This window comes from Bradyrhizobium sp. CCBAU 51765 (assembly GCF_015291725.1).
Taxonomy (GTDB): Bacteria; Pseudomonadota; Alphaproteobacteria; order Rhizobiales; family Xanthobacteraceae; genus Bradyrhizobium; species Bradyrhizobium liaoningense.
On the sequence record NZ_CP030038.1, the window covers coordinates 5514369 to 5745054 of the forward strand.

198 protein-coding genes and 3 pseudogenes (2 of these 201 only partly in view) are annotated in these 230686 nt (G+C 64.3%); 100 read left to right on the top strand and 101 right to left on the bottom strand.

The window, feature by feature from the left end; genetic code table 11:
- Positions 1 to 104 (bottom strand): annotated as a pseudogene (gene ald, locus XH96_RS26280) (alanine dehydrogenase); its annotated part reaches 1000 nt to the left of the window's first position; the annotation flags it as partial.
- A gap of 144 nt (positions 105 to 248) precedes the next feature.
- Between ald and XH96_RS26285 the strand changes: the two are divergent.
- The 6 genes from XH96_RS26285 (at position 249) to XH96_RS26310 (ending at position 7618) form a co-directional block, all read left to right on the top strand.
- A complete protein-coding gene (locus XH96_RS26285) occupies positions 249 to 728 on the top strand; it encodes an Lrp/AsnC family transcriptional regulator (RefSeq protein ID WP_028177176.1) in 480 nt (159 codons plus the stop codon).
- 138 nt (positions 729 to 866) lie between these two features.
- Entirely contained in the window at positions 867 to 1358 is a 492-nt protein-coding gene (locus XH96_RS26290) for a (2Fe-2S)-binding protein (RefSeq protein ID WP_194388319.1), read from the top strand.
- Positions 1355 to 2371 (top strand): xanthine dehydrogenase family protein subunit M, encoded by a 1017-nt coding sequence (locus XH96_RS26295; protein ID WP_194388320.1) that lies wholly within the window; start codon positions 1355 to 1357, stop codon positions 2369 to 2371. Before XH96_RS26290 ends, XH96_RS26295 begins: the two co-directional genes overlap by 4 nt.
- A gap of 7 nt (positions 2372 to 2378) precedes the next feature.
- On the top strand, positions 2379 to 4580 hold the full coding sequence (locus tag XH96_RS26300) for a xanthine dehydrogenase family protein molybdopterin-binding subunit (RefSeq protein WP_194388321.1): 2202 nt from the start codon (positions 2379 to 2381) through the stop codon (positions 4578 to 4580).
- Positions 4581 to 4679: 99 nt separating this feature from the next.
- Positions 4680 to 7037, top strand: a complete 2358-nt coding sequence (locus tag XH96_RS26305; protein ID WP_194388322.1) for an Orn/Lys/Arg decarboxylase N-terminal domain-containing protein — start codon at positions 4680 to 4682, stop codon at positions 7035 to 7037.
- Between the two features lie 5 nt (positions 7038 to 7042).
- Complete coding sequence (locus tag XH96_RS26310) at positions 7043 to 7618, top strand: GNAT family N-acetyltransferase (RefSeq protein WP_194388323.1); 576 nt, start codon at positions 7043 to 7045, stop codon at positions 7616 to 7618.
- A gap of 3 nt (positions 7619 to 7621) precedes the next feature.
- On the opposite strand, the gene XH96_RS26315 is transcribed toward XH96_RS26310, so the two are convergent.
- From XH96_RS26315 to XH96_RS26325, 3 genes are all read right to left on the bottom strand, one after another.
- Positions 7622 to 7834, bottom strand: a complete 213-nt coding sequence (locus XH96_RS26315; protein ID WP_194388324.1) for a hypothetical protein — start codon at positions 7832 to 7834, stop codon at positions 7622 to 7624.
- Positions 7835 to 8217: 383 nt separating this feature from the next.
- Positions 8218 to 8667: a flagellar basal body rod protein FlgC gene (locus tag XH96_RS26320; RefSeq protein WP_194388325.1), complete on the bottom strand. Its 450-nt coding sequence runs from the start codon at positions 8665 to 8667 to the stop codon at positions 8218 to 8220.
- 123 nt (positions 8668 to 8790) lie between these two features.
- Complete coding sequence (locus XH96_RS26325) at positions 8791 to 9840, bottom strand: hydroxyacid dehydrogenase (RefSeq protein ID WP_194388326.1); 1050 nt, start codon at positions 9838 to 9840, stop codon at positions 8791 to 8793.
- 241 nt (positions 9841 to 10081) lie between these two features.
- Between XH96_RS26325 and XH96_RS26330 the strand changes: the two genes are divergently transcribed.
- The 3 genes from XH96_RS26330 (at position 10082) to XH96_RS26340 (ending at position 11704) form a co-directional block, all read left to right on the top strand.
- Complete coding sequence (locus XH96_RS26330) at positions 10082 to 10645, top strand: thiamine pyrophosphate-binding protein (protein WP_194388327.1); 564 nt, start codon at positions 10082 to 10084, stop codon at positions 10643 to 10645.
- A gap of 8 nt (positions 10646 to 10653) precedes the next feature.
- Positions 10654 to 11250, top strand: a complete 597-nt coding sequence (locus XH96_RS26335) for a thiamine pyrophosphate-dependent enzyme (RefSeq protein ID WP_194388328.1) — start codon at positions 10654 to 10656, stop codon at positions 11248 to 11250.
- Positions 11251 to 11326: 76 nt separating this feature from the next.
- Positions 11327 to 11704, top strand: coding sequence for a VanZ family protein (locus XH96_RS26340; RefSeq protein WP_194388329.1), 378 nt, complete (start codon positions 11327 to 11329; stop codon positions 11702 to 11704).
- A gap of 43 nt (positions 11705 to 11747) precedes the next feature.
- Here the strand turns inward: XH96_RS26340 and XH96_RS26345 are convergent, their stop codons facing one another.
- From XH96_RS26345 to XH96_RS26395, 11 genes are all read right to left on the bottom strand, one after another.
- Complete coding sequence (locus XH96_RS26345; RefSeq protein ID WP_194388330.1) at positions 11748 to 12131, bottom strand: DUF1236 domain-containing protein; 384 nt, start codon at positions 12129 to 12131, stop codon at positions 11748 to 11750.
- 112 nt (positions 12132 to 12243) lie between these two features.
- Entirely contained in the window at positions 12244 to 13131 is an 888-nt protein-coding gene (locus XH96_RS26350; RefSeq protein WP_194388331.1) for a 2-hydroxy-3-oxopropionate reductase, read from the bottom strand.
- Positions 13132 to 13341: 210 nt separating this feature from the next.
- Positions 13342 to 14127 (bottom strand): hydroxypyruvate isomerase, encoded by a 786-nt coding sequence (gene hyi / locus XH96_RS26355; protein ID WP_194388332.1) that lies wholly within the window; start codon positions 14125 to 14127, stop codon positions 13342 to 13344.
- Positions 14128 to 14138: 11 nt separating this feature from the next.
- Positions 14139 to 15929, bottom strand: coding sequence for a glyoxylate carboligase (gene gcl, locus XH96_RS26360; RefSeq protein WP_194388333.1), 1791 nt, complete (start codon positions 15927 to 15929; stop codon positions 14139 to 14141).
- 152 nt (positions 15930 to 16081) lie between these two features.
- On the bottom strand, positions 16082 to 17884 hold the full coding sequence (locus tag XH96_RS26365; RefSeq protein WP_194388334.1) for an adenine deaminase C-terminal domain-containing protein: 1803 nt from the start codon (positions 17882 to 17884) through the stop codon (positions 16082 to 16084).
- Positions 17885 to 17969: 85 nt separating this feature from the next.
- Positions 17970 to 18764 (bottom strand): NYN domain-containing protein, encoded by a 795-nt coding sequence (locus tag XH96_RS26370; protein ID WP_194388335.1) that lies wholly within the window; start codon positions 18762 to 18764, stop codon positions 17970 to 17972.
- A gap of 53 nt (positions 18765 to 18817) precedes the next feature.
- A complete protein-coding gene (locus XH96_RS26375) occupies positions 18818 to 20317 on the bottom strand; it encodes a tripartite tricarboxylate transporter permease (protein WP_194388336.1) in 1500 nt (499 codons plus the stop codon).
- A complete protein-coding gene (locus XH96_RS26380) occupies positions 20317 to 20802 on the bottom strand; it encodes a tripartite tricarboxylate transporter TctB family protein (protein ID WP_194388337.1) in 486 nt (161 codons plus the stop codon). Before XH96_RS26380 ends, XH96_RS26375 begins: the two co-directional genes overlap by 1 nt.
- Positions 20799 to 21767, bottom strand: a complete 969-nt coding sequence (locus XH96_RS26385) for a tripartite tricarboxylate transporter substrate binding protein (RefSeq protein WP_194388338.1) — start codon at positions 21765 to 21767, stop codon at positions 20799 to 20801. Before XH96_RS26385 ends, XH96_RS26380 begins: the two co-directional genes overlap by 4 nt.
- A gap of 107 nt (positions 21768 to 21874) precedes the next feature.
- A complete protein-coding gene (locus XH96_RS26390; protein ID WP_194388339.1) occupies positions 21875 to 22717 on the bottom strand; it encodes an IclR family transcriptional regulator in 843 nt (280 codons plus the stop codon).
- A 108-nt stretch (positions 22718 to 22825) separates the two neighbouring features.
- Positions 22826 to 24955 carry an acetate--CoA ligase family protein gene (locus XH96_RS26395; protein WP_194388340.1) on the bottom strand — a complete coding sequence of 710 codons (2130 nt, stop codon included), beginning with the start codon at positions 24953 to 24955 and terminating at the stop codon, positions 22826 to 22828.
- Between the two features lie 349 nt (positions 24956 to 25304).
- On the opposite strand from XH96_RS26395, the gene XH96_RS26400 reads away from it, so the two are divergent.
- The 3 genes from XH96_RS26400 (at position 25305) to frc (ending at position 29153) form a co-directional block, all read left to right on the top strand.
- Positions 25305 to 26000: a GntR family transcriptional regulator gene (locus tag XH96_RS26400; protein WP_162131044.1), complete on the top strand. Its 696-nt coding sequence runs from the start codon at positions 25305 to 25307 to the stop codon at positions 25998 to 26000.
- Positions 26001 to 26076: 76 nt separating this feature from the next.
- Entirely contained in the window at positions 26077 to 27810 is a 1734-nt protein-coding gene (gene oxc, locus XH96_RS26405) for an oxalyl-CoA decarboxylase (protein ID WP_194388341.1), read from the top strand.
- 65 nt (positions 27811 to 27875) lie between these two features.
- Positions 27876 to 29153: a formyl-CoA transferase gene (gene frc / locus XH96_RS26410; protein WP_194388342.1), complete on the top strand. Its 1278-nt coding sequence runs from the start codon at positions 27876 to 27878 to the stop codon at positions 29151 to 29153.
- Positions 29154 to 29389: 236 nt separating this feature from the next.
- Here frc and XH96_RS26415 read toward each other — a convergent pair whose 3' ends face one another.
- A complete protein-coding gene (locus tag XH96_RS26415) occupies positions 29390 to 30358 on the bottom strand; it encodes an alpha/beta fold hydrolase (RefSeq protein WP_194388343.1) in 969 nt (322 codons plus the stop codon).
- Positions 30359 to 30710: 352 nt separating this feature from the next.
- Here XH96_RS26415 and XH96_RS26420 point away from each other — a divergent pair, with 352 nt between their 5' ends.
- A complete protein-coding gene (locus XH96_RS26420; RefSeq protein ID WP_194388344.1) occupies positions 30711 to 31397 on the top strand; it encodes a hypothetical protein in 687 nt (228 codons plus the stop codon).
- Positions 31398 to 31452: 55 nt separating this feature from the next.
- Here the strand turns inward: XH96_RS26420 and XH96_RS26425 are convergent, their stop codons facing one another.
- The 4 genes from XH96_RS26425 to XH96_RS26440 all read right to left on the bottom strand — a co-directional run bounded on the left by XH96_RS26425 (position 31453) and on the right by XH96_RS26440 (position 37389).
- Positions 31453 to 33750: a multiheme c-type cytochrome gene (locus tag XH96_RS26425; protein ID WP_194388345.1), complete on the bottom strand. Its 2298-nt coding sequence runs from the start codon at positions 33748 to 33750 to the stop codon at positions 31453 to 31455.
- A 145-nt stretch (positions 33751 to 33895) separates the two neighbouring features.
- Positions 33896 to 34348 carry a DUF2721 domain-containing protein gene (locus tag XH96_RS26430; RefSeq protein ID WP_246789754.1) on the bottom strand — a complete coding sequence of 151 codons (453 nt, stop codon included), beginning with the start codon at positions 34346 to 34348 and terminating at the stop codon, positions 33896 to 33898.
- A 30-nt stretch (positions 34349 to 34378) separates the two neighbouring features.
- The gene (locus XH96_RS26435) at positions 34379 to 34657 is read right to left on the bottom strand and encodes a hypothetical protein (protein WP_194388346.1); all 279 of its coding nucleotides are present in this window, start codon (positions 34655 to 34657) and stop codon (positions 34379 to 34381) included.
- Positions 34658 to 34695: 38 nt separating this feature from the next.
- Complete coding sequence (locus XH96_RS26440; RefSeq protein ID WP_194388347.1) at positions 34696 to 37389, bottom strand: arylsulfatase; 2694 nt, start codon at positions 37387 to 37389, stop codon at positions 34696 to 34698.
- A gap of 424 nt (positions 37390 to 37813) precedes the next feature.
- Between XH96_RS26440 and XH96_RS26445 the strand changes: the two genes are divergently transcribed.
- From XH96_RS26445 to XH96_RS26460, 4 genes are all read left to right on the top strand, one after another.
- On the top strand, positions 37814 to 38761 hold the full coding sequence (locus XH96_RS26445; protein ID WP_246789755.1) for a transporter: 948 nt from the start codon (positions 37814 to 37816) through the stop codon (positions 38759 to 38761).
- A gap of 284 nt (positions 38762 to 39045) precedes the next feature.
- Positions 39046 to 39489, top strand: coding sequence for an SRPBCC family protein (locus tag XH96_RS26450; RefSeq protein WP_194388348.1), 444 nt, complete (start codon positions 39046 to 39048; stop codon positions 39487 to 39489).
- A 235-nt stretch (positions 39490 to 39724) separates the two neighbouring features.
- Positions 39725 to 41011, top strand: coding sequence for a serine hydrolase (locus XH96_RS26455; protein WP_194388349.1), 1287 nt, complete (start codon positions 39725 to 39727; stop codon positions 41009 to 41011).
- Between the two features lie 166 nt (positions 41012 to 41177).
- Positions 41178 to 41603, top strand: coding sequence for a cytochrome c (locus tag XH96_RS26460; protein ID WP_246789756.1), 426 nt, complete (start codon positions 41178 to 41180; stop codon positions 41601 to 41603).
- A gap of 27 nt (positions 41604 to 41630) precedes the next feature.
- On the opposite strand, the gene XH96_RS26465 is transcribed toward XH96_RS26460, so the two are convergent.
- Both XH96_RS26465 and zigA read right to left on the bottom strand, forming a co-directional pair.
- On the bottom strand, positions 41631 to 42944 hold the full coding sequence (locus tag XH96_RS26465; RefSeq protein WP_194388351.1) for an Hsp70 family protein: 1314 nt from the start codon (positions 42942 to 42944) through the stop codon (positions 41631 to 41633).
- 125 nt (positions 42945 to 43069) lie between these two features.
- Positions 43070 to 44275, bottom strand: coding sequence for a zinc metallochaperone GTPase ZigA (gene zigA, locus XH96_RS26470; RefSeq protein ID WP_194388352.1), 1206 nt, complete (start codon positions 44273 to 44275; stop codon positions 43070 to 43072).
- 260 nt (positions 44276 to 44535) lie between these two features.
- Here zigA and XH96_RS26475 point away from each other — a divergent pair, with 260 nt between their 5' ends.
- The 15 genes from XH96_RS26475 (at position 44536) to XH96_RS26545 (ending at position 61955) form a co-directional block, all read left to right on the top strand.
- Positions 44536 to 44673 carry a hypothetical protein gene (locus XH96_RS26475; RefSeq protein ID WP_194388353.1) on the top strand — a complete coding sequence of 46 codons (138 nt, stop codon included), beginning with the start codon at positions 44536 to 44538 and terminating at the stop codon, positions 44671 to 44673.
- Positions 44674 to 45135: 462 nt separating this feature from the next.
- On the top strand, positions 45136 to 46143 hold the full coding sequence (locus XH96_RS26480; RefSeq protein ID WP_194388354.1) for a tripartite tricarboxylate transporter substrate binding protein: 1008 nt from the start codon (positions 45136 to 45138) through the stop codon (positions 46141 to 46143).
- 86 nt (positions 46144 to 46229) lie between these two features.
- Positions 46230 to 46721, top strand: a complete 492-nt coding sequence (locus XH96_RS26485) for a tripartite tricarboxylate transporter TctB family protein (RefSeq protein ID WP_194388355.1) — start codon at positions 46230 to 46232, stop codon at positions 46719 to 46721.
- A gap of 43 nt (positions 46722 to 46764) precedes the next feature.
- The gene (locus tag XH96_RS26490; protein ID WP_194388356.1) at positions 46765 to 48264 is read left to right on the top strand and encodes a tripartite tricarboxylate transporter permease; all 1500 of its coding nucleotides are present in this window, start codon (positions 46765 to 46767) and stop codon (positions 48262 to 48264) included.
- A gap of 393 nt (positions 48265 to 48657) precedes the next feature.
- On the top strand, positions 48658 to 49947 hold the full coding sequence (gene oxlT / locus XH96_RS26495; RefSeq protein ID WP_194388357.1) for an oxalate/formate MFS antiporter: 1290 nt from the start codon (positions 48658 to 48660) through the stop codon (positions 49945 to 49947).
- A gap of 259 nt (positions 49948 to 50206) precedes the next feature.
- Entirely contained in the window at positions 50207 to 51529 is a 1323-nt protein-coding gene (oxlT, locus tag XH96_RS26500) for an oxalate/formate MFS antiporter (RefSeq protein WP_194388358.1), read from the top strand.
- Between the two features lie 179 nt (positions 51530 to 51708).
- The gene (locus tag XH96_RS26505; protein WP_028180493.1) at positions 51709 to 52137 is read left to right on the top strand and encodes a CBS domain-containing protein; all 429 of its coding nucleotides are present in this window, start codon (positions 51709 to 51711) and stop codon (positions 52135 to 52137) included.
- Between the two features lie 244 nt (positions 52138 to 52381).
- The gene (locus XH96_RS26510; RefSeq protein ID WP_194388359.1) at positions 52382 to 53401 is read left to right on the top strand and encodes a 2-dehydropantoate 2-reductase; all 1020 of its coding nucleotides are present in this window, start codon (positions 52382 to 52384) and stop codon (positions 53399 to 53401) included.
- Positions 53398 to 54186, top strand: a complete 789-nt coding sequence (locus XH96_RS26515; protein ID WP_194388360.1) for a fumarylacetoacetate hydrolase family protein — start codon at positions 53398 to 53400, stop codon at positions 54184 to 54186. The genes XH96_RS26510 and XH96_RS26515 overlap by 4 nt, the downstream gene beginning before the upstream one ends.
- Before the next feature lie 380 nt (positions 54187 to 54566).
- Positions 54567 to 54770 carry a hypothetical protein gene (locus tag XH96_RS26520; RefSeq protein ID WP_194388361.1) on the top strand — a complete coding sequence of 68 codons (204 nt, stop codon included), beginning with the start codon at positions 54567 to 54569 and terminating at the stop codon, positions 54768 to 54770.
- A gap of 55 nt (positions 54771 to 54825) precedes the next feature.
- A complete protein-coding gene (locus tag XH96_RS26525; protein WP_194388362.1) occupies positions 54826 to 55473 on the top strand; it encodes a hypothetical protein in 648 nt (215 codons plus the stop codon).
- A gap of 341 nt (positions 55474 to 55814) precedes the next feature.
- Positions 55815 to 56810, top strand: coding sequence for a nitronate monooxygenase family protein (locus XH96_RS26530; RefSeq protein ID WP_194388363.1), 996 nt, complete (start codon positions 55815 to 55817; stop codon positions 56808 to 56810).
- 25 nt (positions 56811 to 56835) lie between these two features.
- On the top strand, positions 56836 to 57804 hold the full coding sequence (locus tag XH96_RS26535) for a zinc-binding dehydrogenase (protein WP_194388364.1): 969 nt from the start codon (positions 56836 to 56838) through the stop codon (positions 57802 to 57804).
- Between the two features lie 220 nt (positions 57805 to 58024).
- Positions 58025 to 59398, top strand: coding sequence for a cation-efflux pump (locus tag XH96_RS26540; protein ID WP_194388365.1), 1374 nt, complete (start codon positions 58025 to 58027; stop codon positions 59396 to 59398).
- Positions 59399 to 59624: 226 nt separating this feature from the next.
- Positions 59625 to 61955 carry a PAS domain-containing sensor histidine kinase gene (locus tag XH96_RS26545; protein WP_194388366.1) on the top strand — a complete coding sequence of 777 codons (2331 nt, stop codon included), beginning with the start codon at positions 59625 to 59627 and terminating at the stop codon, positions 61953 to 61955.
- Between the two features lie 224 nt (positions 61956 to 62179).
- On the opposite strand, the gene XH96_RS26550 is transcribed toward XH96_RS26545, so the two are convergent.
- Complete coding sequence (locus tag XH96_RS26550; RefSeq protein ID WP_028181570.1) at positions 62180 to 63073, bottom strand: LysR family transcriptional regulator; 894 nt, start codon at positions 63071 to 63073, stop codon at positions 62180 to 62182.
- A 224-nt stretch (positions 63074 to 63297) separates the two neighbouring features.
- On the opposite strand from XH96_RS26550, the gene XH96_RS26555 reads away from it, so the two are divergent.
- The 5 genes from XH96_RS26555 to XH96_RS26575 are packed head-to-tail and all read left to right on the top strand — an operon-like array spanning position 63298 to position 69263.
- Positions 63298 to 63771 (top strand): formate dehydrogenase subunit gamma, encoded by a 474-nt coding sequence (locus XH96_RS26555; RefSeq protein ID WP_194388367.1) that lies wholly within the window; start codon positions 63298 to 63300, stop codon positions 63769 to 63771.
- Entirely contained in the window at positions 63768 to 65324 is a 1557-nt protein-coding gene (locus tag XH96_RS26560; protein WP_194388368.1) for an NADH-quinone oxidoreductase subunit NuoF, read from the top strand. The genes XH96_RS26555 and XH96_RS26560 overlap by 4 nt, the downstream gene beginning before the upstream one ends.
- 10 nt (positions 65325 to 65334) lie before the next feature.
- Complete coding sequence (fdhF, locus tag XH96_RS26565) at positions 65335 to 68208, top strand: formate dehydrogenase subunit alpha (RefSeq protein WP_194388369.1); 2874 nt, start codon at positions 65335 to 65337, stop codon at positions 68206 to 68208.
- A 4-nt stretch (positions 68209 to 68212) separates the two neighbouring features.
- Complete coding sequence (fdhD, locus tag XH96_RS26570) at positions 68213 to 69040, top strand: formate dehydrogenase accessory sulfurtransferase FdhD (protein WP_194388370.1); 828 nt, start codon at positions 68213 to 68215, stop codon at positions 69038 to 69040.
- Positions 69030 to 69263, top strand: coding sequence for a formate dehydrogenase subunit delta (locus tag XH96_RS26575; RefSeq protein ID WP_194388371.1), 234 nt, complete (start codon positions 69030 to 69032; stop codon positions 69261 to 69263). Before fdhD ends, XH96_RS26575 begins: the two co-directional genes overlap by 11 nt.
- On the opposite strand, the gene XH96_RS26580 is transcribed toward XH96_RS26575, so the two are convergent.
- From XH96_RS26580 to XH96_RS26630, 11 genes are all read right to left on the bottom strand, one after another.
- Positions 69220 to 72207: a bifunctional [glutamine synthetase] adenylyltransferase/[glutamine synthetase]-adenylyl-L-tyrosine phosphorylase gene (locus tag XH96_RS26580; RefSeq protein WP_194388372.1), complete on the bottom strand. Its 2988-nt coding sequence runs from the start codon at positions 72205 to 72207 to the stop codon at positions 69220 to 69222. The two genes, XH96_RS26575 and XH96_RS26580, sit on opposite strands and share 44 nt — an antisense overlap.
- Positions 72204 to 73658, bottom strand: a complete 1455-nt coding sequence (locus tag XH96_RS26585) for an ATP-binding protein (RefSeq protein WP_194388373.1) — start codon at positions 73656 to 73658, stop codon at positions 72204 to 72206. The genes XH96_RS26580 and XH96_RS26585 overlap by 4 nt, the downstream gene beginning before the upstream one ends.
- A 788-nt stretch (positions 73659 to 74446) precedes the next feature.
- On the bottom strand, positions 74447 to 75160 hold the full coding sequence (locus XH96_RS26590) for an ABC transporter ATP-binding protein (protein ID WP_194388374.1): 714 nt from the start codon (positions 75158 to 75160) through the stop codon (positions 74447 to 74449).
- Entirely contained in the window at positions 75141 to 75872 is a 732-nt protein-coding gene (locus tag XH96_RS26595) for an ABC transporter ATP-binding protein (RefSeq protein ID WP_194394270.1), read from the bottom strand. The genes XH96_RS26590 and XH96_RS26595 overlap by 20 nt, the downstream gene beginning before the upstream one ends.
- Positions 75873 to 75904: 32 nt before the next feature.
- A complete protein-coding gene (locus XH96_RS26600; RefSeq protein ID WP_194394271.1) occupies positions 75905 to 76894 on the bottom strand; it encodes a branched-chain amino acid ABC transporter permease in 990 nt (329 codons plus the stop codon).
- Between the two features lie 16 nt (positions 76895 to 76910).
- Positions 76911 to 77780, bottom strand: coding sequence for a branched-chain amino acid ABC transporter permease (locus XH96_RS26605; protein ID WP_194388375.1), 870 nt, complete (start codon positions 77778 to 77780; stop codon positions 76911 to 76913).
- Positions 77780 to 78148: a hypothetical protein gene (locus XH96_RS26610; RefSeq protein ID WP_194388376.1), complete on the bottom strand. Its 369-nt coding sequence runs from the start codon at positions 78146 to 78148 to the stop codon at positions 77780 to 77782. Before XH96_RS26610 ends, XH96_RS26605 begins: the two co-directional genes overlap by 1 nt.
- A 65-nt stretch (positions 78149 to 78213) precedes the next feature.
- Positions 78214 to 79389, bottom strand: a complete 1176-nt coding sequence (locus tag XH96_RS26615; RefSeq protein ID WP_194388377.1) for an ABC transporter substrate-binding protein — start codon at positions 79387 to 79389, stop codon at positions 78214 to 78216.
- Between the two features lie 31 nt (positions 79390 to 79420).
- Positions 79421 to 80863, bottom strand: a complete 1443-nt coding sequence (locus tag XH96_RS26620) for a glutamine synthetase family protein (protein ID WP_194388378.1) — start codon at positions 80861 to 80863, stop codon at positions 79421 to 79423.
- Between the two features lie 34 nt (positions 80864 to 80897).
- Positions 80898 to 82256 (bottom strand): aromatic ring-hydroxylating dioxygenase subunit alpha, encoded by a 1359-nt coding sequence (locus XH96_RS26625; RefSeq protein ID WP_194388379.1) that lies wholly within the window; start codon positions 82254 to 82256, stop codon positions 80898 to 80900.
- A 57-nt stretch (positions 82257 to 82313) separates the two neighbouring features.
- Positions 82314 to 83999 (bottom strand): amidohydrolase, encoded by a 1686-nt coding sequence (locus XH96_RS26630; RefSeq protein WP_194388380.1) that lies wholly within the window; start codon positions 83997 to 83999, stop codon positions 82314 to 82316.
- A 217-nt stretch (positions 84000 to 84216) separates the two neighbouring features.
- Here XH96_RS26630 and XH96_RS26635 point away from each other — a divergent pair, with 217 nt between their 5' ends.
- The 3 genes from XH96_RS26635 to XH96_RS26645 are packed head-to-tail and all read left to right on the top strand — an operon-like array spanning position 84217 to position 86630.
- Entirely contained in the window at positions 84217 to 84540 is a 324-nt protein-coding gene (locus XH96_RS26635) for a 2Fe-2S iron-sulfur cluster-binding protein (protein ID WP_194388381.1), read from the top strand.
- Complete coding sequence (locus XH96_RS26640; RefSeq protein ID WP_194388382.1) at positions 84537 to 85775, top strand: NAD(P)/FAD-dependent oxidoreductase; 1239 nt, start codon at positions 84537 to 84539, stop codon at positions 85773 to 85775. Before XH96_RS26635 ends, XH96_RS26640 begins: the two co-directional genes overlap by 4 nt.
- A gap of 60 nt (positions 85776 to 85835) precedes the next feature.
- Positions 85836 to 86630, top strand: a complete 795-nt coding sequence (locus tag XH96_RS26645) for an IclR family transcriptional regulator C-terminal domain-containing protein (RefSeq protein WP_194388383.1) — start codon at positions 85836 to 85838, stop codon at positions 86628 to 86630.
- A 28-nt stretch (positions 86631 to 86658) separates the two neighbouring features.
- Here XH96_RS26645 and XH96_RS26650 read toward each other — a convergent pair whose 3' ends face one another.
- Together XH96_RS26650 and XH96_RS26655 are read right to left on the bottom strand one after the other, a co-directional pair.
- Entirely contained in the window at positions 86659 to 87000 is a 342-nt protein-coding gene (locus tag XH96_RS26650; protein ID WP_194388384.1) for a 5-carboxymethyl-2-hydroxymuconate Delta-isomerase, read from the bottom strand.
- Positions 87001 to 87027: 27 nt separating this feature from the next.
- Positions 87028 to 88716, bottom strand: coding sequence for an amidohydrolase (locus XH96_RS26655; RefSeq protein WP_246789757.1), 1689 nt, complete (start codon positions 88714 to 88716; stop codon positions 87028 to 87030).
- 244 nt (positions 88717 to 88960) lie between these two features.
- Here XH96_RS26655 and XH96_RS39245 point away from each other — a divergent pair.
- Positions 88961 to 89155: pseudogene (locus XH96_RS39245) on the top strand (IS630 family transposase); the annotation flags it as partial.
- Here the strand turns inward: XH96_RS39245 and XH96_RS26660 are convergent.
- Both XH96_RS26660 and XH96_RS26665 read right to left on the bottom strand, forming a co-directional pair.
- Positions 89152 to 91317 (bottom strand): ADP-ribosylglycohydrolase family protein, encoded by a 2166-nt coding sequence (locus tag XH96_RS26660; RefSeq protein WP_194388385.1) that lies wholly within the window; start codon positions 91315 to 91317, stop codon positions 89152 to 89154. The pseudogene XH96_RS39245 and the gene XH96_RS26660 overlap by 4 nt on opposite strands.
- Positions 91318 to 91348: 31 nt before the next feature.
- Entirely contained in the window at positions 91349 to 92290 is a 942-nt protein-coding gene (locus XH96_RS26665) for a LacI family DNA-binding transcriptional regulator (RefSeq protein ID WP_194388386.1), read from the bottom strand.
- A gap of 186 nt (positions 92291 to 92476) precedes the next feature.
- Between XH96_RS26665 and XH96_RS26670 the strand changes: the two genes are divergently transcribed.
- The 3 genes from XH96_RS26670 to XH96_RS26680 are packed head-to-tail and all read left to right on the top strand — an operon-like array spanning position 92477 to position 95497.
- Positions 92477 to 93817, top strand: coding sequence for an ABC transporter substrate-binding protein (locus XH96_RS26670; RefSeq protein ID WP_194388387.1), 1341 nt, complete (start codon positions 92477 to 92479; stop codon positions 93815 to 93817).
- Positions 93818 to 93824: 7 nt separating this feature from the next.
- The gene (locus XH96_RS26675) at positions 93825 to 94673 is read left to right on the top strand and encodes a carbohydrate ABC transporter permease (RefSeq protein WP_194388388.1); all 849 of its coding nucleotides are present in this window, start codon (positions 93825 to 93827) and stop codon (positions 94671 to 94673) included.
- Positions 94670 to 95497: a carbohydrate ABC transporter permease gene (locus XH96_RS26680; protein ID WP_194388389.1), complete on the top strand. Its 828-nt coding sequence runs from the start codon at positions 94670 to 94672 to the stop codon at positions 95495 to 95497. The genes XH96_RS26675 and XH96_RS26680 overlap by 4 nt, the downstream gene beginning before the upstream one ends.
- Positions 95498 to 95680: 183 nt before the next feature.
- Here the strand turns inward: XH96_RS26680 and XH96_RS26685 are convergent, their stop codons facing one another.
- Positions 95681 to 96346 (bottom strand): TetR/AcrR family transcriptional regulator, encoded by a 666-nt coding sequence (locus XH96_RS26685; protein WP_194388390.1) that lies wholly within the window; start codon positions 96344 to 96346, stop codon positions 95681 to 95683.
- Positions 96347 to 96493: 147 nt separating this feature from the next.
- On the opposite strand from XH96_RS26685, the gene XH96_RS26690 reads away from it, so the two are divergent.
- From XH96_RS26690 to XH96_RS26725, 8 genes are all read left to right on the top strand, one after another.
- The gene (locus XH96_RS26690; protein WP_194388391.1) at positions 96494 to 97861 is read left to right on the top strand and encodes an aminotransferase class III-fold pyridoxal phosphate-dependent enzyme; all 1368 of its coding nucleotides are present in this window, start codon (positions 96494 to 96496) and stop codon (positions 97859 to 97861) included.
- 41 nt (positions 97862 to 97902) lie between these two features.
- Entirely contained in the window at positions 97903 to 99012 is a 1110-nt protein-coding gene (locus XH96_RS26695; protein WP_194388392.1) for a class II histone deacetylase, read from the top strand.
- 138 nt (positions 99013 to 99150) lie between these two features.
- Complete coding sequence (locus XH96_RS26700; RefSeq protein WP_194388393.1) at positions 99151 to 100446, top strand: ABC transporter substrate-binding protein; 1296 nt, start codon at positions 99151 to 99153, stop codon at positions 100444 to 100446.
- 12 nt (positions 100447 to 100458) lie between these two features.
- Complete coding sequence (locus tag XH96_RS26705; protein ID WP_194388394.1) at positions 100459 to 101274, top strand: ABC transporter ATP-binding protein; 816 nt, start codon at positions 100459 to 100461, stop codon at positions 101272 to 101274.
- Complete coding sequence (locus XH96_RS26710; RefSeq protein ID WP_194388395.1) at positions 101267 to 101995, top strand: ABC transporter ATP-binding protein; 729 nt, start codon at positions 101267 to 101269, stop codon at positions 101993 to 101995. Before XH96_RS26705 ends, XH96_RS26710 begins: the two co-directional genes overlap by 8 nt.
- 4 nt (positions 101996 to 101999) lie before the next feature.
- A complete protein-coding gene (locus XH96_RS26715; RefSeq protein ID WP_194388396.1) occupies positions 102000 to 102884 on the top strand; it encodes a branched-chain amino acid ABC transporter permease in 885 nt (294 codons plus the stop codon).
- 7 nt (positions 102885 to 102891) lie between these two features.
- Positions 102892 to 103920 carry a branched-chain amino acid ABC transporter permease gene (locus tag XH96_RS26720; protein ID WP_194388397.1) on the top strand — a complete coding sequence of 343 codons (1029 nt, stop codon included), beginning with the start codon at positions 102892 to 102894 and terminating at the stop codon, positions 103918 to 103920.
- Positions 103921 to 103935: 15 nt separating this feature from the next.
- Positions 103936 to 105549, top strand: coding sequence for a GMC family oxidoreductase (locus XH96_RS26725; RefSeq protein ID WP_194388398.1), 1614 nt, complete (start codon positions 103936 to 103938; stop codon positions 105547 to 105549).
- A gap of 169 nt (positions 105550 to 105718) precedes the next feature.
- Here the strand turns inward: XH96_RS26725 and XH96_RS26730 are convergent, their stop codons facing one another.
- Positions 105719 to 106642, bottom strand: coding sequence for a helix-turn-helix domain-containing protein (locus XH96_RS26730; RefSeq protein ID WP_194388399.1), 924 nt, complete (start codon positions 106640 to 106642; stop codon positions 105719 to 105721).
- Positions 106643 to 106814: 172 nt separating this feature from the next.
- Between XH96_RS26730 and XH96_RS26735 the strand changes: the two genes are divergently transcribed.
- Positions 106815 to 107273, top strand: a complete 459-nt coding sequence (locus XH96_RS26735) for a hypothetical protein (protein WP_194388400.1) — start codon at positions 106815 to 106817, stop codon at positions 107271 to 107273.
- 79 nt (positions 107274 to 107352) lie between these two features.
- Positions 107353 to 110274 carry a winged helix-turn-helix domain-containing protein gene (locus XH96_RS26740; RefSeq protein WP_194388401.1) on the top strand — a complete coding sequence of 974 codons (2922 nt, stop codon included), beginning with the start codon at positions 107353 to 107355 and terminating at the stop codon, positions 110272 to 110274.
- A gap of 43 nt (positions 110275 to 110317) precedes the next feature.
- On the opposite strand, the gene XH96_RS26745 is transcribed toward XH96_RS26740, so the two are convergent.
- From XH96_RS26745 to XH96_RS26795, 11 genes are all read right to left on the bottom strand, one after another.
- Positions 110318 to 111610, bottom strand: a complete 1293-nt coding sequence (locus XH96_RS26745; RefSeq protein ID WP_194388402.1) for a threonine/serine exporter ThrE family protein — start codon at positions 111608 to 111610, stop codon at positions 110318 to 110320.
- 24 nt (positions 111611 to 111634) lie between these two features.
- Positions 111635 to 113065: a class II fumarate hydratase gene (gene fumC / locus XH96_RS26750; RefSeq protein WP_246790187.1), complete on the bottom strand. Its 1431-nt coding sequence runs from the start codon at positions 113063 to 113065 to the stop codon at positions 111635 to 111637.
- 102 nt (positions 113066 to 113167) lie between these two features.
- Positions 113168 to 114685: a malate dehydrogenase (quinone) gene (gene mqo / locus XH96_RS26755; protein ID WP_194388404.1), complete on the bottom strand. Its 1518-nt coding sequence runs from the start codon at positions 114683 to 114685 to the stop codon at positions 113168 to 113170.
- A gap of 41 nt (positions 114686 to 114726) precedes the next feature.
- Positions 114727 to 115113 carry an AraC family ligand binding domain-containing protein gene (locus XH96_RS26760; protein ID WP_194388405.1) on the bottom strand — a complete coding sequence of 129 codons (387 nt, stop codon included), beginning with the start codon at positions 115111 to 115113 and terminating at the stop codon, positions 114727 to 114729.
- A gap of 23 nt (positions 115114 to 115136) precedes the next feature.
- Positions 115137 to 115829 carry a YoaK family protein gene (locus tag XH96_RS26765; protein ID WP_194388406.1) on the bottom strand — a complete coding sequence of 231 codons (693 nt, stop codon included), beginning with the start codon at positions 115827 to 115829 and terminating at the stop codon, positions 115137 to 115139.
- Positions 115830 to 115831: 2 nt separating this feature from the next.
- Positions 115832 to 117235: an alginate export family protein gene (locus tag XH96_RS26770; protein ID WP_194388407.1), complete on the bottom strand. Its 1404-nt coding sequence runs from the start codon at positions 117233 to 117235 to the stop codon at positions 115832 to 115834.
- Positions 117236 to 117266: 31 nt separating this feature from the next.
- The gene (locus tag XH96_RS26775) at positions 117267 to 118196 is read right to left on the bottom strand and encodes a glyoxalase (protein WP_194388408.1); all 930 of its coding nucleotides are present in this window, start codon (positions 118194 to 118196) and stop codon (positions 117267 to 117269) included.
- Positions 118193 to 118660, bottom strand: a complete 468-nt coding sequence (locus tag XH96_RS26780; protein WP_194388409.1) for a DoxX family protein — start codon at positions 118658 to 118660, stop codon at positions 118193 to 118195. Before XH96_RS26780 ends, XH96_RS26775 begins: the two co-directional genes overlap by 4 nt.
- Position 118661: 1 nt before the next feature.
- Positions 118662 to 120548 carry an amidohydrolase gene (locus XH96_RS26785; protein ID WP_194388410.1) on the bottom strand — a complete coding sequence of 629 codons (1887 nt, stop codon included), beginning with the start codon at positions 120546 to 120548 and terminating at the stop codon, positions 118662 to 118664.
- A complete protein-coding gene (locus XH96_RS26790; protein ID WP_194388411.1) occupies positions 120545 to 120835 on the bottom strand; it encodes a XapX domain-containing protein in 291 nt (96 codons plus the stop codon). The genes XH96_RS26785 and XH96_RS26790 overlap by 4 nt, the downstream gene beginning before the upstream one ends.
- 29 nt (positions 120836 to 120864) lie before the next feature.
- Positions 120865 to 121515, bottom strand: coding sequence for a hydrolase (locus XH96_RS26795; RefSeq protein WP_028181703.1), 651 nt, complete (start codon positions 121513 to 121515; stop codon positions 120865 to 120867).
- A gap of 285 nt (positions 121516 to 121800) precedes the next feature.
- On the opposite strand from XH96_RS26795, the gene XH96_RS26800 reads away from it, so the two are divergent.
- Positions 121801 to 122625 carry an alpha/beta fold hydrolase gene (locus tag XH96_RS26800; RefSeq protein ID WP_194388412.1) on the top strand — a complete coding sequence of 275 codons (825 nt, stop codon included), beginning with the start codon at positions 121801 to 121803 and terminating at the stop codon, positions 122623 to 122625.
- 98 nt (positions 122626 to 122723) lie between these two features.
- Here XH96_RS26800 and XH96_RS26805 read toward each other — a convergent pair whose 3' ends face one another.
- Positions 122724 to 123428: an alpha/beta fold hydrolase gene (locus tag XH96_RS26805; RefSeq protein WP_194388413.1), complete on the bottom strand. Its 705-nt coding sequence runs from the start codon at positions 123426 to 123428 to the stop codon at positions 122724 to 122726.
- A gap of 145 nt (positions 123429 to 123573) precedes the next feature.
- The gene (locus XH96_RS26810) at positions 123574 to 124482 is read right to left on the bottom strand and encodes a ring-cleaving dioxygenase (RefSeq protein WP_194394273.1); all 909 of its coding nucleotides are present in this window, start codon (positions 124480 to 124482) and stop codon (positions 123574 to 123576) included.
- Between the two features lie 297 nt (positions 124483 to 124779).
- Between XH96_RS26810 and XH96_RS26815 the strand changes: the two genes are divergently transcribed.
- The 3 genes and pseudogenes from XH96_RS26815 (at position 124780) to XH96_RS26825 (ending at position 128473) form a co-directional block, all read left to right on the top strand.
- Entirely contained in the window at positions 124780 to 125643 is an 864-nt protein-coding gene (locus XH96_RS26815; RefSeq protein WP_305853275.1) for an alpha/beta fold hydrolase, read from the top strand.
- Between the two features lie 140 nt (positions 125644 to 125783).
- A complete protein-coding gene (locus XH96_RS26820) occupies positions 125784 to 126800 on the top strand; it encodes an MBL fold metallo-hydrolase (RefSeq protein WP_194388415.1) in 1017 nt (338 codons plus the stop codon).
- A 52-nt stretch (positions 126801 to 126852) separates the two neighbouring features.
- Positions 126853 to 128473, top strand: a pseudogene (locus XH96_RS26825) (MFS transporter).
- Positions 128474 to 128575: 102 nt separating this feature from the next.
- Here XH96_RS26825 and XH96_RS26830 read toward each other — a convergent pair.
- The 12 genes from XH96_RS26830 to XH96_RS26885 all read right to left on the bottom strand — a co-directional run bounded on the left by XH96_RS26830 (position 128576) and on the right by XH96_RS26885 (position 141509).
- Positions 128576 to 129256 (bottom strand): response regulator transcription factor, encoded by a 681-nt coding sequence (locus tag XH96_RS26830; RefSeq protein ID WP_035676010.1) that lies wholly within the window; start codon positions 129254 to 129256, stop codon positions 128576 to 128578.
- Between the two features lie 275 nt (positions 129257 to 129531).
- Positions 129532 to 131112 (bottom strand): Do family serine endopeptidase, encoded by a 1581-nt coding sequence (locus tag XH96_RS26835; protein WP_194388416.1) that lies wholly within the window; start codon positions 131110 to 131112, stop codon positions 129532 to 129534.
- Positions 131113 to 131332: 220 nt separating this feature from the next.
- Positions 131333 to 132676 (bottom strand): methyl-accepting chemotaxis protein, encoded by a 1344-nt coding sequence (locus XH96_RS26840; protein WP_028177866.1) that lies wholly within the window; start codon positions 132674 to 132676, stop codon positions 131333 to 131335.
- A gap of 114 nt (positions 132677 to 132790) precedes the next feature.
- Positions 132791 to 133273, bottom strand: coding sequence for a cytochrome c-type biogenesis protein (locus XH96_RS26845; RefSeq protein WP_131870228.1), 483 nt, complete (start codon positions 133271 to 133273; stop codon positions 132791 to 132793).
- Between the two features lie 4 nt (positions 133274 to 133277).
- Positions 133278 to 135260, bottom strand: coding sequence for a heme lyase CcmF/NrfE family subunit (locus tag XH96_RS26850; RefSeq protein WP_194388417.1), 1983 nt, complete (start codon positions 135258 to 135260; stop codon positions 133278 to 133280).
- Positions 135257 to 135766: a cytochrome c maturation protein CcmE gene (ccmE, locus tag XH96_RS26855; RefSeq protein ID WP_194388418.1), complete on the bottom strand. Its 510-nt coding sequence runs from the start codon at positions 135764 to 135766 to the stop codon at positions 135257 to 135259. The genes XH96_RS26850 and ccmE overlap by 4 nt, the downstream gene beginning before the upstream one ends.
- 37 nt (positions 135767 to 135803) lie before the next feature.
- Positions 135804 to 136907, bottom strand: a complete 1104-nt coding sequence (ccmI, locus tag XH96_RS26860; RefSeq protein ID WP_194388419.1) for a c-type cytochrome biogenesis protein CcmI — start codon at positions 136905 to 136907, stop codon at positions 135804 to 135806.
- A gap of 130 nt (positions 136908 to 137037) precedes the next feature.
- Complete coding sequence (locus XH96_RS26865; protein ID WP_028177861.1) at positions 137038 to 137307, bottom strand: hypothetical protein; 270 nt, start codon at positions 137305 to 137307, stop codon at positions 137038 to 137040.
- 98 nt (positions 137308 to 137405) lie between these two features.
- Positions 137406 to 138806, bottom strand: a complete 1401-nt coding sequence (locus XH96_RS26870; RefSeq protein WP_194388420.1) for a hypothetical protein — start codon at positions 138804 to 138806, stop codon at positions 137406 to 137408.
- Positions 138807 to 138966: 160 nt separating this feature from the next.
- On the bottom strand, positions 138967 to 140343 hold the full coding sequence (locus XH96_RS26875; protein ID WP_194388421.1) for a sensor histidine kinase: 1377 nt from the start codon (positions 140341 to 140343) through the stop codon (positions 138967 to 138969).
- Positions 140344 to 140442: 99 nt separating this feature from the next.
- Positions 140443 to 141117: a response regulator transcription factor gene (locus XH96_RS26880; protein ID WP_011085905.1), complete on the bottom strand. Its 675-nt coding sequence runs from the start codon at positions 141115 to 141117 to the stop codon at positions 140443 to 140445.
- Between the two features lie 236 nt (positions 141118 to 141353).
- A complete protein-coding gene (locus XH96_RS26885; protein WP_162832009.1) occupies positions 141354 to 141509 on the bottom strand; it encodes a hypothetical protein in 156 nt (51 codons plus the stop codon).
- A 231-nt stretch (positions 141510 to 141740) separates the two neighbouring features.
- On the opposite strand from XH96_RS26885, the gene XH96_RS26890 reads away from it, so the two are divergent.
- The 6 genes from XH96_RS26890 to XH96_RS26915 all read left to right on the top strand — a co-directional run bounded on the left by XH96_RS26890 (position 141741) and on the right by XH96_RS26915 (position 147654).
- Positions 141741 to 142721 (top strand): Ku protein, encoded by a 981-nt coding sequence (locus XH96_RS26890; protein ID WP_194388422.1) that lies wholly within the window; start codon positions 141741 to 141743, stop codon positions 142719 to 142721.
- A gap of 60 nt (positions 142722 to 142781) precedes the next feature.
- The gene (locus XH96_RS26895) at positions 142782 to 143018 is read left to right on the top strand and encodes a hypothetical protein (protein ID WP_194388423.1); all 237 of its coding nucleotides are present in this window, start codon (positions 142782 to 142784) and stop codon (positions 143016 to 143018) included.
- A gap of 278 nt (positions 143019 to 143296) precedes the next feature.
- Complete coding sequence (locus XH96_RS26900; RefSeq protein ID WP_194388424.1) at positions 143297 to 143461, top strand: Flp family type IVb pilin; 165 nt, start codon at positions 143297 to 143299, stop codon at positions 143459 to 143461.
- A 142-nt stretch (positions 143462 to 143603) separates the two neighbouring features.
- Positions 143604 to 145145 carry a thymidine phosphorylase family protein gene (locus XH96_RS26905; protein WP_194394274.1) on the top strand — a complete coding sequence of 514 codons (1542 nt, stop codon included), beginning with the start codon at positions 143604 to 143606 and terminating at the stop codon, positions 145143 to 145145.
- A complete protein-coding gene (locus XH96_RS26910) occupies positions 145142 to 146062 on the top strand; it encodes a ribose-phosphate diphosphokinase (protein WP_194388425.1) in 921 nt (306 codons plus the stop codon). Before XH96_RS26905 ends, XH96_RS26910 begins: the two co-directional genes overlap by 4 nt.
- Positions 146059 to 147654 (top strand): MBL fold metallo-hydrolase, encoded by a 1596-nt coding sequence (locus XH96_RS26915; RefSeq protein WP_194388426.1) that lies wholly within the window; start codon positions 146059 to 146061, stop codon positions 147652 to 147654. Before XH96_RS26910 ends, XH96_RS26915 begins: the two co-directional genes overlap by 4 nt.
- A 1461-nt stretch (positions 147655 to 149115) precedes the next feature.
- Here the strand turns inward: XH96_RS26915 and XH96_RS26920 are convergent.
- The 4 genes from XH96_RS26920 to XH96_RS26935 all read right to left on the bottom strand — a co-directional run bounded on the left by XH96_RS26920 (position 149116) and on the right by XH96_RS26935 (position 153493).
- Positions 149116 to 149748, bottom strand: a complete 633-nt coding sequence (locus XH96_RS26920; protein WP_194388427.1) for a hypothetical protein — start codon at positions 149746 to 149748, stop codon at positions 149116 to 149118.
- Between the two features lie 8 nt (positions 149749 to 149756).
- Positions 149757 to 152009, bottom strand: a complete 2253-nt coding sequence (locus XH96_RS26925) for a xanthine dehydrogenase family protein molybdopterin-binding subunit (RefSeq protein WP_194388428.1) — start codon at positions 152007 to 152009, stop codon at positions 149757 to 149759.
- 1 nt (position 152010) lies between these two features.
- Positions 152011 to 152475, bottom strand: coding sequence for a (2Fe-2S)-binding protein (locus XH96_RS26930; protein ID WP_194388429.1), 465 nt, complete (start codon positions 152473 to 152475; stop codon positions 152011 to 152013).
- 82 nt (positions 152476 to 152557) lie between these two features.
- The gene (locus XH96_RS26935) at positions 152558 to 153493 is read right to left on the bottom strand and encodes a helix-turn-helix domain-containing protein (protein ID WP_194394275.1); all 936 of its coding nucleotides are present in this window, start codon (positions 153491 to 153493) and stop codon (positions 152558 to 152560) included.
- Between the two features lie 337 nt (positions 153494 to 153830).
- On the opposite strand from XH96_RS26935, the gene XH96_RS26940 reads away from it, so the two are divergent.
- The 6 genes from XH96_RS26940 to XH96_RS26970 all read left to right on the top strand — a co-directional run bounded on the left by XH96_RS26940 (position 153831) and on the right by XH96_RS26970 (position 165184).
- Positions 153831 to 154844, top strand: a complete 1014-nt coding sequence (locus tag XH96_RS26940) for an aldo/keto reductase (RefSeq protein ID WP_194388430.1) — start codon at positions 153831 to 153833, stop codon at positions 154842 to 154844.
- 36 nt (positions 154845 to 154880) lie between these two features.
- Positions 154881 to 155726 (top strand): VOC family protein, encoded by an 846-nt coding sequence (locus tag XH96_RS26945; RefSeq protein WP_194388431.1) that lies wholly within the window; start codon positions 154881 to 154883, stop codon positions 155724 to 155726.
- A gap of 519 nt (positions 155727 to 156245) precedes the next feature.
- Positions 156246 to 159023, top strand: coding sequence for a winged helix-turn-helix domain-containing protein (locus XH96_RS26955; protein WP_246789758.1), 2778 nt, complete (start codon positions 156246 to 156248; stop codon positions 159021 to 159023).
- A gap of 109 nt (positions 159024 to 159132) precedes the next feature.
- Positions 159133 to 160767: a thiamine pyrophosphate-requiring protein gene (locus tag XH96_RS26960; protein WP_194388433.1), complete on the top strand. Its 1635-nt coding sequence runs from the start codon at positions 159133 to 159135 to the stop codon at positions 160765 to 160767.
- Between the two features lie 216 nt (positions 160768 to 160983).
- On the top strand, positions 160984 to 163464 hold the full coding sequence (locus XH96_RS26965) for a GAF domain-containing protein (RefSeq protein ID WP_194388434.1): 2481 nt from the start codon (positions 160984 to 160986) through the stop codon (positions 163462 to 163464).
- 79 nt (positions 163465 to 163543) lie between these two features.
- Complete coding sequence (locus tag XH96_RS26970; protein ID WP_194394276.1) at positions 163544 to 165184, top strand: alpha/beta-hydrolase family protein; 1641 nt, start codon at positions 163544 to 163546, stop codon at positions 165182 to 165184.
- A 127-nt stretch (positions 165185 to 165311) separates the two neighbouring features.
- On the opposite strand, the gene XH96_RS26975 is transcribed toward XH96_RS26970, so the two are convergent.
- Both XH96_RS26975 and XH96_RS26980 read right to left on the bottom strand, forming a co-directional pair.
- A complete protein-coding gene (locus XH96_RS26975; protein WP_194388435.1) occupies positions 165312 to 166895 on the bottom strand; it encodes an MDR family MFS transporter in 1584 nt (527 codons plus the stop codon).
- Between the two features lie 154 nt (positions 166896 to 167049).
- Positions 167050 to 167586 carry a YcgN family cysteine cluster protein gene (locus tag XH96_RS26980; protein ID WP_194388436.1) on the bottom strand — a complete coding sequence of 179 codons (537 nt, stop codon included), beginning with the start codon at positions 167584 to 167586 and terminating at the stop codon, positions 167050 to 167052.
- A 291-nt stretch (positions 167587 to 167877) separates the two neighbouring features.
- Between XH96_RS26980 and XH96_RS26985 the strand changes: the two genes are divergently transcribed.
- The 4 genes from XH96_RS26985 to XH96_RS27000 all read left to right on the top strand — a co-directional run bounded on the left by XH96_RS26985 (position 167878) and on the right by XH96_RS27000 (position 172756).
- Positions 167878 to 170166, top strand: coding sequence for a transglycosylase domain-containing protein (locus XH96_RS26985; protein ID WP_194388437.1), 2289 nt, complete (start codon positions 167878 to 167880; stop codon positions 170164 to 170166).
- A 9-nt stretch (positions 170167 to 170175) separates the two neighbouring features.
- Positions 170176 to 170754 (top strand): DUF1214 domain-containing protein, encoded by a 579-nt coding sequence (locus tag XH96_RS26990; protein WP_194388438.1) that lies wholly within the window; start codon positions 170176 to 170178, stop codon positions 170752 to 170754.
- A complete protein-coding gene (locus XH96_RS26995; protein ID WP_194388439.1) occupies positions 170751 to 171335 on the top strand; it encodes a DUF1254 domain-containing protein in 585 nt (194 codons plus the stop codon). Before XH96_RS26990 ends, XH96_RS26995 begins: the two co-directional genes overlap by 4 nt.
- 440 nt (positions 171336 to 171775) lie before the next feature.
- The gene (locus tag XH96_RS27000) at positions 171776 to 172756 is read left to right on the top strand and encodes an ABC transporter substrate-binding protein (protein ID WP_194388440.1); all 981 of its coding nucleotides are present in this window, start codon (positions 171776 to 171778) and stop codon (positions 172754 to 172756) included.
- A gap of 339 nt (positions 172757 to 173095) precedes the next feature.
- On the opposite strand, the gene XH96_RS27005 is transcribed toward XH96_RS27000, so the two are convergent.
- Positions 173096 to 173662, bottom strand: a complete 567-nt coding sequence (locus XH96_RS27005) for a hypothetical protein (protein ID WP_194388441.1) — start codon at positions 173660 to 173662, stop codon at positions 173096 to 173098.
- Positions 173663 to 173684: 22 nt separating this feature from the next.
- Complete coding sequence (locus XH96_RS27010) at positions 173685 to 175286, bottom strand: hypothetical protein (RefSeq protein ID WP_194388442.1); 1602 nt, start codon at positions 175284 to 175286, stop codon at positions 173685 to 173687.
- A 577-nt stretch (positions 175287 to 175863) separates the two neighbouring features.
- On the opposite strand from XH96_RS27010, the gene XH96_RS27015 reads away from it, so the two are divergent.
- Positions 175864 to 176271 (top strand): GFA family protein, encoded by a 408-nt coding sequence (locus tag XH96_RS27015; RefSeq protein WP_194388443.1) that lies wholly within the window; start codon positions 175864 to 175866, stop codon positions 176269 to 176271.
- Between the two features lie 336 nt (positions 176272 to 176607).
- Here XH96_RS27015 and XH96_RS27020 read toward each other — a convergent pair whose 3' ends face one another.
- From XH96_RS27020 to XH96_RS27060, 9 genes are all read right to left on the bottom strand, one after another.
- The gene (locus tag XH96_RS27020; RefSeq protein WP_246789759.1) at positions 176608 to 177120 is read right to left on the bottom strand and encodes a DUF411 domain-containing protein; all 513 of its coding nucleotides are present in this window, start codon (positions 177118 to 177120) and stop codon (positions 176608 to 176610) included.
- Positions 177121 to 177154: 34 nt separating this feature from the next.
- Positions 177155 to 177766 carry a class I SAM-dependent methyltransferase gene (locus tag XH96_RS27025; protein ID WP_194388444.1) on the bottom strand — a complete coding sequence of 204 codons (612 nt, stop codon included), beginning with the start codon at positions 177764 to 177766 and terminating at the stop codon, positions 177155 to 177157.
- Between the two features lie 181 nt (positions 177767 to 177947).
- Positions 177948 to 181139, bottom strand: a complete 3192-nt coding sequence (locus XH96_RS27030) for an efflux RND transporter permease subunit (protein WP_194388445.1) — start codon at positions 181137 to 181139, stop codon at positions 177948 to 177950.
- Positions 181136 to 182554, bottom strand: coding sequence for an efflux RND transporter periplasmic adaptor subunit (locus XH96_RS27035; RefSeq protein WP_194388446.1), 1419 nt, complete (start codon positions 182552 to 182554; stop codon positions 181136 to 181138). Before XH96_RS27035 ends, XH96_RS27030 begins: the two co-directional genes overlap by 4 nt.
- A gap of 83 nt (positions 182555 to 182637) precedes the next feature.
- Positions 182638 to 183030, bottom strand: coding sequence for a FixH family protein (locus tag XH96_RS27040; RefSeq protein ID WP_194388447.1), 393 nt, complete (start codon positions 183028 to 183030; stop codon positions 182638 to 182640).
- A gap of 100 nt (positions 183031 to 183130) precedes the next feature.
- The gene (locus XH96_RS27045; RefSeq protein WP_194388448.1) at positions 183131 to 183496 is read right to left on the bottom strand and encodes a hypothetical protein; all 366 of its coding nucleotides are present in this window, start codon (positions 183494 to 183496) and stop codon (positions 183131 to 183133) included.
- Positions 183497 to 183621: 125 nt separating this feature from the next.
- Positions 183622 to 184833 carry an MFS transporter gene (locus XH96_RS27050; RefSeq protein WP_194388449.1) on the bottom strand — a complete coding sequence of 404 codons (1212 nt, stop codon included), beginning with the start codon at positions 184831 to 184833 and terminating at the stop codon, positions 183622 to 183624.
- Positions 184818 to 186182 (bottom strand): NAD(P)-binding domain-containing protein, encoded by a 1365-nt coding sequence (locus XH96_RS27055; protein ID WP_194388450.1) that lies wholly within the window; start codon positions 186180 to 186182, stop codon positions 184818 to 184820. Before XH96_RS27055 ends, XH96_RS27050 begins: the two co-directional genes overlap by 16 nt.
- 48 nt (positions 186183 to 186230) lie before the next feature.
- On the bottom strand, positions 186231 to 186548 hold the full coding sequence (locus tag XH96_RS27060) for a helix-turn-helix transcriptional regulator (RefSeq protein WP_194388451.1): 318 nt from the start codon (positions 186546 to 186548) through the stop codon (positions 186231 to 186233).
- A gap of 125 nt (positions 186549 to 186673) precedes the next feature.
- Here XH96_RS27060 and XH96_RS27065 point away from each other — a divergent pair, with 125 nt between their 5' ends.
- The 4 genes from XH96_RS27065 to arsC all read left to right on the top strand — a co-directional run bounded on the left by XH96_RS27065 (position 186674) and on the right by arsC (position 189083).
- The gene (locus tag XH96_RS27065; RefSeq protein ID WP_194388452.1) at positions 186674 to 187036 is read left to right on the top strand and encodes a helix-turn-helix transcriptional regulator; all 363 of its coding nucleotides are present in this window, start codon (positions 186674 to 186676) and stop codon (positions 187034 to 187036) included.
- Positions 187029 to 187556, top strand: coding sequence for an arsenate reductase ArsC (locus tag XH96_RS27070; RefSeq protein ID WP_194388453.1), 528 nt, complete (start codon positions 187029 to 187031; stop codon positions 187554 to 187556). Before XH96_RS27065 ends, XH96_RS27070 begins: the two co-directional genes overlap by 8 nt.
- Before the next feature lie 2 nt (positions 187557 to 187558).
- The gene (gene arsB / locus XH96_RS27075; RefSeq protein ID WP_194394278.1) at positions 187559 to 188614 is read left to right on the top strand and encodes an ACR3 family arsenite efflux transporter; all 1056 of its coding nucleotides are present in this window, start codon (positions 187559 to 187561) and stop codon (positions 188612 to 188614) included.
- Between the two features lie 67 nt (positions 188615 to 188681).
- Positions 188682 to 189083 (top strand): arsenate reductase (glutaredoxin), encoded by a 402-nt coding sequence (arsC, locus tag XH96_RS27080; RefSeq protein ID WP_194388454.1) that lies wholly within the window; start codon positions 188682 to 188684, stop codon positions 189081 to 189083.
- Between the two features lie 65 nt (positions 189084 to 189148).
- Here arsC and XH96_RS27085 read toward each other — a convergent pair whose 3' ends face one another.
- From XH96_RS27085 to XH96_RS27110, 6 genes are all read right to left on the bottom strand, one after another.
- A complete protein-coding gene (locus XH96_RS27085) occupies positions 189149 to 189544 on the bottom strand; it encodes a response regulator (protein ID WP_194388455.1) in 396 nt (131 codons plus the stop codon).
- A gap of 252 nt (positions 189545 to 189796) precedes the next feature.
- The gene (locus XH96_RS27090) at positions 189797 to 190564 is read right to left on the bottom strand and encodes a hypothetical protein (protein ID WP_194388456.1); all 768 of its coding nucleotides are present in this window, start codon (positions 190562 to 190564) and stop codon (positions 189797 to 189799) included.
- Between the two features lie 196 nt (positions 190565 to 190760).
- Entirely contained in the window at positions 190761 to 191204 is a 444-nt protein-coding gene (locus XH96_RS27095; protein WP_194388457.1) for a hypothetical protein, read from the bottom strand.
- 22 nt (positions 191205 to 191226) lie between these two features.
- Positions 191227 to 194505, bottom strand: a complete 3279-nt coding sequence (locus tag XH96_RS27100; protein ID WP_246789760.1) for a CHAT domain-containing protein — start codon at positions 194503 to 194505, stop codon at positions 191227 to 191229.
- A gap of 347 nt (positions 194506 to 194852) precedes the next feature.
- The gene (locus XH96_RS27105) at positions 194853 to 195614 is read right to left on the bottom strand and encodes a hypothetical protein (protein WP_194388459.1); all 762 of its coding nucleotides are present in this window, start codon (positions 195612 to 195614) and stop codon (positions 194853 to 194855) included.
- 16 nt (positions 195615 to 195630) lie between these two features.
- Positions 195631 to 195819, bottom strand: a complete 189-nt coding sequence (locus XH96_RS27110) for a hypothetical protein (protein ID WP_194388460.1) — start codon at positions 195817 to 195819, stop codon at positions 195631 to 195633.
- A 255-nt stretch (positions 195820 to 196074) separates the two neighbouring features.
- Between XH96_RS27110 and XH96_RS27115 the strand changes: the two genes are divergently transcribed.
- Positions 196075 to 197022 (top strand): DUF2336 domain-containing protein, encoded by a 948-nt coding sequence (locus XH96_RS27115; protein ID WP_194388461.1) that lies wholly within the window; start codon positions 196075 to 196077, stop codon positions 197020 to 197022.
- Between the two features lie 231 nt (positions 197023 to 197253).
- Here the strand turns inward: XH96_RS27115 and XH96_RS27120 are convergent, their stop codons facing one another.
- The 4 genes from XH96_RS27120 to XH96_RS27135 all read right to left on the bottom strand — a co-directional run bounded on the left by XH96_RS27120 (position 197254) and on the right by XH96_RS27135 (position 200613).
- Positions 197254 to 197598, bottom strand: a complete 345-nt coding sequence (locus XH96_RS27120; RefSeq protein WP_061878014.1) for a DUF1491 family protein — start codon at positions 197596 to 197598, stop codon at positions 197254 to 197256.
- A 53-nt stretch (positions 197599 to 197651) separates the two neighbouring features.
- Positions 197652 to 197864 (bottom strand): hypothetical protein, encoded by a 213-nt coding sequence (locus XH96_RS27125; RefSeq protein WP_194388462.1) that lies wholly within the window; start codon positions 197862 to 197864, stop codon positions 197652 to 197654.
- Between the two features lie 156 nt (positions 197865 to 198020).
- Positions 198021 to 198722, bottom strand: a complete 702-nt coding sequence (locus tag XH96_RS27130; protein WP_194388463.1) for a peptidoglycan-binding domain-containing protein — start codon at positions 198720 to 198722, stop codon at positions 198021 to 198023.
- Positions 198715 to 200613 carry an ATP-binding protein gene (locus tag XH96_RS27135; protein WP_194388464.1) on the bottom strand — a complete coding sequence of 633 codons (1899 nt, stop codon included), beginning with the start codon at positions 200611 to 200613 and terminating at the stop codon, positions 198715 to 198717. Before XH96_RS27135 ends, XH96_RS27130 begins: the two co-directional genes overlap by 8 nt.
- 410 nt (positions 200614 to 201023) lie before the next feature.
- Here XH96_RS27135 and XH96_RS27140 point away from each other — a divergent pair, with 410 nt between their 5' ends.
- Complete coding sequence (locus tag XH96_RS27140; RefSeq protein WP_194388465.1) at positions 201024 to 201467, top strand: DUF5330 domain-containing protein; 444 nt, start codon at positions 201024 to 201026, stop codon at positions 201465 to 201467.
- Positions 201468 to 201534: 67 nt separating this feature from the next.
- Complete coding sequence (locus XH96_RS27145) at positions 201535 to 201963, top strand: SufE family protein (RefSeq protein ID WP_061878019.1); 429 nt, start codon at positions 201535 to 201537, stop codon at positions 201961 to 201963.
- Positions 201964 to 202087: 124 nt separating this feature from the next.
- Here XH96_RS27145 and XH96_RS27150 read toward each other — a convergent pair whose 3' ends face one another.
- Together XH96_RS27150 and XH96_RS27155 are read right to left on the bottom strand one after the other, a co-directional pair.
- Positions 202088 to 202504 (bottom strand): MucR family transcriptional regulator, encoded by a 417-nt coding sequence (locus XH96_RS27150; protein ID WP_131874332.1) that lies wholly within the window; start codon positions 202502 to 202504, stop codon positions 202088 to 202090.
- A 146-nt stretch (positions 202505 to 202650) separates the two neighbouring features.
- A complete protein-coding gene (locus XH96_RS27155; RefSeq protein WP_194388466.1) occupies positions 202651 to 203490 on the bottom strand; it encodes a DUF308 domain-containing protein in 840 nt (279 codons plus the stop codon).
- Between the two features lie 312 nt (positions 203491 to 203802).
- On the opposite strand from XH96_RS27155, the gene XH96_RS27160 reads away from it, so the two are divergent.
- Both XH96_RS27160 and XH96_RS27165 read left to right on the top strand, forming a co-directional pair.
- Complete coding sequence (locus XH96_RS27160; protein WP_194388467.1) at positions 203803 to 205452, top strand: glycosyltransferase family 39 protein; 1650 nt, start codon at positions 203803 to 203805, stop codon at positions 205450 to 205452.
- Between the two features lie 208 nt (positions 205453 to 205660).
- Positions 205661 to 206440 carry a class II aldolase/adducin family protein gene (locus XH96_RS27165; protein WP_131874338.1) on the top strand — a complete coding sequence of 260 codons (780 nt, stop codon included), beginning with the start codon at positions 205661 to 205663 and terminating at the stop codon, positions 206438 to 206440.
- Positions 206441 to 206771: 331 nt separating this feature from the next.
- Here XH96_RS27165 and XH96_RS27170 read toward each other — a convergent pair whose 3' ends face one another.
- The 3 genes from XH96_RS27170 to XH96_RS27180 all read right to left on the bottom strand — a co-directional run bounded on the left by XH96_RS27170 (position 206772) and on the right by XH96_RS27180 (position 211298).
- Entirely contained in the window at positions 206772 to 208166 is a 1395-nt protein-coding gene (locus XH96_RS27170) for a M20/M25/M40 family metallo-hydrolase (RefSeq protein WP_194388468.1), read from the bottom strand.
- Positions 208167 to 208190: 24 nt separating this feature from the next.
- A complete protein-coding gene (locus XH96_RS27175; RefSeq protein WP_194388469.1) occupies positions 208191 to 209519 on the bottom strand; it encodes a glycosyltransferase family 87 protein in 1329 nt (442 codons plus the stop codon).
- A gap of 156 nt (positions 209520 to 209675) precedes the next feature.
- A complete protein-coding gene (locus XH96_RS27180) occupies positions 209676 to 211298 on the bottom strand; it encodes a helicase HerA-like domain-containing protein (RefSeq protein WP_194388470.1) in 1623 nt (540 codons plus the stop codon).
- A 345-nt stretch (positions 211299 to 211643) separates the two neighbouring features.
- Here XH96_RS27180 and XH96_RS27185 point away from each other — a divergent pair, with 345 nt between their 5' ends.
- The 10 genes from XH96_RS27185 (at position 211644) to XH96_RS27230 (ending at position 220059) form a co-directional block, all read left to right on the top strand.
- Positions 211644 to 212009 carry a DUF2267 domain-containing protein gene (locus XH96_RS27185; RefSeq protein ID WP_194388471.1) on the top strand — a complete coding sequence of 122 codons (366 nt, stop codon included), beginning with the start codon at positions 211644 to 211646 and terminating at the stop codon, positions 212007 to 212009.
- A 25-nt stretch (positions 212010 to 212034) separates the two neighbouring features.
- Positions 212035 to 212442 carry a DUF4332 domain-containing protein gene (locus XH96_RS27190; RefSeq protein ID WP_028176685.1) on the top strand — a complete coding sequence of 136 codons (408 nt, stop codon included), beginning with the start codon at positions 212035 to 212037 and terminating at the stop codon, positions 212440 to 212442.
- A gap of 272 nt (positions 212443 to 212714) precedes the next feature.
- Positions 212715 to 213575, top strand: a complete 861-nt coding sequence (gene folP / locus XH96_RS27195; RefSeq protein WP_194388472.1) for a dihydropteroate synthase — start codon at positions 212715 to 212717, stop codon at positions 213573 to 213575.
- Positions 213572 to 213940 carry a dihydroneopterin aldolase gene (gene folB / locus XH96_RS27200; RefSeq protein ID WP_194388473.1) on the top strand — a complete coding sequence of 123 codons (369 nt, stop codon included), beginning with the start codon at positions 213572 to 213574 and terminating at the stop codon, positions 213938 to 213940. Before folP ends, folB begins: the two co-directional genes overlap by 4 nt.
- Before the next feature lies 1 nt (position 213941).
- Positions 213942 to 214433 carry a 2-amino-4-hydroxy-6-hydroxymethyldihydropteridine diphosphokinase gene (folK, locus tag XH96_RS27205; protein WP_194388474.1) on the top strand — a complete coding sequence of 164 codons (492 nt, stop codon included), beginning with the start codon at positions 213942 to 213944 and terminating at the stop codon, positions 214431 to 214433.
- 81 nt (positions 214434 to 214514) lie between these two features.
- Positions 214515 to 216386, top strand: coding sequence for a methylmalonyl-CoA mutase family protein (locus tag XH96_RS27210; protein WP_194388475.1), 1872 nt, complete (start codon positions 214515 to 214517; stop codon positions 216384 to 216386).
- Positions 216383 to 216847, top strand: coding sequence for a GFA family protein (locus tag XH96_RS27215; RefSeq protein WP_028176690.1), 465 nt, complete (start codon positions 216383 to 216385; stop codon positions 216845 to 216847). The genes XH96_RS27210 and XH96_RS27215 overlap by 4 nt, the downstream gene beginning before the upstream one ends.
- Positions 216848 to 216880: 33 nt before the next feature.
- On the top strand, positions 216881 to 217084 hold the full coding sequence (locus XH96_RS27220; protein WP_194388476.1) for a hypothetical protein: 204 nt from the start codon (positions 216881 to 216883) through the stop codon (positions 217082 to 217084).
- Positions 217081 to 219237, top strand: a complete 2157-nt coding sequence (scpA, locus tag XH96_RS27225) for a methylmalonyl-CoA mutase (protein WP_194388477.1) — start codon at positions 217081 to 217083, stop codon at positions 219235 to 219237. Before XH96_RS27220 ends, scpA begins: the two co-directional genes overlap by 4 nt.
- A gap of 36 nt (positions 219238 to 219273) precedes the next feature.
- Complete coding sequence (locus tag XH96_RS27230) at positions 219274 to 220059, top strand: RsiV family protein (protein WP_194388478.1); 786 nt, start codon at positions 219274 to 219276, stop codon at positions 220057 to 220059.
- A gap of 10 nt (positions 220060 to 220069) precedes the next feature.
- On the opposite strand, the gene XH96_RS27235 is transcribed toward XH96_RS27230, so the two are convergent.
- On the bottom strand, positions 220070 to 220549 hold the full coding sequence (locus tag XH96_RS27235; RefSeq protein WP_194388479.1) for an SRPBCC family protein: 480 nt from the start codon (positions 220547 to 220549) through the stop codon (positions 220070 to 220072).
- Between the two features lie 216 nt (positions 220550 to 220765).
- Here XH96_RS27235 and XH96_RS27240 point away from each other — a divergent pair, with 216 nt between their 5' ends.
- The 6 genes from XH96_RS27240 to XH96_RS27265 all read left to right on the top strand — a co-directional run bounded on the left by XH96_RS27240 (position 220766) and on the right by XH96_RS27265 (position 227332).
- Complete coding sequence (locus XH96_RS27240) at positions 220766 to 221758, top strand: tripartite tricarboxylate transporter substrate binding protein (protein ID WP_194388480.1); 993 nt, start codon at positions 220766 to 220768, stop codon at positions 221756 to 221758.
- A gap of 274 nt (positions 221759 to 222032) precedes the next feature.
- Positions 222033 to 222524 (top strand): tripartite tricarboxylate transporter TctB family protein, encoded by a 492-nt coding sequence (locus XH96_RS27245; protein WP_028176697.1) that lies wholly within the window; start codon positions 222033 to 222035, stop codon positions 222522 to 222524.
- A 4-nt stretch (positions 222525 to 222528) separates the two neighbouring features.
- Positions 222529 to 224040 (top strand): tripartite tricarboxylate transporter permease, encoded by a 1512-nt coding sequence (locus tag XH96_RS27250; RefSeq protein WP_194388481.1) that lies wholly within the window; start codon positions 222529 to 222531, stop codon positions 224038 to 224040.
- Between the two features lie 51 nt (positions 224041 to 224091).
- Complete coding sequence (gene meaB / locus XH96_RS27255) at positions 224092 to 225078, top strand: methylmalonyl Co-A mutase-associated GTPase MeaB (RefSeq protein WP_194388482.1); 987 nt, start codon at positions 224092 to 224094, stop codon at positions 225076 to 225078.
- On the top strand, positions 225075 to 225728 hold the full coding sequence (locus tag XH96_RS27260; RefSeq protein ID WP_194388483.1) for a pyroglutamyl-peptidase I: 654 nt from the start codon (positions 225075 to 225077) through the stop codon (positions 225726 to 225728). Before meaB ends, XH96_RS27260 begins: the two co-directional genes overlap by 4 nt.
- A 233-nt stretch (positions 225729 to 225961) precedes the next feature.
- Complete coding sequence (locus XH96_RS27265) at positions 225962 to 227332, top strand: TIGR03808 family TAT-translocated repetitive protein (protein WP_194388484.1); 1371 nt, start codon at positions 225962 to 225964, stop codon at positions 227330 to 227332.
- 129 nt (positions 227333 to 227461) lie between these two features.
- Here XH96_RS27265 and XH96_RS27270 read toward each other — a convergent pair whose 3' ends face one another.
- The 3 genes from XH96_RS27270 to XH96_RS27280 all read right to left on the bottom strand — a co-directional run.
- Positions 227462 to 228238 (bottom strand): TIGR03809 family protein, encoded by a 777-nt coding sequence (locus XH96_RS27270; protein WP_194388485.1) that lies wholly within the window; start codon positions 228236 to 228238, stop codon positions 227462 to 227464.
- A gap of 579 nt (positions 228239 to 228817) precedes the next feature.
- Positions 228818 to 230527 (bottom strand): S8 family serine peptidase, encoded by a 1710-nt coding sequence (locus XH96_RS27275; RefSeq protein WP_194388486.1) that lies wholly within the window; start codon positions 230525 to 230527, stop codon positions 228818 to 228820.
- 16 nt (positions 230528 to 230543) lie between these two features.
- Positions 230544 to 230686: the 3' end of a zf-HC2 domain-containing protein gene (locus XH96_RS27280; RefSeq protein ID WP_061878043.1), read on the bottom strand. Its footprint extends 553 nt past the window's final position; the window shows 143 of its 696 coding nt (coding positions 554–696); the start codon falls outside the window, past its right edge — the gene reads right to left on this strand; it ends in the stop codon at positions 230544 to 230546.

Sequence of the window (230686 nt, forward strand, 5' to 3'; positions counted from 1 at the left end):
ACCGTCACCTGATGGCCGGCGGCGACATATTCGCGGACGGCGCCCGGGGTGAGCCCGACGCGATATTCCTGCACCTTGATCTCCTTGGGCACACCGACGCGCATCTCGAGCTCCCTTGCCAACGCACTGATTCCGCTCAGTCATCGTAGCGATGGCGCCCGTTTGGTTTCGTGCAAATATCCGCTAGGTTCGGCACGCGCGCGCCGGTTTCCGGCGCAGAAGTGCCCTTTCACGCTGGAAACGAAACCTTGGCCCTCGACCGGAAAGACCTCGCGATCCTCGCGGAACTCACGACCAATGCGCGGGCCAGCCACACCGAGCTTGCCAACAAGATCGGCCTGTCGAGCACGGCGCTGGCGCGGCGGCAGAAGGCGCTGGAGGACGACGGCTACATCCAGGGCTACCAGGCCACGCTCGACCTCGCCCAGTTCGGCCTCACCACCACCGTGCTGGTTCGCATCGCGCTGGAGAGCCAGAGCGACGATGCGCTGAAGGCGTTCGAGGCGGAGGTGGTGAAATGCCCCTCAGTCGTGCGCTGCTTCCTGATGTCGGGCACCGACGACTACATCCTGATCGTGCTCGCCCGCGATATCCAGGATTTCGAGCGGATCCACCGCACCGAGCTGTCCCGCCTGCCCCGCGTCGCGCGCGTGCAATCGAGCTTCGCGCTGCGCGAGATCGTCAACCGCGCGGTGCCGACCGTGGTGTTCGGGGAGACCAAGCGCTGACCTCGTTCGTCCCAACCGGAGAACCGGTCTGGAACCAAGCAGCTCGTCATCCGTTGGGCGCTATTGGCCGGCGCCGGCGATGCATCCTCGCGTCACAGCCACGATTGCCCGGCTCGGCCTTTCCGAAGGGAACAGACCATGGCCGACATCGCGGATCAGACCCCCGAACGCATTCCGATCAACCTCGTCGTCAATGGCGCAAGGCGCACACTCGAGGTCGCGCCGTGGACCACGCTTCTGGATGCCCTGCGTGACCGCCTGGAGTTGACCGGCACCAAGAAAGGCTGCGACCACGGCCAATGCGGCGCCTGTACCGTGCTGATCGACGGAAGACGGGTCAATTCCTGCCTGACCCTCGCCGTCATGAAGGATGGCGCTGAGATCACGACGATTGAAGGCCTTGCCAAGGACGGCGCGCTGCATCCCCTGCAACAGGCCTTCATCGACCATGACGCCTTTCAGTGCGGCTATTGTACGCCGGGACAGATTTGCTCGGCGGCCGGCCTGCTGGCCGAAGGCCGTGCGCGGGATGCCGACGAGATCCGGGAGCTGATGAGTGGAAATCTCTGCCGGTGCGGCGCCTACCCCAACATCGTGGCGGCGATCGAACAGGCAATGAGCCGGTCATGAACAACTTCCAATATTCCCGCGCAAGCGACGTTGCCGACGCCATTCGCCTGCTCGCTGCCGATCCAGGCGCGAAGCTGATTGCCGGCGGCACCAACCTGATCGACCTGATGAAAGAGAATGTCGAACGGCCCTCCCGGCTGATCGACATCTCCCGCCTGCCGCTCCGCGACATCGAGGAGACCGCCGACGGCGGCCTGCGCATCGGCGCCTTGGTGCCGAATTCGGATCTCGCCTACCATCCGCTGATCGAGCAGCGGTATCCCCTGCTCGCCAGCGCCATCCTGGCAGGTGCCTCCGCGCAACTGCGCAACATGGCCTCGGTCGGCGGAAATCTGATGCAGCGAACGCGCTGCGCCTATTTCTATGACACGACGACACCTTGCAACAAGCGAAGTCCCGGTACGGGCTGCTCGGCACGCGATGGCCTCAACCGGAACCATGCAATCCTCGGCACCAGCACGTCCTGCATCGCGACCAATCCCTCCGACATGAGCGTGGCGCTGGCGGCGCTCGGCGCGCTCGTCCACATTGCAGGCCGTACCGGCGAGCGCACCATCGCGCTGACCGATTTCCATCGGCTGCCGGGCGATACGCCTCACCTCGATACGAATCTCGGCAGCGGCGAGATCATCACCGCAATCGAGCTGCCGCCGCACGGCTTTGCCCGCAACTACAGCTATCTGAAGATCCGGGACCGGCTGTCCTACGCCTTCGCCTTGGTCTCGGTCGCAGCTGCGCTCGAGCTGGAAGGCAACGCAATCAGCGAAGCGCGCCTGGCGCTCGGCGGCGTTGCTCACAAGCCCTGGCGAAGTCCCGAAGCCGAAGCGGCATTGCGCGGCCAGGCGGCAACAGCGGATCATTTCGGGCGCGCCGCCGACCTGCTGCTGCAGGGAGCGACTGCTCGCTCGCACAACGGATTCAAGATCGAGCTCGCGCGCCGAGCCGTCGTGCGGGCGCTGATCCAGGCCACAAGCGCCACACCGCAATCACAAGTTCACAAGAAGATCGCATGAGGGCCCGATGAACGCCTATGTCGGAACACCAACGTCGCGCGTCGACGGCCGGGCCAAGGTCACCGGCGCCGCGAAATATGCCGGTGAGTTCACCGCTGAGGGCCTGGTCCATGGTTTCGTGGTGGAGGCCACCATCCCGCGCGGTCGTATCGTGCGGCTCGACACCCGCGAGGCGCTGAAGGTGGCCGGAGTGCTCGACGTGCTCACGCACGCCAATCGTCCTTCCCTCGCCGACAACGACGAGGCGTGGAAGGACGAGGTGGCCCCGGAGGGTTCGCCGTTCCGGCCGCTATATGACGACTTGATCAGGTTCAACGGGCAGCCGATTGCTCTCGTCGTTGCCGAAGAATGGGAGACCGCGAAGTTCGCCGCAACGCTGGTGCGGATCGACTACGAGCAGGATGGGTTTGCAACCGATCTTGAGGGCGAGCGCGGCAGTGCCCGCGAGATGGACAAGCCGCACAAGCCCCGCGGCGACGCCAAAGCAGCGCTTTCGGCCGCACCCGTGCGGCACGAAGCGGACTACCTCATTCCGACCGAGCATCACAATCCGATGGAGCTCTATGCGACGACGACGGTCTGGGAAAGCGACGGCAAGCTGACAGTCTACGACAAGACCCAAGGCGTCCAGAACGTTCAAAAGTTCCTCTGCGGCGTGTTCGACAAGAAGCCGGAGGAGATCCGCGTGCTTTCGCCCTATGTCGGCGGCGCATTCGGTTCCGGCCTGCGGCCGCAATACCAGGTGGTGTTGGCGACGCTGGCCGCCCTCGCACTCAAGCGCTCGGTCCGCGTCGTGCTGTCACGGCAGCAGATGTATGGGCTGGGCTATCGGCCGATGACCATCGAGCATGTCGCGCTCGGGGCTAGGCCCGACGGCACGCTTGATGCCGTCAGCCACGAAGCCATTGCCGTGACCTCACGCTACGAGGATTTTTCGCGCAATGACGCCGGCTGGGCCGAGCAGCTTTACAAGAGCCCCAACAGCCACTCTTCCCACAAGCTGGTCGACCTCGACGTCTCGACGCCCTGCGACATGCGCGCGCCGGGCGCGGCAACGGGCGTCTTGGCGCTCGAATGCGCCATGGACGAACTGGCCGTCGCGCTGAAGCTCGATCCGATCGAGCTGCGCCTGAAGTGCTACTCGGATCGCGACCAAAGCGAGGACCTCCCCTACACCAGCAAGCAGTTGCGGGAATGCTACGCCTGCGGCGCGGAAGCCTTCGGCTGGGCCCGGCGCACCCGCGCCCCGCGCTCCATGCGCGACGGCAAGGAACTAGTCGGCTGGGGCATGGCGACGGGGGTGTGGGAGGCGCTGCAGATGCCGGTTGCCGCCCGCATCCTGCTGACGGCCAACGGCCATGCCGAGGTCTCCTGCGCCGCGTCCGATATCGGCACCGGCACATACACCATCGTGGCGCAGGTCGCGGCCGATGCTCTTGGGCTGCCGATCGAGAACATCACCGTGCGGCTCGCCGACTCGACCTTGCCGCAAGCCCCTGTCGAGGGCGGCTCCTGGATGGCGGCGTCCAGCGCGCATGCGGTACTGGCAGCGGCCGAAGAGATTCGCCAGGAGCTCGCACGTCTTGCAAAGGCAATGCCGGGCTCGCCGCTCGCCAACCTCGACGCCGCCGACGCGACCCTGGTCGACGGGATGATCGCCAGCGACGGCAAGGACGGTGCTGCCGTCTCGATTGCGGATGTCCTGCGCCACAGCGGGCGCGAGCGGATCGAAAAGGAGAAGCTCAACCAGTTCGCGGAGGACAAATCGCATGCCCGCAACACGCATTCGGCGGTCTTCGCCGAGGTGAAGGTCGACGAGGAGCTCGGTGTGATCCGCGTCACGCGGGTCGTGAGTGCAGTCGCGGCAGGGCGCATCCTGAACACCAAGACGGGCCGCAGTCAGATCATGGGCAGCGTGGTCTGGGGGATCGGGATGGCGCTGCACGAGGAGACGGTGATGGATCACCGCTTCGGCCGCATCATGAACGCGAACATCGCCGAATACCACATTCCCGTGAACGCCGACATTCACGACATCGACGTCATTTTCGTCGATGAGCCCGACAGCCGGATCAACCGGATGGGCATCAAGGGTCTCGGCGAGATCGGCATCGTCGGCGTGCCTGCGGCGATTGCAAACGCCGTCTATCATGCCACCGGCAAGCGCATCCGCCGCTTCCCGATCACGCTGGACAAGCTGCTGGACTGAGGCCGCAAACACTCGAACATTCCCGCGGCACTCGGGCATGTCATCCAACTGTCATCGAATGTGCCGAGAGCTGTGTCTCCGCCACATTCGGGACCCGACATGGACTATTTCAAGCGCTTCAATTTCCTGTTCGCCGCACCTGTGTTCGACAGTGACGACCTCGAAGGCGTTCGCTTCAACCAGATCATCGAGGAGATCCAGCGCTCCGGATTCGAGGTGGTCCGGGCCCGCAAGCTGGAGGATGCCGAGATGGCCGTGCAGACCGATGCGGCGATCGGCTGCATGGTGGTCGACTGGGGCAAGAAGGGCCTCGAGGGCAAGACCTCGGCGCTGATCAATCTGATGCGCCGCCGGGGCCTCGACTTTCCCATCATCCTCCTGATCCGGCGCAAGCGGTTCGAGGATCTGCCGGTCGAGGTGCTCGATTTCATCGACGGCTATGTCTTTCTGTCCGAGGAGACGCCGCCCTTCATCGCCAAGAACCTGATCAGCCGTCTCAAGCAATATGCCGAGACGCTGAAGACCCCGTTCTTCGGCGCGCTGGTCGACTATGCCGAGGAAGGCAACCAGCTCTGGACCTGTCCAGGCCATAACGGCGGCGTGTTCTACAACCGCAGCCCGATTGGGCGCGTGTTCGTCGAGCATCTCGGCGAATCCGTGTTCCGTGACGACCTCGACAATTCCGTGCTCGATCTCGGCGACCTCCTTACCCATGAAGGCCCGGCGCTGAAGGCGCAGAAGGAAGCGGCCCAGATCTTCGGCGCCGAAAAGACCTATTTCGTGCTCAACGGCACCTCGACGTCGAACAAGGTCGCGCTCGGCGCCCTCGTCACCGATGGTGACCTCGTGCTGTTCGACCGCAACAACCACAAGGCCGCCCATCACGGCGCTCTGATGATCAGTGGCGGCGTCCCCATCTACGTCCCGACCGTCCGCAATGCCTGGGGCCTGATCGGCCCGATGCGCTGGGACATGCTCGACGAGAAGGTCTTGCGCGACGCCATCCGCAACCATCCGCTGGTCGGGGACCGCGACGCCTGGCGCAAGGAGCGTCCGTTCCGCGTCGCCGTGGTCGAGCAGTGCACCTATGACGGCTCGATCCACAGCGCCGAGATGATCCTGAAGCGCATCGGCCATCTCTGCGAATACATCCTGTTCGACGAGGCCTGGGCGGGCTTCATGAAGTTCCATCCGCTCTATGCCGGCCGCTTCGCCATGGGACTGGCCAATCTCCCTCCTGAGGCCCCCGGCATCATCGCGACGCAGTCGACCCACAAGCAGCTGGCGAGCTTCTCGCAGGCCTCGCAGATCCACATCAAGGATCGTCACATCCGCGGCCAGAAGCGGCGCGTCGAGCACCGCCGCTTCAACGAGAGCTTCATGCAGCACGCATCGACGTCCCCCTTCTATCCGCTGTTCGCCTCGCTCGACGTCGGTGCGCAGATGATGAAGGGTCGCTCCGGCGAAGTGCTGTGGGACGACACCATCCGGCTCGGCATCGAGCTGCGCAAGAAGATCCGGGCGATGCGCCGGGAGTTCGAGGAGAAGGAGCAAAATCCGGAGCGGCGCTGGTTCTTCGAGCCCTTCGTTCCCGATCGGGTCGCCATTCCCGATGTCAGCCGCCCCGGCGCCGCGCACAACGTCGCCTGGGAGACGCTCTCCACCGACGAGCTCGCGACCAATCCCACGCTGTGGCAGCTCTCTCCGGACACCAACTGGCACGGCTTTCCCGATCTCGCGGAAGGCTTTGCCATGACCGATCCGAACAAGCTGACCTTGCTCACCCCCGGATTCGATCGTGCGACCGGCGCCTATGCCGAGCACGGTATCCCCGCGCCGGTGGTCGCGCAATATCTGCGCGAGAATCGCATCGTCCCCGAGAAGAACGACCTCAACTCCCTGCTCTTCCTGCTCACGCCCGGCGTCGAGGCGAGCAAGGCCGGCACGCTGATCTCCGGCCTCGTCGCGTTCAAGAGGCTGCATGACGACAATGCGCTGCTGGCCGATGCGATCCCGGAATTCCATCAGCGGCGGCGGGCGCGCTACGCGGGCGTGCGTCTGCGCGATCTCTGCGGCGAGATGCACCGCTTCTTCCGCGCCGCCGACGTCAGTGCGCTCCAGGCTCGGCAGTTCATGCCCGAGCACATGCCCGAGATCGCGATGTCGCCCCGCGATGCCGCGCGCTATCTGTTCCGCAACGATGTCGACTATCTGCCGATCGAGGCGATCGCCGGCCGCATCGCCACCACACCCTTCGTGGTCTATCCGCCCGGCATCGCCACCATTGTGCCCGGCGAGCGGCTGACGGAGCGAGCCAAACCCATGATCGATTATCTCAAGATGTTCGAGACCTGCTTCAACACGTTCCCGGGCTTCGACGTCGAGATCCAGGGGGTCTACAAGGAGGTCGATGCGAACGGGCGCATCGGGCTCTACACTTACGTGGTCGCCGAGTAGCGCCGATGAACGAAACAGCTGCGCGCGCGAGTGACGAGCCAGTTCTGGTCAGGCCGTCACGCGAAAGCGATGTCGAAGCGATGCTGGCGATCTATCGCCATCACGTTCGCAACGGTGTGCCGCGCGACGTCGAGGGAACCGGTGCGCCGGAGCCGGATGATCTGCGAGAGCGGCGCAAGAACCTGAAGCAGACCCGCCTGCCGCATCTGGTCGCGACCTATCGCGGCGAGGTGGTCGGCTATGCCTATGCCGTGCTCTTCCGCAAGCGTCCCGCCTATCGGTACACGGCCAAGCACTCGATCTACGTCCACCACGCGCATCTCGGCCGCGGAGTCGGACGGCTGTTGCTCCAGGAATTGATCGATGCCTGTGCGGCGGTCGGCTTCCGCCAGATGATCGGCTATATCGATGCCGACAACGCGCCCTCGCTGACATTGCACGAAAAATTCGGCTTCGTGCGCGCCGGCCTGCTTTGCGGCGTCGCCTATCGCCACGGCCGCTGGTCCGATACCGTGATGGTGCAGCGATCGCTCGGCGCCGGGACGACAACACCTCCGCCCGTCATGACGCCGGGCCGGTAGGCCTTACGACGGAAAGTCGGCCGGTCTCACATGGATGCGGTCGGCGTGCAGCGACCAGTCATGCAATGCCTGTTCCTTGCAGAATCTCGCTTTCGCCCGCTCCGTGGCCTCATTCTCGTCGGCGGCATCGATCTCGAGCGTACCCTGACAAACCTCGCTCTGTCGGCCGTAATCGCCGAGCACGTTCTTCATGAACCTGACGACATAAGTAGCCATGGGACCTCCTGCTGCCCTCGCAGCACTCTAGTCCCATTTAGGGCGGAACGGGGAAGGAGATTTTGACGCGGATCAAGGCGGAAAGGACAATCCATTGCGGAACCTGCCGGTCGGGGATACGCCGGAATACCGGCCGCCCCATGAGGGTCTTGCCTTGCACCTCGTCTCCGACACCGACGTCACGAAAGTTCCAACGTTTCCGATCCCCATGCCGCGCCGGAGGAGGCCCATCGCCGGTCTACCCGAACTTGGTGCCGAGCTGCTTGAACACGGCCTCGCACGTCATGAGGTCGAGATGGCCACCGCCCGCGTCCTTGTGCCCTGGCACCTCGCCGGTAGAGGCGGACGAGCGAAAGCAGGCGGGACAGAGCCGACAGCAGCCATCACGTCGTGATGTCGAGCAGCGACTCCGTCGTCTCCGAGTAGGCCTGAATGACCTTCGCATTGGCGATGAAGCTGTACTTTGCGGCCGCCAGCTCAACGAATTCGCGGGTGATATCGACATTCGGCGCCGCGACCAGGCCGTCCTGGTTTGCGAAGGGGGCGCCTGGGTCGGATTGTGCGATATAGCTCGGCGAAACCGTCGACACGACCGCTTTCGTACCGCCTGGCATCGAGCCACTCGACTGGTCGACCTGATCGACGCGCAACGGCACATAAGCCGCGGGATAAGTCGAACTCGTGCTCAAGCTGGCTGTACCGGCCGACGTGTCCGATCCGCTTGATGCTGGCAGCGGCCCGGTCGTGCGGACGTTGGCGATATTGCTCGCGGCCACGTTCACGCGCAAACTTGCCGCAGAAAGTCCGGATGTCGCGATCGAAAAGATACTCATGGACCTTCAACTACAGGACAAGTGATACGCGTTCACTTACCCGATCGATAAGATGCGGCGCTTTGGCTTTTCGTCGTGGTAACCAATGATCGGAGCGCAATCCAACCTAGCGCGGCCGGCCCCTCACCCGGGCATCACACCAAAAGCCTGCTTGAAGCGCTCCGCATAGCGCGGCCAGACGTCGGGATTGATAATGCGCGGCGGGCGCTTGCCGTCGAGCACATCCAGCACCTGCTCGGCGGCGATGCGGCCCATGTTCTGGCGCGCCTCAATGGTGACCCCTGCCGTGTGCGGGCTCGCCAGCACGTTGTCGAACTGGAGCAGCGGGTGCTCCGGCGGCGGCGGCTCCTTGGACCAGACGTCGAGGCCGGCACCCGCAATGCGCTTGTCGCGCAGCGCCTGAAGCAACGCGTCCTCGTCGTGGATGAAGCCACGCGCCGTGGTGATGAAATAGGCATGCGGCTGCATCAGCGCGAATTCACGCACGCTGATCATGTTCCGGCTGCCCTTGTTCAGCGGGCAGGAGATCGAGACGAAATCGGCGCGGCGCAGGAGCTCGTCGAGCTCGACCTTCTCCCCACCCCGTTCCGCCATCACCTCGGCCGACAAATACGGGTCGTAGGCCAGCACTGTCATGCCGAGCAGGCCCTTGCACAGGGCGGCGATGCGCCGGCCGACATTGCCGAGGCCGATGATGCCGACGGTCTTGCCCTCGACCTCGTTGCCGACGAGTTCGTTGCGGTTGACGTCGCGCTCGCGGCGCAGGCGGCGATCCGACTGGATGATGCGCTTGGACAACGTCAACATCATCCCCAGCGCATGTTCGGCAACCGAATGCGCATTGCCGCCGGACTGGTTGACGACCAGCACCCCCGCGTCCGTGCAGGCCTCGACGTCAACTGGGTCGAAGCCCGCGCCATTGCTGGAGACCAGCAGCAATTTCGGCGTCCGCTTCAGAAAGGCGGCATCGACGTGGAAATGCGGCGCCAGTTCGTCGCGGGCCGCGCCGATCTGGTAGACATGGGCCTCGCTCAGGATCGGCGCATAGAAATCTTCAGGGCTCTCGTTCTCGATGCGATCGAGCCGGACGTCGGGCCGCGACTTCAGAATGTCGATGTAGATCGGATTGGCGAGGTATTTGACGTAGAAGACGCGCTTGTTGTTGACGGACATCAGGACCCTTCCGGCTCGCTCGCGAGGGAGCCTGGCAAGGTCGGCGCGACGCGCTGCCTCCGGTGCTTCCTCCCGTTTCTTCATTGCCGCTCTTATGACATGGCGGAGCCGGCCACGGCAGGCCTTCTGGCGCAGATCACGGTGCCGGCCCGGACATGTTGACAATCCCACTGCCTGCGTCAAGTTCGGCGGGCCGCCGCGACGGCCAGAAAGAAGCAGGCGCGGCTGAAGGGAGAACGCAATGGCGATTGCGGAACAACGGACCTCACCCCAGGCGGCTCAAGGCTCCGAAGGAAGCTGGCACGGCATCGTCCTGCAAACGTTGAAGCGGAACGAGATCAGCCTGATCCCCTACGTGCCCGACCGCGTGCTGACGCCGCTGATCAAGAACCTGCACGCCGATCCCTTCTTCACCACCTTTGCCACCGCCCGCGAGGAGGAAGCGGTTGGCATCGTCTCCGGCGCCTGGATGGGCGGACGGCGCGGCGCGGTGCTGATGCAGACCTCCGGCTTTGCCACGCTGGCCAACGTGCTGGCCTCGCTCGCGGTGCCCTACCAGATCCCGCTGATCATGTTCGTGTCCGAGCGCGGCACGCTCGGCGAGTTCAACTACGGCCAGTCGCTGGTCTGCCGGACCATGCGCCCGGTGCTCGATTCGCTGGCGCTGGAGCACCACACCATCACCCGGCTCGACGAGCTCGAATTCATCACGGACCGCTCGATCAGGCAGGCCGTCACCACGCAGGCGCCGGTGGCGTTGATCCTCAACCCGCTGCTCACGGGCGGCAAGGTCTTCGACAAGTGAGGCCGGCCATGAACACGCGCAACACCAAGGTCATGAACCGCTTCGACGTCACCTCGCGCCTCGTCGCGAAACTCAAGCATGAGGAAGCCGTGATCGGCGGCATCGGCAACACCAATTTCGATCTCTGGGCCGCCGGCCACCGCCCGCAGAATTTCTACATGCTGGGCAGCATGGGGCTCGCCTTTCCGATCGCGCTCGGGGTGGCGCTGGCGCAGCCCGGCCGCCGCGTCTTCGCACTCGAAGGCGACGGCTCGCTGCTGATGCAGCTCGGCGCGCTGTCGACCATCGCAGCCCTGAAGCCGAAGAACCTGACGATGATCGTGATGGACAACGGCGTCTATCAAATCACCGGCGCGCAGCTGACCCCGGCAGCTGGTGTCGCCGACATCGTCGCCATCGCCATCGGCTCCGGCCTCGCCAACAGCGCCTGGGCCGCGGACGAGGAGGACTTCGAGCGGCTGGTCGACGATGCGATGGCTGCAACCGAGCCGGGCCTGATCGCAGTCCGGATCGACGACAAGCCGGGCGTGGGCACCACCCGCCGCGACCCGGTGCAGATCCGGGAACGCTTCATGCACGGCCTCGGCGTGCGCGAGCCACTTTAACATTTTGTCATTAACTACACGGCGATCTGATGCCGACCTCGCGACAACCCCGCCAGATCCGTGCTAAGCGGTCTGGATGTCCTTTTTCATTCGTAGCGTTGCCTGGCTGCTCGCGGCCGCCGTCACTTTCGCCACTCTCGGTCCCCCCGGCCTGCGGCCCCATTCCGATCTCGGCCAGGACGGCGAGCATGCGCTCGCCTTCATTCTGGTGGGACTCGCGTTCGGCCTCGCCTATCGGCGACGACGTCTGCTGATCGCAGCCGCCGCGGTCGTGCTGATTGGCGTGCTCGAGCTGATGCAATTTTGGGCACCCGGCCGCCATGCGCGGCTGGAGGATTTTCTGGTCGATGCCGCCACCGCCTGCCTCGGCTTTGCGCTTGCCGCCGCGGCCGAATGGCTGCTCGCGCGCTTTCGCACCAGCGCTGCCCTGACAAGCGAAGGCCCCGCGGAGTGAGCCTCCGCAGGGCCTGTCTTGTCAGCGCCTGGATTGCGTCCGGTCAGTCGATGATCTTGACGACGCGCCGGGTGCGCGGCTCGACGATCACGCGGCGATCGTTCACGACCGCATAGCGATACTCGGTGTAGTTCGGCACCGGACGGAGCACAACGCTGGGCGGCAGCGGCTCGCCGACGACGACGCGCTCCTCCACGATAACCGAATCGCTTCGCGGGATTCCGCCCAGCACGGCATTCGGAATTTCGAGACCGGCGCCGACGGCCGCGCCAACGGTGCCGCCGACCATCGCGCCGATTGGGCCGCCGATGTCGCCACCCGCACGCGCGCCATCCGCGGCGCCCTGGGCGGTCGTTGACTGGGCGAAGGCTGCGCTCGACGCCAGCAGCGAGACGGCAGCGAACGTAGTCGCAAGACGGGTTTTCATGTGCTTATCACTCCAGTGATTGTCCTGCGCCTTCAACCGCGGGGCGGAGGCATTGTTCCGGTTCCTACGGCGAAGAAGCGCCAGAATCCGGAGACTGTTACGCCGTAACACATCAGGCTGCGGCGATCTCGTGCCCCGCCATCAGTTCCAGCGCACGCACCATCGCCGAATGATCCCACGCCTTGCCGCCATGCGCCGTGCAGGATGAGAACAGTTGCTGCGCCACTGCCGTGCTCGGCAGCGACAAGCCGAGTGAGCGAGCGCCTTCGAGCGCGAGGTTGAGATCCTTCTGGTGCAACTCGATGCGGAAGCCCGGATCGAAATTGCGCTTCACCATGCGCTCGCCATGCACTTCGAGGATCCGCGACGAGGCGAAGCCGCCCATCAGCGCCTTGCGCACCAGCGCTGGATCCGCGCCGGCCTTGGATGCGAACAGAAGCGCTTCGCTCACGGCCTCGATCGTCAGCGCGACGATGATCTGGTTGGCGACCTTCGTCGTCTGGCCGTCGCCATTGGCGCCGACATGCGTGACATTCTTGCCCATCCTGTCGAAGATCGGCTTCATGGTGCCAAAGGCCCGCTCCGGCCCGCCGACCATGATGGTGAGGCTCGCAGCTTTCGCTCCGACCTCCCCGCCCGACACCGGCGCGTCGAGATAGTCCGCCCCGAGCACCTCGATCTTCTTCGCAATCTCCTTCGTCGCCAACGGCGAGATCGAGCTCATGTCGACCACGATCTTGCCCTTGGAGATGCCGCTCGCGACCCCGTCCTTGCCGAACAGCACGGCTTCGACATGCGGCGTATCCGGCACCATGATGATGACCGCATCCGCCTCCTCCGCCACCTGCTTGCCGGAGTTGCAGGTAATGCCGCCGGCCGCGATCAGTTCCGGCGCCACGGGCCCAACGTCATGCAGGAAAACGCGATGGCCCGCGGCCAGGAGATGGCCGGCCATCGGCCGTCCCATGGTCCCAAGTCCGATGAAACCGATGTCGATCATGTCTTCGTTTCCTCTGCGAAAGTTTCTGGTAAGTCTATCCACATGCTCAGTGCACCTCTCCCGATTGCGGGAAAGGTCGGCACGCAGTGCCGGGTGAGGGTTCTGTCCGCGTTGAGAGCTTCTCCGCAAGAACCCCACCGCGGAGATGCCCTCTCCCCAACCTTCTCCCGCAAGCGAGAGAGGGAGCCCACCGTCGGCGTGGCTACAGTCTCAAGTCTCGAACGTCTGTGCCGCGTGCCAGGAAAGCCCTTCCAGCGTCGTGGTGCGGGGCTTGTATTCGCAGCCGATCCAGCCGCGATAGCCGATCGCGTCGAGATGGCGGAACAGGAAGGGATAGTTGATCTCGCCGGTGCCGGGCTCGTGGCGGCCGGGATTGTCGGCAAGCTGGATGTGGGCGATCTCAGGCAAATATTCCTGCATGGTGCGAGCGAGGTCGCCTTCCATGATCTGCATGTGATAAATGTCGTACTGGATGAAAAGGTTATTCGACCGCACGTCCGAGATCAGCTGCACCGCCTGCTCGGTGCCGTTGAGATAGAAGCCGGGAATGTCGAGCGTGTTGATCGGCTCGACCAGCAGCTTGATGTTCTCTCGCGCCAGCGTCGAGGCGGCAAAGCGCAAATTTCCGACCAGGGTCTCATTCAGCTCGCGCCGTTCCGCATCGACAGGCGCGATGCCGACGAGGCAGTTGAGCTGCTCGCAATCGAGCGCCTTGGCATAGTCGATGGCGCGGAATACGCCGTCGCGGAATTCACTGACGCGATCGGGCAGGATGGCAATGCCCCGCTCGCCCACCGCCCAGTTGCCGGCTGGCAGATTGTGCAGCACCTGCGTCAGCCCGTGGGCCTCCAATTGTTCGCGCAGCTGCGCCTTGTCGAAATCATAGGGAAAGAGATACTCGACCCCGGCAAAGCCCGCCGCCTTCGCCGCGGCAAAGCGATCGAGGAACGGCATCTCGTTGAAGAGCATGGTGAGGTTGGCGGCAAACTTCGGCATGATGCTCTCCCCTATTCCGCCGGCTGCAGCACGCCCGGGCGCGCCCGCTCGACCTCGTCGAGCGGGAGGTCCAGCACCTCCTCGAACTCGACGATATTGTCGATCTCGGTGCCCATCGCGATGTTGGTGACGCGTTCGAGGATGAATTCGACCACCACGGGCACGCGATGCCTGGCGATCAGTTCGCGCGCGGTGGCGAACGCCGCTTGCGTGTCCTCGGGCCGGGTGACGCGGATCGCCTTGCAGCCGAGGCCTTCGGCAACTGCGACATGGTCGACGCCGTAGACGCCGATCTCGGGTGCGTTGATGTTCTCGAAGGAGAGCTGGACCTGATAGTCCATCTCGAACCCGCGCTGGGCCTGGCGGATCAGGCCGAGATAGGAATTGTTCACGACGACGTGGATGTAGGGCAGATTGAACTGCGCGCCGACCGCGAGTTCCTCGATCAGGAACTGGAAGTCGTAGTCGCCGGACAGCGCGACGATGTCGCGATCCGGGCACGCCGCACGCACGCCGAGCGCGGCGGGCAGCGTCCAGCCGAGCGGTCCCGCCTGTCCGGCATTGATCCAGTTGCGCGGCTTGTAGACGCCGAGGAATTGCGCGCCGGCGATCTGCGACAGGCCGATCACGGTGACATAAGTGGTGTCGCGGCCGAACGCCTTGTTCATCTCCTCGTAGACGCGCTGCGGCTTGATCGGCACGTCGTCGAAATGGCTCTTGCGCAGCATCGTCTTCTTGCGATCGCGGCAGGACGCGGGCCACGCCTGGCGCTCGCGGAGCCTGCCTGACCGGCGCCACTCCCTGGCGACGGCGACGAACAGCTCGAGCGCAACCTTCGCATCGGAGACGATGCCGAGATCGGGATTGAACACGCGTCCGATCTGCGTCGGCTCGATATCGACATGCACGAAGGTGCGGCCCTTGGTATAGGTCTCGACCGAGCCGGTGTGGCGGTTGGCCCAGCGGTTGCCGATACCGAGCACGAAATCGGATTGCAGCAGCGTGGCATTGCCGTAGCGGTGGCTGGTCTGAAGCCCGACCATGCCGGCCATCAGCACGTGATCGTCGGGGATCGCGCCCCAGCCCATCAGCGTTGGCACCACGGGCACGTTGGCGATCTCGGCGAATTCGACCAGCAGATCAGAGGCGTCGGCATTGATGATGCCGCCGCCCGCCACGATCAACGGCCGTTCGGCGGCATTGAGCATCTCCAGTGCCTTCTCGACCTGCTTGCGGGTCGCGACCGGCTTGTAGACCGGCAACGGCTCATAGGTCTCGTCGTCGAACTCGATCTCGGCCAGCTGCACATCGAGCGGCATGTCGATCAACACCGGCCCCGGCCGGCCCGAGCGCATCACGTGAAAAGCCTGGCTGAACACGCGCGGCACCAGCGCGGGTTCGCGCACCGTCACCGCCCACTTGGTCACGGGCTTTGCGATCGACTCGATATCGACCGCCTGGAAATCTTCCTTGTAGAGCCGCGCCCGGGGCGCCTGTCCGGTGATGCAGAGGATCGGGATGGAATCGGCGATCGCGGAATAGAGCCCGGTGATCATGTCGGTGCCGGCCGGCCCCGAGGTGCCGATGCAGACGCCGATATTGCCGGCCTTGGCCCGCGTATATCCTTCCGCCATGTGCGAGGCGCCCTCGACATGCCGCGCCAGGATGTGGCGGATCGAACCGCGTTTCCTCAGCGCCGAGTAAAGCGGATTGATCGCGGCCCCGGGAACGCCGAAGGCGGTCGAGATGCCTTCCTTCTCCAGGATACGCACGGCTGCATCGACGGCTCGCATCTTCGCCATATCGGACCTCGCTTCAGTTGCGTCAGCGAGCACGATCATCAGTCGGGCAAGATGCAATCTCAACGAGATCGGTTTTATTTTCCACGATGCGGCAGCCGCGGAAAAATCGCGGCGGTCTCAATCGGTTATATCGAGGAATGCGTGAAAGCGGATCACTCGAACAGCGGCGCCAGCTCCATCTGCGGCACCAGCACGAGGCCCTTGTCGGTGATGCGAATTTCCGGAATGACCGATAGCGGAATCAAATTGAAGCCCATGTAGGGGATGGTGCAGCCGGCCTCCGCCCATTCCTTCTTCAGCACCTTCATTTCTTCCGCCACTTCGGTGACGCGCTTGTCGGAGAGCAACCCGGCGATGGGGAGCGGAACCAGCGCCCTCACCTTGCCGTCGGCGACGACGCACACGCCGCCCTGATGCTCCTTGATCGCGGCGATCGCCACCTGCATGTCCGGCTCGTTGGCGCCGGCGACGATGATGTTGTGGCTGTCGTGGCCGACGCTGGAGGCGACCGCGCCGCGCTTCAGGCCGAAATCCTTGAGAAGGCCATGGGCGACATTGCCGGCCGACTTGCCGTGGCGCTCGACGACCGTGACGAAGCAAAGTCCGTAGCGGGCGAACAGGGATGGCCAATCCCTTGCAGGTTCGATCGCGACCTTCTCATGAATCAGCGTGATGCCGGGCAACGCGGTCTTGATCGCGTTGACGGTGCAGGCCTTCGTCGGCAGCTCCGGCGTCAGCTTCAATTTTTCCGGAAGCTTCACCGTGGCGTAGGCGGCCCTCGGATATTGATAGCGTTGCGACAAGGCCTGATCGAGAAGCCCGGTGATCTTGCGGTTCTCGACCACGAGCTCGCCGCCATACCAGGTACATTGCGGCTTGAGCTGGTCGTCCATCAGCACGAGATCGGCGCGGCGGCCGCCACCGAGCCCGCCGATATCGCCATCCATGCCGAAGCGGGTCGCGCCATGCAGCGAGCCCATCGACCAGGCCTGCTCCGGCGACATCCCCACCTTCACCGCCTCGCGCACCACCCAGTCGAGACCGAACAGCAGCAGATCGTCGGCATCGCGATCATCTGTACAGACCGCCGTGCGCTTGTGCGAGGCCCCGAGCTCGGTGATCGTCCGGATCGCCTGCGGCAGCGAATGCCAGGGCGTCGTCGGCGGGCCGCCGCGCAAGAACACCCAGACGCCGGCGTCGAGCAGGTCGTCGGCGATGTCGCGGTCGATCGCCTCGTGCGTATCGGTGACGCCGCTCGCCGCATAGGCGGCGACGAACTCGCGGCCATAGACGTGACCGGACACCGGACGCCCGCGCTTCAGGGCCGCGGCGAGGATGGCATGGCTGCGCTCGTCGCCCATGGTGACAGGCACGAAGTCCATCTTCTCGCCGAGTGCGACCGCCTCGGGCCAGCGATCGAACAGGCCCGCGATCTTGTCCGGCGTGAGGTCACCGCCTGCCGTCTCCAGTTCCGCGGACGTTGCTGGCACCGTGCTCGGCACCGTCAGGAAGACCGAGAGCGGCGCCTCGCGCGCGTCCTCCAGCATCGCCTCGACGCCGGCGACGTCCATGACATTGCCGATCTCGTGACTGTCGCAGAAAATCGTGGTGGTGCCGTTGAGCAGCGCAGCTTCCGCGTAGGCACAGGCCGTCACCATCGAGGATTCGATGTGGATGTGCGGATCGACCAGCCCCGGCGCGATGATGCCGCCGGCCGCATCATAGAGCGGCACGCCGCTCCAGACCTTCTTCGCCGTGCCGGCCGGCTTCATCGCAGCGATGCGGCCGCCGGTGATCCAGACCTCGCGGCCCGGATGGATGCGCTCCGAATAGGTCGAGAGCACCCGGGCCCCCGTGACGACGAGATCGGGCGCAACGCGCGCCGAGGCGACGTCCGCGAGGCGACGCGTCATGCTGTGCAGCGGCGCAACGGAGAAACGGGTGAGTCTGGTCATCTGGGCTCTCCGGTGACATTGCAGCCGAGCGATGGTTACGCCCGGCCCCACCCCGGGCAAGCTCAAATATAGCGGCAGGACCTGCTTACGTCTTCGGCGCCGAAACGCCTGACGCGCCCGAAGCCCTGCGCGGGTTCCGCCTTCGCCGCGGCGGTGCGGCAGTGGGCTTGACCCGGATTCGCATCGACCGGCCTTTCGGCTCATCGATCTCGAACGCATTCGTCTTTCGCACGAGGTCGCTCAGCTTGCGAAAGCCGAACGTCCGCGGATCGAAATCCGAAGCCAGATTGGCGAGCTGCCGTCCGACTTCACCGAGGGCGACCCAGCCGTCCTCGCTCTCCATCTGGGTGATCACCTTCTTGATGATGGGCGTGGCGGCATCGGGCGGCTGAAGCGGCGCCGACCTCGCGGCGGCGCCCTGGGCGGTCGCCGTGCCGGTAAGCAGGTTCTCCGTGTAGACGAATCTCCGGCAGGCCTGCCTGAAGCTTTCCGGCGTCTTCTGCTCGCCGAACCCGAAGACGTCGACGCCCTGCTCCCGGATGCGGGCGGCGAGACGGGTAAAGTCGCTGTCGGAAGACACCAGGCAGAAGCCGTCGAACCGGCCGCTGTGAAGCAGGTCCATCGCGTCGATGACCAGGGTTATGTCGGACGCATTCTTTCCCGTCGTATAAGCGAATTGCTGCTGCGGGATGATGGCGTGCTTCGACAGAATGTCGGCCCAACCTCTGGAACGCGCATTGGAGAAGTCGCCGTAGATGCGTCGGACGCTGGCCTCGCCGATCTTGGCAATCTCCTCGAAAAGTCCATCCGCGATCTTCGCAGAGGCATTGTCGGCGTCGATCAGGACGGCCAGACGGGGCGAGCGAAGTTCCGACGGCATGGCACTTCTCCACGGGATGAACGCAGCATTAGAACATGCGTGCGGCGGAACGGCTAATCCTCGTTCGCCTTGAATCGCCCGAGCCCCTTCAGCACGAAGGGCGCCAGCAGTGCGATCAACGCCACCGCCAGCAGCGTCGCCGAGATCGGGCTTTGGACCAGCGTCATGGGATCGCCGAGGCTGATCGCGAGTGCGCGACGCAACTGGCTTTCGGCGATCGGGCCGAGGATCAGGCCGACGACCACGGGAGCGATCGGAAAATCGAACCGGCGCATCAAGAAGCCGAGCACGCCGAAGCCGGCCAGCATCGACAATTCCACCACCGACGGCTTGGCGGCGATGGTGCCCATGGTCGCGAAGACGAGAATGCCGGCATAGAGCCAGGGCTGCGGAATCGCGAGCAGGCGCACCCACAGTCCGACCAGCGGCAGGTTGAGCACCAGCAGCATGCAGTTGGCGATGAAGAGGCTCGCGATCAGGCCCCACACCAGATCAGGCCGCTCGGCGAACAGCAGCGGCCCCGGATTGAGGCCGTATTGCTGGAAACCCGCCAACATCATCGCGGCGGTCGCCGAGGTCGGCAGCCCGAGCGTGAGCAGCGGCACCAGCGTGCCGGCGGCGGAGGCGTTGTTGGCCGCTTCCGGTCCCGCCACCCCTTCGATCGCGCCCTTGCCGAATTCTTCGGGGTGTTTGGTCAGGCGCTTTTCGGTCGAATAGGACAGGAAGGTGGGGATCTCGGCCCCACCTGCAGGCAGGGCGCCGATCGGAAAGCCGAACATGGTGCCGCGCAGCCACGGCTTCCACGATCGCTTCCAGTCTTCCTTTGTCATCCACAGCGAGCCGCGCACCGGCTCGAGCTTCTCCTCGGTATGGTGGCGGCGCGATGCGACGTAGAGCGCCTCGCCGACCGCGAACAGGCCGACGGCAAGCGTCGTCACCTCGACACCGTCGAGCAGCTCGGGAACGCCGAACGCGAGCCGCGCCTGGCCGGTCAGCTTGTCGATGCCGACGAGGCCCAGCGTCAGGCCAATGAACAGGCTGGTCAGGCCACGAACCGGCGAATCTCCGAAGGTCGCCGACACCGTGACGAAGGCAACGCACATCAGCGCGAAGTAATCCTCTGGGCCAAAGCGCACGGCGAAATCGACCAGCCACGGCGCAAGGAAGGCGAGTCCGATGGTGGCGAGGGTGCCGGCGACGAAGGAGCCGATCGCGGAGGTCGCAAGCGCCGGCCCGCCACGGCCGGCCTTGGCCATCTTGTTGCCTTCGAGCGCGGTCGCCATCGAAGCGCTTTCGCCGGGCGTGTTGATCAGGATCGCGGTGGTCGAGCCCCCATACATGCCGCCATAGTAGATGCCGGCGAACATGATCAGCGAGCCGCCGGGATCGAGCTTGTAGGTCACCGGCAGCAGCAGCGCGACCGTCAACGCCGGACCGATGCCGGGCAGCACGCCCACGGCCGTTCCGAGGAAGACGCCGATCAGCGCATAAAGCAGGTTCATCGGCTGGATGGCGACCGCCATGCCGTGGGCCAGCGCGGCAAAAGTGTCCATCACAGCAGTCGCTCCAAGGGCCCGGCCGGAAGGCTCAGCGTCAACAGGCGGTCGAACGCGAGATAGATGAGGGTCGACATCACGAGGGCGATGACGGAGTCGACGAGAATGGCACGGCGCCCAAACGCCGCCGACGTCGTCACGAACAGCGCGGACGTCGCCAGGATGAAGCCGCCGCCAAAGCCGATGATCGCAATCAGCAGCGCAAGACCAATGAGGATCAAGACCACCGGCAAGGGATCGGCGCTCTCACGCGCCGGCAGATTGCCACGCAGCGCGTCGATGAAATTGCCGATTGCGAGCAAGGCAAGGCCGGAGGCGACCACAACCGGCATCGCCTCGGGCCCCATCCCGTACATCGCGGCAGATTGCAGGCCGCGCGCATCCCAGACCAGCACTGCGGCGAGACCTGCGAGCAACGCAGCGACAACGAGGCCGGCGCGGTCGACGCGCCGCGGAGGCTGCGCGGGGTCGCCCAAGGTCATGACTTGACGAGGCCGACCGATTTCAGCACGTCGGTGACGCGCGCCGTTTCCTTCTTCAGGAAGTCGGCGAAAGCGTCGCCGCCGAGATAGGCGTCCTCCCAGCCCTTCTGCTTGAGGATCTCCTTCCAGGCGTCGGACTTCACCATCTTCTCGACCGCATCGCTCAAGGTCTTGCGCTGCTCCGGCGTTATGCCGGGAGGCGCGACCACCGAGCGCCAGTTTGCGATCACGAGGTCGATGCCCTGCTCCTTGAAGGTCGGGATGTCACTGCCGGCAATGCGCTTCTCCGAGGTCACGCCGATCGCGCGCAGCTTGCCGGACTTGATCTGCCCTTCATATTCGCTCAGGCCCGAAATGCCCGCGGTGACCTTGCCGCCGAGGATCGCCGCCAGCGACTCGCCGCCGCCGGAGAACGGGATGTAGTTGATCTTCTTCGCATCGGCGCCGACGGCGCCGGCGAACAGTGCTGCCATCACATGGTCCACACCGCCGGCCGAGCCTCCGGCGAAGGTGACCCTGGCGATATCGGCCTTCACCGCGGCGGCGAGATCCTGCGCATTCTTGATCGGCGAATTCGCGGGAACCACGATCACCTGGATCTCCTCGGTGAGGCGCGCGATCGGCGTCACCTGCTCCAGCGTCACCGGCGACTTGTTCATGGCGAGCGCGCCCACCATGACGAAGCCGCTGACCATCATCTGGTTGCCGTCGCCCTTGGCGCCATTGACGAATTGCGCGATGCCGACGCTGCCGCCCGCACCGGGAACATTGGTAACCTGCACGCTGCGCGCGACGCCCGAAGCCACCAGCGCCTGCTGCATCGAGCGCGCGGTCTGGTCCCAGCCCCCGCCCGGAGCTGCCGGCGCCATCAGCTTGAGCTCGAGTTGCTGGGCAAAGGCCGGATTGGCTGCCGCCAGGGTCAGCGCGACGGCTGCGCCGACAAGGCGCAGGGGAAATCGAAACATGGGGGCATCTCCAGGCTCATGCGGACGTTTGCCGCATTGTGTCGTTTGGTCGCATATCAGCCAAAACGGCCGATACTGTCCAGTGACATCGCCCAGGGCTTTTTCGGTCAGCGAGGCGCCGGGATCGTCCCGCCGAGCGCGGCCGTCAGTTCGGCAGCGACATCCCGGACGATTTGCCCGATCTCCGGCAACCGCTGATCGGTCAGCCGGCCGGTCATGCCGGACACTGAAATCGCCGCGAGCGGCTCGGCGCAGTCGTTGTAGACGACCGCCGCAACACAGCGCAGGCCCATACAGGCCTCTTCATCGTCGAGGGCATAGCCCTGCTCGCGGATCTTTTCGAGTTCCTTGAACAGGTCGCTCGGCCGAACGATCGACTTCTCGGTCAGGCGGGGCATGCCGTGATGGCGGATGACGGCGCCGACGTCCTCGTCCGAATAGGTCGCCAGCACGGCCTTGCCGACGCCGGAGGTCACCATGGGAACCCGGCCGCCGACCTTGGTCAGCGAGCGCATGATCTCGCGGCTTTCCATGCGGGTCAGCACGATGATGAACTCATCGTCGACCACGGCGAGGTTGGCCGTCTCGCGGGTGAGATCGCGCAGCTTGCGCAGATAGGGAATCGCCTGCGCGGAGAAATTGCGTCGCCGCGCAAAGCTGGCGCCGACCGTGAAGCTGCGCACGCCGACATGCCATTTGGATTCGCCGCGGTCGAACTGCACGAAGCGGCGGCTTTCGAGGGTTGCGAGCAGCCGGTGCACGGTGGATGCCGACAATCCCGTGCGGATCGCCAAGTCGCTGAGGCGATAGCCCTCGTCGTCCTCAGCCAGCGTTTCCAGGATCGACAGCGCGCGGTCAACGGACTGCACGCCACCGTCACGCGCCTCGTGCTCGGCTTCCGCGACCGACTTGGGCTCGAGCGATTTGCGCCGGATCACGTTCTTGCTCATCGCGACCTGCCGCTTTGGAATTCGTCATTCCGGGATGGTCCGAAGGACCAGACCCGGAATCGTACCCTGCAAGGCGCCGCTTCGGATTGCCGAAGCGGCGCTAACGCCTCAGAGCAGCCCTGCCCCACGCGCCCACTTGTACTTGGCGCCGAGCACCTCGACCGGCAGCTCCGTCGAGTAGGCGTAGGCCGGGATGCCGTTCTGGTAGAGATATTCGGCGGCTTCCTCGACCTCGACGTCGCCGGCCAGAGACGCGACCATCGGCTTCACAAAACCCTTGGCCTCCATCTCCTTCTTCACCTCGACCATGTTGCGGGCGAACACCATCGGCGGGGTGACGATGGTGTGCCAGTAGCCGAGGATCAGCGCGTGGATGCGCTCATCCGACAGGCCGAGCTTCACGGTGTTGACGTAGGTGATCGGCGGCTCGCCGCCGGTGATATCCACAGGATTTCCGGCAGCACCGAACGGCGGGATGAACTTGCGGAAGGCCGCGTCGAGATCCGGCGGCATCGACATCAGCGACAGGCCGTTGTCGACGCAGGAGTCCGACAGCAGCACGCCCGAGCCGCCGGCGCCGGTGATGATCAGCACGTTCTCGCCCTTCGGCGTCGGCAGCACCGGCACGCCACGGGCGAATTCGAGCAGCTGGCGCAAGGAGCGAGCGCGGATCACGCCGGACTGCTTGAACACATCCTCGTAGATGCGGTCGTTGCCGGCGAGCGCGCCGGTGTGCGAGGACGCCGCCTTGGCACCGGCCGAGGTGCGGCCGGCCTTGAGCACGACCACGGGCTTCTTCTTGGAGACGCGTTTTGCCGCTTCGGCAAAGGCGCGGCCGTCCTTGAGGTCCTCGCAGTGTTGCGCGATCAGGTTCGTGTTCGGATCCTGCTCGAAGAAAGCGAGCAGATCGTCCTCGTCGATGTCGGACTTGTTGCCGAGACCGACGATCGCCGAGACGCCCATCTTCGCCGAGCGTGAGAAGCCGATGATGGCCATGCCGATGCCGCCCGACTGCGACGACAGCGCCGCATGGCCCTTGACGTCATAGGCAGTACAGAAAGTCGCGCAGAGATTGGCGGGGGTATAGTAGAAGCCGTAGATGTTCGGCCCCATCAGGCGGATGTCGTACTTCTTGCCGACCTCGACGATCTCGGCCTGCAGCTCCGGCGCGCCGGCTTCGGCGAAGCCCGACGGGATCAGCACCGCGCCCGGGATCTTCTTCTCGCCGCACTCGGTGAGCGCCGCAGCCACGAACTTGGCGGGGATCGCGAACACCGCGACGTCGATCACGCCGGGCACGTCCTTGACGCTCTTGTAGGCCTTGTAGCCGAGGATCTCGGCGGCCTTGGGATGGATCGGATAGATCTCGCCCTTGTAGCCGCCGTTGATGAGGTTCTTCATCACGGAGTTGCCGATCTTGCCGTCCTCGGCGGAGGCGCCGACCACGGCGACCGCCTTCGGCTGCATGATGCGGTTCATCGCCGCAACAATCTCTTCCGTCGGACGCGGCTTGGGCTTCGGCTTGTAGGCGAAGTCGACGACGATGCGCACGTCCGCGGCGGTCGCATCCTTCGCCGTCGCGAACACCGGGTTGAGGTCGAGCTCGACGATTTCGGGGAAATCGGTGACGAGCTGCGACACCTTGACGATGATTTCGGCAAGGGCGTTGCGGTTCACCGGCTCGCCGCCGCGCACGCCCTTCAAAATCTCATGCGCCTGGATGCCGTCGAGCATCGAGAGCGCGTCTTCCTTGGTGGCCGGCGCGAGGCGGAAGGTGATGTCCTTCAGCACCTCGACCAGTACGCCGCCGAGGCCGAAGGCGACGAGCTTGCCGAACGAGCCGTCGGTGATCGAGCCGACGATGACCTCGGTACCGCCGGCCAGCATCTGCTGCACCTGGACGCCCTCGATCTTGGCATCGGACTTGTATTTCTTGGCGTTGGAAAGGATGGTCTCGTAGGCCTTCTCAGCCTCCTCAGTGGTCTTGAGACCGACGATGACGCCGCCGGCTTCGGTCTTGTGGAGAATGTCCGGCGAAACGATCTTCATCACGACCGGGAAGCCCATGGACGAAGCCATCTTGCCGGCCTCGCCTGCCGACTTTGCCACGCCCTCCTTAGGCACCGGAATGCCGTAGGCGTCGCAGACCAGCTTGCCCTCCGGCGCCGTCAGGCTGGTGCGGTTGTCCGCCTTGACCTGGTCGAGCACCTTGCGGACGGCATCTTTGGAATTGGACATCTGGCTTCTCCCTTGACCTGAGTTCGTTCTTTTCAAAGCGCGCGCGTACCGCGGCTGCCCGTGATGCTTGCCATTCGCCGCGCTCTGTTCCATGCGGCGGAACGGAGTGGCATAAAGCCCGAGACTACTCCGCCGGCTTGGATCAAAAATGGCTGGCGATGGCATTTGGTATGCCAGAAGCCAACTTGTCAAGCTGGAGCTTGTCTTAGAACGCCGCAAAAAATCGCCGCCTTGACATTCTGGCATGTGGTATGCCAAAAACTTTCCCGTCATTATTCCTGTAAAAGACGACTCCCACTGGAGGAGATTCGTCGTGTCACTACGCAAACCAACCAAGGCGTTGCCGAACATGGCCGAGGCAGACATCGCAATCGTTCGTATTGCCCCGGAGAGCAGCTTCAAGAACAAGGCGTATGACGCCTTGAAGGAAGCCATCCTCAAGATGGACATCTATTCGACGCCCGAACCGGTGATGCTCGACGAGCGCGCATTGTCCGAACGGCTTGGCGTCAGCCGCACGCCGATCCGCGAAGCGATCGCGATGCTCGAGCAGGACGGATTCGTGAAGACGGTGCCGCGCCGCGGCATCATGGTGGTGCGAAGGACCAAGAGCGAGATCGTCGACATGATCCGCGCCTGGGCGGCGCTGGAGAGCATGGCCGCGCGGCTCATCACCACCACCGCACGCAAGAAGGATATCACGGCGCTGCGCGACTTCTTCAAGGATTTCAGCAAGGACCGCCTGCCCGAGGATCACGTCGAGGAATATTCCCGCGCCAACATCGCCTTCCACCAGGCGCTGATCTCGCTGTCGGAATCGCCGGTGCTGGTCGATCTCACCAATGACCTCCTGCTGCACGTGCGCGGCTATCGCCAGCTGACCATCGGACGCAAGGACCGCACCGCAACCTCGCTGCCCGAGCATCTCGGCATCATCGAAGCGCTGGAAGCGCGCGACACCGAGCTCGCCGAGAAGCGCGCCCGCGATCACACCCTCGGCCTTGCCGCCTATGTGGAAGCGCACGGCCAAGAACTGTTCACGTAGCTGTTCACTTAAGCAACGTTCACCAGAAGGGCGAACAATTCGCCCCAACGACCTTGAGACCAGGGAGACAAGGCCCATGCTGAATACCGCGACCAAGTCCGAAGCACCGGGCACCGAGCAGGAACTGACGGATGGCTTCCATCTCGTCATCGACGCGCTCAAGCTGAACGGCATCAACACCATCTATAATGTGCCGGGCATCCCGATCACGGATTTGGGCCGCATGGCGCAGGCCGCCGGCATTCGCGTGATCTCCTTCCGCCACGAGCAGAACGCCGGCTACGCCGCAGGCATTGCCGGCTATCTCACCAGGAAGCCCGGCGTCTGCCTGACCGTCTCGGCGCCCGGCTTCCTCAACGGTCTCACCGCGCTCGCGCATGCCACCACCAACTGCTACCCGATGATCCTCGTCTCCGGCTCTTCCGAGCGCGAGATCGTCGACCTCCAGCAGGGCGACTACGAGGAGATGGACCAGCTCGCGATCGCGAAGCCGCTGTGCAAGGCGGCCTATCGCGTGCTGCACGCTCAGGACATCGGCATCGGTTTCGCCCGCGCCATCCGCGCCGCGGTCTCGGGCCGTCCGGGCGGCGTCTATCTGGATCTTCCGGCCAAGCTGTTCGGCCAGGTGATGAACGCCGAAGCCGGCCGGAAGTCGCTGGTCAAGGTGATCGACGCTGCGCCCGCGCAGATCCCCTCGCCGGCTTCGGTGAAGCGCGCGCTCGACGTGCTCAAGAGCGCCAAGCGCCCGCTCATCATCCTCGGCAAGGGCGCGGCCTACGCGCAGGCCGACGAGGAGATCAAGAGCTTCGTCGAGAAGAGCGGCGTTCCCTTCCTGCCGATGAGCATGGCCAAGGGCCTCCTCCCCGACACCCATCCGCAGTGCGCCGGCGCGGCCCGCTCGACGGTGCTGAAGGACTCCGACGTCGTGATGCTGATCGGCGCGCGGCTGAACTGGCTGCTGTCGCACGGCAAGGGCAAGAGCTGGGGCGAAGCGCCGAAGAAGTTCATCCAGGTCGACATCGAGCCGAAGGAGATGGACTCCAACGTCGAGATCGTCGCACCCGTCGTCGGCGACATCGGCTCGGTCGTCTCCGCGTTCAACCAGGCGCTGGCGTCGGGCTGGACCGCACCGCCCGCCGAATGGACCAAGGCCGTCTCGGCCAAGCGCGAAGAGAACGTCGCCAAGATGGCGCCGAAGCTCATGAACAACAAATCGCCGATGGACTATCACGGTGCGCTCGGCGTGCTGAAGAACGTGATCAAGGAGTATCCCGAGGCGATCCTCGTCAACGAAGGCGCCAACACGCTCGACCTCGCCCGCGGCGTCATCGACATGTACAAGCCCCGCAAGCGTCTCGACGTCGGCACCTGGGGCGTGATGGGCATCGGCATGGGCCAGGCGATCGCGGCCGCGCTCGAGACCGGCCATCCCGTGCTCGCAGTGGAAGGCGACTCGGCCTTCGGCTTCTCCGGCATGGAGGTCGAGACCATCTGCCGCTACAACCTTCCGATCTGCGTCGTCATCTTCAACAATGACGGCATCTATCGCGGCACGGATGTGAACAGCGCCAACGCCGACCCGGCGACGACGGTGTTCGTCAAGGGCGCGCGCTACGACAAGATGATGGAAGCCTTCGGCGGCGTCGGCGTCAACGCGACCTCGCCCGACGAGCTCAAGCGCGCCGTCAACGAAGCCATGAAGTCCGGCAAGCCGACGCTCATCAACGCGGTGATCGATCCGGCCGCAGGCTCGGAGAGCGGCCGCATCGGCAACCTCAATCCGCAGAGCGTTCTGCAGAAGAAGAAGTAAGTCCACCCCTCAACCCAATATTCCCTGCCGGGTGCAGGGGCAGACAAAGAGTACGGAGCAACACGATGACCAAAGCGCTCGAGGGCGTTCGCATTCTCGACTTCACCCACGTCCAGTCCGGACCGACCTGCACGCAGCTGCTGGCCTGGTTCGGGGCCGACGTGATCAAGGTGGAGCGTCCGGGCGTGGGTGACATCACCCGCGGCCAGCTGCAGGACATCCCGAACGTGGACAGCCTGTATTTCACCATGCTCAACCACAACAAGCGCTCGATCACGCTCGACACCAAGAACCCCAAGGGCAAGGAAGTCCTCACCGAGCTGATCAAGCAGTGCGACGTGCTGGTCGAGAATTTCGGCCCCGGCGTGCTCGACCGCATGGGCTTCCCCTGGGAGAAGATTCAAGCGATCAACCCGAAGATGATCGTCGCCTCGATCAAGGGCTTCGGCCCCGGACCGTACGAAGACTGCAAGGTCTATGAGAACGTCGCGCAGTGCACCGGCGGCGCCGCCTCCACCACCGGCTTCCGCGACGGCTTGCCGCTCGTCACCGGCGCGCAGATCGGCGATTCCGGCACCGGCCTGCATCTGGCGCTCGGCATCGTTACCGCGCTCTATCAGCGCACCCACACCGGCAAGGGCCAGCGCGTCACCGCCGCGATGCAGGACGGCGTGCTCAACCTCTGCCGCGTCAAGCTGCGCGACCAGCAGCGCCTCGCCCATGGACCGCTCAAGGAATACAGCCAGTTCGGCGAAGGCGTGCCGTTCGGCGACGCCGTGCCGCGCGCCGGCAACGATTCCGGCGGCGGCCAGCCCGGCCGCATCCTGAAGTGCAAGGGCTGGGAGACCGATCCCAACGCCTACATCTATTTCATCACCCAGGCTCCGGTCTGGGAGAAGATCTGCGACGTGATCGGCGAGCCGAGCTGGAAGACCGACCCGAACTACGCCAAGCCGGCGGCCCGCCTGCCGCGCCTCAACGAGATCTTCGCCCGCATCGAGCAATGGACGATGACGAAGACAAAATTCGAGGCGATGGAGATCCTCAACAAGGACGACATCCCCTGCGGCCCGATCCTGTCGATGAAGGAGATCGCCGAGGACCAGTCGTTGCGCGCCACCGGCACCGTGGTCGAAGTCGACCACCCCACCCGCGGCAAGTACGTCTCGGTCGGCAACCCGATCAAGCTGTCGGATAGCCCGAGCGACGTGCAGCGCTCCCCGCTGCTCGGCGAGCACACCGACGAGATCCTGCGCTCGGTGCTCGGCTTCAGCGACCACCAGGTCGCCGAGATCCACAAGTCCGGCGCACTCGACCCGCCGCAGAAGCAGGCCGCGGAGTAAGCCAAACCGCCTCGAGTACAACGAAAGGGCCGCCCGAAGGGGCGGCCCTTTTGCTTGCGAACGCCCTACGGTCGCCGGCGCCAACTAAGAACTGAAAAACAACCCCATGCACAGTAGCTAACCCTTTGGGCACGAAGTTACTTCTTATTTTTCGAAACGATCTTTGACCCGTCGGGCAAAACAGGGGTATTATATCATCATCCGGAGCAGCAAACGTCCTGCCAGTTGCGCGAGGCTCAACGCCCTCCGATCTGCTCGCGAAAGAACTCCACCACTGCTGCGTCGAACTCGCGGTGAAAGGCCGTTCTGTCAAAGCCTTGGGGATCGGTGCATACCTGCGGCCTATACGCTGCGAGCGCCGGCGTGCACGGCGGCAGAAACGCATAATGACCGGCCGGCACGACGTGAATGTCTGGCTTGCCAGGCAGACTGCGGGTCACGTATGCGACGCCCGCCGCGTTGACGCCCCCGCCCCCCAGTTCGGATCGCCAGACCTGAAGGGGGATTCCGATGCCGGCCAGATTTTCGGGCGTGAATGAAAAGCTCACAGCGGGATCAACGATCGCTGCGGCCTTGATCCTTGCATCGTGCGGCGGATCGGCAGGAAACTGACCAGCGTGCAACTCCTCGCAGACGGTGGACTTGTTCTCTTCCTTACAATTGGGAGCAAATCTTCGAAAATCGGGCCGACCGCCGGCCAGAACCAGTCCGGTAAAGCCTCCCAATGAGAAGCCGAAGAAGCCAACCTTGGCAGGATCGATCGCGTCCCTGTCTTTCCACTCCTGCAGCATGAAATCGAGCAGGCGGACCATATGCACCGGACGCGACGCCCAGACGGACATCCCGCGCGCCGACATGTCGTTGGTGTTGTTGCCAGGATGATTGATTGCAGCAACGACGAAGCCGGCGTTCGCCAGCGCTTCGATGATGTCGAGATGAAGCGCGAAGTAGCCGCTGTTTCCGTGGGAGATGATGACCAGCGGCAGCTTTGCGCCCGCAACGGGACAGTCCTTCGCTCCCTCCAGCCGATCAACCGTGGGCACCGAAAGACGGCCAAGCGCCACATGCGTCGGCTCCGCCGCGCACGGATACCAGATCGCGCCCGACAGCGCCGGATCGGCGTCAAGCAACTGAATGCCCGCAGCCTCGGCCGGCGAGCCAAGGCAGCAGAGCGTGATGGCAAAAGCCCAGAGCGTGTTGCGCAACGAAAGCTCCCGCTGATTTCCCGCAGGAGTTGAACGAGAAAACGGTAGCGGAATTGTGGCTTCGTCTTGCCGAGCGGGGACACCTTGCCGCCGCTGCCGATGTTGAGGCAGAGTGGCCGCAAGAAGTCAGGGCTATCGCATATGACTGGTGGCGGCCTGCGCGAACGCCTCGTCCTTCGAGACGGCGCTCATGCGCCTCCTCAGGATGAGGCTCATCGGCGTCAGTGCGCGTTGAAACTGCTGCCGCGCACTCCGTCCTCGTCCTGAGGAGCCCGCCTCAAGCGGGCGTCTCGAAGGATGGCCGCGGGGAAAGCTCTCAAATGCGATAGCCCTGCGCAAAAGGGAGGTCAGCATGGCACTGCTCGGCAAGGCCGCCGTCGCGATGTGGTGGAGCGTTCGCGCCGAGCAGCGCGACGAGTTCGGCGATTGGCACTCGCATGAGCATTTTCCGGAGCGGATGAGCATTCCCGGCTTCCGGCGGGGATCGCGCTGGAGCAGCACGACGGATGCCGAAGGCTTCTTCGTGCTCTACGAGCTCGAGCAATATGAGGTGCTCACGTCGAAGGGATATCTCGACCGGCTCAACGCGCCGACGCCATGGTCGACGAAGATGATGCCGCATCATCTCGGCATGGTGCGCAGCCAGTGCCGGATCGTGGCGAGCTTTGGCGGCGGCGTCGCGACCTCGCTGGCCACCATCAGGCTGTCGCCGCAAGCGGGACGCGCTGCAGAGCTGCAGGCGTACCTGCTCGATGCGCTCGGCGCCCTTGCATCGAAACCGGGACTGACGGGCGCTCACCTCCTCCTGACCGAAACACCAAAGACGAGTTCGCCCACCACGGAACAGAAGATCCGGGGAAAGGACGGCGCCGCCGACTGGATCGTGCTGTTGTCGGGTTACGACGCCGATGCCGTCGAGCGTGCCGTGATCGCGCAGTTGGGGTCATCGGTGCTTCATGCGGCAGGCGCTCAGAATCACCCGACGGTTGGCCGCTACCGGCTGGCGTTCACGATGACGCCACAGGACGTGGCGATTTGAGGCAGGGCCGGCCTGGCGAAAGCCGCTGGCACGGGCGGCTCGCATCCTGGCTCAGCTATCGCTTGAGGTCCCTGATGAGGTTCGTCAATCGTGGATCGTCAGGCCGGAGGAGCGCCAGTCGCTCGGCGTAACCAAGCGCGGCAGCGATGTCTCCCTTCTCCCTGCTGAAGTTCAGAGCGGCTGAAAGCAGCTCGGGATTGTTGGGATGTCCGCGCAGACTCTGGTCCAGCACAGAAAGCGCATCGTCGCGCCGACCCATTCCGTTCAGCCCTACAGCATAGACGTAGGCGTACCGTATTTGGCCGGGGTCAAGCGAGGCAGCCCGACGCAGCTCGTCGAGCGCCTCCTCGCTGCGCTTCATGCGCACGAGTGTCAGACCAAGCGCGTGGTGGAGGGATGCGTCCTGCACCGACGCGGAGAGCGCTTCACGCAGGACTTTCTCCCCGTCGCTGTCGCGTCCGAGCTGCCGGTACAGGTCGGACAGGTTGATGGCGGCCGCCGCGAACCAGGGATCGAGCCTGAGGGCGGCGCGGTATTCCGCCTCCGCCGCGCCGGCATTGGCCTGGCGCACGAAGAAGTTGCCAAGCGCCGTGCGCGCTTCCGGCCGATCAGCGTTCAGCTTCTGCACAGCGACGAATTCGGCAGCCGCCCGCGCGAACCTGTCGCGATCGACCGCTGGCTGGCGCGCTGGAGGCACCACGGCCAGAAGTTCGGCGGCGCGAATGCGCACACCACGCACGGCATCGCCCAGCCGCGGCGAGGCGAGCGGCCAGAGCTGATCGGGGAGCACACCGTCAAGCCGATCGAGCGCGCCGAGCCTCACGAGCGGATCGGGATCGGAAAGCCCGCGCCGGACCAGATCGAGAATTGGTTCGGGAAGCTCCGCCAGCGCGCTGGCCCGGACGATACCGGGAGCGTCGGCCGATTCGGCGACCGCGGCAAGTTGCGCTTGCGCGTCGGCAGCTTCGCTCCAGGCCGCATGAAACGCACGCGCATAGGTCTGATGGCCGCGCCGCTCCGGCCCGAACCAGCCCTCGATCTGTTGCGCCGCCCAGGCTGCCGGCTTGTCGGGATGGCAGTCGTTGCACGCATTCGGTGCGCCCGTCTGCACCGAGAGGTCTGGGCGCGGAACGCGGAAGCCGTGGTCGTGGCGGCGATCGACGACCATGTAGCGTCGCTCGGGCATGTGGCAGGACGGGCAACCGAGCGGCGGCGAGACATGGGCGTGGTGCCGGTGCGCCGCGGATTCATATTTGGCGGGCGCATGACACTGCGAACAAACGCCGTCTCCGGGCGCCTTCAACGTTGCGCTGTGCGGGTCGTGGCAGTCGCTGCAGGTCACGCCCTTGGCGAACATCCTGCTCTGTTTGAACGCCGCGTAATTGTAGGTCTCCTCGTCGTCGCGCATCTGGCCGTCGGCATGAAAGCGGTGGCGGTCGAGCAGCGATACGCGGTGTGTGTCGGAGAGCGGCCGGCCCGGTATCCAGTCGTCCGAAAGCTGCCCGCGGCGCGCGTGGCAGCGCCCGCAGGTTTCGACCTCCTTGCGCAGGGCCGGCGCCGGCGCGCTGCGCGCCGGCGTCAATGTGCCGGCGGAGGCGGACCATGTGATGCCGGTGCGCTCGTCGAAGCGCACCAGCAGGCCGTTATCGGCCTCGCGCGTCGCCGGCTTGCCGTGCGCCCAGGCGACGTGGCGCGAGCCGGCACCGTGGCACGCCTCACAGCCGACGCTGATCTCGGAAAAGGTGGTCGCGAACCTGTCCCGGTCGGCATTGTAGCCCTTGCGCACATCAGTCGAATGGCATTCCGCACACATGAAATTCCAGTTCTGGTTCAGCTTCGTCCAATGCAGGGGATCGCTGCTGGTGATGGCGCTCTCCGGGTAGAGATGAAACCAGCGCTGACCGCCCTGCTCTTTTGGCCGCGTGTCCCAGGCGATGGACAGAGCCTGGACGCGGCCATCTGGGAATTCGATCAGATATTGCTGCAGCGGATCGATGCCGAAGGCGTATTTCACCTCGAAGGTCGCGAGCTTGCCGTCGGGCCCATCGGTCTCGACCAGGAACTTGCCCTCCTTGCGGAAGAAGCGCGAGCGGGTGCCGGCATAGTCGAACGTCGCGTCGTTGAAATCGCCGCGCACAGACTGCGCCGTCGCGTGATCCATGGCGCGGCGGTGCTGCGAGGTCCGCCAGAGTCTTGCCTCTGTTTCGTGACAGCCGGCGCAGGACTCGCTGCCGACGAAAGCCATTTCGGCAGGCGCTGAGGTCTGGACGGGAGCCTTCAATGGTTCGAACCACAGCAGTCCGACAGCGATCGCGGCAGCAACTGCGCTCGCACCGACGATCCAGTGCCTCATGGTCTTGTGAGGGACTGACCGCGGCTGCGGCGCCGATTTCACTGGTTCGGGCGCTGGCGCCTTGCGGAGCTGGTGATCCCTGCGGTTCTTTCGCGAGCCACGTGCCACGTCTGCTTACTGCTCCAGCCGTTCACCGCCAATCGGCCTATACGTGAAGGTCATTGTCGTGAAGCGCAATCCTGGTTTCGCGCGCCAGATCGACGAGGGCGGCGCTGAACATCAGCATGGCCGCCATGAACAGGATCGCCACGCCGTATTCGTGTGCGATCTGCAGGAGCGCGCTGACGAATGCAACGAAGATGATGAGCGCCGTGAGGATTGCTGCGACGACGGAGCAGAACAGCGACCGGTTCAGAAGCCGCGCCCTTTCCCGAAGCCGCGGCAGATCGGCTTTCAGGAAGACCCTTGCAGAATCGCCTGCGGGAATGCCGTTGATGAACTGCGAGCGGTCGATCACTCGGTTAACCCGTGAAATCACGACCGAGATGAACGCAGCGACCGCCCCTAGCAGGAATGCCGGAGCTGCGACATTGGCGATGATGCGGCCAAGCTCGTCGATCGAAGGTGTGATCGGGATCAGATCGGTTACGCTTTGCATGTCACCGCCGTTCGATGCTGGCGCGCTTCGTCACGGCAGTGGTTCGACCTTGGCGGCCATGTCGGGCGCACGGCTCACCCGATAGCTCGCATTGCTGCATCGGAGCACCCAGACCGCATGATCGGCCCTCGAGCGCGCGGTGTCCTTCGTCGCGCCGAGCGCCTTGTCACACGTAAACCCCTGCGAACGGATCTGTGCGGCGAGCATGTCCTGCACCGTCTCCGCCGCGCCCTGCGCGGCAGCGCGGCCGACAGTCAGAGCGCCGATCAGTGCAAGCGCTGAAAGGAAGATCCAACGGCCGTTTGTCATGAGCTTCTCCGATTGCACATCGCGTGCATCTGGCCGAACTATCGGCGAACACATTCCTGAACGAACTTGACCCGGTCCACCATACCAAGTCCCTTTGCCTCGGCGTCCTTGCGGCAACCCTCGCGCTTGTCGATCCGCAACTGGATCTTCTCGACCAGATTGAGGCCGATATTGCTGGAGACCTGGGGTTCCGCCGAGGCCATTCTTCCGGCGTCCGCAGACGGGCCGTCGCCCGCCGCACGCGCGGCTTCCTCCATCCGCTTGAGATCATCCGGACTCAGCTTGGGCCGGTCGATGTCCAGGGTGATCCTGTTGATCTTCCCGGTGAAAGCAAATGGGACCTGATAGTCGTTGTCGTCGACCGGTGTGCCGGTATCCGAACCAATGTCCAGCGCCTCGTCCCATTGCAGGATGAAGGGAAGCGTATGCTCCATCTTCTCGGTAGCCACCGATTTGCCGTCGACCTTCAACGTGCCGGTGCCGCCCTTTCCGATGCCGCTGTAGTCGCCGAACAGCATGGTCGCTGCGCCGAGACCGTCATACGTGAAGGCAAACTCGATCACGTGCTTGCCGGGCGTAAGCTCCGTCCCCTCCCAGCGCACGCGCTTGAGGTCAACGAGGTTCCAGGTGAAGACGGGCTTGTTCTTGAGGACATAGAACCCATACCCGCCGAAACGACCGCCCTGGGTGATCAGCATGCCCTCGGCACCCCCCTGAGGAATGTCGACGTCCGCCTTTAAGACGTAGGACGCATTGAGCAGGCTCGGCGCGTCGCCGTTTGGTGTGCCGGTGAACGGCCGCGTCCAGACGAAGCTTGTCCGGCCGGCGCCGAGGCTCGGGCGCGGCGTGATAACGCGAGTTACCACGGACGAGTCCAGTGGCAGCACCTGATACTTTTCCGCCTCCTTCCAGAACAATGCCTGCAGCTCCTTCAGCTTGTCAGGGTATTTGGCGGCGACGTCCTCGGCCTGCGTCCAGTCGTTGTTCAGGTCGTAAAGCTCCCAGGGGTAATCGGCCGGGCTTGGCAGCTTGACACCTCCAGTCACCCACGGAGGCCGCAACACCTTGGTCGAGGCGATCCAGCCGTCATTGTAGATCGCGCGATCCGCAAACATCTCGAAATACTGCATCTTGTGGGTCGACGGCGCGTTCGCGTTGTTGGCGTCGAACGTGTACATCATGCTGACACCTTCCATCGGGCTCTGCTTGATACCGTCGACGATGTCCGGTTGCTTGATCTTCGCGGCCTCGAGAATGGTCGGCACAACGTCGATGACGTGGTGGAACTGGCTGCGGATGCCGCCCTTGTCCTTGATCACCGCCGGCCAGGAGATCGCCATACCCTGGCGCGTGCCGCCAAAATGGGAAACGATCTGCTTGGTCCAGGAGAACGGCGTGTCGAAGGCCCAAGCCCAGCCGATCGACATGTGGTTGTAGGTACGGTCGGTACCCCAGACGTCGTAGAAGTACTTGAGCTGATCCTCGACCGACGGATTGATCTGGTTGAACATCGCCACTTCGTTGGGCGTGCCGTTCGGCTGCCCTTCGGCGCTGGTGCCGTTGTCGCCCTCGATATAGATGATCAACGTATTATCGAGCTTGCCGAGGTCAGCGACCGACTGGATCACGCGACCGATCTCATCGTCGGCATAGGCGGCAAACGCGGCAAACACCTCGGCCTGTCGGATGAAGAGCTTCTTCTCGTCTGCCGAAAGCTGGTCCCATTCCTTGATCAGGTCCTTCGGCCAGGGCGTCAGCTTCGCGTTCTGCGGGATGACGCCGAGCCGCTTCTGGTTCTCGAAGATGGTCTCGCGCAGCTTGTTCCAGCCTTGGTCGAACAGGTGCATGTCGCTGATCTTCTTCACCCACTCCTTGGTCGGATGATGCGGCGCATGCGTGGCGCCGGGCGCGAATTTGATGAAGAACGGCGTGTCGGGCGACAGCGCGTTCATGCGGTTCAAATAGTCGATGGCGTCGTCCGCCATCGCCGTCACCAGATTCCATCCGGGATTTCCCTGGTACGGGTAGATTGCCGTGGTGTTGCGAACGAGATTGCCGGGCTCCCACTGATTGGTGTCGCCCCCCATGAAACCGTAGAAATATTGAAAGCCCATGCCGGTCGGCCACTGGTCGAACGGGCCGGCCTGGCTCGCTTGATACTCCGGCGTGTTGTGGTTCTTGCCGAACCAGGCGGTGTGATAGCCGTTGTCGGTCAGGATGCGGCCGATCGTGGCCTTGTCCTTGGTGATGATACTGTCGTAGCCCGGGTAGCCGGTGGCCTGCTCGGCGATCACGCCATAGCCGACCGAGTGATGATTGCGTCCGGTGATCAGCGCCGCGCGCGTCGGCGAGCACAGCGCCGTCGAATGGAAATTGGTGTAGCGCAATCCGCTCTGCGCGATGCGGTCGAGCGCCGGCGTCGGAACGACGCCGCCGAATGTGCTCGGCACGCCGTAGCCGGCATCGTCGGTGATGATCAGCAGCACGTTCGGTGCGCCCTTGGGCGGGACCACGCGCGAGGGCCAGAAAGGTGTCGAATTGCGCGCATCGCGCTCGATCTTGCCGCCGAACTGCTGCGGCGGGGGTGGCAGTTGATTGCCCGGAATGGTGATGGTCGCGGCGGGCGAGCCGGGAGGCGGTGCGGCTTGTTGCGATTGCTGTGCGAATGCTGGCGCCGAAAATGCAAGGGTCAGTGAAAAGGCGACGAGATGAAAGGATCGGGCAGTGCTCATTGCAATTCCTCCCCTCAAACGAGCCGCCATCATTTTCCGACAACCAGAAAAAAGACTTGATATGGATCAACAGATCAAGATGACGGATCGGAAGCGGAGATGCAGAGAGACAGGGGAGCGGTGTCTGTACGTAAACTCCCGGGACCTCATCTCCATGCGTCGGTATCATGGCGCGGTAGTGTTGTTCTCCTGCTACACCTGACTGCCAAAAATTCCCGGCGCATCGGCAACTCTGGCAAGCCCGGCCGGCTGCGTCATATGATCGGCAGCATATCAGGCGCTCCCACTGAGCGAAGCTCGTGGTTTGGGAGGGGTCACCATGCGATTGACGAAAGCGTTTGCCGCTCTTGCATTTGCAGCCTTTGCATCGATACCGACAACAGCCTTGGCCGATGAAAGCGGCATCAGCTTCTGGATTCCCGGCATGTTCGGCAGCCTTGCTGCCACACCTCAGCAACCGGGCTGGACGACGGCTGCGATCTACTATCATACTTCGGTGTCCGCCGGCGGCGACGTGGCGCGTGCACGCGAAATCCAGATCGGCCGCATCCCCGCAAACCTGACGGCCACGTTGAATGCGAACCTCAACGCGAGTGTGGATCTGGGCCTGCTGAACGCGACCTACGTCTTTGCAACACCGGTGCTGGGCGGACAGGCGTCGGCCACCCTGATGGGAATCTACGGTGCAAACACCACGACGCTCAACGGATTGGTGACGGGTACGCTCGCAACGCCGCTGGGCTCCATTCCCTTCTCGCGCTCCGATTCCATCAGCGATTCCGTAACCGGCTTTGGCGACCTGATCCCGCAATTCGCGCTGCGCTGGAATGCCGGTGTCCACAACTACATGACCTACGTCACCGGGGACATCCCGGTCGGAGCCTACCAGTCGACCCGGCTCGCCAACATCGGGCTCGGGCATGGCGCGATCGACGCGGGCGGCGGCTACACCTATTTCAATCCGCAGACCGGACATGAACTGTCCGGCGTGCTTGGCTTCACCTACAATTTCAAGAACACAGATACGCAGTACCAAAGCGGTGTCGACATGCACTTCGACTGGGGCGCCTCCCAGTTCCTGAGCAAGCAGGTGCAGGTGGGGCTCGTCGGGTATTTCTACCAGCAACTCGGGTGCGACGGCGGATCCGGCGATCGCGTCGGCTGTTTCCGCTCGAGGGTGGGCGGGGTCGGCCCGCAGATCGGATTCATCTTCCCGCTCGGCGACAAGCAGGGCTACCTCAACTTGAAGGGCTACAAGGAATTTGCCGCCGAACACCGGCCCGAGGGCTGGAATGCATGGGTGACGCTCGCGATTTCGCCGGCGGCACCGCCGCCTGCAGTGACGCCGACGAAGCACGTCATCACAAAATGACGGGCGTTCACGATGGTGCCTGGCGGCTGTCTGGAGCGGAATGAGATCGGAATGGATCGCATTGCGCTTCAGGTCGTTGCCTGAGCATGATCTTTTCGGAAAGTCGCCACGCAACTTTCCGGATCGTGCTCGGGCGCGACCGCAGCAGGTGTCGGTGCCCCCAAACAAAAAGGCGAAAAAATTCGAGAGTGCCTGTCGGGTCGGCAGCTTCCCGGTCGTCCTCGTGACATGAATGGGCCATAGACGCCAACATCGGCCCATCAACGCAAGAGGATGAACGAAACATGCCCAATACCGTCCGCCTGCACCGCGTCCTGGCCACCAAGCCGGAGAAAGTCTATCGCGCCTTCCTGGAGGCCGATGCGATGGCGAAATGGCTTCCGCCGAACGGCTTCACCTGCACCGTGCATCATTTCGAGCCCAAGGTCGGGGGCACGTTCAAGATGTCGTTCCGGAATTTCACCACGGGCAACAGCCATTCCTTTGGCGGAGAATATGTCGAGCTCGTGCCCGGCGAACGCATCCGCTATACCGACAAGTTCGACGATCCCAATCTGCCCGGCCTGATCGAGGTGACCGTGATCCTGAAGAAGGTTTCGGTCGGAACCGAAATCGACATCACGCAGTCGGGCATCCCGGATATCATCCCGCCGGAGGCCTGCTATCTCGGCTGGCAGGAATCGCTGCGGAATCTGGCCAGGCTCGTCGAGCCCGAGATCAATCAATAGGCTGGACGCAGTGGCGGGCCCTCAGGATGCAGATCGAGTGTGCGGCTGCCGCTTCAGCAGCAGCGGTGCCGCTTAGCCTTATCCTAAGGAGACCGCCACCGGGTCCGTGCGAAACGGTATCCGACGGCGGCGCGGCAGGCGCCCTCCCGCCTGCGTGCTGGCGCTCCCTGCAGTCCGATGCCCCTTGTGCCGGTTGAGCGGAAGGCTAAACTCGGGCGGAATCGGGAGGGGGTTGATGAAACCATTCCAGGCGTTGCGGATGATTGCCTGTGGCGCGCTGCTCGTTGCGGCCGCAGCAGCTTCGGCCCGGGCCGAAGGGACTTTTGAAATTCCCGCGGGAGCACATTTCAACAAGGACAAGCTGGCGAAACTCGACGAGTTCTTCCGCAACGAAGTGGCGACGGGGAAAATTCCCGGAGCAATCCTGCTCATCCAACAGCACGGCAAGCCGGTCTATCACCAATCCTTCGGCGTGCAGGACGTGGAGTCGAAGGCTCCGATCACCGACCATACCATCTTCCGCCTATTCTCGATGACCAAGGCCATCACCAGCGTGGTTGCGGTGCAGATGATCGACGAGGGCAAGTTCTCCCTCGACGACCCGATCGCAAAATACATTCCGTCGTTTGCAAATGTGAAGGTCGGCGTCGAGAAGGCAGCCAGCGACGGGACCAAGACGCTCGAACTGGTGCCGCCGAACCGGCCGCCGACAGTGCTCGACCTGATGCGCCAGACCTCCGGCATCACCTACGGCTTCTACGGCGACAGCCTGGTCCGCAAGGCCTACAAGGCTGCCGATATCTATGCCGGTGATTTCGACCTCGCCGAGTTCGCCGAGCGGATCGCAAAACTGCCGCTGCACAATCAACCCGGCGCGCTCTGGCAGTATGGCCATTCCACCGACATCCTGGCGCGGATCATGGAAATCGCGTCCGGGAAGTCCCTGATCGAGGTCGAGAGGGAAAAGCTGCTCGATCCGCTCGGCATGAAGGACACCGGCTTCTTCGTCGGCGACCCCGAAAAGCAGAAGCTGCTCGCCAAGCCGATGCCGAACGACAGCGATTTCCGGGTGGGACGCGAAAACGACCCGACCAAGCCGAAGAAGATAATGTACGCCAGCGGCGGCATGGTCTCGACGATGGCGGACTACGCCCGCTTCGCTCAGATGCTGCTCAATGGCGGCACGTACGAGGGCAAGACCATTGTCAGCCCCAAGGCGTTCAAGCTGCTGACGACGGATCAGGTCGGGCCCGGGTCGGGCGTCGAGCGGGACTTCTTCTACTTTCCGGGCGATGGCTTCGGCTTCGGGCTCGGCCTCGCCGTACGCACCGATCCGGGCAACGCCAAACCGCCGCCGCCGGGCAATCTGGGCGAACTGAAATGGGACGGGGCCAGCGGCTGCTATTTCGTGATCGACCCCAAGCAGGACATGTTCTTCGTCTTGCTCGAGCAGACTCCTTCGGAGCGCCAGCGCATCCAAAGGACCGTCAAGCAGCTGATTTATGAGGCCATGGAGAACTGACGACGTCACGTCGGCGAGCGAGCGACTGCGCAAAGTCATGTGCGCGCTTCGGTTCTGGCTGCGCGGTCTTGATGTGCGTCAAACTGTCTAAAGGGCAAAACGGCTAGGAGCAGGAGTCTTCCCTGCCGGCCTCGGAGGCGAGATGATGAGATCTGCTATCGAATGGTTGATCATTGCCGGTCTTGCCGCAGGTTTCGCCGCTGCCGCCAAGGCCGAAGAAGTCGACATCGGCAAGGCCGAGTTTCTGTCGTCATGCGCGAGTTGTCATGGCGCCGACGCAAAGGGCAAAGGACCGGTCAGCGGCCAGCTCAAGACATCGCCTTCCGACCTGACCATGCTGGCGAAGAACAACAACGGGGTGTTTCCCACCAACGCCGTTTACGAAACCATCTATGGGTCGAAATCGGTCCCGGCTCACGGCACGCGCGAAATGCCGGTCTGGGGCGAACGGTTCAACCCCATCGTCAGCCTGCCTCACGCTGTCGATCCCACTTATTGGCAAAAGGCCGGGCCGCAGCAAAGCCCGGAGGTCGTCGTGCGGACTCGCATTCTCGCCGTGATCGATTACCTGAACCGAATTCAGCAGAAATAGCGATCGGATAGCGCTGCTCGCCGCCTGCTACGCGACCTGACTTGCCGCCCAGCGATCCGGGTCGGGACTATGTCCGATCAGCGCCAGCCCGTAGGCGATCGACTCGAACTGGTCGCCTGACATCAGCCGTTCGTTGCCGAACCGCTCGGCGAAAAGTTTCCGGACGGCCGGCACAAAGGACGTGCCGCCGGTCAAGAACACCTTCTCGATCTCGCGCGCGGTGACGCCGGCCTCGCCCAGCACCTTGTCGACGGTCGCCCCCAAACGCGCGATATCGTCGGCAATCCAGGCTTCGAAGTTCTTCCGTGTGATGGCCGCGCCGATATCGACGCCGCCGCCCTTGAAGCGGAAGTCCACCTCGTCCTGCGCCGACAGCGCGACCTTGGCATCGGACACGGCGCGGTAGAGCGAAAAGCCGAGGTCGAGGTCGACGATGGTGATGAAATCCTCGAGCAGATCAGGCTTCAACGCAGTGCGCGCAAGCTCGCGAAGCTCGCGCAGATCGCCGTTGCTCTTCATCATCGCGAGCTGATGCCAGCGCGCGAGGTTGGTGTAGTGGCCGCTCGGAACCGGCAGCACCTTGTCGAACGAGCGAAAGCTGGAGCCTTTGCCGAGCCGCGGCGAGACGACGTGGTCGACGATGCGATAGTCGAAGGTGTCGCCGGCAATGCCGATGCCGGCATGGCCGAGCGGCTCGGCGCGAAGGCTACCGGCCGCACGCGAGAAACGCATCACGGAGAAATCGCTGGTGCCGCCGCCGAAATCGGCAACCAGCACGGTGGCATCCCGCTCCAGCCGGCGCGCGAAGGAGAACGCCGCACCCACGGGCTCGTAGACGTAGCGCGCGTGACCGGCGCCAAGCCGTTCGAACGCGGCCCGGTAGCGCTGCATCGCCAGCGCCTCGTCGGGATTGCCGCCGGCGAAGCGCACGGGGCGACCGACCGTGATGTTGGCCGCCTCGAAGCCGAACTTCCCGCCGCCATGGCGCGCCAGCGTCCGCAGGAACGCCGCCAGAATATCCTCGAACTTGTAGCGCTGCCGGAACACCTGGGTGGTGTTGAAGCTGCTGCTCGCCGCAAACGTCTTGAACGATTGAAGGAAGCGGTAGACGTGGCGGCCTTCGAGGAACTGCTCGATCGCCCACGGGCCGCCCTCGGCCTGGGCGCCGGCGCCGGGCCGGTCCTCCCAGAAGCACAGGGCCGACACGTAGACGCTGTGGCGCTGTCCGCCGTGGTCGAAGCGGATGGCCTCGACCCGGCGGTCGTCCGCCGCAATCGCGACGACCGTATTGCTGGTCCCAAAATCGATGCCGATCGAGACGGCGGGCGAGGCGCTCGACATGAACCACTCTGACAGATGATTGGAAAGGGGGGCAGAGCACTAACGGCTTTGCCGTCCCCTTGCAAGACCTGGTCGAAGATGGTCGCGCCCGGACCTTACGCCGAGGCTTTTGATATTCACGTCGATCAGTTGGATTGATCGCCTCGACGCCAGGCCGGAAACGGATCGGCGAGAGCGGACCATGCGGCGATGTCCATGGCGGACGTTTCCGGGACGAGACATGCGTCAAGCCTGCGGCGGATCTCGGCTTCGTCCATGCCGGTGCCGATGAACACGATCTCCTGGCGGCGGTCGCCGTAGACCTTGTCCCAATACTGGCCGAGCCGCTTGCGCCAGCCTTCATCGTTCGGCCACCGCTCCTTCGGGACGCTCGCCCACCAGAAACCCAGCGCTTCGGTCCTCACGATCGCTCCCGCCTGGCTGATCTCGCCAAGCCATTGCGGCCGCGTCGCCAGCCAGAAATGCCCCTTCGCCCGGATCACGCCCGGCCAGGCCTCTTTTACGAACTTGTCGAACTTCGATGGATCGAACGGCCTGCGGGCGCGGTAGACGAAGTTCTTCACGCCATATTCCTGCGTTTCAGGCACGTGGTCGGCGAAACCGTAGAGCTCCTTGTACCAGAGCGGATGCTGCTGGGCCTTCTCGAAGTCGAACCGGCCGGTGTTGAGCACGCGGTCGAAGGGCACGCGGCTGTGATTGGCTTCGATGATGTCGGCTTCCGGATTCAACGAGCGGATGATCTGGCGTGCCGCCTCGCGCTGTTGCGGCGAGGCATCGTCCACCTTGTTGAGGATGATCACGTCGGCGAACTCGATCTGCTCCACGAGGAGATCGACCAGCGTCCGCTTGTCTCCGTCCAGCGCCTCACCGCGCTCGCCCAGGAACTCGGTCGAGGAATAGTCCTTGAGCAGGTTGGCGGCGTCGACCACCGTCACCATCGTGTCCAGATGGGCGATGTCGGAGAGGCTTTCGCCCTCTTCCGAGCGGAAATCGAACGTCGCTGCGACCGGGAGCGGCTCCGAAATGCCTGTCGATTCGATCAGCAGATAATCGAAGCGCCCGCTTTCGGCGAGCGCACGTACCTCCCTCAGGAGATCGTCGCGCAGGGTGCAGCAGATGCAGCCATTGGTCATCTCCACCAGTTTCTCGTCAGTCCGCGAGAGGTTGGCACCACCATCGCGGACCAGGTCCGCATCGATGTTCACCTCGCTCATGTCGTTCACGATCACCGCCACTTTCAGGCCGTGCCGGTTGTTCAGGACGTGGTTCAGCAAAGTGGTCTTTCCAGCCCCGAGGAAGCCGGACAAGACGGTGACGGGGAGTTTGGGCATGGAGATCGAACAGCCTTTTGAGCGGGATGGGTCGAGGGCGGCGAGACACGGCATCTCACTATGTAATGTTATAACATAACATTCTTTGTTCGGCGCGCCGTGTCAAGGTGCTCTGTCCTGAGCCCCTCACCCGGCTATGCCGCAATGCGGAAGAACGAATGCTGCTATGCAAACAAGATCATGGACGCTGGCATCTGGTATACATAAACTCCCCTCGAGATGAGGCAGCAAGACTGACTGTCTCCAGAAAGGGATTTCCGATGTCCAAGACCGCTTCCGTCGCTCTCGCCCCCTCCGCCTCGCTGTTCGCCCGCCTGATGGCCGCGATCGACAGCTTCCTGATGGCGAGCGCCGAGATTTCCAATCACAACGGCGACCTGCCGCGTTTCGGCCTGTAAGAAGGCCTTGTCCTCCCGCCAACCGGCGGAGCTGACAGACCGCGCAGACGCCAGGTTCGGTCAAATGGCCCCGCTCGTTCGGGGCCATTTTCTTTTGCCTCCTTGCCCGGGCTTGCGACCTCAACTGCGACGATTCGTCCGCCGGACTGGCTGCCGATCCGATTGTTTGTTCGCTGGCATCGCGCATACCATTGGACAAGCAAGAACGATTGCACAATCCAAGGTGTAAGGCGGGGAAACGTAACGCAAGACGGGAACAGCCGAGGGCACACGCACCGCGAGCCTTGGCGGAACCTTAGCCGAAAGGAGCGGATGCCGCGCGGTGTCCCTCCTCATACAGTTTCTATCGGGACTGCCATGGGAGATCGACCGCAAGGGTGACACCAGGCATCTGAATTGAGATGGGCTGACGCAAGTCGACAAAGAGCGGCTGCGTTGAGGGTTCGACAGGGAGAGAAACAAATGAAGCCATCCGTTCTGAGTGTCGCTTTGGCGGCAATCGCGATGTCGTGCGCCAACAGCACCGCAAGCCGGGCAGCCTGGGAGCCGGTCCGTCCGGTCGAGTTCATCGTGCCCGCGGGCACCGGCGGCGGCGCCGATCAGATGGCACGCACCATTCAGGGCATCGTCACCAAGCACAACCTGATGAAGCAGCCGATGGTCGTCATCAACAAGGCGGGCGGCGCGGGCGGTGAAGGCTTCCTCGATGTGAAGACGTCGTCGGGCAATCCGCACAAGATCATCATCACGCTGTCGAACCTGTTCACGACGCCACTGGCCACCGGCATCCCGTTCAACTGGAAGGATTTGACGCCGGTGGCGATGCTGGCGCTCGACGAATTCGTGCTCTGGGTGAATGCCGAGAAGCCGTACAACAGCGTCAAGGATTACGTCGACGCTGCGAAGAAGGCACCAAGCGGCTCATTCAAGATGGGCGGCACCGGCTCCAAGCAGGAAGACCAGATCATCACGGTCGGCATCGAGAAGGCGATCGACGCGAAGTTCACCTACATTCCCTACAAGGGCGGCGGCGAAGTCGCCGTCCAGCTCGTCGGCAATCACGTCGATTCGACCGTCAACAATCCGATCGAGGCGGTCGCGCAATGGCGCGGCGGCAAGCTTCGTCCGCTCTGCGTCTTCGACGCCCAGCCGATGGCCTATGACGAACCGATCGCCGACGGCAAGGCCTGGAAGGATATTCCGACCTGCAAGTCGCAGGGCCTTGCGATGGAATATCTCATGCTGCGCGGCATCTTCATGTCGCCCAAGGCGACGAAGGACCAGATCGAATACTATGTCGAGCTGTTCAAGAAGGTGCGCGCCACGCCGGAATGGCAGGACTTCATGAAGAGCGGCGCCTTCAACACGACCTTCATGACCGGCGCCGACTACGCCAAATGGGTCGAGGCGGAGGAGAAGCGCCACGAAGGCTTGATGAAGGAAGCGGGCTTCCTCGCATCGGCGAATTGAGCCGCGACATCGGCGATGGCTGAGGACCCTGCTCGTCCTCACGCCCGCCGCGACCGCGAAAGACTGCGTTTCCGCCTGGAGGCCCCATGACTGAACGATCTGAACGCGGCCCGGCCCACAAGACGCTGGAAATTGGGATGGCGCTGCTGATCGGCGTTTTCGGCCTCGTCGTCATCCTCGGCAGCCTGAAGGCCGGCATCAACTGGGGCGCCGAGGGCCCGCGTGCCGGCTTCTTCCCCTTCTATATCGGCGCCGCCATCGTCGTGGCGAGCGCCATCAACCTCTGGCATGCGCAACGCGACGACGACGGCCGGCTGTTCGCAGAATGGGGACAGCTGCGCCAGGTCATGAGCGTCGTCGTGCCGACCGCGATCTATGTCGGCTCGATGCCGTTCATCGGCCTCTATGTCGCCTCGATGGTTTTCATTGCCTGGTTCATGCGCTGGCTCGGCCACTATCGCTGGCTGACGACCATCGCGGTCGCGGTCGGCATGCCGGTCCTGACCTATCTCGTTTTCGAACGCTGGTTCCTCGTCCCGCTTCCCAAGGGCCCCCTCGAGGAATGGCTCGGCCTGTAAGAACCGCGCCGTCATTTCCGTCATTGCTGCAGGACGTATCGATATGGAAGAGTTGGCCAATCTGTTTCACGGCTTCGCGGTCGCCCTGCAGCCCTACAACATCATGCTGATGATCATCGGCATCACGCTCGGGGTCATCATCGGCGTGCTGCCGGGACTGGGGGGCGCCAACGGCGTCGCGATCCTGCTTCCCCTGACCTTCAGCATGCCGCCGACGTCGGCGATCATCATGTTGTCCTGCATCTATTGGGGCGCATTGTTCGGCGGCGCCATCACCTCGATCCTGTTCAACATCCCCGGCGAGCCCTGGTCCGTGGCGACCACTTTCGACGGCTATCCGATGGCGCAACAGGGCAGACCCGGCGAAGCCCTGACCGCCGCCTTCACCTCCTCCTTCGTGGGCGCGCTGTTTGCCGTCATCATGATCACGCTCGTCGCGCCCCTCGTTGCGGGCTTCGCACTGCGATTTGGTCCGGCGGAGAAGTTCGCGGTGTACTTCCTCGCTTTCTGCAGCTTCGTCGGCCTCAGCAAGGAGCCACCGTTCAAGACCATCGCGGCGATGATGATGGGCTTCGCGCTCGCGGCGGTCGGCCTCGATTCGATCACCGGACAGTTGCGGCTGACCTTCGGCATCACGGAGCTGCTCAACGGATTCGACTTCCTGATCGCCGTGATCGGCCTGTTCGGCATCGGCGAGATCCTGCTGACCATGGAGGAAGGGCTGGCGTTCCGCGGCGGCAACGCCACCATCAATCTTCGGGTGGTGCTGCAGACCTGGCGGGAATTGCCCGCCTATTGGATGACCTCGCTGCGCTCCTGCCTGATCGGCTGCTGGATGGGCGTCACGCCCGCCGGCGCAACGCCGGCCTCCTTCATGAGCTACGGTATCGCCAAGCGCCTGTCGCGACGCGGCAACAATTTCGGCAAGGGCGAGATCGAAGGCGTGATCGCGCCGGAGACGGCGGCGCATGCCGCAGGCACCGCCGCGCTGCTGCCGATGCTCTCGCTCGGCGTGCCGGGCTCGCCCACCGCCGCCGTCCTGCTCGGCGGCTTGCTGATCTGGGGCCTGCAGCCCGGCCCGATGCTGTTCGTCGAGCAGAAGGAGTTCGTCTGGGGCCTGATCGCGTCGATGTATCTCGGCAACCTCGCCGGCCTCATCGTCGTGCTCACCTGCGTGCCGATCTTCGCCGCGATCCTCCGCGTGCCCTTCGGCATCATCGCGCCGCTGATCCTGGTGCTGTGCGCGATCGGCGCCTATTCGGTCCACAACAGCACCTTCGACGTGATGCTGATGCTGGTGTTCGGCGTGCTCGGCTATCTCCTGAAGAAGTGCAACTACCCGCTCGCCCCGCTGGTGCTCGCCATCGTGCTCGGCGACAAGGCCGAGGAAGCGTTCCGCCAATCGCTGCTGGGATCGCAGGGATCGCTCGGGGTGTTCTTCTCCAACGGCCTCGTCAGCACGATCATGGCGCTCGGTCTGGTCGCCTTGTTCTGGTCCGCGATCCAGGAAGGCTATAGCCGGCTGCGCACGTCGATGGCGTGACGAGCGACCCGCGCCATCATCGCCAACGCCAAATTGCCGCAGGTCGGACTTCTGGAATATAGAATTCCAGGAATCGCGTGGTCAGCGACGGACCGCGCGTCGGCAGCGCGCGCGTGGAGGGGCCCCAACCGCACGGGCTTTCAACAGCGGTCTTGCGGCGTCGGGACAACACGAAAATAAAAGCTGAATCAATTACTTGATCAGGATCGACCGACACTTCCGCGCGTGTGCCGGCTGCGATTGGGGCTTTACAAGCCGGCCCTCATCGCGCATCTGAACAAGCCCGCGTTATTTCGCCGCACCTCCCGTCCTCTGCTTGAATCTTGGCATAATGAATACCAGGATGCGGGCAGCGCATGCATAAAAATGATCGGCGCATTCGGGAGGGTTTTTATGACGGACATGGTGCAGTCGGCAGCGGCCCCCAGTGCCGCACGCGTAAGCGATGCGTATCGCTGGGCGCAGTTGGCGATCGGTGTGATGGCGATGGTGATGATCGCCAACTATCAATACGGCTGGACGTTCTTCGTCCCCGACATCCAGAAGACGTTCGGCTGGGATCGCGCATCGATCCAGTGGGCCTTCACCCTTTTCGTGTTGTTCGAGACCTGGCTGGTACCGGTCGAAGGATGGTTCGTCGACAAATACGGCCCACGCATCGTCGTGCTGGTCGGCGGCGTGCTCTGCGCCATCGGCTGGGCGATCAACGCGCAGGCCACCTCGCTCAACGGCTACTATCTCGGCATGATCATCGCAGGCATCGGCGCCGGCGGCGTCTACGGCACCTGCGTCGGCAATGCGCTGAAATGGTTTCCGGACAAGCGCGGTCTTGCCGCCGGCATCACCGCCGCGGGCTTCGGTGCAGGCTCTGCGCTCACCGTCGCGCCGATCCAGGCCATGATCAAGGACAGCGGCTTCCAGACCACCTTCCTCTATTTCGGCCTCGGGCAAGGCATCATCATCTGCATCCTCGCCTTCTTCCTGCTCGCGCCGAAAGCGGGCCAGGTGCCGAACGTGGTGGCGAATGCCAATATCATCCAGACCCGGCGCAACTATCAGCCGACCGAAGTGCTGCGCCAGCCGATCTTCTGGCTGATGTACTTCATGTTCGTGATCGTCGGCGCGGGTGGACTGATGGTCACCGCGAACCTGAAGCCGATCGCGGTCGACTGGAAGGTCGACAGCGTGCCGGTGACGCTGATGGCGGTGACGATGACGGCGGTGACCTTCGCGGCCACGATCGACCGCGTGCTCAACGGGCTGACGCGTCCGTTCTTCGGCTGGATCTCCGACATGATCGGGCGCGAGAATACGATGTTCATCGCCTTCGGCATGGAAGGCTTCGGCATCTGGATGCTCTACCTCTGGGGCCACGATCCGGTCTGGTTCGTGCTGCTCTCGGGCTTCGTGTTCTTCGCCTGGGGCGAGATCTACTCACTGTTCCCCTCGACCTGCACCGACACGTTCGGCGCCAAGTTCGCGACCACCAATGCCGGCCTGCTCTACACCGCCAAGGGCACCGCCGCGCTGCTGGTGCCGATCGCCAACTACATGCAGCAATCGTCGGGCACCTGGGACGCCGTGTTCATCATCGCTGCCGGCGCCAACATCCTGGCGTCGCTGCTGGCGATCGCAGTGCTGAAACCCTGGCGCAAGGTCGTGGTCGCGAAATCGACCATCTGACCGCTCCACCGCAGTTCACGCGAGCACGACGCCCGGCCTCACGGCCGGGCGTTTTCGTTTGGCAGAAGACCGCCGCGATTGACGGGATGCGGCCTGAACCCGCCGCATTTTGTGAACTCGGAGCCAAGATAGGGCTTGCAATCTGGAATATCGTATACCAATCTCCGGACGACGCCTGCGACGATAAGACACAATATTTGCGACATCAGGTCACCTTGTCGATCTGATGTACGACAGACAGGCGCGTTGGGAGGTTCTGATGATTTCCAGCCCGGATGGCGCCGTCACCGCCGCGCCGCTTCGCACCGGCTTCCGCTGGCTCCAGCTCGGCATGGGCATCGTCTGCATGGCGATGATCGCCAATCTGCAATATGGCTGGACGCTGTTCGTCGATCCGATCGACGCCGCCCATCATTGGGGACGCGCCGCGATCCAGCTCGCTTTCACCATCTTCGTGGTCACCGAGACCTGGCTGGTGCCGGTCGAGGCCTGGTTCGTCGACAAATACGGCCCGCGCATCGTCGTCATGTTCGGCGGCACGATGATCGCGCTGTCCTGGATTCTCAACTCCTATGCCGACAGCCTCACCCTGCTCTACGCGGCCGCGATCATCGGCGGCCTGGGCGCGGGCGCGGTGTACGGCACCTGCGTCGGCAACGCGCTGAAATGGTTTCCAGACCGTCGCGGTCTCGCGGCAGGTGCGACCGCCGCCGGCTTCGGCGCAGGCGCCGCGCTCACGATCGTTCCGATCGCGAGCATGATCGCCTCGAGCGGCTACCAGCACGCATTCCTCACCTTCGGCATCGGCCAGGGCGTCGTCGTGTTCGTGCTCGCCTTCTTCATCCAGCCGCCGCGGATCTCGATTCCGCCGAAGAAGAAGCAGCTCAATCTGCCGCAGACCAAGATCGACTTCACCCCGCCGCAGGTGCTGCGCACCCCTGTTTTCTGGGTGATGTACCTCGTTTTCGTGATGGTTGCCTCGGGCGGCCTGATGACCGCGGCGCAGATCGCCCCGATCGCGCACGACTACAAGATCGCGAATAGTCCGGTAACGCTCGCCGGCTTCCAGATGGCGGCCTTGACGTTCGCGATCTCGCTCGATCGCATCTTCGATGGTTTCGGGCGTCCGTTCTTCGGCTGGGTCTCCGACACGATCGGCCGCGAGCCCACCATGTTCATCGCCTTCGGCACCGCTGCCCTGATGTTGCTGACGCTGTCGGCCTATGGCCACCTGCCGACCATCTTCGTGCTCGCGACCGCGGTCTATTTCGGCGTGTTCGGCGAGATCTACTCGCTGTTCCCCGCGACCTGCGGCGACACCTTCGGTGCGAAGTTCGCGACCACCAACAACGGCATGCTCTACACCGCCAAGGGCACGGCCTCGCTGCTCGTCCCGCTCGCAAGCGTGATCTCCACCGCTTATGGCTGGAAGGCCGTGTTCGTGGTCGCGGTGGCGCTGAACGCAACGGCGGCACTGACGGCGCTGCTCGTGATCAAACCGCTGCGCCGCTCCTTCATCCTTGGCAAGGAAGCCGAGAGCATCAAGGCCGCCACCGGCACTGCCAAAACCGAGACGGCGTAAGCACCCCACGGATGTCCATGCTTGAGAAGGGGCGCAGCGATGCGCCCCTTTTTCTTTTTTGGCCCACGACAAACGTCAGTATGACTGTCGCAAGATTTTTCGGATCAGCCAAATCCAGCGCTTGACGATTGGCATTATGTATACCACACTTCTCCCGTCACTCACCCAGGGAGGTTGCAATGCTGGTCGGAGACATTCTGCGCAAGAAGACGCCGCGCGTTGTCACGGTGCGGATGAACGAAACGGTGGGTATCGCGGCCAAGCTGATGCGCGCCAACAACATCAGCGCGCTGGTGGTGAAGGACGTGGTCCGCTCCGAGGGCAACACCGCGGTCGGCATGTTCACCGAGCGCGACGTGGTACGCGCCGTCGCCGAGCACGGCGCCAATGCCGTCAATGTCAAGGTCTCGCAGCTCGTTTCGGTGCAGCAGCTGGTGTCCTGCACCTCCTCGGATCCGATCGAGCACGTCCGCCATCTGATGAACCGTCATCACATCCGCCATCTGCCCGTGATCGACGATTACAGCCTCATCTCCGTCATCAGCATGCGCGACATCGCCGCGGCCGTCGACGAGGCCCTCAACGGCACGCCGCAAGCCGCAGCCTAAAGCGGCGCCTCACGTCCAGCTACGGAAGAGCTGCGCCTCCTCTCCCGCTTGCGGGAGAGGATTGGGGAGAGGGCTGCCTGCGCCAGCGAGACTCCCCAGGAGGATAGAACCCTTACCCGCCGCGCTCGGGACGATGTTTCGCATCGCCCGGGGCGCGCCGACCTCTCCCGCAAGCGGGAGAGGTGCAGCGAACCTGTGTCACGATCGGTCCACCCAACTGCCAAATAGGTCCCGCGAGGATTTCATGAAGATCTGCATCTACGGCGCCGGCGCGATCGGCGGATATCTCGGGGTTCAGCTCGCGCGCGCGGGCGCCGATGTCAGCCTGGTCGCACGCGGCCCGCACCTTGCCGCGATGCGCGAGCGCGGCCTGACGCTGCTCGCGGGCGAGGAGAAGCACACCGTGTATCCGCGCTGTACCGACGATCCCGCCGAGCTCGGCGTGCAGGATTTCATCATCATTACGCTGAAGGCGCATTCGATCACCGGCGTGATCGAGAAGATGCGGCCGCTGCTCGGGCCTCACACCCGCATCGTCACGGCCGTCAACGGCATTCCCTATTGGTACTTCTACAAGCACGGCGGGCAATACGAGAACTCGACGCTGGAGAGCATCGACCCCGGCGGGCGGCAGTGGCGCGAAATCGGCGCCGAGCGCGCCATCGGCTGCATCGTCTATCCCGCCACCGAGATCGAGGCACCCGGCGTGATCCGCCACGTCTACGGCAACAACTTTCCGCTCGGCGAGCCCTCCGGCGAGATCACCGATGACGTGCAGCGTCTCGCCGACCTGTTCGTCGCCGCCGGGCTGAAGGCGCCGGTGCTCGACCGCATCCGGGACGAGATCTGGCTCAAGCTGTGGGGTAACGTCTGCTTCAATCCGATCAGCGCGCTGACCCACGCCACACTCGACGTGATCTGCACCGATCCGGCGACGCGCGCACTGTCGCGCGCGATCATGGTGGAGACGCAAGCCATCGCCGAGACGTTCGGGGTCAAGTTCCGCGTTGACGTCGAGCGCCGCATCGAGGGCGCCCGCAAGGTCGGCGCCCACAAGACCTCGATGCTCCAGGATCTCGAGCGCGGCCGCCCGATGGAGATCGATCCGCTCGTCACGGTGGTGCAGGAGATGGGCCGCCTTACCGGGATCGCCACGCCCGCCCTCGATTCAGTGCTGGCGATGGTGACCCAGCGCGCCCGCATCGCCGGCCTCTATGACGGGGTCTCGACGCCATCAGATCCGCGCGCACTGGCGGTGGCATGATGGCGAGCGAGATCAAGAAGTGGCTCCGCTTCCGGAGCAATGGCATGACCGGCTTCGGCACGCTGAGCCCATCAGGCATCAGCGTGCATGAAGGCGAGATGTTCGGCCGCAGCACCGCTACCGGCAAGACGCTGTCGCTGTCGGAGGTCGAGCTGCTCGCGCCCTGCGCGCCCAGCAAGATCGTCGCGCTCTGGAACAATTTCCACGCGCTCGCGGCAAAGCTCAACCAACCCGAGCCGCCGGAGCCGCTCTACCTGCTGAAGGCCACCACCAGCATCGCCGCACCGGGCGCCGTGATCCGCCGCCCGTCCTCCTACGACGGCAAGACAACCTATGAGGGCGAGCTCGGCATCGTCATCGGCAAGGCCTGCGCGCGCGTGTCACCCGCAGAAGCGGATAGCTTCATCTTCGGCTACACCTGCGTCAACGACATCACCGCCAACGACATCCTGACGCGCGACCCCACCTTCCCGCAATGGGCCCGCGCAAAGGGCATCGACGATTACGGCCCGTTCGGCCCTGTCATCGCGACCGGCATCGATCCGGCCGGGCTCGTGGTCCGTACCATCCTCAATGGCGCGGAGCGGCAGAACTATCCGATCTCGGACATGATCTTCAGCGCTCAGGAGCTGGTCAGCAGTATCTCCCATGACATGACCCTGCTGCCCGGCGACCTCATCGCCGTCGGCACTTCCGTCGGCGTCGGCGTGATGAAGGAGCCGGTAAACACGGTCACCGTCGCGATCGACGGCATCGGCGAGCTGACCAACGAGTTTCGGCTGTAACCGCCCCGCAGCGCAACAAAATTGATCCGGCGCAAATCGGCCGTCGCGGCCACCGGTATCCTTTCCCTTGATGCAAGGGAGGACGCTATGACGAATGCCGGCAATGCGCTTTTGTGGACGGCCCTTTACTTCGCTCTCTCGTTCGTTGTGATCTTCGTGGTCTGGTTTGCCGACAAGATGCGCTCGAACATCTCCCGGAAACGATAACCGCAGCGCGTGTTCATCTCCGAAACATTCGGACACATCACATCTGCGCGCGCCTGGCATATGCCGCCAACATGTCCCGCGCCCGCCGCAACTTGGACGCATTCGGCCGCCCTTCTGCGAGGCGTGTCTGGGGGCACGGCGGTGCCGTGTTTGGACCAAACCTTCAGGGGTATATGACTGTGAAGAAGATTGTATTTGCTCTCGGTGCTACGCTTGCTCTGGCGACGGCTGCGAACGCTGCGGATCTGCCGCGCCGGCAGCCCGTGCCGGTCTATCCGGCCGAACAGGCGCCGATTGGCAAAATGCCGATTGGAAAGAGCCCGGTTGGAAAAGCCCCGATCGGCAAGGCGCCCGGCCCGGTCGCAGCGCGCTACTGACGCGCAACGGAATACGCGCAGATCTGCGTAGCAGCCGACAGTCAAGGGGTGTCGCGTGACGAACAAAGCTGATCGATCGGGATCCTGCATCCTCGCGGGCTTCGCTCTTGCGGCCATGCTCTCGTGCACGACGCCCTCGGCCTCGGCCCACCAGGCAAACAAGCGCGTTGCCGACGCGAACGCGCTTGCCACGACCGACACCGCCGCGCGACCTCAGCCGCAATCGCGGCGCTCCGTCGCGCGCGCGGAGAAAGGCCCCTACTACGTCGACTTCCGCGCGCGTACCGCCGCGAGCTGGGGCCATGCCTTCGTCTGGTACGGCAAGACCAGCGAGCGCGCCGTGGAGGTCGCAGGGCTCACGCCGGCCGGCGACACGCTCGCTTACGTGCTCGGTCACATCACCTTTGTGCCGTCCGAGACTGGCGCGAGCTACGGCGATCTCGATCCGGAATATCTGACCGCGAGCTATCGCGTCTATCTGAACGAAGCGGACGCCAAGCGCGTGTTCGCCTACATCAAGGAATTGCAGGCGAACTCGCCGGTGTGGAACGCCGAGACTGCCAACTGCACCGGCTTCATCGGCGATATCGCCGAGTTCATGGGCCTAGAGGTCCCCAACCGCTGGCAACGCCCGGAAAACTTCGTCAACCGCCTCAAGGAAATGAACGGCGGCCGTCAGATGGTACGGCTGTCGGCGGAGTAGCCGGAGCCTCAGTTATCCGTGCCCCGGACGCAGCACAGCGTCCCTTCGACGATGCGCTGCAGAGCCGGGGCCCATCTTTCAAGGCATTCGCGGAATGTGGGTCCGGCTCTGCGCCGCAACGCCATAAGCGCGTTCACGCGCGTCTTCGACGCGCTATGGGCGTTGCAGCGCGTCCGGGACACGAGGCCATCCGAATTATCCGCCTCGCGGAATCGCCCCCGCCGCCCGCATGACGCCCCGCCCCTACCGCACACCCCCGCAATAGACATTTGCCACCCCCGGCGGCATCCTCCGGCCATCAACCGATAACAGAGCGCCAACGCAGGCGGGGGAAACACATCATGCTGCAGACACGGTTCACCAAACTCGTCGGCGTCGAGCACCCGATCGTCCAGGGCGGCATGCAGTGGGTCGGCCGCGCCGAGCTCGTCGCTGCCGTCGCCAATGCCGGCGCGCTCGGCTTCATCACCGCGCTGACCCAGCCGACGCCGGAGGACCTGACCAGGGAGATCGCGCGCTGCCGCGACCTCACCGACAAGCCGTTCGGCGTCAATCTCACCATCCTGCCCGCGATCAAGCCGCCGCCCTATGCCGAATACCGCGCCGCCATCATCGAGAGCGGCATCAAGGTGGTCGAGACCGCCGGCAACAAGCCGCAGGAGCATGTCGACGAGTTCAAAAAGCACGGCGTCAAGGTCGTGCACAAATGCACCAGCGTGCGCCACGCGCTCTCGGCCGAACGAATGGGCGTCGATGCCATCTCGATCGACGGATTCGAATGCGCCGGCCACCCCGGCGAGGACGACACCCCCGGCCTGATCCTGATCCCGGCCGCCGCCAACAAGATCAAGATCCCGATGATCGCCTCGGGCGGCTTCGCCGACGCCCGTGGCCTCGTCGCGGCGCTGGCCCTGGGTGCCGACGGCATCAACATGGGCACGCGCTTCATGGCCACCAGGGAGAGCCCGATCCACCAGCTCATCAAGGAGAAGATCGTCGCCAATGACGAGCGCGAGACCGAGTTGATCTTCCGCACCATGCGCAATACCTCGCGTGTGGCGAAGAACGCGATCTCGAGCAAGGTCGTCGCCATGGAGAAGGAGGGCGCGAAGTTCGAGGACATCCGCGAGCTCGTCGCCGGCGCCCGCGGCAAGATGGTCTATGCCACCGGCGATTCCGACGAAGGCATCTGGTCGGCCGGCCAGGTACAGGGCCTGATCCAGGACATCCCGAGTTGCGCCGAACTGGTCTCCCGCATCGTGCGCGAGGCGGAAGCGATCATCCGCGGCAGGCTGGAGGGCATGATCGTTCATCCGCAACGTGAAGCCGCGGAATAGTCACCGCAAGAAACGAGAGTAATTCATGAAGGCTTACGTCTATGGCCCTGGTGGCGCTACGATTTCCGATGTCGCTCAACCACAGCCCAAGGGCACGCAGGTGCTGGTCCGCGTCCGCGCCAGCGCCCTGAACCGCGCCGACACCATAATGCGCAAGGGGCACGCCCATGGGGCGTCTGGCGGCATCGGCACCGTGCTCGGCATGGAATGGGCCGGCGAAGTCGCCGAGCTTGGGCCGAATGCCAAGGGCGTCAAGGTCGGTGACCGCATCATGGGCTCGGGCGGCGCTGCCTTTGCCGAATATACGCTGGCTGATCACGGCCGGCTATTCCACGCCCCCTCGAACATGAATTTCGAGGAGGCCGCCACTCTCCCCGTCGCGCTCACGACCATGCACAACGCCGTCGTCACCATTGGCGGTGTGCAGCCGGGCCAGAGCGTGCTGGTCCAGGGCGCGAGCTCCGGGGTCGGCCTGATGGCGATGCAGATCGCAAGGCTCAAGGGCGCAAAGCTCGTGATCGGCTCGTCGACCGATGCCGCTCGTCGCAGCCGGCTGAAGGACCATGGCGCCGATCTCGCCGTCGATAGCTCCGATCCCCAATGGGTCGACCAGGTGCTGAAGGCGACGAACGGGGAAGGCGTCGATCTCATCGTCGACCAGGTCTCGGGCAAGGTCGCGAGCCAGAACCTTGCCGCGACGAAGATCAAGGGCCGCATCGTCAATGTCGGCCGGCTCGGCGGCACCCACGCCGACTTCAATTTCGACCTGCATGCGGCCCGCCGCATCGACTATGTCGGCGTCACCTTCCGCACCCGCACCATCGAGGAGGTCCGGGAGATCTTCGAGGAGGTCCGCAAGGACGTCTGGGGCGCAGTGGAATCACGCACGCTGCAGCTGCCGATCGACAAGGTGTTCGCGTTCGACGACATCGATCAGGCGTTCGAGCACATGGAGGCGAACAGGCATCTGGGGAAAATCGTCGTGACGCTGTGAAGGTTGCGGCAGCGAGACAGGAGCGGAGCGACGCTCTCTCCCCTCGTCATGGCCGGGCTTGACCCGGCCATCCACGTCTTTACCCCCTGCGCAGAAGAACGTGGGTGCCCCGGGACAAGCCCGGGCATGACGGCGTCTGGGGATCGCTCCTGCAAGTCACTCGCGACTACGGCTGTGGATCGTCGCTTGATGTTCACCCACGCCCTGCTAAATCCCCGCCATGGCCTCTCAGCACAATAAAACCTCGGTCGCCGCGATCTCGATCTTCGCCAGTGGCGGCATGGCGGTGGCCAAGTTCGCGGTCGGGATCGCGATCGGCTCGCTGGCGCTGATCTCCGAGGCCCTGCATTCCTCGATCGACCTGGTCGCGACCATCATCACCTGGGCGGTGGTGCGGGTGTCCGACAAGCCCGCGGACGACGAGCACCATTACGGCCACGGCAAGCTGGAAAGCGTCTCCGCGCTCGGCGTCACCGCCCTGCTCTACGTGCTTGCCGGCGGCATCCTGGTCGAGGCCTATAGCCGGCTGAGCGAGGGAACCCCGCCGCCGACCATTTCGGCCGTGCCGTTCGTGGTGCTGGTGATCGATATCGCCGTCAATCTCTGGCGCGCCCGCGCCCTGCACCGCGCCGCGCGGGAGACCAGGAGCCAGGCGCTGGCGGCGGATGCACTGCATTTCGCCTCCGACGTGATGGGCTCGTTCGCCGTGATCGTGGGCCTGATCCTCGCCGGTCTCGGCTTCTGGTGGGGCGACGCGGCGGCGGCCGCAGCGGTTGCCGTGATGATCGCCCTGCTCGGGCTGCGCATGGCGGGCTCCACCGTGCAGACGCTGGTCGACCGCGCCCCGGAAGGCGCGCAGGAGAAGGCCACCGCCGCGATCCGCGGCGTACCGGGCGTGATCGACGTCGACCGGCTGCGCGTGCGCATGGTCGGAGCGACCACGTTCATCGACACCATCGCAAAGGTGCCGCGAACCTATCCGATCGACCGCGTCGAGGAGATCAAGCGCAACGCGCAAATCGCCGTGGACAAGGCGTTCGGCGACGCCGACCTCACCTTCACCGCGGTCCCCGTCGCACGCAACAACGAGACCGTGCGCGACCGCATCATGGTGATCGCGCACAATTCGGGCCTCGCTGTTCACCATGTCACGGTGCACGATCTCGGCGCCAAGCTGACCGTCAGCATCGACCTCGAGGTCGACGCCGACATGCCGCTCGAAGCCGCCCATGATGTCGCCAACACGCTGGAGCGCAACATCCAGGAGGAGTTCGGCGAGGACGTCGAGGTCGACGTTCACATCGAGCCATTGGAACCGGAACTGCCGTTCGGCGTCGACGCCGCACCGGAACGGGTGCAGACCATCGCCGCCGCACTGGCCGAATTCGCCGGCGAAGGCGAGATCCACGACATCCATAATGTGCGTGTCCGCAACACCGACGCCGGCGAGATCGTCAATTTCCACTGCCGCGCGGCACCGTCGATGAGCGTGATCAAGGTGCACGAGCATGTCGACGCGATTGAGCGCGCGTTGCGGCGTGCGTTCCCGAGCGTGAAGCGCGTGATCAGTCACGCCGAACCGCCACGCGCGTGATGCAGAACGTGCGGGGAGTCGCACGTTCTCGTTTCGGACTCCTCGCGCGCGCGCGTTTGCGGTCACCCGATGCATAAACTGCGCGTTGGATAAGAATAATTTCGCGTTAACGATTCGTTGACTCTCGACAGCCCGCGAAAACTGGATTCAAATCAGTGTGATTCGGAAGCGACGTGGGGCTGCTTCCGAGCTTCAGTTGCAAGCTGGTTTTCAGGGGGCCGAAGGCATGTCGCGTGCAGACGCCGCGAACGCATGCGTCCAATCCGATTCGATCAAGGGATTGGCGCAATCGATCGCGAAACCTGCCTATCATCGGCTCCTGATCGCGGAGCCGGCGCTGCGCCGCGCCGTGCCGACACTCATCATCGCATTCCTGATCACGATCTGCCTGGGCGCATTCGTGCAGGTGGTCGACCAGACGCGGCAGAAGCGGCTGGTGATCAGCCACGACATTTCGGCCCTCGCCGACCTGCTCGCCGAGCGCATCGACCGCCTGACCTCGGCGCGGCAGGAACGGCTGAAGAACATCGAGAGCCTGCAGGCGCTGTTGCCGGATCTGATCCCGTCCTGGGGCACGGCCTCGGGCCGCCATGTCATCGTCACCTCGGCCGGCGTCGACCGCCGTATCCTCGCCCGCATCCCTGCAGACAACGACTCCGTCGGCAACGACCGCCTGCTCGACGCGATCACGGCCGCGCAATTGATGGCGGCGCCGCCAAGCGACGGCAACGTCTCCGACTTGACGCTGCCGAGCGGCAACGCAGCGATGGCGACCTCGCGGCAGATCAAGTCGCTGCCGGGCTTCGTCACCCTGATCCAGGAGCGCAACGAGCCGATCTGGGGATCGGACGCCGCGCTCTCGGTCACGCTGTCGGCGACCACCGGCTTCGTCGTCCTGATCCTCGGCTTCGCCTTCCACTGGCAGTCGACCCGCGCCCGCGAGGGCGACATCATCAACGACGCCGTGCGCGGCCGCATCGACACCGCGCTCAACCGCGGCCGCTGCGGGCTGTGGGACTGGGATCTGTCGCGCGGCCGGATCTTCTGGTCGCAGTCGATGTTCTCGATGCTCGGCCTCGACGGCCGCCACGAGCTCCTCACCTTCGGCGAGGTCAACGCGCTGGTGAAGTCCGACGACATCGACCTGTTCGCGATCGCCGACCAGCTCATCTCCGGCGAGATCGACCACATCGACCAGACCTTCCGCATGCAGCATGTCGACGGCCACTGGATCTGGCTCCGCGTGCGCTGCGAGAAGACGCGCGGGGCGACTGATGACAGCGTGCACCTGATCGGGATCGCCGTCGACATCACCGAGCAGAAGAGCCTCGCGGAAAGGACCGTGGAAGCCGACCTCCGCCTGCGCGACGCAATCGAGACCATTCCGGAAGCCTTCGTGCTGTGGGATGCGAGCGATCGCCTCGTGCTCTGCAACTCGCACTTCCAGCGTCTGCACCGGCTGCCCGATACGGCCGTCATTCCCGGCACCTCCTACGAGACCGTGCTCGAGGTCGGCCGCATGCCGGAGGTGCGCACCCGCCACAACGAGACCGCCGCCCAGGGCCCGGGGGCGCGTACCTTCGAGGCGCAACTCGACGACGGCAGCTGGCTGCACATCAGCGAACGCCGCACCAAGGATGGCGGCTACGTCTCGGTCGGCACCGACATCACCCGCATCAAGGAGCACGAGCAGAAGCTGGTCGACAACGACCTGCGCCTGCGTGCCACCGTCATCGACCTGAAGCGCTCGCAGGCCGCGCTGGAGCGCCAGGCGATCGAGCTCGCCGACCTCGCCGAGAAGTACCAGCGCGAGAAGACCCGCGCCGAGGAAGCCAACCAGACCAAGTCGAAATTTCTGGCCAATATGAGCCACGAGCTGCGCACGCCGCTCAATGCCATCATCGGTTTCTCCGAGATCATGGGCTCGGGCATGTTCGGCGAGCTCGGAAGCGAGAGATACCAGGAGTACTGCCAGGACATCCTGACCAGCGGCCACTATCTGCTCGAGGTCATCAACGACATCCTCGACATGTCCAAGATCGAAGCCGGCCGCATGAAGCTCGACATGGAAGAGCTCGACCTCTCGAAGACGCTTGTGGAGTCCCTGCGGGTCGTCACCGGCCGTGCGCAGGACAAGCGCCTGACGCTCGACGCCGACATCGCAAAACCCATCTCCGTCGTCGCCGACCGCCGCGCGACCAAGCAGATCATCGTCAACCTGCTCTCCAACGCCGTGAAGTTCACGCCCGAGGGCGGGCGCATCGTGGTGCGCAGCCGGCAGCTCGAGGACAGCATCGTGCTGATGATCGCCGATACCGGCATCGGGATCGCGCCACATTCGCTGGCGCGGCTCGGCCGCCCGTTCGAGCAGGTGGAGAGCCAGCTCACCAAGACCTATCACGGCTCGGGCCTTGGCCTCGCGATCGCCCGCTCGCTGGCGCAGCTCCACGGCGGCTCGATGCGGCTGCGTTCGAAGATCGATGTCGGCACCGTCGTCCGCGTGACCCTGCCGCGCGACGCGATCAAGGCGGCGTCCGGGATATCGGCTGCCGCGTAGCGCTTCCTGTAGCTTCGAGTGGCTTTAGGTTGAATCGGTTGCCGCGGCTTGGACACCTCGCCCGCTTGCGGGAGAGGTCGCGCCGAAGGCGCGGGTGAGGGCTTTCTCCTCTAGGGGATTGTCCCATTGCGGAAACACCCTCTCCCCAACCCTCTCCCGCAAGCGGGCAAGGGAGCGCACCGCCGGTGCAGCAATCAGATCTGATCACATCACGCTGTAGATCTCTACAATTGCAGCGTCGGCGCCACTTCCCGCGCCACATTGACCAGCGCCGCGATCAGCGGCGTCATCGGATCGCGCTGCGGGATCACCATGCCGATGCTGTAGTTGACCTCGGGGTCGACGATCGGGATCGAACGCACCGTATCGGACAGGCCGAGCGTCTCGGCGAGCTTGGCCGGCATCACGCTCGCCCAACGCCCCGTCTTCACATGCGTGAACAGCACCAGCAGCGAGTTCGAGGTCAGCGTCGGCGTCGCCTCCGCGCCGACCGAGCGCAATGCGCGATCGATGATGCGGCGGTTCTGCATGTCGGGCGTCAGCAGGCATAGCGGCACCTGGCCGACCTCCTTCCAGGTCACCGTCTCGCGGTCGCCGAACATCGCATCCGGCGCGGTCAGCAGGCGATAGCTCTCGTTGTAGAGCGGAATGGTGCGCACCTTGCCGATCGGCTCGTTCTCGATGTAGGTGAGCCCCGCATCGACCTCGAGATTTTCGAGCAGCCCCAGCACCTCGGACGAGGTGGTGGACTGGATGCGGAAGCGCACCTCGGGATGCTTGGCGCGAAACGGCGTCGTCAGCGAGGCGACCATGCCGAGCACGGTCGGGATCGCGGCGATGCGGATCTCGCCGGAGAGCTGATGCTTCAGCCCGTTGATCTCGTCGCGCATCGCGCGGGCATCACCCACGATCCGCCGCGCCCAGTCGAGCGCCCGCTCGCCTTCCGGGGTAAATCCCTGGAAGCGCGAGCCGCGCTGGACCAGCATCACGCCGAGGATCTCCTCGAGCTGCTTGAGCCCGGTCGACATCGTCGGTTGCGTCACGCCACAGGCTTCCGCCGCGCGTCCGAAATGCCGCTCCTTCGCCAGCGCCAGCAGCAGTTCAAGCTTGTCGATCAACCGGTTATCCCTTCGGATTCTGTGGTGGCATGCAAGCTAGCACGCCCACTCCTCCGCAACACGCAAAAACCGCCTGCGAGAACGGCTTCGATTGCAATTTGAAATCGAGTGATCGCGCCCTTCAATCGATCCGAATTCGCAATCGCAGCACGGGACAGCTTTATTGATCTTCGAATGATTCCAAATAGTTTGGGAGCAGGAAACGCTCTGGTTGAGAATGAAGAATGACAGCGGTTTTTGATTGGGACGAGACGCGCGGCGCCGAGATCATCGCCGAACATGCCGGGCAGGAAGGCGCGACCCTCGTCATCCTGCATGCGCTTCAGGAGGCGTTCGGCCATGTGCCGCAGGCGGCAATTCCCATGGTGGCGAAGGCATTCAATCTGTCGCGCGCCGAGGTCCACGGCGTGTTCACGTTCTACCATGATTTCCGCCACAAGCCGGCCGGTCGCCATGTGCTGAAGCTGTGTCGTGCGGAAGCCTGTCAGGCTGCGGGCGGCGATGCGCTGGCTGCGCGCGCCGAGGCAAGGCTCGGCGTCTCGCTCGGCAACACCACGGCCGACGATCGCGTCACGCTGGAGCCGATCTACTGCCTCGGCCTGTGCGCGACTGCGCCGTCTGCGATGCTCGATGGCCGCCTCATTGGCCGGCTCGACCAGAAGCGCCTCGATGCGCTGATTGCGGAGGCGCAGCGATGAGCATCCGCCTCTACGTCTCGCGCGATGCCGGTGCGGTTTCCGTCGGCGCCGACGAGGTTGCCCTTGCGCTGGAGCAGGCCGCCGCCAAGCGCGGCATTGCCGTGGAGATCGTCAGGACCGGCTCGCGCGGCCTCTACTGGCTGGAGCCGCTGGTCGAGGTGGCGACGCCCCAGGGCCGGATCGCCTTCGGTCCCGTCACCGAGACCGACGTGCCCGCGCTGTTCACCGCGCTCGCCGACAACACGCCGCATCTCTTGCGGCTGGGAGCGACCGACGAGATCCCCTGGCTCAAGCGCCAGACCCGCCTCACCTTCGCCCGTTGCGGCGTGATCGACCCGCGCTCGCTCGACGACTACCACGCCCATGGCGGCTACAGGGGCCTGGAGCGCGCTCTCTCGCTTGGCTCGGATGCAATCCTCGACGAAGTCACCGCGTCCGGCCTGCGCGGCCGCGGCGGCGCAGGCTTCCCCACCGGCATCAAATGGAAGACGGTTGCCCAGGCCAGGGCTGACCGCAAATTCATCGTCTGCAACGCCGACGAAGGCGACAGCGGCACCTTTGCCGACCGCATGATCATGGAAGGCGATCCGTTCCTGGTGATCGAGGGCATGACCATCGCCGGCCTCACCGTCGGCGCGACCAAGGGCTACATCTACATCCGCAGCGAATATCCGCACGCGGTCGAGGCGATGAACGCGGCCATCATGGCGGCCAGGCGCGGCGGCTATCTCGGCGCGAATATCGGCGGCTCGAAGCGAGCCTTCGATCTCGAAGTGCGCGTCGGTGCCGGCGCTTACGTCTGCGGCGAGGAGACCTCGCTGCTGGAAAGCCTCGAAGGCCGCCGCGGCATCGTGCGCGCCAAGCCGCCGCTGCCGGCGCATCACGGCCTGTTCGGCAAGCCGACCGTGATCAACAACGTGCTGTCGTTCGCCGCCATTCCCTTCATCCTCGCCGAAGGCGCCAAGGCCTATGCCGATTTCGGCATGGGCCGCTCGCGCGGCACGATGCCGATCCAGCTCGCCGGCAACATCCGTTACGGCGGCCTGTTCGAGACCGCCTTCGGCGTGACGCTCGGCGAACTCGTCGACGACATCGGCGGTGGCACGTTCACGGGCCGTCCGGTCCGCGCGGTGCAGGTCGGCGGCCCGCTCGGCGCCTACTTCCCCCGCGCCCTGTTCGACACGCCGTTCGACTACGAAGCCTTTGCCGCGCGCGACGGCCTCATCGGCCATGGCGGCATCGTCGTGTTCGACGACAGCGTCGACATGCGCAGGCAGGCGCGCTTCGCCATGGAGTTCTGCGCCATCGAATCCTGCGGCAAGTGCACGCCGTGCCGGATCGGCTCGACCCGCGGGGTCGAGACCATCGAGAAGATCATCAAGGGCGAGCGCGTGAGCGAGAATCTCGCGCTCGTCGAGGACCTCTGCAACACCATGAAATTCGGCTCGCTCTGCGCGCTCGGCGGCTTCACGCCCTACCCCGTGCTCAGCGCATTGAAGCACTTCCGGGAGGATTTCGCACCGGTCCCGACCACGCTTCAGGCCGCGGAATAGGAGAACGACAATGTCTCTGATCGAAGACATAGACTTCGGCACGCCGCGCTCGAAATCGGAAACGATGGTGACGCTGACCATCGACGGCAAGGAGGTGACGGTGCCCGAGGGCACCTCCATCATGCGCGCCGCGAGGGATGCAGGCCACCAGATTCCAAAGCTCTGCGCGACCGATATGGTCGACGCGTTCGGTTCCTGCCGTCTCTGTCTCGTCGAGGTCGAGGGCCGCGCCGGCACGCCGGCGTCCTGCACCACGCCCGTGATGCCCGGGCTCGTCGTGCATACCCAGACCGAGCGGCTGAAGCGGCTGCGCAAGGGCGTGATGGAACTCTATATCTCCGACCATCCGCTCGACTGCCTCACCTGCGGCGCCAACGGCGATTGCGAGCTGCAGGACATGGCCGGTGCGGTGGGCCTGCGCGACGTGCGCTATGGCTATGAGGGCGAGAACCACGTCTTCGCCAGGACGGACGGCTGCACCAATGACAATTGGATGCCGAAGGACGAGTCCAACCCGTACTTCACCTACGATCCCTCCAAGTGCATCGTCTGCTCGCGCTGCGTCCGCGCCTGCGAGGAGGTGCAAGGCACTTTCGCGCTGACCATCTCCGGCCGCGGCTTCGACAGCCGCGTCTCGCCCGGCATGAGCGAAAGCTTCCTCGGCTCCGAATGCGTCTCCTGCGGCGCCTGCGTGCAGGCCTGCCCGACCGCGACGCTGACGGAAAAGTCCGTGATCGAGATCGGCCAGCCCGAGCACTCCGTCGTCACCACCTGCGCCTATTGCGGCGTCGGCTGCGCCTTCAAGGCCGAGATGCGCGGCGAGGAAGTGGTGCGCATGGTGCCGTACAAGGACGGCAAGGCCAATCGCGGCCATTCCTGCGTCAAGGGCCGCTTCGCCTGGGGCTACACCAACCACAAGGAGCGCATTCTCAAGCCGATGATCCGCGAGCGCATCGAGGATCCCTGGCGCGAAGTGTCCTGGGACGAGGCGTTCTCGTTCGCCGCCGCCAGGATGCGCGGCATCCAGGCGAAATACGGCCGCGACGCCATCGGCGGCATCACCTCGTCCCGCTGCACCAATGAAGAGACCTATCTGGTGCAGAAGCTGATCCGCGCCGGATTCGGCAACAACAACGTCGACACCTGCGCCCGCGTCTGCCACTCGCCGACCGGCTACGGCCTCGCCACCACCTTCGGCACCTCCGCCGGCACGCAGGATTTCGACTCGGTCGAGGAGACCGATGTCGTCGTCGTCATCGGCGCAAACCCGGCCTCCGCTCACCCCGTCTTCGCCTCGCGCCTGAAGAAGCGGCTGCGTCAGGGCGCCAAGCTGATCGTGATCGATCCGCGCCGCACCGAAATGGTGGAATCGCCGCATGTGAAGGCGTTGCATTTGCCCCTGATGCCCGGCACCAACGTCGCGGTCATGACGGCGCTGGCGCATGTCATCGTCACCGAAGGGCTCGTCAACGAAGCCTTCGTGCGCGAGCGCTGCGACTGGAGCGAGTTCGAGGAGTGGGCCGCCTTCGTCGCCCAGCCGCAGAACAGCCCGGAAGCCACCGCCATCCTCACCGGCGTCAATCCGAAGGATCTGCGCGAGGCCGCCCGCACCTACGCGACCGGCGGCAACGGCGCGATCTATTACGGCCTCGGCGTCACCGAGCACAGCCAGGGCTCGACCACCGTGATCGCGATCGCCAATCTCGCGATGGCAACGGGCAATATCGGCCGTCCCGGCGTCGGCGTGAACCCGCTGCGCGGCCAGAACAACGTTCAAGGCTCCTGCGACATGGGCTCGTTCCCGCACGAGCTGCCCGGCTACCGCCACATCTCGGGCGATGCAGTGCGCGAGCAGTTCGAGGCGCTGTGGAACGTCAGGCTCAACCCGGAGCCCGGCCTGCGCATTCCCAACATGTTCGATGCCGCGGTCGAAGGCACCTTCATGGGCATCTACGTGCAGGGCGAGGACATCCTGCAATCCGATCCCAACACCTCGCACGTGGTGGCGGCACTGTCGGCGATGGAATGCGTCATCGTCCACGATCTCTTCCTGAACGAGACCGCGAACTACGCCCACGTCTTCCTGCCCGGCTCGAGCTTCCTCGAGAAGGACGGCACCTTCACCAACGCCGAGCGCCGCATCCAGCGCGTGCGCAAGGTGATGACGCCGAAGAACGGCATGGCCGACTGGGAAGTCACCATCGGCCTTGCCAAGGCCATGGGCTTCGAGATGAAGTACAGCCATCCGTCCGAGATCATGGACGAGATCGCGGCGCTGACGCCGACCTTCGCCGGCGTCTCCTACGCCAGGCTCGACCAGCTCGGCTCGGTGCAGTGGCCCTGCAACGAGAAGGCGCCCGACGGCACGCCGGTGATGCATATCGACGGCTTCGTTCGCGGCAAGGGCAAGTTCGTCGTCACCGAATATGTCGCGACCGACGAGCGCACCGGCCCGCGCTATCCCCTGCTGCTCACGACGGGGCGCATCCTCAGCCAGTACAATGTCGGCGCGCAGACAAGGCGCACCGAGAACGTCGTCTGGCATGCCGAGGACCGCCTCGAGATCCATCCGCACGATGCCGAGCAGCGCGGCGTGCGCGACGGCGACTGGGTGCGGCTGAAGAGCCGCGCCGGCGAGACCACGCTGCGCGCGGAGATCACCGACCGCGTCGCGCCCGGCGTCGTCTACACCACCTTCCACCACCCGGACACGCAGGCCAACGTCATCACGACCGACTATTCGGACTGGGCCACCAATTGCCCCGAATACAAGGTCACGGCGGTGCAGGTCTCGCCCTCGAACGGCCCGTCCGACTGGCAGAAGGCCTATGACGCGCAGGCGCGGCACTCCCGCCGGATCGCGCCGGCCGAGGCCGCGGAGTAACCGCATGCACGTTCCAGTCCAGGCCACCGACCGCGAGATCTGGCGTGATGGCATCGCATCAGAGGGGACACGGCTGATCCCGGAGGAGACGCCGCTGGCGCTGACCTACAATGGCGGCACCTACGCCGTCATGATGGGGACACCGCAGAACCTCGAGGATTTTGCGGTCGGCTTCAGCGTGAACGAAGGCATCGTCGGGTCGGTCGACGACATTCGCTCTCTCGACGTCGTCCGTCTCGACGACGGCATCGAGCTGCGGATGTGGCTTGCACCAGAAAATGCCGCGCGCATCAGCGAGCGGCGTCGTCATATCGCCGGCCCCACCGGCTGCGGGATCTGCGGCGTCGAGTCCATTGCCGAGGCCGTGCGACCGGCGGCCGTGGTGCCGCAGGGGCAGACCTTCACGCCGGAGCAGATCATGGCGGCGATGCAGGCGATCGCGCCCCTGCAATCGATCAACATGCAAACCCGCGCCGTTCACGCCGCCGCGTTCTGGGCCCCCGCAGGCGGCATCGTCGCGCTGCGCGAGGATGTCGGCCGTCACAACGCGCTCGACAAGCTCGCCGGCGCCCTGGCGCGCAGCCGCGCGGATGCGCGCGGCGGCATGGTGCTGCTGACGAGCCGGGTCTCGGTGGAGATGGTGCAGAAGACCGCCGCGATCGGCGCGCCGGTGATGGTCGCCGTGTCGGCGCCGACCGCCCTCGCTGTGCGCACGGCGGAAGCCGCCGGCATCACGCTGATCGCGATCGCGCGGCAGGACGGGTTCGAGATATTCTCGCATGGCAGCCGGATCGTCGCGCGCCATGCCACGGAGGTTGCCGATGTCGCCTGACCGCCTGATCTACATGGCCAACCAGATCGGCAGATTCTTCCGGAGCCAGGGCCATGACAAGGCCGTGCCGGGGATTGCCGAGCACATCAAGAAATTCTGGGATCCCCGGATGAAGCGCGCGATCTTCGCCCATCTCGATGCGGGCGGTGCAGGCCTCGAGCCTGATGTGCGCGAGGCCCTTACCTCGTTGAAGCAGGCGACGTCCCTTCCAGCAGCGCCCTGAACACGCGCCGCACCTCGGTCTGGGTCTCCTTCACCCGCGCCTCCAGCGACGAGAAGTCCGGCGCGTCGCCCGCGCGCGCCATCACGCGCAGGAGGTCGGTGCCGGCGGTCTCCGGCTTGAAGCGCTCGCTGACGCAAAGCCGCAGGATCTGCGTCAGGTCGTGATAGAGCCGCGCCGCGGCACGCAGGATCTCGGTCTCGGACTGTGCGAGCACACCGAGCCTGCATGCATTATCCAGCACCTGCACGGTGCTGACGTCGAGAATGTCCGGCTTCTCGTGGGCATGCACGAGCTGGAGATATTGCGCGATGAAGTCGATGTCGACCATGCCGCCGGCGGCATGCTTGATATCCCAGCAATCGGCCTCGCCCTTCTCCTGCGCGATCGCGCGCCGCATGTCGGCGACGTCGTTGGCCGTGATTGCGGGATCGCGGCGGCGGGTCAGGACATCGCGGATGACACGCTCGATCCGTTCCCGGAATTCGGGCGATGCCGACACCACGCGGGCGCGCGTCAACGCCATGTGCTCCCAGGTCCAGGCCTCGGTGGCCTGGTAATCCGCGAATGAAACGAGACTCGAGGCCACCGGGCCGGCGCGCCCCGACGGCCGCAGCCGCATGTCGATCTCATAGAGCACGCCGTAATTGGTGCGCGTCGTGAAGGCGCTGATCAGGCGCTGGGTGAAGCGCGCGAAATAATGCGCGCCGTGAAGCGATTTCGGTCCATCGGAGTCCGGATTGTCACTGTCGAAATCGTAGAGCAGGATCAGGTCGAGATCGGACGAGGCCGTCATCTCGCGGCTGCCGAGCCGGCCCATCGCGATGATCGCGGTCTCCTGCCCCTTGATCCGGCCGTGCTGGGCGGCAAAGCGATCGGCAACGAGGCCATGCACGGTGTGCACGATTCCTTCGGCGACATCGGCAAAGGCGGTGCTCGCCTGCTGCGCCGAAACCGTGCCGGACAGGATGCGCGTGCCGATCAGGAACAGGCTCTCCTGGCCGAACAGGCGCAGGCGATCGAGAAATTCTTCATAGGAGTCCGCGTCTCGCACGGTGGCCGCGAGCCGGCCCGACAATTCCTGCCTGTCGGGCATGGCGCCGAAGAAGCGCGGGTCGATCAGACCATCCATGAGCTGCGGCTGCCGCGCCAGCATTTCGCCGAGCCGCGGCGCCGCCCCCAGCACCAGCGCCACCAGTGCGACGAGATCGCGGTTCTGGCCGAGCAGTGTGATCAGCCGGCCGCCGCGCTGCAGTGCTCCGAGGAAATGATCGAACGCCACGACGGCGCGATCCGGCTCCTCGGCGTGGGCAAGACCGTCGATCAAGGCCGGCACGAATTCGACGAAGGCGCTTCGCGTCGCCTCATTGCGGAATACGCGGTAGTCGCCGGTGATCCAGTCGCGCACGGTCTGCGCGACGGCGGCCGGCTTCTTGAAGCCCAGCGTCGCCAGGTGCTGGAGCAGGCGCGGATCGTCGGGACCTGCACTATAGTCGAGCGCCGGCAGCCTGGCCGTCCCGATCGGATCGTCGCCCTCGAACAGTTTTTCGTAGTGACCCTGGACGATCTGGAGCTGGTGCAACAGGTCGCGCGCAAAGGCTTCACGATCCTGATAGCCGAAGAACCACGCGAAGCGCCCGACCGCTTGCCTGTCCTCAGGCAGCGTATGGGTCTGCTCGTCGGCGATCATCTGGAGGCGATGCTCGACCCGCCGCAGGAATTCATAGGCCGTCGTCAGCTCGTCGCGCGCCGCAGAGGTGATCCACTTGCTGGAGGCGAGTACATCGAGCGCCCTGAGCGTCGGCCGCACCCGCAATTCCGGATGGCGGCCGCCCGCAATCAGCTGCTGAGTCTGCGCGAAGAACTCGATCTCGCGGATGCCGCCGCGCCCGACCTTGACGTTGTGTCCCTCGACCGCGACCTCGCTCTGGCCACGATAGGTTTGCATCTGCCGCTTCATGTCGTGCACGTCGGCGAGCGCGGCGAAGTCGAGATGCTTGCGCCAGACGAAGGGCGCGATCTCCGCCAGAAGCGCTTCACCCGCCCTGGCATCGCCGGCGCAGGCCCGCGCCTTGATCATCGCAGCGCGCTCCCAGGTGCGGCCTTCCCGCTCGTAGTAATTCAGCGCGGCGTCCCGCGAGATCGCCACCTGCGTCGAGGACGGGTCGGGCCGCAGGCGCAGATCGACGCGGAAGACGTAACCGTCATAGGTGCGCTGCTGGAGGATGCGCGCCATCCCCTGTGTGACACGGACGAAGAACGGCTGCGGCTCGATGTCCGCCGCCAGCGTTGTCGCATCGGGATCGAAGAACACGATCAGATCGATGTCGCTGGAATAGTTCAGCTCGCCCGCGCCCATCTTGCCCATCGCGAGCACGATCAGCCCGCAGCCCTCTTCGGGTGCCTCCGGATTGGGCGGCGAGAGCTTGCCGCGTGCGGCTTCCTGCCGCAGCAGATATTGCAGCGCCGCCTGCACGGAGGACACGGCAACATCGGTGAGCGCCGCCGTCACCCGCATCACCGGCCAGACACCGCCAATGTCGCACAGCGCGATCAGCAGCGCGGCTTCCGCCTTCATCCGGCGAAGCAGCCGCATCACCTCGGTCTCGTCAGGTGCCGCGAGCACCGCGCCCCTTGCCTCAGCGATCAGTGCAGCGAGGTGCGGATCCGGATCGCATTCGAGCAGCCGGATCAGGCGCGGGGCATCGGCGCGCACCAGATCGAACAGATAGGGCGAGAATTCCGCGATCCCGGCCAGGATGTCGCGGGTAAAGGGGTGGCCCAGGAGCGCTTCCAGACGCGCCGATTGGGCCGGCTCAAGCTCGGCCAGCCAGCTTTCCAAACGTCGTTCGTCAGTTGTGGAAGCGGCAATATGGGGAGCCTCCGCGAAGCGTGCGGCCAGCCTCTCACCATGCTTGTCCGCGTTTCCCGGCGCGGAGTGGTTCATGCCACCTTCTGTGGCACATCCGGCATTGGCGGAGCAACCCTGTCGCCCGCGCGCGCCGGCAGCACCAGCGTGGCGACAAGACCGGGATGGGCATCGCCCAGCCGCAATTCTCCGCCATGCAGCGTGGCAACAGCCGAGGCGAGGCTGAGGCCGAGGCCGGAGCCCGGCAGCGTTCGGCTCGCCTCAAGCCGGACGAAGCGCTCGACGACATGCTTGCGGTCGCTTTCGGGGATCCCGGGGCCGCGATCGGTGACGCTGAGCAGCACCTGATCGCCCTCGCGCCGGGCCTCGATCGTGATCTGCCGGCTATCCATGCTGACCACGGTTCCCGCGGGCTGCGAAGCGGGCTTGCCGTACTTGATCGCATTCTCGACCAGATTGGCGAGCGCCTGGCTGATCAACTCGCGGTTGGCATGAACCGGCGTCGGATCGGCCTTCACCTTCAAGGTCATGCCGTCGTCCTCCGCCAGGGGCTCGTAGAGCTCGTGGATGCCATTGGCGACGTCGGCGGCGTCGAAATCATCCATGTTGCCGCGCGCCTGTCCGGACTCGGCGCGCGCGATCATCAGAAGCGCGTTGAAAGTACGAATCAGCCCGTCGGATTCCTCGATGGTCCGCTCCAGCGCGGCGCGGTAGTCGGCCTCGCAGCCTGATCTCGCCAGCGCCTCCTCGGCGCGATTGCGCAGCCGCGTCAACGGTGTCTTGAGGTCGTGGGCGATGTTGTCGGAAACCTCCTTCAGGCCCGCCATCAGCGCCTCGATCCGCTCGAGCATGGCGTTGAGGTTCTCGGCGAGGCGATCGATCTCGTCGCCACTGCGCCCCACGGGCAGGCGCTCGCTGAGATCTCCGGTCATGATCCGCTGCGCCGTGCCGGTCATGGCGTCGATGCGCCTCAGCACCCTCCGCGCGACGAAAATGCCACCGGCGAGGCCAAGCACGACCACGATGAGGACCGACCATTGCGCCGCCTTGGCGACGATGCCGAACAGGCGCCGCCGCTCGGCGAGGTCGCGGCCGATCAGAAGCCGGAAGCCGTTTTCCAATTCGGTGACGCGAACGAGCGCGCGATGGTCGCGATCATCTGTATCCTCGATCCGCCGGTAGGCCGTCTCCGACCAGCCGCGCGTCGCCATCACGCCCGGCGCCAGCGAGCCGACATTGCCGGCAATCGCCTGGCCCGTCGGCGTGGTCACGAGGTAGAGGTTGGCGCCCGGCCGCAGTGCCCGATACTCGATCGTGCGCACCAGACGAAACATGCCGCCGCGGTCGTAGATCTCGTGGATCTCCGAGGTCTCGGCATTGACCGTCTGCGTGATTTCCTCGGTGATCAGACGCCGCGTATTCCAGGCGAAATAGGCCAGCAGCGAGGCCGCGAACATCGCGAACAGCAGCAGATAGACCAGCGTCAGCCGGAACGCCGTGGTGCGAACGAGTTTACCGAATGCCGTCACGGATCATGTGTCCAATTTCAACGTCGCGCCTGCTATCCCCGAGCATCGTCACTCCTTACATTCTGCTTTATTTACAGTGACTTGGCTTCATCAATTATCGTCTGTCTTCGCCAAAAATCGCCGAACGTCGGCCGGTCTTGGTAAAGAAGTGGTAAGGCGGCACGTCGGCCCCTTTGAAAGTATCCGTGATGGTCCCACATCCGAACGGTTCCTTGCGGAACGACTGACCGTGACGGGCAAAGCATCCGTGCCGGTAAGTGGTAAGCGACAGGGGAACGTTAAAGTGGCGCTCAATTCGAACCAAGTTAAATCCCTGCAAGCTGGCGCCCATGCGGACACTGGGGCCTCTATCTGGTCGTGCGCAGGAGCGGTGGTCGGGTGTGGGCCTTCCGTTTCACCGACCCCGGGGGCAAACGGGCGGAGATGGAGTTCGCCAGGGCTGGCGACCGCGACAGCGCAGGGGGTGACGTTCTGACCCTAAGCAGCGCGCGAGAAGGCACGCGACTACAAGGTTGCATTGACGCGCCAGGGCATCGATCCGCGCGTCAAAAAGCGGGCCGCTGCTCAGAGCAGAAAGACGTTCAAGGAATTTGCAGAGGAGCACGACCCTGATTGGTGCCGGGGCTTGTCCTAAGAGGAGTTAACCCGATGGCAGCGCTCCATCCGCGACGTGCCGAGCTTGCACGAGAAGAAGCTCCATGAGATCGCCACCGAGCACGTGCTCTCAAAGCGAGAGGCGACCCGAAATGCCTCGTCCATTAGCTCACTCAGCGGGAACACCGCCCGCTTTAGTGTAACCCGACACCGAGCAGGCGCTCGACCATCTTGGGGTCGTCGCGCAAGTGCGCGCATTCCCCACTCCAGACCGCCTTGCCCCGTTCAACCACCATGACCTGATCGGCAAACCGCAGTGCTCGTTCGATCTGCTGCTCGACCAGAACGATGGTCATCTCGCCAGAGCTCGCTAACGCTGTGATGATGTCCATGATTTGATCGCAGATCACCGGGGCGAGACCCTCAAGCGGTTCGTCCAGCAGGAGAACCGAGGGCCTTCCCAGCAGCGTTCTGGCAAGCGAAAGCATCTGTTGCTCGCCGCCCGATAACTGCGTCCCGAAGTGGCGCCGGCGTTCAGCCAGCCTCGGGAACATCACGTAGACCTCTTCAAGCGCCTCTCGACCGCGATCCTTGAGACCCGCGACCAGGTTTTCTTCCACCGTCAGCGACCGAAATATGTCGCGTGTCTGCGGCACGTAACCGAGACCCCGTTGAGCACGTGTCGATGCCTTGGTATCCGTGAGATCTGCTTCGTCCAGGAATACTTTTCCGCCATGATGGGTCGTCAGACCCATCAGCGATGCGAGCAAGGTGGTCTTGCCGACTCCGTTTCGACCAAGAACGCTGAGACGACCTCCAGGCAAGACCTCGAAAGACATGTCATCGATGACGCGGGTGGGGCCATACCCGGCACTGAGACCTCTGACTTCAAGACGCGTGGCGGGCATCTGCGTAGCTACCTAGATAAGCTCGACGGACTTCCTGATGGTGCGTGACTTCTGTCGGATTGCCCTGGAAGATCAGCTTTCCGTTGGCGAGAACGAGCACACGGCGGGCAAATCTGAAGACCAGGTCCATGTCATGCTCGATCATCAAAACCGCGATATCAGAAGGCAATCTGTCGATCGCCTCGATGATCTTGGAGGACTCCTCTGACGGCACCCCTGCCGCGGGCTCGTCCAGGAGCAGGACCTTCGGCTCGAGAGCAAGCCCGATTGCCAGGTCAAGAAGGCGCTGCTGACCGTACGCCAGTTGCGAGACCTGCCTGTCGGCCAGATGTGCGATACCAAGCATTCCAAGGGCCCGCTCCCACTCCAGGCGAACGTCCGGCCGATCAATCGGGGAGGAAAACATACTTCTCGTGAGCCCCTTCCTCTGCATCACGGCGAGCGCGACGTTCTGTGCGACCGTCAGGCTCTTGAAGAGCCTCGTAATCTGAAATGTCCGGATCAAGCCGGCATCGACGCGATCGGAAATCGGTAGCGCGGTCACATCAACACCGGCGAGGTGTACGGCGCCTTGTGAAGGGGTCAAGTCACCGGAGATAACGTTGACGAGCGTGGTCTTGCCCGCGCCGTTCGGGCCAATCAATGCGACCCTTTCTCCCTTCCCGATACTGAATGAGATATCATCGTTGACCCTCATCCCGCCGAAGGACATCGAAACATTTCGCAGTTCAAGCAGGGACTGGCTCACGGGCGCCTCCTCAGCAGCGACGCGGCGCGACCAGCAAGCAGGCCCCCCAAGGATACCAGGCCTTTGGGGGCGAACAACACGACCGCAATCAGCAACGCACCGACCATGGTCATCCAATGGAATGGATTCGCAGCCGAGACATAGTGCTCGAACACCTGGAAGACGATGGATCCGATCAGCGCGCCCCAGAGACTGCCTGCGCCACCCAGGACCAGCATGACGAGAGCCTCAGCCGACCGCTCAAATCCGACGCTATCCAGTCCCACGACGCCCGTATTGATGGCGTTGAGAGCTCCACCAATTCCGCCAACAACTCCCGACACGCCATACATCAGCACGAGCCGGGGATACACGCGGGCGCCGATCATCCGTGCCCGAAGGCTGTCATCCTTGATTGCCTGACAGAGAAGGCCGAAGGGAGAGTGCACGATTCGAAGCAGCACCACGAACACGACCATGAGCACCGCAACGGAGAAGACGTAGCCGGTGCGACCGTACATGTCGAACGCATAGACCCCGAAGAGTCGTCCAGGCGAAATGCCGGACAAGCCGTCGCTTCCGCCCGTCAGGCTCGACAGTTTGTTGGCCAGCGCCGCGATGAGCTGTCCGACGGCAATGGATAGCACGAGCTGTGGGAGACCCTTGAACCTCGTGACAAGGAGCCCTGAGACCAGCCCCATCACGGCACCGGCCACTGCCCCCACGAGCAACAACAGCAGGGGGTCGGAATGTCCGGCAAGGCAGGCGTTGCCCACGACATAGGCGCTCACACCGTAGATCGCCGCATGCCCCAGGGTGGCGACACCGCAATATCCAGTGACCAGATCGAGCGACAGCACCAGAAGCGTGATGCTGATCAGTCGCGTCAGAAACGCGAGGTCATCAGGAAAAAGCGTGTAGCCGAGCGCTCCGAGCGCCAGCGTGATTGCGACAGCGCGCAGCTCGAGCGGGACGGAGAAACGAGGCGCGCTCATGCCATCGACCATGATTCGATCGGTCACGTCAGTGTCTCCTGCCCAAAAGGCCGTTCGGAAACAGAAATACGACCAGGATGACCGCAAGATAGAAGAAGAACTCACCATATTCGGGTGCGAGGTACTTGCCGGTCGTGTCCGCAAGGCCAAGCAATATCGATGCCGCCACGGCGCCTGGGATCGATCCCGCCCCGCCGACCGAGACGACGACAAGGAATGTCACCATGTATCTGAGTGCGTAAAAAGGTTCGACGGGCAACAGTTCGGCGCCCACCACGCCCCCGAACGCCGCCAGGCCGACCGCAAGCGCGAAGGTCGCGGAAAAAAGGATCTGCGTCTTGATTCCGAGCGACTCGGCCATGTCACCGTTGTCGACCGCGGCACGCAGCCGGATCCCGAACTCGGTGCGGTCGATCAGTAGCCAGAGCAAGCCCGCGGTGCACACTCCGCAAATCATCACGAAAATCCGATGAGCTGGGATCATTCGGAAGCCGAGATCGACGGGACCGCTCAGCAGCGAAGGCAGCGGAATGGATTTGGTTGTCGGGCCAAGAATGTAGTTGGCAACGCCGATGATGACGAACGCAATGCCGATCGTGAGCAAAATCTGGGTCAGCTCATCGGACTTGCGATAAATCCGGCGGTAGAGAAGAAACTCGAGCGGAAAGGCGATCGCGATGGTGCCGAGGACCGCCAGGACAATCGCGAGCGGATATCCAACTCCTGCGCTCTTGAGCGCAAAAGACGCGAGATATCCCCCGATCATCGCAAATGCGCCATGAGCAAGGTTCACGACCCTCATCAGGCCCATCATGATGGACAGCCCGATGGAGATGATGAAAAGCACCATGCCGTACGAAAGGGCATCCAGCCCGATGCTGAGAGCCGTCCACGCCATTAGTTGAATACTTCCGCGGCTTTGAAATGTTGCGCCCCCAACGCGTCATGCTGAATGGTCCCGCGGACCACCGTCATCAAGGTCTTGACCGACCGCAGGTCGACGGACGAGTCGAACAGGTCCCGTTCCAAGGCGATCAGGCCCGCGGCGCTACCGGCGCGGAGAGCGCTGTGGGCGTCCGTCAAGCCGGGTATCACAGTTGCTCCGCGCAGATCGACGGTGACATGTGCGGAGCGGGCCTCGTCCTGAACGCCGGCAGAAAGAATGGCGCCATTTTGCGTCACCAGCGTATCAGCCGGAATCCGGTCGTTGGCATCGCGATAGATGCAACCATTGACGAAGCGAATAGACTGCAACCGACCACTCATTCCGGGCCCCTCTCCGACACGTTGAAGCGATTGCTCGCGAGATTCTACTTCGCGAGCGATTCGCTCTAGTTCTTCGCCAGACCCCAGTCCGGCTGCGCATCGAACGTTTGCAGTTCCTTGTTGAGGAACTTGCCGTCCTGCTTCACGACTTCGCGCAGATAGACGTTCTGACGAATATGTCGGGTATCCGGGTCGATCGACACGGGTCCGCGCGGACTGACCCATTTCATGCCCTTCACGGCCGCAAGGGCCTTGTCCGGATCCTTTTGACCGTTCGTGGCCTCGACCATCTTGTAAATGAGCCGAGCACCGTCATAGGCCGCGACCGACGCCATGGTGATGTCGTCAGGCTTGGCGCCAGCCTTGACCATATCGGCCAGGAAGGTCTTGTTCTCTGGAGAGTCGTGCGAGACCGCGTAGTGGTAAGTCGACAAGATGCCTTCGCCGCTGTCACCAATATTCGGAAGATCGGGCTCGGTCACGACATCACCCGTGGACAACAACTTCACGCCGGACGCTTTCAGTCCGTTGTCGATATAGGCCTTGACGAACCCCAGGGTTGGTGGACCGGCCGGCAAGAACGTGAAGATCATGTCTGCGCCGGAATCCTTGATCCTTTGCATGATTGGGCCGAAGTCGGTCGTATTGAGCGGCATCCTGACCGATTGGACGATGGTGCCTCCATCTGCCTCGAACGTCTTCTTGAAGGCGGCTTCGGCATCGATGCCGGGGCCGTAATCGCTGACGGCGATCGCCACCTTCTTGGCGGCTCTGGCCTTCGCCACCTTTGCCGCGGGGACCGTGTTCTGCCACATCGTAAAGGACGTCCGCACGATGTAGGGGCTCTTCTCGACGATCGCGGACGTCGCGGCGTTCATGACGATCATAGGTACCTTCGCTTCCTCAAGAAGTGGAGCGACGGCCAGGGCGTCCGGAGTGAAGTACAGTCCCGCGATGTATTGAACCTTCTCCTTGACGATCAACTCCTGAGCCAATGATTTCGACTTGGCAGGGTTCGGCGATTCTTCGTCGCGATAGACAAACTCGATCTGATGATCGCCGACTTTCGATCCATGCTTGGCCACCCAGGCGTCAATGCCGTATTTGAAGTTCTGGCCGAACAAGGCATACGGACCGGACATGGTGCCAATGATCCCCACCTTGATCGTGTCGCACTGCGCCGGCGAGATCCAGGCAGTGGCAATCGCGACGGCCCCAACAAGTCCAAACCTCAAGCTCATATCTCTCTTCTCCCGCTTCGGTGATGCTGCTTCAGAACATTTCGAAATATTCTCGTTGCTCCCACTCGGTGACCGTCGATTGGAAGCGCTCGATTTCCGCGTTCTTGATGAAAACGTAGTAGTCGACGAATTTCTCTCCCAGAGCCTCGCGGAAGAAGGGGTCATCGCGCAACGCGAACACCGCCTCGCGCAAGGAGGTCGGTAGGAGGTTTGCCTTGGTTTCGTAGGGAGTGTCCGCCGACGGACCGGCATCGAGCTGGCGATCAATGCCGTTGAGGCCGGCGAGAATCTGCGACGCCATGTACAGATAGGGGTTTGCGGCCGGCTCGCCGATCCTGTTTTCGAGCCGGGTGGCTTTATCGTCGGGACCGCCCAGCACGCGGATCATGACGCCCCTGTTGTCGCGTCCCCAGATCGCCCGATCCGGAGCCAGCGAATAGGAACGGTAGCGCTTGTAGCCATTGATCGTCGGCGTCGAGAAGACCGCGGATGCCCTGGCATGCTCCAGCAGCCCGGCCATATAGTGCTTGCCAAGTTTCGACAGACCGGCCGGTTCGCTCGTCATGAACGCGTTGGCGCCGTCCTTCCGGGAGACCAGCGATTGATGAAGGTGCCATCCCGATGACATCACGTTCGGTATCCGCGGCCGGCACATGAAGGTCGCGTGATAGCCGTGGCGGTTGCAGATCTGCTTCACGGCCGTACGAAACAGCACCATGGTGTCCGCCGGCTCAATGCCGACGGTGGGCTGAAACACGAACTCGCACTGACTCGGCCCGTACTCCACCTCGATCGACCGAAGCGGCAGGCCCAGCGCCACGATGTTTTGCCTGATCAGCTCGAGCGCAGGCTCCATCTGGTCATAGCGTTGCTCCGTCAGGTACTGATAGCCCTGCGACAGCAGGCTGACCTCCGGAGGCTCACCTGGTTGGCCGGGACTGCCGGCGTCCCCCGGAGTCAGTCGGGCATTCTCGACTTTGAAGATGTGGCATTCGACCTCAAGGCCCGCTTTGAAGTCATAGCCCCGGTCTTTGAGCTGCCCCAGCACGGATTGGTAGAGGCCCCTGGAGGCGAAGGGCACGGGTCGCCCGTCGGAGAAGTAGAGGTCGCAAAGCACCCACCCGGTTTTTGGTGCCCAGGGGAGAACCTTGAAGGTGGTGGGATCGGCGACCATCATGATGTCGCCTCCCCCCTGCATCTCGTGCATCCCGAACCCGCCGCCGGCGGTGAAGACAGGAAACACCGTGCGGTGAGAGGTATCTTTCGCGAGCAATGTCGTCGTTATCGAGCAGCCGCTCTCGATCGACGAGAGCGCCTCGGAAGCGACCAGCGCCTTGCCGCGCAAGATGCCGTGCTGGTCCGGAAAGGAGAGCCGGATCGTATGCAACTCCTGCTCCGCCGCCATCCGCCGCATGCGGATGGCAGCCTCCTTCTGTTCGGCCGACCAGAGACCGTGCTTTTCGACGAAACTCAACGACATCTCCTTTGCTGAGCTGGGCCGGCCTGGGTTATTCGGCGGCGGTCAGGTGAGGCACCTTCTTGGCGAGCTCGGCGGGCACCGGCGCGGTCCAGGGAGCGCCCCGACGACGCTTGACGTCCACTTCCATCCAGTAGGTTTCCCAGCCCTTCGTCGGACCGATGCCGTCCATTGTGGCCGGCCCCTGGATGCTGCGCGCGCTGGCAGCGTCGAGGAACAACAGCGGCTTGCCCCCGGCGGCCACCTTCTCGATCTCCTGGCGAAGCAGCCGGCGGTACTGAATGATCGCCTTGTCGGATTGCCCGAGATGCTCACGCGTCCGGTCCTGAATGGCGCCCATCGACTCCACGGCCCACTGGTCATGGACGTTGATGTCCGCGCCCATGCCGGTGTAAGTCTCGGTCGCCTGCTCGTGCGGATCGAAGCCGTAGTCGTTCGACTTGTTCTTGCGCGAGCGGTATTCCGGCAACTCGTAGAGCTCGAGGCGCTGCGCGCGCATTTTCGCCTTGTCGACGGGCGCGGCGTAGCTGGTGAAGATCGCATACCAATAGCAGTTCTCGTCGTCGACGGGCACATGCCACTGGGTAATCGTCATCTCCGTGCTCATCGGAATGACGAACGCATGCGGGAACAGCTGGTTGGTGACGCGAACGTGGGTGCGCTGCTCGTCGATTTCTCGCAAGGCGATGAGCCGCAGGCCGTATTCAGTGTGCTCGACGTTGATGATCGGCCGGTCGTACTCGCGCAGGACCTTCGTCATGGGCATTTCCGAGTCGGCCGACGCACCGCGAAACTGCTTGCCATAGGCTGCCGATGTATCCTCATCCTCGAAGAACCGGTGAAGGAACGAGGCATGAGCCGGGTCGATGCCGACTTCCAGGGCCTGCAGCCAATTGCATTCGATCAGGCCCTTGAAGGCGAAGGTGTATTCGCCCGGCGCCGCGAAGCAATCGATCTCCGGAAACGCCGGCGGCTCGCCTTCACCCAAATACGCCCACAGGATTCCACCCTTCTCCAGGACGGGGTAGGATCGCTGCTTGATGTTTTTGCAGAGCGAGGAGTTTGCAGGCTCCGCGGGCGTCTCGAGACACTGCCCCGTGGCGTCGAACAGCCACCCGTGGAAGGCGCAGCGCAGGCCACCGTTCTCGAGCCGGCCGAAGGCAAGGTCGGCGCCCCGGTGCGGGCAGTCGCGATCGAGCAGGCCATAGCGCCCCGTTTCGTCCTTGAACAGAACGAGATTCTCACCGAGAAGCTTGACGGCCTTGATGGGGCGTCCCTCCTCGAGTTCGTCGACAAGTGCAGCAGGCTGCCAATACATCCGCATCAGCTTTCCCGCAGGCGCCTTTGGTCCGACGCGGGTAATGAGGTCGTTCTGCTCTTTGCTCATCATGACTTGGATCTCCTCTCTCCGGCTTCGAGATGCGTCCTCCGGCTATCGGGACGCTGACTAACGCTGAAACACGATCTTGCCGCCGACAATCGTCAGATCGGCTTTGATGTCTTTGATCTGTTCCTCGGGGACCGTCATGAAGTCCGCCGACAACGCGGTCAGATCCGCGAGTTTTCCGGCCTCGATCGTCCCCTTCTCGTTCTCTTCGAACATGTAGTGCGATGCCGCGCTGGTATAGAGGCGCAGCGCCTGCTCGCGGCTGACGGCTTCGTTCGCTCCATAGACGCGTCCGGCGGGATCCTTGCGGGTCACCATGATGTACATGTTGATGAAGGGATTGATCGTGTTCACCGGGAAGTCGGTGCCGGCGCCGAGGCTGTTCAGCCCCACCTTCTCGATGAGAGTCTTCGTGGGCACAGCCCGATTGGCGACCGCTGCACCCAGGAAGCGCTCGACGGTGGCGGCCTTGTCCCACATGAACACGTTCTGGAAGTCGACTCTGACACCGAGGCGCTTCGCGCGCTCCATTTGCTCGGGCACGATCAAGCTGCCATGGATCAGGACGAAACGCCGATCCTTGATCGATTTTTCCTTGTCGGCCGCTTCGAAGGCATCAAGGACCTGGTCGATGCCCTTGTCGCCGACGGCATGGACACCCACGCGCCAATTGTAGCGATTGCAGATGGACACCAACTCCTTGAGACGTTGCGGCGATTGCTGGGCAATGCCGTGATAGTCATCATGCGAGTCTGGATAGGCCTCGCGCATGAGCGCCGTCTTGAGCGTCATGCCGCCATCGTAAAGGATCTTGATCCCGGCGAACTTCAGCCAGTCATCGCCAAAGCCCGACGAGGCGCCGTTGCCGCGCATGATGGCCTCCCAGGCCGCGTTCTCGGCGGGAGGCTCCGGGCGCCACATGAGGCCGACCCGTAGCGTTGCTTCACCGGCCTGCGCCACTCGCTGCAGGGCCGCGATGTCCCTGGGCGAAGTGGCCCCTTCCACGGCGCTGGTGATCCCGAACGAGTTCAGCACAGCTTCCGCAAGCTTGAATTGGCGAAACTCGTCGTCCGCTGTCCACTCCGGAACGGCCTTTTCGACGTTTTCGATCGCCGTCTCGACCAGAACGCCGGTCAGCTCGCCGGCACTGTCGCGCTCAAACGATCCGCCGCTTGGGTTTGGGGTGGCCTTGGTTACGCCGGCCTTCTCGAGCGCCATCGAATTGGCCATCGAGAAGTGGCCAACGGTCCGGAGATAGACCGGATTGTTCGGCGCGACTCCATCGATCTCCTGACGTGTCAGGTAGCGCTTTTCCGCGAGCTGTGACGGGGGATGCCAGGCGCTTCCGATGATCCACTCGCCCGGCTTCTTCTTCGCCACGAACTGCTTGATGCTTGCGAGGGCATCCGCAACAGTCTTGGCGCCGCTCATATTCACGACGTAGTCGGACAGACCGGCGGCCCTGAAATGCGCGTGCGTGTCGATCAGCCCGGGAACGACAGTCTTGCCCTGCAAGTCGATCGTGCGGGTGCGATTTCCGGCCAACACCTTGATCGTCGCCGTGTCTCCCACGGCCAAGATTTTTCCGTCGCGAACGGCAAGCGCTTCCGCAACCTTTGACTGACCGTCCATGGTGAGAATCTTGCCGTTGATCAAGGCAAGCGAGGGAGCATTGGTCTCCTGCTGCTGGGCAAACGCCGCGCTTGATGTCAGCACCACGCCCACGATCGCCGTCGTCAGCTTCATTGCGCTCTTCCTATTTGTTCGGTAGTCGAACAACGGTTCGATTTCTTTCAGAATGACTCCAATGTGACGAGCGAGCAAGCAAAATATTTCCGCAAACTGTGCCTAAGGGAACCGCAGACGGGCAACCGGATCGATGTTGAGGAGCTCGCAGGAATTGGTATAACCGTTTAACGAACTTATGTTCTTAGACCGAACAGATACAGAGAACGGAGGTCGGATGCCGCGAGTGAGATTTGTCCAGCAGGACCGCAGCGAAAAATCCATCGAGGTCGGACGCGACCTGAGCGTGATGCTCGCGGCCGTTCGCAACGGTATTCCCGGTATCGACGGCGAATGCGGCGGCTGCCTCGATTGCGCGACCTGCCACGTCTACGTCGATGAAGAACAAACAAGCTCTCTCCCTCAGCCGAGCGAAGAAGAGCTCGAGTTGCTGTCCGCCGTCTCGGGAGAGCGAAAGCCGAACAGTCGGCTGAGTTGCCAGCTGAAGGTGCTGACCCCTCTCGACGAGCTGGTGGTCCATGTGCCGGCGAGGCAGTCATGACGGGGCTGGTCATCATCGGTGCCTCCTATGCCGGGGTTCAAGCCGCTCTCACTGCTCGTGACGCCGGCTATTGTCAGCCCATCACCATTGTGTGCGACGAAGAGTGGTTGCCGTATCAGAGGCCGCCGCTATCCAAGGACTTCCTGCTCGGGCGCATCAGCGAGCAAAATCTGATCTTGCGTGACGAGACTTTCTTCGAAGGCAAGCAGATCAATCTCGTTCTTGGGCAGCGCGCCACGCTGCTTGACTTGCGGGCGCGACAGGTCACGCTGGCCGGCGACAACGCTCTGGAGTTTGAAAAGCTCCTCATCGCCACAGGCTCGCGCGCGCGGCGCATCGCGGTTGAGGGCGCGGACTTCGATGGAATTTTCTATCTGCGTTCGGTGACCGATGCGATCGACCTGAAAGCACGGCTGGCCGATGCCGCGGAGATCGTCATCGTCGGGGGCGGCTTTATAGGGCTGGAAGTTGCGGCCTCCGCGGCAAAGCTGGGCAAGAAAGTCACCGTCGTAGAAGCGAGCAGCCGCCTGCTTGAGCGTGCGGTCTCGCCGATCTTGTCGACCTTTCTTCTCGATACGCATTTGCGGGCTGGCGTCGACGTGATGCTCGACGAAACGGTTACCTCCTTCAAAGGAAACGATCGAAAAGTTTCCGCTGTCGTGCTCGGCAACGGTGCCAGTGTCCGCGCCGACCTGGTGCTGGTGGGGATTGGCGGTGTCGCCAACGACGAGATCGCGCGCTCGGCGGGGCTCAGATGCACGAATGGAATTGTTGTTGACGAGCACGGACAATCCGAAACATCGGACATTTTCGCGGCCGGTGACTGCGCCAACCACTTCAACCGCTTTTGCGAAAGCTGGGTCAGACTGGAATCGGTGCAAAACGCCCAGGATCAAGCGAAGGCAGCTGGACTGGCGATTGCCGGCGCTCCCGCGCCCTATGAGAGTGTGCCGAGGTTCTGGTCCGACCAATATGACGTCAAGCTGCAGATCGTCGGGCTGGCCGGACAGTATCATCGGCAGGCGGTCCGAGGTTCGGTCGACGAAGGAAGGTTCTCGGTCTTCTATTATCGCCAGGGCCGATTGGTCGCGGTGGACAGCGTCAACCGGCCAGGCGAGCAAATGGCAGCCCGACGCCTGATTGCCGCGGGGATCTCCCCTGCACCGGAGCAGGCCGCAGACGCTTCCTTTGACCTCAAATCCCTGGTGACAGCCGCAGACAAGGCTGGCGCCTGACCCGCGCATTTGTGATGGTTCTCGCTTTCGAGAGGCTACCGACAGGGACCGCCCAATAAAATGCCGAGGCTGAAGCGTACGGAAGAAGAGGAAAAGGCGCGGGAGGGAAGCGAGTTCATCGAGACCCTGGATCGGGGTCTTCGCGTGATACAGTCCTTTGGCATCGATCGCCGCCCAATGACCCTCAGCGACCTGTCCAAGAGCGCGAATCTTCCGCGGGCGACGGTGCGCCGAATCCTGATGACCCTCGTAAAATCCGGATTCGTCGTGAGCGACGAGCGGTTGTTCTCGCTAACGCCCAGGGTGCTGCTTTTGGCTTCGGCCTATTTGACGTCGAACCAAATCAGCACCGTGATGCAGCCGTTGATGGACGAGGTCGCCGGCAAGGCCAAGGAGGTCTGCTCCCTTGCGATCCTTGATGGCGAAGAGGTCGTTTTCATCGCCCGTTCGAGTCCGGCGCGGGTATTTTCGACCGGACTGGACATAGGATATCGGCTGCCGGCTTTCTGCACGTCAGTGGGACGCGTTCTGCTGGGCAGATTGGCAAACGACGAGCTGACGAGAACGGTCGACGGCATGAAGCTGGCGGCTCAGACCCAGTCGACGCTGCTCGACAAATCGGCAGTAATTGCGACAATCATTGCCGACCGCACCAAAGGGTATAGCCTTGTCGATCAGGAAGCTGAGGAGGGCTTTCGCTCCATATCGGTGCCAATTCGCCGCTACGATGGCGCCGTCATCGCAGCCGCAAATATTGGCGCTCATGTCGATCGCATCACGACCGGTGAGATGATCGATCGCTTCCTGCCTCTCCTCAAGGAGATGTCCGTCGCCGCGCAGCCCCTGCTCGTCTGAGAAGCTGCCGCCTTTCGGCGAGCACCCGTCATTTCAGCCGTTTCTTGTAGGCGACCGGGTCCATGTCACGGACATCCACGCTTATACTGACCACATCAGGGCATCGCTCTGTCATCGTCCGTCGAAGGCTCGTACTCAGCTCAACCTTCTGGTCGGGCGATCGACCTTCGAGCAGGTAGACCGACAGATGCACGAAGCTGTCACGCTTCCCAGCAACCAGGAAATCGTCGTAGACGCACGCCCGCACCTTGACGTCCTCCGCCTTCATGATCCCCGTTCGCCAAGCGGCTTCAAAGAGCGCCTCCATCAAGCCTGTTACGTCGTCGCGAGCGAGCGCCCCTTTCGAATATTCGATCACCAAGTGCGGCATGACGTTGTTCTCGTTTTTAGGTCGCGCTCATGAGATGAGCTCACCGTCGTAGACCGTTCGCCCCTCAACGATGGTCCGTACAGCCGTGATGTCCTTGATGCTTTCTTCCGGGACCGTCATGATATCGTCGGACAGAACAACCATATCGGCATACTTGCCCGGTTCTATTGATCCGACTTTGTTCTCTGAAAATGAATATCGAGATGCTGCGCTCGTGTAGAGCTGGATAGCTTCCTTCCGGCTGATCCGTTCGCCTTCTCCATACACGTCGCCATTCTTGTCGCGGCGGGTCACCATGACATACATGTTGACGAATGGATTTAGGAGGTTGATCGGATAGTCGGTACCTTGCCCAATCAACTTCAAGCCCATGACGTCGATCATGGTTCGCATGGGGAAGGCCCGGTCGGCGGTATCTTTGCCGAGAAATTTTGCCACGACAGCCGCCTTGTCCCAGAGGAACGAGGTCTGCGCGTCGACACGCACGTCCAATTTCTTGGCACGCTGCATTTGATCTGGTCGCATAAGACTGCCATGGATGACGATAAAGCGCCGTCCCTTGATGGATCTCTCAGCATTCGCGAGCTCGTAGGCGTCCAAGACACGGTCGATGGCGGCGTCCCCAACGGCGTGGACGCCGACGCGCCAGCCATAGCGATTGGCCGCTGCAACCAGGGCATTGAACCTGGACGGCTCGATAACGATGGTCCCCTTGTATTCGCGATCGTCGGGGTAACCGTCCCGCATCGCGGCTGTTCGCAATGTCATCCCGCCGTCGATCTGAAGCTTGACGCCGGAATAGCTCAACCAATCGTCGCCGAAGTCTGAAGCTGCGCCGATGCGAGAGAAGAACAGCTCCCATTCTTCGATCGTCATGCTGGGATTGAGGCCGCCCGTCGGCGCGTACATGGCGCTGATGCGCAAAGACGCCTGTCCGGCTTGCCGGACTCGTTGATGGGCGCGGAAAGTTGCGGGATCGACTGCCGCGCTAATTGCGGAGGTCAGCCCAAATTGATTGAAGTATCGCATCGCGAACTTCATCTGCTCATCGCGATCCTCGTCCGACCATTCGGGCAGAAGGGCGTGAACAAGGTCCTCCGCGGCCTCCTCCAATGTACCGTTCGGCTCGCCGGTCGATTTGTCGCGATGGATGATCCCGCCATCCGGATCAGGCGTGTCCTTCGTTATTTTCGCGAGGGCCAATGCCTCCGAGTTGACGAGAGTGAAGTGGCCAATCGGCAAGCACACCGGATTGTGGGGGGCCGCCCGATCGAGCTCCTCGCGCGTCAAGAAGCGCTTTTCGGCCAATTGCGAGACCGGGTGCCATTGTGCACCGCGCACCCATTTCCCCTTGGGCAATCTGCCAGCGTGTTCCCCGATACGGACCAATGCCTGCTCGACCGTGGTGACGTCGTTCAGCTGCACCGTGTACTTCATCAATCCGGCCTGCTCGACATGAGCATGGGTATCGATCAGGCCCGGAAGGACGGTTCGACCGTCCAAATCAATAACGACCGTGTTCGGGCCCGCGAGCGCAGATATTTCATCGATCTTGCCGACCGCGACGAAGCGGCCGTCTCGCACGGCGACCGCGCTCGCCACGCTGAACAGCGGGTCAACCTTGAGGAACTTGCCGTTGGTGTAAATCGTATCGGGCGCCCTGATGGACTCGCTGCGGTTCGGGCCGCCGGCGCCATGGCCACGTGAATCCATCATCCCATCTCTCATCTTGCTACTTGTTCGACTACCGAACATTAGTTCGGAATTTAACCGCCCAGTTCGCAGTTGTCAAAAAGACCAGGGCTTTGGCGATGTCGAGGACGACAGCTTGCACCTGCACTGTGGATCGCGCTGAGCGAAATCATTCAGTCGACAGCGGGCATCCGACAAGCAGGATCGCTCCGGCCGGCGATCACAGCTGCTCTCGCGCTTTGGTGCGCGTTGCCCCTGATTGTCCCCGCGCGGCGTCTATCGCAGTGTCGCTGCCCTCAGGGCGGATATCACCTCGTTCATCGAACGACACGATGCCGATCCGAAACCATTCCGATGGACCAAGTCCGCTGATGACATCCTTGCTTCCAGCGGGCGCTTCTGCCGATACAATGCCGCGGCAGAAGACGGAGCAATGTTGCGAACTTCTGGTTCAGGACACTAGCTTGCGAGCATCGCATTCGAGGAAACGCGTACTTCTGCAGTCGAGATCGAACCGCTCTCAACGAGAAGCGCGACCGCTCCGCCGGTGAGCGGCAGTTCGCCAGTGTCTCTAACGGTGAACATCTTCTTGCCGTCGACATGCGTCTCGATACACGTGCCGGCCACGCGCAGCTCAACTTTGTATTTGCGGTCGAGTTGCCAAGCGAATGGCTCGCTGGCGAGCACGATCTCGTCGTGCACACGCTTGACCAGTTGCACACGGCCACCCTCGACGCGATCGAACATGACTGCATAATACCGCTCACGACCCTGAACGCGGGCGGCGAGACCCCACGCGTTCGCCAGCAGCGGCGTAATCTCCGAGGTCACTCTATAGTCCCTCCAGTCGCGCGAGCCCTGTGCGATAAAGCCGAGACCGTTACCATTGGTGACGCGCAGCCCCTCCCATCGTGTCTGGAACTGGCTGACATTGTTGACCCAGGCGTGCTTCCACATCGTGCTGAGGTTGCTGTCCGGCCGCTTCAGCACCGTATCCGGCGCGCCGGACCAGGTCAGGTAGTCCAGGTAGAGTGTGCCGTCGACGCCGAGCGGATCAAGCGCCTCGATCTCGATGCCGATTTCGAAGATTGGATATGCGTGCGTCTCCGGCACCTGCCACACCAGTACGGCTTGGGAGCCGTCGGCAAGTACCTGCGCGTCGGCATGAATCTGCACGAGCTCGTCCCTCTCGTCATAGATGCTGGCAAAAAGCCGCGCGGTGACCGCGCCGCCATTCAGCTCCGACTCAAGCCGGCACTCGACACGCTGCCCCGAATACAGCGTTGGACAGGCCACGAGCTGATAGATAGGCATCGTAAACACCTCCTTGTCGAAGAAGGTGGGACTGGCTACTCGTGCGACCCGGCCTGGCGCGAGGCGGCGGAAGTCGATCGCGAGGCTGCGCTCGCCGGTCCGGCTGTGGCCGACGACGTTGCTGAGTTCGACCTCGTGCAGCCGGGCCGGCGAACTGCCTTTGGAATGGAAGCCTTGCAGGCTGCCGGGGAAGTTGAAGTTGAAACGCGCACCGTTCTTGGCGGCGGCAAGTGCCGGCGCACCGGCGAGCGCCAATCCCGCCGCAACCAACGACTGCGTCTCGATCACCGCATCAGTGATGGCGGCACCGCCATCAGCGGTCGAGATGTACATGCGGTCGGCGATGGGGGTGCGGAAATCCGGCCCGGCATCGAGCCCGGCAAGGCCGGAGCGGATGCCGAACAGGCAGCCGACATTTCCCGCGTTGCAGTCGGTATCCCAGCCGGCCGTGTTGGCAATGCGCATCGCCTCCTGGAAACTGTTCGCGCCGTAGAGCGTCGCCAGGATGATCAGCGCGTGGTTCGGAACGACGTGGCAATTGCCGGGAAACTTGTCGTAGCCGTAGCGATCAGCGATCAACGCCCGGGTTCGCTCCCAGTCGTTGCTGTTGTCGCCGGCGTGCCAGTCGCGGACATCGTTCACGACGCGGCGGATCAGCGCGTCCTTTGGCACGAAACCAAGGCCGACATCGATCAGCTTCTGCACGTCGCGTTCGACGAAAGCCTGTGCTTCCATCGCTGCGAGCAGCTTTGCCGCATGCACGGATTCGCCATCATGGCTGACGCGCCCGGCCTGGTCGGCGAGATAGGCAGCCTGCTCCGGATTGCCGGGGCTCACCATCGCCCATCCGTCGATGAAGATCTGCGCGCCGATCTGCTCGGCCACGGTCGTCCCGTTCAACTCGATCGAGCCGCTCTGTGGCGCGGGAATGCCGGATTTCAGGCGGAGATAAGCTGTGTGCTCGGTGGAATTGCCGATGCCGCCCCACCAAAGGACGGCGCGCTCCTCGACGATGTAGTTCAGCCACGCCTCGCCGACCTGCTTTGCGGTCAGGCGCTTGGGATAACCATTGTCCGCAAGCGCGCGCGGAAACGCGAAGGTGCCAGAGACGTCGTCGTCGGTGACGACGAGATGATGAGATCGCAGCGCGACATCCCTACGCTCGTTAACGTAATAGTTGATCGGCCCGAGTTCCTTCATGATCCGCTCATAAGTCCAGCCCTCGAAGGGACGGCCGAGATAGACCCCGATGAGCTTGCCAAGCACGCCGGCATAGACGCGCTCCGCGTAATCATGAGGAATAAAGGTCATTGTTTCACTCCCACGTTCATGCTTCGCCCGTTCAGGCCGACGTGCGTTTCATGATCTCGAACTTCAGCTCATGGCTCTTGCCCGGCGCCTCGAGCCCGCCCGGCAGCAGCCGCCTTACCAGCGTCCTCGCCGCGAGCGCGCCGAGGTCGAATTCCGGCTGCCGCACCGTGGTGAGGCCGAGCAGCTTTGCGACCGGAATGTCGTCGAAGCCGGCGATCGCTATATCGTTGGGAATCGAGAGCCCGGCAATGCGCGCCGCCTCCATCGCGCCAAGCGCCAGCACATCGCTGGCGCCGAACACGGCAGTCGGGCGCTCTTTTCGCTCGAGCAGCCGCTTCATCGCGCGAGCGCCGGATTCCTCGGAATATGCGCTATCGGTGATGAAATCGGGCGACAGACCTGCGTCCCGCATCACCGCACCGTAACCCTGTGCTCGGCGTTGGCTCGGGCCGAATTCGGCCTGAATCATCGCGATGCGGCGATGCCCGCGCGCGATCAAGAAACGCGTCATCTCGGCTGCGGCCTCGACATTGTCGATATAGACGCTGTCGATCGCAAGAGGCCCATCCGGCTTGTGCTGACTCTCCAGCCGTACCAGCGGAATTCCGTTCCGTGAGAGCACCGCGAGCTGCGAAGCGCGCAGATGAAAAAAGGTCGCGACGACGCCGTCGGCGCGCCCCTGCAACAGCCATTCGACGGCGCGCACCTCGCCTTCCGGACGGCCGTCGGTATCGAAGATCAGCACGTCGTAACCGGCCGGCGCCGCGACCGTCTGCAAGCCGCGCACGAGGCCGGGATAGAACGGGTTGGTAATGTCGGGAATGACGCAGGCGAAGGTCATGGTCCGCGCGCTGCGCAGCATCCGCGCCGGATGGTTCGGCCGATAGCCCAGTTCTTGCGCGACTTCGAGGATGCGCGTGCGCGTCGCCGGCGGGACGGAGGGCGTCTCAGCCTTGTTCAGGACGAGCGACACCGCGGCCTGCGAAACGCCGGCCGCGAGCGCAATATCCTTCTGCGTGGGACGGGACGGCGCCGCTATGTCGCGCCCTTTCCCCCGCTTCGTCCTCGTTATTGACGTCGCCATTTCGCTTAGTTATACGTATTACTAAGACAAATCAACAATTGTCACCAGTGTTCGAGGAAACCGAGGTTTCATCCCATGACCATGACCCGACGCCAGCTCGTTGCCTCCATTCCCGTTGCGGCCCTTGCCGCGGGCCTGCCGCGCGGCGCCACTGCCCAGGACGGACGCAAGGTCGTGACGTTCTGGTTCGGCCAGGCGAATTCGGACGGCCAAGCCGCGTTGCGCAACGATCTGGTCGAGGCCTTCAACGCCTCGCAGGACAAGTATCTGCTTCAGCTCGAGGTGAAGGGCGCGGCGGTCAACAACCTCCTGAAGGTCGCTCTCGTTGCCGGCAACGGCCCTGACATCGTGCAGACCGCGGGCCCTGCCTATCTCACCGCGATCGCGAATGCCGGCCAGGTCCTGCCGCTCGACGATTTCGCTGAGAAGTACAAGTGGAAGGAGCGCTTCCTCGCGCCGCTGCTCAACACCAGCGTCTATGGCGGCAAGCTCTACGCGCTGCCACGCGACTACGAGTCGATGCATTTGTTCTACAACAAGGAGCTGTTCAAGCAGAACGGCTGGAAGCTGCCGACCAACCGCAAGGAGATGGAAGAGGTCGCCGACGCCGCGCTGGCCAAGGGCATCATCCCCTTCGGCGCCGGCAATGCCGACTGGAAGGGCGTCAACGAATGGCTGATGACGGTGTTCTTCAACAACGTCGCCGGCCCCGACAACGTCCGCAAGGCGCTCGCAGGCGAGCTTCCCTGGACGGCACCGCCCTTCGTCGAAGCGGTCGAACTGTCGAAGGCCTGGTACAACAAGGGCTATTTCGGCAAGAACTACTTCTCGCTGACGATCGAGCAGAGCTTCCTGCAGGTCGTGAACAGCAAGGCAGCGATGGCGTTCAGCGGCACCTGGTCGTTCGGCACCAAGTCCTACGGCATGTCGAAGCCCGATACGGTCATGGACGTGGCGCCGACGCCGACGCTCGGCTCGGCCTTCTCGGGGTCACTGGTGCATCTGGCCTGCGGCGCGACGCTGTCGATCGCAAAGACCTCGCAGAATGCCGAAGGCGCTGCTGCCGTGTTCGAGTTCATGCTGACCCGCAAGTTCTACGAGACCATGAACCGCGACTGGCCCGGCAAATGGGCCCTCCCCGTCAAGGACCTGCCGCCTGAGATGCTGAGCGGCATCGGCTATCCCCTGTTCGAGAAGACCATCGCGAATCTGCACGAGGCCTTCAGCAAGGGGCAATACGGCTTCACGACCTGGACGTTCTGGCCGGGCGCGACCAACTCCTACCTCATCGAGGGTATCGAGCAGGTCTGGCTCAACAAGATCACGCCGGATGCCTACCTGACGCGGATGCAGACGCTGTTCAGCCAGGAAGCCAGGGAAGGCAAGGTTCCGCCGCTGCCGCCGCGGACGGCCTGATCCCACAATGTGGCTGTTCGCGCTTCCGGCGCTGCTGATCAATATCTGCATCATCCTGGTGCCCGCCGTGCTGACATTCACGGCGGCGTTCTTCATCTGGGATGGCGTCGGCACGCCTGTTTGGGCGGGACTGGCCAATTTTCAGAACATGGTCGCCGATCCCGTGTTCTGGTCGGCGCTGACCAACAACTTCATCTGGACTGCGATCTTCCTCACCGTGCCGGTCTGCCTCGCGCTTGTCATGGCGGCCGCACTGTTGATGGCGCCGAAGGCGCGCATCGTCGTGCAGTCCATCATCTTCCTGCCGCGCATCATCGCAGTCGCCGTCACCGGACGCATTTTCCAGGGCATGATCTTCAGCCCGGCCACCGGCATCGTTGCCTGGCTGAACGAGCATGGATTTTCGATCTCCGATCCCCTCGCCGATCCCGATCGTTCGCTTTATGCGGTCGCGGCCGTCGACATCTGGCACTGGTGGGGCTTCCTTGCGGTCGTGTTCCTGTCGGCGATGCGGCAGATCTCCGTCGATCAGATCGAGGCGGCGCGGCTCGACGGCGCCGGCTTCTTCGCGCTGTTCCGCTACGTGCTGATTCCGGGCATCCGCCCGACACTGACGCTCATGCTGATCCTGACCGTGATCTGGTCGTTCCAAGTGTTCGAGTTCATCTTCATCATCACCCGCGGCGGCCCCGCCTATGGCAGCGAGGTGCTGGCGACGTTTGCCTACCGCCACGCCTTCTTCGAGGGCGATGTCGGCCAGGCCGCGGCGGCGGCCTGCGTCATGAGCCTGTTCGGCCTCTGCGCCACCGCCGTCTATCTCTGGCTCCAGATCACCGACGACGCGCAATCGACATGATCGGAGACCGCTGGAGCAGGACGTTCGCCCTGGGGCTGATCGGCGTTGCATCGTTCAGCTCGCTGCTGCCGATCGTGCTCGCCGTGATGAACGCGCTGAAGACGACGGTCGAGATCGGCAGCAATCCGCTGGCGCTGCCGACACAGCTGCACTGGGAGAATTTCTCCTCGGCCTGGCGCAACGCCCAGCTCGGCCCGAGCCTGCTGCACAGCGCCGAGGTCGCGATCCTGACCATCGTGATGGTCTGCGTCACCGCGACGCCCTGCGCCTACGTTCTGGCACGGCAGAAGGGAAAATTCTGGCGCTTCATGACCTTCTACTTCATGGCCACAATCACCGTGCCCGTGCAGCTCTACCTCTATCCGCTCTACTTCATCTTCGCCAAGCTCGGCCTCGTCAATTCGATTCCCGCCGTGGCGCTGATCTACACCGCGATGTTCTCGCCATTCGCGATTTTCCTCTTGCGCACTTATGCGCTGGCGATTCCCGTGGCGCTGGAGGAAGCCGCCCAGGTTGACGGCGCAAAGCCATGGCAGACATTCTTCTACGTGATCCTGCCGATGATGCGGCCGGGGCTGCTCACGGTTGCGATCATTGTCGGATTAAACGCCTGGAATGAGTTCGTCATCGCCGTGACGTTCCTGCAGAACGACAGCAACGTCACCGCGATCGTCCGCTTCTACAATCTTACAGGCCAGTACTCGACCGACTGGGGCGAGATGCTCGCCGCAGCCGTCACCATCGTCCTGCCGATCGTCGTGATCTTCGTGCTGCTGCAGCGTCAGTTCATAGACGGCATGACCTCCGGGGCGGTGAAGTCATGACCCCTGTATTTCAGGTCCAATCCACCACCTTCCAATTGAAGCTCAAGGATGGACTTGATGCCGTAATCTGGCGGGGCGACGATTGAAGCGAAGCAGGCTCCGCAAGGCGAGCGCCCAAGGCAAGATGCCGATCCACTTCGCCGTCGAGCGGATAGCCGACCCCGCCGACTTATGCCGCAGCGCTCATCCCCGCGTCGCGGGCCTCCGCGCCTTTCGCGCTTTACGGTTGTTCGACAGCCCGCTTGCGAATACCTGAGTCGCCGCGATCAGCGTCTCGATCGCGTGCGATGATCTGGCCCTGTTCGGCTTCGCCAGCTCCTGCAACAATAGTCCATCGATACCGGCCAGCATGAACCGCGCAACGTCGGCGCACTCAGCCACGTCGAGCTCGCCGGTGCGCCCGGCAACGCCCTGCAGGATGTCCTGATAAACCTTGATATATGCATCATATTGATAACCCGCGAGCCCGACTGCATCGTCGCGCCGGAGCGCGTACAAGGTTAGCTCGTACTGCACGATCTGCAGCTCGAGCGTTCGCGTCAGGTAGCGCCAGCCGGCACGCAAGGACCCGCGGATGCAGCTTGCGATGTCAGCCGTCTCGCCGGTCTCCTCGCGCAGCGCCGTGGTCGTCTCATCGATCAGATGTTCGAGCACCGCAAGCAGCAGCGCGCTCTTGCTCTCGAAATGGTAGTGCAGCGTCGCGAGGCGAACGCCGGCACCGGCCGCGATGTCGCGGGTCGTCGTCGCCGCGACGCCCCCGGTCGCAAGCGCCTGCAAGGCGCCCGCGATGATCTGGCGCCGCGTCCGCTCGCCCTTGGCGCCGACCTGCTCGCGTGCTGCAGCTGTCATCCGTCTCTCCAATGCGCGCGGGATTGTCTATCTCGTGGCGCACAAATTTGCATGTTGCACAAAATTGGTCATTTGACCAATTTTTGTCCCCGTGTTTATGCTTGAGGCAGCGAACATCGAAGTTCCGGGGAAAACAGGAACGAGAGCATGACCACAGCAGCCGCTCGCAACAACGACACGCTGACTCGTCACGTCGTCTACCCCTTCGCGAATGCCAATTTCCTCGCCGAGAATCCGCCAATCTGCATCGAGGGCGGTGACGGTGTCTATGTCTCGGACGGCCAGGGCGGTCGCTATCTCGACGGACAGGCCGGGTTGTGGAACGTCAATGTCGGGCATGGCCGGCCCGAGATCAAACAGGCAATCATCGAACAGCTCGATCGTCTCAGCTTCTATTCCACCTTCGGCAACACCACCAACAGCCCGTCGGTCGCGCTCGCGGACGAGCTCTGCCGGCTCGCCGAGCCGGAAGGCATGGTCCGTACATTCTTCTCATCCGGCGGCTCGGAGGCGAATGAAGCTGCCATCAAGCTCGCCAAACAGTATTGGCGGCTCGCCGGCCAGCCGCTGCGCACCAAAATCATCTCGCTGCGCGGCGCCTATCATGGCGTGACACTCGGCGCGTTGTCGGCCGGCGGCGTCAATGTCTACAAGGAGCAATTCACGCCGCTGCTGCCGGGCTTCTTCCAGGTCGAGACACCGCACGTCTATCGCAACCCCTTCACGTCGGATCCGGAGGCACTCGGCCGGCTCTGCGCAGAGCTGCTGGAGCGCGAGATCATCTACCAGGGTCCGGACAGCGTCGCGGCCTTCATGGCCGAACCGGTGCAAGGCGCCGGCGGCGTGATCGTGCCGCCTGCGAATTTCTGGCCGCTGCTGCGCGAGGTCTGCGATCGCCACGGCGTGCTGCTGATCGCCGACGAGGTCGTCACCGGCTTCGGCCGCTCCGGCAGCATGTTCGGCAGCCGCGCCTGGGGCGTGAAGCCCGACATCATGGTGTTCGCCAAGGGGATCAACAGCGGCTACATCCCGCTTGGCGCGACCTTGATCAACGTGAAGGTTGCAGCGGCCTTCCAGTCCGACGACAAGTCCCAGTTCACGCCGCGTGCCTTCATGCACGGCAACACCTATGCCGGGCATCCCCTCGCCTGCGCGGCCGCGATCGCCAATCTGCGCATCGTCGAGCAGGAAGAGCTGCCGGCCAATGCCGGCAAGGTCGGCGCTTATCTGCTGGCGCGGCTGAAGGACATCCAGAAGCGCCATCGCAACATGGGTGACGTGCGCGGCAAGGGACTGATGATCGGCATCGAGCTGGTCGCCGATCCCGAAACCAAGCGGCCGTTCGATCTGGCGGAGAATTTCGGCCAGCGGATCTGGGAGAGATGCGTTGCCAAGGGCATCCTGATCCGCAACCTCGCCGATACGTTCATCATCTCCCCGCCGCTCACCTTCACGACCGAACATGCCGACAAGATTGCGGATACGTTCGACGAGGCGATCAGCGCGGTCGAATAGATCAACACGAGGGCGGCGCGTCAGGACGAAGGATTGCACGCATGGCTACTGGGTTTGTCTGCCATGAACTTTACATGTGGCACAACACCGGCAACTGGGCTCAGGTGTTTCCGCCGGGATTGACGATCCAGCCAGGGACCCATGCAGAAAATCCGGAAACCAAGCGCCGCATCCGCAATCTGGTCGAGGTCAGCGGCCTGCTCGATGAGCTCGTGCAGATCAAGCCGCGTTCGGCTACGGTCGCCGAGATCGCCCGCGTCCACACGTCAGAGCATATCGCGCATATCAAGCGTCTCAGCGACGCGGGCGGCGGCGATGCCAGCGAGCTGACGCCGCTCGGCGCCGGCAGCTACGAGATCGCGCTACTCGCGGCCGGCGGCGCGATCGCCGCGGGCGAAGCGGTCGCATCCGGCGCTGTGACCAATGCCTATGCACTGGTCCGCCCTCCCGGACATCATGCGCGCCCCGAGCTCGGCATGGGCTTCTGTCTGTTCGGCAATGCAGCGGTCGCAATCCGCCATCTGCAGGCGACGGGCAAGGTCGGCCGCGTCGCAGTCGTCGACTGGGATGTGCATCACGGCAACGGGACGCAGGCGATCTTCTACGAAGACCCCAGCGTGCTCACCGTCTCGCTGCATCAGGACAATCTGTTTCCGCCGAACTCGGGCGCGCTCGCCGAGAACGGCGCTGGTGCCGGCGAAGGCTACAACATCAACGTGCCGCTGCCGCCGGGATCTGGTGTAGGGGCCTATCGCGCGGCGTTCGAGCGCGTCGTGCTGCCCGCGCTGCATCGCTTTGCGCCAGATATGATCGTAGTCGCATCGGGCTTCGACGCGTCAGGTGTCGATCCGCTCGGCCGCATGATGCTGTCCTCGGCGGCCTATCGCGAGATGACGCGCATGCTGCTCGCCGCCGCCAAAACCTTGTGCAACGGCCGCATCCTGATGACACATGAAGGCGGCTATTCCGAGATGTACGCGCCGTATTGCGGGCTTGCGGTGCTCGAGGAGCTGTCGGGCGTGCGGACACATATGGCCGATCCCTGGGAGCCGCTGATGGCCGCATGGGGCGGTAACGATCTGCAGCCGCATCAAGCCGCAGTGATCGAGGCCGCCGCCGCACTGGTGGCGCGCCTTCCTGCCACGCGCTGAGTTCACTCGATGGTGTTGTCGATAAATGGGATTGCCGGATGCCATGGCATGGTTCGTGCAGCAACGACCGCCGTGCATCTCTTGCTTTAGAGGGAGGCGTCGGATTGTCCGCGCCATTGACGAGGGGTACTGACGATCATGATTGACCGACGTTCACTTCTCGGCGGCGTTGCCGCCGGCGCGGGTTCGATTGCAATGCTGGCAAGCCTGAACGGTGGAGCTCGCGCCGCGGGAGCACCGGTCAAGATCGGCTCGGCACTGCCGATGTCGGGCTTCGCCGCCGCAGATGGCATCGAATTCAAGAACGGCCTCACGCTCGCCGCCGAAGAAATTAACGCCGCCGGCGGCATCCTCGGACGCCCGATCCAGATCGAGATCGAGGACACCAAGGAGATGGGCGCCGACATCGTCACCCAGGCGATGCAGCGCCTGATCGATCGCCATTCGGCCGGCGCCATCATCAACGGCTACAATGTCGGCACCAACATGGTGGAGATGGACGTCGCCGCCGACAACGACGTCATCTTCGTGCATTACAACACGCTGATCTCGCACAACACCAAGTTCCTCAGCGACCCGCAGCGTTATTATTCGTGCTTCCAGGGCGACCCGCCCGAATTCTATTACGGCCCCGGCTTCCTGCTGTTTCTGAAGTCGCTGATCGACAGCAAGCAGTGGAATCCGCCGAACAAGAAGATCGCGATCATCCCCTCGGCCAACGAGTATTCGATCGTGATCGCCAACGCGATCCGCGACCGGCTCACGGAGTTCGGCTTCGAGCTCGGGCTCTACGAGACGGTGCCCTTCCCGACCAATCAATGGGGACCTACGCTTGCCAAGCTGCGGCAGAATCCACCGGCTGCGATTGCGGTGACGCATTTCCTGCCGCAGGATCTGGCACAGTTCATGACCCAGTTCCTGCCCGAGCCGACGCAGAGCCTAGTCTACATGCAGTACGGACCTTCGTTACCGGCGTTTCGCGAGATCGGCAAGGAAGCCGTCAACGGCGTGATCTATTCCACCGTAATCGGCTGCCTGCCGGATGAATTCTCCGCGGCCTACCGCAAGACCTATCGCGAGAAGTTCGGCGCCAAAGCTGCCTTCATCACGGGCTCGCAGACCTATGACGGGCTCTGGCACTACGCATTGTCGGCCGCGATCGCCGGCGGCGCCAGCGAGCCCAACAACAAGGAGCAGACCCGCAAGGTTTCGGAAGCGATGAAGCGGCTGATCTATCGCGGCGTCAACGGCATCTATCACGCCGATCCGAAGGGTCAGTCCGCGTTCTGCTATCCGACCCAGGTCAAGGATCCCTCGCTCGGGATGGCGCACCAGTTCCTACAACACCAGGATTATCGCACCGATCCCAAGCTGATCGCGCCTCCGCTCTACGCCGTCGACGCGATGAAGCTGCCGCCGTGGATCAAGGCGTGAGAGGCTGGCGCGGTGACCTCTCCTGACCGGACGAACGATCCACTGCTCGTCTGCGAGGACGTGACCAAGACGTTCGGGTCGCTCCGCGCGGTGGACGGTCTCTCCTTGACCGTCCGGCCCGGCGAGGTGGTCGGCCTCGGCGGGCCGAACGGCGCCGGCAAGACGACTTTCTTCGACGTCGTCACTGCCGTCACCCCGATCACCGACGGCCGCATCCTGTTTGCGGGACGTGACATCACCGGTCTTGCGGCGCACGAGGTGTGCCGCGCCGGCATCGCCCGTACCTTTCAGCTCAATGCGGCCTTCGACAGTCTGTCGGTTCAGGAGAACATCGAGGTGGCCGCGCATTTCGGCCATAGCGAACGCCGCTTTCCCGGTTTTGCCATCAGTCGTGTCGCCAGGCAGAGCGCCGCCACAGCGCTCGATCTCGTCGGCCTTGCGGGGCGCAAACGCATCGCACGTGACCTGCCGGTGCTCGACCGCAAGCTGCTGATGATTGCCGGCGCCGTTGCGACCTCGCCGCAATTGCTGCTGCTCGACGAGCCGGTCGGCGGCCTCAGCCCGTCAGAGGTCGACCGGATCGCCGACGTCGTGAAGCGGCTTTCGGCCTCGGGGATTGCGATCCTGCTGATCGAGCACGTCATGCGCTTCCTGCTCTCGCTGTCGACGCGCGTCGTGATCATGCACCATGGCAAATCGATCTTCGAAGGCGCGCCCGCGGCGGTGGCCGACGACCAGACCGTGGTCGAGACCTATCTCGGCAAGGCCGCGACCAGCCGGTTGAAGGCCTTTTTCGTCAAACAGCCCGAGATGAGCGCACATGGTTGAACCGTCGAACTCTCCCTGCCTCGTCGTCAATGGGCTCGTCACCGGCTACGACGGCCGTAACGTCCTCACCGGCATATCGCTGTCGGTCGATCCGGGTGAGCTCGTCACCGTCGTCGGCCCCAACGGCCACGGCAAATCCACCCTGCTGCGTGCGATCTCCGGCCTGCTCCCGGTGCGCAAGGGATCGATATCGCTGAACGGCCGCGTGATCTCCGGCCAACCGGCGCATCGCGTGGCGGCCAACGGCGTGATCCATGTGCCGCAGGGCGATCTGTTGTTTGCAGGGATGAGCGTGCTCGAGAACCTGCTGATGGGCGCCTATCTCGATTCCGATCAGGCGGCAGTGGCGCGGCGGCTCGAGGAGGTGTTCACCCTGCTGCCCAAGCTTGCCGAGCGCCAGACCCAGATTGCCGCCAGCCTCTCCGGAGGCGAACGGCGCATGGTCGGCATCGGCCGCGGCTTGATGATGAACGGCTCGGTGATGCTGATCGACGAACCGTCGCTCGGCCTCGCGCCGATCATCATCGAGCAGATCTACGAGGTGATCGCGCGGCTGAAGGCGAGCGGCCGCACCATCCTGCTGGTCGAGGAGAACCCCGCCCGCGTCGCCGACATCGCCGACCGCATCCATCTGCTCGACAACGGTGCCTTCGTCTGGTCGGGCGAGCCAGCCGTGCTGCTGCAGCGCGACGAGCTGCTCGCAACCTATCTCGGAGGCTGACGACGTGGAGATCATAGGACCCGTACTCGTCTCTGGCATCACCACCGGCGCCCTGTACGCGCTGGCGACACTCGGTCTGTCGCTGGTCTGGGGCTCGCTCGGCATGCTCAACATGGCGCATGGCACACTGTTGACGCTCGGCGGTTACGCGGCCTTCACGGCAGCCAGCCAGCTCGGATTGCCGGTGCCGCTTGCGGTGCTTGCCGCTACCGCGGTCGGCGGCGTGATTGGGGCGCTGATCTTCGTGCTGGTCGCCTACCCGCTGTCGCGCCGCAGCCCCGAGACCTTTGAGACCACCATCATGATCGCGACCTTCGGCGTCGCGCTCACGCTCGAGAATGCCGTGCTGCGGCTCTATGGCGGCCAGCCGCTGGGGCAACCGCTCTCGGTTGGCGGCGCGATCAATCTCGGCGGCTTCGCGCTACCCTGGCAGAACCTCATCATCGTCGTCAGCGCCATCGCACTGATGGGCGCTACCGCGCTGTTCCTGACCCGCACCAAAGCGGGCCGCGCCATCCGTGCCACCGCACAGAACCCTGATGCCGCCAAGCTGATGGGCGTGCCGGTCGCGCGGGTCTATCTGCAGGTCTTGATCCTGTCCGGGATGCTCGCCGGTGTCTGCGGTGTCCTGGTGTCATCGATTACCCAGCTCTCACCCTCGCTCGGCGCTGATCCGATGCTGAAGGCCTTCATCATGTGCGTGGTGGCAGGGCTCGGCAATCTGCCGGGCGCGATCATCACCTCGTTCGGTCTCGCGATCGTCGAGGCGCTGGTCCAGTTCCTGGCCGGCGCGCGATGGGGTTTCCCTGCTCTGCTCGCCATCGTGATCCTGGTGCTCATCCGCCGGCCGGGCGGATTGTTCGGCCGGGTCGAAGTGCGGCGTCTGTGAGGTCCATGTGAAACGCGAAGATCTCGCCCATCCCCTGGTCGGCCTCGTCGTCCTCGCCGCGGCGATCGCGCTGCCGTTCTATGTCGACAGCCGTTACGTGATCGGCCAGGTCACGCTCGGCCTATTCTATGCCATCGTCGCCTCGCAGTGGAACCTGCTGTTCGGTTTCTCCGGCGTTTTCTCGCTGGCGCAGATGGCGCTGTTCGGCTTCGGTGGCTACGCCACCGCGATGCTGTGCTTCTATTTCGGCCTCAACATCTGGGCCGCGATGCCGCTCGCGGCTGTTGCCACCGTGCTATTCAGCCTGGTGATCGGCGCGGCCTGCCTGCGGCTGAGCGGCGCCTATACCGCGCTGCTGACGCTTGCGGTCGCGCAGGTGATGTATCTTTTGATCGTCACCGACACGGACTGCTTCGTGATGGTCGGCACCCAATGCCGGCAACTCACCGGCGGCGCGGTTGGATTCGCTCGCTTCGGCGATCTCGGCACACGCGCGATGTTCAAGGCCAAGTTCCTGGTCGCCAACTACGCGCTAGTCGTGGCGCTGTTCGCCATCACGATGGTGTTCACCTGGGCGATCATCCGCGGCCCGATCGGGCTCGCCTTCCGGGCGTTGCGCGACAATCCCGGCTGCGCCATGGCTCGCGGCATCAGCCGCTTCCAGATGCAACTCCTGGTGTTCGGACTGTCGGCATTCTTCACCGGCCTCGCAGGCGGGCTCTACGCCGCGCATTTCAACGCGATCGGTCCTGGCGTGCTGTCGTTCTCGCAGCTGTTCTTCATCATCGCCATGGTGGTCGTGGGCGGCATCGGCCGGCTGTGGGGACCGCTGGTCGGCGCCATCGTGCTGGTGGCCGCCGACGAGGCGATGCGCGAGATCGGCGAATTCCGCTCGCTCGGGCTCGGCATCATCATCGCCGCCGTCATGGTGCTGATGCCAAACGGGCTGATCGGCCTCTTTGAGAGCATCTGGAACCGCTTGCGCACGCGCAACCCCGGGATGACAGCAGAGATGTCCGGTGAAACGCCGGCGTGACCCATGGAGCGAGAGATGTACGATACGATTATCGTGGGCGCCGGTTCGGCCGGATGCGTCTTGGCCAACCGGCTGTCTGCGGATCCGGCCCGCAAGGTGCTGGTGTTGGAAGCCGGGCGCGCCGCGCCGTTGGCGTCGGACATTCCGTCAGACTGGCCGACGATGTTCAACACCGCGGTCGATTGGGGCTTCTACACGGAGCCGCAGGCCGGTTGCCGCGGCCGCCGCGTGTTCTGGCCGCGCGGCAAGATGGTCGGCGGCTCCGGTGCGATGAATGCGATGATCTATATCCGCGGCCTGCCCTCCGACTATGACGGCTGGGAAAAGGCCGGATGCACCGGCTGGGGCTGGCGCAAAGTGCTGCCGGATTTCATCGCCTTTGAGAACAATGCCGACTTCACTGACAGCCCGATGCACGGCACCAAGGGCCCGCTCTATGTCGCGCACGTGCCGTTCGTCGATCCGAACGAGCAGCTCTGGCTCGAGGCGGCCAAGGCCGCCGGTCATGCGCACAATCGCGACTTCAACGGCGAGAGCCAGGAAGGCGCTGGCTTCTTCCAATTCGTGATCAAGCAGGGCGAGCGCTTCGGCACCGGCAAGGCCTATCTGCGTCCGGCGCTGTCGCGGCCCAATCTCACCGTCAAGACCGGCGTACGCGTGATCCGGGTGGTCATAGAGAAGGGGCGCGCTACCGGCGTCGAGTATCTCGAGAACGGCCAGTTCAAGACTGCGCAGGCATCGAGCGATGTCGTGATGTCCTCAGGTGCGATCGGCTCCGCGCAGCAACTGCTGCTGTCGGGCATAGGCCCCGCCGACGAACTCAAGAACGTCGGTGTGACGCCGGTGCACGACCTGCCCGGCGTCGGCAAGGATCTGCAGGACCACATCAACATCCCCATTACCTTCTACACCAAGGAAAAGATCGGCGTCGGCGCCTGGACCGACGAAAGCCTCGAGGCCAGCCTGAAGGAATGGCAGGACAGCCGCAGCGGTCCCCGCTCCTCGCCTTGGGTCGCGGCTGGCGCGCATGTCCGCAGCCGTCCGGACGTCGAGCCCGATCTGCAGCTCTATGGCGCGATCAGCCCGCACCGTGACTACGTCCGCTTCCTGTCCTCGAAGCCGGGCATCACCTTGCACTCGACATTGCAGCGGCCGAACAGCCGTGGCGAACTGACCTTGCGCTCGGCCGATCCGCTGGAATATCCGGCAATCGACCCGCGCTACTTCTCATCCGATCCGAGTGGCCGCGACATCGCAACGCTGGTCGAGGGCGTGCGCATCAACCGCCGTATCGCCGCGCAGTCACCGCTCAAAGAGCTGATCGAGGGTGAAGTCACGCCGAGCATGGAGGCGACCAGCGACGCCGACATTGCGGAGTATGTGCGCGGCCATTGCACCACGCTGTATCACGCCTCCTCAACCTGCCGCATGGGCAACGACAAGATGGCGGTGGTCGATCCCCAGACCTTCAAAGTGCATGGCCTCGAAGGCCTCCGCGTCGCCGACGCCTCGGTGATCCCGATCATGATCTCCGGCAACATCCAGACGCCGACGATCCTGATCGCCGAGCGTGCGGCCGCGGCGATCTGCCATGGCGACGTTTTTCAGGCGGAGCGTACCGGCCAATGAATTCTGCAACCAAACGAGCGATCGGCCTTATCCGATGGTCAGAATAGTTCGGTTGCCCTCACCTGTGTTGCTACGCAGTCGCCGGATAACCTCTCTGCCAAACTCGTCGTATTTGCCGGTCCTTCCGATGGGGCAGATCCAGATACTCCCACTCCGAAGCGCGCCAGCCTTATCCTTCCGAACGAGTTCGGCGCCATAGGCCAGGGCTCGTGCCGACGGTGCGCGAAAACACCCGCGTAAAATAGCTCTGGTCGCCGAACCCGCAGATCAGCGCGATGTCCGCTAAGGAGAGCTTCGTGCCCGCCATCAGCCGCTTTGCCTCTTCGATACGAAGCCGCGAGAGGTATTCATGCGGAGCGACACCCGTGCTGCGCCGAAACGAGCGAGCGAAGTGGCTCGGAGTCAGCTTGCATTCGGCCGCGACGTCGGCGATCGTCAAGTTGCTTGAGAGGCGCACGCGCATGATCTCTTTGGCTCGGCGCTCCTGCCATGGAGCAAGGCCGCTTTCCTGGGCGCCCTTGCGGGCGCAAGCGCCATATGTCTGCGCGAAGTGGGCCAGCAAGCTCAAGCCGAGCTGATCAATGAACAGACTGTTGTTGGCGTTCTCTTCCTCCAGTGCAGTCAAAAGCACACTGGATAGGGCGGAAAGATAGGGATCACGCCGACCACGATCCCAACTCAGGGTCGAAATCGGCTTCGTACCATTCTCGTAGGCAAATTCGTCGAGTGCGCGGCGCGGGATATAATATTGGACGGCGTCGACCGGACCTTTGAACTCGCACTGGGGAGTGTCACGCAAGTCGATGACGCTCACCGTCCCGGCCTGGAATGAGCCTGAATATCGCTGGCGCCCGGCGAGCCAGCAAGAATGCCGGTCCAGGTCGCCGAGTTGATGAAGAATGCTGAAGGCTTGCTCCGAGGGAATTGCGGCGGTCCGCTCCCGCAGCAGACGGTTGCACGTCAGTCTCGTGACGGCAAGCGCGAGCTTTCCTTGACGGTTGATCTTGCGGAGACAGTCGCCGTCCATACCGAGATGGGCGGCAAGTCGGCGACCATAGAAACCTTCGAATGAGCCGTCGCCTTCTTCGGCCATTGGAGTTCCCAGGATACCGCAGACCCGGCCGATGGTTAGGTTCTGCTCCACTTACTCGCCAGTAAAATGTTCCAAAAATCACCGTTCTCCGGCTCATAGAAACAGTTTGCAGTCGCGGACTACCTGGGAATTTGCAAAATTTTGCTGGCCGCGACGCCAGCCAGGGAGGAATATGGCTCATTATCAGGGCAGGAACCCCATGAGCGGCAATTTAACCCAGTTCGGCGAGGACTTGCGTCCTCACCTGCTCCGTTTGCAAGCCAGTTTGAATAACATCAACGGGTTGTTCGCAAGCTGCCCGCCAACGGACGACGCCCAGTGCGCGGAGCAGCTCGATAACTTGCGCGCGCTTGCCATTGAGTCTTGCGCGCGTGCCGGGAAGCTTCGCGAGACGCTCGAAGCCGGACTTGCACGCGATGCAGTCCTTGCCGACGAGACGCTGCCCAGGTGGGTGTTGGGACGGCAGACCGCGCGACTTCACGCCCGCGCCGATTCGATCGAGCTGCTGGCCGCGGCCGCCATGGAGTTGGCCAAACTGTCCGCAGTCCAGGCTGAAAGCATTACGATGACCGCCATCGTGGCGCGTCGGCAGGCGGTCGCCGTGCAGGTGCAGCGGGACAATCAGCCCTGAATCTACCGTCGGTGGGTGGACACCCTGGGGCCCTCCGGGTTAATGAGGCCGCTTGCATGATCCAGCGGCTGATCAATGGATGTCCGATCGCGACGATAGAGCACTGCGTACGTTTCTATTCGGACCGTTTCGTCTTTCCACGTCCAAGCGTATCCTCTTCGAAGATGACCGCGACGTCCGTCTCGGCGCAAAGGCGATCGAGATCCTGATTGCGCTCGTTGAGCGGGCCGGAGAGCTGGTCAGCAAGCGCGAGCTTCTGGAGATCGCCTGGCCGGACACCGTCGTCGTCGAGGCGAATCTTACGGTGCAGGTGGCGGCGCTCCGCCGCACCCTGGGCGAGGACGACAACGCGAATCCATACATCGTCAACATCCCCGGCCGCGGGTACAGGTTCGTCGCTCCGATAAGGGTGCTCGACGAACCCGGTCAGCACGACCACCCGGCTCTGGCGACGAATCACAACCTACCGGCTCAACTCAACCGCTTGATCGGGCGGGACGAAGCGGTCGAGACGCTCAAGCAGAAACTGGCCAACGGACGTCTCGTCAGCATCATCGGCTCGGCAGGCGTAGGAAAGACCGCCCTGGCGCTTCGGTTGGCGGAAACGATGCTTCCGCAGTTTGAGCACGGTGTATGGCTGGTCGACCTCGCCTCGATCACAGACCCCTCGCTGATATCGAGCGTGATCGCGTCCGCCCTCCCGATCGAAGTCCGTTCCAGCGACGCCCTTTCGGGGGTCGTCTCCGCGGTGCGAACCAAGAACGTGCTCTTGGTCTTCGATAATTGCGAGCACCTGATCGAGGGGGCGGCCGCCGCCATCAGCACGATACTGCTGGCAGCGGACAGGACGAAGGTACTGATCACGAGCAGAGAGCCGCTACGCATCAATGGCGAGCAGGTATTCTCCCTCCCGCCCCTTTCCCTGCCTCCGCCGCAAGCGGATCTTCGTCTCAAAGACGCTCTGGCCTACCCGGCGGTACAGCTGTTCGTCGAGCGAGCAGCCGCCGTCACCAACGATTTCGAACTCGATGATACGACCGCCGCTGACGCCGCTCAGGTCTGCATAAGGCTGGACGGGAATCCGCTTGCGATAGAGATCGCCGCGGCCCGCGTGAGCGCGTTCGGCGTCAAGGGTTTGGCCGGCAGACTAGAGGATCGCCTCAGCCTTCTTGAAGACGCTCGCCGCGGAACGCCTGCGCGGCACCGGACAATCGCTGCGGCCATCGACTGGAGCTACCAATTGCTCAGCGAGCGCGAGCAGCTTGTGTTCCGCTGCCTTGGCATCTTTGCGGGAAGCTTCAGCCTCGAGGCTGCGGTCGCGATCGTTCCGCACGGGGACCACGACACGGCGCTCATCGTCGCCGATCTCGTCTGCAAGTCCTTGCTCTCGGTTGACGTCGGCGACAATGGAACAAGGTTTCGACTCCCGGAAATCGCGCGGGCTTTCGCGCTCGGCAAGCTGATCGACCAATCCGAGCAAGACATGCTGGCCGCCAACCTGGCGTCCTGCCTGACCGCGATGCTGCGGAAGTGCGCTGACGGCCCGAACCGGGTGCAGATGGCCCGCGACGCGGTCAAGGAGCTGGACAACGTCCGCGGAGCTCTGGATTGGGCCTTCGCTGCGAACGGGGAAAAGAGCGCGGGTGTGGCTCTCGCCGTAGCTGCCGTGCCCGTGTGGCTGGAAAATTCACTTCTCGCCGAATGCATTGCGTGGACCTCGAAAGCAGTCGACAGGCTCGATCCAACCGCCGAATGCGAGCGAGATGAGATGGTCCTGAAAGCTGCGCTCGGTCTCACCATGATGTACACAGAAGGCATGACCGGCCGCACGCGCGAGGCCTTGAACAGAGCGATCGCGATCGCGGTCAATCTGGAAGACCACAAATGGGAACTCAGGGTTCGACTTGCCTTCGTTCTCTTCCTGCATCGACGCGGCGATCTGAAGGCCGCGCGAGCCGAAATAGAACGGATGGACCGGCTCGTTTCGGACATCGATGAGCCGATTGCCGTTGCCATGGTCAAAAGTGTCAAGAGCGAGTCCTTGTACTTCAGCGCCCGATACCCGGCCGCCTTCGATCTCGCTGTCCAGGCGCACTCCTACTTTCAAACGCATCCCGACACATCGACGATCGGCCGCTGGGGCGTGAATCATTCGATCAATGCCCAGTGCGTCATGGCGTCAGTCGATTGGTGCGAAGGTCGCTTGGACCGCGCACGCCGCACGTCTCTTGCCGCCCAAGAGGCGGCTGAACGGACTGGACACCCCACTGCGATCTGCCAGGCGCTCGTCTGGTGCTGCACGATCTACCTCAGGATGGAAGAGCTCGATCTTGCCGAGGCTGCCATCCTCCGGCTGCGCCAATTGGCCGAGGCCAACAATATCCAGAGCTATGTCTTCTCCGCGATGGCCTTCGAAGGCCGCTTGCTGTTCCTCCAGCGGGAGTTCGAGCGATCCGAACAGCTCCTGCGGACGGGAATCATCAATCTCAGCGATGCCCGCTACGACAATGCCCGCGTCCCGTTTCTGGGGCGGCTTGCCGAACTGCTCGCAGCGGCCGGGCGTCCGGAAGAGGCCGTGCTGGCTTCGACCGAATCGTTGGAGCGGACGAGAGCTATCGATGCTCTGGGAATGCTGCCGGACGCGCTACGCATACACGGCACCGCGCTGCAGGCGCTGGAAGGAAGTCAGTCGCGATCGGCCGAAAGCCACTTCCGCGAGGCGATCGCCATGTCGCGCCAGCAGGGAGCGCTGGGTTGGGAGCTCAAGGCAGCAGAATGCCTTGCCGACATGCTGAGGCTCCAGGGGAGGATCGAAGAGGCGTCCACTCTGCTCGGCCAGACACTCGGCCTGTTTCTCGAAGGACACGCGACTGCCCCATTTCGGCGCGCCAAGCGCATTTTGGAGGATTTGCAAGGAGCGGTGTCGGAGGAGGCAAGTGATCCAGCCGTGCGTGCCCTTGACCCGGGAGGTATGGATGGCTTGTCACGGCGGCAAGGGTGAATACATCGGTTGGAGCGACCCGCGCTCGTGTCGAGGCACTGAGCTAGCTGGGGGCTCCATGGCGACGGTCTCCGTTTCTGGAGAGCAGTAGCCACCCGTCGAACAACATCTTGGGGACGATTAGGCCCGTCGCCATGGCCAGCAGGGTCACCGATACTTTCACAACGTTGCTGGCGATCTCATACAGGTCCGAGACCGGCACGCCGGGCCCGGAGTTGACGATGGACAATGCGTCGGCGGCTGTCTGGAACATGAAAATGCCCGGAATGAGCGACACCACGGCTGCGAACGCGATTGCGCCAAAAGGCACGCGCAAACGGCGCGACAGCAAGGCACTGCTGAGTCCAGCGAGCGTGCAGCCTGCCAGCGCCCCGAGTTGCATGCTCGCACCGGCATCAAGGACGAGCCAGCGGAGGGCGTGTGCCGAGACACCAATCGCGATGGGCGCCGGCAGCATCCTCCAGGGCATATTGAAGAAGGCCCCGTAGGCGGCGACCGCGACACCCGCCGCACAGAGATCATAGAAAAAGGGAACCTGGACAGACGTCACGGGCGCGTCCAGACGCGTCGGGCCGAAGGAGAGGCCGATCAGGAGGCCAGCGCAGATCGCGACGATAACGAGGCTGGCGAACAGGACGCGCGCCGCTCCAAGCGCAATGCGCGCCCTGACGAGGTCAATCGCGCCGTTGAGAAAGTGAGGTCCAGGAACCAGCACCATGCAAGGACAGGCCGCCACGAGATGTTGCGATATCGCCAAGTGTGCGCTGCTCAAAAGGCTCACAATCGCTCCGGCGACCAGAGCTGCGGCGAACGGCTGCACGAAGGGGTTGCGGCTGACAAGGGACAAAAGACGCCGAATGCCCGCGCCGACGCCGGCGCTCACCGCCGTCCATCCGATCGTGGAGAAGTCGGTCGCACCAAAAATCACGCTCAGCGCTGCGGCGCCGGCGGCAGCCATTGCGACAAAGCGCGATAGCCCAACGGCAGGCAATCGAGCGATGTCGTCAAGCTGCGAGAGCGCAGCGCGCGGTGAACTCTTGTGATCGCATAGTTTATCGACCAGCAATTCGGTGGCATTGACCCTGGCCATATCGACGCCTAGCGGCTCTGCAGCAACCTCGGCGCCGAACGTGCATCGGTCCGGTAAAATCCTAAGATCTCCCCAGCGCGGGACGAAGGTCACCCGCGTTCCAAGTCCCCCTCCAAGACGCTCGACGGTACGCCGAGTCCCTTCTGTGGTTTCGCCGTGCACGAATAGTAACTCGGCGACTCGAATGATCACTCTGAGCGGGTCCGTCTCCCTTCGTTCAAGTTGGCGATCAGATTGTTCAGACATGGATCTTGCTCGTCAGCTCGGCGGCTACGCGCCGCCGACCCCGTCTCCCACCATCGCCTGCGGATTGACGACCGCATCGAACGTCTTTTCATCGACATGTCCTGACGCGAGCGCGGCTTCCCGCAACGTCAGGCCTTCTGAATCTGCCTTCTCAGCGATATGAGCCGCGTTCTGGTAGCCGATTACGGGAGACAGGGCGGTCACGAGCATGAGGCTGTTGGCCACATAGCTCGCGATCTTCTTTTCGTCGAGCTCCGTTCCTTCGACCGAATACGTCCTGAACTTTGCGCAGCCATCCGCCAGAATCGTTGCCGAGTGCAAAAAGGCGTTGATGATGATCGGCCGCATGGCGTTCAACTCGAAATTACCTTGCGATCCGGCCAACGCGACGGCGGTGTCGTTGCCCAGAACCTGGATCGCGATCATCACGATTGCCTCGCATTGAGTTGGATTGACCTTGCCGGGCATGATTGACGAGCCCGGTTCGTTTTGTGGCAGTTTCAGCTCGCCGAGCCCACAGCGCGGGCCCGAGGCAAGCCACCGCATGTCGTTCGCGATCTTCATCAATGCAACGGCCGCGCCCCGCAGAGCTGCGTGTGCCCGCACCATGGCATCAAGCGAGCCCTGGGCCATGAACTTGTTCGGCGCGGTGACGAACGGCTTTCCGGTCAGCTCCGCGATCCTCGCTGCGACCGCGACGCTGAACCCTTTTGGTGCATTCAATCCCGTTCCGACGGCCGTTCCCCCGACGGCGAGTTCGTAGAGGCCGGCACGGGAGTCGGCAATGGCGGCGATGCAAGCTCGGATTTGAGCTGCGTATCCCGACCATTCCTGCCCGACGGTCAGCGGCGTCGCGTCCTCGAGGTGGGTGCGGCCGGCCTTGACGATGGACATCCAGCCCTTCGCCTTCGCCTCGATTACGCCGGCAAGAGCATCCAGTTCAGGGAGCAGGCGGTCATCCAGCACAGTGATTGCCGCAATATGCATGGCGGTGGGGAACGTGTCGTTAGAACTCTGCCCCATGTTGACGTCGTCGTTCGGACCAACCGGCTGCTGGGTGCCCAACGTTCCGCCGAGAAGCTGTATCGCGCGATTGGACAGCACCTCGTTGACGTTCATGTTGGACTGGGTACCCGATCCAGTCTGCCAGACATACAGGGGAAAATGCCCGTCAAGCTTTCCCGCAATTGCCTCGTCCGCCGCGCGTATGATTGCGGATGCTTTCCATGGTGGCAGGCGACCGGCGGCCTGGTTGACCAACGCGCAGGCCTTCTTGACGATGCCGTAGGCATGATAAACCGCCTTGGGCATGCGATCTTCTCCGATCGAGAAGTGGACCAACGACCTGGCGGTTTGGGCGCCATAATAGCGCGACGCCGGCACGTCGACGCTGCCCATCGAGTCGAACTCGGTGCGCGTCCCTGTCGCAGGTAGGCCAATCGGAACGTCGGTCATCACCGGCAAGTCTCGATCGGTAGAACCAGGCATTCAATTTTTCCCTTCAGTGACGGTAGAGTTTTGGTAGGAGGCACGCTCTATCCAGGTGTGTCTACCGCATCAGACGTTCTCGATCTTGAGCGTGGCGGCCGTCGCGGCCCGCGTCCGGCGGCAGGCGTCGGCATCGCGAGTGAGGTCGATCCCGAACGTCGGAATGATGCTTCGGAGACGCGGCAGCCAACCGTCCTCGGTCAGTTCGCGATCAAAGCAGCGTTGCAGGACTTCGAGGGCGATGAATGCAGCGGTGGAGGCGCCTGGCGAGGCGCCAAGCAACGCCACGATCGATTTATCCCCGGCAGACACCACTTCGGTGCCGAACTCGAGTACGCCTTCTTCATGCTTGAACCATCCGCTGCTCATATGAGGCTTGATCGTCTGCACGCGCTGGCCCGCGACGGCTCTTGTCCAATCCTGTTTGACTGCCTTCGGGAAGAACTGCTGCAAGGTTGCAAACTGATGGTCTGCGCTCTGCATCACCTGGCCGATGAGATATTCGGACAATTGCAGATTGTCGCGTGCCACATCCAGCAGTGGAATGATGTTGTCGGCGCTCAAGGAGGCAAACAAGTCATCGAGGGATCCATGCTTCAGGAAGCGCGTCGAGAAGCCGGCGTAAGGGCCGAACAGCAACGATTGTTTGCCACCTATGATCCTGGTATCGAGATGAGGAACCGACATCGGCGGAGAGCCGGAGGCGGCCTTGCCATACACCTTGGCGTGGTGTCGCTGGCTGACCTCGTCGACATCGCAACGCAGCCAGATCCCGCTCACCGGGAAGCCGCCAAAGCCCCTGCCCTCGGGAATCCCGGACTTTTGCAATAGCGGCAGCGCGCCGCCGCCTGCACCGATGAAGACGAACTTCGCAGATATCGTCTCGACGCTCCCCGTGCTCGTGTTCTGGGCGGACACCAGCCAGCGGCCATCGCCGTCGCGCTCCAACCCCGTCACCTTGCGATTATAGTGAACCGAAAAGCCTGGCTGCTTGCCGAGATGCTGCACGAGCAGCCTGGTCAACGCTCCGTAATCGACGTCTGTTCCGGTAATCATCCGAGTTGCCGCCACTGGCTGGGCGGAGTCACGACCCTCCATGATCAATGGAGCCCAGGCCGCGATATTCGCGTGGTCTTCGCTGTATTCCATGCCATGATAGCAATGGTGCGCGGACATTTCCTCGTAGCGGGCGCGAAGGAACGCGACGTTTGCATCGCCCCAGACGAAGCTCATGTGGGGACATGGATGCAGAAAGGCCCGCGGATCCGGTATCGCGCCCTTACTGACCAGGAATGACCAGAGCTGGCGGGAGATATCGAACTCGGTGCTGACCTCGAGCGCCTTGGAGATATCAACGCTACCGTCCGCGCGCTGCGGCGTGTAGTTCAGTTCGCAATTCGCCGCGTGTCCGGTCCCGGCATTGTTCCAACCGTCCGAACTCTCCAATCCGCAATCGTGCAAGGTCTCGAACATCAAAACCGAGAGCGATGGTTCAAGCTCCTTGAGAACGACACCGAGCGTCGCGCTCATGATGCCGGCGCCGATCAGCACGACATCGGGGCGATCCGTTGCTTGGGTTTTGGTCATGACACTTTCCGATAATTTGGAATGACACCGCCCATTCACGATTACGCTGATTTAATGAACGGGACTTCAACCTCGGGGCCCACAATCACATAGGCCCGGCGCCAGGGCTGATCATCCATCAGCTTCCAGCTATGTCCCGTTCCGCTGGTGTCCTCGGCCAGCAACACGTCGCCCGGACGAATCACGAAAGTCGCCCCGCCCGCCGTCTCGAACTGCAAGGTCCCGCTAAGCGTGACGACAAACTGTCGTGTCGGAGCATTATGGGGAGCAAAAGCACCGCCCGACCTGGTTTCCCGAAAGGAGATGCTCGACGCCGCGACGGCCTTGCTCAGAATATCGCCGCGCTCACCACCCGCAAGCTCGATCAATCCCTCCTCGAACATGGAGTTGCCGTCCTCGCTGGTCCAAATCCGGACGCATCTGATCATCGACTGTTCCTTTCAGCCAGACATTATCCCGCGACCTTCGGTGCCTGCTCGGTCGCGAGGAACACCGCCGGCAAGGCAATCAGTGGCGGCACAACGAAGCACCAGACGCCAAGACTGGCATACAGCACGGCACCGCCGGCGCATCCCAGCGCGAAGGCGGCCACGCTTGCAGTCATCTTGGCAAGGCGGGGCCGGGCGAGGTCCAGCACGGGAGCGGGGGCTCCGCGGATGACGTCAGCGATGTCGATCATGATCTGAGTCGTGGTTCCTGTCATCAGCGTGCTCGGGGGCTCCGTCCCCATGTGGATACGATGGGCCGCGTTCTGGATCGCCATCGCCGAAACGAGCACCATCCCCGTGCAGATGGCCTGCAGGCTGTCTCCTTGGGGGAACGGGCCGTAGTGCACCGCCAGCGCACCACCGAGCGCAAGCAGGAGCACCTTCAGCGCCAGCATCGATCGAAATATGGGCAGGCCGATCCGGGGCAGGGAAAAGCTGAAGATTCGCGTGCTGACAACGACCAGGCAGAACACCGGAAGCGCGAGCAGCTTGGCAAGTCCACCCGAGGTCCCCTGCACCATGGCCGCACCGAATGTCACGAAATTTCCCGTGACGTGCGCGGTGAACAGCCCCTGCAGGGCGAGGAAGCCCGCAGTGTCCACGAAGCCGGCATTGAAGCTCATCAGGAGCGGAAGCAAGAGGATTTGCCGAGGCATGGTCACCAACCATATTGGAGCTGGACGCCGAGATAGTTGCTGGTGTGTCCGCCAGCGCGAATGATCGTGTCACCCACCTCGAAGTGCACCGCTTCGAGGGCACCGGTGAGGTGGTCGTTGAACGCGTAGTCGAGGCGCAGTTGCCCGTAGGCCCCGATCCAGTTGCTGCCTACGCCCGCGGTGCCCGCGATCGGCACATTGGGCTGAACGTAGATCGCATCCGCCGTGGTTTCTCGCCATTGCAGCCCGATCGCGGCCATGATCTTCAGCCGTTCAATCGGACTCACGGTGATCGAGGGCTTCAGGTGCAGGATGTTGGCGTAACTCGCATAGCCGGCGAGCGTGAAGTAGTAGCCGTTCGGAAACAGGGGGTTGAACGTGCCGAGCGCTCCGTCGCCCGCGTGGTGATCGCCCGAACCGGCGTCGAACTGCAGCCCAAGACGCGGCTGCCAGGGCAGCGATGCCATCGTATAACCTGTCCGCGCGCCGACGGCCCAGGCGCGGATGTCCGTGGTGCCAACCTGGCCCACTTGCCCCATGGCCTCCAGATCCCAATCAAACCCACTCTTCTTTCCCGCAAAGCGCAGATCGAAGACGTGACGCTGCTCGTCTCCCGACGCATCCAGATATTTGGCGGCGCTCCGCTCATACAACGAATAATAGCCTGACAGTTCGTCATCGCCAAAGACCTTGCGTTCGATCCTGAGCGTGCTGAAGCGGAAGCGGTCGTTGGAGGTGTCGTCGAACGGGCGGACATCGAAATACTGGACCGGACGGCTCACAAATCCAATGAAACGCCAGTCGCCGGTCTCCCAGTCGGCCCACAGCGCATCGAAGGACTGGCGGACATTCGGACCGTCGCGCGAGGAGACGAAGCGTTGAAGGTCGAAAGCGAAGTCCTGGCGCCCGGCGCGGGCTTTCAAGGTTCCGCCTGCGAACGTATTGACGTATTCGACGAAAGCCAGGCGCAGGTCGAGACGATCCTGATCGACTGGAGAGATGCTGTTCTTGTCGAATGCGCGATCGTCTTCGAGTTGAACGAAGGCCCGCCAGTTCTCATTGAAGTGGACGTCGGCATGGATTTGCAAGCGTTGCAGAAGGTAGCTGTCGCGCGGCGTCCTCCCTGTACCGAAGCCTGCCGCGTCGTTCGTCTCGAAACGCTCGCGCAGGGTGGCGCCGAGCGAGATGTAGCTCTTCGGATCCGTGGCCCACAGGGGAATGTACTTGAGACCATCGAACGGCTCGGTGCGCAGTCTCGGATCGGCGAGGACCGACCAGTCCTCGGTCCACCGGTTCGCCTGGATCGCGGGTCGCTTCGGAGATGCAACGTCCTCCTCGGCCGCGCGGGCGTAGTCAGCGCCGACAGCGAAGCTTGCCAGCGCAAGCCCGATCCGGAGGCTGCGCAAAACGGCTCGACGCGACCCGGCCAACGTCACCTCATTTGCCGCTGGCTTGCGCCGCGCTCTTCTGCGCCAGAGAATGGACTTCGGCGATATACCCCCCCGGGAACATCACGATAGCCGCTGAGCGTCCGTTCGACGTGTAGGGCTCGACGAGCACGGTGGCGCCCGAAGCCCTGGCCTTTGCGAGAGTGGCGTTCAAATCTGCGACTTCGTAGCCCGTCGTCTCCCGCCCGTATGGATAAGGCAGATGACCGTCGGTGACCAGAACCGCCATCTTTCCGAACGCCGACTCGATCCGAATCCGGCGGAAGGTCGCATCCGGTCGCCCGATCTCGATGCCCGGCGCCTTCGCCTCGTCCGACACCACCTTGCCGCGCGAGAAGGTAAGGAAGCTGCGCGTGAAGGCCGCAGCCCGATCCGCCGAAACGTAGACCCGGTTTTCAGGGATGTGCTCGAAGGCGGCGTAGTTGGGCTTGGCGGTGTGCCAATAGATCTGCAGGTTGACGCCGCCCGGCCATTGGATCACGGCGTCGCGTCCGATCGGGTCGGGGAAGGTGGATACGATCACATCGGCACCGGCGGCACGAGCCTGCCTGATCGCCAAGTCGATGTCGGTCACCAGATAGCCGTTGCGTTCCGCACCGAACGGATACGGGATCGGGGTCTTGAAGCCGAACAGAGACACGGTGCCAACCGGCGTCTGGAGCAGTTGCGATGTCGTGCTGCTCGGCGTCGGCGTCACCGTGGCGACGACCTGCTTGGTGCTCTTGCCGCCGAAGGTCGCAAGAAAGCTGCTGACGAACTTGTCGACGTCCTCGGGCGCGACATAGACGTGGGTGGTGTCGTATTGCGGGGCGACGGCAACCGGCGTGTCTTTCTTCGCCGACTCCTTGGCAACGGAAGGTCCAACCGCAGCGACCGCGACAACGGCGCCCCAAAGCAAGATGGATCTGGTCAATTTCATCGGGAAGCTCCTTGAACGAAGGTGGATGGCCCAGCGAGCGCCGGACGGCAAGAGGTCGATTCGGAAACGATCGCGACGAGGACCAGCGCTGCGATCAATCCCAGATGTTCGAAGAAGCTGTTGGTGGCGACGAACCGTTCGTGACCACTCATCGTCCAGAACGCATTCGCCGTGAGCATTGCCACGAAAGTCAGTACCCCGAGGCCGCCCGCTCCGAGCCAGACCAGCCTGTTGACGACCACGAGAAGCGAGCCGACGAGTTCGACGACGATCGCTGCCGAGGCCCACAGCCATGCAGGATTGAGTCCGAAATGCTGCTGTTCGGCGACCGCGCCCGGGAAGTCGAACAGTTTGGCGAAGCCGCCGAGAATGTAGGCCGACACCAGCGCCAAGCGAGCGGCGTGCCACAGCAGCGGCCAACGGAGGATCGCCGCGATCCAGTGGGGAGTCGCTGCGCTCGCCATGTCAAACCGCCCAGCACGCGCATCCGAGAGCGCCCCAGAAGCTCCTGAGGTCCGAGACCGGCAAGCGGCTCGTAAAGGCCGACGCATGGTTGTGCCCGTGCACACCACAGGAATTCGAGCAGCCGCACGCCTGCATGGCGCGCATCGCCAGACTGCCCTGCTTCCCGTTCGCCTTGTCGTCCGCCCAGGCGGCGTAGCCACCGAAGCGGCGAACGGGCGACCAGTCCGGCATTGCCGCCGGCGGCGTAACCGCCTCCAGTTTCGAGAAATCACCGGCTCCGTACACGATCCGGCCGCCGACCATGGTCAGCAGCGCCGTCGTGTCGGCGATTTCGGCTTCGCTGCAGGAGAAGTAGTCGCGATCGGGGACGACGAGGTCTGCGAGCTGACCGACCTGGATGCGTCCCTTCTTGCCCTCCTCATTCGAGAACCAGGTAACGTTCTCGGTCCACATCCGCAACGCGGTCTCGCGATCCAGGCAGTTGCGCTGCGGAGTGATCCGCAGTCCACCCACGGTCCTGCCGGTGACGAGCCAGGACAGCGAAACCCAGGGATTGTAGGAGGCCACCCGGGTCGCATCGGTGCCGGCCGACACCTTGACGCCCTTGTCGATGATCTTCCTGACCGGCGGCGTCGCCTCCGCGGCACCAGCGCCGTATCGCTCGACGAAATATTCGCCCTGATAGGCCATCCGGTGCTGCACGGCGATGCCGCCGCCGAGCGCGGCGATTCGGTCAATCGACTGGTCCGAGATCGTCTCGGCATGATCGAAGAACCAGTGCAAGCCTTCGAGCGGCATGTCCTGGTTGACGCGCTCGAACACGTCGAGCGCCCGCGAGATCGTCTCGTCGTAGGTGGCGTGCAACCGCCACGGCCATTTGTTCTGCACGAGCACACGCACGACCTCTTCGAGCTCGCCCTCCATTTCCGGAGGCATGTCGGGGCGCGCGACCCGGAAGTCCTCGAAGTCGGCAGCCGAGAACACCAGCATCTCGCCGGCGCCGTTATGGCGGAAATAGTCGTCGCCCTGCTTGTATTTCGAGGTCTTCGTCCAGTTCAGGAAGTCTTCCTTCTCGCCCTTGGGCTTCTGGGTGAAGAGGTTGTAGGCCAGGCGGATCGTCAGCAGACCCTCATCGCTGAGCTTCTGGATGACGGCGTAGTCGTCCGGATAGTTCTGGAAGCCGCCGCCGGCATCGATCGCGCCAGTCACGCCGAGCCGGTTGAGCTCTCGCATGAAATGCCGGGTCGAATTGACCTGGTAGTCGAAGGGCAGCTTGGGACCCTTCGCCAGGGTCGCGTAGAGAATGTTCGCGTTCGGCTTCGCCAGCAGCAGCCCGGTCGGATTTCCATTCGCGTCCCGTACGATCTCGCCGCCGGGCGGCTCCGGCGTATCCTTGGCATAGCCGACGGCACGCAGCGCGGCGCCATTGAGGATCGCCCGGTCGTAGAGATGCAGCAGGAACACGGGCGTGTCAGGCGCAACGGCATTGAGCTCGTCGATCGTGGGAAGGCGCTTTTCCACGAACTGGTGCTCGGTGAATCCGCCGACCACCCTCACCCATTGCGGCGGCGGCGTAACCGCGACCTGCCGCTTCAGCATGTCCATGGCGTCAGCGAGCGACCGCACACCGTCCCAACGAAGCTCCATGTTGAAGTTGAGACCGCCGCGGATGATGTGGAGATGGTTATCGATCAATCCGGGCAGCACGCGACGGCCCTTGAGATCGACGATCTTCGTCGACGAACCTGCGAGCTTCATGACTTCGTGATCGTGGCCGACCGCAACGAAACGGCCGTCGGCAATCGCAACCGCCGAAGCTGTCGGGTTCGATCGGTCGAGCGTCGTGAACAGACCGCGATGCAGGATGATATCAGGCGCCGAGTTCATGAATGCTTCTCCGTTCCTTCAAGCGAAGAGGCGCCCTTCGCTTGGTCGCTGTGATGCCCCGGCAACATGCCGAACATGTGCGGAGCGCATTTCGCCTGGTGCCAGGCGCGCGCAAGACCGTTGCCGGCCAACAGCTGGCGAGCGACCGGCACGATCTGCTCACCGGCGAGGATGCCGAGAAGCCCGACCAGCGCCACGAGGGGTGGCGCCGGGGAGCGTACGTTGAGCAGGCTGTAGATCACGCCGACCAAAAGACCGGCGCCCAACGAGAGCAGATAAATCTTCATGGCATCACTCCCGGCCTGCGGTACCGGCCTCAGGCCGCCTTGGTGCCGCCCTCAGAGGCGTGTTCGCCGAGCGCCCACTTCGAGAAGCGAATCTGGATGCCGTAAGGCGAATGCTCGCGCTGGATGTCCATCATGCCTTCGTAGGTCTCGCTGCGCGCCCAGTCCTGCTGGAGTTCGTAGGCGTATTGCGACGAGGTGATCGGGATGGCGCCAGCCTGGATGGCGCGCTCCATGGCGCGATTGTGCGCCTCGAGCGACAGGTCGCCGCATGCATCGGCAGCGATGTAGATCTCGAACCCTTCGCGCATCATGTCCAGCGTCGGGAAAATCACGCACGCTTCGGTCCACAGGCCGGCCAGAACGAACTTCTTGCGTCCGGTCGCGGCCACAGCCTTGCGGAAATTCGCGTCGAGCCAGGAGTTCATCGAGGTCCGATCGATGATGTCGTGACCGGGAAAAAGGGAGGTGACCTCGGGCATAAACGGCCCCGAGAAGGAGTCCCTCGCGACGGTGGTCAGCACGGTCGGGATCTTGAAGAGCTTCGCGGCCTTGGCGAGTATCTGGACGTTGTTCATCGTGACCAGGCGGTCGTGCGACTGGACGCCCTGGAACATCGCCGGCTGATAATCGATCAATGCAATCGCGCTGTTTTCAGGGGTGAGCATTTCGAGCTTGGACATCGTGATGGCTCCTTGCGATCGGCAGCTACGATGGGCCGACCGGGAATGGTTGCGAACGCCCACATGGTGAGCAACTAGCCTCTTCGCGGCTTGGACGATTTTGTCGTGGCTTGGACTCCAGCGCGGTGATCAGCGAGATGCGGCCAATTGACGGAGCAGCCTCGACGGCCGACGCTCCGGGATCGCAAGCCAGTCCAAAGGGTGATCAGATCGTCCAAGCAGTTTCTTCGGGCCGCCCTCTATCGTCTACGGACACCGCCCGAGGCGGCGAACCAGGAGAGAGCAATGCCTGCCATGACCACGAAAGATGGTGTCGAGATCTTCTACAAGGATTGGGGCTCCGGCCAACCGATCGTATTCAGCCACGGCTGGCCGCTATCCTCCGACGATTGGGACGCGCAGATGCTGTTCTTCGTCACGAAGGGCTTTCGCGTGATCGCGCACGACCGCCGCGGTCACGGCCGATCGGCACAGGTGGCCGACGGCCACGACATGGACCACTACGCCGACGATCTGGCCGCCCTGACCGCGCATCTCGACCTGAAGAATGCCGTTCATGTCGGTCACTCCACCGGCGGAGGCGAGGTGGTTCACTACCTCGCGCGCCATGGCGAGAGCCGCGCCGCAAAGGCCGTGCTGATCGCTGCCGTCCCGCCCATCATGGTGAAGACGGCGACCAATCCGGGCGGATTGCCGAAGGATGTCTTCGACGGCCTGCAGCAGCAGGTCGCGACCAATCGCGCACAGTTCTACCGCGATCTGCCGGCAGGCCCGTTCTATGGCTTTAACAGGCCCGGCGTGGAAACGGTCGAAGGAATCGTCCAGAACTGGTGGCGTCAGGGCATGATGGGCAGCGCCAAGGCCCACTACGACGGCGTCGTGGCCTTCTCTCAAACGGACTTCACCGAGGACCTGAAGAAAATCAGCCTGCCCACGCTGGTCATGCACGGCGACGACGATCAAATCGTCCCTTACGCGGACTCTGGGCCGTTGAGCGCCAAGCTGCTCAAGAACGGCGTGCTCAAGACCTATAAGGGATTCCCGCACGGGATGCCGACGACGCAGGCGGAAACGATCAACGCCGATCTGCTTGCGTTCATCAAGGGCTGATGGAGGATTGTCACGGGCGATCGAAGCGATCGCCCGTGACATCGGTCAGGCACGTGCCCGCCAAGGACGGAGACAGCCATCAGATGGCGGGCGAGGTCTCACGCCTTCGCGGCGTTGAAGGCATCGACGATGACCGCCGCGACCGCCTCCGGCATCGACAGCAAGGACATGTGACTTGCCTTCAGTTCGGTCGTCTTCGCCTTCATCGCCACCGCGAGATTGCGCTGCAGTTCGACACTCACGGCCCGGTCGTCGGCGGAAACGATGTACCAGGTCGGCCGCGAGCCCCAGGCAGCGGCGGTGATCTTCTCACCAAATGTCGTCTTGGACAGCGGCGCCTGGACGACCGACAAGACGCGCGCGTCTTTCGCCGGAAGATCCTGGGCCACGTCGCTGATCCACCCCTCCTCGCTCAGCTTGAGGAAGCCGTCGCCGCTGTCGACGATTCTGGACAGTGCCGACGGAGACGCATGCGCCCCGACCTGATCACCGACCGATTCGCCGGCTTTGGGGGCGAACGCCGCGACATAGACCAGCGCCTTGACCTTCGGATCGTTTCCGGCCTCGGTGATCACTGCACCGCCCCAGCTATGGCCGACAAGGACGACCGGTCCCTTGATCGCGGCGAGCGCCTGCTTCGTGACGGAGACGTCCTGTGCAAGCGACGTCGTCGGATTCTGCACGGCCACGACAGCAATGCCTTGATGCAAGAGGCGCGGAATGACGAGCCGCCAGCTCGAGGCGTCCGCCCAGGCGCCGTGAACCAGAACGACGGTGGGGCCGGCCGACGAGGCACTATGCATGATAATGAGCTCCTTTCAGATCCAAGTGGACGATAGGAGCCAGACGTAGGAGAGCGTCATGTCGTCTTCTTGTGCCTTCGGAAGGCGAATTGGACCTTTCTGCTCCGCCACACCAAATAGACAGTGGCCTCCGAACGAGCCGCCGCTAGTCCAGTGATGGCAAGATCATCTGCAATTCCTGCCGACGTTCCTCCAGAAAGCCTGGAAGCATCAGACGCTCGCCAAGGCGTTCGGCAGGCTCGTCGACCGCAAATCCCGGTCCGTCGGTTGCGATCTCGAACAGCACTCCGCAAGGGGCCCTGAAGCTGACGGCAGTGAGGTAGGTTCGCTCGATGGGCGCGCTGACCGAAATGTCGTAAACAGATCGGAGCTTCTGCACCATCACGGACCGATCGGCTTCGTCCAAGGCGCGGAAGGCGACGTGCCGGATGGTACCGCCGCCAAGTCTACCCCGAGAAGCCTTGCCTACGGTCCTCAAGGTGAGCGAACCGCCGGCCCCATCGTGCGCGACGAAACGGACCGACCGCTCGCCTCGCGCGACCGGCGTGAATCCGAACACATCCTGAAGGATGTCCGCAGTCATATCCTCTTCCCTGACGTCGAGTGTGACGCCCTGGAGGCCGCTGGGCGTTAGAGCGCCAACATCGCCAGCCGCGCCATTGGCCGATTCCACGAGCGCGATGGCCGTGCCGTCCGGATCGAAGGTGCAGACCATACGCTCGCCGAAGGGCGAAACTTCCATCCGGCAGGCAACATCCAAGGACTTGAGCCTCTCCGACCAACCTTCGAGCGACCCGGGCGGGACGCGGAAAGCCGTCTGCACGACTTCGCCGACGCCGACCATTCCAGGCGTGACGCAGCTCCAGGCCAGCGTGCTCATCACCGAACCAGGACTGCCGGCGTCATTTCCATAATACAGATGATAGCTGCCAGGATCGTCATAGCAGACGGTCTTCTTGACGCGCTTCAAACCCAGCACTTTGCCATAAAATTCGGTCGAGCGACGGACGTCACCGATGATCGCCGTGACGTGGTGTAGCCCCCGCGCGCTCACGTGGATACCATCCAATCAGGGCCCCCACTTCCCATTTGCTACAGTCCGAATTACGGCATATCCGGCAAGTTGGTTTCGTGCCGGTCGCGATCTTTCGGAATACACAACAGCCAAAAATTCAGCCAGTCTTGGACTCTTTACCGATTTCGCGACAGCCGGACGGACCATCCTCGCAGATTGCAGCGTTCAGCCCCTTCGGGCCGACGCAATCGTACAAACCGCAGCCAGATCCTTCAATCGGTTCTCGGCGTGCCGGCGGATGCTTCGATTTCGAGAATGCAGCGCGAGATCCGACCCTTGACCGAAATTCACACCAAGACGTGCCGTGCGAACGGCATCAGGCAGTTCTACCTTGAGGCTGGAGAAGGCCCGCCCGTTGTCCTGCTGCACGGCTTCCCGGAAACAAGCTTTGCCTGGCGCTTCCAGATTCCGCCGCTGGCTTCCCGCTACCGCGTCATCGCCCCGGACCTGCGAGGATACGGGGAGACCGACAAGCCGGCGAGCGGCTATGACAAGAGAACCATGGCGAACGACATCGTCGCGCTCCTGACCGAATTGGGTATCGGGCGGATCGCGCTGGTTGGGCACGACCGCGGCGCGCGCGTGGCGACGCGGCTGGTCAAGGACCATCCCGATCTCGTCGACCGGCTGGTCGTGATGGACAACGTCCCGACTCGGATCGTAGCCCGCGAGATGAACGCTCGCATCGCACGACAGTATTGGTTCTTCATGTTCCACCAGATTCCGGATCTTCCGGAGGCGCTGATCTCGGGGCGGGAAGACCTCTGGCTCCGCCACTTCTTCTCAGATTGGTGTCACGATCCTTCGACGATCACCGGCGAGGCGTTCGAAACCTACGTGAAAGCGTACAAGGCGCCGGGTGCCGTCCGCGGCGCGATGGCCGACTATCGCGCCAGCGCCGAAGACGTCGCGCAGGATCTCGTCGATGCCGACAAGAAGATCGAGTGTCCCGTCCTGTCGCTTTGGGGCGAAGACTTCGCCGCGGTCGGCGGCCTCTTCGACATGAAGGCGATCTGGAGCGAAATGGCGGACAATCTCACCACGGCTCCTATCCAGCGCTGCGGTCATCTTCCCCAGGAGGAACAGCCCGAGGTCGTCAACAAGCTGCTGCTCGACTTCCTCGACGGTTGGAAAGGCTGAGCGTCCGGCGAGAAAGTCCAATACGCCTTCAACTCAGACAAGAAAGGCCGGCTTCATCGCCGGATGATGCGCACGCGGTGGCCGAATCGTTCTCGTTCCGCCGGCGACTGCGCTCCGTAAGATCGGGACAAGAGGACAACATGCGATTCTCCTGGTTCGCTACGCTGCCATGGCTCCTCCTGCTGGCCAGCCCCGATGCCGCGGTAGCGGAGGCGCCGCAAGTGAGAACCCAGGCTCCCGGCTTCTACCGAATGATGCTGGGGCGCTTCGAGATCACAGCCTTGCTCGACGGCACGCACGTTTTCCCCGTTCCGACAGTGATGACCCGCAACGAGACGCAAGCGGGCGGCGAGCGACGTGCGGTGATGCTGAATGACGCTCACCCGGGCCTGGCGGATGCTCTTCTCGCCGACGCGAGTCTCGGAATACCGCTCGAGGGCTCGATCAACGCTTTCCTCATCAACACAGGCAACAAGCTCATCCTGATCGACAGCGGCGCCGGCAGCCTTTACGGCGCCTGCTGCGGACATCTGCCGGAAAACTTGCAAGCGGCCGGCTATAGGCCGGAACAGATCGACGAGATCTATCTGACGCACCTTCACGCGGATCATGTCGGAGGCATCGCCCCACACGGCAAGCCGGCCTTTCCGAACGCGATCGTTCGCGTCAACCAGAAGGATCTCGACTACTGGCTCGATGCCAAGAACGAAAACGAGGCGCCGAAATTCCTGAGGCCCATGTTCGAGGGCGACCGAGCGTCGCTGAAGCCCTATATGGATTCCGGACGCGTCCGGACGTTCGTCCATGAACAGGAGTTGTCGCCTGGGATCCGTGCCGTCCCTACCCCGGGTCACACGCGAGGTCATACGTCGTTCGCGGTCGTCAGCGACGGGCAACGGCTGCTGGTCTGGGGTGATCTGGTTCATGTCGCCCCGATCCAGTTTCCCGACCCCAGCGTCACCGTAACGTATGACAGCGATCCAATGTCCGCGGAGGCCGAACGAACGAAAGTGTTTGCGAAGTCCGCCCAGGACGGTAGCTGGGTCGCAGCGGCGCACATCGCTTTCCCTGGCCTAGGGCACATCCGATCGGCCGACGGGCACTTCGAGTGGATACCCGCCAACTACACCACAGTTCTGAATCCGCCTCATGAATGAAGCGATCGCCCTCCCGCAGCGAGACGATACAGCAGGAAGTCAGTTGAGCAGCATGCCTCCTACCGAAAAGCCCGAGTCCCCAGAGGCCGTCAGCGCCTCCCCATGGATAGCTTTTCGGCACAGAGCCTTCAGTGTCGTCTGGATCGCCACTGTCATCGCCAATACTGGAACGTGGATGTACAACGCGGCATCCGGCTGGCTCATGACGAGCCTCAGTCCCGATCCGCTCATCGTCTCGCTGGTTCAGGTCGCGAGCAGTCTCCCGATGTTCCTGTTTGCCCTCCCGGCCGGGGCGTTGGCCGATATCGTCGACAAACGCCGCTTCCTGATCGGCTGCGAGATCGCCCTGACCGTGGTCGCGGCAGCAAGTGCGCTTCTGGTTTGGATGAAGCTCATGAGCCCGGCCATGCTTCTCTTCTTCACATTCGCGCTTGGGGTGGGCGCCGCGCTTACCGCCCCGGCCTGGCAATCCATCGTGCCAGAACTGGTGCCGAAGCCGGCCCTGCCAGCAGCGGTGGCGAGCAACGGGGTCGGGGTCAACGTCAGCCGCGCAATCGGTCCGGCCCTCGGCGGCGCGTTGATCGGCGTTCTGGGTATCGCTGCTCCATTCTGGATCAACGCCCTCAGCAATTTCGCCGTGATCGGGGCGTTGCTCTGGTGGAATCCGCAATCATCGCGGGCGAGCCGGCTTCCTCCAGAGAGGCTGCTGGGCGCAATGCTCATCGGCTTGCGTCACGTCCGGTACAATAGAGCTCCGCGCGACGCTCGTCAGAGCTGTCGCGTTCTTCTTCTGCGCGAGCGCGTATTGGGCGCTGCTTCCTCTCGTCGCTCGCGACCAGATCGCGGGCGGTCCCGCGCTCTACGGCATCCTGCTCGGCGCAATCGGAGTTGGTGCAGTGATCGGAGCTTTCGCGCTGCCGGCGGCCAAAGCCGCCCTCGATGCTGACCGCCTGGTCGCTGCAGGCACATTGGGCACGACGGTCAGTCTCGTCCTGATAGGTCTCGCGCAGCGGCCCGCGATGGGACTGCTGGGGTACGTTCTCGCCGGCATGTCCTGGATCGCGGTCCTGTCTTCGCTGAACGTATCCGTCCAGGTCTCCCTGCCGGATTGGGTGCGCGGACGAGGACTGGCGATGTTCGTAACGGTGTTCTTCGGCGCGATGACCGCTGGCAGCGCCGTCTGGGGACAGCTTGCCTCCACGGTGGGCTTGCCCGGTGCCCACTTTGCGGCCGCAGCCGCCGCGATCGCCGGGATCGCGCTCACCTGGGGATGGAAGCTCCAATCAGGGGCGGGGCAGGATCTCGCGCCTTCAATGCATTGGCCCGCACCAGTCTTCTCGAATGATCCCGACAGTGATCGCGGTCCCGTGTTGATCACGGTGGAATACCGGATCGATCCGGCCAAGCGAGAATCGTTTCTGCATGCGATCGCCGGCCTGGAGCAGCAACGACGGCGCGACGGGGCCTATTCGTGGGATCTCTTCGAAGACGCCGCCGCGAGCGGTCGCTACCTCGAGACATTCAAGGTAGCCTCGTGGCTCGAGCACCTTAGGCAGCACCAGCGCGTGACAAACGCTGACCGTGTCATCCAGGATGCGATCCGCGGCTTCGACGCATCGGGCGCTCCAACCACTACGCATTTCATCGCCACCGACCTTCGGGTGCGCGATTAAGCGGGCTCATCCCCTGCGGCGATCAGAGTCGGAAGGATCGGATCTGGCCAATCCGGCAATCCAAAATCATGACACTTGAAAAAGTGAAACGATCACTCGGCCTTATCTGATCCCGTCACGGATCATGTATCCGGCGCCGCGGATCGTGTGCAGCAGCGGGCGCTCGAAACCCTTGTCGATCTTGGAGCGGAGCCGCGAAATGTGCACGTCGATCACGTTGGTCTGCGGATCGAAATGATAATCCCAGACGTTCTCGAGCAGCATGGTGCGCGTCACCACCTGGCCGGCGTGCTTCATCAGATATTCGAGCAGGCGGAATTCGCGCGGCTGGAGCGTCAGCTCGTCCTTGCCGCGGGCGACGCGATGCGACAGCCGGTCGAGCTCGAGGTCGCCGACGCGGTAGAGCGTGTCCTCGGCCGGGCCGCCGCGGCGGCGCGACAGCACTTCGACACGGGCCAGGAGTTCGGCGAAAGAATAGGGCTTCGGCAGATAATCGTCGCCGCCGGCACGCAGGCCCTTGATGCGGTCGTCGACCTGCCCGAGCGCGGAGAGAATCAGTACCGGCGTCGTGTTGCCCTTGTCGCGCAGTGCGCCGATCAGCGACAGGCCGTCGCGCTTGGGCAGCATGCGATCGACCACCAGCACGTCGTAATCGCCGCTTTCGGCCATGGCGAGGCCTTCCTCGCCGTCAGCGGCGTGGTCGGCAATGTGTCCGACTTCGCGAAACGCCTTGGCGAGGTAGTCGGCGGATTCGCGGTCGTCTTCGATGATGAGGAGGCGCATCGTGCGTTCGGCGGCGGTCAAGGAGGTCAACCTTCTCTAAACATGGCGCGAGCGGCAACGGCATGCAAGCCGGGCGGGAGAGTCTCGAAGCAGGAAAAAGGCGGGCGGTGAAGCTGGGGGGACCTCACCGCCCTAGGCCTTCCGACGGAGGGGGGCGTAATTCCACCGGAAGGTAGACAGGGGAAGCCAGCGTTGCGCTGCTTCCCCGAAGGGCACCGGCGGCGGGGGCGACTGATGCCGGCGATACCCTTCATCTCGTAGGCCTCCTGAAAGCCTCAGCCCTTGGCGAGGGGCACCGCGACGAAGCGCGACTGGCCGCCGCTCTTCACGCGCATCAGGACGCTGTTCTTGTTGTCGGTCCGCGCCGCGTTGATGGCATCACGGACTTCGCCCGCGGTGGCGACGCTCTTGCCGCCGACCTCGAGGATCACGTCGCCTTCCTTGAAGCCGCGTTCGGCCGCGGCACTCTTCGGATCGACCTCGGTGACCACGACGCCTTCCTTGCCGGCACCGGCGACGGAATTGGCGGGCGCCACCGTCATGCCGAGCTTGGGCACGTCGGTGCCGCGGCTGGCACCCTTGCCACTGTCCTTGTCGATGTCGGCCTTGGCCTCGACCGTATTCGGCAACTGGCCCAGGGTGAGGTTGACGACCTTGTCCTGGCCCTTGTGGAGCACGTTGAGCTTCACGGTCGCGCCGGGCGCCATCCCGCCGATGGTGCGGGCGAGCTCACGGGCGTCCTTGACGGATTCACCGTTGACCGCCGTGATCACGTCGCCGGACTCGATGCCCGCCTTGGCGGCCGGACCGTTGGCCTGCGGCTCCGCCACCAGCGCGCCTTCGGCCTTCTTCATGCCGAGGCTGTCTGCGATGTCGGAGGTCACGGGCTGGATCTGCACGCCGATCCAACCGCGGCTGACCGAGCCCTTGTCCTTCAGCTGCGCGACCACGCTCTTGACGGTGTTGGCCGGAATCGAGAACGCGATGCCGACGCTGCCGCCGGACGGCGAGTAGATCGCGGTGTTGACGCCCATCACCTCGCCGTTGGTATCGAAGGCGGGACCGCCGGAATTGCCCTTGTTCACGGGCGCGTCGATCTGGATGAAGTCGTCATAGGGCCCGTTGCCGATATCGCGGCCGCTGGCCGAAACGATGCCCGCGGTCACGGTGCCGCCGAGGCCGAAGGGATTGCCGACCGCAAGCACCCAGTCGCCGATCCGCGGCTTGCTGTCGGCGAGCTTGGCGAACGGGAAGTTCGAGCCGCCCTCGACCTTGATCAAGGCGAGGTCAGTGCGCTGGTCGGTACCGATCACCTTGGCGGTGTAGGTCTTGCCGTCATCGGTGGTGACCTCGACCTTGTCGGCGCCGTCGACCACGTGGTTGTTGGTCACGGCATAGCCGTCGGCCGAGATGAAGAAGCCGGAGCCTTGGCCCTGCACGACGCGGCCACGACCTCCGCCCTTCAGGCCGGGGATGCCATCCGGACCGCCGAAGCGGCGGAAGAAGCGTTCCATCGGCGAGCCCGGCTGGAACGGCGAGGTGGAATCATCGCCGTCATCATTGCTCGCGATCTTCTCCTTGATGTTGACCTTCACCGAGATCACCGACGGCTTCACGCGCTCGACGATATCGGCAAAACCGACCGGACGCTCGACCTTGCGAACCTCGTTGTTGACCTGCGCATGCGCCGGGCTCGAGAACAGGTCCGCCGGCGAGGTCGAAGGGCTGAAGCCGTAGACAGCCGCGCCGAGGCCGGCGACGACCGAGGCCATCAGCGCGAGCTTGCGCGCAGAGAACACCGACCGGCGCGGCTGCCGGTACGACGGAAGGTTCGAAAGGTCGGGACGTTCGGTCATGCAGAAATCTCCAGGGCCTTGAATTTCTTTGGTGCGGGATGCCAGCACCTTACGAACCTGAACATGGGGGCTCGCGCCTTACCGTGCGCTGGCGGCGGGGTTAAACTTTCGTAATGAAGGGGTGCGTGGATGCGGCAGTTCGGCGCACGCCGAAAATCGTGGTCCTACAGGAACTTAACCGAATTCCTGGAACTGCGCCTGAGCGCGATATTTGGCGCTCTCAACTCGCCCTGACGCTGACGATGAACTCGTCGACTTCGCGCTTCAGGGTCTCGGCCTGCTGCGACAGGTCAACCGCCGAATCCCGCGCCTCTGCGGCCATCCGGCCGGTCTCCGCGGAAGTCGAGGTGATCTGGACGATGTGGTTGGAGACGTCGAGGGTGCCGCGCGCGGCATCCTGCGCACTGCGCGTGATCTCCTGCGTGGCGTTGCGCTGCTGGGCGGTGTCGACCTCGATGCCGGACATGATGGACGAAATCTCCGACAGCGTCTTGGAGATGCCGTCGATCGCGCCGCGGGTCTCCGCGGTGATGCCCTGGATGCTGGCGACATGGGAGGTGATCTCCTCCGTCGCCTTGCTGGTTTGATGCGCCAGATTCTTCACCTCGGACGCGACCACGGCAAACCCCTTGCCGGCCTCCCCTGCCCGCGCCGCCTCGATGGTGGCATTGAGCGCCAGGAGATTGGTCTGCGATGCGATCGCCTGCACGAGCTGGACGACCTCGCCGATCTTGTCGGCGGCATCCGACAGCGTGTGGATGGTATCGCGGCTCTTCTCCGCCTGCGACGCCGCGCCCTCCGCGCGCTGGGTCGCGTCGGTGACGCGGCGGCTGATCGTGCCGATCGAATTCGTCATCTCCTCGGCAGAGCCCGCGACCGTCTGCACGCTGGTGCTGGCCTGGTTCGCGGCGCTCGCGACCGCATTTGCCTTGGTGCTGGTGTCGTTGGCCGTCCGCGACAGCGTCTCGGCATTGGTCTTCAGATGCACGGCCGATGACGCCACACTGTCGACGACGCTGGCGACGAGATCGTTGAAACGCCTGATCCGATCGTCCAGGAATTTCGACCGCTCGGCCTGATGCCGTGCTTCGTGCAGTTGCTGCTCGGAGAGGCGGCGTCGCTCGAGGCCGTTGGTCTTGAACACCTCCAGCGCGCCGGCGAGCAGGCCGATCTCGTTGGTGAGTCCGAGCCCGGGAACGGCGGTCTCGAATTTCTGGTCGGCCACCTCGCGCATGGCATGCACGATCGCTGCCAAGGGGGTGAGGATGCCGTTGCGCACGGCGAACCAGGTGGTGAGGCAGATCGCGGCGGCGAGGACAGCGATCACGCCGCAGGCGACCAGGAACCAGGAGAACGCGGTCTGCGCCTGCTGGTAGATCTGCATGGCGTGGTCGCGCACGGGGCCGCTCAGCGAGGCGAAGTCCGAGGACAGGCTGGTGATCTCGTTGTTGAGATAGAGCACCGCGATGAAGCCGGTGCCGCCGCCGATGCCTAGCAGGAACAATAACGCAGCGACGACGGCACCGACCAGGAAGCGGATCGTCAGATTGCTGTTCGCGAACATCAGGAGGACTCGGAGGCTGGAATCGATCTCGCCACAAGCTTCCAGACAAAGGTCAACATAGCATGAAGCGCGCGGCAGCGGCCGCGGGCTTCCGTTTCGTTTTATGGTTGGACGTCAGGAAGATTTGGCATCGTCCGACATCAACGCGGCGAGCCGTGCCTCCTCCTCGGGCGTGAGCGGCGGCGCCGGTACGTCTGCACCGCTTCGCGCGCGGCGCCGGATCTGCAGCCAAAGCGCCAGGGCCCCGCCGATCAGCAGCACCGGCCCGAGCAGCCACAGCAGGAGATTCTGCCGTTCGAAGCGCGGTTTCAGCAGCACGAACTCGCCGTAGCGCGCCACCAGGAAGTCGAGCACCTGGGAATTGCTGTCGCCGGCGGCGATGCGCTCGCGCACCAGGAGCCGCAGGTCGCGTGCCAGCGGGGCGTCGGAATCGTCAATCGACTGGTTCTGGCAGACCATGCAGCGCAGCTCGCGCGACAGCTCCCGCGCGCGCGATTCCTTGGCGGGGTCCGACATGATCTCGTCGGGTTGGACGGCGTGGGCCGCAGGCAACGCCAGCAGCATCAACGCGACGAACGCGGCCATCATGCGGCGCATAGGATCATTCCGCGGGCTGGAGGCGCTGCTTGGCTCGCGCCGGCTTCGGCGCGCCGACGCGCAGACGACGATCGGAGAGCGAGAGCATGCCGCCGAACGCCATCAGTACCGGCCCCCACCAGATCAGCAGCACCATGGGTTTGTAATAGATGCGCACGGCGATCGCGCCTTCGGCGGTGGCGTCGCCGAGAGAGACGTAGAGCTGGCTCGCACCGCGCGTCAGCAGCGCGGCCTCGGTCGTCGACGAGCCGCGCGTGGTGAAGCTGCGCTTCGACGGCGTCATGACCGTGAGCGCCTCGCCATCGCGGCTGATCTTGAACTCGGCGATCATCTCGCGGTAGTTCGGGCCCTGGCGTTGAAACAGCCCGTCGAGCTTCAGGTCGTAGCCGGCGACGTGAGCGACGTCGTTCGGCTTCATCGTCGCAATGTGTTCGCTGTTCCAGGTGGTCTCGCAGACGATCCCGATCAGCGCGACGCCGAGGCCGGCATGCGCAAACGCCGTGCCCCAGGCCGATCGCGGCAGGCCGCGCGCCCGGTGCAGCACCGTCGCGAACGGCAGGCGGACCAGGCCCGTCCGCTCGACGATGTCGGTCACGGCGCCGGCAATGACGAAGACGCCGAGCCCGATCGCGAGCGGCGCCAGCGTGCTGCCGCCAGTTGCCCAGCCCCAGGCGATGGCGACGGCGACGAGGCCGGCAACGCCCGCCGCGAGCAGGCGCTGCATGACGCCGAGCAGATCGCCGCGCTTCCACGCCAGCATCGGCCCGAACGGCACCGCGAGCAGCAACAGGGCAAACAGCGGGGCGAAGGTGAGATTGTAGAAGGGGGCGCCGACCGACATCTTGAAATCGGCGAGCATCTCCATCGCCAGCGGATAGAGCGTGCCGAATAGCACGACCGCGCAGGCCACCGTGAGCAAGAGATTGTTCAGCACCAGCGCGCCCTCGCGCGAGATCGGCGCGAACAGGCCGCCCTGCTTCAACGAGGTGGCGCGACCCGCGAACAGCGCAAGGCTGCCGCCGATGAACAGGCAGAGGATCAGCAGAATGAACACGCCGCGGGTGGGATCGGTGGCGAAGGCATGCACGGAGGTGATGACGCCCGAGCGCACCAGGAAGGTGCCGAGCAGCGACAGCGAGAAGGTCAGGATCGACAACAGGATCGTCCAGACCTTCAGCGCATTGCGCTTCTCCATCACCAGCGCGGAATGCAGCAGCGCAGTGCCGGCGAGCCACGGCATCAGCGAAGCGTTCTCGACCGGATCCCAGAACCACCAGCCGCCCCAGCCGAGCTCGTAATAGGCCCAGTACGAGCCCATGGCGATGCCGAGCGTCAGGAAGATCCAGGCGACCAGCGTCCAGGGCCGCACCCAGCGCGCCCAGGCGGCGTCGATCCGTCCCTCCATCAGCGCCGCAATGGCGAAGGAAAACGAGATCGAGAAGCCGACATAGCCGAGATAGAGCATCGGCGGATGCACGGCCAGACCGATGTCCTGCAGCACCGGATTGAGATCGCGTCCCTCGATCGGCGGATTGGCGATGCGCAGGAACGGATTCGATGTCACCAGGATGAAGAGGTAGAAGGCGCTGGCGATCCAGGCCTGCACGGCGAGCACATGCGCGCGCAGCGACAGCGGCAGATTGTTTCCAAATGCAGCGACCAATCCGCCGAACAGCGCGAGGATCGACACCCACAGCAGCATCGAGCCTTCATGGTTCCCCCACACGCCCGTGATCTTGTAGAGCAGCGGCTTCGCCGAGTGCGAGTTCTCGTACACGTTGGCGACGGAGAAATCCGAATTCACGTGCAGCATCACGAGCGCTGCGAACGACACACCGACGAACAGGAGCTGCGCCAGCGCCGTGGAGCGCGCCACATTCATCAGAGCTGCATCGCGCAGGCGCGCGCCGACCAGGGGCACGATGGACTGAATCAACGCGAGCCCGAGCGCCAGCACCAGCGCGTAATGTCCGGATTCTGCGATCACCGCATCGCTCCTTGCGGATTGCCCTGTGCAGTCGTGGCCGCAGGCTTGGTGCCTTCGGACGCCTTGCCGCCGTAATCGTCCTTCCAGTGCCCCTGCTTCTTCAGGGCATCGGCGACCTCCTTGGGCATGTAGGTCTCGTCGTGCTTGGCAAGGACGGTATCGGCCTTGAACACGCCGTTGGCGTCGAGTGCGCCTTCGGCGACCACGCCCTGCCCTTCGCGGAACAGGTCGGGCAGGATGCCCTTGTAGGCGACCGGCAGCTTGGCACTGCCGTCGGCGACCTCGAAAGTCACCGCCAGATTGTCGCCGCGCTGGAGCGAGCCGGGCTGCACCAGGCCGCCGAGGCGAAACCGCTTGCCGGGCTCGATATGCTTCTCGGCGACCATGGACGGGGTCGAGAAGAACACGATGGAGTCGCGCAATGCGTTGAGCACCAGCGCGGCCGCGAGCGCGAGCACGGCGAGCGAGCCGCCGATGATGGTCATACGTCGCTGCTTGCGCGTCATGGCGTATCCGTTCTCCGCATCTCTCGTCCCGAAATCGTCATCCGCCGAGCCCGAGAGTCCTGAGGCCGTCGTTGAGCTGGCGCAGCCGCTCGGCGTCGCTGGCGACCGCCTGCCGGGCATCGGCCGATGCCCCCATCGCCTTGTCTCGCTCGCCCATCACGAGATAGGCACGCACCAGGCGCAGCCAACCCTCGACATCGTCACCGTTCTGCTTCAGCCGCGTGGCCAGACGATCGACCATGCCGCGCACCATCGCGTTGCGATCACCTTCGGCCATATCCTTGGAGGCAGCAATCGTCTCATCGGACAGCGCCGGCATCGTGCCGCCACCGACCCGCGCCAGCGAGGACTGCACCAGGGCACGCCACGGCGCATCCGCAGGCGCCTTCGCAAGCAGCGCGCGCCAGATATTGGCCGCATCGTCCTTGCGGCCGTCCTGCTCGGCGGCAAGACCCAGGAAGTAGTTCGCCTTGGGATCGTCGGCGTTCAAGGCATGTGCTCGCTCGAATTCGGCCTTGGCGTCGGCGGTCACCACGCCGCCGGCAGCGGCCGAGATCGCTTCGCCGAGATCGGAGCGGCGCTCCGCACTCTCACCATTGTAGGTGAGCGAGTTGCGATAGGCGCGCACCGCATCGTCGAAGCGGCCGAGCCGCTCCAGAACCGGCGCGAGCACATTCCAGCCACGCCCGTCGGTCGGATTCTTTTCCAGATGTTGCTCGACCTGAACGACGAGGCTCTCGAGCGATTGCGCCATGCCCGACCCGCGCTCCCGCTGCGCCAGGGGAAAGTCCTGAAGCTTGGGTGAGCCGAGCGGCATGTAGACGGCGACCGCAACGAGCGGCAGGCCGGCGAGCGCCAGCACGGCTGCCGCACGGCGCCATTTGAGGTTCGACTTCGGCGCCATTGCCGGCTCGCTGGCTGCCGCCGCGAGCAGCCTGCGGCTGATCTCGACGCGCGCAGCCTCGGCCTCCGGCGCCGGAATCAGTCCTGCGGCGAGGTCACGCTCGACCTCGGCCAACTGGTCCTTGTAGACCGCGACCTCGCTGCCCTGATCTTGCGCGCCGCTACTGCGGCCAAGCGGCCAGAGCACGGCGAAAATCGCCGCGACCGTCATCAGCGCGAACACGAACCATAGAGTCATCTGGCAAGCTTCCGGCAGCGCACGAACCGCGCCTATAGGTGCCTTTACACCACGGCCGGACAATGCGGCAATTGACAATTGTCAAAGCGCTGCACGGCGTACAGTCCCGAAGAGTTGAAAATCCAACGGCTTAGCCGATCTCGAAGTCCGCGCTTCGCGCCGCATCCTCGCCGTGCCCGTTGAAGGCCCTCAGGAAGTATGTTCCCGGCTTGATTGCATCCGGCAATCTGATGCGCAATGCTCCCACCGGAACCCGAGAGGCAACCCTCGTGGTGGTCTCCGGCAATTGCCGATCGCTTGCCTTCTCGACCAGCACCACCTTGGCGCCAACCATCAGCCTTTGATACTTGGCAACGATGACGCGGTTCTCAATCTCGATCGAGCTGATAACGGGTTTCATGCGCCCACAGATAGAAATTCCCCGGACTTGCTCGGGGACCGTACGGTGCGCGAGCGATAGGGTCAACCAGAAATTGCGATAATGAAATTTGCGCTCAATCAGCCCGCGCGCGACGATTTGCGTTCGCCTGTGAGTGCGTTCTCCGCGGCCCGGCTCATCAGCGAGGCGTAATCGCCGCCGAACAGCACCTGGCAGAAGCGGATCGCGGCCTGCACCTGCTGCTGCCGATAGGTGCGGACCTTGTGATCGGCGGCACGCAGCGACTGCACCAGCTGCTCGGTCGAGCGTTCCACGTATTGCTGGAGGTCGGAATAGGTGCGCAGCGTCACCTCGTTGATCGCGAGCTCGCTCGCATAGTTGCGGCAGGTCGCGACGAAGTCGATCAGCGCCACCGCTTCCTCCACCTCTGTGCTGTCGATCCTCGCGCCCGGCGGAATGTCCTTCTCGGGGCGCTGGCGCAGGATGCGGCGAACGCGGCCGGGAACACTGTCGATTTCGGACTGCAGCGCATTGGAGATGTCGGCGCGGATCGACGTCAACTGCTTGCCCCAGGCGGAATCGTTGCGCAGGTCGAGCTCGGTGCGCAGACCGCGCACGCCGTCGTGCAGCGTCTTGAGATTGTCGGCGACGTTGTCGAAATGGCCGCGCTTGATGTCCATGCGAAGGATCGCGGCCACGCAGGACAAATCATGCAGCGCGATCGTGACGGCAACGCCATAAGGGGTTGCCGCGACTCGTATCTCGTCGTCGGACGCGGCAATCTTGATGGCGAGGCGGATGATCTGCCAGGGGGCGGTCATCCGCTGCACGACCATCGAGAGCGCGAAGGGCAGCATCTGCGGCGTCTGAAGCGCGGGAATGTTGAGCGCCGACGTCACCGAGGCGATCTGGGGATCGCCGAAGGTGCGCAGGAAGCGCGGCAGCCGCTCGTTCACGGTGGCGATGGCCTCGCGGACCTGGAGTATTGCACCAATCGAATAGAGATCCTCGATCACGTTCGGCGGTCCGACACGGGCCAAAGCGCGCGATTTGTCGCCTCCGCCCGGTCCCGTCAGCTCGAAGATGGCATCCGCGGCCACCGCCTGGAGCCTCGAGGCCAGGGCTTCGACCTGCCCTGCATTGTCGGGCGGCATGCGCGACAGCAGCGCCTCGAATTCGTTCACCTTGTCCGGTGCGCCGTCACGGCCGAGCCACTGCCAGATCGGCTGGAGCGAAGAGCGGCGAATCTGGCCAACCCGGATCGGCGTACCCGCCTCGACCAGGAACGGTTCCAACACCTGGAACAGCAACCGCGACAGATCGTCCGTGCGCGGCGGCGCGGCTTCATCGGCTTCGGTCTTGCGGACGATGCTGCGCAGCTGCTCGAGCACCAGGGTCGCGACAGCCGTATCCTGGCCGCGCTCCAGCGCGCGCTCGAACTCTCGCATCAGCAGGGCCTGCGCCTGCGGCGGGAGCTGCGCGAGATATTCCCTCAGCCGCTCGATCGATGTCTGGCTCATGCGCCCGGGTAATGCACGGTAAAATGGCGGACATGGGATGCGTCCGGGCGCGATCATAGGACGCCCCACTTAAGAAGCCGTTTAGGAAGTGGGTTCGAATGCCCGCGGTTTCCACCAGACGGAGATCAATAAAGACGAAAAACAACGTCAAAACAAGGAACTAGAGTCCCGGAAGGACCAATTCGGCACGCAGGCCACCGGTCGGCGCAGCGCCGAGCGAAAGGCTGCCGCCATAGAGCGCGGCGAGATCGACCACGATGGAGAGGCCCAGTCCCGATCCGGGCTTGGACTCGTCGAGCCGCTGGCCGCGCCTGGAGACCTGCGCGCGTTCCGCTTCCGACAGGCCACGGCCGTCGTCATCGACAATGATCCGCAGGCGCGGACCCGCACCCGCCTGGTGCGGCGACTCGACCAGCACCTCGATCAAGACGCGCGAGGCCGCCCATTTGCAGGCATTGTCGACGAGATTGCCGACCATCTCTTCCAGATCCTGCCGCTCGCCGCGAAATTTTGCCGACGGATCGGCCCTGGCCTCGACGACGATGCCACGATCGCGATGGATCTTCTCCATGGTCCGCCGCAGCGCCTCGATGGCAGGCGCCACCTCCGTCACGGTCGCAACCACCGAGACCCGCGCCGCAATGCGCGCACGCTCGAGATGATGGGCGACCTGGTCGCGCATCAGGTCCGCCTGCTCCATCACCTTGGCCGCGAATGGATCGGCCGGGTGGGCGCCGGCCTCGTTGACGATGACCGAGAGCGGCGTCTTGATCGCGTGGGCGAGATTGCCGACATGGGTGCGCGCACGCTCGACGATCTCGCGATTGGCATCGATCAGCGCGTTGGTCTCGCGCGCCAGCGGTGCGATCTCGACCGGGAATTCACCTTCGAGCCGTTCCGCCCGGCCGGAGCGGATGTCGGCGATCGATTCCGAGATGCGCTTGAGCGGGGCGAGACCGAAGCGGACCTGGAACACGGTCGTCAGCAGCAGCACGATGCCGAGCGCGGTGAAGGTGCCGCCGAGATAGTAGTCGAAGCTTCGCGTCTCGTCGAAGATCTCGGTGTCGTCCCCGGCGACGCTGACGAGATATTTGCCGTCGGCGCCGAGATCCACCGGCCGTTCCACCATGCGCAGATTCTGCCCTTCCGGCCCGTCGACATAGGCGAGGCGGATGCCGGCGGCGGTGAGCTCGGCGCCCTGCTCCTCCAGCTTCGGCAGCTTCTTGTCCCAGAGCGAGCGCGAGGACCGCACCTCCGGCTTTTCGGTGTCGGTCCGCGTGATCTGCCAGTACCAGCCGGACAGCGGCAGCTCGAACAGGGGCTCGCCCAGCGACTGGAACTGTCGGTCCGGCGGCTCGTCGGGGGTAGCGACCTCGGCGATGAGGGTGCGCAGATAAAGATTGAGCCGGCGGTCGAAGGCGCGCTCGGTGGCGTTCTTGTAGACCGACGACAGCACCACGCCCGTGATGGCCAGGATCACCACGAGCCAAGCGGTCGCCGACAGGAACAGTCGGTTCGCAAGTGAGCTAGCGGCCATCGGAACGGTCCGGGCAGAGGCTGGAAGTCAGGTCGTCGGAGATCATGGGCCCGACCAAGGCCCGTGTCAGGGCGGCCGTCAAGCCCGGACCGCTCGGCCTCAAGCCCCCGGCGCTGGCGGCGGGGTCAGGAGATAGCCGAGGCCGCGGACGGTCTGGATGATGTCGACGTCGAGCTTCTTGCGGATGCGGCCGACGAAGACCTCGATGGTGTTGGAGTCGCGGTCGAAATCCTGGTCGTAGAGATGCTCGACCAGCTCGGTCCGCGAGACCACCCGCCCGGAATGGTGCATCAGATAGGCCAGAAGCCGATATTCGTGCGAGGTCATCTTGACGGGATTGCCTGATACGCTGACCCGGCCGGTCCGGGTGTCGAGCGTGACGGGACCGCAGCTGAGTTCGCTCTGGGCGTGGCCGGTCGAGCGGCGCAGCAGGGCGCGGATGCGCGCCAGCACCTCCTCAAGGTGGAACGGCTTGGCGACATAGTCGTCGGCGCCGGCATCGAAGCCCTGCACCTTGTCGCTCCAGCGGTCGCGTGCGGTGAGAATCAGGACCGGCATGGTGCGGCCGTTGCGGCGCCAGGCCTCCAGCACCGAGATGCCGTCCTTCTTCGGCAGGCCGATGTCCAGCACTACGGCGTCATAGGGCTCGTTGTCGCCGAGATAGTGCCCCTCCTCCCCGTCAAAGGCCCGATCGACGACATAGCCGGCATCGGTCAGCGCCTTGGTGAGCTGGCGATTGAGATCGGGGTCGTCCTCAACAACGAGCAGGCGCACGCTTCTCTCCAAAGGCTGCAAGAACAGGCTACATGAACACTGCCAGAGATGAGCAATTCCGGCGTGAACTGAATATGAACGCAGGGAACCGGCCTACGTTACTTTTTGGTCATATAGAACCTGTTGCAAGCCAATGCGACTGCGCCCGCCATGCCGCGGGACGAGCCGGGGCATCGCGGGCGCAATGTGCCGCGTCGGGCGGCGAGCCGGGGGTAGCCGGCGTCCGGATCCGGCGGTCAGGTCCGGAAGAAGACGAACCAGACGACGGCGAGGATCAGGATCGCAAGCCCGGTCGAGATGGCGAGCAGCGCCGCCACCGAAGGCCCGGGCTCGCCCTGGCGCGCCTCGGTCGGAGTTTCCACGATGCGGTTCTGCTCTCGCGTGGTTGCCATGGTGACCTCAATCTGTGGCTGTCGCTTGCGATGACCGCGACTTCCTCGCGGTTATGAAGTGCCCGGGGCAACGCGTGATCCCGGGCGATGTTCCGGACCGTGGGCCCGTCCGGCAATAAGGCGCAGGCGGCGATTAACGCCGTTGCAAGATTCCGCGCCGGCGGTTGCTATGATTCGCACCTGGGCGATGTTATCCTCGGTGCTTGTCCTCTGTTGCGTCTGGAGTAGCCCATGGCCCCCCGCGCCAATTGGAAGGGTTTTCTGCGTCTGTCGCTCGTGACCTGCCCGGTCGCGCTCTATCCGGCCACTTCGGATACCGAGAAGGTGTCGTTCAACCAGATCAACCGCAAGACCGGCCACCGGATCAAATACCTCAAGGTCGACGCCGAGACCGGCGACGAGGTGACCTCCGAGGACATCGTCAAGGGCTACAAGGTCGACACCGACACCTATATCGAGGTCACCAAGGACGAGCTGGACGAGATCGCGCTCGACTCCACCCACACGATCGAGATCGACGAGTTCGTGCCCAAGGCCGACATCGACAACCGCTATCTGATCCGCCCCTACTACCTCGTGCCGGACGGCAAGGTCGGCCACGATGCCTATGCGGTGATCCGCGAGACCATCCGCAGCATGGACAAGGTCGCCATCGGCCGCGTGGTGCTGACCAACCGCGAGCATATCATCGCGCTGGAGCCGCTCGACAGCGGGCTGATGGGCACGCTGCTGCGCTACCCCTACGAGGTCCGCAGCGAAAAGGAATATTTCGACGACATCCAGGACGTGAAGCTCACCAAGGACATGCTCGACCTCGCAAAACACATCGTCGAGAAGAAGTCCGGCGCGTTCGAGCCAGAGCTGTTCGAGGACCATTACGAGACTGCCCTGATCGATCTCATCAACAAAAAGCGCAGCGGCATGCCGATCACCGCGAAGGCCACACCGAAGACCGGCGGCAATGTCATCAATCTGATGGACGCGCTGAAGAAGAGCATCGCGAACGAGAAGGACGCGGCTCCCGCGGCGAAGGTCGCCAAGGAGACCGTTAAGGGCAAGAGGCCGAAAAAGCGCGTCGAGGGCCAGCGCGAGATGCTGCTGCCGATATCAGGCAAGGGCGGCAAGGAAGCTGCGGCGAAGGCTGTGGCCACGCCGAAGAAGGCGGCCGACAAGCCGGTGCGGACACCGGCGCGGGCGAAGAAGGCCGGCTAGCAGCATCACGCCCCGCGAATCGCGCCGTGATGTCTCTCCCCGCCGATCGGCCGGCCTGACATGCCCTGGTCGACGGCGTTCGACGATCCCGTTCGCGTGGGCAACAAGCGCAAGCTGCTGACGCTTCAGGATGCGGCGGACTACATCATGCACCTGCCCGATGACGCCCAGCACGAGGCGCACTGGCAGACCGCCATCGAGACCTTGATCAATGCGGCCGAGACGGGCGGCGGATGGGTGATGTTCGCCCGCATCGCCATGCTGCGGGCGCTGAATGCGGACGGCCGGAGCGGATGAAGCGCGACGGAGATGTCCTTGCCGACCCGTTGACGAACAGGCTCAACAATCGGTTAAGCGGCTACACTACCGCGCCTTGGGCCGGTGCAGCCCTGGCCTGCCGATTTGAAACCATTTGGACGGATCGACGGAACCTTAATTTAATGAGTGCCGTCGTATGAGCGGGGTCGCGATGGCGCGGGCCCAATTCTTCCGGCGCGCACAAAGACATATTCGATCGATTTACGAGTCCGATTAGGACGCGACCATGCATTGGATCGGATGAACAGGAGCTGGCAATGCATCTGCTGAGGTCTTTCCTTGCCGATGAGAATGGCGCAACCGCCATCGAGTATTGCCTGATCGCCGCCGGGATCGCCCTGGCAATCGTGACCGTCGTGAACAACACGGGCGGCGCGCTGCTCAACAACAAGTTCAACTCGATCAGCTCGGCGATGAAGTAACGGCTGGCCCTGGCCCGCGTAACGGCGTGCCACGCCCCTCGCCCCATGTGTCTCCCCGACCCGCGGGCCATGATCTGGGTCAACAGCGCCGGAACGGCGACGCTTAAGCATGGAGGTCCAACTCCCTGCTGCCGGCCTGTCCATGCATCCAGACCTTCCGCACTCCCAACTGAAGATCCGCCGCGTCCGCCTCGATACCGGCCGTGAGAACGTCGTCGTCGTCTCCCGGCACTCGAAGGCGCTGCGCGCGGAAATCTTCCGCGGCTTCAGCCGCGTCGAGCTTCGTCGTGGCGACAAGGTTCTGCTGGCGACGCTGCTGATCACGGATGACGATACGCTGGCGGCTTCGGACGAGATCGGCCTCTCCGAACCTGCATTCCGGCGCTTTGCGGAAGCCGTCGGCACGCTGGTGACGGTCAGGCCTGCCTCGCCTCCGGAGAGCCTGGAAGCGGTGCGCGCGAAGATCCGCGGACGGACCTTGAGCCAGGCCGAGATCGGCGCGATCATCAGCGACCTCGCGCATTACCGCTACTCCGACATGGAGATCGCCGCCTTCCTGATCGGTTCGGCCAGCTTCATCACCAGCGACGAGCTTCTTGCCCTCACGGGGGCAATGGCGCAGGCCGGCACGCAATTGATCTGGCCGAACCCGGTCGTCGTCGACAAGCATTGCATCGGGGGCATCCCCGGCAATCGCACGTCGATGGTCGTGGTGCCGATCGTCGCCGCCCATGGCCTGCCGATCCCGAAGACCTCCTCGCGCGCCATTACCTCGCCCGCCGGCACCGCCGACACGATGGAGGTGCTGGCGCGGGTGAATATCGGCGTCGAGGAGATGAAGGCAATCGTCTCGGCCTGCAACGGCTGCCTGATCTGGGGCGGGCACGTGAACCTGTCGCCGGCCGACGACGTCCTGATCTCGGTCGAGCGCCCCCTGAGCCTCGATACCCGCGAGCAGATGGTCGCCTCCATCATGTCCAAGAAGATCGCAGCAGGCTCGACCCATCTGCTGATCGACATTCCGGTCGGGCCGACCGCGAAGGTCAGCGGCGGCGTCGAGGCGATGCGGCTGCGAAAGCTGTTCGAATTCGTCGGCGACCGCTTCGGCCGCTCGGTCGAGGTGATCACGACCGACGGAAGCCAGCCGATCGGCAACGGCATCGGCCCCGTGCTCGAAGCCAACGACGTCATGGCGGTGCTCGGAAACGAGCCGGGCGCGCCGCGCGATCTGCGCGAGAAATCGCTCCGGCTCGCCGCCCATCTCCTGGAATACGACCCGAAGCTGCGCGGCGGCGCGGGCTATGCCCGGGCGCGCGAACTGCTCGACAGCGGAGCGGCGCTGAAGCAGATGCAGAAGATCATCGACGCGCAGGGTCCGTCGACATGCAGCAACGAACTGGGACCGCTCAGCTTCGACGTCAAGGCGATGCATGACGGCATCGTGTCCGCCATCGACTGCCTGCGCCTGAACCGCCTCGCCCGCACCGCCGGCGCGCCGCTCGACAAGGGCGCCGGCATCCACCTGTTCAAGAAGATCGGCGATCGTGTCGAGCAGGGCGAGCCGCTCTATCGCGTCTACACTTTCGACCACCCCGAGCATGATCTGGTCGCCGACGCCGCCGCCGAAGAGACCGGTTACCTCGTCAACGGTCACGAAGCCCTGCAGGGCACGACGACGCCGTGAGCACGATCGCGCTCCAGACATTGCCGTCCGGCGCCGACGCGGCGAGGCGGCTCGCGGCGCGGCTCGGGCTTGCCTGCGGCGAGATCGCCGTGCACCGCTTTCCGGACGGAGAACTGCGCGTTGCAGTCGCGCCGGCGAGCGACACCACGATCCTCTATGCCCCGCTCGATCAACCCAACGACAAGCTGATCACCCTGCTCTTCGCTGCGGAGGCCCTGCGACGTGGCGGCGCGAAACGGCTCGTCCTGGTCGCGCCCTATCTCTGCTACATGCGGCAGGATGCTGCATTTCATGCGGGCGAGGCCATCAGCCAGCGCGCCATGGGCAATCTGCTTGCAACAACCGTGGACCGCGTCGTCACCGTCGATGCGCATTTGCATCGCACCCTCGACATCAGATCGGTGTTCCCTGGTATCGAAGCGGAGAACCTGTCCGCCATGCCGGCCATCGCGAAGGCGCTGGCGGCCGGCAGCATGGACCCAGCAACCGTCGTGATCGGGCCCGACATGGAGTCCGAGCCCTGGGTGAGCGATGTCGCGAGCCGCCTGGGGTTGCAGCACACGGTGGCGCGCAAGACGCGGCACGGCGATCGCTCCGTCGCCGTCAGCTTTGCCGATCCCGCCCTGATCGCGGGACGACCGGCGCTCATGGTGGACGACATCGTCTCCTCCGGAACGACGTTGACGGCCGCAGCGAAGGTGCTGAGAGCAATGGGGGCGACGGTCGTCGATGCGGTCGTGACGCACGCGCTGTTTCCACCCGCTTTGATCGCCGCATTCACCGAGGCCGGCATACGGTCGATCCGCTCGACGGACAGCGTGCCGCATCCGAGCAATGCGATCCCGCTCGACGAGATTCTCGCGGCCGCCTTGCGGTCCGAACTGGCCACGACACATCTTCCGGAGACGACGACATGAGCATCACCGTTCGATTTTGCGGCGCAGCCCGCACCGTGACCGGGTCGAGCTATCTGTTCCAGACCGCGACGGGCCGCTTCCTGGTCGATTGCGGGCTCTTCCAGGGCCAGAAGACGCTGAAGGAGCTCAACTACGGCGCCTTTCCGTTTCGCCCCGCCGATATCGATGCCGTGCTGCTCACACATGCCCACATCGACCACAGTGGATTGCTGCCGAAACTCGTGCGCGCGGGATTCGAGGGGCCGATCCTGGCGACGCGCGGCACGATCGATCTCTGCTCCTACATGCTGCCCGACGCCGGCAGCATCCAGGAATCGGAAGTCACCCAGCTCAACCGACGCAACGCCTCGCGCGGGCGCAAGGAGGTGCAGCCGATCTACACGCAGGCCGATGCGATCGCATCGCTCCAATCGTTTCGCCCGGTTGACTATGAACGCTGGACCGACGTGATCCCGGGCGTCCGCGCGCGCTACTGGAACGCCGGCCATCTGCTCGGCTCCGCCTCGATCGAGCTCGAAATCGTCGAGCAAGGTTCGCCGCGTCCGCTGCGCGTGCTGCTCTCCGGCGACGTCGGGCCGGAGGCCAAGCTGCTCCAGCCCGATCCCGAAGCCCCAACCGATTTCGATTACGTCATCTCGGAATCGACCTATGGCGACCGGGTGCGCGAGGCCACGACACCCGCACTCCGCCGCAAGCACCTCGCCGCCGAGGTAAGCGACGCCGCGGCGGCCGGCGGCGCGCTGCTGATTCCCGCCTTTGCGGTCGAGCGCACCCAGGAGCTGATCGTCGATCTCGTCGACCTGATGGAGCATGGCGCGATTCCGACCGCACCGATCTTCCTCGACTCGCCGCTCGCGATCCGCGCGACCGAAGTGTTCCGCCGGCATTCCGAGAGCCTCGACCCAGCCGTCGACGCCGCCCGCCTGCTCAACTCTCCGCATCTCAAATTCACCGAAACCGTGGACGAGAGCAAGGCGATCATGCGTCTCAGCGGATTCCACATCATCATCGCCGCAAGCGGCATGTGCGACGCCGGCCGCATCCGCCATCATCTGAAGCGCTGGCTGTGGAATCAGCGCGCGACCGTGCTTCTCGCCGGCTTCCAGGCCAACGGCACGCTCGGCCGCTTCCTCCAGAACGGGACCAGGGCCGTGCGGATCCAGGGCGAGGAGATCAAGGTCGCAGCCCGCATCCGCATGATCGACGAATATTCGGGTCATGCCGACGGGGCCGGCATGGCGAGTTGGATCGCGGCGCGCCGCCCCATCGCTCGCGGGCTGTTCCTGGTCCACGGCGAGGAAGGAGCGATTGCGGGGCTCGCCGAGCGCGTGGCCGAACGCATCATTCCCGCGGCCAAGGTCTACCAGCCGATGCTGGACGATATCTATGAGCTCGCCGCCCCCGAACCGCGCGTGCTCGACGTGGATCATCGCCGGCGGCTCGCGCCGGAGGCCGTGACCCGTCTCGACTGGCACAACGAGATGTCCGAGCTCATGCTCGACATCAACGATCGAGTCGCAGCCGCCGCCGACGACCGCGCCCGCGGCGTCATCATCCGAAGGCTGTGCCGCGCGCTGGAGGAGAAGGCGTAGCGAGGCGCCGGTCGCCGTAGACATCGGCATCTCTCCAACCGCCGTCATTGCGAGGAGCCCTTGCGACGAAGCAATCCAGACTATTTCCGCGGAAGCGGTCAGGATTGCTTCGCTTACGCTCGCAATGACAGAGTTCGTAGGTGGGTAGAGCGAAGCGAAACCCATCAACGCCTCTTCCAGGTCGAACATGATGGGTTTCGCAAGTGCTCTACCCATCCTACGGCATCGCACACACACCTTCGCATCCTCGCGGCGCGTCCTGCCCGAGCTTTGCTCTCGTCTTCCGCCCTTCTCGAAAGCGAGGGCGCAAGGAAGGCCGGGCGCCGGCTGGCACCCGAGGTCCCGCGTGTGCAATAAGAACGCGCACGGGGTGGACGACAGGTGATGCCGGCATTCCGGCCTTCCCTGCGCGGATGGTTTTAACGGTGTCCTTCGTGCTCTCCCCGGGGAGCGATGCACTATTGCCCCCGTCGCCATGCAGATGGCTGATGTGCGTGCCCGGTTGGGCCGTGAGCATCACCACATGACTTGACGCACAGACCCCGGGCGTCAGGACCACACGACTTCTCCGTCCGCGCGCATCTTCGCTGGGTTCTCACCGGCTGGCGTGCGCTCACCGTCGAGACCATACGAAGACGCTGTCAGCGCCGTGTCGTATCGCGCCCGCTGCTGCTCACGGGATCACCGCCCTGCAGCCAATCTTGCGCGCCGACGCCGTCGCGGCCACCGCATCCCGGCCCGCGTCCCGTGACGATCGCGAAACGCCCCTTGTGGCGGGCCTGGATGTTTCGGGTTCTACGCTATATCCGAATTTCGGTCAATACGAATATCCTGCGGACCGCGATTGACCCAGCTTTGGCGTGTTTTGTCTGTCGGGCCACACAAGGGATCGTGGCCCGGGTGGAGCCAGCTCCCTATTTCCGTCAACTTTGACGGTCATTTGAGCCCCGATATTCTTCCACACGGCGTGGCTCGAATGACCATGCGATCGATCATTGAACAAAGCTATTTGAGGATGCGGATGAGACGCACGACGTTCTTGGGCCTCGGCCTTGTGTGTGTCGGCCTCTGGGCACAGGATAGCGCGAGGGGGCAGGCTCCAGTGGCACCGCCGGTTTCGCTTGCTCCGATTGCATCGCCCCCACCTTCGAACGCCAAGAATTCGCGGCCGAAGCGCGCTCCAGCCTTGGCGACACCCGGCACAGATACTTCGACTCCTGTGATCGGCGCACTACCGCCCTCGCCGAATCCCGCTGCCGATTACGATGGCTTCACCGTCGGCAGCGAAGACCGCGACGCCTCGAGCCCGGTCGCGCCGCCCGCGAGGTCACGCGCAGCGAAGAACAGTTCCGCAGGGCAGGAATCGCTCGATCAGGACGATGAGGCGCTGAGGCGAAAGCTGACGATTTGCAAGAACTGCAAGTAGGAGACTGGTCAGCCCGAGTTGAGACAGCGAACACATCAATTCGGACAGGGTTGCCCGGCCGCTCCCCACGTCGCCATGTCCTTGACGTGATCCTCGAAAGTGCCCGGCGGCGTCGAGCGGCCTGCACCGGGCGCCCAGCCCCGCGGGATGAAGCCGCTCAGCGACGCATCGTGCCGCAAGTGCTCGACGAGGCCAGCGGCGTCGCGGCCGCCGTTGCGCTTGGGATCCTTCATCTGCGCGCAAATCTCGGCACCACTTTTGCCGAACCAGATGAAGGCCACCGGCGCGAGTTGCCAGTCGATACCGGCGCGCGGCGGCGACGGTGCCGGCTCATTCGCCTGGGTGGAGGTCATGTGACAGGTCGAGCACGGAATCGCCTCCGCACCGATGCGGCTCTCGCCGCCATGGATGTTCATGCCATGTGGGCGGGGCTTGGTTTCGCCGGCCGGCGTCCAGATGGGTATGGCCTTGGCATCGACATGGCAGTTGGCACACCGGGGATGGGTCACGACGGCTTCGATCCGCTTCCAGGCTTCCAGTCCCTGGGCGCGGCTGACGCTGCCGGGCGGCAGCACGTCCTTGCCGGCATCGTCCTTGGCCACAACGATCCCGGTGAGCGCCGCGACGGCAGAAGCTGCGAAGACGACCGCAATCAGAGATCTCCTCATGGCTCGCCTCACACGAAATCGATGAACTTGTTGAAGGGCATTTCGCGGATGCGCTTTCCGGTGGCCGCGAAGATCGCATTGGCGAGCGCAGGCGCGGCCGGCGGAACCGGCGGCTCTCCGATGCCCCTCACCTTCGGATCGTTTTCCAGCCCGCGAACTTCGATGACCGGACATTGATAGATCCGCATGGCTTCATGGTGGTTGTAGTTGGTCTGCTGCACCGCGCCCTTTGCGTAAGTGAGTTCGCAATTGATCGCATGGCCGAGCCCCCAGACGACGCCACCTTGCACCTGGCTCTCGAAATTGACGGGATCGACGACCTTGCCGACATCGGCCGCGACCCAGACCTTGTCGATTCTGATGCCCCGGTCCGTGGCCGTCACCTCGACGACTTCAGCGGTCGGCGTGCCAAACGATTCCACGAAGGCAACGCCCCGTCCTCGACCGTTGCCGAGCGGTCCCTTCCAGTCCGACATCTCCGCGACAGTCTCCAGCACCTTGCGATAGTGCGGCACGGTGCACATCGCGATGCGCGCCTTCATGGGATCGAGACCGGCCGCATGGATCAATTCGTCGATGAAGCTCTCCGTGAAGAAGCCCGATGTCGAGGCGCCGACCGACCGCCACGTGGTGCTCGGCGACAGTCCCTGCGCCTCGTAGCTGGTGGCCCGGAAATTGGGGATGTCGTAATAGACATTCCACAGGCCGGCGGCCAATTGCCCGTCGGGATCCTTCGAGGGCGTGCCCGAACGCTCGAGCAGTCCCTTGAGCGGCGTCGTCGAGGCCAGCTGCAGATCGGCGGCGACGATCCTGCTCTTGTCGACGCTGCCGCGATGCCGCGCGATCGCAATCTGCCGCGGAATGTCCTGAAGGAAATCCTCCTCGCGCGAGAACACGAGCTTGATCGGCGTTCCCTTCATCTGATTGGCGATCTCGGCGAGCACGCGGACGTTCTCATACTCGAGACGATGGCCGAAACTTCCGCCGGTCCACTGGTTGTGGAAGGTGATCTGCTCCGGCTTGAGGCCGATCGCGGTCGCCGCGACCCATTGCACGAAGCGCGGGCTCTGATGGCCGACCCAGATCTCCATGCCCTTGTCGGTGACGAGGCCGATCCCGTTCAGTGGCTCGAGCGGCTGATGCCCCACATAGGGTGCGCGATATTCGGCTTCGACGAGCTTGCCCGTCTTCAGGCCGGCTTCGATGTCGCCGATTTTTCGCCACTCCTTGCCCAGAAATTCCGGCTTGAAAGAGGATTCCAGCACCTTCCAATGGTCGGCCTGCTCGGCGGGATAGGCCGAGGGCGCCCACTCGCATGCGATGGCGTCGACCGCCTTCATTGCGTACCAGCTGTTCGTCGCGATCACCGCGACGCCGTTCTTGATTTCGAGGATCTTCCTGACCCCCGGCATCGACTGCGCCTTGCTGGCGTCGTACGACTTCAGCGGCTGCCCCTTGTTGGGGTTCAGCTTGACGGAGGCATAGAGCATGCCCTCCGTTTTCATGTCGATGCCGAACTTCAGCTCGCCCATCACTTTCGAGCGGACGTCGAGCCGCATCATCGGCTTGCCGAGCATGCGCCATTTCGACGGATCGCGCGGCTGCGCATCGAGCACCGGCGGAATTTTCGACGCCTCGGCCGCGAGCGCGACATAGGCGATCTTGCTTCCGTTGGGCAGGATCACATGGCCTGATTGGGTACGAAGGTCGGCCACCGCGACGCCCGACCGTTTGGCCGCAGCCGCCTTGAGCGTCTCGCGCGCGATCGCACCGGCGACACGCAGCTTTTGATAGGTGTCCGGGATCGTGCTCGATCCACCCGTCATCTGCAGGCCGGACTCCCGGAGCCATTCGAGCGTCTTGGCGCGCGCTTCCTCGGCGGCGGGACTCTGGTCCGCGGCCACGAACGGTGCGAACTCGTCGGCGAAGCCTGTATTGAAATAGGCGGGGCTCGGAGCGGCGAACCGGATTTCGAACTGGCCGGGATCGAGGTCCATCTCCTCGGCGATCATGATCGGCTGCACCGAGCCGACGCCCTGGCCGATGTCGGCGTGTTGCGCGATCAGCGTGATCTTGTCCGGGCTGATCTCGACCCAGGGATTGAAGGTGACCGAATTCGCGCCGAGGCCGGCGGCCAGCGGATTGTCGCTTGCACTGGTGGCCGCTTCGGCACTGGCGTAGGCGCCGAAAGCGATGCCGCCGGCGATGGCAGCGGAGCCGACGACAAACGCTCGACGCGAAAGGGTCTGCATGTGGCCCATGTCACTTCTCCGCCATCTTCTTCTTCGCCGCCGCATGGATCGCCGCGCGGATGCGCGGATAGGTACCGCAGCGGCAGAGGTTGCCCGACATCACCTGATTGATCTGCTCGTCGTTGGGTTCAGGGATCAGTCCAAGCAGCGAGATGGCCTGCATGATCTGTCCGGTCTGACAGTAGCCGCATTGCGGGACCTGATGCTCGATCCAGGCCTGCAAGACCGGGTGGTGGTCCTTGTTGTCCAGGCCTTCGAGCGTGACGACCGATTTGCCCGCGACCTCGCCGATATGCGATTGGCAGGACCGCACCGCCATTCCGTCGATGTGAACCGTGCAGGCGCCGCATTGCGCGACCCCGCAGCCATATTTGGCACTGGTGATGCCGAGCTCGTCGCGCAGCACCCACAGCAAGGGCATCTCGGGAACGACGTCGACCTGGCGCTTGATCCCGTTCACTGTGAGCTCGATCATGTCGGTATATCCCCTCGCGTATCTGGTCGTCGTAACAGCACTGCACGATGCAAACCGAGCCGTATTCGCGAATCCTGCGGGATCATGCGCAATCTTTGCGGAATGCAATATTGTTGCGATCGGCTTTCACGTCGGCCTGGCCGCAGCACAATTCGCGATACTGCCCCGGTGTGAGACTTGCGGCCTTGCGGAATACGCGCGTGAAATTGGCCTGCGAGCCGAAACCGAACTCCAGAGCAATTTCGACCAGTGACAGGCGATCGCGTGCGAGCTCGTGCCGCGCAGCCTGGACGCGGCGATCGGTGACGTAGCGGTGCGGTGACAATCCGGTCGCTTCGCGAAACAGCCGCGAGAAATGATAGGGGCTGAGGCAGGCCTGGGCCGCCAGATCCTCGAGCCTGATGTCGTCGCCAAGAGATGCCTCGATATAGTCCAGCACGCGCTGAAGGCGCCGCGGATCGAGCGACGGCGACCTGCCGGGCGTGTGCCAGCGGTCGGTCGTGTAATTCCCCAGAAGATGCGCCGCGAGCGCAACCTGGATCCCCTCCACGAACAGCGCATCGGTCGGCTGGCGGGGACGATGGAGCAGGTCGCGAAGCGGCGAACAGATGTGGAATAGCACCTGGTCCGCCAGGCCGTGAGCGTAGGCGATCTCGACCCTTGCGGGATCGATGTCGAAGTCCGCGAGGGCGCTCTGGTCCAGCAGCGCCGGCGGCAGATAGAGATGAAGACATTCCATCCGGTCGGAAAGCTCGAGATGGCTCTCCTGCGTCCCCACGGGCACGAGGTAGCTCATGCCCGGCCGCGCGAGGCTCTTCTGGACTTCGCCGTTGCCGGCGCGGCACACCATCCCACCGCCTGACAGCAGCATGACGAGCTCGGTGCAGATCGGAACGGGCGTCGCCTGACATCCCGCCTCGAACTTGCGATGCTCGATGCTCAGCCCCGGCCAATCGTTGGCCGCCGCGAGCTTCTCGCTGTTCTGATATTTTTGATCTCCATGCGTCACGAGCGCCATCATGACCTCCGCTTCAGTTGCGGCGAATCCCGGCCCCGTATCGCGAGCGAGCGATCATTCCATCCGGTGGTGAGTTGCAGCCCCGGTCGCTGCCACGCCGATGCGGATTTCTCACAAGGCGCAGGAGCGAAGTCCAGAGCCGGCGCGGTTAAAAGAGGTAAAAGGCAAGCAAGACAAAGGCTTGAACGATGCACTCGATTGGCTTGAACGGTTGATCCGGTCCTGATCAGCAAGATACGTCCGTCATCGCGCAGGAATCGGAAATACCGCAATGGCCGGATGAGCCAGTGAAGTCGCCGACGATGGTCCTGTCCGTTACCAGCGAAGGATATGCATCATGGCCCTCAAGGATATTCTGCCGGGAAGACTGGGCTTCGGCGCGGCGCCGCTCGGCAACATGTTCCGTGACATCCCGGAGCAGGAAGCCGTCGCGACGGTGAATGCCGCCTGGGACGACGGCATCCGCTATTTCGACACGGCGCCCTTCTATGGCGCAGGTCTTGCCGAGATCCGCATAGGCGCAGCGCTCGCCGGCCGGCCGCGGCGCGATTATGTCGTCAGCACCAAGGTCGGGCGCCTGATCCTGGACGAAGTCGAGGATGTCAGTGCCCGCGATCTCGGCGAGAAAGGCGGCGTCTTCAAACATGGTCGTCCGAACAGGATCGTGAACGACTACTCCCGGGACGGGACGTTGCGCTCGATCGAGGGCAGCCTGAAGCGGCTGGGCACCGACCATGTCGATATCGTCTTCGTGCATGACGTCGCGCAGGATTTTTACGGAGACGAGTGGCTCTCGGTCTTCGAAAGCGCCCGCAAGGGCGCATTCAAGGCGCTCGACCGGCTGCGCGACGAGGGCGCGATCAAGGCATGGGGACTGGGTGTCAACCGGGTGGAGCCGATCGAGCTGCTGCTCGCGCTCGAAGAGCCGCGCCCCGACGGCTTCCTGCTCGCGGGCCGCTACACGCTGCTCGACCATGCGAGGGCGCTTCAGCGGGTGATGCCGATGGTTGCGGAGCATGAGCTCGCGATCGTCGTCGGCGGGCCCTACAGTTCGGGCGCGCTCGTCGGCGGTCCGAACTTCGAGTATGCGCCGGCGCCTCCGGAGATCCTCGACAAGGTGGCGCGGATCAAGGCGATCGCCGATCGCTACGGCATCAGCATGAAGGCCGCAGGCCTGCAGTTCGCGCTGGCAAACCCGGTGGTCGCCGCCGTGATCCCCGGGGCGAGCCGGCCCGGCCGCATCGCCGAGGACCGCGCGGCCCTTGACCAATCAATACCCGGCGATTTCTGGCGCGAACTTCGATCGGCCGGTCTCGTCAATCCAGCTGCTCCGCTTCCGGACGCCGGCTGACCGACACATGACATCACTCAGACCGAGGAGGCGAGAATGACCGACGAAACGTGCAACATTGCCGAAATCGAACGCCGCAATCTGCTTCGCACGGCAGGCGCCGCGATGATCACCGGTCTTGCGGTCGGCAGCATGCCGTCAGTCGCGTCCGCGGCGCCGGACGGCATGACCCCAGCCGAGCGCAACGAGGCGCCGCTCGGCGCGCGGCTCCAGGGCGTCCAGCATTTCGGGCTGACGGTCCAGAACATGGAGCGGGCTTACGAATTCTATACGGAGGTGCTCGGCGGCACCGAGGTCTTTCGTCATGGCGACTTCCAGGGCGACGGGGTGCAGAACACGCTGCTGGCCGACCAGGAGATCGAGGCGAACGCACGCGGGGTCAATCCGCGGACGATCGGCGTTCCCGACCTGCGAAGCGGAGCGCAGCGGCTCGATGTCCGCTTCATCCAGTTCGACAACATGGTGCTCGAACTGCTGCAATATCGTGAGGCCGATCAGCCCATGGGCAGCGCGAAGAGCTTTGCCGAGCCGCTGGAGCACATGAGCCCGGCTTTTCCGCGCATGATGCACATCTGCTTCTACGTTCGCGACGACGTCGACTTCAACAAGTTCATCGCCGACCTCGAAGCCGAGTCCGCGCGCCGCGGCATGACACAGGTGAGAGCGAACCGCACCATCCGCGTCATGACGGAAGCAGACCGCAAGGCGGCTCCACGCAGCGCCAACACAAACCGCGTGACGGCGGAGCCTTCGAACGGTTGGGAGCTGATCTATTGCAAAGGTCCCGAGGGCGAGCAACTCGAATTCGTCAAAGCGCTCGACCCGGTCAAGAGGCGCTTCAGCGAGGCCCTGGCAAAACGGCAGCAAAAAGTCGTGCGCTGACGCCCTCAAACGTGGCGCGCGACCGGTCAGTGCCGGTGACCTGGCCGCCGCGCACTCACGATCACATGTAAAGGAGCTCATCATGATGCCTTATGTGAAGGACTGGTTCGCCAAGCTACCGGAACTTGCCGACGGCGGCGTCGAAGTCATGCGCATGGCGGTTCTTGGCAAACACCAAAAATAGCGAGTTCGGTCGAGAATCCGTTCCGCGCGCCGGCACCTTCCGGCCGGCGCATGAGCGATTTTGTCGCAGCAATCCCGCGGCAGATGCCCGCGGCAATCGTGCGAATTCAGAACGTCTCCCTTCAACCAGTTTGCAGTGCATGATAATGGCAGGCGATCTGTTCGATCGATTGGCATGGATCAATGCGGGCTGCCACGGAGACACGGCAACGGGCCACACTCCGACAGGAACTCACATACTGCTTCGGCCCATTTCGACTGGTTCCCCGCCGCCAGTTGCTCCTTCTCGACGGACGCCCGGTCAAACTGGGCGGGCGCGCATTCGAACTCTTGCAAGTGCTGGTGCAGCGCTGCGGCGAACTCGTCAGCAAGAATGAGCTGATGGCCGCGGCCTGGCCGGGCACCTTCCTCCACGACAGCAATCTCAAGGTCAACATGTGGAGCTTGCGGCGTTCGCTGGGAGATAACCAGATCGAGCCCGCCTACATCGCGACCGTGGCGCGCCGCGGGTACAAATTCATCGCCGAGGTGCAAATCAGCATCGGCGAGATCGAGGACGATCTGGCGCCCGCCGAACCGCTCCCGTTGTCCAATCCGCCAATGCCGCGCGGCATCGTTGGTCGTGAAGCGGAAATCGTCGAGATCGCCGGTCTGCTGGCCGACAACAGGCACGTGACCCTGGCTGGCGCCGGAGGAATCGGCAAGACGACGGTTGGCGTGGCGGTCGCCCAGGCACTTGCACCACGGTGTCGCGACGGCGTCTGCTTCGTCGATCTCGCCACGATCTCCGATCCGACGCTGTTCGGCGCGGCACTGGTGACGGCGCTGGGCATCAGAGGCAATCCGGACAACAGTCTGGCTGCGGCCCTCGACTATTTGAGACCGCGGCAGATGCTGCTCATTCTCGACAATTGCGAGCATGTGCTGCCCGCCGCGACGATCTTCGCCGGCCGGTTCATGGCGGACACATCGCCTTCCAGGTTGCTTGCCACGAGCCGCGAGCCGCTCGGCACCGCCACCGAGCATGTCGTCCGGCTGGGTTCGCTGGCCTCACCGAAATCCGGCTATGCCCTGACCGTCGATCAGGCCCTCAGGTTTCCTGCGGTGCAGTTGTTCGTTCGCCGCGCCGCCGAATGGTCGGACTACCAGTTCGTCGATCGTGATTGCGAGGCCATCGCCTGGATCTGCCACTCACTTGGCGGCATTCCGCTTGCCATCGAGTTGGCGGCAGCCCAGATCGGCAGGTTCAATCCTCGCGAATTGGTGGCAATCCTCGACCACAATCTGGGTTTTCGCGCCCCCGCCACCGATGGCACGCCGCCGCGCCAGGAAACCCTGATGGCGACGATCGACTGGAGCTTCAGGCTGCTGTCGCAGAGGGAAGCCAGACTGTTCGGCATGCTGTCGGTGTTCAGCGACGCGTTCGAGGTTGAGGACGCGGTCTTCATCGCCGAGGCGGCAGGGCTCACGCCGGTCGACGTCGTCACCGGACTCGGCAGTCTCGTCGCCAAATCGCTATTGAGCGCGCAGGCCCAGGGCGCAAGCCTGCGCTACCGATTGCTCGACAGCACGCGGCGCTATGCCGCCGAGCGGCGCCGGGCCGATCCTGCCTGCGGCCAGGCGCTGCGCCGCCATGCGCAACGCGTCCTCGCGCTGTTCGAACAATCCGAGGAGGAATGGAACTGGCGCGAGCCGGCCGATTGGACACAGCGCTACCTTGGTCGCATCGCCGATCTGCGCGCCGCTCTTTCATGGGCATTCGGCGAGGACGGCGATCCTGTCCTCGGAATCAAGCTCACGGTTGCAGCGATCACCTTGTGGTCGGAAACCTCCATCCTGTCGGAAGCGCAGGCGCGGCTGGAGGAGGCGCTCGCCCTGGCCGAGACCGTCGCGTGCGACGATCTGTTGAAGGCAAAGCTCGCCTGCGCCCTTGGAAGGAGCCTGTTCTACGCCCGCAAGATGTCGAATGAGAACGAGGTCGCCTGGCTCGATGCGATCGCCTTTGCAAGGAGCTCCGGCAACATCGAGTATCAGCAGCGCGCGCTGGTCGGTTTTGCCTTCTACCTGCTGCAGATTGGCCAGGTCCCGCGCGCCATAACCTATCTCGAAGAGGCCACCGAGCTAGCCGACCGCGACCGCGATTTGACGGCAACCTCCGAAGCCGACCGCGCGCTGGCATGGGCCTGCGCCTTTGCCGGTGAATTGAGCAAGAGCCGCGCAGTTCTGGATCGTCTCGCGGCAACCTATTCGCCGGCCAAGGGCCGTTCACGCAAGGATGCGAACGAAGTCTACCGGTTCATCACCGTCCGCTTCAACCTGCCGTTCGTGGCGTGGATGCAGGGGCAAGCCGACTACGCTGCGAAGCTCGCCCGCGACGCCGTCGAGGCCGCGGATCGCAGCGGCCATTGGGTATCGCAGTCGAATGCGCTCGGACTCGCCGCGCTTCCCGTCGCGCTCGAAACCGGCAATCTGGACGCGCTCGCGAGCTTCACCGAGCGTCTGCGTCGCAACCTGGAACGTGAGCGCATCTCGCGCTGGGTTCCGGTCGAGCGCTATTTCTCCGCCTGCCTTCGCGACCTGCATGGCGATCGGCGCGCGGTGGAGGATATTCGGGCCGCGATCGAAGAGTTGATCGAATGTCGCTTCCTGATGCGGATCGGCAGCTATCTCGCGGTCCTCGCCCGCGCCTATTTGCGGCAAGGGCGGATCGCGGAGGCGCGCGAGGCCATCACGCGGGCGATCGGCCATCAGGAACGTCAAGGCGAGCGCTGGTGCCGGTCGGAGCTTCAACGGGTCGACGCAGTGGTCCTTCTCCACGCCGGCGAGCCGCTGCGCGCCGAAAAGCGGCTACAACAGGCGCTCGCCGAGGCGCGCGCCATAGGGGCCGCGACATTCGAATTGCGCATCGCCACCGATCTCGCCGCACACTGGATCGGGACCGGCCGCAGGACCAAGGCTGTCCGGCTGCTTGCCCCGATCTATGAAGGCTTCGCCGAGGGATTCGAGACGCCGGATCTGGTTGCTGCCTCGCGCCTGCTGCAGTGCGCGCGACCGACGGCGAGCCGCTGCAGCGACTATCGCCGGTCGGAGCCACTGCACGCCCGCGATGCATAGCTGGCCTACCGCCGCACCTGCCGTGCATGCTTTACGCCTCGCGTAATTCCTGATCCTCTCTCTCCAATCGGCCGGGACCAACCGGCCATGCCCCAGGGAGAGAGACGTCATGAAGCTCGGGACCGCGATCGCGGAAATCATGAGGCGCGAGGGGATCGAGATCCTCTGCGGCTATCCGGTCAACCATCTGATCGAGCACGCGGCGCAAGCCGAGATCCGCCCCGTCATGGTGCGGCAGGAGCGCGTCGGCATCCACATGGCGGATGCGATCTCGCGGGTCACGTCGGGGCGCAGCATCGGCGCGTTCTGCATGCAGCACGGGCCGGGTGCGGAGAATGCGATGGGCGGTGTTGCCCAGTGCTTCGGCGAGTCCGTGCCGGTGCTGGTGCTGCCGATGGGCTATCAGCGCAGGCTTTCGCATATCGAGCCGAACTTCAATTCCAGCGAGGCGATGAAACCGTTCGCGAAATCGTCCGAGCCGATCATCCTCGCGACCGAAGTCGCCAACATCTTCCGCCGCGCCTTCACCAAGCTGAAGAACGGCCGCGGCGGGCCTGTGATCGTCGAGATCCCCTCGGACATGTGGAACGAGGAGGTGCCGGAGCCGCTCGCCTATAGGCCGGTGCTGCGCACCCGCTACGGCGCCGACCCCGTGCATGTGAAGGAAGCGGCCGGCCTTCTCGTCAAGGCGAAGCGGCCGGTCATCTATGCCGGCCAGGGCGTGCATTACGCACAGGCGTGGCCGCAACTGAAACGGCTCGCCGAGCGGCTGGCGATCCCCGTCACCACCAGCCTCGGAGGCAAATCGTCGTTTCCGGAAACGCATCCACTCTCGCTCGGCTCCGGCGGCCTTGCGGTGCCGCGCGCGGTTCCGAAGTTTCTGAGCGAGGCCGACGTCATCTTCGGCATCGGCTGCTCCTTCACCGAGACCAATTTCGGCATCGCGATGCCGAAGGGCAAGGCCATCATTCACTCCACGCTCGATCCCAATCATCTCAACAAGGACGTGGAAGCGAAGATCGGCCTGGTCGGCGACGCCGCCCTCGTGCTCGACGCGCTGCTGGAGGAGATCGGCAAGACAGTCACCACGGATCGCGACGCCTCGGCGGTCGCGGCCGAGATCGCGGCCTCGCACAAGGAGTGGCTGGCGAAATGGATGCCGAAGCTGACCAGCAACGACGCACCCTTGAGCCCGTACCGCGTGTTGTGGGACCTCCAGCACACCGTCGACATCGAGAACACCATCATCACCCACGATGCCGGCAGTCCGCGCGACCAGCTTTCTCCGTTCTGGAAAGCCGTCGAACCTCTCACCTATCTCGGCTGGGGCAAGACGACGCAACTTGGCTACGGCCTTGGGCTGGCGATGGGCGCCAAGCTCGCAAGGCCCGACAAGCTCTGCATCAATGTCTGGGGCGATGCGGCCATCGGCTTCACGGGCATGGATTTCGAGACGGCGGTGCGCGAGCGCATCCCGATCATGTCGATCCTGCTCAACAATTTCTCGATGGCGATCGAACTGAAGGTGATGCCGGTCTCGACCGAAAAGTATCGCTCGACCGACATTTCCGGCGACTACGCCGCGATGGCGCGCGCCTTCGGCGGCTATGGCGAGCGGGTGACCAGGCCGGAGGACATCGTGCCCGCGATCAAGCGGGGCATCCAGAAGACGCAGGAAGGCGTCCCGGTGCTGCTCGAGTTCATCACCAGCAAGGAGACCGAGGTGTCGCGGCCGGGCACGTGAGCGGGCGCACTTGAGCATGGGGGGCATCAAGCCCGGCTGGTTGCGCCGCATCCACCTCACTCCGACGGGGAGAGGTGATCCCGCCTGCCGGCTTCGTCGCTTCAATCCAGTCTCGTCTCAGTTCGGTGCCGCTGTCGTCGAGGCTGGCTCCTGCCGCGCGGGATGTGATAATCCGGCCCGGTGCCGCGCCTGTCGCGGCATCAAGCCGGATTGCGAATGACCAACCCTCCGAAGGATATCGCCGCTGAACTTGCAGCCGAGAACGCGCGGCTGCGCAGCGAGCTTGCGATTGCGCGGGATCGCCAGAGCGCGAGCGCCGAGATCCTGCGCACCATCGCGGCCTCGCCCTCCGACGCGCGACCGGTTTTCGCGGCGATCGCGTCCAGCTCGAAGCACCTGCTCGGCGGCTTCTCCGCGACCGTGCTCCAGTTCATCGGCGACGAGCTGCACCTCGTGGCGTTCACACCGACCAGCCCGGAGGCGGACGAAGGGCTGAGGGCCGCGTTCCCGCGCAAGATCGCGGACTTCCCGACCTTTGCGCTGGTGCGCGAGGGCGAGACGATCCAGTTTCCGGACAGCGAGGCCGCCGACGTTCCGGAGATGAACCGGGAGTTGGCGCGGCTGCGCGGCTTCCGCAGCGTGCTGTTCATGCCGCTGATGAACCGGGGCGCGCCGGTCGGCATGATCAGCGTCACGCGCGCTGAGCCCGGCGCATTCGCGCCCGATCTCGTACAGCTCCTCCAGACCTTTGCCGACCAGGCCGTGATTGCCATCGAGAACGCGCGGCTGTTCAACGAGACGCGCGAGGCGCTGGAGCGGCAGACCGCCACGGCCGACATCCTGAAGGTGATGGCCGCCTCGCCGTCCGATATGCAGCCCGTGTTCGACGCCATCGCTGCCAACGCCAACCGGCTGATCGGAGGCTTCTCCACCGCGGTGCTGCGTTATATCGACGGCGCCGCCCACCTTGCGGCATTCACGCCGACCGATCCGGCCGGCGATCGCGTGCTCCAGGCCTCGTTCCCCGTGCCGTTCGCACAGTTCCCGCCCTATCAGCTCGTTGCCAATGGTGCCGCCGCGCAACTGCCCGACACCGAGCTCGAGCCGGCCGCACGCGACATCGCGCGTGCGCGGGGCTATCGCAGCATGCTGTTCACCCCGCTGATGAGCGAGGGCGAAGCCATCGGCATCATCATCGCCACGCGCCGTGTGACTGGCAGCTTCGCCGAGCATCATGTGCGGCTGCTCCAGACCTTCGCCGACCAGGCGGTGATCGCGATCAAGAATGTCAGCCTGTTCAACGCCACCAGGGAAGCGCTGGAACGTCAGACCGCGACCGCCGATATCCTCAAGGTGATCGCAGCCTCACCATCGGACGTCACGCCGGTGTTCCAGGCCATCTCCGACAGCGCAAAGTCGCTGATCGGCGGGCACTCCTCCACCGTCACCCGCGTCATCGACGGCATGCTGCATCTGGCGGCCTTCACCACCGACAATGAAGCCGGCAACGCCGATCTGCTCAGCTCCTTCCCGGCGCCGCTGGCGGCATCAGGCATTCACAGCCGGGTGGCAAGGAGTGGAGAGTATGCATTCCGCAGCGACATGCAGAACGAGCCCGGCCTCACCGAGGCCATGAAGGAACTGGCGCGGACCCGAGGCTATCGCAGTATCCTCGTGGTGCCGATGCTGCGCGACGGCGTCGCGATCGGCACCATCGCCGTCACGCGGCCGGAGGCCGGCCATTTTCCTGACAAGGCGATCAACCTGCTCAAGACCTTTGCCGACCAGGCGGTGATCGCGGTCGAGAACACGCGCCTGTTCAACGAGGTGCAGGACCGCACAAGCGAGCTCGCCAGATCGCTGGACGATCTGCGCGCCGCGCAGGACCGGCTGATCCAGACCGAGAAGCTCGCATCCCTCGGCCAACTCACCGCGGGCATCGCGCACGAGATCAAGAACCCACTCAACTTCGTCAACAATTTCGCCTCGCTGTCTGCCGAGCTGACCGAGGAGCTGAACGACGTGCTTGCGCCGGTATCGCTCGCCGAGGACGTGCGCGCGGACGTCGAGGAGCTGACGGGCCTCCTGAAGGACAATCTGGCAAAGATCGTGGAGCACGGCCGCCGCGCCGATTCCATCGTCAAGAACATGTTGCTGCATTCGCGCGAGGGCGGCGGGGAGCATGGGCTGAGCGACATCAACGCGCTGGTCGAGGAAAGCCTCAACCTCGCCTATCACGGCGCGCGCGCCGAAAAGCCGGGGTTCACCGTGTCGCTGGAGCGCGAGCTCGATCCCGCGGCCGGACAAGCCGAAGTGTTTCCGCAGGAGATCACCCGGGTGCTGCTGAACCTGATCTCGAACGGCTTCCATGCGGTCGCAAAGCGCAGGGCGGACGGCGCCGCCGACTACGCGCCGGTGGTGCTTGCCGCGACGCGCGACCGCGGCGACAGCGTCGAGATCCGCATCCGCGACAACGGCACCGGCATTCCGGACGAGGTGAAGGAGAAGATGTTCAATCCGTTCTTCACCACCAAGCCTGCCGGCGAAGGCACCGGCCTGGGGCTGTCGATGAGCCACGACATCGTGGTGAAGCAGCACGGCGGCACGATCGACGTCGCGACGGCGCCGGGAGAGTTCGCCGAATTCACGATTCTCCTGCCGCGGAAGAGCGGATCCATGAGGAGCGACAAGGGATAGCATCACCTCGGAGGATTCATTGAAGAGTCTCGCGTGGTTCATTCGGCGCCAATTGCTCTCGCTCTCCGGCGTCGGCCTCATGCTGGGCGCGCTGCTCTTCGCGGCCGCGCTGACGCCGACGCTGATCCCGCGCAGCTATTTCACGCAAGGTGCCCTCGCCGGCGGCTGCTTTGCGATCGGCTATTTCGCCGGCGTGCTGTGGCGGCGGCTGTGGCACTATCTGGAACTGCCCGAACCGGCGGCGCGCGCGAGATCGATTGCGAATGCGCTGGCCGCCGTCATCTGCCTGCTCGTTGTCCTGGTATGCCTGTGGCGCACCGCCGAATGGCAAAACTCGATCCGCGCCGTGATGAAGATGGCACCGGTCGAGACCGCGCATCCGTTCAAGGTCTGCGCCATCGCCCTGGTCACGTTCGTGGTTCTGCTGGTGCTGGGACGGCTGTTCACGCTGGTCGCCGGCTTTCTCGCCGCCCGCGCGCGGCACGTCATCCCGCCGAAAGTGGCGAACGTCATCGGCGTGCTGATCGCGGGCTTGCTGTTCTGGTCGATCGCCAGCAATGTCCTGATCCGCACCGTATTCAACGCGCTCGACTCCTCCTTTCGCGAGCTCGATATCCTGCTCGAGCCCGAGCGACCGCAGCCGACCGCGTCGAACCGAACGGGCGGCCCGGACTCCCTCGTGAAGTGGCGGGAGCTCGGGCGCATGGGGCGGCGGTTCATTGCCTCGGCCCCGACCGCAGCCGAGATCAGCGCCGTCACGGGACGGCCCGCCCAGGATCCCGTGCGCGTCTATGTGGGGCTCGCCGGCCGCGACACGCCGCAGGCGCGCGCCAAGCTCGCGCTCGACGAACTGAAGCGTCAGCACGGTTTTGAGCGCAAGGTCCTGGTCGTGATCACGCCGACCGGCACCGGCTGGATCGATCCGGCCGCGATGGACACGGTGGAATGTCTCCATCATGGCGATGTCGCGAGCGTGGCGATACAATATTCTTACCTCAACAGCCCGCTGTCGCTGCTCTTCCAGCCGGAGTACGGAGCAGAGGCCTCGCGTGCGCTGTTCGCTGAAATCTATGGCTACTGGACGACGCTGCCGAAGGACGGTCGGCCGCAGCTGTATCTGCACGGACTCAGTCTCGGCGCCATGAACTCGGAAAAATCTGCGGAGTTGTTCGAGACGATCGGCGATCCGATTGCGGGCGCGCTCTGGAGCGGGCCGCCGTTCGAAAGCCGCATCTGGCGCTCGATCACCGCGAACCGCAACCCGGGCACGCCGGCGTGGCTGCCGGAATTTCGCGACGGCCGCTTCGTCCGCTTCATGAACCAGAATGGAGCGACAGTGCCGGCAGATGCGCCGTGGGGTCCGATGCGCGTCGTCTATCTGCAATATGCCAGTGACGCGATCACGTTCTTTTCCTACCGCGACGCCTACCGGGCGCCGGCCTGGATGACGGTGCCGCGCGGGCCCGACGTCTCACCTCAGCTGCAGTGGTATCCTATCGTCACGATGCTGCAGCTCGCCCTCGACATGGCGGTCGCCACCCATACGCCGATGGGCTTTGGCCATGTCTACGCACCCGAGCATTACGTCGACGCCTGGGTCGCGGTGACCGATGTCAATGACTGGTCGGCCGAGGCGCTCGCACGGCTGAAGGGGCAGCTTGCGGCGAAAGCGCGGCAGACGACGAGCGCAGGGGATGACGATCCCGATCGCGGCGGCTGAAGCGCGATGGGATTTGGATGAGAGATCTTTACGGAAAGCCGCTTCGCACTTTTCCGGATCATGCTTTGGGCGTAATCCGGAAAGGCCCCGGTCCTCCGAAGGATCATGCTCAGCCGGCGGCGCCGCTTCACTCCGCCATCTCGACGTGCTTGGTCACGGTGGGGCCGGCCAGCGGCCGCTCCTCCATCGCGATCAGGCACAGCGCAGCACCCGTCATCAGCGCGGTGGCGGCGCCGAAGACGTAACGGAACGCATGCCGCATGTCCTCGGTGGGAATGGCATTGACGACGCCTGCGGCATGATGCTCGCCGGCGAGCGGGATGTCGGTGCCGAGCGCGATCAGCAGGATGGCTGCGAAGGCCGCGACCGTGAACGAGGACATCAGCGAGCGGAAGAAGTTCAATGCGCCGGTGATGGTGCCGACCTGCGGCCGGGCGACCGAATTCTGCACCGAGACCACGCAAACCGGAAAGGTGGTGCCGAGGCCGAGCGCAAACGCGGCCATCAGCGTCAAAAGGCCCCAGAGCGGCAGCGTCGTCAGCGTGAGACCGAGGCCGCACAGCGCGGCCCAGGATGTGCCGATGATGGCGACGCGCTTGTAGTGCTTGGCCCGAGCCATCGTGCGCCCGGCTATGGCCGCGCCGAGGGTCGAGACGGCCGCCAGCGGAATCAGCGCAAGGCCCGCCTCGCTGGCGCTGAGGTGATAGACGGATTCGTAATAGAGCGGCAGCTGGACCGTGAGGCCCGTGATCGCGCCGAGCGCACAGCCGCCCGCCATCAGCCCGAAGGGGACGACACTTCCGCCGAGCAGCGGCAGCGGCAGGAACGGCTCGTCCGCCCGCCGCGCGTGCCAGACGAAGCTGACGACGAGCGCGACCGCGCCACCGACCATCGCGAGTACGGTCGGCGACAGCCAGGGATAGCGCGTGCCGCCCCAGGTCAGCACCAGCATGAAGACCACGGCAGAGGCCATCAGCAACACGCCGCCGAGCCAGTCGACCTTGCGCTTGCGATGGAACACCGGGATTTTCTTCATCTTCGGCAGCAGAAGCGCGATCGCGGCGGCCGAGAGCGGCAGGTTGATCCAGAAGATCATCGACCAGTGCAGATGCTCGGCGAACACGCCGCCGATGACCGGGCCAAGAATGCCGCCGACCATCCAGACGCTGGAGAAATAGGCCTGGTATTGTCCGCGCTCGCGCGGGCTCACCACGTCGGAGATCACGGTCTGCACCACCGGCATGATGCCGCCGCCGCCGAGGCCCTGGAGGCCGCGCGCCAGGATCAGCATCGGCATGTTCGGGGCGATCGCGCACAGCACCGAGCCAGCGACGAACAGGCTGAGCGAGATGATGATCATGACGCGACGACCGTAGATGTCGCTGAGCGTGCCGAACACCGGCGCGACCGCGGTCGAGGCGAGCAGATAGGCTGTGATCACCCAGGAGAGATTGGAGACGTCCTGGAACTGCCGCCCGATGGTCGGCAGCGCGGTCGCCACGATGGTCTGGTCGAGCGCTGCCAGGAACATCGTCAGCATCAGGCTGATGACGATGGTACGGACCTCGTCGGAGGTCAGCGGCACCGGCGGCGCGATGGACGGCGCGTCATCGACGCTCAACACCTCGCTGGGAAGGCGGGACAGCTCGTCGGCAATGTCGTCAGGCAATGTCTGGACGTCGGCAGCACTCTGCCGTTCGATTTTGTTCATCTCGTCGGACGTCATGTGGCGGCGCAACGCCGCGAAGGATTCGTTCTATGCAATCCAATGTAGACAGCAAAGTTCTTCCCAGGCAGGCACCACGGCGCATGGGTGCATCCCGCCCCGAGGTCATCCCGAACACGTGATCGCAAGGGGCGACGGATCAGTCCCTTGTCAGTCCCTTGTCAGTCCTTGGGCGTCGCTTCAGACGGGCCCGTTTCGGCAGCACGGCCGGCCATTGCACGATGTGGTTCTCGAGCTCCTCGTCCGGAATCTCCTCCTCGCTTCCCTCGACGCGGCCGCGCACGGAGACGCCGGCTTCGTGGACGGTGTTGGGATCGCCCGAAACCAGCGGATGCCACCAATAGAGGTCGCGCCCCTCGGCGACGAGCTTGTAGCCGCAGCTCGGCGGCAGCCAGTTCAGGGTGCGGACATTGGCCGGGGTCAGGCGGACGCAATCCGGAACCTTGTCGGAACGATTCGGATAGTCCTTGCAGGCGCAGCTCGCCCCGTCGAGCAGCTTGCAGCCGACATGGGTGAAGTAGATCCGGCCGGTGTCCTCGTCTTCGAGCTTGTTCAGGCAGCAGCGGCCGCAGCCGTCGCACAGGCTTTCCCATTCGGACCCCGACATCTCTTCCAACGTCTTGGTTTTCCAGAAGAATTCTTCCTGGCCTGAGGGTCGTTTGGGAGCTGCGGTCATGCGCCTCAACAAAAATTCGAAAGAGCTACGGCGACGCCATCTAGGGGGCACGGACGCAAGGGTGCAAGCGAGGCCTCTCTGAAGCCCGTAATGACCCGGGGTCAATTAGGCCTGTTGTTCAAAATCGCGAGCGTGACCATTGGTTTATGGGCCCCGCTCGGCTAGAAGGAACAGCAAGTCCCTCGGATGCTGGCCGGGCGCCTTGGGTTTGCCGCAACATTCGCCCAAGACGTCTCGATGCCGCCCCGGCCGGGTGCTTGATCGCTTCGAAGCAGGGCTCAAGGGTTCTAGGTGCGACAGATCATACCACCGCATTGGAAGCAGAGGGTCCGGAATTTCTTCCTCGACCTCGATGCGCGTATCGACTCCTCGCTGTTCTCCTCGGCCAAGGGCATCCGCGAGCTCTACGAGCGCTACTCGACCTTCATGGACAGGTTCTATGTCGGGCGCTGGAAGCGCTGGGTGTTCATCGAGCCGCTGTCGGAGGCCGCGACGCTCGGGCTCGGCGGCCTGGTCGTGATGCTCACCCTCGCCATCCCCGCTTTCCGCGAAACCGCGGACGAGGACTGGCTGAAGAAGTCCGATCTCGCGGTGAGCTTCCTCGACCGCTACGGCAATCCGATCGGCAGCCGCGGCATCAAGCACAACGATTCGATCCCGCTGGAAGATTTTCCGGATGTCCTGATCAAGGCGACGCTGGCGACCGAGGATCGCCGCTTCTACGAGCATTTCGGCATCGACATCGCCGGCACCGCGCGCGCGCTCGTCACCAACGCCCAGGCCGGCGGCGTCCGCCAGGGCGGCTCCTCGATCACCCAGCAGCTCGCCAAGAACCTGTTCCTCAGCAACGAGCGCACCATCGAGCGCAAGGTCAACGAGGCCTTCCTCGCGATCTGGCTGGAATGGCGCCTGACCAAGAACGAGATCCTCAAGCTGTATCTCGACCGCGCCTATATGGGCGGCGGCACGTTCGGCGTCGACGGCGCGGCGCATTTCTACTTCAACAAGTCGGCGCGCGACGTGACGCTGGCGGAAGCGGCGATGCTCGCCGGCCTGTTCAAGGCGCCGACGAAGTACGCCCCCCACATCAACCTGCCCGCCGCCCGCGCCCGCGCCAACGTCGTGCTCGACAACCTCGTCGATGCCGGCTTCATGACCGAGGGCCAGGTGTTCGGCGCCCGCCGCAATCCGGCCTTCGCCGTCGACCGCCGCGACGAGGCTTCGCCGAACTATTATCTCGACTACGCTTTCGACGAGATGCGCAAGCTGGTCGACACCTTCCCGAAGTCCTATACCGAGCGCGTCTTCGTGGTGCGGCTCGCGATCGACACCAACGTGCAGAAGGCGGCCGAGGACGCGGTCGAGAACCAGCTGCGCCAGTTCGGCCGCGACTATCACGCGACGCAGGCTGCGACCGTCGTCGCCGATCTCGACGGCGGCATCCGCGCCATGGTCGGCGGCCGCGACTACGGCGCCAGCCAGTTCAACCGCGCCACCGACGCCTATCGGCAGCCCGGCTCCTCGTTCAAGCCCTACGTCTACACCACGGCGCTGCTGAACGGTTACACGCCGAACTCGATCGTGGTCGACGGCCCGGTCTGCATCGGCAATTGGTGCCCGCAGAACTATGGCCATTCCTATTCCGGCTCGGTGACGCTGACCCAGGCGATCACGCGCTCGATCAACGTCGTGCCGGTGAAGCTGTCGATCGAGATCGGCCGGAAGAACGAGCCGAAGGCGCAGAACCCGGCCAAGGTCGGCCGCGCCAAGATCGTCGAGGTCGCGCGCCGCTTCGGCCTCAAGGCGCCGCTGCCCGACACGCCGTCGCTGCCGATCGGCTCGGACGAAGTCACCGTGCTCGAGCATGCCGTCGCCTACGCGACCTTCCCCAACCGCGGCAAGGCGGTGACGCCGCATGCGGTGCTCGAAGTGCGCACCGGCGCCGGCGACCTCGTCTGGCGCTGGGACCGCGACGGCCCGAAGCCGCGGCAGGCGATCCCCGCGTCCGTTGCCGCCGACATGGCCGGCATGATGAGCCACGTCGTCAGCGAAGGCACCGCACGCCGCGCCGCGCTCGACGGCATTCCGACCGCGGGCAAGACCGGCACGACCAATGCGTATCGCGACGCCTGGTTCGTCGGCTACACCGGCAACTTCACCTGCGCGGTCTGGTACGGCAACGACGACTACTCGCCGACCAACCGTATGACCGGCGGCTCGCTGCCGGCGCAGACCTGGCACGACATCATGCTCGCGGCCCATCAGGGCGTCGAGGTCCGGGAGATCCCCGGCATCGGCATGGGCCAGAAGCTGCCGCCGCAGCATGTCAGCAACGCGCAGGCCAATGCGGGGCCGAAGGTGCTGGAGACCAAGCCGGGTCCGCCGCCGGTGCTGACCAAGCGCGGTGCCGACGTCCTGGTGCGCGTCGAGAAGCTGCTCGATGATGCGGCCAGGACCGCGAACAAATCCGCGGCCGACGACAGCAAGCTGGCCAAGCCGTCCTCGGCGACGAGCGCACTCGCCTTCCCGCAGAACTATGCGGAAGAGAACGTCAACGCCTCTGCCCCGCGCAAGAACTGATCGAAACCCGTGCGGCTGATCCTGATCACATTGACGGCGCTTCTTCTCGCAACGGTGGTCGGCGTCGGCGCGACCTGGATGACGACGACGCGCGGCACCGAGATCGGCACGCTGACCATCGGCGCCTGGACCGCGCGGCCGCGCACCGGCACCGCCGACGCCGACCCCTATTCGCGCGCCACCATCGTGCGCAACGGCGAGCTGCCGATCGGCACCGGCGACGGCGTCGCCTTCACCGCCACCACCGACGACAAGAAGAAGGCGCTCGACGGCCGCTGCGATGTCATCGTCTCCGGCGTGACGCCGCCGGCGCGGTTCTGGACGCTGACGCTGTACGACCGCAAGGGCCACCTCGTCGCCAATTCGCTGCAGCGCTACGGCTTCACCAGCCAGGAGATCGTGCGGCAATCCGACGGCTCGTTCGAGATCCGCATCGCCTCGCGCTCCCGTGCCGGCAACTGGCTGCCGACCGGCGGCATCGAGCGCTACGCCTTGATGCTGCGCCTCTACGACACCCCGGTCGGGGTCGCAACGCGCACCCAGCGCGATGCGCCGATGCCCAGCATCACGACGGCGGGCTGCTCATGATCCGGCTCGCGTTCACAATCGTTGCCGGCGTGGTGCTGGGCCTCGTGGTCCATCTCGTCAGCGTGCTGGCGCTGCCGCGGATCGCGACGCAGGATGCCTATTCGCGGCTGACGCCGATGACGAAGGTGAACGCCGTCACCCAGCTTCCGCTCGCCGACCCCAACACTTCGCCGATGCCGTTCATGGATCCGGCCTTCGCGCTGGCGATCTGCCGGTACGATCTGTCGGGCGGACCGATCAAGCTGACGGTGCCGGTGAGCCAGGCCTACACCTCTGTTTCGTTCTACACCCGGAACGAGATCGCCTACTACGCCATCAACGACCGCTCCGCGGGCCGCAAGGTGATCGAGCTCGACCTGATGACCGAAGCGCAGCACAGCGAGCTGCCCGAGGACGAAGAGGTCACCGCGGCCGACCGGCTGATCATCGATTCCCCTGCTACCACCGGCCTGATCCTGATGAAGGCGCTCGCCCCCGAGCCCGGCCTGATGCCGCAGGCGCAAGCCTCGCTCCAGGCCGCGACCTGCGCGCCGCAGACCGAGCCCCCGGCCAAGGCCGAGACGCCGCGCGGCCGGCGCTGAGCGCGGCCGCTTTAGCGCTGCAGAACATAAGAGCGCGAAAACAACCCCATGCACAGTAGCGGGGGCATTGAAATCATTACGTTCTTCCGTCGACGATGACGAAGCGGCCGGACGGACGTGCACGCACCTTTGACACGTCGGGCAAAACACCGGCATACTGGCATCATCGAGAGTTCGTCACACCCGCGCGGAGCCATCCGTCGCGGGTGTTGTCGTGTCGGAGCAAAGATTGCGATTGCGATGTCCTCGCCTAAAGTGAGGATCGCCTTGCCCCACAGCTGACCTCAGCGCTCGCTCCCATGATGTCCGCAAGTCCCGCCCCATAGCCGTCCCGAGCCACGCGTCACATTTGCGACGCAGCATTTGCAGCCACCGAGTGCGGCGACTATCGAGACGTGATATGCTGCCGCCCCTCGTCCTCACGTTGCGATGAGGGTCGAATGAAACGGCGGGAGTTCATAGCGGGCACCGCGGCGCTGCTCTTTTCGCCATGCTATTCGCGCGCGCAGGGAAAACGCCGTCGGCTCGGCTTTCTCGCTGTAGGTGATGGAGGTGGGAAAGCCCTCAATCAAGCCGAGCTCGTGCTTCTTGACACGCTGCGAAGCCTCGGCTGGATCGAAGGAAAAAATCTCGTCATCGAGTATCGCTTTTCTCATCCCTCGGATCGACTGGCGGCGTCTGTCGCCGATCTGATTGCCCTCAGTCCCGAGCTGTTTGTCGCTCCCGGTCCGCAGGCGGCCGTAGCGCTGAAGTCGGCAACCACCACCATTCCTATCGTATTCGTGAGTGTGGCCGATCCCGTGAAGCTTGGCCTCGTGCAAAGCCTGTCGCGTCCCGAAGGCAACGTGACGGGCCTTACGACCATGGTACCGGATGACTTCCTCGCGAAACGTCTCGAAATCCTTCGGGAACTCGTTCCCGGGGCCTCGAAGATCGCGCTCTTGGTCAATCCGGCCAACCCAATGCAAAGGCTATATCTAGCAGAAGACGTACCCCGCATAGGCCGGGAGCTCGGCGTCGCCTTGCTGCCGGTGGAGGCGGCCACGGCCGAGGAGCTCGACGTCGCGTTTGCATCCGCTGCCGCCCAGCACGCCGATGCGATCATCGATTTTGGCGATACGCTCACCTATGTTCAGGCTCCGCGGATCATCGCGCTCGCGGCGAAATATCGCCTGCCGGCAAACTATTTGTTCCGGCATTATGCCGATGGCGGATTGTCGGTGTACGGAGCCGACGCCCGAGATCTGTTCCGCCGTGCGGCGCACTACGTGGACAAGATTCTCAAAGGCGCCAAGCCTTCCGAGTTGCCGGTAGAGAGGCCGACCAAATTCGAGCTGATCATCAACATGAAGACTGCCAAAGCGCTGGGCCTCACCGTGTCACCCTCACTACTCGTCCGCGCCGACGAGGTGATCGAATAGCGAGGACAACTGCGGAAGTGCGTGAGTCCCTTCATGGCCAGCGACCCGGCCGCGAGTGAGGCAGTGAGCCGATCTCGCGTTACGAACCGATCAACTTAGGCCCCGATCACAAAGTCCGCCCGTGAGCCCGAAGGCGAAGTGACGGCAGGACTCATTGGAGTCCGCTCCTGAGGGTGTTGCGTAGTGGATCCAGTCAGGCTGAGTTCCTCTCGGTTTGATCCCGAAGCGGGCATCGAAGCACATGCGCCTTTGACCACGAGTGCTAACGGCAGGGGACGCGTTCCTTTGAACGAAAAGCAGGAGGTCCTATGCAAACGACGGTAGCCGAATTGCTTCCAGTCATAACCCAAGCGCGATCTCGGCCCATCTCAACATGCGGTCGCCATTGAGGAACGCCAGCACCGCCGGCTCCATTGACGCGGGCGCGCCCGGTCCGACCAAAGCCGTCGCGGCCACCATGTCGCAGCGCTGATTGAAGGCGAGTGAGAGCGCGGCGTTGCGACTTCCCTCGACGCGATAGGCCCGGCTGCGGCCGCGCATCGGACCGACGATGATCTCTCGGCCGGCACCGATCGGCGTCGCCTTGCCAATCAGCGCCAGGTCGCCCATTTGATCGAGGTCGCCATCGTCGGCGATGCCGGCGGTGCAATTGCAAAAGCCGAGCTTGGCGCGAACGTAGAGCTGGACCTCGCCGCCGCAATCGTCGGCCTTGCAGCGGAACGCCTTTCCCTTCCCCCAGGGATCTGCGCCGAAGGGCCAGTCGGTTTCCGTCCACACCGGGCGGACCTCGCCGGATGCCGTTGTTGCGCGTCCCGGTTCGCTGGATCGGAATATCCAGACCGCAGCGGCTGCACAGAGCAGTGCGGTGGCTGCGCTGATCGCGACGAATTTGCCTGTCGGGCGCATGAAGGCTGCCGCCGCACTTTTGCTAGTTCTGAGCCATGAACTTTCGTGCGGCCGCGAGGTCCTCCCGCGAGGAGTCGCCATCTCGCGCCATGTCGACGACTTTCGCGTAGTATTGGCGTGCCTTCACGGCGTCGCCCGCTTTCTCGGCGGCGTGAGCGGCGCCGATCATCGCGCCAAAGCGGTTCGGCTCCTTGCGCATGGTGCTTTCGAACGCGGCCAATGCCTCCGTCGTCATGCCGCGTTCAAGCAGCATGGTCCCGTAGAGCTCGCGCGCCGGCGCAAGCGGTCCCGGCGTCACGATGGATTTTTCGGTTTTGTCTTCGGCATCGGCGGCAAGGCGCATCGCTTCCAACGCGTCCGCCTGTCTTCCCTGGGCATTGAGCTGCCAGGCCGTGGCGACCTGCCGCTGAATGTCGACGATCTCGGCCCAATAGGCATCCTTGTCCCGCTGCAGCTTGTCCCGCAGTTCCGCCAGCTTGGCGATATCAGGCGTCGCTGCGTCTGCGTTGCCGGAGCGTGCGGCGCCAAGGGCGCGGGCGAAATAGGTGATCGCATCGACATAGGCAAACCGGCTCGGCTCAACCTTCAGCGCGGCAGCGCCCTGCCAATCGCCACGCTCGACCATATAGCGCGCCTGACTGGCAGCTATCGCGTAAGGACCGGCGCGGACGGCCGGCGCATAGCCCGTGGTCGCAACCATGTCCGCGATGACGTCGCGGGCTCGGCTATCCTGCGCAAGCTGGAGCAGGGCGTAGACCATATAGTCCTCGGCATGCAGCTGCTCACTGGGGTCCTTGCCCTCCTTGGCAGCCTTGGCGGAACGGATGTTGGCGTCGATGGATTCGTTCCAGTAGCCGACTCGCGTGAAGATGTGCGAGGGCATATGCAAAGCATGCGGCGCCGCCGGCGCGATCTCGGAATAGCGCTTGGCGGCGTCGAGACCTTGCTCTGCGATCGCCGGATAGTCGTAAAGGTGGATCAGATAATGCGCGACGCCGGGGTGCCGCGGCTGCCGCTTGAAGATCGGCTCCAGGATGGCAGCGCCCTTGAGCTGGTTGGCATAGGTCTTGTCGTTTGGTGACGCCGTAACATTCAGCGTGATGGCGTAGGCGATCTGCGCCTCGTCATCATCGGGATAACGCGCGGCGACGGCTTCGGTTGCCTTGAGATAGGCTTGCGCGCGCTGACCGAACGTCGTCCTTTCATCGCCCGAATAGAAGGCGAGCAGCGCGTCGATATAGTCGCGTTCGCGGTCGGTCCCGGCGCCGATTGCCTTGGCCTTCTGCAGCGCGGCAAGGCCGTCAGTGAGGTTTTCCTTCGGCGCGGGAAAATGCGGGTTGTACAGCAGGCTCAGGGCAATGCCCCAATAGGCGATCGTGCATTCCGGATCGGCCTGCAACGTCTCCTCGAAAATCTCTTTCGCGGGCCGGTACCAGAACGAGTGCTGATAGCGCATCCCACGGTCAAAACGGCGCTGCGCCACCTCGTTGCAGGAGGTCTGGAAGTGAACCTTGCCAAACTGCTCATCGGTCCCATCCTCCGCGCGTGCGGCAGGCGTGGTGGAAATCGAGCTCAGGATAGCGAGGGCGAAAAGAGAGACGGTTCTCAGGGCGAGCGCGCGCATGGACCCCTCCGCTTCTGTTCAGAAGAAACTTGGTCAGATGGCGCCGATAAAGGCCGGGGCGCCGGAGTAGTGCTGAAATTGTCGATGACAACTGCGTTGCGGGAAGGATTTGCCCATTCGCGATGCGAGTCAATAGGAGCATTAGGGAAGCACGCCTGCCAGGCTCCATTCGTCCGTGCGCGAAGTTGTATGCCGTCCTCCCTAGATAACACCGCCATATCACGAGGCTCTCCGGCTTCGCAGCAAGCAGGCCGCAATGACGCTTGTGAGTCACTTGCAGACATTGCCGTGCTCGAAGGCCGTTTCGGCAAGTGACTCTCAGTCGAAGCCCGACCCTGGCGCTTCGCTGGCCACGTCGTTGACCGAAACGCAGCCGCGCAACACTGCGCGTCAGGGCTCGTTCAAACTCGAGCGCGCGGAACTGTGGTGCGCGCCCTGCATTTCCCGCGGTCAGCGCGGCTCCCATGGCAGCAACTGTCACGCGACAGTAGGACGCAACCACAGATCGATTGCGGCGTTGAAGCGGCTCGTCGCGAGAGATATCGATCGGCACAACCATTATCAATCGGAGGAACGCATGAGCACCATCACCGGCGGCTGTCACTGCGGCGCAATCCGCTATGAGGTCGAGGGCGATGCGATCGTGCACGCGTTGTGCCACTGCCGCGACTGCCGGCTCCACGCCGGGGCCCCGGTCGTCGGCTGGACGATGTACGCGGACGATGCCGTCAAGGTGACCAAGGGCGAGCCGAAGGTGTACCGCTCCTCGGAACATGGCCGGCGGCACTTCTGCGGCGACTGCGGCACCGGCCTGTTCTATGTCAATGCCAGCATCCTGCCCGGGATGATCGACATCCAGAGCGCGACCTATGACGATCCCGAGGCCGTGCCGGCAACGATGCAGATCCAGGTCGCCGAACGTCTTCGCTGGATGGAGCATGCGCACGAACTGCCGGCGTTCGACCGCTATCCTCCACAGCCGTAGCGGCGGAAGTGATACCGGCTCTTTTGGCGTCATCCGGGCAGGTATGACTCGTGGCGGCGCCTGCGCGCACGCCTCGTCCTTCGAGACGGCGCTGACGCGCCTCCTCAGGATGAGGCTCAACGGCGTCAGTGCCCGTTGAAGCTGCTGCCGCGCACTCCGCCCTCATCCTGAGGAGCCCGCCTAAAGCGGGCGTCTCGAAGGATGGCCGCAGAGAAAAGCTCTCATATGCGATAGCCCTGGTCATCGGAGGATTGGCAACGTTCGGCTCGTGCATCAGCTCATCGATGGTGGCGCAGCGTCGCCAGACGCGTACCCGCGCAGCTCGCCATATCCAGCTCAACCGATCACCTGCGAGCCGACAAAGCGCATGAATGGCCTTTGACCATCGGCACCGAACAGCACGACCGTGTAAGGCTCCGGCTTGCCGCCTTCCATTCCGGGCGATCCGACCGGCATGCCCGGCACAGCGAGCCCTTTCGCAATGGGGCGCTCCGAGAGGAGGCGCCGCACGGCCGCGGCCGGCACATGTCCCTCGATGAGATAACCTGCGACTTCCGCCGTGTGACACGCGGCCAGGTCCGAGGGGATGCCGAGACGATTCCGAACCGCGTCGAGATCGGCGGTCTCCTCCACCTGGACGACAAATCCTGCGTCCCGGAGATGCTGCACCCAGCCCGCGCAACAGCCGCAGCTCGGATCCCTGTGCACCGTGACGGTCGTTTCTCCGGCCTGCGCCGCAACGGCAGGCCTGGCCAGGACTGCCGCCGCTGCCGCCGCCATCAGCCCTGCAAGCGACCGACGGGTGATCACATGTCCACGTTCCCTCATCTTCGGCTTCCTTTCCTTCATCGTGGGTCTCCTCAAGCTCGGAGCGCCGCAGGCATCAACGAGGGCTCGCCTGGCCCTCGTACATAAACGTCATGGGCTTCAGCCCGTTCATATAGCCGGTGCGCATCTCGTCGATGCGAAAGCCGTTCCGGGTCAAGACGTCAGCGATGTCCCGGTTGAGATGGCAACCGCCCGAGATGCGCATCCATGCGGGGGTCAGGCGATCCTGCCACCAGCGCACGCGCGGTTCGGGCGCGCGGCCATGCTCGACGAAGACCAGCTTCCCTCCCGGTTTCAGCACACGCCGCGCCTCCGTCATCGCGCGATCGACGTCCGGAATGCTGCACATGGTCCAGGTCGTCAGGACCGTGTCGATGCTGCGGTCCTCGATCGGAATCGCCTCGGCCGACGCTTCAACGAGATCGACCGGAGTGTTCGGATGTGGCGCGGCTCGCGCCATCTCGAGAAGCCTTGGAGCGGGCTCGAGACCCACAAGCTGCGTCACCGTAGCTCCGTAGAACGGCAGGTTGCGGCCGGACCCGACGCCGATCTCGAGAACCCGGCCCTGAGCAGCACGGGTCGCGCGCTGCCGATAGGGCGCAAGGTCCCTGTTCCGCATCGCAAGGTCGCAAAGCCGTGGCAGAATGACGTCGTTGTAGAAGCCCATGCGCGCATCTCCCGGCATCGCAGCTCGACGGTCTTACTGATCTCTTCAGGTGCGGCAAAGATCACGTCCGCACGTTCGCCTCTCATGCCAGCACCATCCCCAATATTAGCGCGATGACGACCAATGCGATGATCAATTCCATCGCCCCACCATTCCTGACAGCCGTTCAACATGACTGACCTCATTCGGCAGACTGCAGCACCCGCAATCTCGGACTGATCGGCTTTGAGGTTTCGGTCGGTTGCCCCTTGTCCTCGGACTCGGGAGGCAGGTGGACGCCTTTCACCAGCCCGAAGATCGCCGGGATCACGATCAGCGTCAGCAGCGTCGACGACGTCATCCCGCCGATCATCGGCACCGCGATGCGCTGCATGATCTCCGAGCCTGTGCCGGTGCTCCACATGATCGGCAGCAGGCCCGCCATGATGGCGATCACCGTCATCATCTTGGGGCGGACGCGCTCGACGGCGCCCTCCATGATGGCCTCGTGAAGATCCCGCCGGGTGAAGGCCCTGCCCTCGGCGCTGCGCTTCGCCTTCAGCTCGGCCAGCGCGTTCTCGAGGTAGATCAGCATCACGACACCGGTCTCGGCAGCGACACCGGCGAGCGCAATGAAGCCGACCGCGACGGCGACCGACAGGTTGAAGCCGAGCCACCACATCATCCAGATGCCGCCGACCAGCGCGAAGGGCAGCGACAGCATGACGATGAGCGTCTCGGTCATGGCCCTGAAGTTCAGGTACAGCAGCAGGAAGATGATCGTGAGTGTCACCGGAACGACGATCTTCAGGCGGGCGGCGGCGCGCTGCAAATATTCGTACTGGCCGCTCCAGACCACGTAATATCCCGGCGGAAACTGGATGCTGTCCGTCACCGCGCGTTGCGCATCGGCGACGTAGCTGCCGATGTCGCGATCGCGGATGTCGACATAGACATAGGTCGCGAGCTGGCCGTTCTCGGTCCGGATCGAGGTCGGCCCCCGCGCCGGCTCGACCTTCGCAACCTCGCCGAGCGGCACCGCGCCGCCTGCGGGCATCGGCACCAGGATATCGCTGGCGATGGCCTTCGGATTGTCGCGCAGATCGCGCGGGTAGCGCATGTTCACCGTGAACCGTTGCCGTCCCTCCACCGTCGTCGTGACCGTCTGGCCGCCGAGCGCGGCCGCGATGGTGTCCTGAACGTCCTGGATCAGGATGCCATAGCGGGCGAGCGCCTCGCGATCCGGGGCGATCTCGAGATAGTAGCCGCCGATGCCGCGCTCGGCATAGGCCGAGGACGTGCCCGGGACGGCCTTGATCACCCGTTCGACCTGCTTCGCCAGCCGGTCGATCTCGACGAGGTCGGTGCCCATCACCTTGACGCCAACAGGCGTGCGGATGCCGGTGGACAGCATGTCGATACGGGCCTTGATCGGCATGGTCCAGGCGTTGGAGACGCCCGGAAACTGCAGCGCCTTGTCCATCTCCGCGACCAGGCTGTCGACGGTGACGCCGGGGCGCCACTGCTCCTTCGGCTTCAGGTTGACGATCGTCTCGAACATCTCGGTCGGCGCCGGATCGGTCGCGGTCGCCGCCCGTCCCGCCTTGCCATAGACCGACGCGACCTCCGGGAACGACTTGATGATGCGATCCTGCATCTGCATCAGCTCGGCTGCCTTGGTGACCGAGATGCCGGGCAGCGTGGTCGGCATGTAGAGCAGCGTGCCCTCGTTCAGCGTCGGCATGAACTCGGTGCCGAGCTGCCGGGCCGGCCAGATCGTGACGGCGAGCACGACGAGCGAGGCCAGGATCACCAGGGTCTTGGCACGCAGCACGCCCTTGATGACCGGCCGGTAGATCCAGATCAGGAAGCGGTTGATGACATTCCTGTGCTCCGGCACGATCCTGCCGCGGACGAAGATCACCATCAGCGCCGGCACCAGGGTGACGGACAAGAGGGCCGCGGCCGCCATTGCGAAGGTCTTCGTGAACGCCAGCGGACTGAACAGCCGTCCTTCCTGCGATTCCAGCGTGAAGATCGGCATGAACGACACGGTGATGATCAGCAGGCTGAAGAACAGCGCCGGGCCGACCTCGGACGCCGCGTCGATCAGGATCTGGACGCGCGGCTGATCGGGCTTGGCGCGTTCGAGGTGCTTGTGGGCGTTCTCGATCATGACGATCGCGGCATCCACCATGGCACCGATCGCAATCGCGATGCCCCCGAGGCTCATGATGTTCGATCCCAGCCCCAGCAGCTTCATGGCGCCGAACGCCATCAGCACGCCGACCGGCAGCATCAGGATCGCGACCAGCGCGCTGCGGACATGGAGCAGGAACACGATGCAGACGAGCGCGACGACGATGCTCTCCTCGACCAGCGTGTGCTTGAGCGTGTCGATCGCCGCGTAGATCAGGTCCGAGCGGTCGTAGACCGGGACGATCTCGACCGATTTCGGCAGGCTGCTCGCGATCTCCTTGAAGCGCTTCTTGACGTTCTCGATCACGTCGAGGGCGTTGACGCCGAAGCGCTGCAATACGATGCCGCTTGCGACCTCGCCTTCGCCGTTCAGCTCGGCGATGCCGCGCCGCTCGTCCGGCCCGAGCTCGACATTGGCGACGTCCCGCAGCAGCACCGGCGTGCCGTTGCTCGTCTTCAGGACGATGTTGCCGAGATCGTTGATGCTCTTGACGTAGCCCTTGCCGCGAATGACGTATTCGAACTCCGACAGCTCGACCGTGCGCCCGCCGACGTCTGCGTTGCTGGCGCGGATCGCCTCCCGGATCTTCTGCATGCTGATACCGCGGTCGCGCATCCGCTGCGGATCGAGCACCACGTTGTATTGCTTGACGAAGCCGCCGATGCTGGCGACCTCGGCGACGCCCTCGGCCTTGGCGAGCGCGAATTTCAGGTTCCAGTCCTGGATGGTGCGCGTGTCCGCGAGGTTCAATTCCCTCGACATCACGGCGTACTGGTAGACCCAGCCGACGCCGGTCGCGTCGGGCCCGATGGTCGGGGTGACGCCGGCGGGAAGCCTGGACGACGCGCCGTTCAGGAACTCCATGACGCGCGAGCGTGCCCAGTAGATGTCGGTGCCGTCCTCGAAGATGACGTAAACGAACGACACGCCGAAGAAGGAGAAGCCGCGCACCACCTTCGATTTCGGCACGGTCAGCATCGCCGTGGTCAAGGGATAGGTGACCTGGTCCTCGATCACCTGCGGCGCCTGGCCGGGATATTCGGTGTAGACGATGACCTGGGTGTCCGAGAGGTCGGGGATCGCATCCAGCGGCAGGTGCAGCAGCGCGTAGAGGCCGGCGGCGGCCGCAAAGCCGGTGCCGAACAGCACCAGCAGCAGGTTGCGCGCCGACCAGGCGATGATGCGCGCGATCATTTGTGGTCTCCCGTCGCATGGCCCGCGTCGGAAGCTTGAGGAGCCGCCTCGGCGAAGCCCTTGAGCGCGGCCTTCAGATTGCTTTCCGCATCGATCAGGAAGTTGGCGGAGGTGACCACCGCCTCGCCGTCCGCAAGTCCGTCCCGCACCTCGATGTAGCCGCCGCCGCGCCGGCCGAGCTTCACCTCGCGCGGCTCGAAACGCCCGTCCCCCTTGTCGACGAGAACGGCCTGGCGCGTGCCGGTGTCGAGCACCGAGCTATCCTGGACCGCCAGGACCGGCGCGCCATCTGCGGTGTCGATGTCGGCATCGACATACATGTCCGGCAGCAGCACCGCGTCGGGATTGGCGAGCTCGACCCGGACGCGAACCGTCCGGGTCTCGCGGTTCACCTGCGGATAGATCACGGCGATCCTGCCGGTGAAGGTTCGGCCGGGAAAGCTGCGCGCGCGCACCGCAACGGACTGCCCCGCGGCGATGTTGCCGAGATCGCGCTCGGCGACGTCGACCAGCGCCCAGACCAGCGAGGTGTCGGCGATCCGGAACAGCACGTCGCCGGGATTGGCACGCATGCCTTCGATCGCATTGCGCTCGAGCACGATCCCGTCGCGCGGCGCCGACCAATGAATGGTGACGGGCGCGACGCGCGTCCTCTCCATCTCGGCGACCACCTGCTCGGGGACGTCGAGATTGACCAGCCGTTGCCGTGAGCCGCGGCCGTACGACTCGACGCCGCCGACGGTCTTCGAGGTGATCGTCGCGAGATATTCGGCCGCCGCGGACGCGACCGCCGAACTATAGATCTCCATCAACGGCTGGCCCGCCTTCACGCGCGTGCCGGTGGTGACGTCCGCGATCTTCTGCACGAAGCTTTCGGCGCGCATCGCGATGACCGAGACGCGGCGCTCGTCCAGTTGGATCGTGCCGGGCGCCTTCACCAGCACCCGGATCGACCGCCGCGCCACCGGCTCGGACTTCACGCCGGTGCGCTGGATCTTGCCGGGCGATAGCTTCACCGTCCCGTCGTCGACGTCGTCACCTTCGTAAACGGGGATGTAGTTCATCCCCATCGGATCCTTCTTCGGCACGGGCGAGCTGTCGGGCAGCCCCATGGGATTCCGGTAGTAGAGGATTTTTCGCGACGAGGCCGCCTGCGATGGCTTCGGCTCTGCAGGGGCTGCCTGATCGTCATCGTAGACCGGCAGATAGTCCCGCCCCCGCTCGTCCTTCCGCGGCCCGGCCGACCAAAGGGGCGCGCCGCCCGGATCGCGGTAATAGAGCGGCGTTCGGGCGCCGCCTTCCGTGGCCGGGGCGACCTCGGCATGAGCGGACCAGCGTCCGTTCATGAACCAGGCGGCGCCCAGGGCCAGGCTGCCAGTGAGCGCGAGTGCGGTGAGAAGACGCTGCGTGTTCATCGCCAGATACCGCGCGCGCCTCGGCGCGCGTCCATGTGAACGGGAAAGAGAAGTTCGGGCGCCATCCGGCGGCGCCCGAAGGCTCACTTGGTCGCCTTGACGATGACCTTGCCGGTGACCGTCTCAGGCTCGCCCTGCACCTTCGCCGAGAGCGTCACCTGGTAGCGGCCGGCCATCGGCAGGTCGGTCTTGAAGGCATAGACGCCCGGCTCCCTGGACGGCAGCGGCGCGACGGCCGACTCCATCTCGGCCATGCCGTCGGGCGTCATGTCGACGCGTGTCTTGAAGATGACGGCATCCGCAACCGGCTTGCCGGTCTGCCTGTTGGTCAGGCGGACGGCGAGCGTGACGTCGTCGCCCTTCTTCATCTCGGGACTGACCGGCTCGAACACGTAGTCGCCTGCGCCCGCCATGGCGGCCGGAGCGGCGAGCAAAAGGGTGGCGGCAAGAGCCGCAGCGCTGAATCTGAAAAGCATTTCCTGTCCTCATGAATTGATCTTCCGCCGTGACGCATGACGCGCGCACGTCAGCCATCGACGCGCGCAGCCGTGCGCACGCGTCGTCAAATTGGCGAGATCAGATTCGAGGAGGCCGGAAGGGAGGACTGCCGCCGCGGAAGGCGACGACCTGATCGTCGGGAATGACGGTTTTCCCCGACGCCATGGCAAGGAATTCGAAGGCCAGGGGACGGATATCCGCAAGTGCGACGGTGCTGCCGACACAGCAGAACCCCATCCCGCACTTGTAGCCGGCGGTGTCGGAGCCCGTTCCCTTCATGTCGGGACAACAATCGTCCATCGACATTTCCCCGTCGCCGCTCATGACCATGGCCGCATGCATGTCGTCCGACGACATGGCGAGGCTGGAAGCGGACGCGCCAACCGGCAGCATCGCCAGGGATAGGGCGATGGCGAATGCCAGGATGGTACGGACGATCCGCATCAGGATGTGCTTAACCTTTTGGATAGTTCTTGGAACCGTAAGCTAGCATAATCCGCCGCCGAAAGCATTCTTTGATCCGGGTCAAGCATTCGTGAGTGAGGCTCCGACGCGGGCCATCGCGCAAGCTATGAATGCTCTCCCCCCGTCGCCTGGGCGTTCCGATCCGCACGAAGCAGCAGCAGCGCGACGAAGGCGGACACCGAGGCCAGCGCGCTGATCCAGAGTGCGCTGCTGCCGAAATGCTCCACCATCAGTCCCAGCGCAAGCGGCGCGAAGGCGCCTGTTGCCCTCGACGGCAGCGAGATCATGCCGACCCGCCTGCCGAATCCCGCCGGCCCGAACAACGCCAGTGGCAGCGTACCACGGGCGATGGTGATGATGCCGTTGCCCGCGCCATACAGCACCGTGAAGGCCGGCGCGAGCCAGGGGCCGCCCGCGACCAGCGCAAGCACGCCGATCGGATTCATGAGCATGGCAAGCCTTGCCGACAGCAGCGGATGAAACCGGCTGAGCCATCCTGCCTCCAGAAGGCGGGCCCCGACCTGCGCAGGTCCGACCAATGCTCCTGCGAACAAGGCCTGTGCCGGCGTGGCGCCGAACGCAACCAGCATGGTCGGCAGGATGGCCGAGACTCCGGAGCTGACGAAGCTTGCCGCCGCAAAGATGTACGCCAGCAGCATCATCGCGAAGCTTTCGCTCTGGCGGCCGGAGTGTTGGCTCGCGCCCGTGCCCGGCCGGGAGTCCAGGTCCAATGGCGCGGCACGGGGCAGCGAAAGGTTGAGCGGCAAGGCAACGCCGATATGGATCACCGCCCATACCTGGCAGGCCGCGCGCCAGCCGTACTCCGAAGCGAGCCACGTCGTGAGAGGCCAGCCGAGGGTGCTGGCGAAACCGGCGATCAGGGTGATGCCGGTGATCGTTGCTCGCGCATTGGCGCCGTAGATGCGCGCAAGCGTCGCGAACGCCGCTTCATAGAGACCCATGCCCATGCCGATCCCGAGCAGGATCCAGGCCGTGATCAGCAGCGCCACGCCATGGGACACGGAGAGCAGGAGCAAGCCTGCCGCGAAGACGAGGTTCGAGACGGCAAGCAGGCTGCGCCCTCCGAACGTATCGATGGCGTGCCCGACTCTCGGGCCGAGCAGGCCGGAGATGACGAGCGCTCCCGACAGCGCGCCGAACAGATAGGTCGGCGCGAGACCGAGATCGTGCGCAATCGGCACAGCCAGGATCGCAGGAAGGTAGTAGCTCGACGCCCAGGCAATGGTCTGGGCGCTGCCGAGCGCGACGACGACAGCGAACGGGCTTGCAGCGCCTCCCGTCATGAGCAACCGCATCCCGCGCCGCCTGCCTTCATGGCGGATTCATCGGCCGCACAGCAGGCTGAGGGTTCGGCCTTGGCCGGACCGCCGCAGCATCCCGCCGCGCCGGCGGACTCGACGCCGCCACGTGTGCAGACGCCGGTCTCGGGCAGCACGAGCTCGACCCGTGCCGCAGCCTCCTTGTCGCCCGCGATGTCGGCGACGATCGAACGGACCTGCTCGTATCCGGTCGTCATCAGGAAGGTCGGCGCCCGGCCGTAGGATTTCATGCCGGCGAGATAGAAGCCCGGCTCGTCATGCGCGAGCTCGCGAGCGCCGTGAGGCCGCACCGTTCCGCAGCTGTGCTCGTTGGGATCGATCAGCGGCGCAAGTGCGACGGGCGCCTCGATCGCCGGGTCGAGCCGAAGCCGCAGCTCGGACAGGAACGAGAGATCGGGACGGAAGCCGGTCGACACCACCAGCTCATCCGCAATCACACTGCGCGCACCGCAGCAGGCACCTGCCGAAATCCTGAGACGTCCTTCGAAGTCCGAAAGATGGGTGACACCGAAGTCGGTCTCGACCTTGATCTTTCCGTCAGCCACGAGCGCTGCGAAGGTGGATCCGAGCTCGCCGCGCGCGGCAAGCTTGTCGTTGCTGCCGCCGCCGAAGGCCTTTGCAGGATCGCCGCCGCGCAACAGCCAGACGGGCTGCGTGCCGGGCACCTCCTCGGCGAGCCGCGCGAGATCGATCAGCGTGCCCAGCGCGGAATGGCCGGCGCCGAGCACGGCCACGGTCTTGCCGGCATATCTGCCGCGATCCGTGCCCCGCACATCCGGCATGCCGTAGGCGATGTGATCACCGTGCTCGCGTTCGCCGATCGAGGGCAGACCGTTGCTGCCGGCGGGATTGGGCGAGAACCACGTGCCTGACACGTCGATGACGGCATCGGCGCGCAGCATCTCGGGGCCCTTGCCGTTCTGATAGCGGAGTTCGAAAGGCGCCTGCTCGCGGCCCCTGGTCTTCGCCTTGTCGAAGCCGACGCGGCTGATCGCCGTGACGCGGCTCGACGTCCGGATCGTCTCGCGCAGCTTCGTTCGCGTTGCGAGCGGCGCGAGGTAGCGCTCGATCAGCTCGCCGCCGGTCGGATAGGATTGAGGATCGGGCGAATTCCAGCCCGTCGGCGCGAGCAGGCGCGCCGCCGCCTTGTCGACATTGAATTCCCACGGCGAGAAGAGCTGGACGTGCTGCCACTGCCGCACCGCATGCGCTGCCTCGGGTCCGGCTTCGAGCACAACGGGCGACATGTCGCGTTCGAGCACATGCGCGGCGGCTGCGAGGCCGACCGGCCCCGCCCCGATGATCGCTACCGTCTTCTTCTCCATTGCGAACACTCCATTCTTCTAGAATTATGGAACAATTGACCAAATGAATCAGGCTGCCGTCTGGGCGTCCTTGCATCCGACTTCGTCCGCACAGCACTCCGCGACCAGGAAGTCGACCAGGCCCCGCATGGCATCGAAGTTGGCGTGGCAGATCAGGGTCGTCGATTCCCTGACCTGACTGACCAGTCCGACCGAGACCAGGGTCTTGATGTGGTGCGACAGCGTTGACGCCGGGATCTTCAGCTTGTCCTGCAGGCGGCCAACCGGCATGCCCGCGTGCCCGGCCCGGACCAATGCGCGGTAGATCTGAAGCCGGGTCCGATTGCCCAGGGCCTCCAAACGTGCAGCTGCGTCATCGACCTTCATGAGGTCACGATGCACCCGTACCACATCGACTGTCAAACGTTATTTCTAGAATATTCGAAATATAGGCTCACAAGGGTTCGGATTTCAGGTTGACGCGGCCCATACAATTCCATAAATCTGGATATATGGAAACAGAAGAAGCCGTCCTGGCGCTCGCCGCGCTGTCTCAACCGACCCGTCTGGAGGCGTTCCGGGCGCTGGTCAGACACGAGCCGGAGGGTCTTGCGGCCGGCGATCTCGCGCGTCTGCTGGAAGTCCCCCAGAACACGCTCTCGGCGCATCTGTCGATTCTCAGCCGCGCACGCCTCGTGTGTTCCGAGCGGCACAGCCGCTCGATCATCTACCGCGCCAACCTCGGCGAATTTCGCGACATTGCCGTCTTCCTGCTGCGCGATTGCTGCGGCGGACGGCCGGAAGTCTGCGAGCCCGTCGTCGAGACTTTGCAATCGTGCTGCGCTCCCAAGCGAAAGGAGAAGGCCCGTGCCTGATCGCGTCTACAATGTGCTGTTTCTCTGTACGGGCAATTCGGCCCGTTCCGTGCTCGCGGAATCGATCCTTCGCAAGGACGGCGCCGGGCGTTTCCGGTCCTTCTCCGCGGGGAGCACGCCGAAAGGCGCCGTGCATCCGCTGGCGCTGCGCACGCTGCAGAGCATGGACTATCCGGTCGACGGGATGCGCTCGAAGAGCTGGCTGGAGTTCGCCGCGCCCGATGCGCCGGTGATGGATTTCGTCTTCACCGTCTGCGACAACGCCGCCGGCGAATCCTGTCCTGTCTGGCCGGGCCAACCGACGACTGCGCATTGGGGCATCGAAGATCCTGCGGCCGTCGAAGGCACCGAGATCGAAAGACTTGCGGCCTTCTCGCGGGCCTTCCGCTATTTGAAGAACCGTATCGGCGCGTTCGTGAACCTGCCCCTCACCGGCATCGACCGGCTTTCGCTGGGGACCAAGCTTCGGGAAATCGGCCGCGCCGAGGGAGCAACGTCCGGCAAGAGCGACGTGGCGTGACGATGGGCATCTTCGAACGATACCTCACCTTGTGGGTCGCGCTGTGCATCGTGGTCGGCGTCGCACTGGGGCACGTCATGCCCGGCTTCTTCGGCGCTGTCGCCGCCGCCGAGGTCGCCAGGGTCAACCTGCCGGTCGCGATGCTGATCTGGCTCATGATCGTGCCGATGTTGTTGAAGATCGACTTCGGCTCACTGGGCCAGGTCCGGGAGCATTGGCGCGGCGTCGGCGTCACCCTCTTCATCAATTGGGCCGTGAAGCCGTTCTCGATGGCGCTGCTGGGCTCCTTTTTCATCGGTCACGTCTTCGCACCGTGGCTGCCGTCCGGCCAGATCCCGTCCTACATCGCCGGCCTGATCCTGCTTGCGGCTGCCCCCTGCACTGCGATGGTGTTCGTGTGGTCCAATTTGTGCGAAGGGGAGCCCCACTACACTCTGAGCCAGGTCGCACTCAACGACGTGATCATGGTTTTCCTGTTCGCACCCCTCGTGGGGTTGCTGCTCGGAGTGGCCTCGATCAGCGTCCCCTGGGACACGCTGCTTTTGTCCGTTGTGCTTTACATCGTGGTTCCCGTGATTGTCGCTCAGCTGTGGCGCAAGGTGCTGCTGCGAGGCGGCGATGCCAGCTTCAACCGCGTCATGCGGATGCTGCAGCCTCTCTCGCTTGTCGCGCTCCTCGCGACATTGGTGCTGCTCTTCGGCTTCCAGGGAGAGCAGATCGTCAAACAGCCCGGCGTCATTGCGATCCTCGCCGTCCCGATTCTTGTGCAAGTCTATCTCAATGCGGGCCTGGCCTATTGGCTGAGCCGGAGGTTCGGCGTGGCCTGGTGCGTCGCGGCTCCAGCGGCCCTGATCGGCGCGAGCAACTTCTTCGAGCTGGCGGTCGCCGCCGCAATCAGCCTGTTCGGTCTGGACTCCGGCGCGGCGCTGGCGACCGTGGTCGGCGTCCTCGTCGAGGTCCCGGTGATGCTGTCTGTCGTCCGCATCGTCAAGGCCACACGGGGCTGGTACGAAGCGGGGACTGGTAAAGTCCCGACGGCTGCCGAGGCCCGTCAATGAACTCATCATTTGCCGGCGGCGGTGCGGCAACGATGGATGCCGGTCTGCCAGTCACGGAGACACGTCGATGAGCGTCACGATCTATCACAACCCCGCTTGCGGCACCTCGCGAAACACCCTGGCGATGATCCGGCAGAGCGGTGTCGAGCCTGTCGTCATCGAGTATCTCAAGACGCCGCCGTCGCGCGAGAGGCTGGTCGAGCTCATCAAGGCGATGGGGATCTCCGCTCGCGCGCTGCTGCGGGAGAAAGGCACGCCCTTTCGCGACCTCGGCCTCGATGACCCCAAATGGTCCGACGACGAGCTGATCGACCAGATGCTCGCCCATCCCATCCTGATCAACCGTCCGATCGTGGTGACGCCAAAGGGCGCGCGATTGTGCCGGCCGTCGGAAGCCGTGATCGATCTCCTGGACAATCCCGTCGGCCGCTTCGTGAAGGAAGACGGCGAGGTGGTCGAAGCGCGATAGGCTTGCGGCGCATCTCCTCGCGCCGCTCGATTGACGGCGCGTATAAGCCGGAGCGGAGCGGATCTTCAGGCGGGACCCGCCTGCTGCGACCCCGCGTTGAGGAGCTGGGAAACAGCGGCAACGACCTGGGCCGGCGCAAACGGCTTTTGCAGCAGGATGCTGTTTGGCACGCCGAGCACCGGCCACTTGTCGGCGGCGCCGCCGGTCATGTAGACCACGGGAAAATGAGGATCGATCTCACGGGCTGCTCTCGCGATTTCCCAGCCGTCGAGGCGTCCCAGCAAATTGACGTCAGTCACGAGAGCACGGTAGGGACGACCACCGTTCAACAACGTAACGGCTTCTTCGCCCGTCTTCGCGGTCGCAGTCTGAAAGCCCCCTTCTTCCAGGGCGCCTTCAACGACAGCCAGGATGGCATCTTCGTCTTCTATGACCAGGACGATTGGTCGTTCCGTCGCCATTGCTTCCCCCGTTACCGCTCTGTTTAAAAGTGCACACAGCGTATTTTGTTCCGGCGGCAGAACGCAGTTCGAGCAACAGGGGCGCCGGCCATCTGGATTCATAGCCGGTGCAGCAGCTGAGCATCCGGCTGAGCTGAGACGGAACGATCTTGCGATTGCCAAGTTTTCCCGATGCCCTTCCCCAAGGGCGCCCCGAATGGCCCCAGCTCAATGCCCCCCAAATACCGCCGCGAGCTGGGGCCTCTTTTTCCGCTATCCGAGCAAGAAGCCCTTTAACCCCGCATAGATCGAGCCGACGCCGGTCGCGGCGACGCCGGCCAGCGGCCCCGCGGTCTGCATGAGGTCCTGGATCAGGCGGGCGCGGCGGCGCAGTTGCTCCTCGCCGACGTGCTGCCCGAGCAGTCGCGCCACGCGGAAGGCGAACGCATTCGGCTTGCCGCCCTGGGTCAGCACACGCGGCAGGATCTGGAAGATCACGACGCTGAGAATGTTTCCCGAAACGAAAGCGAGCAGGATGCTGGCGCCATATTCGAAAACCTCGCGCCACTCGATCCAGACCGTCGGCAAGATCGGGACATCATCGTGCAGGCCGGTGACCGTCAGCATCGCGAGGATGCTGACGCCTGCGGCCAGGAACGCCAGCACGAATGCCGTCAGGGCGGAGACCCGGTGCAGCGGATAGGCCACGAATCCGAACAGGAGCGGGATGACGATCGATGCAATCCGAAGCGGGATCGGCGACACGTTGAAGGTGATGGTCACGAGCACATGCGCGATCACCAGCAGCAGGGACGGAATGAGGACGTAGAGCACCGCATGCGTTCCATAATAGCGCAGCGGGTTTTTGTAGCGCTCGAGGCGGACATTGACGCGATCGAGATCGCGCCTGAGCTTGTCCAGCTCTGCGACGATCTCCTCAATCTCGAGCAGCGTCGGCCGTACGACGCGCAAGTCTCGCGAACAGTGCTTGCACGCGATGGCTTCGTCCTTGATCGTCTCGGAGCAGAACGGACACTCCATCGCTAGCGCGACTTTCTCCGCCTCATGATGGCTTCGACCTCGTCCCTGGCCCGCCGCAGTTCATCGCGCAGCTCCTCGCGCTTGCGCAGGAGATCGTCGCGCTCCGCGCTCAGCGTGGCGGGAACGGCGACGTCGCGCCCGCACGAAGCGCAAACCAGCGCTCCCTCTGCAATCCCAGACCGGCAGTAGGGGCACGTCACTTGGGCGCCACCTTGAGGGTGAACATTGCCGTACCCGGCCGGCCATCACTGTCCTTGATATCGACGCGCACCGTGTATTCGCCGGGCGGCAGCTCCGCATCCTGCATGTTGATGCCGTCGGCCTGCACGAAGGGCTTGACCCTGGGGGTCAGGTCGACGTTCGGCGTCCGGAGGAAGATCACCTTGACCGACTCAGGATCGATCTTGGCCCCGCCATAGGATTGAAATTTCAACACCAGCCGGAGAGGTGAACTCGCCGAGCCGCCCGGCGAGACGAACTCGACCTTGGGACCGCGCAGGATGCCGCGCTGATCGACGGCAACCGCTCCCTTCGGCGGCGGCAATTTCGCTTCCTCCTCCGAGATCAACAACGTGGCGCGCGACGGTGTCGCGAACGACAAACCTGCAGCCACGAGGCCCAGCAAGACTTTACGCTTCATTTCCCTGCCCCCTTCCCCTTCGTCAACGCAGGCCGCCATCGCCGATGATGGTGTAGGGCGCCCAGAACAGCGGATGTGCATAGGCAAACTCGGTCTTGCCTTCGCCGTTGAGATAGCCCGGCCCGTCGACGAGGGCCATCGCCGCCTCGCGCAGCGCCTCGCTGCGCGACAGCTTGGGGTCGTCGGCCTGCCGCTTGAACAGGTCGGTGACCAATTGTCGCGCCGACTGTGAATGGACCGACCAGTTCGTCACCAGCAGCGCGCGCGTTCCGGCGTAGAAAAACGCGCGCCCAAGCCCGGATGCCGCCTCCGCCCCTGCTCCGGCACCGGCGCCGGTGTTGCAGGCCGACAGGATCACCCAGTCCGCATCCAGTTTGAGGCCCAGGATCTCCTCCATGGTCAGGAGGCCGTCGCCGCCCTCACCCGTCACCGCCGGCGACGACAATGCGAGCGCCGGTTGCGTCAGCCCGTTCAGCTCGCCCGGAACCAGTCCATGGGTCGCAAAGGCCAGAATCCTGAAACCGGACAGATTCATGGTCTTCACCGCGCTCTCGGTTGCGCTCTTGCCGAGAAAGAGCACCTTGGAGGGGTCCGCCTGCAAGGCCAGCGCGATCGATTTTAGCTCGTCGGCGGTATCGGGCAGACGGGGCAAGAGGCCGAGCTCGGCACTGTCGACGCCTTCCAGCCTGGGACTGTTGCGCCGCTTCAGCGGGCCGCCACGGGTGATGTTGCCGCCGGCGTCGGCGACCTGAATCTTCTCGCCTGCGCCTTCCGCCTCGGCCTGCTGCTCGCCGTTGAAATAGGGATCGCCAAAGGCCACGAGGTCGCCGCGACCGGGCCTGCCCGGCGGCAATTGCCGCAGCGTGCGCAGCGCCGCCGCCGAAGGCACCGTCGACACGGCATGGGTTCGCGCCAGCCACGGCACATTGCGATAACCGATGAAGAGCGGGTCTTCGTCGGCAGCAACCTCCGCCGGCGCCGTCGGCAACAAGGACAGCGGCAACAATCCCAGCGCGCCGTTGGTCACGACGATCACGTTCCTGGCCGGCTTCCAGCCGCTCTCGACCGGCTTGAGCAGCAGTTCGTAGAGCTCGTGGCCGAGCTTGAGGTCGAAGGGCGGAATGTCGGAGATCATCGCAGCTTGCGGCTCGAGCGCTTCGCGCAGCTTGCGGATCTTCGTCTCGATGTCGCCGATCCTGGCTTGGACGGCGGCGAACGCCACCGGCCCCGACTTCGGTACGGCCCAGACAAAACTGCCGTTCTGGCCGAAATAGAACGACAGCATGGCCTCATCGTCGGCCAGCGTGGCGCGGATTTCGGCGACGCTCGGCGGCCTGGGCGAGACGAGATCGGCGTAAATCGGAAACTTCTGCTTGATTTCCTGGCGCGCCTTGTCGCGTTGCCCGCGCAAGACGCCAATCGAAGCCTGGATTTGTGCAACGCCCTTCTCGTCCCGTTCCGCCGCGGGAAGCGCGAGCACGTTGTTGAGCGTGCCGAGCTGGGCGTTGACCTGCTTGGTAAGATCCTGCTCCTTGCGCACGAGCTCGGCAAGCGCAGGGTCCTTTGCCGCCGCACGCGCGCTGGAAGCTGCCAGCGCCTGCTGCACCGAGCGGCCGCGGACAGCATCAGCGAGGCCGAACGTCTCTTCGCCGACCTCCTTGCCGGTTCCTACGGCCCTGGCAAGCAGCAGCAGATAGCTCTCCACGATGGTCTGCAGCCGCTGGCTGCGCGCGGCCACCACCGTCGTGTTCTCATCGTCAGCGTTTTCCCCGGCGCTCGCCACCATGACCGGGATGGCAGCCTTGAACTCCCGGATAGCTTCCGCATCGCGGCGTGCGCGCATCAGTCCGACCGCCAGCGTGCCGCGCGCCGAGGCGGAATCGAAATGATTCTCGCCGACCCGGGCGACCTGCTTCTTCACAAGCTGCTCGGCCGCGGCGATGCCTGCGTCCAACTGACCGGAGCCATAAAGCGAGAGGATCCGGGACGGATTGAGTTCGAATACCTGACGGCGCTGCGGATCCCAGCCGGCGACCGCCTTGTCGATCCTCGCAAACATCTCGTTCGCTTCGGCGTTCTGGCGCCGAAGTGTCAGAATGCCGGCGAGCTGCGACAGCAATTGTACCGTCGCTTGCGAATCCTCCGGCACACCCACGCTCTTGTTGATCTCGAGCGCCACACGCCCGAGCTTCTCGGCCTCCTCGTAACGGCCCTGATCGACCAGAATGCCCGCCAGCCCCATCACGAAACGCGGCGTGACGGGATTGTACTTGCCGGTGTCCTTCAGGCGCGAGAGCAGCGCGCGGCGCGCGTCCGCCTCGGCCTCAGCGAGCCTGCCCTGCTTCGCCTTCATCCGCGCCTGGTTCAACACGGTGCCGTCGATCACCTGCTGCAGGAGTGTTTCCGCCGGCGCGTTGTCCGACTCCATGATCGCCTTCGTGCTTGCGCGCTTGCGCACCTCCGCATTGCGATAGGCGGTCTCGGCGTCGGCAAATTGTCCGCGCGCCTCGAAAATCAGGGCGCGAGCCAGCTCCAGCTCGCCTTCCCAGCTCTGGCCGAACCTGGAATAAGCCGATCGCCAATTGGGATGGCCGCTGGTCCGGGCCTCCTGGATCGCGGTCTGACTACGGCGCAGATAAGCTTCAGCCTGCGCGACGTCGCCCATCTGGATGAGAACGGCCGCGACCGCGCGGTTGGTGTTGAACTGCCATCCCTTGGCGCCCGGCATGCTGGCCGCTTCGCGCAGAAGCCTTTGCATGATCTCGAGCGCGCGCTTCGGGTCTCCCGCAAGAGCGTGCTGCAGCGACTGAAGCTGCAACATCCGCGCCAGCAAATTCGGACTGACGGCGCCGCGCCCGACTTCCACGGCCTTGTCGGCGTCGGACATCGCCTCGGCGAGCCGGCCGAGCTGCGCGCGCGCGTTGGCGCGATCAAAGTAAAGCTCGGCGAGATCCTGACGGGATTCCTTGCCGGTCGGTGTGGCTTCGGCGTCCGACTTCAATTCCGCGATCGTCTTCTCGTTGGGCCTGTCGCCGTCGAGGATCGCCGTGATGTCGGCGATGCTGCGCGGCGGCGCAACGAAGTCCTTCGGGAGCACGGTGCCTGGCTCGAGCTTGGGTGCCATTTCCTTGGGAAGCTCGACTGCGACATTGGCACGGCCATTGGCGGCATTCAGTGCCGCCATCACGCAGGTCCTGACCTGAGGCGAGGCCTTGGCCCGGCAAGCCTCCAGATTGGCACCGCCGGCCGGCCCTCCACCTGCGCGCATGCAAGCCTGCACGATCGGCCTGCCGACCGTCATCCGGCAATTCTCGAGAGCCGCTTCCTTGGTCAGCGCGGTTGCAGAGCCGGTTGACCCCAGCAGAAGGGCGAGGGTCAGCAGTTGGCGTGGGATAAGGTCTAGACGGCTCTTAAACGGACCAATGGCGTCCAAGCGCATCTCGAACAACCTTTGAAAAAATAACTTGAAGAAACGGGACTATCCTATCCGGACCGTACGGAAGGACAAGGGCAATCAAGGCGGTTCCCGGATGCCTCAACGCTCTAGGCGGCTACGGCCGGCATGAAGGGGCGGCGGCTTCAGGCTAGCTTTGCTGATTTGGCCGCAAGGGCGAGATGGCTGCGCTCGGCCGGCAGCGGGTTGTATGGTCAGCCCTTGGAGATGACCGCCCGGCCGTAGGGCGGCTGTGCCGCGACCGGAGGATTGGCGGTCTGGGCGGCGAGCTCGCCGATCAGGCGGTCGGCATCGGCGGCCATGCCGTCGGGGGCCTGGATCACCAGGCGTTCCAGAGCCCAGCGGTAGGACGAGATGCGCTGCTCCAGGCACTGCTGCACCCACTGGATGATCAGCGAGTTCTCCTGCATGCGCGCGACCGCATCGTCCCTCTCCCTTGGCGAGAGCGCGGAGACGCGCGCCATGCTGGCATCGCGCTTCCTGTCGAGATCGATGACGCGGATCGCGCTGGCGAAGAACGGCTCGAAGCGGGTGATGTCGTTGCGGACGTCCTCGATCAGCTGCGCATAGCGCGAGGAGTGCGAGCGGTGCGGCTCGTCGATCAGCGTGCGTCCGTACATGGTGCGGTCGAACACGACCTTCTGCCGCCAGGGCGAGGGCAGCGCCTTGTAGTCGCCGAACACGCTCTTCCAGGCCGGCCGTGACAGCGGCGGCTCGATCATGGGATAGGCGAGATCGCGAAGCTGGCGCTCTTCGTCGGTGAGCTGGAATTGCGAGGGCTGCAGGCCGACGCTGGAGGTGACCTCCGCGCCCAGCCAGCGGTGCATGTCGTCGCTACGCATGTCGGCGCGGGTGCGGCCGAAATCGCCGCCGCTGCAGGCGCACAGCCCCGCGCCAAGCACGGCGAGCAGGACGGCCGAGAGGACGGGCCGGATCTGGCGGATGGATTCCGGCATTGCGTGAAGCCGGATGTCAGCGGCGGCGACGACGGCGCCCCGGCGCTGCGCCCTGCTCCGGCCCGCGATCGCCGCTGGTTTCGTCCACCTCACGCTCGATCCGGATCACGGGAAGGATCACGACCGTTCCCATGTCCGCGCGCGGAGCGACATCCCCCGACGAGCCCACCCGGCGACCGGCCGGAAATTCGATGATGGTCCCCATGTCAGCTCTCTCAATTGCCGTGCGACCGAACGCGCCTCTGCAACGTGGCGATCATTAAGATCAGTTCATGGTTAACGGGATGTAAACGCGCGCCCTTGGACCGTAACTGCACGGGCGCGCCAGGCCGTCCCGTTGCGGTACGACAACGCCTTGAATTGCAGGACCGGCTTCACGCCTCGTTTTCCTTAACGAGGCTTTAAAAGAACCTGCGCTAGGCTCGCTCGCAAGTATCTCTTCCGAGTTGCGTACGCCTCCATGACCAAGTCGCTGTTTCCCGGATTCGACGGGCTGATGAACCTGTCCCGTCGCGAAGGTGTCGATGTCCGTCCGACGCTGCTGCGCGTGCTGACCGACCTGTATGTCCAGACCGGCACCCACAGCGAGGACGAGCAGCGGCAGTTCGTCGAGCTCGCCACGCGGCTGATCGACCAGGTCGACGATGCGACGCGCGCGGCCGTCAAGGCGCGGCTCGCGGTCTATCCGCACACGCCCGTCCCGGTCCTGCAGAAGCTCGGGCTGGTCGCGACGCAGGAAGGCCGCAGGGTTCCATTGCCTCCCTCTCCGGCGCGCGCGCCGGCCGAGCCCGAGCAGCGCATGGCTGCCGACATGGCGATGCAGCCGAAGGAAGCGGCCGAGATCCACGACATGTTCTTCCGCGCCGGCGCCTCCGAGCGCGCGCTGATCCTGCACAATCTGGCACAGACCCCGCTGAAGGCCGCCCCCCGCATCCCGACCGTGCGCGCCAAGCGCGCGATCCAGATCCTGGAAATGGCGGCGATCGCGGGCGACGTCGACAACTTCACCTTCGAGCTCGGCGACAGCCTGATCCTGCCCTCGCGCGTCGCAGCCCAGATCGTCGACGATACCAGCGGCGAGGCGCTCGCGGTCGCCGCGCGGGCACTCGACATGCCGAGCCCCGTCTTCCAGCGCATCCTGCTGTTCTTCAAGCCGGAGATCGGGACGTCCGTGAACGCCGTGTACCGGCTGTCGCGGCTCTACGACCGCCTCGCCGAGCGCTCGGCGCTGGTGATGCTGGCGGCCTGGCGCGGCTCGACGCTCGCCGTCACGCGCGCAAAGTACCAGGCAGCACTGCACGACGGCGAACGCCAGCGCGCGCGTGCGGTCGCGGGCCAGACGCGGCCGGGCGCGCAGCCCGGCTCCAGCCCGACGGTGCGCAAGGGTACCGGTTCGTCGGATCGCTGATAGCTCGCGCTCAGGCGCTAACCGTATGTGTGAGGCGCATGACGTCTCCCAAGCTCGTCATTGCCAATGCAGCAAGCGACACGCTTCCCCTTGTGCCCCGGACGCAGCGCCTCTTCGGCGGTGCGCTGCAGAGCCGGGGCCAATTTCGCCGCGTCGATTCATGCTGCTTTCTAGGTCCGGCTCTGCACGGCAACGCTGACGCGTTGCCGCTTGTCCGGGACACGGCAGCAGTTACATCTTCGCCAATTCCAGAAAATGCCGTCCGGCACGGTCTTCGGTCTCGACGATCCAGGCGTCGGAATCGAAGCGGATCTCCTTGGTCAACCGCTCCTCGATCGTGTGCTCCGGCAGAGGCTGCGGCGAGACGGGCACGAAGAAGCGATCGATGGGCCGGCCGTCGTCATAGACGGTCTGCGGCGCCGGCGCATACAGCATCGCATTGCCGTCGAGCAGCGACACCTTGACGAACACCGCACCCGCCTCCTCGGCGCCGCGGCGTCGCACGGCGCCAAACACGCCCTCGGTCTGGCAGCGACGCAAGTAAGCCGCCACCCAAATGTTGGATTTCAAACGCATGACTTCGACGATAGGCCAGCGCGAGGTCTCACGCCAGCCTCACTTCGTCCGTCTCACGCTTTGCGCGTGCTCTCCTGGCCGCCGCGAATCTGGGTCGCGACGAAATATGACAGCGGCATCGCCAGCGCGAATCCAACGGCCACGGCGTAGGGAATGTTCTTGATGGCATTCGCCGCAAGGCTCGGCACCATCAGCACCACGATCAGACTGATTCCAGCCAACGTGGTTCCCAACATGATCCAGACCAGAATCGAAACCTTGAACATGACGACCTCTCTCTTCCCTGATGAGGATGAGCGATCATGTTCTCCGAATCCGCCGGCCGTCATTGATCCCCAGCAAATCCCGCGCCCGCGGACGCCGAACTGATGTGCGGACGCGCGCTATGCGGAATTGATCGGCGTCAATGACAGCCGGTACGGCTACTCGACCGGGTGGCCGATCGCGGCGCCGAGCTCGCGCAGCAGCCGATCGGACACCTGCCCGGTGACGGGCATCTTGTGCTCGCGCTCGAACTTCTGGATCGCGGACTGGGTCTCGCCGCCCATCGTGCCCGTGATCTTCAGATTGCCGTAGCCATATTCGGACAGCGCGCGCTGCACGCCGGCGATACGCCGCGCGGCCGGGCTTTGCACCGGAATCGGCGCAGGCGGACGCAGGGCCGAGGGCGGCGCCGAGGTCGTGGCCTTGACCAGGTTCGCCATCGGATCGTTCGCGCGCGTCGAGGCGGTCGCCTCGACGGGCTTTTCGGGCGCCTTCTCGACGGCACGCTCGGCCGGTTTGGGCTCGACGCGGAACTCCGTCGCACGCGGCTCGAGCGGCGAGCTATCGGCGCCGACGGGGCGCGGACGCGGCAACGGGTTCGCCAGCGGCACCGAGGACGGCGCGGGAAGATTGATCACCGTGCCGAACATCGGCGCGGGATGCCGGCCGGTCTGGAGGAACAGCGCATTGGCAACGATCGCACTGATCGCGGCGGCGGCGACGAGGCCGGCCAGCGTATCCTTGGGGCTGTGCAGCAGCACGCGCAGCACGAGGCTGCGCTCGGTCTCGACATCGACGACCGCGGCTTTGGCGCCCCGTCGGCGCGGAGCGGCTTCGTCCTTGGCAGACTTCCTAGGCACTTTTCTTCACCAGAGCGGGTTGATCCTGAGACTGGTCGTGAGTTTGGTCGTGAAGGTCCTGACCTTGAAGGTCCTGGCGCAGCACCGGCGTCAGCGTCGCGATCTTGCCCTCGCTCGCCTTGTCATTGGCCGGCCTGACTTGCGGCGGCGTGTAGACGAGCGGCAGCTTGACGGTGACGGCGGTGCCCTCTCCCAACCTGCTTTGTACCGTCAATTCGCCGAGATGCAACGCCACGAGACTCTTGACGATCGAAAGTCCAAGACCGGTGCCTTCGTGACGGCGCTGATAGGTCCTGCCGGCTTGGAAGAACGGCGCGCCGATGCGCTTGAGGTCGTCGGCCGCGATGCCGACGCCGGTGTCGCTGACGCGCAGCGTCAGCTGCGAACCCGACACCGCGGCTGATACGCAGACCTGGCCACCGCGCTCGGTGAACTTGATCGCATTGGCGACGAGGTTGAGCACGATCTGCTTGAAGGCCCTGGGATCGCCGGTCATGACGGGCAGGTCCTGCGGCGCGTCGGTGATCAGGTCGATGCCGTTCTCCCGCGCCTTCAGCGCCAGCAGATTGCAGCAATGCAATAGCGAAGCCCGCGGCGCGAACGGCTCGGACGCGATCTCGAAATTGCCCGATTCCATCTTCGACATGTCCAGGATGCCGTTGACGACCGACAGCAGGTGCTGGCCGGAATCGTTGATGAGCTGGGCGTATTCCTTGCGCTGGGCCGCCCCCAGCATCAGGCTCTGCTCCTGCGCGATCATCTCGGAGAAGCCGATGATGGCGTTGAGCGGCGTGCGCAGCTCATGGCTCATGGTGGCGAGGAAGCGGGTCTTGGCGGCATCGGCCGTCTCGGCGGCGCTGCGCGCCTGATCCAGCGCCTGCTCGAAAAGCTTGCGATCGGTGACGTCGCGCATCACCGCGACGACTTCGGCTTCGCGGGTTGTGTCACGATCGATATCCTGGCGGCCGAGATCTAGGTCGAGCGGGCGGCAGCGCATCTCGACCCAGATGAAATCGACCTCACCGCGCTCGGAACCAACGGGCTCCCGCCGCAGCCGGAACTCGACGCTTGCGACGTCGCCGCGCGCCGCATCCGACAGAGCGGTGAGATAGGCCGGCCGATCGGCGACATGGACGCGGTCGAACAGGCCGTGGCCGAGCAGTTGCGCCACCTGCACGCCGAGCATGGCCTCCACCGCCGGCGAGATGAACTGCACGGCTCCATTACGCTGATGCCGCGAAATCACGTCGCTCATGTTGCGCGCGAGCAGGCGGTAACGCTCCTCCTCGCGCGACAAGAGCGCGACACTGGTGCGCGCGAGCGATTCCGCGCCGAAGGCGAGCCCTGCGGCATAGAGAGTCGCAGACGCGATGCCGAAGGCCATCAGCACTCCGCGCTCGGCCGCGCTCGGCTCCTCCACCGGCAGCCAACCGAGCTGGCTGATCAGGATCAGCATCCCGGCGCAGGACAGCGCGAGCAGCGAGGCGAAGGCCGCGACGCGGCGCGAGGCCGACAGCGCAGCTTCGAGTGGAACCACGATCAGCCAGACCGCGGCGAATGATTGGATGCCCCCCGTCGTGACCGCGACCGCCATGATCAGGCCGGCGAGCGCCAGCGACGACAATACATGCGCGCCTTCGTAGCGTCCGGTGCGCGACAGGAACCAGGCCAGCATGATGGGCGCGATCAGCCACGCAAAGGCCGCGACCTCGACCGCGCTCGGCGCACCGCGCATGGCGAGATAAACCGGAAATGCGGCAAAGGCGGCCAGGCTGCCGAGCAGCCGCGGCGCCATGAAGGCACGATGGCGCGCTCGCATCAGCGCATCGTAGCGCGCGGAGGGATGCAGCAGCGCATCGAGACAATCGCGGATGATACTCAAAACTGTCACGGGTCTCGCGCTTCGGCTCAATCGTCTCTTGGAAGACGCGCCGGAACGCCTCCTTATCGTTGAGCCACCGTGTCAGAGCGACCTTAAACGAGTGCTAAGGCGACCCCGCGTGCGGCCGGACACCGCGCGATCGCGAAGCTTTTTAGACGATTTGGCGACGTCTTCGGTCGGGATGGTGAACACAGGGTTTCACCTTCCTCCGCATGGTTTCGAATTGGTGGATGCGGGCAGCCGGCGGAATCATGAGCGCGGGCGTCAATCGAAAATTTACGACACCGTCGGCTTCGAAGAATCCTGCGCAAATTTTCCGCGAATTAAGCTCAAGGCAATCACTTGCGATTTATCGAGAGTTGCTAGGTCCGACTTCCGCGGAGATCGCCGCGGGCGGAATCCAACGGACAGGTCGCAAGATGCGCTTTCTGCTTCGCATCACATTCTGGCTCGGGCTGGTGCTGGTGCTCCTGCCGCGGGACAAGACGCCCGAATCGGAGAAGCTGCCGCAGATCGGCGCCGCCGACGCGGTGCAGGCTGCGACTGCGGCCGTCTCCGACATGACCCATTTCTGCAAGCGCCAGCCGGCCGCCTGCGAGGTCGGCGGACAGGCCGCGACCATCATCGGCCAGCGGGCCCAGGACGGCGCCAAGAAGCTCTACCAGATCATCAACGACAAGAAAGAGCAGATCACCAACGACAAGAACGACAAGAACGAGAAGACCGACAAGAAGGCGCCCGACCATACCGGCTCGATCGCCATGGCCGGCGAAGGCGACAGTGCCGCAAGCGAGGCGCCGCGCGATACCCTGACCCAGGACGACCTTGCGCTCGAATGGCGCGGACCAGAGCCGGCGAATTAGCCGCCAAACCCTATCGATTTCACGGCTTCGCGACCCTATATTGGCCTGAACGCGAACACGGGCCAACATGACGACGATCGACGAAATCAGGGACAATTTCGAGCTTCTGGACGAGTGGGACGACCGCTACCGGTATGTCATCGAGCTCGGCCGCACCCTGGAACCGATGCCGGAGGCGGAACACTCCGCCGCCAACAAGGTGCAGGGCTGCGTCAGCCAGGTCTGGCTCCAGAAGCTGGTCGACCGCAGCAATGGCGAGCCGATCCTGAGATATCGCGGCGACAGCGACGCGCATATCGTGCGCGGGCTGGTCGCGATCGTGCTTGCGCTCTATTCGGGCCGCACGCCGCAGCAGATCCTCGCTACCGACGCGATCGCCGTGTTCAACGAGTTCGGCTTCCGCGATCATCTGACGCCGCAGCGCTCCAATGGCCTGCGCTCGATGGTCGAGCGTATCAAGACCGACGCAAAAGAGGCGCTCGCGGAAGCGACGTGACAAGCTTGGTGGCGTCGTAGGGTGGGCAAAGGCGCCCTTGCGCCGTGCCCACCATCTTTCATCACTCGCGCTCGAAGTGGTGGGCACGCTCCGCTTTGCCCACCCTACGAGATTCCAGGCGCGACTACTTCCGCTTTCGCTGCTGCTGTCCGAGGCCCATCTGCTTGGCAAGCTGCGAGCGCGCCACCGCATAGTTCGGGGCGACCATGGGATAGTCGGCCGGCAAGCCCCACTTCTCGCGGTATTGCTCCGGCGTCATGTTGTACTGCGTGCGCAAATGCCGCTTCAGCGACTTGAAGCGCTTGCCGTCTTCCAGACAGACCAGATAATCGGGCGCGATCGACTTCTTCAGCGACACGGCCGGCTTGGCGGGCTCGAGCGGCGCCGCCTCGGTGCGGCCCGACGACACCCGCACCAGAGCGCCATGCACCTGGCTGATCAGGTTCGGAATCTCGGCCGCCGGCGTCGGATTGTTGCTGAGATAGGCCGACACGATGCTTGCCGTCAGCTCGATGAAATTCCTGGCCCCCGCGTCCGACATCGGCCGCCCTCCCTCCACCTTGCGTCTCACGGGATTGACGACGCCAGAGTATTCCATGTCAACAATACGTTCGGCTGAAACAAGATAACGGACGATGATGCGCTGATTACTGGTGAACGGCGCTGCTTTACTTATGCGCGGCAGCCTCAACCACGCTGGTCGAGATGGGCACGGAGCTCGTCGATCGAGGCAAAGCGCATCATGCCTTCCGGCATCTGCGCCTCGATCGAGCCGTCGGAATAGAGCGAATAGGCCATGCCGTCGACGACGCCGGATTTGAGCACGGTCACGGGTGCCGGCTCGACGGGTGGCGGCGGTTCGGGTGCAGGCGGTGGGGCGGTCTCCGCAAAGGTCGAGGGGGAGCGCGGCAGCGGACGGCGTGGGGGAGGAGCCGGCGGCTCCTGCGGGCGCATACGATCCGGCTTCGGCCAGGCCGCGTCAAAGCTCGCGGGCGGATGGTCCGGCGCCTCACCGTGCTCCTCCGCAGGCAGCTGCGACGCCGCGCCTTCGTTGGCCTTCTCCGCGCGCTCGCGCTCCTTGCGCGAGGTCGAGGTGAACAACAGGTTGCGCCGGCGCGGCGCTTCCGGAGCGGGTGGCGGCGCAGGAGCTTCGGCCTCCTGCGGTCCCTCGCCCCGTGGACGCTCGCGCGCGGCAGCTTCGCTCTGCCACGGCCGCGGGCCTGCGGACGGTGGTGGCGGCGGCGCCGGCTCGGGCGTGACCGTGCCTGATACGGCGAGGCCCGGCAGCACGGGCCTGACCCGAACATCGGACGGCGCGATCGCGGCGGCCAGCCGGCGAGCGATGCCCTTGAGCTCGAGCAGCACGAGATACAGGCCGACCAGTAACATTCCGGAGCAGACGCCGATGGCGCCGGAGATTATGAGAGTTCCGCCGAGGCTGAATTCCCTGATCGTCAGGCCGAAAATGATCGCAAGGAGACCCGCCAGGACGGCGCAAATCCCCACGATCAACAATGCCAAGCTCATCGAACTCACCCCCGGCCGCGCATCCACACGCGACAACCGCTACGCCACGATACCGTCATACGATGTTCCACGCCAACGGCCAATTGTAGGCGGTGTTCCTAAAGGGAAGGAAATCAGGGACTTATTCACATTCCCTTCAGCTCCGGCTCGGTACTGCTCAGGGTCCTCCGAAGAACGGGAATTGCTGCGTCGCATCAGGATTTTAGCTATAATGCCCAATTACTTGGTAATGGAACTGCGCTATAGGGAGTCCGGGGAGCAGGCCCGCGCGCACCGGCGGGGCCAAGCGAGGATTCCGGGGCACCGATTGCCATGACATCCATCACGACTTCGGTGATCGATACGCCCCTGCGGCGCTCGGTCGAACGGACTTGCGACGATCTCGCCATGCTGGTGCTGGCTGCGGTCGCCGTCATCGCAGGCTTGACGTTCCGCGACTACGGGCTCGGCTGGGACGACTACACCCACGCCGAATACGCCGACCTACTGCTGCGCATGTTCGGTTCCGGCTTCAAGGACACCGCGGCGCTCTCCTTCGCCAATCTCTACATGTATGGCGGCGGCTTCGACATGGTCGCGGCCCTCCTCCACAAGGTCATCCCGCTCGAACTGTTCGAGACGCGCCGCCTGGTCGGCGCCATCGTCGGCGTGATCGGCCTTGCGGTGACGTGGCGGCTCGGCCGCCGCGTCGGCGGACCTCTTGCGGGTCTTGCCTCGCTCCTGCTGCTCGCGCTCTGCCCGATCTTCTACGGCCACATGTTCATGAACCCGAAGGATGCGCCCTTCGCGGTAGCCATGATCATCCTGATGCTCGGCCTCGTCCGTCTCGCCGAGGAATATCCGCGGCCGTCGCCGCGCACAGTCCTCATCGTCGGCCTGGGTGCCGGTCTTTCGCTGGGCTGCCGCATTCTCGGCGGGCTCGCACTCGTCTACGCCGTGCTCGGCTTCATACCGCTGCTGCTGGAGGAACTGCGCACTGAGGGTTTGCGCGAGTCGGTCCGCCGCTTTGCCCATGTCGTCTATGTGCTGCTGCCCGGCCTCGTGCTCGGCTATCTCGTGATGGGCCTGATCTGGCCGTGGTCGATCATGGAGCCCGGCAATCCCTTCGACGCGCTGACCTACTTCTCGCATTTCTTCGAGAAGCCGTGGAAGGAGATGTTCGACGGCGCGATCGTGTCGGTGCCCGACATGCCCTGGTCCTATCTGCCGACGCTGTTCGCACTGCAGCTGCCGGAGGTGATGCTGGTGCTGACCGCCGGCGCCGTGTTCAGCACCTTCGCCATGTTGCCGCGACGCGGGGTTCCGGCGCGCCGCAAGACCATCCTCTTGATGCTGACGCTGGCTGCGACCCTGCCGCTCGCGATCGCGATGGTGAAGCGCCCGGCGTTGTACAACGGCATCCGTCATTTCGTCTTCGTGATCCCGCCGATGGCGGTGCTCGGCGGCGTCGCGTTCGCCTGGGCCATGGAGCGCCTGCGCGCCAATCACCGCACCTGGCAGCCGGTCGTGCTCGCCACCTTCTGCTTCGGCCTCGCGCTGTCGCTCGCCGAGATGATCCGGCTGCACCCCTACCAATACACGCATTTCAACCATATCGCCGGGACCGTTCGCGGCGCCGACGACCGCTTCATGCTGGACTATTGGGGCCTCGCCCTGAAGCAGGCCTCCGACGAATTGCGCGAGCAGCTCGTCGAACGCCAGGAAGTGCCGCCCAGCAACCGCAAATGGAAGGTCGCGGTCTGCGGCCCGCAACGCCCGGCCCAGGTCGCGCTCGGGCCCGACTTCACCATCGGCTGGGATTCCAACGCGGCCGATTTCGCCATGACGCTCGGCGAGTTCTACTGCAAGGGCCTCACCGCGCCCGTCATGGTCGAGATCAAGCGCGACGACGTGGTGTTCGCCCGCGTCTACGACATCCGCGGCCGCGCCATTTCCGGCCTGCTGTCGATCCCGGCGCCGTAATTTCCTTCCCCGGTCTCCGGGCTGCACAAGAACAACGCAGTCGTGGCCTGGATGAGCGCCACACATCCGGGACCTTCGGGGCAGCCGCGCCTATCCCTTGCGCTCATGCGGGCTACGCTGAACTGCCGCGCTTTTGGCCGTCTTGCTGCCAGCCCGCAGCAAGAATAGGTTTGCGCCCCGCAACAACGATGTTTCGGAGAGATCAGCCATGTCGCCAGCGGAAGCGCGCCTCAGGGAAGTGCCGTCGAACATGACGGAGGCGGAGTGGCAGCAACGGGTCAATCTCGCGGCCTGCTATCGCCTTGTTGCGCTGTACGGCTGGGACGATCTGGTCGACACCCACATCTCCGCGCGCGTGCCCGGTCCCGACCATCACTTCCTCATCAACCCCTACGGGCTGATGTTCGAGGAAATCACGGCCTCGAGCCTCGTCAAGGTCGACCTGCACGGCAACCAGCTCTCCGAGAGCGAATACAGCATCAACCCGGCCGGCTTCACCATCCATTCGGCGATCCACGAGGTGCGCGAGGACGCGATCTGCGTGCTGCATCTCCACACGCTCGACGGCACCGCGGTGTCGAGCAGCGCCGAAGGCCTGCTGCCGCTGAACCAGACTGCCCAGCTCGTCACCCACGATCTCGCCTATCACGACTATGAAGGCATTGCGCTCGACCACGACGAGCGGCCGCGGCTGCAGAAGGATCTCGGCGACCACAACCACATGCTCCTGCGCAACCACGGCACGCTCACGGTCGGCCGCTCGGTCGCCTCCGCCTTCGAGCGCATGTATCACCTCGAGCGCGCCTGTTCGATGCAGGTGCGCACGCGCGCGCTGGGCACGCCGATCTATCCGGTCGACGATATCGCGATCGACAAGAACACCGAGCTGCTGTCGAATCGCGACCGCGCCGAGTTGCGCGCCACCAACCTGGTGTGGCCGCCCTTGCTGCGCAAGCTCGACCGCGTCAATCCCGGCTACAGGTCTTGAGATATTTTGGATCCGGTGTAGAGTAGCGCCCAACGAACCTCTACGCCTTTTGGAATGAAACGCCGCCCAATCCCGGGCGGCGTTTTTATTTGGTGCGGCGGCCTCTCCGCTCGTCATTGCGAGGAGCCCTTGCGACGAAGCAATCCAGAGTGTTTCCGCGGAGGGATTCTGGATTGCTTCGCTGCGCTCGCAATGACGGGGAGAGAGTAGCGGATGAAGCTCTCGTAGCGTGGGCAAAGCGCCGCGTGCCCACGTCTTGTTCCTTCGCAATCTCCGAGAGATGGTGGGCACGGCGCTTTGCGCCTTTGCCCCACCCTACGACGCCGTGCCGTTATTTCACCTCCGCCAGCGCGGCGAGGATGCGGGCCCAGGAGCGGATGCCCTTCTGGAAGCTCCGCAGGTCGTATTTCTCGTTCGGCGAGTGGATATTGTCGTCGTCGAGGCCAAAGCCCACCAGCAGCGAGTCGAGGCCCAACGTGCGCTTGAAGTCGGCGACGATTGGAATCGAGGCGCCCGAGCCCATCAGCACGGTCTCCTTGCCCCACTCCTCGGCCAGCGCCTTGCCGGCGGCGGCGAGCGGCTTCATGGTCCAGTCGAGCGCGACCGCAGGCGCGGCGGAATGGTCGCCGAACTCGACCTTGCAGTCGCCGGGAATGCGCGCCGATACGTAATCGCGGAAGGCCTTGCGGATTCTCGCGGGATCCTGGCCCTGCACGAGGCGGAACGACACCTTGGCCGAAGCATGTGACGGGATCACGGTCTTGGAGCCTTCGCCGATATAGCCGCCCCAGATGCCGTTGACGTCGCAGGTCGGACGCGTCGAGGCCTGCTCGACCAGGAGCCTGCCCTTCTCGCCAGCCGGGAGCGACAGCCCGACCGGCTTGAGGAAGGTCTCGGGGGTGAAATCGAGCTTCTTCCACTGCTCAAGGATGTCAGGCGGCGTCTCCTTCACGCCGTCATAGAAGCCGGGAATGGTGATGCGGTTGTCGTCGTCGAACAGGCCGCCCAGAATTTTCGTGAGCACCCGGATCGGGTTCATCGCGGTGCCGCCGAACACGCCGGAATGCAAATCGCGGTTGGCTGCGGTGATCTTCAGCTCTTCATAGAGCAGGCCACGCAGCGAGGTCGTGATCGCCGGCGTGTTGGGATCCCACATGCCGGTGTCGCAGACCAGAACGTAGTCTGCCTTGAACTCGTGCTTGTTGGCCTCGATGAAGGGCACGAAATTCTTCGAGCCGACCTCCTCCTCGCCTTCGATCAGGAAGGTGACGTCGACCGGCAGCGAGCCCGTCACCTTCTTCCAGGCGCGGCAAGCCTCGACGAAGGTCATCACCTGCCCCTTGTCGTCCTCGGCGCCTCGGGCGACGATGATCTTGCGGCCGTCGGCATGATCCGCGACAACGGGCTCGAACGGCGGACGATGCCAGAGATCGAGCGGATCGACCGGCTGCACGTCGTAATGGCCGTAGAACAGCACGTGCGGCCGCCCGCCCGCTCCGGTCCTGCCGACGACGGCGGGATGGCCCGCGGTCGGCCTCACCTCGGTCGCGACGCCGAAGCTGGCGATGTCCTTGGCGAGATGCTCGGCCGCAGCCTTGCAATCATCCGCGAAGGCCGGATCGGCCGAGATCGACTTGATCCGCAACAACGAGAACAGGCGCTCCAGGCTGTTGTCGAAATCCTTGTCGATATGGTCGAGCACGGATTGAAGCTGCGTGTTGGACATTGTGGTGTTCCTGATTGCGGGGTCTCAAGGTGTCTCCGCTTTTAACGCCGGCGCGGCCTCGGAGCCAGCCGCAACCGGCGGATGCCGGATGTGCCAGGCGAGGCACCCTGCGAGGACGGCCGTCGCAGCGAGGTTGTTGCCACAGGCCTGGATGACCTTGGGAAACCACGGCAGCGACAGCAGCATGAGGATGCCGGCGGCGCCCAAAGCGAGCCAGGTTCCCAGGCGCACATGTGCCCGCACGTCGAAGGCGGCGCGATGCATCAGCACCGTCATCGGGAAGAACAGCCACATGAAGTAGTATTGCCGCGCCAGCGGCGAGGCCACCGTCATCAGGCAAAACAGGATGCCGAGCTCCTCGGCATCCGAGCGCTCGGTCCGCTGCGCCTCCCGCGGCATGATCGCGACGAAGCCGAGCCCGAGCAGTGCCGACAGCGCCAGCACGATCCAGTTCGCCGTCCGGTAATCGACGTCGATCACGTTCATCGTCCGCGGCGGCTTGTTGCGATCGTCCTGATTGTAGTTGATCGGACGGACCAGGCGATGCGTGACGGCAATGAGGGACTGGTTGACCCATGACCAGTTCTGCTCCGCGCGCTGGCCAAAGCCCTTTTCCGAGCTCGTCCCGACCATGCCCTGATACCAGACCGCAAGCTCGGCCGCATTGCGCTCGAAACCGCGGATCGGCGCCGGCACGACATAGAGCAGGATGCCGGTGAAGGCGATCGTGCTGACGAGGGCGGCCCACTTCCGCCGCCAGAGCAGATAGGGCAGCACAGCGATCGGAAACACCTTGATGGCGGCGGCGAGCGCGAACAGGAAGCCGGCGAGCCACGCCCGCTGATGCCGCAGGCTCCAGAAGCCATAGAGCATCATCGCGAGCAGGACGAGATTCGGCTGGCCCAGATCGAACATGTCGAACACGAAGGCCACGGTGACCAGGACCGGCAGCGCTTCCAGCCAGCGGCCAGGCTTGCGGTGCGAGCCGGCCATGACTTGGGAGAGCGTCCCGGTGTACCACCACGCCAGAGCATTCAAGATCGACAGGACGACATAGAGCGGGATTTTGCCGAACCAGGTCGGGATCGCCAGCAGGATCGCGGGGAGCGGTGGATAGATGAAGTCGAAATAGTCGCGGGCCGTGGCAGGATAGAGCGGCCCATCCTGCAAGACCTGCTGTCCGGCCCAATACCAGAGCACGTAATCCTTGGTCTTGCCGTGGCCGAAGATCTCGGGGACGAGCACGTCAGCCGTCAGGAGGACGCAGCAGAACAGAAAAAGCAGATCCAGCGGCGCACGCGGCGACGGACGTCTCGGCGCATCAGGCTTGGCTAAGGGGGCGGGCGGGGTCACGAGGCGGGGGTCCGGTGCGGCGACCAAACAGGACGTAGCAGACCCGCGGGGGCTTGGAGAGCCCTATCACCTGAATGTGTGCAACGTTCGGTCCCTCGATCGAGGGACAGGTCGATGAGCTCGGCGGACGAATTGCCTTCCCGTCGGGCGTCCTGCCTACCGCCGCAGCAATCCACCGAGCGCGCCGCGGACCAGCGTGCGGCCGATCGAGCCCCCGAGCTGGCCACCGACCGACTTGCCGATATTGGCGGCCATCCCGCCGATCACCTGGTTGGTGACCGATCGCGTCACGTCCCGCGCAATGACCTGGCCGGTCGACAGACGCCCTCGCTTGACGTTGGTGCCGAAGATGGTGCCGACGATCGAGCCGATCTGGCCCAGGATGCCGCCGCCGCTTCCGCCCGCTGGACTGTCCGCCGTGGCCGCGGTGTCGGCGATGCGCTTCTGGAGCATCTCGTAGGCGGATTCGGAATCGACGGCGGTATCGTATTTGCCCTTTACCGGGCTCCTGCTCATGATCGCCTTGCGCTCCTCGGGCGTGATCGACCCGATCCGCGCCGTCGGCGGCCGGATCATCACCCGCTCCACCATCGACGGCGTGCCGTTGCCCTCGAGGAAGGACACCAGCGCCTCGCCCTTGCCGAGCTCCGTGATCACCTTGGCGGTGTCGAGCTTCGGGTTGGGCCGGAAGGTCTGCGCCGCAGCGGCGACCGCCTTCTGGTCGCGCGGTGTGAAGGCGCGCAGCGCATGCTGCACGCGACCGCCCAACTGGGCCAACACTTTGTCCGGAACGTCGATCGGATTCTGCGTGACGAAATAGACGCCGACGCCCTTGGAACGGATCAGACGAACCACCTGCTCGATCTTGTCCATCAACGCCTTCGGCGCATCGTTGAACAGCAGATGCGCCTCGTCGAAAAAGAACACAAGTTTTGGCTTCGGCAGATCGCCGGCCTCCGGCAATTCCTCAAACAACTCCGACAGCAACCACAACAGGAAGGTAGCGTAGAGCCTGGGGCTCTCCATCAGCTTGTCGGCAACCAGAATGTTGACCATGCCGCGACCGTCGCTATCGGTCTTCATGAAGTCCTTCAGCTCCAGTGCCGGCTCACCGAAGAATTTCGCTCCGCCCTGGTTTTCCAGCACCAGCAGCTGGCGTTGAATGGTTCCAACCGTCGCCTTGCTGACATTGCCGAAGCTCTGCGCGGCCTTGCGGATCTCGGCTAACGGATCTTCCTCAGCATCCGGTCCCTTCTTGCCGCTGGCGGGAACGATCGCATCCAACAGCGATCGCAGATCCTTCATGTCCAGCAATGGCAGGCCATTCTCGTCCGCGATGCGGAATGCGACGTTGAGAACCCCTTCCTGCACCTCGTTCAGATCGAGCATCCGCGCCAGCAGTAGCGGCCCCATTTCGGTGACGGTGGCGCGGACCGGATGTCCCTGCTCGCCGAACACGTCCCAGAACACGGTCGAGAACTGGTCCGGCTGAAAATTGAGACCCATGTCGCCGGCGCGCTTGAGAATGAAGTCTTTGGCCTCGCCGACTTCCGAGATTCCGGACAGGTCGCCTTTGATGTCGGCCGCGAATACGGGAACACCGGCGCGCGCAAATCCTTCCGCCATCACTTGAAGCGACACGGTCTTGCCGGTTCCGGTCGCGCCCGTGACGAGGCCGTGGCGATTGGCGAGCGCCAGCGTCAGCCATGCCTGCTCGTCTCCCTTGCCGACGAAAATCTTGTCGTCGGTATCGCCGAGCTTGCTGTCGTGTGCGGTCATTATTCTCTCTGATCTCTCTGCCGAGTTTCGCGTATTGAAACTCGAATGCGCCAGTTCCGTAGTTTAACGCATGTCGCATACCGATTAAAACCGTTCAACGCGCCCCGAGCATGCGACATTGTCGGACACAAATGGACGACATCAGCCGAAAGTAGGAACCAGGTATTCGCAGCGCGGCATTTTTTTGCCGATTCGATCTCGGCTCTTGCACGGCTGCAACACTTTTCGCGCGTTCGAGGATGAATCGCGACCGCGCGTGCGTTCATCGCTTGAATTTCACATCACACCGGCTCAAGATCGTTTTTCGAAAGCAATACTCCGGCGTGCAACCGGCTGAGGGGCCTTATGGACGAGCTGATCGGACGGCTGGCGGCAAACGCCAGCATAGATGGTGCTGTCGCTGAAAAAACCGTCGGCATTATCCTGGGCTTCCTCCGCAGCGAGGGTCCTTCCGAGAGCGTGCAGGCCCTGATCGACCAGATCCCAGGAGCGGAAGCTGCAATCGAGGCGTCCAGGAGCGGCGGCGGCCTGTCGCGGCTGATGGGCGGCGGCTTGATGGCGGTCGGCACGCGCCTGATGGGCCTGGGACTGGGCATGTCCGATATTCAAAAGGTCGCCCGTGAACTTTTCCGCTACGGGCGAGACAAAATCGGAGCGGATCAGATGGGCAAGATCATCGCTGGGACTCCGGGCCTCAGCCAGTTCGCCTGAAGCCACGCATTTCACACCGAGTGTCATGACATATCCAATCTCCGAGATTGAGGGCCTGTCGACCTTTGCAGCCAACAAGTTGAAGGCGCAAGGAATCCGCACCACCGACGCGCTGCTCGAGGCGGCCTCGACCGTGAAGGGCCGCAAGGCGCTTTCCGCCAAGACGGGCATCAGCGAGCAGTCGCTGCTGGAATGGGCCAACGTCTCCGACTACATGCGCATTCCCGGCATGGGCAAGGCCAAGGTCGGCCTGGTCCGCGCCGCCGGCGTCACCACCGTGCGCGAGCTCGCCTATCGAAATCCCGCAAGGCTTGCCCAGAGCATGCGCGAAGCCAACGAGAAGAAGAAGCTCGTCCGCATCCTGCCTTCCGAGAAATCGGTCGGCGACATCATCGCCAAGGCCAAGAAGCTGCCGCCGAAGATCACGTATTAGGGCGGACGTCTTGGCATTGGGCGAGCCGAGCGGCCTTCGGCATTTGCCCAACGGGCAATGATGCCTGCTCAAACTCCGCGGTCATACTCCGCGAAAGCGGAGTATCCAGTACGCCGCATCTTCTCCGTATCACGGCACGGTCTCTGGAATACTGGATTGCCCGCTTTCGCGGGCAATGACAGCGAAAGCATGCGATACCCTGCCCAACCCTCCGCACCACCCACCCCACTCCCGCCTTGAATCCCCCCTTCCCGCCCGCTAAAGCCACCCGCATGAACGCCTCGCCCTCCCCATCCGTCTCGCCGGCCGGCTCGGCCCGGTTTGAGGTGCTGCGGACGCTGCTGGAGCGGCCTCTTCCTGCGGTGATGGGCGTACTCAACATCACCCCGGACTCCTTCTCCGATGGCGGCGCGTTCATCGCGCCCGCGCGGGCGCTGGAGCGGGCGCAGGCGATGATCGTCGATGGCGTCGACATCATCGATATCGGCGCCGAATCCACCCGGCCCTACAAGGGTGCCCGGTCGGTCACCGCGGCAGACGAATTGGCACGACTTAAGCCGGTGCTGGCCGACGTGGTGGCGCTCGGCGTGCCGGTCTCGATAGACAGCATGAAGGCCGAGGTGGTGGCCTTCGCGCTCGACCATGGCGCGGCGATCGCCAACGACGTCTGGGGCCTGCAGCGCGATCCCGACATGGCGCCGCTGATCGCCGCAAGAGGCGTTCCCGTCGTCGTCATGCACAACCGCGACAGCGTCGATCCCGCGATCGATATCATTGCGGACATGACGGCGTTCTTTCGGCACTCGCTCGATATCGCCGCACAGGCCGGCATCGCGCACGACAAGATCGTGCTCGACCCCGGCATCGGATTCGGCAAGACGGCCGAGCAGAGCATGACCGCGCTGGCGCGGCTGCGCGAATTCGATATGTTTGGCCTGCCGATCCTGGTCGGCGCTTCGCGCAAGCGCTTCATCGCCTCGGTGTCGCCGTCGGAGCCATCGCAGCGGCTCGCCGGCTCGATCGCGGCCCACCTGATCGCCGCGCAGCGCGGCGCGAAGATCATCCGGACCCATGATGTCGGCGAAACCCTGCAGGCGCTGCGGGTGGCGCATGCAATCGAGAGCAAGCAATGACCGATACGATCTTCGTCACCGGCCTGTCGATCCATGCCCGCCATGGCGTGATGGATCACGAAACCGAAGTCGGCCAGCGTTTCGTCATAGATCTCGAACTCTATACCGACCTGTCTGAACCCTCGCGTAGCGACCGGCTCGCGGACACGGTGTCCTACGCCGATGTCGTGGCGACGACGACGGCGGCGTTCAAGAACACCAATTACAAGCTGCTGGAGCGCGCGGCCGGCGCCGTGGCCGATGCCATCCTGTCGAACTTCCCGCGCGTCCGCGCCGTGAAGATCACGGTGCACAAGCCGCATGCGCCGATCGCCGCGATCTTCGACGATGTCGGCATCGTGCTGACGCGCTCGCGGCATCCCTGAAATGGCGAGCGTGCTGATCGCACTCGGCGGCAATGTCGGCGATGTCCGCACGACGTTCGGCAAGGCGATCGCCCATATCTGCGGCATGGCGCAAGGCACGCTGATCGCACGCTCCTCGGACTATGCCACTCCGCCCTGGGGCGACGAGGACCAGGATCCCTTCATCAACGCCTGCATCGAGATCGAGACCGGTCTCGATCCGCACGCGCTCTTGTTCGTGCTGCAGAAAGTCGAGCAGAAGTTCGGCCGCACGCGAACCAAGGAGCGACGCTGGGGCCCGCGCACGCTCGATCTCGACATGATCGCCTATGACGACGTCTCCTTGCAGAAGCCCGATCTGACGCTGCCGCATCCCCGCCTGTTCGAGCGCGCCTTCGTGCTGGTGCCGCTGGCCGAGATCGCGCCCGACCGCGTGATCTCGGGCATTCGTGTGCGTGACGGCCTCGCCAGCGTCTCCACGCAAGGCATTGAGCGGCTTCCGGATACCGGTTAACCAAAAACAACCGTTTGCAGGGACGGTCTGCCGTGGCAATTTCGCCTGAGAACAACGAGACGTTTGGGAGTCCCTCGCCGCATGACCTCCGTGACTGACGACCTGCCGCTGGCGGCGGATTTTCCCAAGGCGACCGTCGAGGACTGGCGCAAGCTGGTCGACGGCGTGCTGAAGGGCGCGCCGTTCGAGAAGCTGGTCGGCAAGACCTATGACGGCATCAAGATCGATCCGCTCTATCCGCGCACCAAGGGCGTTGCGCCCGTGGTGGGACGCCCGCCGGCTGCGCCATGGCAGATCGTGCAGCGGATCGACCATCCCGATGCGGCGCTCGCAAATGCGCAGGCCCTGACCGACCTCGAGAACGGCGCGACGGGGCTCGCGCTGGTGTTCGCCGGGGGCAGCGGCGCCCATGGTTTCGGCCTGGAACCTTCGGCGGATGCGGTCGCAAAGGTTTTGAAAGACATTCATCTCGACGCCGGCATCGGCCTCGAGCTTCAGATCGGCCCGCAATCGCGGATGGCTGCGATCCACGTCGCGGATTATGTGAAGAGCAAGGGACTAGATCCCGCAGCCTGCAACATCCGCTTCGGGCTCGATCCGCTCGCGGCCGCCGCAATGTGGGGGCACAGCCCCTACACCTGGGACGAGATCGTTCCTGCACTCGCCGGCGCCATCAAGGGCCTTGCCGCGCTCGGCTTCAAGGGACCGTTTGCCTCCGCCGACGGGCGCGTGATCCATGATGCCGGTGGCTCGGAGGTGCAGGAGCTTGCCTTCGTGCTGGCCTGCGGCGTCGCTTATCTGCGCGCGATCGAAGGCGCCGGCATTTCCCTCGAGCAGGCGCAGGGCATGGTCTATGCGCGGCTTGCCGCAGATGCCGACCAGTTCCTGACCATGGCCAAATTCCGCGCGCTGCGGCTGTTGTGGGCACGCATCGAAACGGCCTGCGGGCTGACGCCGAAACCGCTGTTCATTGCTGCCGATACAGCCTGGCGCATGCTGACGCAGCGCGACCCTTACGTGAACATGCTGCGCGCGACCATGGCAACGTTCGCCGCCGGGCTCGCCGGCGCGAATGCGATCACGGTGCTGCCGCATACGCTGGCGCTCGGCCTGCCCGATCCGTTCGCGCGGCGCGTGGCGCGCAACACCCAGCTTCTCTTGCTGGAAGAAAGCAACCTCGCCAGGGTCAGCGATCCCGCGGCGGGCGCAGGCGGCATCGAGACGCTGACCGCGCAGCTTTGCGACGCCGCATGGGCGCTGTTCCAGGAAAGCGAGAAAGCCGGAGGTGCCTTCGCGGCGCTTCAGCAGGGCCGGTTCCAGAGCAAGGTGGCGGCCGCGCGAAAGGCGCGCGAGGCCAACATCGCAAAGCGCCGCGACGTGCTGACTGGCGCCAGCGAGTTTCCGAACCTGCATGAGCGCGAAGCGACCGTGCTGACGACAACGCCGATCGCGCTTCCGCCTTACGGGGAACAGACATACAAGTTCGATGCGCTGCCGCCGATCCGGCTGGCAGAACCGTTCGAGGCGCTGCGCGACAAATCCGACGCAGCGTTGAAGGCACGTGGTGCGCGGCCAAAGGTGTTCCTGGCCAATCTCGGCACACCTGCCGATTTCACCGCGCGCGCCACCTTCGCGAAGAGCTTCTTCGAAGCCGGCGGCATCGAGGCGGTCGACAGCGAGGGCTTTGCCGATCCGGCCAAGCTCGCAGCCGCCTTCAAGGCCTCAGGTGCGGAGCTCGCCTGCCTCTGTTCCAGCGACAAGGTCTATGCCGGTCAGGCGGAACCCGCCGCCCGGGCCCTGCAAACGGCAGGCAGCAGACATATCTATCTGGCGGGCCGCCCGACCGATGCCGAGGCGGCGCTGCGGGCGGCCGGCGTCACGGGCTTTATCTTCGCCGGAGGCGATGCACTTGTGACACTGCAGGACGCCTATCGACGGATGGAGCAGCCATGACCGAAACCGGCAAACCCGTTCTCACGGGCGGCTGCCAATGCGGCGCGGTGCGCTTTGCCGTCATGACGGCGCCGACCAGGGTCTCGATCTGCCATTGCCGGATGTGCCAGAAGGCAGCCGGTGCGCCATTCGCCTCCTTTGCCGATATCAACAAGACGGACTTCGCTTGGACCAGGGGACAACCCTCGTTCTTCCGCTCCTCCACCATCGCCGAGCGCGGCTTCTGCGCCGCCTGCGGCACGCCGCTGAGCTTCGGCCGCATCGACGGCGACCGCATCGAGATCATGACCGGCACCTTCGACCACCCCGACTGGGTGATCCCGACGCGCCAGTTCGGCACCGAATCCCGCCTCGGCTGGGTGGTCGGCATCGCCAATCTGCCGAGCCAGACCACGCAGCAGAATTACGGACCGGAGAAGATGGCGACCATCGTCAGCCATCAGCATCCGGATCATGATTGACCGTCTTCAATCACAACCATGCTAAGGTGACCCGTGCTTCGGTTCCTGGTCGAAATTCTGTTCTGGTCGCTGCCGGATATAATCGCATGGCGTTTGGCGCGCGCACTTGACGGGGCGCAGAGCGCGGAACACACGTTCAATGCGCCACGGAAAACGGGTTTCAATGATCCCGTCTACAAGAAGAATCTTCAGCGATTAATCGAACGAAATCGCCAGTTTGAGGAAACAAAGGAATGACGCGCATTCCCAATTTCGCCGATGTTGCCTTCGAGCGCGCCGCCGCCGCAGCGCCAGTCGGCAGCGCCGAACCGTGGCTGACGCCCGAGGGCATTCTGGTGAAGCCCGCTTATGATGAGGCCGATCTCGCCGGGCTCGATTTCCTCGAGACCTATCCCGGCATCGCGCCGTTCCTGCGCGGCCCCTACCCGACCATGTATGTCAACCAGCCCTGGACGGTCAGGCAATATGCCGGCTTCTCCACGGCGGAGGACTCCAACGCATTCTACCGCCGCAACCTCGCGGCGGGCCAGAAGGGCCTCTCGGTCGCGTTCGATCTCGCCACCCATCGCGGCTACGACTCTGACCATCCGCGCGTCGGCGGCGATGTCGGCATGGCGGGCGTCGCCATCGATTCCATCTACGACATGCGCACGCTGTTTGCGGGCATTCCGCTCGACCAGATGAGCGTGTCCATGACCATGAACGGCGCGGTGCTGCCGATCCTCGCGCTCTACGTCGCCGCCGCCGAGGAACAGGGCGTGCCGCCGGAGAAGCTCTCGGGGACGATTCAGAACGACATTCTGAAAGAGTTCATGGTGCGCAACACCTACATCTATCCGCCGGCGCCCTCGATGCGGATCATCTCGGACATCTTCGCCTACACCTCCACGAGGATGCCCAAGTACAATTCGATCTCGATCTCCGGCTATCACATGCAGGAGGCCGGCGCGACGCAGGACCTCGAGCTCGCCTACACGCTCGCCGACGGCGTCGAATATCTGCGCGCCGGCCTTGCCGCGGGGCTCGACGTCGATCGTTTCGCTCCCCGCCTGTCGTTCTTCTGGGCTATCGGCATGAACTTCTTCATGGAAGTCGCCAAGATGCGCGCCGCGCGCCTGCTCTGGGCGAAGCTGCTGAAGCCGTTCAACCCGAAAGACCCGCGCTCGCTTTCGCTGCGCACGCACAGCCAGACCTCTGGCTGGTCGCTGACCGCGCAGGACGTCTTCAACAACGTGATGCGCACCACGGTAGAGGCCATGGCCGCAACGCAGGGCCACACCCAGTCGCTGCACACCAACGCGCTCGACGAGGCGCTCGCCTTGCCGACGGATTTTTCGGCGCGCATCGCCCGCAACACCCAGCTCTTCCTGCAGCAGGAGAGCGGCACCACCCGCATCATCGATCCCTGGGGCGGCTCGTACTACGTCGAGCGGCTCACGCGCGACCTCGCGGCGAAGGCGTGGAGCCACATCCAGGAGGTCGAGGAACTCGGCGGCATGGCGAAGGCGATCGAGGCCGGCTTGCCGAAGCTGCGCATCGAGGAGGCCTCGGCCAAGACCCAGGCGCGGATCGATGCCGGCAAGCAGGCGGTGATCGGCGTCAACAAGTACAAGCCGACCGACGAGGACAGGATCGAGATCCTGAAGGTCGACAACACCAATGTCCGCCGGCTTCAGATCGACAAGCTCAAGCGGCTGAAAGCCGAGCGTAACCAGAACGAGGTCGATGCCGCGCTCGCCGCGCTGACGCGCTCAGCTAGCGAAGGCAACGGCAATCTGCTCGCGCTCGCCATCGACGCGGCACGGGCGAAGGCGACAGTCGGCGAGATTTCGGACGCGATGGAGAAGGTGTTCGGCCGGCACCGCGCCGAGATCAAGTCCATTACCGGCGTCTACAAGCGGGAGGCGTCCAGCATGGGTAACCAGGTCGAGAAGGTTCAGGCGCTGATCGACGCCTTCGAGGAGGCGGAAGGCCGCCGCCCGCGCATTCTCGTCGCCAAGATCGGCCAGGACGGCCACGATCGCGGCCAGAAGGTGATTGCGTCTGCCTTTGCCGATATCGGCTTCGACGTCGACATCGGGCCGCTGTTTGCCACCGCCGACGAAGCTGCGCGGCAGGCGATCGAGAACGACGTCCACATTCTCGGCGTCTCCTCGCTTGCCGCCGCCCACCTCACCGCCGTGCCGGAATTGAAGGCCGCGCTGAAGAAGCAGGGCCGCGACGACATCATGATCATCGTCGGCGGCGTGGTGCCGCCGCAGGACTACGACGCGCTCTACGCCGCCGGCGCTGAGGCGATCTTTCCGCCGGGGACCGTGATCGCGGACGCCGCCGAGGAGCTGATCCGCAAGCTGAACGCCCGGCTCGGGCATAGCGAGGCGGCGGAGTAGCCGTCGCTCGAACTTCCGGCAAGAAGGATTTGCGTGATGTTTCTCGCGCCAACGTTCATGCGCGCGCTGGCTGCGGCCGCAGTTTGCAGCGCGCTGTTCGGCATCGCCCACGCCGCCGACCCCAAGCCCGACGCCATCGTCAAGACCAGGAGCATCGAGGCGCGCGTCTTCCTCGACGACAGGATCAAAGCGAATGCGGCGCTGGCGGCGGATTGCCTGGCCGAAGGCAAGAAGTGGCTCGACAAGAATGCGGTCGAGGCCGCCGCCTCGCGCAAGGCGGACCCACAGTTCTTCACGAACGGTGGCTGGGACTTCGAGCGCAAATATGAGATCCGCTCGGTCGTCGCCGATCGCTATGTCAGCGTCCTCCGCAACGACTACATGAACACCCGCGGCGCGCACCCCAATTCGGATGTGAACACGATCCTGTGGGACAAGGCGGCGAACAAGCGCATCTCGATCCGCCCGTTCTTCACCGAGACCGCCGACAAGGGTCCGGCCATGAAGGCGATGGTGACGGCCATCATCACCTCGCTCAAGGCCGAGAAGAAGAAGCGCGGTGCCGGCGAGACCGCGACCGACGAATGGTTCAAGAGCGTGGAACCGAGCCTGCTCAAGATCGGCGCGGTGACGCTTGCGCCGTCAACTGAAGCAGGCAAGAGCTCCGGCCTCACCTTTCACTACCCGCCCTACGCCGTCGGTCCCTATGCCGAGGGCGGGTATGTTGCCTTCGTGCCTTGGGAGGCGCTGAAGCCGTATCTCAGCGCAGAAGGCACGCGAATCTTCGGCGGCGCGCGGCCGAAGGGCGACGCGGAGGAGTAGTGAACGATCGCTAACTGGATCGCGGATGGGCTCGCGCCAGTGTCCGCGCCAGCGAATCCGTCCAATCAGGAATCCAGGACGCGAACAGGGCTTGCCAGCGCTCGGCATCCGCGGGCTCCGTCTCGAGTGCAACCGACCATTCGATGAGGGTACGGTTGCCCTCGATGATAGGACGCAGATGCATGGTGCCTCGATAGTGCGTCGGCGTCGGCGCGCGGCCTCCGTCGTCTTGCGGATACGGCAACGCTTCGAGACCGGCATAGGCTAGGGTGTGCTGCCGGTCCGAGTGATCGACCAGGCGCTGACGGATCCAGTTTCCGAGATAGCAGAAACGTCTGATGGCGCCGACTTCATCGCCGCGCTTGTCGTCTTCGATCACGCTCTCGCTCACCCCGTCGATATAGGCGGGATAGTTGTTGAAATCGCGGATCAGCGACCAGACGTCGTCCAGCGGGTGGTCCAGCACGGCGCTGTAATAGGCTCGGGTCATCGGTGGCTCGCCTTCGGTTTCCGTTCGCGCTGAGGTTGGCTGCTCGCGCGGGCAAAACCCACCCGGTTTCCGACTGCCCATCCGATGGCCATCCAACTTTCACGCGCAACGCGACAATCTCGTTGGTAGCGCTATCTTGCGGCGGCTCCGCAAAGCCGACTAGAATGCCGCCATTGACAAGAGCGCCCGGCGTCACGGGTGCCGCTGGGAGGATTCATGTCCAAGATTACGCGCCGCACCTTTGCGGCCTCAACCGCCGCAGTCGCCGCATCCGCCGCCTTCGGCTTCAAGCCCGCGCTCGCACAAGCCTATCCGGCCCGGCCGGTCACCGTGATCGTGCCCTGGGGCGCCGGCGGCGGGACCGACGCGACCGCGCGCATTGTCGCAGCGCTGCTGGAAAAGGACCTCGGCCAGCCCTTCAACGTGGTCAACCGCACCGGCGGCTCCGGCGTGGTGGGCCATAGCGCGATCGCGACCGCCCAGCCCGACGGTTACACCATCGGCATGCTCACCGTCGAAATCTCGATGATGCACTGGCAGGGCCTGACCGAGCTGACGCCGAAGAGCTACACCCCGCTGGCGCTGATGAACGAGGACCCTCCGGGCATCCAGGTCTCCTCCTCCTCGCCCTACAAGACGGTCAAGGAGCTCGCCGATGCGATCAAGGCGGCGCCTCCCGGCAAGTTCAAGGCCTCCGGCACCGGCCAGGGCGGCATCTGGCATCTGGCCCTGGTCGGCTGGATGCAGGCCATGGGCCTGCCTGCCAATCAGGTCGCGTGGGTGCCCTCGAACGGTGCGGCCCCGGCGATGCAGGATCTCGCCGCTGGCGGCCTCGACCTCACCACCTGCTCGGTGCCCGAGGCGCGTGCCATCATCGAGGCGGGCAAGGCCAGGAGCCTCGCCATCATGGCGCCGGCCCGCAACCCGATCTTCAAGGACGTGCCGACGCTGAAGGAGGCGATGGGCATCGACTACGCGACGGGCGCCTGGCGCGGCATTGCCGGGCCAAAGAACCTTCCGCCGGAGATCGCAACGAAGCTCACCGCGGCACTGAAGAAGGTTTACGATTCCGCCGAGTACAAGGACTTCATGAGCAATCGCGGCTTCGGCACCGTGTGGGGCGATGCCGCTCACTTCGCCACCTTCATGGACAAGGGCGACGCCCAGATGGGCGAAGCCATGAAGGCGGCAGGCCTGAGCAAGGCGTGATGTTTCACCCCTCCCCGCTGATGGCGGGGCTATTGCATGTGAAGAAGAACGTGGCGAGTAACTCGCTTGCAGCCCATCCTTCGAGACGCCCGCCCGCGGCGGGCCCTCAGGATGAGGGCGCGTTTAGCAGCGAGATAACAGACCTTCGTGGTGAGGAGGCCGCAAAAGCGGGCGCCTCGAACCATGCAGGCCGAGCACCTTCGGCATATGCGCTGGCCCAGCCCACGCGGCGAGAGGGAGCGCACCTCCCGGAATTCTGACAGGACCCCACCCCATGCGTCTTCCCGACTCCGTGACGGGATCGTTTCTCGTCGTGCTCGGCGCAGCAGCTGCCTATGGCGGCTGGATCCTGCCGCCGGTGCCGGGCCAGCCGGTCGGCCCCAACGTGTTTCCGCTCGTGATCGGCTGCGGCCTTGCGCTGTGCGGGCTCGCGATCGTGTTCGGCATTGGCCATTCCTTCGAGGAGGAGGAAGCGTTGGTTCCGATGGAGGACGGCCAGGCCGCTGCCCCGCCGCCTCAGGGTAAGCTCTACGGCCTGCGCGCGCTGCTGCCGCCGGCGTTGCTGCTGTTCTACGTCGTCGCGGCCGACCGGCTCGGTTTCATCATCACCGCGGCGATCATGGTCTACGTCACCTCGACCGCGCTCGGGGCCAGGTGGAAGCTGGCCCTGCCGCTCGCGGCCCTCTCGCCCTTCGCCATCCACCTCATCTTCGGCAAGCTGCTCCGCGTGCCGCTGCCCGCCGGCCTGTTGCCGGCGCCCTGGTAATCCCATGCTGAAAACCCTGATCGATGCGTTCGCGCTGATCTCCACCTGGGAGGTCATCATCGCGATGTTCGCAGCGTCCGTGTACGGGCTCGTGATCGGCTCGCTGCCGGGCCTGTCGGCGACGATGGCAACCGCCCTGCTCGTCCCCGTCACCTTCTATCTCTCGCCGATCGCGGCGATCGCGACCATCGTCGCGGCCTCCTCGATGGCAATTTTCTCCGGCGACATTCCCGGCGCGCTGCTGCGCATTCCCGGCACGCCCGCTTCCGCCGCCTATGCGGACGAGGCCTACGCGATGACGCGCAAGGGCCAGGCCGAGCTCGCGCTCGGGGCCGGCGTCTGGTTCTCGGCGGTCGGCGGCATCGCCGGAGTGCTGTCGCTGATGATCCTGGCGCCGCCGCTGGCCGAGATCGCGCTGTCGTTCTCGACCTTCGAATATTTCTGGCTGGCGCTGCTCGGCCTGATGTGCGCCACCCTGGTTGCGCGCTCCTCGCCGGTGAAGGCGATCGCCGGCATGTTCATCGGCCTGCTCGTCGCCTGCATCGGCATCGAGAATCCCGGCGGCGTCCCGCGCTTCACCTTCGGACTCACCGATCTGTTCGGCGGCATCGAGCCGATCCCGGCGCTGGTCGGCGTATTCGCGGTGGCGCAGGTGATGCGCGCGATGCTGACGCCGGAGCCGCCGCCGCTGCCGCGGCGCAAGTTCGGAAGCATCATGGCCGGCCAGTGGAAGCTGACGAAGCTGTATCACTGGCAGATGACGCGCGGGAACATCGTCGGCATCATCATCGGCGTGCTGCCCGGCGCGGGCGCCGACATGGCTGCCTGGGTCTCCTACGCGATGTCGAAGCGCTTCTCCAAGGAGCCGGAAAAGTTCGGCACCGGCCATGTCGAAGGCCTGGTCGAAGCCGGCGCCAGCAACAATGCCAGCATCGCCTCCGGCTGGGTGCCCTCGCTGCTGTTCGGCATCCCCGGCGATACCATCGCCGCGATCGCGATCGGCGTGCTCTACATGAAGGGCCTCAATCCCGGTCCGACGCTGTTCACCGAGAAGGCGTCGAGCATGTACGCGATCTACCTGATGTTCATCATCGCGAACATCATGATGATCCCGCTCGGCATCGCCATGATCCGGGTCGCCGCCTATATCCTGCTGGCGCCGCGCTCGGCCATCATGCCGATCATCATGCTGTGCTGCGCGGTCGGCTCGTTCGCGATCGGCAACAACATGTTCGGCGTCGTCACCGTCGCCGCCTTCGGCGTGATCGGCTATGTCATGGAGGCGAACGGCTATCCCGTCGCCGCCATGGTGCTCGGCATCGTCATGGGCACCATGGTCGAGCAGGCCTTCGTCACCTCGCTGATCAAGTCCGACGGCAGCATCCTGCCGTTCTTCGAGCGCCCGGTTGCGGCGATCCTCGCCGCGATGGCGATCGGCGCGCTGCTCTGGCCGGTGATGGTGTGGGTGTGGCGGAAGGTGAAACCGGCGCAGCCGGCGGCAGCAACATCCCGGTGATATGGCGCGGGCGGCCCTCGCCTGCCCCGCCGGGCCGTTGTAAAGCAGGGCATGACTGAGAAGGCCCCGCTCGACATCAAGACCCTCGCCAAGGAGCTCCGCGCCGGCAGCCGCGCGGCGCTTGCCCGCGCCATCACGCTGGTCGAGAGCCGGCGCGGCGATCATCAGGCGCTGGCGCGCGAGCTGGTGCAGATGCTCCTGCCCGACACCGGCAAGGCGTTTCGCGTCGGCATCACCGGCTCGCCCGGCGTCGGCAAATCCACCACCATCGACGTGCTCGGGACGTATCTGATCGAGCAGGGCCACAAGGTCGCGGTGCTCGCGGTCGATCCGTCCTCGGCACGCAGCGGCGGTTCGATCCTCGGCGACAAGACGCGGATGGCGCGGCTCTCGGCATCGGACAGTGCCTTCATCCGCCCCTCGCCGTCGTCAGGCACGCTCGGCGGCGTCGCGGCGAAGACGCGCGAGGCGATGCTGCTCTGCGAAGCCGCCGGCTTCGACGTCGTGCTGGTCGAGACCGTCGGCATCGGCCAGTCAGAGACCGCGGTCTGCGACATGACCGACTTCTTCCTCGCCCTGATGCTGCCGGGTGGCGGCGACGAACTGCAGGGCATCAAGAAGGGACTCGTCGAGCTTGCCGACATGATCGCGATCAACAAGGCCGACGGCGACAATCTCAAGCGCGCCAACATCACCGCCGCGGATTATCGCGGCGCGCTGCATATTCTGAGCCCCCGGTCCGAGCATTGGCATCCGCCCGTTATCACCTATTCGGCGCTGGCCGGCACCGGCATCGCCGAGCTCTGGCAGAAGGTTTTGGACCACCGCAAGGCGATGAACGCATCCGGCGACTTCGCCGCGCGGCGGCGCGACCAGCAGGTGAAGTGGATGTGGTCGATGCTGGAGCAGCGCATGCTGGCGAGGTTGCGGAGCGAAACGTCGGTGCGGACCAAGGTCCGCAAGATAGAAACCGAGGTCGCCGAGGGCCATCTCACGCCGGCGCTCGCCGCCGAGCGCATTCTGGAGTTGTTGCAATGACCAGGCCCCGCATTCTCCTCACCGGCTTCGGGCCATTTCCCGGCGCGCCCTACAATCCAACCCAGGCGCTGGTGGCCCGGCTGATGCAGTTGCGCCGGCCGGCGCTCGACGACGTCGAGCTGTCGAGCCACATCTTCCCGGTCACCTATGCTGCCGTCGACCGCCAATTGCCTGACGTGCTCGCCGCCCAAAAGCCCGACGCGCTTTTGATGTTCGGCCTCGCGGCGCGCACGCCCTATCTGCGGATCGAGACCCGCGCGCGCAACGCCGTCACCATGCTCTGGCCGGATGCCGCCAACACGCGCTCGAGCAAGCGCGGCATCGCCGGCCATGCAGATGCGATGACGTTCGGCCCGCACACCGCAAGGCTGCTGCGCGCCGCGCGCCTCACCGGCATCGACGCGCGCCCCTCGCGCGATGCCGGCGCGTATCTCTGCAATTACCTGAGCTGGCGCGCGATCGAGAACGTCAGGTCGGGCGGGCCGAAGCTTGCGGCCTTCATCCACATTCCGCTGCTCGCGCGCGGCGGCGCCGTGCGGCGCAAGGGCGCCGCCCGGATCACGCTGGAGGAACTGGTGGACGCGGGGGAAGCGATGCTGATGGAGATGGTGCAATTGGCAAGGAAGGCGCGGAACACCTCGGTCTCGTAAGGTGGGGCAAAGGCGCGCTTGCGCCGTGCCCACCATGCATCCGCATTCGTAACGACAATGGTGGGCACGCTTCCGCCTTTGCTCTTCGAGCTACGGCGGACAAGTCGCTTTGCCACCCTACGGCATCGTCTTTGCGGTAAACATTTAACCCTACCGCGAACAATCCTCACCGCCTTCGCCGCCCTGCGCTACCTAGTCTCCGCGGACCTCCCGCGTCCGCCGGAGGACGCGTCATGGACCTCAATCGCCGTCATCTCATCGGGGCTTCGACCGCGGGCATCGCCGGCGCGCTCGCCATGCCGGCCGACGCTGCGCGCGCGGCGCCGCTGACGTCCCTGCTCGGGCGCGACGCCACGCAATATGGCGTTCGCCCCGGCAGCAGCGAGGATCAGACACGCGCGCTGCAGCGCGCGATCGACGAGGCCGCGCGGGCGCAAATGCCGTTGGCGCTGCCGCCGGGCGTCTATCGCAGCGGACTGCTGCGGCTGCCGAACGGGTCGCAACTGATCGGCGTGCGCGGTGCGACCAAACTGGTCTTCACGGGCGGAGCCTCGATGATCCAGAGCGACGGCTCCGATGCGATCGGCCTCACCGGCATCACCTTCGACGGCGGCAACATTCCGCTGCCGACCCGGCGGGGCCTGATCCATGTTCTCGGCGGACGAGATGTGCGCATGGCGGATTGCGAGATCACGCAATCGGGCGGCGGCGGCATCTGGCTCGAGCAGGTCGCGGGCGACGTCTCCGGCAACATCTTCACCAACATCGCGTTAACTGCGGTGGTCTCGTTCGACGCCAAGGCGCTCAGCGTCTCGCGCAACACCATCATCGGCACCAACGACAATGGCATCGAGATCCTGCGCACCGCGATCGGCGACGACGGCACGCTGGTCGCCGACAACCGCATCGAGGACATCAAGGCAGGCCCCGGCGGCTCCGGCCAGTACGGCAACGCCATCAACGCGTTTCGCGCCGGCAACGTGATCGTGCGCGGCAACCGCATCAGGAATTGCGACTATTCGGCGGTGCGCGGCAACTCGGCCTCGAACATCCACATCACCGGCAACAGCGTCAGTGACGTGCGCGAGGTCGCGCTTTATTCGGAGTTTGCGTTCGAAGCCGCGGTGATCGCCAACAACACGGTGGATGGCGCCGCCGTCGGCGTCTCCGTGTGCAATTTCAACGAGGGCGGCCGCATTGCGGTGGTCCAGGGCAACATCATCCGCAATCTGATCCCGAAGCGGCCGATCGGCACCGCACCGGACGACGATGCCGGCGTCGGCATCTACATCGAGGCTGACACATCGGTCACCGGCAACGTGATCGAGAATGCGCCGTCCTACGGCATCGTCGCCGGCTGGGGCAAATATCTGCGCGACGTCGCGATCACAGGCAATGTGATCCGCAAGGCGCTGGCCGGCGTCGGGGTCTCGGTCGTGCCGGGCGCGGGCACCGCGCTCGTCAACAACAACATGATCTCGGAAACGCCACGAGGCGCCGTGGTCGGGCTCGACCACGCGCGGGCGGTGACGTCGGATCTGTCCGCCGAAGGGGCGCAACGCTTCGCGCAGCTTGTGGTCGGCAGCAATGCGGTGCGACGTTAGGCGCGCAACCGGCGGGCGGACCGTACTTCCTTCGAGGCTCCCTATGGGACGCGGGGCGTCCCATGCCTCGCACCTCAGGAGGACGGGGCGAGGGAGGCGGCCGACTCTGCTCGGGCCTGACCCACCGCCTTAGAACGCGTTTCGGAGCAGCGGGTATTTGGCTTCGAGACCGTCGAGGCTGAAGGTGAATTCGACGACGCGCTCGGGGGCTGCGACGATTTCGGCAGTGGGAGGGGCGAACTGCGGGAGGAGCGCTGCCATCGCCGCAGGCGCCGACTTCGGCAGCTTCGCGGCAGGCACCGCGAGCGGCGGCCTCACGTCGGGCGCGGTGAACGGCGTCATGGCGGCGGGCGCAAGGGGTGATCTCACGGCAGGTGCGCTGAGCGGTGCCCTCGCGGCGGGAGCCTTGAGCGGCGGCATCTCGGCGGGGGCGGTAAACGAAGCCACCGCGGCAGGTGCAGTGGGCGGCGCCATCGCGACGGATGGCAACGCCGCCACGATCGGCGCCTCGGTGATCTCTGCGAGCACGTCCGGCTTCTGATCGAGCCTGACCGCCACAGCGGTCTTAGGCGCGATGTGAACGGCCTTGGGCTGGACGGTCTGCGCCTGCTGCTCGCGCGGTGCCATGCGGGGCATCGTCGCCGGCGACCAACCGAATGTGGGCGTCACGCTTGCAGCCGCCTCGGCGACGTCCCCGCCGGTTGCGAGAGCGCGCCAGGTCTGGACCGCACGCTTGGCTTCCTGGATGTTTTCAAGGAATTCGATCTCGGAATGATACCGGCGCCAGCGGCCGGTCTCGAACATCTCGGAGAGATGTTGCAGGCGCTGTTCGGCGAGAGCGCACCAGCGCGCCGCGATGGCGCGGTCGGCGACTGCGTCGCGAACGAACTCTTGGCGATGTGTCATGAACCAGCCCGTCAGGAAAAAATACGGACGCGGGGGACGCAACGCACACGAATCAATTTAGACGCGACATGAATATTTTGTGGAAAAGATTTGACTTGTCCAGCAGCGACACGGCATTCGTCATCAAATACCGTAGTCCTCCGGAAATTTGCTGCGTTTTCGAGTCAAGCTTCGCACAAGCATAACCGAGTTGCGGCGCGTTGCGCGCCCGACCGCAACAGACGGCTGCGGCGACCCTCAACCTGAACGAATGCGGAGCTTCGAAAGATCGGATGCCCAAGGCTTCGGCTCCGGTTGAATCAGAACTGACGCCCTGGATTCTTGGTTTGACGTGTTTTCGTCACGCGGGCCGGCGGCCACTTCGCTCAAGAACGCGCTGAAAAGAAAAGACCCGTCCGGGGGGACAACCGGACGGGTCAAGCCATATGGGCGCTTGGGGTGGATGGGCGCTCGCGCCTGATATGACTGATGGGGAGGGATGACCGCTCCCACATCAGTTGGTCGTGGTAGCTGGCTGAACGTTCAATGCGAGGGTTCGCTTTTTTGAGCTTCAGCCCGTGCGCATCCTTGTCGCTGCCGCTATCTCGCCGCCGGTCTATCTGCCTGAGAAACCGCGGACTTTTCGTCCGAGCCCGACAACGACGGTTGCTCGATCGCACGGCTGCCGGGCTCGCCGCGACGCTTCTCGGCATCTTCACGTTTTGTTGTACCGGACGCAGCCGCAACGGGCGTGGCGCTGTCGGCGGGCACCGCCATGACCGCGGCAAAGGCGTCGGCCTGACCGTCGCCGAAAAGGTCGTCACGTCCGGGGGACCCGAGGTCGCGCGCGGTCTTCGCCAGCGTCATGCGCAGCGCCTCCGGCTTCAAGGCGTGGTTGCGCTCGAGGAGCAGCGCCGCGACGCCGGAGACATGGGCGGCCGAGAACGAGGTTCCCGACGTCATCTGGTATTTGCCGGCGGGTGCCGGCAGGAAGATGTCGACGCCGGGGGCTGCGACCGCGATGTAGTTGCCGCGGTTGGAGGCGATGAACAGCCTGTCCTGCTGATCCGTCGCGCTGACCGCGATCACATTGGGATTGGCAGCCGGATAGAGCGGCGGCGATTTCGCGCCGGCATTGCCGGCGGCCGCGATCAGCACGAGGCCGCGTGCGGCCGTCGCCGCGATCGCGCGCTCGATGATCGCGTCCTTCGGACCGGCAAAGCTCATATTGATGATCTGCGCGCCGTGCTCGGCGGCGTAGTTCAGCGACCGCAGGATGATGTAGGACGAGCTCTCGCTGCCGCCGTTGGCGCCGCCGAAGGCCCGGATGGCGATGATGCGCGCCTCAGGCGCGCTGCCCATCAGGCGGGCATGCGCCACGATGGCGCCGGCGATGCCGGTGCCGTGGACGTGCGGCCCCTCTGCACTGCCGAGCGCGTCGAAACTGTCGGCGACGGAATTGGCGAGTTCGGGATGCTTGGCGTCGATGCCGGAGTCGATCACGGCAATTGTAACGTTGGCTCCGTGCGCCAGCGCATGCGCCTGCGGCAGGCGGAGTTTTGCCAGTGCATATTGCGCGGGATCGCCCTCGACCGGTACGGACGATTTCTGGTCCTGGAGCACGTAGCGGAAGTTCGGCTGGACCGAGCGAACGCTGCCGTCGGCCGCGAACTCGCGCCGTACCGTCTCGGCGGGCCGGCCGTCGGTAATGCGGAACAGGCCGAACGTCGCCCCGATCAGCGGAAAATTCTCGGATGCGACGCGCGCGAGGCCGTGGCGACGCGCAAGCTCGTCGGCCTCCGTCACCGACAGACTGCCGTCGATCTCGGCGACGAATTCGCCTGCGAAGCTGCGCTGGTTCACCGCGACCGGCGTGTTGTTGCCGCGCCCCTTGCGGGCGCTCTTCTTGTTGCCCGATTTTCCACTGCCCTCGCCGCCCGCGTTCGCCTGTGCCAGGCATTCGCCGTCGGCAGACCGATAGGGCGCGGCGCAGGCCGGATAGAGGTTGGGGGAGTAGCGCGCATAGGGCAGCACCGGCGTCAATCCGATCCGCGAAGGAATCCGGGCGGTCGTAATCGGACGCGGGCCGCGATCGACCGACACCGCCCTGGCGGACAGGGTCGGGTTGACCCGCGGGGCAATGCTCGGGGAGATCGTCGGGGTGCGCGAGGGAACGCTGATCGTAGGCGTCCGCATGATCGCCTGCGCCTGCGCAACCTCGACGCCAAGACAAGAGGCGACCAGAAGGGCGGCTCCGATGGACGAAGCGTACGCCCCGGCACGCACCCTGCTGTCGGAATTGCCCGTCATCGGCTCAGCGGCGCGCCTAGGGCGCCGCGACGGCGAGGTTGACGACCTTCTCGCGCTGCATCCTGCCGAGCAGCGAGGCGAGTTCGTCCTGGCTCATCGCCTTGTCGAACTGGAGGCGGAACATGCCGCCCTTGGCGTCGCCGATGATCGAAGCCTGAT

Excerpts from the sequence above, each read along its gene's own strand:
- XH96_RS26290 (WP_194388319.1), top strand. The coding sequence starts at position 867 with ATGGCCGACATCGCGGATCAGACCCCCGAACGCATTCCGATCAACCTC.
- XH96_RS26295 (WP_194388320.1), top strand. The coding sequence starts at position 1,355 with ATGAACAACTTCCAATATTCCCGCGCAAGCGACGTTGCCGACGCCATT.
- XH96_RS26300 (WP_194388321.1), top strand. The coding sequence starts at position 2,379 with ATGAACGCCTATGTCGGAACACCAACGTCGCGCGTCGACGGCCGGGCC.
- XH96_RS26305 (WP_194388322.1), top strand. The coding sequence starts at position 4,680 with ATGGACTATTTCAAGCGCTTCAATTTCCTGTTCGCCGCACCTGTGTTC.
- XH96_RS26310 (WP_194388323.1), top strand. The coding sequence starts at position 7,043 with ATGAACGAAACAGCTGCGCGCGCGAGTGACGAGCCAGTTCTGGTCAGG.
- XH96_RS26315 (WP_194388324.1), bottom strand. The coding sequence starts at position 7,834 with ATGGCTACTTATGTCGTCAGGTTCATGAAGAACGTGCTCGGCGATTAC.
- XH96_RS26320 (WP_194388325.1), bottom strand. The coding sequence starts at position 8,667 with ATGAGTATCTTTTCGATCGCGACATCCGGACTTTCTGCGGCAAGTTTG.
- XH96_RS26325 (WP_194388326.1), bottom strand. The coding sequence starts at position 9,840 with ATGTCCGTCAACAACAAGCGCGTCTTCTACGTCAAATACCTCGCCAAT.
- XH96_RS26330 (WP_194388327.1), top strand. The coding sequence starts at position 10,082 with ATGGCGATTGCGGAACAACGGACCTCACCCCAGGCGGCTCAAGGCTCC.
- XH96_RS26335 (WP_194388328.1), top strand. The coding sequence starts at position 10,654 with ATGAACACGCGCAACACCAAGGTCATGAACCGCTTCGACGTCACCTCG.
- XH96_RS26340 (WP_194388329.1), top strand. The coding sequence starts at position 11,327 with ATGTCCTTTTTCATTCGTAGCGTTGCCTGGCTGCTCGCGGCCGCCGTC.
- XH96_RS26345 (WP_194388330.1), bottom strand. The coding sequence starts at position 12,131 with ATGAAAACCCGTCTTGCGACTACGTTCGCTGCCGTCTCGCTGCTGGCG.
- XH96_RS26350 (WP_194388331.1), bottom strand. The coding sequence starts at position 13,131 with ATGATCGACATCGGTTTCATCGGACTTGGGACCATGGGACGGCCGATG.
- hyi (WP_194388332.1), bottom strand. The coding sequence starts at position 14,127 with ATGCCGAAGTTTGCCGCCAACCTCACCATGCTCTTCAACGAGATGCCG.
- gcl (WP_194388333.1), bottom strand. The coding sequence starts at position 15,929 with ATGGCGAAGATGCGAGCCGTCGATGCAGCCGTGCGTATCCTGGAGAAG.
- XH96_RS26365 (WP_194388334.1), bottom strand. The coding sequence starts at position 17,884 with ATGACCAGACTCACCCGTTTCTCCGTTGCGCCGCTGCACAGCATGACG.
- XH96_RS26370 (WP_194388335.1), bottom strand. The coding sequence starts at position 18,764 with ATGCCGTCGGAACTTCGCTCGCCCCGTCTGGCCGTCCTGATCGACGCC.
- XH96_RS26375 (WP_194388336.1), bottom strand. The coding sequence starts at position 20,317 with ATGGACACTTTTGCCGCGCTGGCCCACGGCATGGCGGTCGCCATCCAG.
- XH96_RS26380 (WP_194388337.1), bottom strand. The coding sequence starts at position 20,802 with ATGACCTTGGGCGACCCCGCGCAGCCTCCGCGGCGCGTCGACCGCGCC.
- XH96_RS26385 (WP_194388338.1), bottom strand. The coding sequence starts at position 21,767 with ATGTTTCGATTTCCCCTGCGCCTTGTCGGCGCAGCCGTCGCGCTGACC.
- XH96_RS26390 (WP_194388339.1), bottom strand. The coding sequence starts at position 22,717 with ATGAGCAAGAACGTGATCCGGCGCAAATCGCTCGAGCCCAAGTCGGTC.
- XH96_RS26395 (WP_194388340.1), bottom strand. The coding sequence starts at position 24,955 with ATGTCCAATTCCAAAGATGCCGTCCGCAAGGTGCTCGACCAGGTCAAG.
- XH96_RS26400 (WP_162131044.1), top strand. The coding sequence starts at position 25,305 with ATGGCCGAGGCAGACATCGCAATCGTTCGTATTGCCCCGGAGAGCAGC.
- oxc (WP_194388341.1), top strand. The coding sequence starts at position 26,077 with ATGCTGAATACCGCGACCAAGTCCGAAGCACCGGGCACCGAGCAGGAA.
- frc (WP_194388342.1), top strand. The coding sequence starts at position 27,876 with ATGACCAAAGCGCTCGAGGGCGTTCGCATTCTCGACTTCACCCACGTC.
- XH96_RS26420 (WP_194388344.1), top strand. The coding sequence starts at position 30,711 with ATGGCACTGCTCGGCAAGGCCGCCGTCGCGATGTGGTGGAGCGTTCGC.
- XH96_RS26425 (WP_194388345.1), bottom strand. The coding sequence starts at position 33,750 with ATGAGGCACTGGATCGTCGGTGCGAGCGCAGTTGCTGCCGCGATCGCT.
- XH96_RS26430 (WP_246789754.1), bottom strand. The coding sequence starts at position 34,348 with ATGCAAAGCGTAACCGATCTGATCCCGATCACACCTTCGATCGACGAG.
- XH96_RS26435 (WP_194388346.1), bottom strand. The coding sequence starts at position 34,657 with ATGACAAACGGCCGTTGGATCTTCCTTTCAGCGCTTGCACTGATCGGC.
- XH96_RS26440 (WP_194388347.1), bottom strand. The coding sequence starts at position 37,389 with ATGAGCACTGCCCGATCCTTTCATCTCGTCGCCTTTTCACTGACCCTT.
- XH96_RS26445 (WP_246789755.1), top strand. The coding sequence starts at position 37,814 with ATGTTCGGCAGCCTTGCTGCCACACCTCAGCAACCGGGCTGGACGACG.
- XH96_RS26450 (WP_194388348.1), top strand. The coding sequence starts at position 39,046 with ATGCCCAATACCGTCCGCCTGCACCGCGTCCTGGCCACCAAGCCGGAG.
- XH96_RS26455 (WP_194388349.1), top strand. The coding sequence starts at position 39,725 with ATGAAACCATTCCAGGCGTTGCGGATGATTGCCTGTGGCGCGCTGCTC.
- XH96_RS26465 (WP_194388351.1), bottom strand. The coding sequence starts at position 42,944 with ATGTCGAGCGCCTCGCCCGCCGTCTCGATCGGCATCGATTTTGGGACC.
- zigA (WP_194388352.1), bottom strand. The coding sequence starts at position 44,275 with ATGCCCAAACTCCCCGTCACCGTCTTGTCCGGCTTCCTCGGGGCTGGA.
- XH96_RS26475 (WP_194388353.1), top strand. The coding sequence starts at position 44,536 with ATGTCCAAGACCGCTTCCGTCGCTCTCGCCCCCTCCGCCTCGCTGTTC.
- XH96_RS26480 (WP_194388354.1), top strand. The coding sequence starts at position 45,136 with ATGAAGCCATCCGTTCTGAGTGTCGCTTTGGCGGCAATCGCGATGTCG.
- XH96_RS26485 (WP_194388355.1), top strand. The coding sequence starts at position 46,230 with ATGACTGAACGATCTGAACGCGGCCCGGCCCACAAGACGCTGGAAATT.
- XH96_RS26490 (WP_194388356.1), top strand. The coding sequence starts at position 46,765 with ATGGAAGAGTTGGCCAATCTGTTTCACGGCTTCGCGGTCGCCCTGCAG.
- oxlT (WP_194388357.1), top strand. The coding sequence starts at position 48,658 with ATGACGGACATGGTGCAGTCGGCAGCGGCCCCCAGTGCCGCACGCGTA.
- oxlT (WP_194388358.1), top strand. The coding sequence starts at position 50,207 with ATGATTTCCAGCCCGGATGGCGCCGTCACCGCCGCGCCGCTTCGCACC.
- XH96_RS26505 (WP_028180493.1), top strand. The coding sequence starts at position 51,709 with ATGCTGGTCGGAGACATTCTGCGCAAGAAGACGCCGCGCGTTGTCACG.
- XH96_RS26510 (WP_194388359.1), top strand. The coding sequence starts at position 52,382 with ATGAAGATCTGCATCTACGGCGCCGGCGCGATCGGCGGATATCTCGGG.
- XH96_RS26515 (WP_194388360.1), top strand. The coding sequence starts at position 53,398 with ATGATGGCGAGCGAGATCAAGAAGTGGCTCCGCTTCCGGAGCAATGGC.
- XH96_RS26520 (WP_194388361.1), top strand. The coding sequence starts at position 54,567 with ATGACTGTGAAGAAGATTGTATTTGCTCTCGGTGCTACGCTTGCTCTG.
- XH96_RS26530 (WP_194388363.1), top strand. The coding sequence starts at position 55,815 with ATGCTGCAGACACGGTTCACCAAACTCGTCGGCGTCGAGCACCCGATC.
- XH96_RS26535 (WP_194388364.1), top strand. The coding sequence starts at position 56,836 with ATGAAGGCTTACGTCTATGGCCCTGGTGGCGCTACGATTTCCGATGTC.
- XH96_RS26540 (WP_194388365.1), top strand. The coding sequence starts at position 58,025 with ATGGCCTCTCAGCACAATAAAACCTCGGTCGCCGCGATCTCGATCTTC.
- XH96_RS26545 (WP_194388366.1), top strand. The coding sequence starts at position 59,625 with ATGTCGCGTGCAGACGCCGCGAACGCATGCGTCCAATCCGATTCGATC.
- XH96_RS26555 (WP_194388367.1), top strand. The coding sequence starts at position 63,298 with ATGACAGCGGTTTTTGATTGGGACGAGACGCGCGGCGCCGAGATCATC.
- XH96_RS26560 (WP_194388368.1), top strand. The coding sequence starts at position 63,768 with ATGAGCATCCGCCTCTACGTCTCGCGCGATGCCGGTGCGGTTTCCGTC.
- fdhF (WP_194388369.1), top strand. The coding sequence starts at position 65,335 with ATGTCTCTGATCGAAGACATAGACTTCGGCACGCCGCGCTCGAAATCG.
- fdhD (WP_194388370.1), top strand. The coding sequence starts at position 68,213 with ATGCACGTTCCAGTCCAGGCCACCGACCGCGAGATCTGGCGTGATGGC.
- XH96_RS26575 (WP_194388371.1), top strand. The coding sequence starts at position 69,030 with ATGTCGCCTGACCGCCTGATCTACATGGCCAACCAGATCGGCAGATTC.
- XH96_RS26580 (WP_194388372.1), bottom strand. The coding sequence starts at position 72,207 with ATGAACCACTCCGCGCCGGGAAACGCGGACAAGCATGGTGAGAGGCTG.
- XH96_RS26590 (WP_194388374.1), bottom strand. The coding sequence starts at position 75,160 with ATGCCCGCCACGCGTCTTGAAGTCAGAGGTCTCAGTGCCGGGTATGGC.
- XH96_RS26595 (WP_194394270.1), bottom strand. The coding sequence starts at position 75,872 with ATGTCCTTCGGCGGGATGAGGGTCAACGATGATATCTCATTCAGTATC.
- XH96_RS26600 (WP_194394271.1), bottom strand. The coding sequence starts at position 76,894 with ATGGTCGATGGCATGAGCGCGCCTCGTTTCTCCGTCCCGCTCGAGCTG.
- XH96_RS26605 (WP_194388375.1), bottom strand. The coding sequence starts at position 77,780 with ATGGCGTGGACGGCTCTCAGCATCGGGCTGGATGCCCTTTCGTACGGC.
- XH96_RS26610 (WP_194388376.1), bottom strand. The coding sequence starts at position 78,148 with ATGAGTGGTCGGTTGCAGTCTATTCGCTTCGTCAATGGTTGCATCTAT.
- XH96_RS26615 (WP_194388377.1), bottom strand. The coding sequence starts at position 79,389 with ATGAGCTTGAGGTTTGGACTTGTTGGGGCCGTCGCGATTGCCACTGCC.
- XH96_RS26625 (WP_194388379.1), bottom strand. The coding sequence starts at position 82,256 with ATGATGAGCAAAGAGCAGAACGACCTCATTACCCGCGTCGGACCAAAG.
- XH96_RS26630 (WP_194388380.1), bottom strand. The coding sequence starts at position 83,999 with ATGAAGCTGACGACGGCGATCGTGGGCGTGGTGCTGACATCAAGCGCG.
- XH96_RS26635 (WP_194388381.1), top strand. The coding sequence starts at position 84,217 with ATGCCGCGAGTGAGATTTGTCCAGCAGGACCGCAGCGAAAAATCCATC.
- XH96_RS26640 (WP_194388382.1), top strand. The coding sequence starts at position 84,537 with ATGACGGGGCTGGTCATCATCGGTGCCTCCTATGCCGGGGTTCAAGCC.
- XH96_RS26645 (WP_194388383.1), top strand. The coding sequence starts at position 85,836 with ATGCCGAGGCTGAAGCGTACGGAAGAAGAGGAAAAGGCGCGGGAGGGA.
- XH96_RS26650 (WP_194388384.1), bottom strand. The coding sequence starts at position 87,000 with ATGCCGCACTTGGTGATCGAATATTCGAAAGGGGCGCTCGCTCGCGAC.
- XH96_RS26655 (WP_246789757.1), bottom strand. The coding sequence starts at position 88,716 with ATGATGGATTCACGTGGCCATGGCGCCGGCGGCCCGAACCGCAGCGAG.
- XH96_RS26660 (WP_194388385.1), bottom strand. The coding sequence starts at position 91,317 with ATGACCTTTATTCCTCATGATTACGCGGAGCGCGTCTATGCCGGCGTG.
- XH96_RS26670 (WP_194388387.1), top strand. The coding sequence starts at position 92,477 with ATGACCATGACCCGACGCCAGCTCGTTGCCTCCATTCCCGTTGCGGCC.
- XH96_RS26675 (WP_194388388.1), top strand. The coding sequence starts at position 93,825 with ATGTGGCTGTTCGCGCTTCCGGCGCTGCTGATCAATATCTGCATCATC.
- XH96_RS26680 (WP_194388389.1), top strand. The coding sequence starts at position 94,670 with ATGATCGGAGACCGCTGGAGCAGGACGTTCGCCCTGGGGCTGATCGGC.
- XH96_RS26685 (WP_194388390.1), bottom strand. The coding sequence starts at position 96,346 with ATGACAGCTGCAGCACGCGAGCAGGTCGGCGCCAAGGGCGAGCGGACG.
- XH96_RS26690 (WP_194388391.1), top strand. The coding sequence starts at position 96,494 with ATGACCACAGCAGCCGCTCGCAACAACGACACGCTGACTCGTCACGTC.
- XH96_RS26695 (WP_194388392.1), top strand. The coding sequence starts at position 97,903 with ATGGCTACTGGGTTTGTCTGCCATGAACTTTACATGTGGCACAACACC.
- XH96_RS26700 (WP_194388393.1), top strand. The coding sequence starts at position 99,151 with ATGATTGACCGACGTTCACTTCTCGGCGGCGTTGCCGCCGGCGCGGGT.
- XH96_RS26710 (WP_194388395.1), top strand. The coding sequence starts at position 101,267 with ATGGTTGAACCGTCGAACTCTCCCTGCCTCGTCGTCAATGGGCTCGTC.
- XH96_RS26725 (WP_194388398.1), top strand. The coding sequence starts at position 103,936 with ATGTACGATACGATTATCGTGGGCGCCGGTTCGGCCGGATGCGTCTTG.
- XH96_RS26730 (WP_194388399.1), bottom strand. The coding sequence starts at position 106,642 with ATGGCCGAAGAAGGCGACGGCTCATTCGAAGGTTTCTATGGTCGCCGA.
- XH96_RS26735 (WP_194388400.1), top strand. The coding sequence starts at position 106,815 with ATGGCTCATTATCAGGGCAGGAACCCCATGAGCGGCAATTTAACCCAG.
- XH96_RS26740 (WP_194388401.1), top strand. The coding sequence starts at position 107,353 with ATGTCCGATCGCGACGATAGAGCACTGCGTACGTTTCTATTCGGACCG.
- XH96_RS26745 (WP_194388402.1), bottom strand. The coding sequence starts at position 111,610 with ATGTCTGAACAATCTGATCGCCAACTTGAACGAAGGGAGACGGACCCG.
- fumC (WP_246790187.1), bottom strand. The coding sequence starts at position 113,065 with ATGACCGACGTTCCGATTGGCCTACCTGCGACAGGGACGCGCACCGAG.
- mqo (WP_194388404.1), bottom strand. The coding sequence starts at position 114,685 with ATGACCAAAACCCAAGCAACGGATCGCCCCGATGTCGTGCTGATCGGC.
- XH96_RS26760 (WP_194388405.1), bottom strand. The coding sequence starts at position 115,113 with ATGATCAGATGCGTCCGGATTTGGACCAGCGAGGACGGCAACTCCATG.
- XH96_RS26765 (WP_194388406.1), bottom strand. The coding sequence starts at position 115,829 with ATGCCTCGGCAAATCCTCTTGCTTCCGCTCCTGATGAGCTTCAATGCC.
- XH96_RS26775 (WP_194388408.1), bottom strand. The coding sequence starts at position 118,196 with ATGAAATTGACCAGATCCATCTTGCTTTGGGGCGCCGTTGTCGCGGTC.
- XH96_RS26780 (WP_194388409.1), bottom strand. The coding sequence starts at position 118,660 with ATGGCGAGCGCAGCGACTCCCCACTGGATCGCGGCGATCCTCCGTTGG.
- XH96_RS26785 (WP_194388410.1), bottom strand. The coding sequence starts at position 120,548 with ATGAACTCGGCGCCTGATATCATCCTGCATCGCGGTCTGTTCACGACG.
- XH96_RS26790 (WP_194388411.1), bottom strand. The coding sequence starts at position 120,835 with ATGAAGATTTATCTGCTCTCGTTGGGCGCCGGTCTTTTGGTCGGCGTG.
- XH96_RS26795 (WP_028181703.1), bottom strand. The coding sequence starts at position 121,515 with ATGTCCAAGCTCGAAATGCTCACCCCTGAAAACAGCGCGATTGCATTG.
- XH96_RS26800 (WP_194388412.1), top strand. The coding sequence starts at position 121,801 with ATGCCTGCCATGACCACGAAAGATGGTGTCGAGATCTTCTACAAGGAT.
- XH96_RS26805 (WP_194388413.1), bottom strand. The coding sequence starts at position 123,428 with ATGCATAGTGCCTCGTCGGCCGGCCCCACCGTCGTTCTGGTTCACGGC.
- XH96_RS26820 (WP_194388415.1), top strand. The coding sequence starts at position 125,784 with ATGCGATTCTCCTGGTTCGCTACGCTGCCATGGCTCCTCCTGCTGGCC.
- XH96_RS26830 (WP_035676010.1), bottom strand. The coding sequence starts at position 129,256 with ATGCGCCTCCTCATCATCGAAGACGACCGCGAATCCGCCGACTACCTC.
- XH96_RS26835 (WP_194388416.1), bottom strand. The coding sequence starts at position 131,112 with ATGACCGAACGTCCCGACCTTTCGAACCTTCCGTCGTACCGGCAGCCG.
- XH96_RS26840 (WP_028177866.1), bottom strand. The coding sequence starts at position 132,676 with ATGTTCGCGAACAGCAATCTGACGATCCGCTTCCTGGTCGGTGCCGTC.
- XH96_RS26845 (WP_131870228.1), bottom strand. The coding sequence starts at position 133,273 with ATGCGCCGCATGATGGCCGCGTTCGTCGCGTTGATGCTGCTGGCGTTG.
- ccmE (WP_194388418.1), bottom strand. The coding sequence starts at position 135,766 with ATGACGCGCAAGCAGCGACGTATGACCATCATCGGCGGCTCGCTCGCC.
- ccmI (WP_194388419.1), bottom strand. The coding sequence starts at position 136,907 with ATGACTCTATGGTTCGTGTTCGCGCTGATGACGGTCGCGGCGATTTTC.
- XH96_RS26865 (WP_028177861.1), bottom strand. The coding sequence starts at position 137,307 with ATGAAACCCGTTATCAGCTCGATCGAGATTGAGAACCGCGTCATCGTT.
- XH96_RS26870 (WP_194388420.1), bottom strand. The coding sequence starts at position 138,806 with ATGAGCCAGACATCGATCGAGCGGCTGAGGGAATATCTCGCGCAGCTC.
- XH96_RS26875 (WP_194388421.1), bottom strand. The coding sequence starts at position 140,343 with ATGGCCGCTAGCTCACTTGCGAACCGACTGTTCCTGTCGGCGACCGCT.
- XH96_RS26885 (WP_162832009.1), bottom strand. The coding sequence starts at position 141,509 with ATGGCAACCACGCGAGAGCAGAACCGCATCGTGGAAACTCCGACCGAG.
- XH96_RS26890 (WP_194388422.1), top strand. The coding sequence starts at position 141,741 with ATGGCCCCCCGCGCCAATTGGAAGGGTTTTCTGCGTCTGTCGCTCGTG.
- XH96_RS26895 (WP_194388423.1), top strand. The coding sequence starts at position 142,782 with ATGCCCTGGTCGACGGCGTTCGACGATCCCGTTCGCGTGGGCAACAAG.
- XH96_RS26900 (WP_194388424.1), top strand. The coding sequence starts at position 143,297 with ATGCATCTGCTGAGGTCTTTCCTTGCCGATGAGAATGGCGCAACCGCC.
- XH96_RS26905 (WP_194394274.1), top strand. The coding sequence starts at position 143,604 with ATGCATCCAGACCTTCCGCACTCCCAACTGAAGATCCGCCGCGTCCGC.
- XH96_RS26915 (WP_194388426.1), top strand. The coding sequence starts at position 146,059 with ATGAGCATCACCGTTCGATTTTGCGGCGCAGCCCGCACCGTGACCGGG.
- XH96_RS26920 (WP_194388427.1), bottom strand. The coding sequence starts at position 149,748 with ATGAGGAGATCTCTGATTGCGGTCGTCTTCGCAGCTTCTGCCGTCGCG.
- XH96_RS26925 (WP_194388428.1), bottom strand. The coding sequence starts at position 152,009 with ATGGGCCACATGCAGACCCTTTCGCGTCGAGCGTTTGTCGTCGGCTCC.
- XH96_RS26930 (WP_194388429.1), bottom strand. The coding sequence starts at position 152,475 with ATGATCGAGCTCACAGTGAACGGGATCAAGCGCCAGGTCGACGTCGTT.
- XH96_RS26935 (WP_194394275.1), bottom strand. The coding sequence starts at position 153,493 with ATGGCGCTCGTGACGCATGGAGATCAAAAATATCAGAACAGCGAGAAG.
- XH96_RS26940 (WP_194388430.1), top strand. The coding sequence starts at position 153,831 with ATGGCCCTCAAGGATATTCTGCCGGGAAGACTGGGCTTCGGCGCGGCG.
- XH96_RS26945 (WP_194388431.1), top strand. The coding sequence starts at position 154,881 with ATGACCGACGAAACGTGCAACATTGCCGAAATCGAACGCCGCAATCTG.
- XH96_RS26960 (WP_194388433.1), top strand. The coding sequence starts at position 159,133 with ATGAAGCTCGGGACCGCGATCGCGGAAATCATGAGGCGCGAGGGGATC.
- XH96_RS26965 (WP_194388434.1), top strand. The coding sequence starts at position 160,984 with ATGACCAACCCTCCGAAGGATATCGCCGCTGAACTTGCAGCCGAGAAC.
- XH96_RS26970 (WP_194394276.1), top strand. The coding sequence starts at position 163,544 with ATGCTGGGCGCGCTGCTCTTCGCGGCCGCGCTGACGCCGACGCTGATC.
- XH96_RS26975 (WP_194388435.1), bottom strand. The coding sequence starts at position 166,895 with ATGAACAAAATCGAACGGCAGAGTGCTGCCGACGTCCAGACATTGCCT.
- XH96_RS26980 (WP_194388436.1), bottom strand. The coding sequence starts at position 167,586 with ATGACCGCAGCTCCCAAACGACCCTCAGGCCAGGAAGAATTCTTCTGG.
- XH96_RS26995 (WP_194388439.1), top strand. The coding sequence starts at position 170,751 with ATGATCCGGCTCGCGTTCACAATCGTTGCCGGCGTGGTGCTGGGCCTC.
- XH96_RS27000 (WP_194388440.1), top strand. The coding sequence starts at position 171,776 with ATGAAACGGCGGGAGTTCATAGCGGGCACCGCGGCGCTGCTCTTTTCG.
- XH96_RS27005 (WP_194388441.1), bottom strand. The coding sequence starts at position 173,662 with ATGCGCCCGACAGGCAAATTCGTCGCGATCAGCGCAGCCACCGCACTG.
- XH96_RS27010 (WP_194388442.1), bottom strand. The coding sequence starts at position 175,286 with ATGCGCGCGCTCGCCCTGAGAACCGTCTCTCTTTTCGCCCTCGCTATC.
- XH96_RS27015 (WP_194388443.1), top strand. The coding sequence starts at position 175,864 with ATGAGCACCATCACCGGCGGCTGTCACTGCGGCGCAATCCGCTATGAG.
- XH96_RS27020 (WP_246789759.1), bottom strand. The coding sequence starts at position 177,120 with ATGAAGGAAAGGAAGCCGAAGATGAGGGAACGTGGACATGTGATCACC.
- XH96_RS27025 (WP_194388444.1), bottom strand. The coding sequence starts at position 177,766 with ATGGGCTTCTACAACGACGTCATTCTGCCACGGCTTTGCGACCTTGCG.
- XH96_RS27030 (WP_194388445.1), bottom strand. The coding sequence starts at position 181,139 with ATGATCGCGCGCATCATCGCCTGGTCGGCGCGCAACCTGCTGCTGGTG.
- XH96_RS27035 (WP_194388446.1), bottom strand. The coding sequence starts at position 182,554 with ATGAACACGCAGCGTCTTCTCACCGCACTCGCGCTCACTGGCAGCCTG.
- XH96_RS27040 (WP_194388447.1), bottom strand. The coding sequence starts at position 183,030 with ATGCTTTTCAGATTCAGCGCTGCGGCTCTTGCCGCCACCCTTTTGCTC.
- XH96_RS27045 (WP_194388448.1), bottom strand. The coding sequence starts at position 183,496 with ATGCGGATCGTCCGTACCATCCTGGCATTCGCCATCGCCCTATCCCTG.
- XH96_RS27050 (WP_194388449.1), bottom strand. The coding sequence starts at position 184,833 with ATGCGGTTGCTCATGACGGGAGGCGCTGCAAGCCCGTTCGCTGTCGTC.
- XH96_RS27055 (WP_194388450.1), bottom strand. The coding sequence starts at position 186,182 with ATGGAGAAGAAGACGGTAGCGATCATCGGGGCGGGGCCGGTCGGCCTC.
- XH96_RS27060 (WP_194388451.1), bottom strand. The coding sequence starts at position 186,548 with ATGAAGGTCGATGACGCAGCTGCACGTTTGGAGGCCCTGGGCAATCGG.
- XH96_RS27065 (WP_194388452.1), top strand. The coding sequence starts at position 186,674 with ATGGAAACAGAAGAAGCCGTCCTGGCGCTCGCCGCGCTGTCTCAACCG.
- arsB (WP_194394278.1), top strand. The coding sequence starts at position 187,559 with ATGGGCATCTTCGAACGATACCTCACCTTGTGGGTCGCGCTGTGCATC.
- arsC (WP_194388454.1), top strand. The coding sequence starts at position 188,682 with ATGAGCGTCACGATCTATCACAACCCCGCTTGCGGCACCTCGCGAAAC.
- XH96_RS27085 (WP_194388455.1), bottom strand. The coding sequence starts at position 189,544 with ATGGCGACGGAACGACCAATCGTCCTGGTCATAGAAGACGAAGATGCC.
- XH96_RS27090 (WP_194388456.1), bottom strand. The coding sequence starts at position 190,564 with ATGGAGTGTCCGTTCTGCTCCGAGACGATCAAGGACGAAGCCATCGCG.
- XH96_RS27095 (WP_194388457.1), bottom strand. The coding sequence starts at position 191,204 with ATGAAGCGTAAAGTCTTGCTGGGCCTCGTGGCTGCAGGTTTGTCGTTC.
- XH96_RS27100 (WP_246789760.1), bottom strand. The coding sequence starts at position 194,505 with ATGACGGTCGGCAGGCCGATCGTGCAGGCTTGCATGCGCGCAGGTGGA.
- XH96_RS27105 (WP_194388459.1), bottom strand. The coding sequence starts at position 195,614 with ATGCCGGAATCCATCCGCCAGATCCGGCCCGTCCTCTCGGCCGTCCTG.
- XH96_RS27110 (WP_194388460.1), bottom strand. The coding sequence starts at position 195,819 with ATGGGGACCATCATCGAATTTCCGGCCGGTCGCCGGGTGGGCTCGTCG.
- XH96_RS27115 (WP_194388461.1), top strand. The coding sequence starts at position 196,075 with ATGACCAAGTCGCTGTTTCCCGGATTCGACGGGCTGATGAACCTGTCC.
- XH96_RS27120 (WP_061878014.1), bottom strand. The coding sequence starts at position 197,598 with ATGCGTTTGAAATCCAACATTTGGGTGGCGGCTTACTTGCGTCGCTGC.
- XH96_RS27125 (WP_194388462.1), bottom strand. The coding sequence starts at position 197,864 with ATGTTCAAGGTTTCGATTCTGGTCTGGATCATGTTGGGAACCACGTTG.
- XH96_RS27140 (WP_194388465.1), top strand. The coding sequence starts at position 201,024 with ATGCGCTTTCTGCTTCGCATCACATTCTGGCTCGGGCTGGTGCTGGTG.
- XH96_RS27145 (WP_061878019.1), top strand. The coding sequence starts at position 201,535 with ATGACGACGATCGACGAAATCAGGGACAATTTCGAGCTTCTGGACGAG.
- XH96_RS27150 (WP_131874332.1), bottom strand. The coding sequence starts at position 202,504 with ATGTCGGACGCGGGGGCCAGGAATTTCATCGAGCTGACGGCAAGCATC.
- XH96_RS27155 (WP_194388466.1), bottom strand. The coding sequence starts at position 203,490 with ATGAGCTTGGCATTGTTGATCGTGGGGATTTGCGCCGTCCTGGCGGGT.
- XH96_RS27160 (WP_194388467.1), top strand. The coding sequence starts at position 203,803 with ATGACATCCATCACGACTTCGGTGATCGATACGCCCCTGCGGCGCTCG.
- XH96_RS27165 (WP_131874338.1), top strand. The coding sequence starts at position 205,661 with ATGTCGCCAGCGGAAGCGCGCCTCAGGGAAGTGCCGTCGAACATGACG.
- XH96_RS27170 (WP_194388468.1), bottom strand. The coding sequence starts at position 208,166 with ATGTCCAACACGCAGCTTCAATCCGTGCTCGACCATATCGACAAGGAT.
- XH96_RS27180 (WP_194388470.1), bottom strand. The coding sequence starts at position 211,298 with ATGACCGCACACGACAGCAAGCTCGGCGATACCGACGACAAGATTTTC.
- XH96_RS27185 (WP_194388471.1), top strand. The coding sequence starts at position 211,644 with ATGGACGAGCTGATCGGACGGCTGGCGGCAAACGCCAGCATAGATGGT.
- XH96_RS27190 (WP_028176685.1), top strand. The coding sequence starts at position 212,035 with ATGACATATCCAATCTCCGAGATTGAGGGCCTGTCGACCTTTGCAGCC.
- folP (WP_194388472.1), top strand. The coding sequence starts at position 212,715 with ATGAACGCCTCGCCCTCCCCATCCGTCTCGCCGGCCGGCTCGGCCCGG.
- folB (WP_194388473.1), top strand. The coding sequence starts at position 213,572 with ATGACCGATACGATCTTCGTCACCGGCCTGTCGATCCATGCCCGCCAT.
- folK (WP_194388474.1), top strand. The coding sequence starts at position 213,942 with ATGGCGAGCGTGCTGATCGCACTCGGCGGCAATGTCGGCGATGTCCGC.
- XH96_RS27210 (WP_194388475.1), top strand. The coding sequence starts at position 214,515 with ATGACCTCCGTGACTGACGACCTGCCGCTGGCGGCGGATTTTCCCAAG.
- XH96_RS27215 (WP_028176690.1), top strand. The coding sequence starts at position 216,383 with ATGACCGAAACCGGCAAACCCGTTCTCACGGGCGGCTGCCAATGCGGC.
- scpA (WP_194388477.1), top strand. The coding sequence starts at position 217,081 with ATGACGCGCATTCCCAATTTCGCCGATGTTGCCTTCGAGCGCGCCGCC.
- XH96_RS27230 (WP_194388478.1), top strand. The coding sequence starts at position 219,274 with ATGTTTCTCGCGCCAACGTTCATGCGCGCGCTGGCTGCGGCCGCAGTT.
- XH96_RS27235 (WP_194388479.1), bottom strand. The coding sequence starts at position 220,549 with ATGACCCGAGCCTATTACAGCGCCGTGCTGGACCACCCGCTGGACGAC.
- XH96_RS27240 (WP_194388480.1), top strand. The coding sequence starts at position 220,766 with ATGTCCAAGATTACGCGCCGCACCTTTGCGGCCTCAACCGCCGCAGTC.
- XH96_RS27245 (WP_028176697.1), top strand. The coding sequence starts at position 222,033 with ATGCGTCTTCCCGACTCCGTGACGGGATCGTTTCTCGTCGTGCTCGGC.
- XH96_RS27250 (WP_194388481.1), top strand. The coding sequence starts at position 222,529 with ATGCTGAAAACCCTGATCGATGCGTTCGCGCTGATCTCCACCTGGGAG.
- meaB (WP_194388482.1), top strand. The coding sequence starts at position 224,092 with ATGACTGAGAAGGCCCCGCTCGACATCAAGACCCTCGCCAAGGAGCTC.
- XH96_RS27260 (WP_194388483.1), top strand. The coding sequence starts at position 225,075 with ATGACCAGGCCCCGCATTCTCCTCACCGGCTTCGGGCCATTTCCCGGC.
- XH96_RS27265 (WP_194388484.1), top strand. The coding sequence starts at position 225,962 with ATGGACCTCAATCGCCGTCATCTCATCGGGGCTTCGACCGCGGGCATC.
- XH96_RS27270 (WP_194388485.1), bottom strand. The coding sequence starts at position 228,238 with ATGACACATCGCCAAGAGTTCGTTCGCGACGCAGTCGCCGACCGCGCC.
- XH96_RS27275 (WP_194388486.1), bottom strand. The coding sequence starts at position 230,527 with ATGACGGGCAATTCCGACAGCAGGGTGCGTGCCGGGGCGTACGCTTCG.